The organism is Enterococcus sp. 9D6_DIV0238 (genome assembly GCF_002174455.2).
Classification (GTDB): domain Bacteria; phylum Bacillota; class Bacilli; order Lactobacillales; family Enterococcaceae; genus Enterococcus_L; species Enterococcus_L dunnyi.
In genome coordinates this window covers 1,166,543-1,397,228 of record NZ_CP147246.1, presented here as the reverse complement: position 1 = coordinate 1,397,228, position 230,686 = coordinate 1,166,543, and the positions used below count along the sequence as shown (strand labels likewise).

At 37.7% G+C, this 230,686-nt stretch carries 227 protein-coding genes, 2 tRNA genes, 3 pseudogenes, 2 riboswitches and 3 other annotated features (2 of these 237 cut by a window edge); of the genes and pseudogenes, 183 read left to right on the top strand and 49 right to left on the bottom strand.

Going from position 1 to position 230,686, the window contains the following annotated elements:
• From A5889_RS06635 to A5889_RS06620, 4 genes are all read left to right on the top strand, one after another.
• A protein-coding gene (locus A5889_RS06635; protein ID WP_176372825.1) for a cation diffusion facilitator family transporter crosses the window boundary here: on the top strand, positions 1-747 show its 3' portion. Its footprint begins 417 nt before the window's first position; the window shows 747 of its 1,164 coding nt (coding positions 418-1,164); its start codon lies off the left edge, out of view; the stop codon is at positions 745-747.
• Between the two features lie 144 nt (positions 748-891).
• Positions 892-1,230 (top strand): hypothetical protein, encoded by a 339-nt coding sequence (locus tag A5889_RS06630; RefSeq protein ID WP_087640874.1) that lies wholly within the window; start codon positions 892-894, stop codon positions 1,228-1,230.
• A gap of 132 nt (positions 1,231-1,362) precedes the next feature.
• The gene (locus A5889_RS06625) at positions 1,363-3,021 is read left to right on the top strand and encodes a MutS-related protein (protein WP_087640875.1); all 1,659 of its coding nucleotides are present in this window, start codon (positions 1,363-1,365) and stop codon (positions 3,019-3,021) included.
• A gap of 400 nt (positions 3,022-3,421) precedes the next feature.
• Positions 3,422-5,245 carry an APC family permease gene (locus tag A5889_RS06620; RefSeq protein ID WP_087640876.1) on the top strand — a complete coding sequence of 608 codons (1,824 nt, stop codon included), beginning with the start codon at positions 3,422-3,424 and terminating at the stop codon, positions 5,243-5,245.
• A 49-nt stretch (positions 5,246-5,294) separates the two neighbouring features.
• On the opposite strand, the gene A5889_RS06615 is transcribed toward A5889_RS06620, so the two are convergent.
• The 4 genes from A5889_RS06615 to A5889_RS06600 are packed head-to-tail and all read right to left on the bottom strand — an operon-like array spanning position 5,295 to position 8,709.
• Positions 5,295-5,963, bottom strand: a complete 669-nt coding sequence (locus A5889_RS06615) for an ABC transporter permease (RefSeq protein WP_069664689.1) — start codon at positions 5,961-5,963, stop codon at positions 5,295-5,297.
• Positions 5,963-6,895, bottom strand: a complete 933-nt coding sequence (locus A5889_RS06610) for an osmoprotectant ABC transporter substrate-binding protein (protein WP_087640877.1) — start codon at positions 6,893-6,895, stop codon at positions 5,963-5,965. The genes A5889_RS06615 and A5889_RS06610 overlap by 1 nt, the downstream gene beginning before the upstream one ends.
• Positions 6,892-7,530 (bottom strand): ABC transporter permease, encoded by a 639-nt coding sequence (locus A5889_RS06605; RefSeq protein ID WP_087640878.1) that lies wholly within the window; start codon positions 7,528-7,530, stop codon positions 6,892-6,894. The genes A5889_RS06610 and A5889_RS06605 overlap by 4 nt, the downstream gene beginning before the upstream one ends.
• A gap of 3 nt (positions 7,531-7,533) precedes the next feature.
• Complete coding sequence (locus A5889_RS06600; RefSeq protein ID WP_176372826.1) at positions 7,534-8,709, bottom strand: betaine/proline/choline family ABC transporter ATP-binding protein; 1,176 nt, start codon at positions 8,707-8,709, stop codon at positions 7,534-7,536.
• Positions 8,710-8,996: 287 nt separating this feature from the next.
• Between A5889_RS06600 and A5889_RS06595 the strand changes: the two genes are divergently transcribed.
• The 7 genes from A5889_RS06595 to queA all read left to right on the top strand — a co-directional run bounded on the left by A5889_RS06595 (position 8,997) and on the right by queA (position 16,802).
• Positions 8,997-10,982 (top strand): glycosyltransferase family 2 protein, encoded by a 1,986-nt coding sequence (locus tag A5889_RS06595; RefSeq protein WP_176372827.1) that lies wholly within the window; start codon positions 8,997-8,999, stop codon positions 10,980-10,982.
• 18 nt (positions 10,983-11,000) lie between these two features.
• Complete coding sequence (locus A5889_RS06590) at positions 11,001-11,690, top strand: hypothetical protein (RefSeq protein ID WP_087640881.1); 690 nt, start codon at positions 11,001-11,003, stop codon at positions 11,688-11,690.
• Positions 11,691-11,727: 37 nt separating this feature from the next.
• Entirely contained in the window at positions 11,728-12,285 is a 558-nt protein-coding gene (locus A5889_RS06585; RefSeq protein ID WP_087640882.1) for a hypothetical protein, read from the top strand.
• A gap of 210 nt (positions 12,286-12,495) precedes the next feature.
• Positions 12,496-12,813: a PadR family transcriptional regulator gene (locus A5889_RS06580; protein ID WP_087640883.1), complete on the top strand. Its 318-nt coding sequence runs from the start codon at positions 12,496-12,498 to the stop codon at positions 12,811-12,813.
• Positions 12,814-12,821: 8 nt separating this feature from the next.
• A complete protein-coding gene (locus A5889_RS06575; RefSeq protein WP_242585552.1) occupies positions 12,822-14,366 on the top strand; it encodes a DUF4097 family beta strand repeat-containing protein in 1,545 nt (514 codons plus the stop codon).
• Positions 14,367-14,481: 115 nt separating this feature from the next.
• Positions 14,482-14,994, top strand: a complete 513-nt coding sequence (locus A5889_RS06570) for a hypothetical protein (protein WP_087640885.1) — start codon at positions 14,482-14,484, stop codon at positions 14,992-14,994.
• A gap of 776 nt (positions 14,995-15,770) precedes the next feature.
• The gene (gene queA / locus A5889_RS06565; protein WP_087640886.1) at positions 15,771-16,802 is read left to right on the top strand and encodes a tRNA preQ1(34) S-adenosylmethionine ribosyltransferase-isomerase QueA; all 1,032 of its coding nucleotides are present in this window, start codon (positions 15,771-15,773) and stop codon (positions 16,800-16,802) included.
• A gap of 76 nt (positions 16,803-16,878) precedes the next feature.
• Here the strand turns inward: queA and spxA are convergent, their stop codons facing one another.
• A complete protein-coding gene (gene spxA / locus A5889_RS06560; RefSeq protein ID WP_087641539.1) occupies positions 16,879-17,277 on the bottom strand; it encodes a transcriptional regulator SpxA in 399 nt (132 codons plus the stop codon).
• 360 nt (positions 17,278-17,637) lie between these two features.
• Here spxA and lanM point away from each other — a divergent pair, with 360 nt between their 5' ends.
• Together lanM and A5889_RS06550 are read left to right on the top strand one after the other, a co-directional pair.
• Positions 17,638-20,529: a type 2 lanthipeptide synthetase LanM gene (gene lanM, locus A5889_RS06555; protein ID WP_087640887.1), complete on the top strand. Its 2,892-nt coding sequence runs from the start codon at positions 17,638-17,640 to the stop codon at positions 20,527-20,529.
• A gap of 80 nt (positions 20,530-20,609) precedes the next feature.
• A complete protein-coding gene (locus A5889_RS06550) occupies positions 20,610-20,777 on the top strand; it encodes a hypothetical protein (protein WP_176372828.1) in 168 nt (55 codons plus the stop codon).
• 58 nt (positions 20,778-20,835) lie between these two features.
• Here the strand turns inward: A5889_RS06550 and A5889_RS06545 are convergent, their stop codons facing one another.
• Both A5889_RS06545 and A5889_RS06540 read right to left on the bottom strand, forming a co-directional pair.
• Positions 20,836-21,168 carry a hypothetical protein gene (locus tag A5889_RS06545; RefSeq protein WP_087640888.1) on the bottom strand — a complete coding sequence of 111 codons (333 nt, stop codon included), beginning with the start codon at positions 21,166-21,168 and terminating at the stop codon, positions 20,836-20,838.
• 19 nt (positions 21,169-21,187) lie between these two features.
• A complete protein-coding gene (locus tag A5889_RS06540) occupies positions 21,188-21,442 on the bottom strand; it encodes a helix-turn-helix transcriptional regulator (RefSeq protein WP_086329112.1) in 255 nt (84 codons plus the stop codon).
• Between the two features lie 680 nt (positions 21,443-22,122).
• On the opposite strand from A5889_RS06540, the pseudogene A5889_RS06535 reads away from it, so the two are divergent.
• The 3 genes and pseudogenes from A5889_RS06535 to A5889_RS06525 all read left to right on the top strand — a co-directional run bounded on the left by A5889_RS06535 (position 22,123) and on the right by A5889_RS06525 (position 28,937).
• A pseudogene (locus A5889_RS06535) lies at positions 22,123-24,745 on the top strand (calcium-translocating P-type ATPase, PMCA-type).
• Positions 24,746-25,586: 841 nt separating this feature from the next.
• Positions 25,587-27,533 carry a KUP/HAK/KT family potassium transporter gene (locus tag A5889_RS06530; protein WP_225533715.1) on the top strand — a complete coding sequence of 649 codons (1,947 nt, stop codon included), beginning with the start codon at positions 25,587-25,589 and terminating at the stop codon, positions 27,531-27,533.
• Positions 27,534-27,647: 114 nt separating this feature from the next.
• On the top strand, positions 27,648-28,937 hold the full coding sequence (locus tag A5889_RS06525) for a hemolysin family protein (protein ID WP_087640890.1): 1,290 nt from the start codon (positions 27,648-27,650) through the stop codon (positions 28,935-28,937).
• 56 nt (positions 28,938-28,993) lie between these two features.
• On the opposite strand, the gene A5889_RS06520 is transcribed toward A5889_RS06525, so the two are convergent.
• Positions 28,994-29,578 (bottom strand): hypothetical protein, encoded by a 585-nt coding sequence (locus A5889_RS06520; RefSeq protein ID WP_087640891.1) that lies wholly within the window; start codon positions 29,576-29,578, stop codon positions 28,994-28,996.
• A gap of 195 nt (positions 29,579-29,773) precedes the next feature.
• Here A5889_RS06520 and A5889_RS06515 point away from each other — a divergent pair, with 195 nt between their 5' ends.
• The 10 genes from A5889_RS06515 to A5889_RS06470 all read left to right on the top strand — a co-directional run bounded on the left by A5889_RS06515 (position 29,774) and on the right by A5889_RS06470 (position 42,039).
• Positions 29,774-30,499 (top strand): epoxyqueuosine reductase QueH, encoded by a 726-nt coding sequence (locus A5889_RS06515; RefSeq protein WP_087640892.1) that lies wholly within the window; start codon positions 29,774-29,776, stop codon positions 30,497-30,499.
• A 168-nt stretch (positions 30,500-30,667) separates the two neighbouring features.
• Complete coding sequence (gene metE, locus A5889_RS06510) at positions 30,668-32,932, top strand: 5-methyltetrahydropteroyltriglutamate--homocysteine S-methyltransferase (RefSeq protein WP_087640893.1); 2,265 nt, start codon at positions 30,668-30,670, stop codon at positions 32,930-32,932.
• Complete coding sequence (metF, locus tag A5889_RS06505) at positions 32,933-33,796, top strand: methylenetetrahydrofolate reductase [NAD(P)H] (RefSeq protein WP_087640894.1); 864 nt, start codon at positions 32,933-32,935, stop codon at positions 33,794-33,796.
• A gap of 415 nt (positions 33,797-34,211) precedes the next feature.
• Entirely contained in the window at positions 34,212-35,117 is a 906-nt protein-coding gene (locus tag A5889_RS06500; protein WP_242585523.1) for a signal peptidase I, read from the top strand.
• A 68-nt stretch (positions 35,118-35,185) separates the two neighbouring features.
• Complete coding sequence (locus A5889_RS06495) at positions 35,186-36,433, top strand: hypothetical protein (protein WP_087640895.1); 1,248 nt, start codon at positions 35,186-35,188, stop codon at positions 36,431-36,433.
• A 36-nt stretch (positions 36,434-36,469) separates the two neighbouring features.
• Positions 36,470-37,207 carry a cell wall protein gene (locus A5889_RS06490; RefSeq protein WP_087640896.1) on the top strand — a complete coding sequence of 246 codons (738 nt, stop codon included), beginning with the start codon at positions 36,470-36,472 and terminating at the stop codon, positions 37,205-37,207.
• 13 nt (positions 37,208-37,220) lie between these two features.
• Entirely contained in the window at positions 37,221-38,063 is an 843-nt protein-coding gene (locus tag A5889_RS06485) for a BsaA family SipW-dependent biofilm matrix protein (RefSeq protein WP_087640897.1), read from the top strand.
• 11 nt (positions 38,064-38,074) lie between these two features.
• Positions 38,075-38,695: a hypothetical protein gene (locus tag A5889_RS06480; protein WP_087640898.1), complete on the top strand. Its 621-nt coding sequence runs from the start codon at positions 38,075-38,077 to the stop codon at positions 38,693-38,695.
• A 115-nt stretch (positions 38,696-38,810) separates the two neighbouring features.
• Entirely contained in the window at positions 38,811-41,030 is a 2,220-nt protein-coding gene (locus A5889_RS06475; protein WP_087640899.1) for a MucBP domain-containing protein, read from the top strand.
• A 307-nt stretch (positions 41,031-41,337) separates the two neighbouring features.
• Positions 41,338-42,039 carry a recombinase family protein gene (locus A5889_RS06470; RefSeq protein ID WP_087640900.1) on the top strand — a complete coding sequence of 234 codons (702 nt, stop codon included), beginning with the start codon at positions 41,338-41,340 and terminating at the stop codon, positions 42,037-42,039.
• Positions 42,040-42,097: 58 nt separating this feature from the next.
• Here the strand turns inward: A5889_RS06470 and A5889_RS06465 are convergent, their stop codons facing one another.
• From A5889_RS06465 to A5889_RS06455, 3 genes are all read right to left on the bottom strand, one after another.
• On the bottom strand, positions 42,098-43,249 hold the full coding sequence (locus A5889_RS06465; protein ID WP_087640901.1) for a pyridoxal phosphate-dependent aminotransferase: 1,152 nt from the start codon (positions 43,247-43,249) through the stop codon (positions 42,098-42,100).
• Positions 43,250-43,358: 109 nt separating this feature from the next.
• Positions 43,359-44,081: an amino acid ABC transporter ATP-binding protein gene (locus A5889_RS06460; protein WP_087640902.1), complete on the bottom strand. Its 723-nt coding sequence runs from the start codon at positions 44,079-44,081 to the stop codon at positions 43,359-43,361.
• Positions 44,074-45,537 carry an ABC transporter substrate-binding protein/permease gene (locus A5889_RS06455; RefSeq protein WP_087640903.1) on the bottom strand — a complete coding sequence of 488 codons (1,464 nt, stop codon included), beginning with the start codon at positions 45,535-45,537 and terminating at the stop codon, positions 44,074-44,076. The genes A5889_RS06460 and A5889_RS06455 overlap by 8 nt, the downstream gene beginning before the upstream one ends.
• A 220-nt stretch (positions 45,538-45,757) precedes the next feature.
• Between A5889_RS06455 and A5889_RS06450 the strand changes: the two genes are divergently transcribed.
• From A5889_RS06450 to A5889_RS06410, 9 genes are all read left to right on the top strand, one after another.
• Complete coding sequence (locus A5889_RS06450) at positions 45,758-46,846, top strand: iron-containing alcohol dehydrogenase family protein (protein ID WP_087640904.1); 1,089 nt, start codon at positions 45,758-45,760, stop codon at positions 46,844-46,846.
• Positions 46,847-47,035: 189 nt separating this feature from the next.
• The gene (gene tgt / locus A5889_RS06445) at positions 47,036-48,181 is read left to right on the top strand and encodes a tRNA guanosine(34) transglycosylase Tgt (protein WP_087640905.1); all 1,146 of its coding nucleotides are present in this window, start codon (positions 47,036-47,038) and stop codon (positions 48,179-48,181) included.
• A gap of 81 nt (positions 48,182-48,262) precedes the next feature.
• The gene (gene yajC, locus A5889_RS06440) at positions 48,263-48,634 is read left to right on the top strand and encodes a preprotein translocase subunit YajC (protein ID WP_087640906.1); all 372 of its coding nucleotides are present in this window, start codon (positions 48,263-48,265) and stop codon (positions 48,632-48,634) included.
• A 95-nt stretch (positions 48,635-48,729) separates the two neighbouring features.
• Complete coding sequence (locus A5889_RS06435) at positions 48,730-49,011, top strand: post-transcriptional regulator (RefSeq protein WP_087640907.1); 282 nt, start codon at positions 48,730-48,732, stop codon at positions 49,009-49,011.
• 186 nt (positions 49,012-49,197) lie between these two features.
• Complete coding sequence (gene adhE, locus A5889_RS06430; RefSeq protein WP_087640908.1) at positions 49,198-51,795, top strand: bifunctional acetaldehyde-CoA/alcohol dehydrogenase; 2,598 nt, start codon at positions 49,198-49,200, stop codon at positions 51,793-51,795.
• A gap of 87 nt (positions 51,796-51,882) precedes the next feature.
• Positions 51,883-52,311: a GNAT family N-acetyltransferase gene (locus A5889_RS06425; protein ID WP_087640909.1), complete on the top strand. Its 429-nt coding sequence runs from the start codon at positions 51,883-51,885 to the stop codon at positions 52,309-52,311.
• A gap of 360 nt (positions 52,312-52,671) precedes the next feature.
• The gene (locus tag A5889_RS06420) at positions 52,672-53,847 is read left to right on the top strand and encodes an RtcB family protein (RefSeq protein WP_087640910.1); all 1,176 of its coding nucleotides are present in this window, start codon (positions 52,672-52,674) and stop codon (positions 53,845-53,847) included.
• A 24-nt stretch (positions 53,848-53,871) separates the two neighbouring features.
• Positions 53,872-54,402, top strand: a complete 531-nt coding sequence (locus tag A5889_RS06415; protein WP_087640911.1) for a GNAT family N-acetyltransferase — start codon at positions 53,872-53,874, stop codon at positions 54,400-54,402.
• 68 nt (positions 54,403-54,470) lie between these two features.
• Complete coding sequence (locus A5889_RS06410) at positions 54,471-55,340, top strand: VOC family protein (RefSeq protein WP_087640912.1); 870 nt, start codon at positions 54,471-54,473, stop codon at positions 55,338-55,340.
• Between the two features lie 81 nt (positions 55,341-55,421).
• On the opposite strand, the gene A5889_RS06405 is transcribed toward A5889_RS06410, so the two are convergent.
• Positions 55,422-55,901 (bottom strand): RrF2 family transcriptional regulator, encoded by a 480-nt coding sequence (locus tag A5889_RS06405; RefSeq protein ID WP_176372829.1) that lies wholly within the window; start codon positions 55,899-55,901, stop codon positions 55,422-55,424.
• 100 nt (positions 55,902-56,001) lie between these two features.
• Between A5889_RS06405 and A5889_RS06400 the strand changes: the two genes are divergently transcribed.
• Positions 56,002-57,108: a YhgE/Pip domain-containing protein gene (locus tag A5889_RS06400; protein ID WP_176372830.1), complete on the top strand. Its 1,107-nt coding sequence runs from the start codon at positions 56,002-56,004 to the stop codon at positions 57,106-57,108.
• A 158-nt stretch (positions 57,109-57,266) separates the two neighbouring features.
• On the opposite strand, the gene fni is transcribed toward A5889_RS06400, so the two are convergent.
• From fni to A5889_RS06370, 6 genes are read right to left on the bottom strand one after another with little or no spacing between them, the layout of a single operon-like run.
• Positions 57,267-58,316: a type 2 isopentenyl-diphosphate Delta-isomerase gene (gene fni, locus A5889_RS06395; protein WP_087640914.1), complete on the bottom strand. Its 1,050-nt coding sequence runs from the start codon at positions 58,314-58,316 to the stop codon at positions 57,267-57,269.
• On the bottom strand, positions 58,300-59,397 hold the full coding sequence (locus tag A5889_RS06390; protein WP_087640915.1) for a phosphomevalonate kinase: 1,098 nt from the start codon (positions 59,395-59,397) through the stop codon (positions 58,300-58,302). Before A5889_RS06390 ends, fni begins: the two co-directional genes overlap by 17 nt.
• Complete coding sequence (gene mvaD / locus A5889_RS06385; RefSeq protein WP_087640916.1) at positions 59,394-60,392, bottom strand: diphosphomevalonate decarboxylase; 999 nt, start codon at positions 60,390-60,392, stop codon at positions 59,394-59,396. Before mvaD ends, A5889_RS06390 begins: the two co-directional genes overlap by 4 nt.
• A complete protein-coding gene (mvk, locus tag A5889_RS06380) occupies positions 60,392-61,336 on the bottom strand; it encodes a mevalonate kinase (protein ID WP_087640917.1) in 945 nt (314 codons plus the stop codon). Before mvk ends, mvaD begins: the two co-directional genes overlap by 1 nt.
• Positions 61,337-61,353: 17 nt before the next feature.
• Complete coding sequence (locus A5889_RS06375) at positions 61,354-62,712, bottom strand: tripartite tricarboxylate transporter permease (protein ID WP_087640918.1); 1,359 nt, start codon at positions 62,710-62,712, stop codon at positions 61,354-61,356.
• A complete protein-coding gene (locus A5889_RS06370; RefSeq protein ID WP_087640919.1) occupies positions 62,712-62,939 on the bottom strand; it encodes a hypothetical protein in 228 nt (75 codons plus the stop codon). Before A5889_RS06370 ends, A5889_RS06375 begins: the two co-directional genes overlap by 1 nt.
• A 760-nt stretch (positions 62,940-63,699) precedes the next feature.
• Here A5889_RS06370 and A5889_RS06365 point away from each other — a divergent pair.
• The gene (locus A5889_RS06365) at positions 63,700-64,632 is read left to right on the top strand and encodes an N-acetylmuramoyl-L-alanine amidase (protein ID WP_087640920.1); all 933 of its coding nucleotides are present in this window, start codon (positions 63,700-63,702) and stop codon (positions 64,630-64,632) included.
• 43 nt (positions 64,633-64,675) lie between these two features.
• Here the strand turns inward: A5889_RS06365 and A5889_RS06360 are convergent, their stop codons facing one another.
• Together A5889_RS06360 and A5889_RS06355 are read right to left on the bottom strand one after the other, a co-directional pair.
• Entirely contained in the window at positions 64,676-65,308 is a 633-nt protein-coding gene (locus tag A5889_RS06360) for a pentapeptide repeat-containing protein (protein WP_087640921.1), read from the bottom strand.
• Positions 65,309-65,343: 35 nt separating this feature from the next.
• Positions 65,344-66,408, bottom strand: a complete 1,065-nt coding sequence (locus tag A5889_RS06355) for an FUSC family protein (protein WP_087640922.1) — start codon at positions 66,406-66,408, stop codon at positions 65,344-65,346.
• Positions 66,409-66,706: 298 nt separating this feature from the next.
• Here A5889_RS06355 and A5889_RS06350 point away from each other — a divergent pair, with 298 nt between their 5' ends.
• Entirely contained in the window at positions 66,707-68,380 is a 1,674-nt protein-coding gene (locus A5889_RS06350; RefSeq protein ID WP_087640923.1) for a peptide ABC transporter substrate-binding protein, read from the top strand.
• Between the two features lie 306 nt (positions 68,381-68,686).
• On the opposite strand, the gene A5889_RS06345 is transcribed toward A5889_RS06350, so the two are convergent.
• On the bottom strand, positions 68,687-69,034 hold the full coding sequence (locus tag A5889_RS06345; RefSeq protein ID WP_087640924.1) for a DUF3899 domain-containing protein: 348 nt from the start codon (positions 69,032-69,034) through the stop codon (positions 68,687-68,689).
• An 82-nt stretch (positions 69,035-69,116) separates the two neighbouring features.
• On the opposite strand from A5889_RS06345, the gene opp1B reads away from it, so the two are divergent.
• The 11 genes from opp1B to A5889_RS06290 all read left to right on the top strand — a co-directional run bounded on the left by opp1B (position 69,117) and on the right by A5889_RS06290 (position 79,245).
• Positions 69,117-70,058 carry an oligopeptide ABC transporter permease Opp1B gene (gene opp1B / locus A5889_RS06340; protein ID WP_087640925.1) on the top strand — a complete coding sequence of 314 codons (942 nt, stop codon included), beginning with the start codon at positions 69,117-69,119 and terminating at the stop codon, positions 70,056-70,058.
• On the top strand, positions 70,058-71,110 hold the full coding sequence (gene opp3C / locus A5889_RS06335) for an oligopeptide ABC transporter permease (protein ID WP_087640926.1): 1,053 nt from the start codon (positions 70,058-70,060) through the stop codon (positions 71,108-71,110). The genes opp1B and opp3C overlap by 1 nt, the downstream gene beginning before the upstream one ends.
• Before the next feature lie 5 nt (positions 71,111-71,115).
• A complete protein-coding gene (opp1D, locus tag A5889_RS06330) occupies positions 71,116-72,177 on the top strand; it encodes an oligopeptide ABC transporter ATP-binding protein Opp1D (RefSeq protein ID WP_087640927.1) in 1,062 nt (353 codons plus the stop codon).
• Positions 72,177-73,136: an ABC transporter ATP-binding protein gene (locus A5889_RS06325; protein WP_087640928.1), complete on the top strand. Its 960-nt coding sequence runs from the start codon at positions 72,177-72,179 to the stop codon at positions 73,134-73,136. Before opp1D ends, A5889_RS06325 begins: the two co-directional genes overlap by 1 nt.
• A gap of 547 nt (positions 73,137-73,683) precedes the next feature.
• Complete coding sequence (locus A5889_RS06320; RefSeq protein ID WP_087640929.1) at positions 73,684-74,796, top strand: RNA-guided endonuclease TnpB family protein; 1,113 nt, start codon at positions 73,684-73,686, stop codon at positions 74,794-74,796.
• Between the two features lie 353 nt (positions 74,797-75,149).
• Positions 75,150-75,950 carry a Cof-type HAD-IIB family hydrolase gene (locus tag A5889_RS06315; protein WP_087640930.1) on the top strand — a complete coding sequence of 267 codons (801 nt, stop codon included), beginning with the start codon at positions 75,150-75,152 and terminating at the stop codon, positions 75,948-75,950.
• A 312-nt stretch (positions 75,951-76,262) separates the two neighbouring features.
• The gene (gene infC / locus A5889_RS06310) at positions 76,263-76,784 is read left to right on the top strand and encodes a translation initiation factor IF-3 (RefSeq protein WP_087640931.1); all 522 of its coding nucleotides are present in this window, start codon (positions 76,263-76,265) and stop codon (positions 76,782-76,784) included.
• Between the two features lie 97 nt (positions 76,785-76,881).
• On the top strand, positions 76,882-77,082 hold the full coding sequence (rpmI, locus tag A5889_RS06305) for a 50S ribosomal protein L35 (protein ID WP_069662903.1): 201 nt from the start codon (positions 76,882-76,884) through the stop codon (positions 77,080-77,082).
• Positions 77,083-77,214: 132 nt separating this feature from the next.
• Positions 77,215-77,574, top strand: coding sequence for a 50S ribosomal protein L20 (gene rplT, locus A5889_RS06300; protein WP_087640932.1), 360 nt, complete (start codon positions 77,215-77,217; stop codon positions 77,572-77,574).
• A 130-nt stretch (positions 77,575-77,704) separates the two neighbouring features.
• Positions 77,705-78,430, top strand: coding sequence for a hypothetical protein (locus A5889_RS06295; RefSeq protein WP_087640933.1), 726 nt, complete (start codon positions 77,705-77,707; stop codon positions 78,428-78,430).
• Between the two features lie 125 nt (positions 78,431-78,555).
• Positions 78,556-79,245, top strand: a complete 690-nt coding sequence (locus A5889_RS06290; RefSeq protein WP_227011245.1) for a CPBP family intramembrane glutamic endopeptidase — start codon at positions 78,556-78,558, stop codon at positions 79,243-79,245.
• 62 nt (positions 79,246-79,307) lie between these two features.
• On the opposite strand, the gene A5889_RS06285 is transcribed toward A5889_RS06290, so the two are convergent.
• A complete protein-coding gene (locus A5889_RS06285) occupies positions 79,308-80,036 on the bottom strand; it encodes a TraX family protein (RefSeq protein WP_087640934.1) in 729 nt (242 codons plus the stop codon).
• 231 nt (positions 80,037-80,267) lie between these two features.
• Between A5889_RS06285 and psiE the strand changes: the two genes are divergently transcribed.
• Positions 80,268-80,711 (top strand): phosphate-starvation-inducible protein PsiE, encoded by a 444-nt coding sequence (gene psiE, locus A5889_RS06280; RefSeq protein WP_087640935.1) that lies wholly within the window; start codon positions 80,268-80,270, stop codon positions 80,709-80,711.
• Between the two features lie 43 nt (positions 80,712-80,754).
• Here the strand turns inward: psiE and A5889_RS06275 are convergent, their stop codons facing one another.
• Positions 80,755-81,795, bottom strand: a complete 1,041-nt coding sequence (locus A5889_RS06275) for a YeiH family protein (RefSeq protein ID WP_087640936.1) — start codon at positions 81,793-81,795, stop codon at positions 80,755-80,757.
• 106 nt (positions 81,796-81,901) lie between these two features.
• On the opposite strand from A5889_RS06275, the gene A5889_RS06270 reads away from it, so the two are divergent.
• Complete coding sequence (locus tag A5889_RS06270; protein ID WP_087641542.1) at positions 81,902-82,738, top strand: LysR family transcriptional regulator; 837 nt, start codon at positions 81,902-81,904, stop codon at positions 82,736-82,738.
• A gap of 64 nt (positions 82,739-82,802) precedes the next feature.
• On the top strand, positions 82,803-83,219 hold the full coding sequence (locus A5889_RS06265) for a helix-turn-helix domain-containing protein (protein WP_087640937.1): 417 nt from the start codon (positions 82,803-82,805) through the stop codon (positions 83,217-83,219).
• An 882-nt stretch (positions 83,220-84,101) separates the two neighbouring features.
• Here A5889_RS06265 and A5889_RS06260 read toward each other — a convergent pair.
• Positions 84,102-85,022, bottom strand: a complete 921-nt coding sequence (locus A5889_RS06260) for a PTS sugar transporter subunit IIB (protein WP_087640938.1) — start codon at positions 85,020-85,022, stop codon at positions 84,102-84,104.
• Positions 85,023-85,257: 235 nt separating this feature from the next.
• On the opposite strand from A5889_RS06260, the gene A5889_RS06255 reads away from it, so the two are divergent.
• The 11 genes from A5889_RS06255 (at position 85,258) to A5889_RS06205 (ending at position 94,981) form a co-directional block, all read left to right on the top strand.
• Complete coding sequence (locus A5889_RS06255; protein WP_087640939.1) at positions 85,258-85,509, top strand: hypothetical protein; 252 nt, start codon at positions 85,258-85,260, stop codon at positions 85,507-85,509.
• Positions 85,510-85,585: 76 nt separating this feature from the next.
• Entirely contained in the window at positions 85,586-86,851 is a 1,266-nt protein-coding gene (locus A5889_RS06250) for an efflux RND transporter periplasmic adaptor subunit (RefSeq protein ID WP_087640940.1), read from the top strand.
• Positions 86,838-87,530, top strand: coding sequence for an ABC transporter ATP-binding protein (locus A5889_RS06245; RefSeq protein WP_087640941.1), 693 nt, complete (start codon positions 86,838-86,840; stop codon positions 87,528-87,530). Before A5889_RS06250 ends, A5889_RS06245 begins: the two co-directional genes overlap by 14 nt.
• On the top strand, positions 87,530-88,750 hold the full coding sequence (locus A5889_RS06240; RefSeq protein WP_087640942.1) for an ABC transporter permease: 1,221 nt from the start codon (positions 87,530-87,532) through the stop codon (positions 88,748-88,750). The genes A5889_RS06245 and A5889_RS06240 overlap by 1 nt, the downstream gene beginning before the upstream one ends.
• 12 nt (positions 88,751-88,762) lie before the next feature.
• Positions 88,763-89,419 (top strand): response regulator transcription factor, encoded by a 657-nt coding sequence (locus A5889_RS06235; RefSeq protein WP_087640943.1) that lies wholly within the window; start codon positions 88,763-88,765, stop codon positions 89,417-89,419.
• Positions 89,416-90,843: a sensor histidine kinase gene (locus A5889_RS06230; RefSeq protein ID WP_087640944.1), complete on the top strand. Its 1,428-nt coding sequence runs from the start codon at positions 89,416-89,418 to the stop codon at positions 90,841-90,843. Before A5889_RS06235 ends, A5889_RS06230 begins: the two co-directional genes overlap by 4 nt.
• A 145-nt stretch (positions 90,844-90,988) precedes the next feature.
• Positions 90,989-91,186: a hypothetical protein gene (locus tag A5889_RS06225; RefSeq protein WP_087640945.1), complete on the top strand. Its 198-nt coding sequence runs from the start codon at positions 90,989-90,991 to the stop codon at positions 91,184-91,186.
• 614 nt (positions 91,187-91,800) lie between these two features.
• Positions 91,801-92,649, top strand: coding sequence for a DUF1266 domain-containing protein (locus tag A5889_RS06220; protein WP_087640946.1), 849 nt, complete (start codon positions 91,801-91,803; stop codon positions 92,647-92,649).
• A gap of 96 nt (positions 92,650-92,745) precedes the next feature.
• The gene (locus tag A5889_RS06215; RefSeq protein ID WP_087640947.1) at positions 92,746-93,144 is read left to right on the top strand and encodes a RidA family protein; all 399 of its coding nucleotides are present in this window, start codon (positions 92,746-92,748) and stop codon (positions 93,142-93,144) included.
• Positions 93,145-93,192: 48 nt separating this feature from the next.
• Positions 93,193-94,026, top strand: coding sequence for a dihydrodipicolinate synthase family protein (locus A5889_RS06210; protein ID WP_087640948.1), 834 nt, complete (start codon positions 93,193-93,195; stop codon positions 94,024-94,026).
• A gap of 67 nt (positions 94,027-94,093) precedes the next feature.
• Positions 94,094-94,981 (top strand): CPBP family intramembrane glutamic endopeptidase, encoded by an 888-nt coding sequence (locus tag A5889_RS06205; RefSeq protein ID WP_140405333.1) that lies wholly within the window; start codon positions 94,094-94,096, stop codon positions 94,979-94,981.
• 354 nt (positions 94,982-95,335) lie between these two features.
• Here A5889_RS06205 and A5889_RS06200 read toward each other — a convergent pair whose 3' ends face one another.
• Positions 95,336-95,908 (bottom strand): DUF1307 domain-containing protein, encoded by a 573-nt coding sequence (locus A5889_RS06200; protein ID WP_087640950.1) that lies wholly within the window; start codon positions 95,906-95,908, stop codon positions 95,336-95,338.
• Between the two features lie 233 nt (positions 95,909-96,141).
• On the opposite strand from A5889_RS06200, the gene sapR reads away from it, so the two are divergent.
• The 9 genes from sapR (at position 96,142) to A5889_RS06155 (ending at position 106,293) form a co-directional block, all read left to right on the top strand.
• Positions 96,142-96,816, top strand: coding sequence for a two-component system response regulator SapR (gene sapR / locus A5889_RS06195; protein ID WP_087640951.1), 675 nt, complete (start codon positions 96,142-96,144; stop codon positions 96,814-96,816).
• Between the two features lie 13 nt (positions 96,817-96,829).
• Complete coding sequence (gene sapS / locus A5889_RS06190) at positions 96,830-97,855, top strand: two-component system sensor histidine kinase SapS (RefSeq protein ID WP_087640952.1); 1,026 nt, start codon at positions 96,830-96,832, stop codon at positions 97,853-97,855.
• Positions 97,856-98,009: 154 nt separating this feature from the next.
• Entirely contained in the window at positions 98,010-98,873 is an 864-nt protein-coding gene (locus A5889_RS06185) for a GRP family sugar transporter (protein WP_087640953.1), read from the top strand.
• An 86-nt stretch (positions 98,874-98,959) separates the two neighbouring features.
• Positions 98,960-100,348, top strand: coding sequence for an amino acid permease (locus A5889_RS06180; RefSeq protein ID WP_087640954.1), 1,389 nt, complete (start codon positions 98,960-98,962; stop codon positions 100,346-100,348).
• Between the two features lie 183 nt (positions 100,349-100,531).
• Positions 100,532-101,902 carry a class II fumarate hydratase gene (gene fumC / locus A5889_RS06175; RefSeq protein WP_087640955.1) on the top strand — a complete coding sequence of 457 codons (1,371 nt, stop codon included), beginning with the start codon at positions 100,532-100,534 and terminating at the stop codon, positions 101,900-101,902.
• A 36-nt stretch (positions 101,903-101,938) separates the two neighbouring features.
• Complete coding sequence (locus A5889_RS06170; RefSeq protein ID WP_087640956.1) at positions 101,939-103,117, top strand: NAD(P)-dependent malic enzyme; 1,179 nt, start codon at positions 101,939-101,941, stop codon at positions 103,115-103,117.
• 159 nt (positions 103,118-103,276) lie between these two features.
• The gene (metG, locus tag A5889_RS06165; RefSeq protein ID WP_087640957.1) at positions 103,277-105,286 is read left to right on the top strand and encodes a methionine--tRNA ligase; all 2,010 of its coding nucleotides are present in this window, start codon (positions 103,277-103,279) and stop codon (positions 105,284-105,286) included.
• Positions 105,287-105,406: 120 nt separating this feature from the next.
• Positions 105,407-105,766, top strand: coding sequence for an HIT family protein (locus A5889_RS06160; protein ID WP_087640958.1), 360 nt, complete (start codon positions 105,407-105,409; stop codon positions 105,764-105,766).
• Between the two features lie 17 nt (positions 105,767-105,783).
• A complete protein-coding gene (locus A5889_RS06155) occupies positions 105,784-106,293 on the top strand; it encodes a GNAT family N-acetyltransferase (RefSeq protein ID WP_087640959.1) in 510 nt (169 codons plus the stop codon).
• 55 nt (positions 106,294-106,348) lie between these two features.
• Here A5889_RS06155 and A5889_RS06150 read toward each other — a convergent pair whose 3' ends face one another.
• The 3 genes from A5889_RS06150 to helD form a co-directional block, all read right to left on the bottom strand.
• Entirely contained in the window at positions 106,349-106,942 is a 594-nt protein-coding gene (locus A5889_RS06150; RefSeq protein WP_087640960.1) for a hypothetical protein, read from the bottom strand.
• Between the two features lie 114 nt (positions 106,943-107,056).
• The gene (locus tag A5889_RS06145; RefSeq protein ID WP_087640961.1) at positions 107,057-107,533 is read right to left on the bottom strand and encodes a DUF1203 domain-containing protein; all 477 of its coding nucleotides are present in this window, start codon (positions 107,531-107,533) and stop codon (positions 107,057-107,059) included.
• Positions 107,534-107,731: 198 nt separating this feature from the next.
• Positions 107,732-109,900 (bottom strand): RNA polymerase recycling motor HelD, encoded by a 2,169-nt coding sequence (gene helD, locus A5889_RS06140; protein ID WP_087640962.1) that lies wholly within the window; start codon positions 109,898-109,900, stop codon positions 107,732-107,734.
• A 151-nt stretch (positions 109,901-110,051) separates the two neighbouring features.
• On the opposite strand from helD, the gene A5889_RS06135 reads away from it, so the two are divergent.
• From A5889_RS06135 to A5889_RS06075, 13 genes are all read left to right on the top strand, one after another.
• Entirely contained in the window at positions 110,052-110,819 is a 768-nt protein-coding gene (locus tag A5889_RS06135) for a TatD family hydrolase (RefSeq protein WP_087640963.1), read from the top strand.
• Positions 110,819-111,415: a ribonuclease M5 gene (gene rnmV / locus A5889_RS06130; protein WP_087640964.1), complete on the top strand. Its 597-nt coding sequence runs from the start codon at positions 110,819-110,821 to the stop codon at positions 111,413-111,415. Before A5889_RS06135 ends, rnmV begins: the two co-directional genes overlap by 1 nt.
• Positions 111,412-112,299: a 16S rRNA (adenine(1518)-N(6)/adenine(1519)-N(6))-dimethyltransferase RsmA gene (rsmA, locus tag A5889_RS06125; protein ID WP_087640965.1), complete on the top strand. Its 888-nt coding sequence runs from the start codon at positions 111,412-111,414 to the stop codon at positions 112,297-112,299. The genes rnmV and rsmA overlap by 4 nt, the downstream gene beginning before the upstream one ends.
• Before the next feature lie 191 nt (positions 112,300-112,490).
• On the top strand, positions 112,491-113,684 hold the full coding sequence (locus tag A5889_RS06120; RefSeq protein ID WP_087640966.1) for an MFS transporter: 1,194 nt from the start codon (positions 112,491-112,493) through the stop codon (positions 113,682-113,684).
• Between the two features lie 28 nt (positions 113,685-113,712).
• Entirely contained in the window at positions 113,713-114,705 is a 993-nt protein-coding gene (locus tag A5889_RS06115; protein WP_087640967.1) for a linear amide C-N hydrolase, read from the top strand.
• Positions 114,706-114,817: 112 nt separating this feature from the next.
• A riboswitch (glycine riboswitch) is annotated at positions 114,818-114,920 on the top strand.
• Positions 114,921-115,115: 195 nt separating this feature from the next.
• Entirely contained in the window at positions 115,116-116,201 is a 1,086-nt protein-coding gene (gene gcvT, locus A5889_RS06110) for a glycine cleavage system aminomethyltransferase GcvT (protein WP_087640968.1), read from the top strand.
• A gap of 23 nt (positions 116,202-116,224) precedes the next feature.
• Positions 116,225-116,608, top strand: coding sequence for a glycine cleavage system protein GcvH (gene gcvH / locus A5889_RS06105; protein WP_087640969.1), 384 nt, complete (start codon positions 116,225-116,227; stop codon positions 116,606-116,608).
• A gap of 3 nt (positions 116,609-116,611) precedes the next feature.
• Positions 116,612-117,928, top strand: coding sequence for an aminomethyl-transferring glycine dehydrogenase subunit GcvPA (gcvPA, locus tag A5889_RS06100; protein ID WP_087640970.1), 1,317 nt, complete (start codon positions 116,612-116,614; stop codon positions 117,926-117,928).
• Positions 117,925-119,364 (top strand): aminomethyl-transferring glycine dehydrogenase subunit GcvPB, encoded by a 1,440-nt coding sequence (gene gcvPB / locus A5889_RS06095; protein WP_087640971.1) that lies wholly within the window; start codon positions 117,925-117,927, stop codon positions 119,362-119,364. Before gcvPA ends, gcvPB begins: the two co-directional genes overlap by 4 nt.
• A gap of 17 nt (positions 119,365-119,381) precedes the next feature.
• Positions 119,382-120,764 (top strand): dihydrolipoyl dehydrogenase, encoded by a 1,383-nt coding sequence (gene lpdA / locus A5889_RS06090; protein WP_087640972.1) that lies wholly within the window; start codon positions 119,382-119,384, stop codon positions 120,762-120,764.
• 149 nt (positions 120,765-120,913) lie between these two features.
• Positions 120,914-122,098 carry a M20 metallopeptidase family protein gene (locus A5889_RS06085; protein ID WP_087640973.1) on the top strand — a complete coding sequence of 395 codons (1,185 nt, stop codon included), beginning with the start codon at positions 120,914-120,916 and terminating at the stop codon, positions 122,096-122,098.
• Between the two features lie 31 nt (positions 122,099-122,129).
• Positions 122,130-123,794 (top strand): formate--tetrahydrofolate ligase, encoded by a 1,665-nt coding sequence (locus A5889_RS06080; RefSeq protein WP_087640974.1) that lies wholly within the window; start codon positions 122,130-122,132, stop codon positions 123,792-123,794.
• Between the two features lie 166 nt (positions 123,795-123,960).
• Entirely contained in the window at positions 123,961-124,596 is a 636-nt protein-coding gene (locus A5889_RS06075; protein ID WP_087640975.1) for a hypothetical protein, read from the top strand.
• A gap of 75 nt (positions 124,597-124,671) precedes the next feature.
• Here the strand turns inward: A5889_RS06075 and A5889_RS06070 are convergent, their stop codons facing one another.
• Entirely contained in the window at positions 124,672-125,781 is a 1,110-nt protein-coding gene (locus tag A5889_RS06070; RefSeq protein WP_087640976.1) for an ABC transporter ATP-binding protein, read from the bottom strand.
• A 186-nt stretch (positions 125,782-125,967) separates the two neighbouring features.
• On the opposite strand from A5889_RS06070, the gene mgsA reads away from it, so the two are divergent.
• Positions 125,968-126,390: a methylglyoxal synthase gene (gene mgsA, locus A5889_RS06065; RefSeq protein WP_087640977.1), complete on the top strand. Its 423-nt coding sequence runs from the start codon at positions 125,968-125,970 to the stop codon at positions 126,388-126,390.
• Between the two features lie 63 nt (positions 126,391-126,453).
• Positions 126,454-126,581: riboswitch (THF riboswitch) on the top strand.
• 27 nt (positions 126,582-126,608) lie between these two features.
• On the top strand, positions 126,609-127,154 hold the full coding sequence (locus A5889_RS06060) for a folate family ECF transporter S component (protein WP_176372831.1): 546 nt from the start codon (positions 126,609-126,611) through the stop codon (positions 127,152-127,154).
• Between the two features lie 52 nt (positions 127,155-127,206).
• On the opposite strand, the gene A5889_RS06055 is transcribed toward A5889_RS06060, so the two are convergent.
• Both A5889_RS06055 and A5889_RS06050 read right to left on the bottom strand, forming a co-directional pair.
• Positions 127,207-128,970 (bottom strand): ABC transporter ATP-binding protein, encoded by a 1,764-nt coding sequence (locus A5889_RS06055; protein ID WP_087640979.1) that lies wholly within the window; start codon positions 128,968-128,970, stop codon positions 127,207-127,209.
• Positions 128,960-130,690: an ABC transporter ATP-binding protein gene (locus A5889_RS06050; RefSeq protein WP_087640980.1), complete on the bottom strand. Its 1,731-nt coding sequence runs from the start codon at positions 130,688-130,690 to the stop codon at positions 128,960-128,962. The genes A5889_RS06055 and A5889_RS06050 overlap by 11 nt, the downstream gene beginning before the upstream one ends.
• 286 nt (positions 130,691-130,976) lie before the next feature.
• On the opposite strand from A5889_RS06050, the gene A5889_RS06045 reads away from it, so the two are divergent.
• From A5889_RS06045 to A5889_RS06035, 3 genes are all read left to right on the top strand, one after another.
• A complete protein-coding gene (locus A5889_RS06045; protein ID WP_207114620.1) occupies positions 130,977-131,822 on the top strand; it encodes a putative ABC transporter permease in 846 nt (281 codons plus the stop codon).
• Between the two features lie 226 nt (positions 131,823-132,048).
• Positions 132,049-133,212, top strand: a complete 1,164-nt coding sequence (locus tag A5889_RS06040) for a 3D domain-containing protein (RefSeq protein ID WP_422389711.1) — start codon at positions 132,049-132,051, stop codon at positions 133,210-133,212.
• Positions 133,213-133,362: 150 nt separating this feature from the next.
• The gene (locus A5889_RS06035) at positions 133,363-133,932 is read left to right on the top strand and encodes a GNAT family N-acetyltransferase (RefSeq protein ID WP_087640983.1); all 570 of its coding nucleotides are present in this window, start codon (positions 133,363-133,365) and stop codon (positions 133,930-133,932) included.
• Positions 133,933-133,961: 29 nt separating this feature from the next.
• Here A5889_RS06035 and A5889_RS06030 read toward each other — a convergent pair whose 3' ends face one another.
• Together A5889_RS06030 and A5889_RS06025 are read right to left on the bottom strand one after the other, a co-directional pair.
• Positions 133,962-134,480, bottom strand: a complete 519-nt coding sequence (locus A5889_RS06030) for an LURP-one-related/scramblase family protein (protein WP_176372860.1) — start codon at positions 134,478-134,480, stop codon at positions 133,962-133,964.
• Between the two features lie 42 nt (positions 134,481-134,522).
• Positions 134,523-135,392 carry a Cof-type HAD-IIB family hydrolase gene (locus A5889_RS06025; RefSeq protein WP_087640985.1) on the bottom strand — a complete coding sequence of 290 codons (870 nt, stop codon included), beginning with the start codon at positions 135,390-135,392 and terminating at the stop codon, positions 134,523-134,525.
• Between the two features lie 195 nt (positions 135,393-135,587).
• Between A5889_RS06025 and A5889_RS06020 the strand changes: the two genes are divergently transcribed.
• The 5 genes from A5889_RS06020 (at position 135,588) to A5889_RS06000 (ending at position 140,030) form a co-directional block, all read left to right on the top strand.
• Positions 135,588-136,271, top strand: coding sequence for a uracil-DNA glycosylase (locus A5889_RS06020; protein WP_087640986.1), 684 nt, complete (start codon positions 135,588-135,590; stop codon positions 136,269-136,271).
• A gap of 153 nt (positions 136,272-136,424) precedes the next feature.
• Positions 136,425-137,405 carry a phosphate acetyltransferase gene (gene pta, locus A5889_RS06015; protein ID WP_087640987.1) on the top strand — a complete coding sequence of 327 codons (981 nt, stop codon included), beginning with the start codon at positions 136,425-136,427 and terminating at the stop codon, positions 137,403-137,405.
• A 129-nt stretch (positions 137,406-137,534) separates the two neighbouring features.
• The gene (gene tsaE / locus A5889_RS06010; protein ID WP_087640988.1) at positions 137,535-138,008 is read left to right on the top strand and encodes a tRNA (adenosine(37)-N6)-threonylcarbamoyltransferase complex ATPase subunit type 1 TsaE; all 474 of its coding nucleotides are present in this window, start codon (positions 137,535-137,537) and stop codon (positions 138,006-138,008) included.
• Positions 138,005-138,526: a GNAT family N-acetyltransferase gene (locus tag A5889_RS06005; protein ID WP_087640989.1), complete on the top strand. Its 522-nt coding sequence runs from the start codon at positions 138,005-138,007 to the stop codon at positions 138,524-138,526. Before tsaE ends, A5889_RS06005 begins: the two co-directional genes overlap by 4 nt.
• A gap of 184 nt (positions 138,527-138,710) precedes the next feature.
• On the top strand, positions 138,711-140,030 hold the full coding sequence (locus A5889_RS06000; protein ID WP_087640990.1) for a 6-phospho-beta-glucosidase: 1,320 nt from the start codon (positions 138,711-138,713) through the stop codon (positions 140,028-140,030).
• Positions 140,031-140,053: 23 nt separating this feature from the next.
• On the opposite strand, the gene A5889_RS05995 is transcribed toward A5889_RS06000, so the two are convergent.
• Genes A5889_RS05995 through A5889_RS05985 form a run of 3 tightly spaced genes read right to left on the bottom strand, consistent with a single transcriptional unit; the run spans position 140,054 to position 141,849 of the window.
• Entirely contained in the window at positions 140,054-140,806 is a 753-nt protein-coding gene (locus tag A5889_RS05995) for a MurR/RpiR family transcriptional regulator (protein WP_087640991.1), read from the bottom strand.
• 26 nt (positions 140,807-140,832) lie between these two features.
• Positions 140,833-141,354, bottom strand: coding sequence for a GNAT family N-acetyltransferase (locus A5889_RS05990; RefSeq protein WP_087640992.1), 522 nt, complete (start codon positions 141,352-141,354; stop codon positions 140,833-140,835).
• 18 nt (positions 141,355-141,372) lie between these two features.
• Entirely contained in the window at positions 141,373-141,849 is a 477-nt protein-coding gene (locus tag A5889_RS05985; protein ID WP_242585528.1) for a GNAT family N-acetyltransferase, read from the bottom strand.
• Between the two features lie 223 nt (positions 141,850-142,072).
• Between A5889_RS05985 and A5889_RS05980 the strand changes: the two genes are divergently transcribed.
• The 11 genes from A5889_RS05980 (at position 142,073) to A5889_RS05930 (ending at position 151,204) form a co-directional block, all read left to right on the top strand.
• On the top strand, positions 142,073-142,243 hold the full coding sequence (locus A5889_RS05980) for a hypothetical protein (RefSeq protein ID WP_176372832.1): 171 nt from the start codon (positions 142,073-142,075) through the stop codon (positions 142,241-142,243).
• A gap of 20 nt (positions 142,244-142,263) precedes the next feature.
• Positions 142,264-142,773, top strand: coding sequence for a phage major tail protein, TP901-1 family (locus A5889_RS05975; RefSeq protein WP_087640993.1), 510 nt, complete (start codon positions 142,264-142,266; stop codon positions 142,771-142,773).
• Between the two features lie 199 nt (positions 142,774-142,972).
• Complete coding sequence (locus tag A5889_RS05970; RefSeq protein WP_087640994.1) at positions 142,973-143,314, top strand: tail assembly chaperone; 342 nt, start codon at positions 142,973-142,975, stop codon at positions 143,312-143,314.
• Between the two features lie 53 nt (positions 143,315-143,367).
• Complete coding sequence (locus A5889_RS05965) at positions 143,368-143,667, top strand: hypothetical protein (protein WP_225533645.1); 300 nt, start codon at positions 143,368-143,370, stop codon at positions 143,665-143,667.
• Positions 143,668-143,691: 24 nt separating this feature from the next.
• On the top strand, positions 143,692-145,692 hold the full coding sequence (locus A5889_RS05960; RefSeq protein WP_087640995.1) for a phage tail protein: 2,001 nt from the start codon (positions 143,692-143,694) through the stop codon (positions 145,690-145,692).
• 13 nt (positions 145,693-145,705) lie between these two features.
• Positions 145,706-146,473, top strand: coding sequence for a distal tail protein Dit (locus tag A5889_RS05955; protein ID WP_087640996.1), 768 nt, complete (start codon positions 145,706-145,708; stop codon positions 146,471-146,473).
• A complete protein-coding gene (locus A5889_RS05950) occupies positions 146,467-149,256 on the top strand; it encodes a phage tail spike protein (protein WP_087640997.1) in 2,790 nt (929 codons plus the stop codon). Before A5889_RS05955 ends, A5889_RS05950 begins: the two co-directional genes overlap by 7 nt.
• Positions 149,257-149,281: 25 nt before the next feature.
• Complete coding sequence (locus A5889_RS05945) at positions 149,282-150,157, top strand: phage baseplate upper protein (protein WP_087640998.1); 876 nt, start codon at positions 149,282-149,284, stop codon at positions 150,155-150,157.
• Positions 150,157-150,387 (top strand): hypothetical protein, encoded by a 231-nt coding sequence (locus tag A5889_RS05940; RefSeq protein ID WP_087640999.1) that lies wholly within the window; start codon positions 150,157-150,159, stop codon positions 150,385-150,387. The genes A5889_RS05945 and A5889_RS05940 overlap by 1 nt, the downstream gene beginning before the upstream one ends.
• Positions 150,384-150,677 carry a collagen-like protein gene (locus A5889_RS05935; protein ID WP_087641000.1) on the top strand — a complete coding sequence of 98 codons (294 nt, stop codon included), beginning with the start codon at positions 150,384-150,386 and terminating at the stop codon, positions 150,675-150,677. The genes A5889_RS05940 and A5889_RS05935 overlap by 4 nt, the downstream gene beginning before the upstream one ends.
• Positions 150,677-151,204 carry a hypothetical protein gene (locus tag A5889_RS05930; protein WP_087641001.1) on the top strand — a complete coding sequence of 176 codons (528 nt, stop codon included), beginning with the start codon at positions 150,677-150,679 and terminating at the stop codon, positions 151,202-151,204. The genes A5889_RS05935 and A5889_RS05930 overlap by 1 nt, the downstream gene beginning before the upstream one ends.
• Positions 151,205-151,282: 78 nt before the next feature.
• Here the strand turns inward: A5889_RS05930 and A5889_RS05925 are convergent.
• Positions 151,283-151,356 (bottom strand) — tRNA-Arg (locus A5889_RS05925).
• Positions 151,357-151,525: 169 nt separating this feature from the next.
• Positions 151,526-151,601 (top strand) — a sequence feature (ribosomal protein L21 leader region).
• Positions 151,602-151,620: 19 nt separating this feature from the next.
• On the opposite strand from A5889_RS05925, the gene rplU reads away from it, so the two are divergent.
• Genes rplU through rpmA form a run of 3 tightly spaced genes read left to right on the top strand, consistent with a single transcriptional unit; the run spans position 151,621 to position 152,608 of the window.
• On the top strand, positions 151,621-151,929 hold the full coding sequence (gene rplU / locus A5889_RS05920; RefSeq protein WP_069661579.1) for a 50S ribosomal protein L21: 309 nt from the start codon (positions 151,621-151,623) through the stop codon (positions 151,927-151,929).
• Between the two features lie 34 nt (positions 151,930-151,963).
• Positions 151,964-152,308, top strand: coding sequence for a ribosomal-processing cysteine protease Prp (locus tag A5889_RS05915; RefSeq protein WP_087641002.1), 345 nt, complete (start codon positions 151,964-151,966; stop codon positions 152,306-152,308).
• 12 nt (positions 152,309-152,320) lie between these two features.
• Positions 152,321-152,608: a 50S ribosomal protein L27 gene (gene rpmA, locus A5889_RS05910; RefSeq protein WP_071876565.1), complete on the top strand. Its 288-nt coding sequence runs from the start codon at positions 152,321-152,323 to the stop codon at positions 152,606-152,608.
• 87 nt (positions 152,609-152,695) lie between these two features.
• On the opposite strand, the pseudogene A5889_RS05905 reads toward rpmA, so the two are convergent.
• Positions 152,696-152,911, bottom strand: a pseudogene (locus tag A5889_RS05905) (tyrosine-type recombinase/integrase); the annotation flags it as partial.
• Between A5889_RS05905 and A5889_RS05900 the strand changes: the two are divergent.
• The 7 genes from A5889_RS05900 (at position 152,848) to A5889_RS05870 (ending at position 158,785) form a co-directional block, all read left to right on the top strand.
• A complete protein-coding gene (locus A5889_RS05900) occupies positions 152,848-153,342 on the top strand; it encodes a lytic exoenzyme target recognition domain-containing protein (protein WP_087641004.1) in 495 nt (164 codons plus the stop codon). The pseudogene A5889_RS05905 and the gene A5889_RS05900 sit on opposite strands and share 64 nt — an antisense overlap.
• A gap of 315 nt (positions 153,343-153,657) precedes the next feature.
• On the top strand, positions 153,658-153,942 hold the full coding sequence (locus A5889_RS05895) for a hypothetical protein (protein ID WP_207114621.1): 285 nt from the start codon (positions 153,658-153,660) through the stop codon (positions 153,940-153,942).
• Positions 153,943-154,008: 66 nt separating this feature from the next.
• Positions 154,009-155,199: a C47 family peptidase gene (locus tag A5889_RS05890; protein WP_087641005.1), complete on the top strand. Its 1,191-nt coding sequence runs from the start codon at positions 154,009-154,011 to the stop codon at positions 155,197-155,199.
• A 396-nt stretch (positions 155,200-155,595) separates the two neighbouring features.
• The gene (locus A5889_RS05885; RefSeq protein ID WP_087641006.1) at positions 155,596-157,353 is read left to right on the top strand and encodes a hypothetical protein; all 1,758 of its coding nucleotides are present in this window, start codon (positions 155,596-155,598) and stop codon (positions 157,351-157,353) included.
• A gap of 123 nt (positions 157,354-157,476) precedes the next feature.
• Positions 157,477-157,947, top strand: coding sequence for a DUF2798 domain-containing protein (locus A5889_RS05880; protein WP_087641007.1), 471 nt, complete (start codon positions 157,477-157,479; stop codon positions 157,945-157,947).
• 121 nt (positions 157,948-158,068) lie between these two features.
• Positions 158,069-158,473, top strand: a complete 405-nt coding sequence (locus tag A5889_RS05875) for a pyridoxamine 5'-phosphate oxidase family protein (protein WP_087641008.1) — start codon at positions 158,069-158,071, stop codon at positions 158,471-158,473.
• Positions 158,474-158,635: 162 nt separating this feature from the next.
• A complete protein-coding gene (locus tag A5889_RS05870; RefSeq protein WP_087641009.1) occupies positions 158,636-158,785 on the top strand; it encodes a hypothetical protein in 150 nt (49 codons plus the stop codon).
• Positions 158,786-158,837: 52 nt separating this feature from the next.
• Here the strand turns inward: A5889_RS05870 and A5889_RS05865 are convergent, their stop codons facing one another.
• Positions 158,838-159,650 carry a metallophosphoesterase gene (locus A5889_RS05865; protein WP_087641010.1) on the bottom strand — a complete coding sequence of 271 codons (813 nt, stop codon included), beginning with the start codon at positions 159,648-159,650 and terminating at the stop codon, positions 158,838-158,840.
• A gap of 217 nt (positions 159,651-159,867) precedes the next feature.
• Between A5889_RS05865 and A5889_RS05860 the strand changes: the two genes are divergently transcribed.
• From A5889_RS05860 to recN, 12 genes are all read left to right on the top strand, one after another.
• Positions 159,868-160,320, top strand: coding sequence for an acyltransferase family protein (locus A5889_RS05860; protein WP_176372833.1), 453 nt, complete (start codon positions 159,868-159,870; stop codon positions 160,318-160,320).
• Between the two features lie 248 nt (positions 160,321-160,568).
• Complete coding sequence (locus A5889_RS05855) at positions 160,569-160,925, top strand: hypothetical protein (protein ID WP_140405334.1); 357 nt, start codon at positions 160,569-160,571, stop codon at positions 160,923-160,925.
• Positions 160,926-161,066: 141 nt separating this feature from the next.
• Positions 161,067-162,131, top strand: a complete 1,065-nt coding sequence (locus tag A5889_RS05850) for a M24 family metallopeptidase (RefSeq protein WP_087641545.1) — start codon at positions 161,067-161,069, stop codon at positions 162,129-162,131.
• A 153-nt stretch (positions 162,132-162,284) separates the two neighbouring features.
• Positions 162,285-162,710 carry an Asp23/Gls24 family envelope stress response protein gene (locus A5889_RS05845; protein WP_087641013.1) on the top strand — a complete coding sequence of 142 codons (426 nt, stop codon included), beginning with the start codon at positions 162,285-162,287 and terminating at the stop codon, positions 162,708-162,710.
• On the top strand, positions 162,703-163,149 hold the full coding sequence (gene nusB, locus A5889_RS05840; protein WP_087641014.1) for a transcription antitermination factor NusB: 447 nt from the start codon (positions 162,703-162,705) through the stop codon (positions 163,147-163,149). Before A5889_RS05845 ends, nusB begins: the two co-directional genes overlap by 8 nt.
• Before the next feature lie 174 nt (positions 163,150-163,323).
• On the top strand, positions 163,324-164,169 hold the full coding sequence (locus A5889_RS05835; protein ID WP_087641015.1) for a bifunctional methylenetetrahydrofolate dehydrogenase/methenyltetrahydrofolate cyclohydrolase: 846 nt from the start codon (positions 163,324-163,326) through the stop codon (positions 164,167-164,169).
• 9 nt (positions 164,170-164,178) lie between these two features.
• Positions 164,179-165,522, top strand: coding sequence for an exodeoxyribonuclease VII large subunit (gene xseA, locus A5889_RS05830; protein ID WP_087641016.1), 1,344 nt, complete (start codon positions 164,179-164,181; stop codon positions 165,520-165,522).
• A gap of 4 nt (positions 165,523-165,526) precedes the next feature.
• A complete protein-coding gene (locus A5889_RS05825; protein ID WP_087641017.1) occupies positions 165,527-165,766 on the top strand; it encodes an exodeoxyribonuclease VII small subunit in 240 nt (79 codons plus the stop codon).
• Positions 165,766-166,656: a polyprenyl synthetase family protein gene (locus tag A5889_RS05820; protein ID WP_087641018.1), complete on the top strand. Its 891-nt coding sequence runs from the start codon at positions 165,766-165,768 to the stop codon at positions 166,654-166,656. The genes A5889_RS05825 and A5889_RS05820 overlap by 1 nt, the downstream gene beginning before the upstream one ends.
• A gap of 13 nt (positions 166,657-166,669) precedes the next feature.
• Positions 166,670-167,485: a TlyA family RNA methyltransferase gene (locus A5889_RS05815; protein ID WP_087641019.1), complete on the top strand. Its 816-nt coding sequence runs from the start codon at positions 166,670-166,672 to the stop codon at positions 167,483-167,485.
• Positions 167,486-167,694: 209 nt separating this feature from the next.
• Positions 167,695-168,144, top strand: coding sequence for an arginine repressor (locus A5889_RS05810; RefSeq protein ID WP_087641020.1), 450 nt, complete (start codon positions 167,695-167,697; stop codon positions 168,142-168,144).
• A gap of 17 nt (positions 168,145-168,161) precedes the next feature.
• On the top strand, positions 168,162-169,853 hold the full coding sequence (gene recN, locus A5889_RS05805; RefSeq protein ID WP_087641021.1) for a DNA repair protein RecN: 1,692 nt from the start codon (positions 168,162-168,164) through the stop codon (positions 169,851-169,853).
• Between the two features lie 133 nt (positions 169,854-169,986).
• Here the strand turns inward: recN and A5889_RS05800 are convergent, their stop codons facing one another.
• Positions 169,987-170,100 carry a DUF4044 domain-containing protein gene (locus A5889_RS05800; protein ID WP_087641022.1) on the bottom strand — a complete coding sequence of 38 codons (114 nt, stop codon included), beginning with the start codon at positions 170,098-170,100 and terminating at the stop codon, positions 169,987-169,989.
• 71 nt (positions 170,101-170,171) lie between these two features.
• Positions 170,172-171,128: a magnesium transporter CorA family protein gene (locus tag A5889_RS05795; RefSeq protein WP_087641023.1), complete on the bottom strand. Its 957-nt coding sequence runs from the start codon at positions 171,126-171,128 to the stop codon at positions 170,172-170,174.
• Between the two features lie 184 nt (positions 171,129-171,312).
• Between A5889_RS05795 and A5889_RS05790 the strand changes: the two genes are divergently transcribed.
• The 17 genes from A5889_RS05790 (at position 171,313) to ileS (ending at position 189,897) form a co-directional block, all read left to right on the top strand.
• On the top strand, positions 171,313-171,684 hold the full coding sequence (locus A5889_RS05790; RefSeq protein ID WP_087641024.1) for a DUF3397 domain-containing protein: 372 nt from the start codon (positions 171,313-171,315) through the stop codon (positions 171,682-171,684).
• A 309-nt stretch (positions 171,685-171,993) separates the two neighbouring features.
• Positions 171,994-172,425 (top strand): division/cell wall cluster transcriptional repressor MraZ, encoded by a 432-nt coding sequence (mraZ, locus tag A5889_RS05785; RefSeq protein ID WP_010762855.1) that lies wholly within the window; start codon positions 171,994-171,996, stop codon positions 172,423-172,425.
• A 13-nt stretch (positions 172,426-172,438) separates the two neighbouring features.
• On the top strand, positions 172,439-173,398 hold the full coding sequence (rsmH, locus tag A5889_RS05780) for a 16S rRNA (cytosine(1402)-N(4))-methyltransferase RsmH (RefSeq protein ID WP_176372835.1): 960 nt from the start codon (positions 172,439-172,441) through the stop codon (positions 173,396-173,398).
• A gap of 16 nt (positions 173,399-173,414) precedes the next feature.
• Positions 173,415-173,816 (top strand): cell division protein FtsL, encoded by a 402-nt coding sequence (ftsL, locus tag A5889_RS05775; RefSeq protein WP_087641025.1) that lies wholly within the window; start codon positions 173,415-173,417, stop codon positions 173,814-173,816.
• Complete coding sequence (locus tag A5889_RS05770) at positions 173,816-175,690, top strand: peptidoglycan D,D-transpeptidase FtsI family protein (protein ID WP_087641026.1); 1,875 nt, start codon at positions 173,816-173,818, stop codon at positions 175,688-175,690. Before ftsL ends, A5889_RS05770 begins: the two co-directional genes overlap by 1 nt.
• Positions 175,691-175,744: 54 nt before the next feature.
• On the top strand, positions 175,745-176,710 hold the full coding sequence (mraY, locus tag A5889_RS05765) for a phospho-N-acetylmuramoyl-pentapeptide-transferase (RefSeq protein ID WP_087641027.1): 966 nt from the start codon (positions 175,745-175,747) through the stop codon (positions 176,708-176,710).
• 382 nt (positions 176,711-177,092) lie between these two features.
• Positions 177,093-178,463: a UDP-N-acetylmuramoyl-L-alanine--D-glutamate ligase gene (murD, locus tag A5889_RS05760; protein WP_087641028.1), complete on the top strand. Its 1,371-nt coding sequence runs from the start codon at positions 177,093-177,095 to the stop codon at positions 178,461-178,463.
• A 7-nt stretch (positions 178,464-178,470) separates the two neighbouring features.
• Positions 178,471-179,562, top strand: a complete 1,092-nt coding sequence (gene murG / locus A5889_RS05755) for an undecaprenyldiphospho-muramoylpentapeptide beta-N-acetylglucosaminyltransferase (protein ID WP_087641029.1) — start codon at positions 178,471-178,473, stop codon at positions 179,560-179,562.
• A 93-nt stretch (positions 179,563-179,655) separates the two neighbouring features.
• On the top strand, positions 179,656-180,612 hold the full coding sequence (locus A5889_RS05750) for a cell division protein FtsQ/DivIB (protein ID WP_087641030.1): 957 nt from the start codon (positions 179,656-179,658) through the stop codon (positions 180,610-180,612).
• Between the two features lie 160 nt (positions 180,613-180,772).
• The gene (gene ftsA / locus A5889_RS05745) at positions 180,773-182,095 is read left to right on the top strand and encodes a cell division protein FtsA (protein WP_087641031.1); all 1,323 of its coding nucleotides are present in this window, start codon (positions 180,773-180,775) and stop codon (positions 182,093-182,095) included.
• A 26-nt stretch (positions 182,096-182,121) separates the two neighbouring features.
• Positions 182,122-183,372 carry a cell division protein FtsZ gene (gene ftsZ / locus A5889_RS05740; protein WP_087641032.1) on the top strand — a complete coding sequence of 417 codons (1,251 nt, stop codon included), beginning with the start codon at positions 182,122-182,124 and terminating at the stop codon, positions 183,370-183,372.
• A gap of 15 nt (positions 183,373-183,387) precedes the next feature.
• On the top strand, positions 183,388-184,065 hold the full coding sequence (locus A5889_RS05735) for a YggS family pyridoxal phosphate-dependent enzyme (RefSeq protein WP_087641033.1): 678 nt from the start codon (positions 183,388-183,390) through the stop codon (positions 184,063-184,065).
• Between the two features lie 13 nt (positions 184,066-184,078).
• Positions 184,079-184,687, top strand: a complete 609-nt coding sequence (locus A5889_RS05730) for a cell division protein SepF (RefSeq protein WP_087641034.1) — start codon at positions 184,079-184,081, stop codon at positions 184,685-184,687.
• 10 nt (positions 184,688-184,697) lie between these two features.
• Positions 184,698-184,970, top strand: coding sequence for a YggT family protein (locus A5889_RS05725; RefSeq protein ID WP_176372861.1), 273 nt, complete (start codon positions 184,698-184,700; stop codon positions 184,968-184,970).
• A gap of 22 nt (positions 184,971-184,992) precedes the next feature.
• A complete protein-coding gene (locus A5889_RS05720) occupies positions 184,993-185,775 on the top strand; it encodes an RNA-binding protein (protein ID WP_087641036.1) in 783 nt (260 codons plus the stop codon).
• Between the two features lie 19 nt (positions 185,776-185,794).
• Positions 185,795-186,511 carry a DivIVA domain-containing protein gene (locus tag A5889_RS05715; protein ID WP_087641037.1) on the top strand — a complete coding sequence of 239 codons (717 nt, stop codon included), beginning with the start codon at positions 185,795-185,797 and terminating at the stop codon, positions 186,509-186,511.
• Positions 186,511-186,733 (top strand) — a binding site (T-box leader). (Overlaps the previous gene by 1 nt.)
• A gap of 374 nt (positions 186,734-187,107) precedes the next feature.
• Complete coding sequence (gene ileS, locus A5889_RS05710) at positions 187,108-189,897, top strand: isoleucine--tRNA ligase (RefSeq protein WP_087641038.1); 2,790 nt, start codon at positions 187,108-187,110, stop codon at positions 189,895-189,897.
• 105 nt (positions 189,898-190,002) lie between these two features.
• Here ileS and A5889_RS05705 read toward each other — a convergent pair whose 3' ends face one another.
• The 3 genes from A5889_RS05705 to A5889_RS05695 are packed head-to-tail and all read right to left on the bottom strand — an operon-like array spanning position 190,003 to position 194,407.
• Positions 190,003-192,207, bottom strand: coding sequence for a GH25 family lysozyme (locus A5889_RS05705; RefSeq protein WP_087641039.1), 2,205 nt, complete (start codon positions 192,205-192,207; stop codon positions 190,003-190,005).
• Between the two features lie 17 nt (positions 192,208-192,224).
• Positions 192,225-193,742, bottom strand: coding sequence for a glucose-6-phosphate dehydrogenase (gene zwf / locus A5889_RS05700; protein WP_087641040.1), 1,518 nt, complete (start codon positions 193,740-193,742; stop codon positions 192,225-192,227).
• Complete coding sequence (locus A5889_RS05695) at positions 193,739-194,407, bottom strand: metal-dependent transcriptional regulator (protein WP_087641041.1); 669 nt, start codon at positions 194,405-194,407, stop codon at positions 193,739-193,741. Before A5889_RS05695 ends, zwf begins: the two co-directional genes overlap by 4 nt.
• A gap of 339 nt (positions 194,408-194,746) precedes the next feature.
• Between A5889_RS05695 and A5889_RS05690 the strand changes: the two genes are divergently transcribed.
• Genes A5889_RS05690 through A5889_RS05680 form a run of 3 tightly spaced genes read left to right on the top strand, consistent with a single transcriptional unit; the run spans position 194,747 to position 196,341 of the window.
• Positions 194,747-195,595, top strand: coding sequence for an AraC family transcriptional regulator (locus tag A5889_RS05690; RefSeq protein ID WP_087641042.1), 849 nt, complete (start codon positions 194,747-194,749; stop codon positions 195,593-195,595).
• The gene (locus tag A5889_RS05685) at positions 195,592-195,966 is read left to right on the top strand and encodes a VOC family protein (RefSeq protein ID WP_087641043.1); all 375 of its coding nucleotides are present in this window, start codon (positions 195,592-195,594) and stop codon (positions 195,964-195,966) included. Before A5889_RS05690 ends, A5889_RS05685 begins: the two co-directional genes overlap by 4 nt.
• Before the next feature lie 12 nt (positions 195,967-195,978).
• Positions 195,979-196,341, top strand: coding sequence for an MmcQ/YjbR family DNA-binding protein (locus A5889_RS05680; protein WP_087641044.1), 363 nt, complete (start codon positions 195,979-195,981; stop codon positions 196,339-196,341).
• 47 nt (positions 196,342-196,388) lie between these two features.
• On the opposite strand, the gene A5889_RS05675 is transcribed toward A5889_RS05680, so the two are convergent.
• Positions 196,389-197,126, bottom strand: a complete 738-nt coding sequence (locus A5889_RS05675) for a TraX family protein (protein WP_087641045.1) — start codon at positions 197,124-197,126, stop codon at positions 196,389-196,391.
• Between the two features lie 375 nt (positions 197,127-197,501).
• Between A5889_RS05675 and A5889_RS05670 the strand changes: the two genes are divergently transcribed.
• Positions 197,502-197,969, top strand: a complete 468-nt coding sequence (locus A5889_RS05670; protein WP_087641046.1) for a hypothetical protein — start codon at positions 197,502-197,504, stop codon at positions 197,967-197,969.
• A gap of 91 nt (positions 197,970-198,060) precedes the next feature.
• Entirely contained in the window at positions 198,061-198,861 is an 801-nt protein-coding gene (locus A5889_RS05665) for a MerR family transcriptional regulator (RefSeq protein ID WP_087641047.1), read from the top strand.
• A 134-nt stretch (positions 198,862-198,995) separates the two neighbouring features.
• Here the strand turns inward: A5889_RS05665 and A5889_RS05660 are convergent, their stop codons facing one another.
• Positions 198,996-200,330: a helix-turn-helix domain-containing protein gene (locus tag A5889_RS05660; protein WP_087641048.1), complete on the bottom strand. Its 1,335-nt coding sequence runs from the start codon at positions 200,328-200,330 to the stop codon at positions 198,996-198,998.
• A gap of 150 nt (positions 200,331-200,480) precedes the next feature.
• Positions 200,481-200,736: a binding site (T-box leader), on the top strand.
• Positions 200,737-200,796: 60 nt separating this feature from the next.
• On the opposite strand from A5889_RS05660, the gene hisZ reads away from it, so the two are divergent.
• The 10 genes from hisZ to A5889_RS05610 all read left to right on the top strand — a co-directional run bounded on the left by hisZ (position 200,797) and on the right by A5889_RS05610 (position 208,122).
• A complete protein-coding gene (gene hisZ, locus A5889_RS05655; RefSeq protein WP_087641049.1) occupies positions 200,797-201,990 on the top strand; it encodes an ATP phosphoribosyltransferase regulatory subunit in 1,194 nt (397 codons plus the stop codon).
• Positions 201,983-202,621, top strand: coding sequence for an ATP phosphoribosyltransferase (gene hisG / locus A5889_RS05650; protein WP_087641547.1), 639 nt, complete (start codon positions 201,983-201,985; stop codon positions 202,619-202,621). The genes hisZ and hisG overlap by 8 nt, the downstream gene beginning before the upstream one ends.
• Positions 202,622-202,623: 2 nt before the next feature.
• Positions 202,624-203,904: a histidinol dehydrogenase gene (gene hisD, locus A5889_RS05645; protein ID WP_087641050.1), complete on the top strand. Its 1,281-nt coding sequence runs from the start codon at positions 202,624-202,626 to the stop codon at positions 203,902-203,904.
• Positions 203,905-203,922: 18 nt separating this feature from the next.
• Positions 203,923-204,507: an imidazoleglycerol-phosphate dehydratase HisB gene (hisB, locus tag A5889_RS05640; protein WP_087641051.1), complete on the top strand. Its 585-nt coding sequence runs from the start codon at positions 203,923-203,925 to the stop codon at positions 204,505-204,507.
• Complete coding sequence (hisH, locus tag A5889_RS05635; protein ID WP_087641052.1) at positions 204,508-205,134, top strand: imidazole glycerol phosphate synthase subunit HisH; 627 nt, start codon at positions 204,508-204,510, stop codon at positions 205,132-205,134.
• Positions 205,112-205,837, top strand: a complete 726-nt coding sequence (gene hisA, locus A5889_RS05630; RefSeq protein ID WP_087641053.1) for a 1-(5-phosphoribosyl)-5-[(5-phosphoribosylamino)methylideneamino]imidazole-4-carboxamide isomerase — start codon at positions 205,112-205,114, stop codon at positions 205,835-205,837. The genes hisH and hisA overlap by 23 nt, the downstream gene beginning before the upstream one ends.
• Entirely contained in the window at positions 205,827-206,582 is a 756-nt protein-coding gene (gene hisF, locus A5889_RS05625) for an imidazole glycerol phosphate synthase subunit HisF (protein WP_087641054.1), read from the top strand. The genes hisA and hisF overlap by 11 nt, the downstream gene beginning before the upstream one ends.
• Positions 206,579-206,884 (top strand): phosphoribosyl-AMP cyclohydrolase, encoded by a 306-nt coding sequence (gene hisI, locus A5889_RS05620; protein WP_087641055.1) that lies wholly within the window; start codon positions 206,579-206,581, stop codon positions 206,882-206,884. The genes hisF and hisI overlap by 4 nt, the downstream gene beginning before the upstream one ends.
• Before the next feature lie 13 nt (positions 206,885-206,897).
• On the top strand, positions 206,898-207,209 hold the full coding sequence (gene hisE / locus A5889_RS05615) for a phosphoribosyl-ATP diphosphatase (protein ID WP_087641056.1): 312 nt from the start codon (positions 206,898-206,900) through the stop codon (positions 207,207-207,209).
• A gap of 70 nt (positions 207,210-207,279) precedes the next feature.
• The gene (locus A5889_RS05610; protein ID WP_087641057.1) at positions 207,280-208,122 is read left to right on the top strand and encodes a class I SAM-dependent methyltransferase; all 843 of its coding nucleotides are present in this window, start codon (positions 207,280-207,282) and stop codon (positions 208,120-208,122) included.
• Between the two features lie 230 nt (positions 208,123-208,352).
• On the opposite strand, the gene A5889_RS05605 is transcribed toward A5889_RS05610, so the two are convergent.
• Positions 208,353-208,727 carry a DUF4828 domain-containing protein gene (locus tag A5889_RS05605; RefSeq protein ID WP_087641058.1) on the bottom strand — a complete coding sequence of 125 codons (375 nt, stop codon included), beginning with the start codon at positions 208,725-208,727 and terminating at the stop codon, positions 208,353-208,355.
• 173 nt (positions 208,728-208,900) lie between these two features.
• Here A5889_RS05605 and sfsA point away from each other — a divergent pair, with 173 nt between their 5' ends.
• From sfsA to A5889_RS05540, 13 genes and pseudogenes are all read left to right on the top strand, one after another.
• Entirely contained in the window at positions 208,901-209,638 is a 738-nt protein-coding gene (gene sfsA, locus A5889_RS05600) for a DNA/RNA nuclease SfsA (protein WP_176372862.1), read from the top strand.
• 8 nt (positions 209,639-209,646) lie between these two features.
• Complete coding sequence (locus A5889_RS05595; RefSeq protein ID WP_087641060.1) at positions 209,647-210,648, top strand: Gfo/Idh/MocA family protein; 1,002 nt, start codon at positions 209,647-209,649, stop codon at positions 210,646-210,648.
• 26 nt (positions 210,649-210,674) lie between these two features.
• Entirely contained in the window at positions 210,675-211,943 is a 1,269-nt protein-coding gene (locus tag A5889_RS05590) for a DEAD/DEAH box helicase (protein WP_087641061.1), read from the top strand.
• Between the two features lie 33 nt (positions 211,944-211,976).
• Positions 211,977-214,691, top strand: a complete 2,715-nt coding sequence (locus A5889_RS05585; protein ID WP_087641062.1) for a sigma-54-dependent transcriptional regulator — start codon at positions 211,977-211,979, stop codon at positions 214,689-214,691.
• A gap of 133 nt (positions 214,692-214,824) precedes the next feature.
• Positions 214,825-215,163, top strand: coding sequence for a PTS sugar transporter subunit IIB (locus A5889_RS05580; protein ID WP_140405341.1), 339 nt, complete (start codon positions 214,825-214,827; stop codon positions 215,161-215,163).
• Positions 215,164-215,204: 41 nt separating this feature from the next.
• Positions 215,205-215,522, top strand: coding sequence for a PTS lactose/cellobiose transporter subunit IIA (locus tag A5889_RS05575; protein ID WP_087641064.1), 318 nt, complete (start codon positions 215,205-215,207; stop codon positions 215,520-215,522).
• A gap of 90 nt (positions 215,523-215,612) precedes the next feature.
• Complete coding sequence (locus tag A5889_RS05570) at positions 215,613-216,887, top strand: PTS sugar transporter subunit IIC (protein WP_087641065.1); 1,275 nt, start codon at positions 215,613-215,615, stop codon at positions 216,885-216,887.
• 593 nt (positions 216,888-217,480) lie between these two features.
• Positions 217,481-218,107: a hypothetical protein gene (locus A5889_RS05565; protein ID WP_242585534.1), complete on the top strand. Its 627-nt coding sequence runs from the start codon at positions 217,481-217,483 to the stop codon at positions 218,105-218,107.
• Between the two features lie 149 nt (positions 218,108-218,256).
• Positions 218,257-218,463, top strand: a complete 207-nt coding sequence (locus A5889_RS05560) for a hypothetical protein (RefSeq protein ID WP_087641066.1) — start codon at positions 218,257-218,259, stop codon at positions 218,461-218,463.
• 21 nt (positions 218,464-218,484) lie between these two features.
• Positions 218,485-219,171 carry a lysozyme gene (locus A5889_RS05555; protein WP_087641067.1) on the top strand — a complete coding sequence of 229 codons (687 nt, stop codon included), beginning with the start codon at positions 218,485-218,487 and terminating at the stop codon, positions 219,169-219,171.
• A 342-nt stretch (positions 219,172-219,513) separates the two neighbouring features.
• Positions 219,514-219,684, top strand: a pseudogene (locus A5889_RS05550) (site-specific integrase); the annotation flags it as partial.
• 108 nt (positions 219,685-219,792) lie between these two features.
• Positions 219,793-220,092, top strand: coding sequence for a YciI family protein (locus tag A5889_RS05545; protein ID WP_087641548.1), 300 nt, complete (start codon positions 219,793-219,795; stop codon positions 220,090-220,092).
• Positions 220,093-220,107: 15 nt separating this feature from the next.
• Positions 220,108-220,590 (top strand): tetratricopeptide repeat protein, encoded by a 483-nt coding sequence (locus A5889_RS05540; protein WP_087641068.1) that lies wholly within the window; start codon positions 220,108-220,110, stop codon positions 220,588-220,590.
• 418 nt (positions 220,591-221,008) lie between these two features.
• Here the strand turns inward: A5889_RS05540 and A5889_RS05535 are convergent, their stop codons facing one another.
• Positions 221,009-221,653 carry a histidine phosphatase family protein gene (locus A5889_RS05535; protein WP_087641069.1) on the bottom strand — a complete coding sequence of 215 codons (645 nt, stop codon included), beginning with the start codon at positions 221,651-221,653 and terminating at the stop codon, positions 221,009-221,011.
• A 1,068-nt stretch (positions 221,654-222,721) separates the two neighbouring features.
• On the opposite strand from A5889_RS05535, the gene A5889_RS05530 reads away from it, so the two are divergent.
• The 10 genes from A5889_RS05530 to A5889_RS05485 all read left to right on the top strand — a co-directional run bounded on the left by A5889_RS05530 (position 222,722) and on the right by A5889_RS05485 (position 230,194).
• The gene (locus tag A5889_RS05530; RefSeq protein ID WP_069661642.1) at positions 222,722-223,042 is read left to right on the top strand and encodes a PTS sugar transporter subunit IIB; all 321 of its coding nucleotides are present in this window, start codon (positions 222,722-222,724) and stop codon (positions 223,040-223,042) included.
• A gap of 37 nt (positions 223,043-223,079) precedes the next feature.
• Positions 223,080-223,400 carry a PTS lactose/cellobiose transporter subunit IIA gene (locus A5889_RS05525; RefSeq protein WP_087641070.1) on the top strand — a complete coding sequence of 107 codons (321 nt, stop codon included), beginning with the start codon at positions 223,080-223,082 and terminating at the stop codon, positions 223,398-223,400.
• A gap of 127 nt (positions 223,401-223,527) precedes the next feature.
• Positions 223,528-224,979 (top strand): PTS sugar transporter subunit IIC, encoded by a 1,452-nt coding sequence (locus A5889_RS05520; RefSeq protein WP_087641071.1) that lies wholly within the window; start codon positions 223,528-223,530, stop codon positions 224,977-224,979.
• Between the two features lie 81 nt (positions 224,980-225,060).
• A complete protein-coding gene (locus A5889_RS05515) occupies positions 225,061-225,279 on the top strand; it encodes a hypothetical protein (RefSeq protein ID WP_087641072.1) in 219 nt (72 codons plus the stop codon).
• A gap of 21 nt (positions 225,280-225,300) precedes the next feature.
• A complete protein-coding gene (locus A5889_RS05510) occupies positions 225,301-225,498 on the top strand; it encodes a DUF3188 domain-containing protein (protein WP_087641073.1) in 198 nt (65 codons plus the stop codon).
• Positions 225,498-225,911, top strand: coding sequence for a DUF3284 domain-containing protein (locus tag A5889_RS05505; protein WP_087641074.1), 414 nt, complete (start codon positions 225,498-225,500; stop codon positions 225,909-225,911). Before A5889_RS05510 ends, A5889_RS05505 begins: the two co-directional genes overlap by 1 nt.
• A gap of 279 nt (positions 225,912-226,190) precedes the next feature.
• On the top strand, positions 226,191-227,594 hold the full coding sequence (locus A5889_RS05500) for a PTS sugar transporter subunit IIC (RefSeq protein WP_087641075.1): 1,404 nt from the start codon (positions 226,191-226,193) through the stop codon (positions 227,592-227,594).
• Positions 227,595-227,729: 135 nt separating this feature from the next.
• A complete protein-coding gene (locus tag A5889_RS05495; protein ID WP_087641076.1) occupies positions 227,730-228,917 on the top strand; it encodes a GNAT family N-acetyltransferase in 1,188 nt (395 codons plus the stop codon).
• Positions 228,918-229,023: 106 nt separating this feature from the next.
• Positions 229,024-229,097 (top strand) — tRNA-Arg (locus tag A5889_RS05490).
• A gap of 242 nt (positions 229,098-229,339) precedes the next feature.
• Positions 229,340-230,194 (top strand): Ig domain-containing protein, encoded by an 855-nt coding sequence (locus tag A5889_RS05485; RefSeq protein ID WP_176372836.1) that lies wholly within the window; start codon positions 229,340-229,342, stop codon positions 230,192-230,194.
• Between the two features lie 98 nt (positions 230,195-230,292).
• Here A5889_RS05485 and A5889_RS05480 read toward each other — a convergent pair whose 3' ends face one another.
• Positions 230,293-230,686, bottom strand: partial view of an aminopeptidase gene (locus A5889_RS05480; protein WP_087641078.1) — the end only. 845 nt of this gene lie beyond the right edge of the window; 394 of the gene's 1,239 nt are visible here — the last part of the coding sequence; its start codon lies beyond the right edge, outside the window; it ends in the stop codon at positions 230,293-230,295.

Sequence of the window (230,686 nt, the reverse complement as noted above, 5' to 3'; positions counted from 1 at the left end):
ATCCTTATTAAAGTGTGGCAGGGAGTTTTTTATCGGAGAGTCGCTAAAAAAATCGATTCGAATGCATTGGTTGCGACAGCGAAAGATAGTTTGAACGATGTTTTCACAACGATCGCTGTACTAGTATCTGCATCAGTAGAGGGAATCACAGGACTAAAAATCGATGGCTTCGTAGGTTTATTGATCGCTTGTTACATTATTTTCAGTGGTTTGCAATTGATTCGAGAGTTTATCAATGAGCTGATGGGATTAAGACCAAATCAAGAGGCGATCGACCAAATGAAAGAATATTTGTCTTCTGTAACAGATATCGTAGGGTACCATGATTTGTTGATCCATCAGTATGGGCCCAATAAGACATTTGCTTCTGTGCATATTGAAATCGATGATCGTTGGGATTTACCTCATGCTCATGAAAAAATCGATGAAATCGAACAAAAGTTCAAGAAGCAGTTAGGTGTTGAGCTGGTTTGCCATATTGATCCTGTGAATTTACATGATCAAAGACAACAGTTTGTTCATCTGGAAATAAAAAAAATCATCAAGTCCATCAATAGTGATTTGAGGGCTCATGATATTCGTTTGATCGATCATGCAGATAGACCGCGTATTTTATTTGACCTAGTTGTTCCCAGCGATTTTAAAGCAACAGATCAGGAATTGCAAATTAGAATCCAAGAGCAAGTATATCGTAATATTGGAGATTATCCTGTAGAAGTAACCTTTGACCATATATATTTACTTTAAATATCATTTTTATAAATATAAATCATATTAATATATCATTTTCTCAAAAAAATATGTATAATAGCCTTTTTTTACTAAAAAAATGAGAAAAGTAAGCCTCTCTAACGTGTTACCATAAGAACGGATTGTTAGGAGGAATTAAAAATGGAGATGAATTTGTTGATTGTCGTGTATTTTCTGATTGTTATGCTCACCGTTCTAGCGTTAGTTATTGTGAAAGACAAGCAAGTACTGCAGAATCTATTTGAGAAGCAAGAGATACAGCACGAAGAGATCACTGAGCTGAAACTGGAAAAGGTTCGCTTGAAGCATGTGATTCGCATGCAGGATGAAACGATCTCGCATATGCTGGCAGAAGACGCTGATACGCCTAAAAAAGTTGCTGCTTTTCGGTCAAAGGAAATACCAGTTGTTGAAACAGCTGACCAGGAATGGCATTTAGATGAGTACGAAAGTATGAATCAGGAATATTACCAAATATAGCTAAAAAAAATAATCTGTAATGAGTGCTTATGAAGGCTCCTTACAGGTTATTCTTTTTTATTCTGTATGTGATTCATCTTGTTTACAAGAAGGGAACACTTTATACTATGAGTGAAAGAAGGAGGCGTGGAAATGGAAATGCAGTTGATAGTGGTAGGGTTTATCGTGCTGGTCATTTTATTGATTGGATTGATCGAGCTGATCAATCGAATAAAACTAAAGAAATTGGTAAAAAATAAGTGGGGAACTTTTTTTACTAGCCGTTTTTTCGATAAGGAAGAAAGCTTAAAGAAAGCTTGGCAGCAATCGAAGAAATATCAGACATTTGATAGCGAGATTGATGATATTACTTGGTATGATTTGGATGGTTATACTATTTTTGAACAAATCAATGCAACATACTCTAGTATTGGTTCAGAAGCCTTGTATCAGCGTTTGAGAAATTTCGATTTTTCAAAAAATCGCCATGATCGTTTAGAAGTCTTGATTTCTTATTATAAAAAGAATCCTGCAATTAGAGAAAAGATACAGTATCTATTTGCTTGTCTTGGAAAAAAAGATAATAATCATGTTGAAAGTTATTTGAGTGAAACAAGAGAGCAAGAGTTGCCTTATACTAAAATTTATCTGTTTTTAGGATTATTACCACTCGTTGGATTGGTAATGCTCATTTTATTGCCTAGTACCTTGTCGATTGTCATTCTTTTGGGTTCAATTCTTTTCAATGTCATTTACTATCAAATAAAAAAGGAAACATTGGAGCGGGAATTAGCTTGTATGGGTTACTTGGTTCAAACGATTGCTTGTGCCAAGAAGATAGCAAAGATTGAAACCCCATTTCAAGAGGATATAAAAAGAACGCTCACGCCATTAGCCTCAATGACAAAGTTTGGAGTTGCTTTTCGAATGAAGTCAAATAGCGAAGCAGAGTTGCTGTTCGACTATTTATCGATGATTTTTATGCTACCGTTCATTTCTTATAACTTTGTCTTGGAGAAATTAGCAGATCATGAAGAACAGGCAAAAGAATTATGGCGTTTATTAGGAGAATTAGAGGTTGCAGCAGCTGTATTGAATTTTCGAATACTAATGCCTGATACCAGTCAACCTGTTTTTAGTGAAGACGTTTGTGTAAGTGGAACAGAGGTCTATCATCCTTTATTGAAAACACCTGTACCGAATCAAGTTGAATGGGCTAAAAATACGCTTGTGACAGGCTCTAATGCGTCAGGTAAGTCAACGTATGTCAAAAGTGTAGCAATCAGCTGTATCTTATCTTTAACGATTCATACAGCACTAGCAAAGACCTTTTGCTTGCCCTTTGGACATGTTTTAACCTCGATGGCAGTAGAAGATGATATTTTTGAAGGAGACAGCTACTTTGTAGCGGAGATCAAATCTGTCAAGCGTGTACTGGATCTGGTCGAAACAAATGTACCCTGTTTTTGTTTTATCGATGAAATACTTAAAGGAACGAATACCATTGAGCGTATCGCAGCATCATCAAGTATGGTGCACTGGTTGAAAGATTATCCTTCTCTAGCCTTCATTGCCACTCATGATATTGAGCTGACCGAAGTTTTGAGAGAATCCTGTGCCAATGTTCATTTTGAAGAACAAGTAACTGGGAAAAATGGAGTAACGTTTGATTATCTATTGAAAGAGGGACCTGCGCGTACTAGAAATGCGATTCGATTATTAGAAGTGCTGAATTACCCCGAAACTGTAATAGCTACTGCAAAAAAAGAAGCAAACTATTTTGATCAACATCACGCATGGAAAATACTTTAAAGTTGAAAAGAAGAGCACTTATTTTTTATGTCTGTTCGCGTTCAGAGAGCGAAACAAAACTGATTTTTGGTTTTGTTCCGTTCTTTTTTTATTTTTAATAGAAGGTGGCTAAAAATCAAATTTCTCGAACCTAATCAATTTTTATTTCGATCTTCTTATTTATTTTGCCACAGAAATGTGCATAAGCGGAATATTTTTTTGTCCAGTCAACTCTTGTTAAAATGGAAAAAAGAAAGATAAATGAAAACTACTTATTTCTATCATTAATTTTACTAAATAATAATTGACAATTAGGTTTTAAGAGCGTAGCATATGTGATTGTTTGTAGAAAAATATCTCTTTTCTGAAGGGATTCAGAAAAACTATTTGGTTTTTTATTGTAAGTAAAGGAGGAGACAATATGGATTACTTGAAGCGATTATTTATCGGAAAACCGCTAAAGTCTGCTGAGAATGATGAGCATAAATTAAGTCGGTTTGCAGCTTTAGCATTATTATCATCAGATGCATTATCTTCGATTGCTTATGGTACGGAACAAATCGTTGTCGTACTAGTTACTTTATCAGCTGCCGCTATTTGGTATTCGTTACCGATTGCTGCATTTGTTATTATTTTACTTATTTCATTGACACTATCTTATCGGCAAATCATTCATGCTTATCCCCATGGCGGTGGAGCCTATGTTGTCAGCAGTGAGAATTTAGGGAAAAATGCTGGCTTGATTGCTGGTGGTTCTTTATTAGTGGATTATATGCTGACCGTAGCAGTTTCTGTATCTGCAGGTGCAGAAGCGATCATTTCAGCCGTACCAGCATTGTATGGACATCAGGTGATCATTTCAATCGGGATCGTGTTATTGATCATGCTGATGAATTTACGAGGGTTACGAGAATCGGCCGGATTTTTGATGTTTCCAGTCTATAGTTTTATTGCGGTCATTACATTGCTGATCGTGACTGGTTTATTCAAAATCATGACTGGCGCAGTTCCGCTGCACGCAACAGCGATACCTGGGACAGTTGTACCAGGTATTACGATCGCATTGATTTTACGTGCGTTTTCTTCTGGGTCATCTTCATTGACAGGTGTGGAAGCTATTAGCAATGCGGTTCCTTTTTTTAAAAAGCCTAGAGCAAAAAATGCAGCGGGTACGCTGGCTTTGATGGCAATGATCTTGGGCTTCTTCTTCGTAGGGATCACGTTTATCAACTATTGGTACGGCATTGTTCCTAAAACGGAAATGACCGTACTGGCTCAAATCGGACAAGCTGTTTTTGGTCAAAATATTTTGTATTATATTTTACAGTTTGCAACGGCTTTGATTTTAGCTGTAGCTGCAAATACTGGTTTTTCGGCATTTCCAGTTTTAGCTTACAATTTAGCCAAAGATAAATTTATGCCGCATATGTATATGGATCGTGGCGACCGTTTAGGCTATTCTAATGGGATTTTGACTTTGGCAGCGGGTTCGGTTGTACTCCTGCTGATTTTTCAAGGATCGACAGAACGTTTGATTCCACTGTATTCAATCGGTGTGTTTATTCCGTTTGCCTTATCTCAAACTGGAATGGTACTTAAGTGGCGTAAGGAGACAAAGAAATGGTTGTCTAAGTCTGCTGCTAATATTGTTGGGGCCTTCATTTCTTATGCGATCATTGTGATTTTATTTGTCTATCGTTTGAACGACATCTGGCCATTTTTCATTATTATGCCAGTCTTGATTTTCATTTTTTACAGCATTCATACGCATTATAAAAATGTAGCAGAACAGCTGCGTCTGGAAGAAACAGTGGATGAGCAAAAATATTATGGAAATACGGTGATCATTCTAGTTGGAAATGCGACAAAGGCAAACGTTGGAGCAATCAATTATGCCCGTTCAATTGGAGATTATGTTGTAGCGATGCACGTGTCTATCGATGAAGACCCAGCCAAAGAAAAAGAAATCGAAGCTGAATTTAAGAAGTCCTTTCCAGATATTCGTTTTTCGATCGTCCATTCTTCCTACCGTTCGATCACGAATCCTATTTTGCGCTACGTTGATTTAGTTAGTAAGAATTCAGCTAAACGCAACTATACGACGACTGTCTTGATTCCGCAATTTGTGCCAAATAAACGCTGGCAAAATATTCTTCATAACCAAACCAGTCTGCGTTTACGGCTTCGTCTGGCTTTGCGGGACAATCTGATCGTTTCAACTTACAGTTACCGACTGAAAAAATAAAACAAAAAAGCAGCTCTTCTGATTTTGAGAAGAGCTGCTTTTTTATTGCTTATGAATGTTTACTTGCAGGATCAAGACGTCGCTCGATCATCCCTAGTACCCAGTCAGTAATGATCGCCATCAAAGCTGTTGGCAAGGCGCCGACAAGAATGATCGCTGTACCATCTGTTGCGTTGGTTCCGCGGATAATGATATCGCCTAGACCGCCTGCACCGACAAAGGCACCGATGGCAGTGATCCCGATCGCAACAACTAATGCATTACGGATTCCAGCCATGATCACAGAAACTGAAAGCGGCAATTCAACCATATAAAGCCGCTGCCATTTCGTCATGCCCATCCCTTTTCCAACATCTAAAATATTTCTGTCCACCTGGATCATACCAGTGTAGGTATTTTTGATGATCGGCAAAAGAGAATACAAAAATACGGTGACGATAACTGTGTTTACGCCCAACCCAAGTCCGAGCATCAAGATAGACAGCATCGCAAGGGAAGGAACCGTTTGGATCAAGTTAGCGATACTAACGACCCAGCCGGCCATTTTTCTTCTGCGGGCGATGAAGATACCAATGGGAATCCCCACGATTGCCGCAAATAAAACACCATAAATGGAAATCAGAAAATGTCTTACGAACTGGCTTAACACATAGCTGCCGTTTTGCTCAAAGTAATAGAGAAACTGCTGTAGTAAATTCATATCTTGTAAGTTTTGCATTAATTTCCACCTCCTTCAGATTCAAAGAAGTGATGTTCTTTCAAGAAATTCTCAGCAACTGTTTCAGGTTCCATCAAATCATTGTCTGCTTGGAAATTCAGTTTTTGCATGGTTTCTGTCGAAATTTTTCCGGACAACTTCCCTAAAATATCATTTAATTCTGGATGTTTCTTTAAGACTTCATCTGTTGCTACTGCAGAGGCATCATAAGGTGGGAAGAAATGCAGATCATCTTCTAAAATAACTAGATCATAGCTGCCGATCCGTCCATCTGTAGAGTAGCCTAAAACAACATCCATTTTATTAGCGGCTACTGCATCGTAGACTAGACCGATCTGCATAGGAAAGACTCGTTTAAAGTCAAAGCCATATGTTTCTGTAAAGCCTTTATAGCCATCACCTTTTCGGTCGATCCAAGAAGTATCTACACCAGCAGTCAATTGATCGCCGACTTTTTTGAGGTCACTGATTGTTTTCAAATTATATTTTTTAGCAGTTTCCTGTGTGACCATGAAAGCATAAGTGTTAGCGAAACCGTAGGATTTAAACCATTTTTGCTGGTATCTTTTCTCAAATTCTGCCTGTACTACATTGAAGGCTTTTTCTGGTTCTTTGATCGGTTCTAAATTTAACGTAGTCGTTAAATCGGTCCCAGTATACCGAGCAGCCGAAATTTGGGCATCTCCATTGATCATCGCTTGGTGATTGATCGTTGTTGTCGCTAGATTATTGATGATCGTTGTCTTTTCATCTGTATAATGTTCGATCATTCCTGCAACTAAACTAGCCAAAATTTGTGCCTCAGATGTGATCCCGCCAGTGATGGAGATCGTATTTTCATCAGAATTAGAAGCCAATCCTGGTAATGAGCAGCCAGAAAGTAACAACGCACTGCAACATACAATAAAGAACAATTTTAATTTGTGTTTCATTCGTCTGCCTCCCTTAATGCTTTAGGAGTGATTTTCTTCTCTAATAAGCCCAGTAATAAATCAGCAGCTAAAGCTAAAATCGTTACTGGAATCGTACCAGCAAAAATCAAATCAGGCTGATAGTTATTCAAGCCGCTGAAAATAAAGTCTCCTAGACCGCCTGCGCCAATATAAGAAGCAAGGGTTGCCCAAGCGATAACATAAACAGCAGCTAGGCGAATCCCAGCCATGATCGTAGGCATGGCGATCGGCAGTTCTACCATGAAAATCGACTGTGCATTTGTCATGCCCATTCCTTTAGCGGCATCCTTATAATCAGAGCTGACTTCTTTGATTCCAATATAGGTATTTCTCAAAATCGGCAACAATGAATAGATAAATAATGCGATGATCGCTGGAATTTTTCCGACACCGAAAATGGGGATCATCAGTGCCAATAGGGCTAAAGATGGGACCGTTTGTAAGGCACTAGTCAAACCAATAATAATAGCGGCCGTTCTTTTGGTGCGTGTTAGTAAAATCCCAATTGGAACCGCAAGCAAAATCCCTAAACCAAGGGCCATTCCAGAGATGAAAATATGCTCACCGATTTTTGTAACAAGCTCATTTCCTCGTTCTAAAAGAAACTGATTCATTTTTTACACCTCCGCTTGCGGCTGTGTGACATCTGTTGTTTCAGTTTCATCTGTATGTTCTTCTTCGCCCCAGATAACGTCGTATACGATATCTACGAGAGAAGCTCTTGTTAAGATACCAACGACTTTTTGCTGGTCATCAACAACAGGAACGTATTTCAATCCACGTTTTAAAATGCGCTGTAAAGTATCCCGCAATAAGGAAGATTTTTTTACAAAGAAAACTTTTGGATTCATGATATCACTCACACTTGTTGCTTTATTCCGACGGCGGTCTAAGGTTTCAACATCGATAAAGCCTTTCAGAACACCAGACCCGTCAACTACTAATAGCGTATCTACCCGTTTTTCTCTCATTAGCTTGATCGCTTCAGAAAGTGATTTTTCTGGTGTGATCGTAATGGCGTTGTTCAGCATTACTTCACCCACAGTTGTAATATCTGGTTTCGCTTGGATCAAGCGATCCTCACCGATCAGCTCTTCAACAAATTCATTGACAGGATGGCGTAAAATATTATCTGGTGTATCAAATTGAATCACTTTACCTTCGCTCATAATGGCGATTCGATTCGCTAATTTTAGCGCTTCATCCATATCATGTGTAACAAAAACAATGGTTTTCCCTAAACGTTCTTGTAGGTCTTTCACTAAATCCTGCAAAGAATCTCTTGTGATCGGATCTAAAGCACCAAAAGGCTCATCCATCAATATAATATCCTGATTCGCTGCTAAAGCTCTAACTACCCCGATTCGTTGTTGTTGACCACCGGATAATTCATTAGGATAACGATCAAGCATTTCTCTAGGCAACTCGACCAAATCGATCATTTTCTCAGCGATTTTGTTGCGTTCTTCCAAATCAACTTTCAGCAATTTGGGTACAAGTACAATATTTTCCCGGATCGTCATATGCGGCATCAAGCCGATATTTTGGATAACATACCCGATTTTTCTTCGTAACTCTACTGGATTGATCGTTTGAATGTCTTCACCGTTAATCAAGATTTTGCCTTTTGTTGGATCCGTCATTCGATTGATCATCCGCATCGATGTTGTTTTTCCGCTGCCGCTGGTACCGATAAAGCAAATAAATTCTCCTTTATCAAACGACAGATTGACGTCATCTACAGCGATTTTACCGCCTTTGTAGATTTTTGAAACATGTTGAAATTCGATCAACTTTCCCACCCCAAATTCTTTTTTCTTAGTCTTTTTTTCAATCGATCTTTGCTGTTTTGCATTGAGATAACAAATGTTCCTATATTACTAGTATGCTACAAAACATTGATTAGGACAAATCAGATGTTTTTTTGTAAAAACTGTTATGGATAAAAAAACAATTGAAAGAGGTCGATATAGTAAAAAAAGTTCTGACTATTATTCTATTGACAATAGTCGGAAACCTTAGTATATTGTTGTCTAGCGACTATTATTTTATGAATAATAGAATGAGTAAGGAGAACAGAATGGAAAAATTGGGGTTAGGTTATTTGGTATTTAGTTTGAGCTATTTATATTTATTTTATTTCATTTCCAAAAAAAATGAACAGTATCGGAAATTTGTATTAACAGGATTTGTCATCATTCAGATGATTTATTTATCTTGGCGCTTGATTTATACCATTCCAAGCGGCAGCATTTCAGAAATGATAGCTGGAAGTTTATTATATCTAGCAGAATTTATGGGATTTGTTCAGGCTTTTACGCTAGTCTTTTTATTTTGGACGCCATATAAGCGTAAAGAAAAGACACTTGATGCTTTAGAAAAATTGCCGACAGTAGATATTCTAGTAGCAACATATAATGAAAACATCGAAATTTTGGAAAGAACAGTTGTAGGCTGTTTGTCGATCGATTATCCTAAGGAACGATTGAATATTTATTTATGTGATGATGGTAATCGCTCGATCGTGAAAAAGTTAGCTGAAAAACATCATATTGGATTTATCGCCCGTCCTACACATGAGCATGCCAAAGCAGGAAATTTAAATTATGCTTTAACACAAACGAGCGGACAGATCATCGTGACACAAGATGCAGATATGGTGCCGAAAAGAGAATTTTTACAGCGAACATTAGGATATTTTTCAGACAAAAAAGTTGGCTTTATTCAAACGCCGCAAACATTTTTCAATTCAGATATCTTCCAGCACAATTTGTATTTAGATAGTGAGATCAATAATGAACAAGATTTCTTTATGCGTAGCTTAGAAGAAGGGAAAGATCGCTTCAATGCGGTCCTTTATGTGGGCAGTAATGCATTATTTCAGCGGGAGGCGTTAGAGTCGATTGGCGGTTTTACGACCGGTGTGATCACAGAAGATATGGCTACAGGGCTGTTGTTGCAAAATAATGGCTGGCAAGGAGTTTTTGTCAATGAAGCGTTGGCTTCAGGCCTTTCTCCTGAAACGTTGGGTGATTACGTAAAACAGCGTGACCGTTGGGGGCGCGGCAATGTTCAAGTAATCAAAAAATATACGTTGCAGAAACTCAAAAATTTATCGTTCATTCAAAAATGGTTCTATTTAGATGGTGTGATGTATTGGTATTCCGGTATGTATAAATTGATTTATTTGATGTCACCATTTTTATATTTAGTTTTTGATATTGCAAGCTTGAAAACTACATTACCACAATTGATCGTGTTTTGGCTGCCTGCTTTTTTATCTGGAAGTTTGATGTATAAAACAGTCGCAAGAAAAAAATACAATTCTTTCATAAGCAACATTTATGAATTAGTCACAGCACCCCAAGTATCCTGGGCTGTTTGGAAGGAAACTTTATTTAGTCCAAAGAAAAATAAGAAATTTCATGTAACGATCAAAGGAGTTCAAGGGTCTAAAGGATACTTTGATTGGCGCAATTGTAAGATGCAGATTTTATTACTGTGTATCAATCTGTTCACATTGTTCTACTATATTTTTCATTTAGATTCTCAACATCTACAATGGCAAAGTATTTTGTCGATCAATCTTTACTGGCTGATATACAACATTGTCAGCTTAGTAGTTGCAGTCAGTGTCGCGTATGAACGTCCGCGTCTACCAATGAGTATCCCAGTGGATTATCAAGGAGAAATGATCAAAGATGAACAGATCATTCCTGTCCAAATCAATTATTTAGGTGAACGAAGTGTCATTATCACTGTTGAACAAAATGATCCTTATTTGAGCCAATTATTAAATCAAGAAGAAGGGCTGCTTTCTTTTGAAAAAATAAAAGAAGTAAAAATGGTTCGTTCGCGTATCTTAAACTTGGACGGAAAAGTGGAGATCACATTCAAAATCCAAAAACTTTCCCGTAAAAATCATTATTTATGGTTAGGACTGATTTATTCAGATGCAGAGCATGTAGGAGACATTCAGTCGATTCGAGTGAAATTTTACACACTATTCAAATATATCTTTAAAAACAAAAAAGATGCACAAAAAAATCAACAGTTACTGTTATAAAAGGAGCTAATTAGGCGTATGAAAAAACAAAGAATAATTATTATGTTAATTTTGATAGTTGTTGTTTTCACAAGTTGTACTAAGAATGCTGATCCCAAAGACGTGACGACAACTTTCATTAACAATGTCATATATGGTAAGGACAAAGAAAAGGCGGAGAAGTACTTTTATGATTTAGATGCACCCACTCAAAGTGACTTAGTTCAGGATTTTTCCGAACTATTTGATTTATCAGAAACTCAAGCTGAAGAACTAGTAGAAATTTATCAACAAAAACTAGAGAATGAAACGAGCTTCTCTGTCAAGATGAAAGAAGAGTCAGACAAAAAATCTGAGGCTGAGGTGACTATAACAGGGCTTGATCAAAGTACATTCGATCAAGTTGTTGATAAGAAAACAGACGAAGAATTAGTTAGTTGGCTACAAAACAAAGGATATGATCAAATCAAGACATTAGATGACATCGATAAGCTTACCGATGAAAAGCAGCTGAATAAATTATTGAAAGAATTGAATGGACTAAAAGATGAAGACCTTAATCAAATCCAATTTGAAGCGCTAAAAAAGACATTCAAAGAATTAAAAGCAGCGCCGAAATCTAAGACGATTCATATAGAGCTGGAGCAAGATAAAAAGGAAAAGAAATATTGGAAGGTCAAAGATGAAGAAAAAAGCTTTAATGAATTACTTGATGCATTCCAAGGATAACTATACTAAAGAATATGTTGATTAAGGAGAAGTTAGAATGAAAAAATTTATATTATTTTGCATAGCTCTTTTAATGATCGGTGTAGGTACGACCCAAATCGGCAGTACGACAGCAGAGGCTGCTTTTTCAAAAGATGAAGCTGTTAGAGAACGATTTGCTTTAAAAAGAGAACGGTTAGCTGAAGTTGTTTCTAAAAAAATTGCGCGTGTCGAGAATTCGATCAAGACAAAATTGAAAGAGCAGGAAGCAAAAAAAGCGCAGAAACAAAAAGAAGAAGAGACGAAGAAAGCGGCAGCTAAAAAAGCAGAAGAAGAAAAGAAATCAGAAAGTGAGGCTCAAGAAGCTGCTCAAGTCGCTGAACAACAGACTGTCGCCGAACAGCCAGTCGAAGCTTATCAGCAAGAAGAAACGGCTCAAGTCCAAGAAGAAGCAGGGGCGGCAACGGATGCTGTTTCCGGAGCCTCAGCAAGCGGACAAGAACGTGGGCAAAAGAATAGAGAATGGGGCAATCAGTTGAGCGATCCTAATTTGACACCGGCAGAGCGTCAAGGTATCATTCAAGAGAAAAAGAATTACAACCGTGGTAACTATTAGTAAGCTGAACAATAGGTTGTCCCATGAATAAAATAGGTAACAGATACCGCTGTGTTAAAACGTATGTGGCGGTTTCAATGTACATTTTGTTTAGAAAGAATCGGTGCAAAAATTGGTCATGATTGTTTACTCGTAGTTTATGTATATTATAGGAAGTATTAGGAACGGTCAGTAATTTGTCAATCAAAACTGTGATAAGGGGATTGAGCGATGAGGGCTTCAAGCCAGTTTAAAAAAGGTGCTTTAGAGATGTGTGTGCTTCATTTTATCCAAAAGGAAGATCGCTACGGCTATGAGTTAACACAACGAGTAAATCAATTTATACCAATTACTGAAGGGGCACTTTATCCGGTGTTGCGTCGGTTAGTCAAAGAGTCCTACTGCATTATTTATGCCAAAGAATCACCCGATGGACCTTCTAGAAAGTATTATCAGATAACAGATAAGGGACAAGAATATTTGGCACTTTTGGAACATGATTGGGACGAGTTTGTTGATCAAGTAAACGAGTTGAGGAGGGCAGATTAGTGAGTACGATGGAGGAATATTTAGACCAGCTAAAAGCTGCTTTTGCTGAAGAAGATATAGAAGAATTCAATGAGTTGAAAGAAGATCTACTGGAGCAGTTGGCTGTGTGTTTGGAAGATGGACAAACAGAAGCCGAAGTTGTAGCCAGACTTGCTTCACCGCAGGAAATTGCGGCTGATTATTACGCAGATCTAAGTTTAGATGCTGCAATCAATGCGAAAACATCTGTTGTTCCTCGGGAAGAGATTCAAGATGTTTTTATTCAAACACAGAAAAAGAGAATGCAAAAGTTATTAAAGACGGTGATTAAAGTGTTAAAACCATTGATATTACTTTTGTTAGTGGCAGAATTTTCTTTTTTTCTCATCTATATAATCAAAGAACTGCTTGAAGAAAAAAATCTTGCTGGTATTCCGTTGGTTCTTTGTTTTTTAACAGCAGCATTGATCCTTCAAGTAGTAAAGAGCTGGTTCATTGAAAAGAAAAAGTTGATAAATATCTTCTCTACAGCAGCGTTAGTATTAGGTCTAGGGGTATTGTTGGTATTTTCTCTCACAGATCGTTTGATGTATACAGGTAGACAGTATTATAAGGAGATCGAACTTTCTTCTAGTAAGAATGCTTCATTTAGTTTTGATTCAGATGCAGATGTCGAAATCACAACTGTGGAGGTTTCTAGCACAGAAAAGCCAAGTTTGATGGTTAAGGGAAGATTTAAAGAAAGTGATATCCAAAAGATCGAAAAAGGTTCTTACAAAAACAAGGTCGATTTGACCCTTGATGAAGAGAATATCTTTGATACATTCACTAAAACAGGGCGTTCAGAAGTGATGTTTTTTATCCCAAAGGGAACGATTCTTGATGATTTTCACTTAGGTCTAAGTCAAGGAGATTTACGCTTACTGGACATTCAGACGAAAAATTTTGATTTGGATTTAACTTCAGGAGACGTCTATGCTAAGAATATTATTGCAGATGAAGGTCATGTGAAAAGCGATTTTGGAGATGTGATCATTGAAGAATCTGCAATGAATCTAGCGGTGAAAAGTGACTCTGGAAAGACTGTTATTACGGGAATGCTGGGTGATTTGACGATCGACGGCAACAGCGGACTGTCTATTTTGAAATTCTTACGCTCAGATAATATCGTATTGAACAACCATTCTGGTCGAATGATTTTGGAAGATACTGAGACAAAGAAACTAAAAGCAACGGCTACAGATGGACAGGTCATTGTTAAGAGAACAAAAGGTGATCTACTGATGAGCAATGAAAAAGGCAAAATCGTTTCAGAGGAGAATAAAGGAGAGCTGGAAATAGAAAATATTTCTGGACCGATCATTTCGATTCAAGATAGTAAAGTAAACGCCAAAGTATCCAGTCATTCCGGCTTTATTAAGTGGCTTCAAGATCCTGCTCAAGCAGTGAAAGTCACAGCGAGCACAGGAACAGGGGAAATAAAAAATGATTTTTCAAAAGTACCTTCTGGCAAATATAGTATTGATGTCCAATCAAAAACTGGTGATGTCAAGATTTTGAAAAAAGTAGAGTAACTCTAAGAAATATAACTATTTATATACACATAGGGAAAGTGGAGTTAGATTGAGTCTAGTCTGATTCCACTTTCTAATGTATAAAGCAAAATGACGAGTATCATAAGGAGAGCATATGTTTAATAAAGGAAAAATCAAAAAGTGGTTTAAGTATGGGGAACAGGCTATGGAAGCTAAAGATTATAAGCAAGCAGTCTATTTTTTTAAATTGGTTATTGAAGGAAGTATGAAACATGGCGGTGTTCGATTCAATGATTGTTTCAATGCGCTTGTTCATTTAGGCGATATCTATAATGAAGAGCAATGTTTTGAAGAAGCAGACCAGCTTTATCGCATGGCAGCAGGAATGGATTCTTCGGCCAAATATGTGTTGCTGAAGGATGAAATTTTCCATACTGAATTTGGCTATGAGACAAATCGTAAAAAATGGCTGAAAAGAAATATGATCGATTACACAGATATCATTCAGGCGAAGAAAAAGAATCATTGGGGATTTTTGATCGATGAGATAAAGACAGAAAAGCAAAGTGGAACAGCACTTAAAAAAATGAAAAAGCAGAGCAAAACAGATCCATCTGAGGAGTCCATTTGGTCTTATGGTGATTATCTTGATACATCCACTTTTTAAGTTGGTAAAAATTATAAAGGTCATGAAAAAAATGAAATAAATAGAAATTATTCTGACAGTTTGTTGACTATGAAATTGTTTTTCTTTAAAATGAGTAGTAGATAGAAACGAATAAAATAAAAAAGGCACTTCACAAATCAGTTGGCGCTGATTTATGAAGCCCTGAGAAGTCAGAAAAGGCTGACCAATCAAGTTGCCCGTGTTAATGTATAACATCAACACTCTCCATTTTACTCAATTTTGAGGAAAATATCTAGGACTTTCTTCATATAGAGCTAGGTGGCTGTGTGATGCTTATTTACTGAACATGCAATGGTGTTGGTGTAGTTTGCCAACACCTTTTTTCGTTTGTTTCTATCTGGAAAGTGTAAAATCTGTAGGATGGATGCTTTAGGATTGAAGCCGACAGTCCTAAAGTAATCAGCTGTTCTTGATTTTACACTTTCATGAACGGTCAAGAATATCCTGAATCGGATGATCAACGTTTAGGTGGTAATGTTCGATCCGATTCAACTGATCTTTGATCATTCAGTGATATGGACAGGGATAGCCATTTTTAGATGAATAAAAGAGAATTGTCGTAGAATCACTTTTAGCTCATCTTGGGTTATAGCTGTCCATATTTTCATTTGTTTACTGAGCAGAAGCTAGACTTGATCATCTGTACTGAAAAGCTAGTCGTACTGTTTTTGTTATGTGTGCTGCTTTCTTCATAGCCAGATAGAGTAAAAAATGTTAGAATAGCCAAGACAAATCAAGTAGAAAGAGTGACAAATATGCTTAGTACAGAAGATTTTGATTTTGATTTACCAGAAGAACTAATTGCTCAAACACCGCTGAAAGATCGGACAAGCTCACGACTTTTAGTTTTGAACCGTGAAACAAAAGAAATAGAAGATAAACATTTTCATGACATCATTGATGAATTGAACGCCGGTGATGCTTTAGTTATGAATGATACACGCGTGCTGCCTGCACGTTTATATGGAGAAAAACCTGATACAGGCGGACATTTAGAAGTACTTCTTTTAACGAATACAGAAGGAGATACTTGGGAAACATTGATCAAACCCGCCAAAAGAGCTAAAAAAGGCACTGAGATTCATTTTGGTGATGGACGTTTGAAAGCGACCGTTGTTGAAGAGCTGGAGCATGGCGGACGAATCGTTGATTTTACTTATGATGGGATTTTCCTAGAGATTTTGGAATCCTTAGGAGAGATGCCTCTACCGCCGTATATCAAAGAACGCTTAGAAGATCCAGAACGATATCAAACAGTGTATGCAAAAGAGAACGGCTCTGCCGCTGCACCTACGGCTGGTTTACACTTCACACAAGAATTACTTCAGAAGATACAGGCAAAGGGTGTGAAGCTAGTCTATTTGACCTTACATGTTGGTCTAGGAACATTTCGTCCAGTCAATGTAGAAAATATCGCTGAACATGAAATGCACAGCGAATTTTATCGGTTGACAGAAACGGCTGCAGAACAGTTGAATGAGGTTCGGCAACAGGGTGGAAAAATTATTGCAGTTGGAACGACCTCTATTCGTACGCTAGAAACGATCGGTACAAAATTTGATGGACAGATCAAAGCAGACAGTGGCTGGACAGATATTTTTATCACACCAGGTTATGAGTTTAAGATCGTTCAAGCTTTTTCAACGAACTTCCATTTACCGAAGTCCACATTAGTAATGCTGGTCAGTGCATTTGCTGGACGTGATTTGACATTAGCTGCTTATCATCATGCTATAAATGAACGCTATCGCTTCTTTAGTTTTGGAGATGCAATGTTCGTGAAATAATATAAAAAACTCATCGACTGCTTGTTCTTTTAAGGAAAGCAGTCGATGAGTTTTTTTGGATTCGAGGTAGTAATAGTTATAAGCCGCTTAGTAGTAATGTTTGAGATAATTCTCTTTTACGAACGGATCTCGGTAGGAAGCAACGAATTTCATCTTCATTGAATCCAATTTGCAGTCTTTTTTCATCGATCATGATTGGACGACGTAAAAGACCTGGATTATCTTTGACTAGCTCTAAAAGCTCGTGTAAAGGTAATTCATTGATATCTATCGCTAATTTTTGAAAGATTTTAGAACGAATCGAAATAATATCTTCAGTTCCTTCTTCTGTAAGAATTAATATATTTTTAAGTTCATCTAAGGTAATAGGTGTAGTGCCAAAGTTTTTTTCTTCAAATGGAATCTCATGGTCGATCAGCCATTTTCTCGCTTTTCTACATGATGTGCAACTATTTGTCGTATAGAGTTTTAACATAAATTTCATATCCTTTCGAAAATATTGGTACATACCTCTTAACAACTATAATATACTAAAAGTACAAAATTCACAAAATAAATGCTTGCGAAATGGCTGATTATTTCTATCAAAAGAGAGAAATAAATAAATATCTTGATTTTAGTGTTATTTTTTATAGGAATCAGTTGCTTTAACAAGTTATCTTGGACTTTTATTCTGTTATCTTTAAAACTGATGATAGGAGAGGGAAAAACGAGAAAGAATATTCCATTTGACTCGAAATAAAGTAACAAGCTCTTCGATAAAATAAAATTAGCATAGTATTTTAACTATTTTTTTATTATTATTAAGGTATGATACGATCAAGGAGAGAAAAAAATGATTGAAGAGATAACGTATAGTTATGCGACGACGATTTCAGAAAGGATTCAATGCTGGAAAGATTTGAAGATAGATGACGAAGAAGATAAACAGTTCTTAAAGAAATGGCAGGGACGAAAAAGCTTGTTAACACCAGCTGATTTTAATACAATGCTCAAGCAATATTCCTACGATGAGCATCTGTTTAGTAGAGCTTTTCTCCCCTTTACTGAAGAACGGGCGAAACAATTGCTACCAGAAATCGAAAAGAGTCAGTGGTTCCGAATGCATCAACAGTTATTTACAGATGAAATCCCGCTTAAGGAACTAAATTTAAGTGCTGCGTTACGTTTCCATTTAGCTTTTTACGAAAAACATATTCGTACCTTGACTGAGAAATATTCAGAAATCCATATAACAGAGGAAGTGATCAGTGATTTAGTTGACCAGTTGAGAAAAGAATTCTTTTTTATTTCTCAAAAAACGCTTGCATGGGATGTTCATCAAATGATAGAGGAATATCAACTAAAGGGAGAATCGAAAGAAGCGGAATTTGTCAGCTATATTAAAGAATTTCTTGGGGATAAAGAACGAACTTTTTTGTTTTTTGCAGAATACCCGACCTTGGCTCGACTTTTAGCTATCAGATTGACATTTGCCTGTGAGGTAATTGAAACTTTTCTTGCTTCTTTGAGCCATTCGGCAGAACAGCTAGTTGAACTTTTTCAGGTGGACTCCCCTTTTAAATTGACAGAGGTTTTAGTGGGGCAAGGGGATAGCCATGAACGAGGAAAAACAGTGATCCAGTTTCGATTAGGAGACGTTCCTTTAGTATTTAAGTTCAAAGAATTAAAGATCGGCGAACGGTTTAATGAGCTGTTGACCTATGTGGAAGAAATAGACAAAACAGCATCATTTTACAAGGTCCAGCGTTTAGTCCAGCCTGATTTTACAATCGAGGAAAAGGTCAGTTATAAAGAATGTACAAAGGAAAATGAGGTTGTTGAGTTTTATCAACAGTACGGCAGATTATTGGCATTGACTTACTGGCTAGGTGCAACGGATCTGCATATGGAAAACGTGATCGCACACGGAAATCAGCCAGTTTTAATCGATGTAGAAACGCTAATTCGTCCGGAGATACTTCATACAAAGAAAAACACTCGGCAATTAAGAATAGAAAAAAACTCAGTGCTTGTAACAGGCTTGATCCCACAAAGAAAGCAGTGGAAGCGGGAAGTAGAACTTGATGCATTATCAGGCACGAAGCAAAAATTACCTCAAAAAGTCAGTCGATTAAAAGAAGAGTATTCAAGTGAAATTGCGTTCCATTTAGAAGAAGCCTACATGCCAGCAGCTAAAAATATTCCAGCTCTAAATGGCATTGAAGTGGATTATCATAAGTACCGGAAAGTTATCCTGTCGGCGTTTAAAGAGATGAACACACTTTTGCTTAAGAATAAAGCCGTTTTCATAAAAAAAGTTAAGGAACTTTTTTCAGGGGTACAAATTCGTCTGATTTACAGAGATACTCAGGATTACGGAAATTTATTGAATTTTACGCTGCATACAGATTGTATGTCCAACTACATCGAACGAGAAAAGGTGATCGAAAATGTCTGGGCTAGTAAGGTCGTACCGAAAGCACTTATTTCTACTGAGGTCGAGTCATTGTTAGTGCACGATATTCCTTTTTTTACAGCGAATACTTCTTCGACGAGTATTTACGCGAATGGCCAAGAATTTCGACAGATGCTAAAATATTCTCCTTTACAAGAGACTGTGGCCCATATGGAACAAATCACCAAAACAACCAGCCAGTTTTCCTATCTTTTATTGAAAGAAAGTCTTGAGATGCTGGAATATGATTTACAGAAAATTGAGATTCCAGAGAAGAATTCAGCTGTTCAAGAGCCATTGCTAAAAAGAGCCGCAGATATTGGAGATAAAATAATTGAGCAACTTGCCATAGATACAAAAAGGCAAACGATAGACTGGTTATCTATTTTGCCCGCTGATGATCATGACGTAGTCGTTTCCTATCCAGGGAAAGATCTTTATGAGGGGGGCAGCGGAATCTATTTATTTTTTGTTTACCTTAATCACTATGTTCCTAAAAAAATGTATCAACGTGTGATCGATTTGCTGGAAAAAGAGATTTTTGATTCTGAGGATACTGAAGAAGTTTATGAGAGCGCCTTTTTCTCTGAAGGAATGCGTCTTACCATAGCTTTTTACGCCTATAGATTGCTTGGCGATGAAAAATATCGACAATATTTAGAGGACAATCTAGAAGTGTTGCTACTTAATTCAAATTCGCAAAATAATCAACAAAGTGAGTGGATCTATGGAAGAAGTAGCTTGCTTGCGGTAGTGGCAGCGATTTATCAAGCACTGAAGCTCCCGTTAGCTAAACAAGTGCTTGCAAAATATATGTACTCAATGACGTGTCAGGAAATGACAGATAACGGTTTTGCTCATGGATATGCTGGCGTTTTGTATGGTGTGTATCAGGCAAGTCGAGTATTACAAGATAAAAAAGCAGAAACTATTCTTTTATGGTATAAAGAAAAATTTACAGAAAAATTAGCGATAGAGGATATAAAAAATGATTCATGGTGTCGTGGTTCATTAGGGATAAGGCATGTTTGTGAGATGCTTCAGATCGATTTTCCTATAGAAAAAATGAAGAGACTACCATCCCAAAATGATTGCTTATGTCATGGAGCAGCTGGGAATGTCGAAGATTATACAGATAATAATTTGTTATTAAACAAAAAGAGCTTCAACTTGAAGACTGATACTGAAAGTTATCCAATCAGTCTCTTTGGCGGCTTAGCTGGAATTGGGTACCAATTATTGCGAATATTTAACGTATATGAAGTTCCGTCAGTCTTATTTATCCAATAAACAATCTGAAAAAAGAACTTTACTTATTTAGTGGAACATCTTATAATCAAATTATTAAGATAAGGGGGAGAAAAAATATCATGAGAAAATTATCTATTGAAAAAATGGAAACAGCAAAAGATACGAAAAAAGTGGATGCGGTTGTTGGCGCTTCATTTGAAAGAAGTAAACGGACTGACGATATGATGGAGCAAAAAGAAGAAAATGAGACTGCTATTGGTTGGTGGACTGTTCTGATATGCTTCTAAAAATAAGAAAAAGAACTAGATGATCCTAGTTCTTTTTTAGTTTGATTTTAGTTTGATTTTAGTTTGATTTTTTTAAAATCATAATGCCGAAAGCTTCTACTCCTGATATAATAAGCAACACTAAATTGATCATCCAATAATAAGATACTTGGTTGTAGGCTACAATGTCATAAAGTGTAGTGCCTAAAATAAATAGTAGGACTATCGTAACGATAAATGAAATAAAGCTCGCAGTTGAAATGATTTTCTTTCCTCGTTCATCTTTTCCCTCTTTGCTAAAGAAGAAATAGACTGAGTAAATAATAAAAATCAAAGAAAGTCCAATAATCAAAAAACTAGACCAATGATTTACAGGCAAGTTATCAAAAAAAGATTTAAGTGATTCGATCATAATTTATCCTTTCCTTCCGTTAATCGGTTTCTTCGCTTGTTTGCTCGTCGTCTGTTAATTTTTTGAAAGTGAAGATTTGTTCAATCGGCACTTCAAAAACATCTGCTATGTCATGAGCCAATAAAAGGGAAGGATTGTACCTATTTCTTTCTAGTTGAATGATAGTTTGTCTAGATACTCCTACTTTATCAGCAAGTTCCTGTTGGGTCATGCGTTTCATAGCTCTGTAGACGTGAATGGAACTCTCAAAGGATGAGTTCTTCTTTTTTGGCAATGCAAATCCCTCCAATAGTCTAATTTATGTATCAAATAAAAAGCGCATAGTCACTATACCATATCTTACTTTCACTTACAAATATCTTGCAAAGAAAAAAGCCAAGCTTCTCGACTAGCTTGGCCTTTGTTTCCGGAAGGAATCAGCGTATTGATTTATATTTTTTTTACTTCTAGTTATACATGCAAAGTAATTAGTTGAATTTCTTGTTCATAAACCAAATGTTGTCTTCATTACATTTTCTACATTTCTTAAAAATATTTTTTTAATCAAACTATCTTTCTATGCATTCTTTTCTTTAAATGGGACTGAATCTTCAGTGTTTTTATGCATATTCACTATTTGTAAAGATGTTTTTATGATTTTTTACTTTACACATATAGGTGTTGAAAGGTGAATCGTGCTCTGCTAACAATTTTGTGTTTACTCATTTCATGCTTCGAGAAATTCTTCAATACTACTGATATGTCCTCCTTCCTTCTATAATTATAGTAACATAAATAGTAAGCGTTTTCAACAAAAAAGCTTCTTTTTTTATAAATTATTTAGTCAAATAGTAGCGGAAGCTAGAAAGAAAAATGAAAAATTACCCATATTTATTGAAGTCTGAAAAAAAAACATGTTATAGTGAATATAACCACTATATTAATAGAAGGAAAAAATAAGAATGGGGGGATAGGATGGAAGCATATAAACAACCTATCGAAACAATTATTAAAGAAGTAAATACAAATAGAGAGCAAGGTTTAACGGAACAAGAAGTAAAAAAGCGATTAGCTGAACACGGCGCAAATAAGTTTCAGGAAACAAAGAAAGATTCCGTTTTAAAAAAGTTTTTCCACAGTTTATCAGATTTTACAACAATTATCTTGTTAGTTGCAGCAGCTATCTCGTTTTATACAGCGATTGCAACTGAGCATGGTGATTACTTTGAGGGAATCCTGATTATTGCGATTGTGATCATTAATGCAGTACTAGCGATCGTTCAAGAAGGAAATGCAGAAAAATCACTGGCAGCTCTTCAAAACATGAATAAACAAAGTAGTGCGGTTTTACGTGACGGCAAAGTGGAAACGATCGATGCAGAAGCTGTTGTCGTAGGAGATATACTTGTTTTAGAATCAGGAGCGATGATCACTGCAGATGCCCGTTTGATTCAAACAGCTCAACTAAGAGTGGAAGAATCAGCGCTGACTGGTGAAAGTGAGCCAATCGAGAAAGATTCAGAATACATAATAGAAAAAGATGCACCACTTGGAGATCAGTTGAACATGGTCTTCAAAGGATGCACGGTTGCAAATGGTCGAGGCAGAGCAGTGGTTACGGCCACAGGGATGCAGACTGAAATGGGTAAAATCGCGGGTCTATTGAATGACGATGTCACACAGCAAACACCATTGCAAAAGCGTTTAAATCAACTAGGAAAACGAATCAGCCTGATTGCACTAGGAGCTGCGGCGATTGTTTTTATTATTGGACAGTTACAGGGGAACCATTATTAGAAATGTTTATGACGGCTGTTTCATTGGCAGTCGCAGCTGTACCTGAAACGTTGATGGTCATCGTTACATTGACGCTGGCTTTTGGCGTGCAGAAAATGGCGAAAAAACATGCGATTATTCGCCGTTTACCAGCAGTTGAAACACTCGGGACCGCTAATGTCATTTGTTCGGATAAGACAGGGACGCTTACCCAAAATAAAATGCGTGTCAGACGTGTCTGGTCTCGTGGAGATGAAGTGACGGATACAGAAGACGCAATGACAGATGAAGCGATGGAAGTGTTAAAAATGGCTGCTCTTTGTACGGATGTGATCGTGGACAAAGAGGGTGACGATTTAGTCATTCAAGGAAATCCAACAGAGGCGGCAATTGTGCGTGCAGTCGAAGAAAACTACCATACAAAAGCTGAGTTAGAAGAAAAATACCCAAGAATTGGCGAAATTCCATTTGATTCAGAGCGCAAAATGATGACGACGGTTCATAAAATGGGGAAAAAATATATTTCTGTTACTAAAGGAGCCTTTGATGTCTTATTGACGCGTTTTCGTTTTGGTGATTTGGATCAGGCCGCTGTAGTTAATGATCGTTTCGGAAAAAGGGCTTTACGAGTGATTGCTGTTGGTTACGCGAACCTACTGAAATTACTTCTGAAGCCTTAGAGAAGAATTTAAGGCTATTAGGATTGATCGGGATGATCGATCCGCCAAGACCTGAAAGTAAAGGCGCAATTGCCAGAGCTAAAAAAGCGGGGATCAAAACAGTAATGATCACAGGAGATCACGTGGTGACTGCTGGTGCAATTGCAAAAGAATTAGGGATTTTACAAGACAAAAGTGAAGCGTTGACTGGTTCCGAGTTACAACAAATGTCTGACGAAGAACTGGATCAACGAGTAAAATCACTTTCTGTTTATGCAAGGGTAACACCAGAAGACAAGATTAGGATCGTAAAATCATGGCAGCGAACAGGTGCTGTAGTTGCAATGACAGGAGACGGTGTCAACGATGCTCCTGCTTTAAAGGCCAGCGATGTTGGTTGTGCGATGGGGATCACTGGAACGGATGTAGCCCAAGGCGCAGCAGATATGATTTTAACGGATGATAACTTTGCTACAATTGTTGATGCAGTAGCCCAAGGACGTGCTGTTTACAGAAATATCCGCAAAGCAGTAAATTTTCTGCTGAGCTGTAATATTTCAGAGATTTTTATTGTATTGATTGCTATGCTTTTAGGTTGGGGTGCACCGTTCACAGCGGTACAACTACTATTTGTCAACGTAGTTGCAGATGGCTTGCCAGGTTTTGCTTTAGGGAAAGAACCTGCTGAAGCTGGCATCATGGATGAAGCACCAATTCCTAGAAATGAAGGGATTTTTGCGCGTGGTTTATGGCAAAAAATCGGAATCAATGCCTTTGTTTTCACCGTGATCACACTCTTTGGTTTTTATTTAGGGGCAAATGTTGATTCCGTATCATATTTCTTTGATGCAAGCTATGAAGTAGGTCAAACTGTGGCTTTCTTGATCTTAGCTTACTCATCGATTTTACATGTATTCAATGTCAGAAGCACTCAATCGATATTTAGAGTAAAACTTGCAACGAACAAATCATTATTTGAAATGGCAGTATTAGCTGTGATTATCACCACAGTGATTGCATTGTTGCCATTTACACAAGATTTATTTGGCTTAGTACCGATTGGTATGAATCATTGGTTATTGGTTTTTGGTCTTTCTATCGTACCGATTTTCGTGAATGAAATGATTAAATTCCACTATTCTTCAGAAGAAGAGGAAGACTAAAAAAAGAGTATAAAAAGGCTTGGAATACTGACTTTAACAAAGGCAGTTTTTCAGGTCTTTTTTTAGTAGAAAAAATGAATAAAAAATATTTATATAAAAGACTTGCTAAAATAGTGTGAGAGTATTATAGTTGTTATCAAAATCAGTTATTTTTTTATTGATTTTGTTAATTAAATAAAAAATTACAACCACTATTTTTATTTGGCTGACCAAATAAAAATCTTAGGGGAGTAGCGACATAGTTTACTATGTTCTTAGATCAACAGCTAGTGTGAATAACACTGGTCTAGGAATGAAATTGCGAGACCTAAGTGTAAGGACCAAGTGTCGTTTCACTTAGGTCTCTTGTTTTGCTTTTTAAGGGAATAAACATCTGAAAAAAAGTGGTTGGAAAGATGTATCGTTGTGCTTTACAGGTATTACCTCGAAAAAAGATAAAAACTGCCAGTGATAAAAAACTTCACTTTCAGATTTTCCTATTTTTCGTTTGGGACAGATCGAGCCTGTACAGCTTTTGCATCACCTAGCTTCAAGAGCTAGTCTCTCGGAAAAAAGATGACTATTGCTCGTGGTAAAAAGCACCACGTTCAATATTCCCTATTTTTCGGTCGAGACTGAATGAGCTCTTTCGGCTTTTGCATCATCTAGCTTCAAGAGCTAGTCTCTCGGAAAAAAGATGACTATTGCTCGTGGTAAAAAGCACCACGTTCAATATTCCCTATTTTTCAGTCGAGACTGACCGAGCTCTTTCAGCTTTTAATTTTAGGAGGAGAATCTTGTGGGAGAGAAGTCTAAGTTTTCGCATCATCAGAAATTGACCGCTGCTGGTCTTTTAGTGGCTATGGGGGTCGTTTATGGCGATATCGGAACTAGTCCGCTTTATGTAATGAAAGCAATCGTTGGAGATAATGGCGGTCTTCAAAATGTGTCAGAGAACTTTATTATTGGAGCGGTGTCATTGATTTTTTGGACACTGACGATTTTAACAACGATCAAATATGTTGTGATTGCTTTGAATGCGGATAACCATGGTGAAGGAGGGATCTTTTCTTTATATACGCTTGTGCGTAAAAAAGGAAAGTATCTGATCATTCCGGCGATGATCGGAGGCGCTGCGCTTTTAGCAGATGGTGTCCTGACTCCAGCTGTGACTGTGACGACTGCAATAGAAGGATTACGTGGTATTCCGATATTTTTCGAGCGTTTCGGCAATGATCAAAATATTATTGTGATCATTACGTTAGTGATCATTCTTGTGCTGTTTTCAGTGCAGCGCTTTGGGACAGATGCTGTTGGTAAAGCATTCGGACCAATCATGTTTGCTTGGTTTACTTTTTTAGGTATCATGGGTCTGATCAATTTTGGACAAGATTGGACGGTCTTGCGGGCGTTGAATCCCTATTATGCGATCCATCTTTTAATGAGTCCTGAAAATAAGCTGGGGATTTTTGTTTTAGGGAATGTCTTTCTTGCAACAACTGGTGCAGAAGCATTGTACTCTGATTTAGGTCACGTAGGAAAATATAATATACGTGCAAGCTGGCCGTACATCAAAGTCTGTTTAGTACTGAATTATTTAGGTCAGGCTGCGTGGATTTTAAGTGCTAAAAATGATCCATCGATTTTAGCAATTGAAAACTTGAACCCATTTTTCCAAATGATGCCAAATAGCATGATGCTGTTTGGAGTTGTTTTTGCTACGATTGCAGCCGTAATTGCTTCGCAGGCTCTGATTTCAGGTTCGTTTACTTTAGTATCAGAAGCGATCAAATTAAAATTATTACCAAGATTAAAAATCATTTATCCTGGTGCGAATATCGGTCAAATGTATATTCCGGCTGTGAATACACTGTTATGGCTGATTTGTTCATTGATCGTAATCACATTTAGAACATCTACACATATGGAAGCCGCATATGGACTTTCGATCACAGTAACGATGTTGATGACAACTATTTTGCTTATGTTCTATCTACTTCAAAAAGGTGCACCACGCGGAATTGCTTATCTTATTACTTTATTCTTCGGCAGTATTGAATCGATTTTCTTTGTGTCGAGTATTGCAAAATTCTTCCATGGTGGTTACGTCGCTGTGGGGATCGCCCTTTTGATCCTTAGTGTGATGACGATTTGGGAATGGGGCAATATCATCAAAGAGAAAACATCAGATACAGTGCCTTTGAAGCAATATGTGGAGCAATTGCGGATGTTGAAAGAGGATACTTCTGTACCAAAATCTCAAACAAATGTGGTCTTCATGACTCCTGATTTGATTGGCGAAGAAATTGGCCGACCAATTATTTATTCGATTTTAGATAAACAGCCGAAACGGGCAAATGTTTATTGGTTTGTCAATGTTGAAGTAACGGATGAGCCTTTTACGAAAGAGTATTCTGTTGATATGATGGGGACTGATTTTATCGTTCAGGTTCAATTGTATCTTGGCTTCCATGTGGCTCAAGAAGTAAATATCTATATTCGCCAAATCGTTCATGATTTGATGAAAGACGGCCGTTTACCAAAACAGCCACAAAGATATTCCTTGACTCCTGGTCGTGAGGTTGGGGATTTCCAATTTATCATTATTCGGGAAGAGCTTTCAAAAGTTACTGAGTTAAAAAAATGGGATCGTCAAATCATGCAATTGAAGCTGGCGATCAAAAAATGGACGACCACTCCGGAAAACTGGTTTGGTCTGGAATATAGTGAAGTGAAATATGAGTCTGTACCATTGATCATTGGTGATACTCGTAAAACACGATTAAGAGAAAGAAAACCTGTGTTATAACGTCAAAAAGCTTTAGTCCGTTGATTGGGCTGAAGTTTTTTTGATTGCTCTTATTCGCACAATTTGGATTAGACAAGTATAATAAGCACAGAGAAGAAAAACGAGGTGTAGGAAATGCTTGCAATTAATTTTTTTATTTTATTTTTAATGATCGCTGTTACTGCTTTTTTTGTAGCAAGCGAATTTGCTTTAGTGAAGATTCGAATGTCTAGATTGGAACAATTAAAAAAAGATGGAGTTAAAAATGCTGAACTGGCGATCCACGTCACACATCATTTAGATGCTTATTTATCGGCAAGTCAGTTAGGGATCACTTTGACTGGATTGATCATTGGTTGGGTCGGTGAAGGCTCTGTAGCTGCTTTACTACATCCTTTGATCGGCAACTTACCGATCAGTGCAGCATTGAGCAGAACGATTTCTATTATTTTAGGTTTTGCATTGGTTACTTATGTCGATGTTGTAGTAGGTGAGTTATTACCTAAAAGTTATAGCATTGCGCAAACAGAAAAAGTTGTTTTAGCTATAGTTAAACCGCTGCATTATTTTTATAAAATCATGTATCCATTTATTTGGCTGTTAAATCATTCGGCAGCTGGATTAGGAAAACTATTAGGGATCAAACTAGTTTCAGAAGGTGAAGAAACCTTGACTCAAGAGGAATTACTTTTTGTGGCAGTCGATTCTTATAAAAAAGGTGAGCTCACAAAGGAAGAGTATCATTATATGGAGAATGTCTTTGAATTTGATGATACCCTCGCAAAAGAAATTCAAGTCGATCGGACATCGATGGAAGTTTTTGAGGCGGATGAAACGGTCACACAAGCGATACAGCATTCTTTAAAACGAGGACACACAAGATATCCTGTGATCGAAGAGTCAAAAGACCAGGTACTGGGCTATGTTACCTTGCCGACATTGATCAGAGAATCTTTTGTAGATGGAGAAAGAAAAGTCTGTGATCTAGTCGAAGAACCGATCGTAGCTCTAGCGACAACACCTATCAAAACCTTGTTGACAATGATGCGTAAAGAGGGAAAACACATTGCGATCTTAAAAGATGAATATGGCGGAACTACTGGAATGGTCACGATCGAAGATATTTTAGAAGAGCTTGTTGGAGATATTCGTGATGAAACGGATTTGGAAACGGCTCTGATCGCAAAAGAGTCAGAGAATACGTATATCATCTCAGGGAAAATCACGCTGGATGATTTTGAACGTTATTTCAAAGTTAAAATACCAGAATTTGAAGCGTCTGAAATGTCGACCTTAGCAGGATTTATTGTTGAACAAAAGAATACTCAAATTACAGTTGGAGATCGATTCGTATTTAATGAATTTACTTTTGAAGTCATGGATTATGAGCATGCACATATTGATTATTTTAAAGTAACAAAATAAAATAAGAGTGAGACAAACTGTTTTTTGACGTTTGTCTCACTCTTTTTGTTAAACTATTAAGCTCTATGATAAGTCAAATCAGAAGGACCGAAGAAAGATCCTGAAACAGACATTTGGGAGAAATTCTCTAAATCGATGTCATGAACAGTCAATGTGAAGTCATTATCAGGAACGTGATTTCCTTCTGCGTCATACACTTCATTTGTGATGAGTAGGCTTTGATTTTGCTCGTCCCAATTTAAAGCTGCTAATTTAATAGAAAAAGCACCTCCTACACCTGACATAGGTGCTATGCTTGCAGTTTCACCTGAAAATGAAGCGGACCATTGTATCCCGTTAGCATCATTTTCAGTTGAACGCCATTCACCCATTAGTGCATTGTAAATCGTTTGCGGATCTTTAGGAGTAGTTTCAGCAGTAGTGCTCGTTTCAGTGCTAGTCTCTTTTTCAATCGATGATGGAAGTACATCTATTGTGTTGGTAGTCTCGATTGTCGTTGTAGCATCTGTTTTGGCTTTAGTATCCGTTGTCACTACTTGAGTAGATGTTTTTGGTTGTTCAGATTTGCTCTCCTTTTTCCCACCGCACGCGCTTAACGTTATTAATAGTAGAGTTGCCATAAGTAATGTTGATTTTTTCATTGTGTAACCTCCTTTTGATATATCTATTGTAACTTTAAAGAAATGTTTTTGCAATACAATTGTAATAAAATAGACTGTTATATTTATTGTATCGAGTATAGGTAATTGCATTCATTTTTGCTAAGAGAGTAGATAAATAGGAATAGAAGAAGTAAAATAGAACGTATCGTACAACAAATCTTGGAGGTGATTTAGGTGATAAACGTAACAGAAATAACGGGAAAATTATCTCCAAATCAAAAGATCAATTATGATCGTGTCCTGCAAAAGCTGATTGCAGATTGGGAAAAACGGGCGATTCGCCCAACTATTTTACTTCATAGCTGTTGCGCACCTTGCAGTACGTATACACTTGAGTACTTAACGAAATACGCGGATGTGACGATTTATTTTGCAAATTCCAATATCCATCCTCGGGCAGAATACTTGCGGCGTGAAATCGTTCAAAAACAATTTGTGGAAATGTTCAATGAACGAACGAATAATGATGTTCACTTTTTATCTGCCCCTTATGAACCTAATGATTTCATGCAGATGGTCAAAGTAAATAACTTATCTGAAGAACCAGAAGGTGGTAAACGTTGTTCTGCTTGTTTTCACATGCGCTTGGATATCGTTGCTGAGAAGGCACAAGAATTAGGCTATGATTATTTTGGCAGTGCGCTGACTTTGTCACCAAAGAAAAATAGTCAATTGATCAATGAAATTGGGATCGATATTCAAAAATTTTATGCAACAAACTATCTACCAAGCGATTTTAAGAAAAATAATGGGTATAAGCGTTCAATCGAACTTTGCAAAGAATACGATGTCTATCGTCAATGTTATTGTGGTTGTCTATTTGCCGCAACTAAGCAAGGTGTTGATCTTAAAATGGTCAATAAAGAGGCAAGAAAATATTTAAAAGATCAAATGGAATAGCTAATAAGGCAGATGAGAGAATTACGCAGCTCAAAGAAGAGCAGCGTAATTTTTTTGTTTATTTTTTTAATATAGCTAAAAACTATATTAAATGATAGAAAATAAGTGTTATCCTATATTTCTTTCTCGTGGTAAAGTAGTTGAAATACCTTTTGAAGGAGGAAATGTATGAAAACATCGATTATTGGCTTTCCCAGAGTTGGGGAATTACGGGAATTAAAATTTGCGACAGAAAAGTATTTTAGAAAAGAGATCACAGCAGATGAACTGGAGACTACGGGAAAAGAGTTGCGGAAAAAGCACTGGCAGCTTTTAGTCGATCAGGGAATCGATTTCATCCCTAGTGGTGATTTTTCTTTTTTCGATACAACATTGGATACAGCAGTCTTGCTGAATTTAGTACCGAAAAAATATAAAGAGTTAGAGTTGTCACCGCTTGAAACATATTTTGCATTGGCAAGAGGATATCAAGGTGAAGCTGGTGATGTAACGGCATTAGCAATGAAGAAATGGTTCAATACCAATTATCATTACATGGTTCCGGAAATTGATGATGAAACGGAGCTTCAGCTAGTTGGCAGTACGCTAGTCGATACCTTTAAAGAGGCGAAAACCCTAGGAATCAAGACACGTCCAACGATATTGGGTCCTTTTACATTATTAAAATTAGCTACTTATCAGGGGCAAAAAGGTGCCGAAGATTTTTATCAAGCAGCTATTTCAGCATACAGTCAATTATTTACAGAGTTATCCAAAGAAGAGTGCGAATGGCTTCAGATCGATGAACCAGCATTAGTCTTAGATTTGACACAAGAAGAAAGCAAGCAGTTTAAAACATTGTATCAAGCATTGCTTGCTGAAAAAGGCGATCTAAATATTTTAGTTCAGACATATTTTGGAGACGTTCGAGATGTGTATCAGGAATTAGTTGATCTTCCTTTTGATGGGATCGGTCTAGATTTTGTTGAAGGAAGAAAAACACTAGAATTAGTGGAAAAATATGGTTTTCCAAAAGATAAATTACTTTTTGCAGGGATTATAAATGGGAAGAATATTTGGGCAAATGACTATCAAAAATCGTTAGCGCTGATCGAAAAGCTTCAATCAGCCGGTGAGATTGTTTTAAATACGTCTTGTTCGTTATTGCACGTTCCTTTTACACTAAAAAATGAAACTTCTTTGGGCGTTGATGTAACGAATCATTTTGCTTTTGCTGTTGAGAAATTGGCTGAAATCAATAATGTGAAGAAAATCAATGAAGACAAGTATCTTCATCAAGCATTATTAGAAAAAAATATCAGCCTATTTAAACAGGAACGCTATATTAAAAATGAACAATTGGCAGAGAAAATCGAACGGTTAACAGAGGATGATTTTGTTCGTCGGCCAGTCTTGGTAGAACGTGCGGCTATTCAAAAAGACAAATTGAATCTGCCGATTTTACCAACGACAACGATCGGTTCATTTCCGCAAACCAAAGAGGTAAAACAAAATCGTGCTAAATTCAAAAAAGGTGAAATCACAGAAGCAGAATATACTGCGTTCAACCAAGAAAAAATTGCTGAATGTGTCGCCTTTCAAGAAGAAATTGGCTTAGATGTTCTTGTTCATGGTGAGTTTGAGCGAAATGACATGGTAGAATATTTTGGCGAGAGTCTGGATGGTTATTTGTTTACTGAAAAGGCATGGGTACAATCATACGGCACTCGTTGTGTGAAGCCGCCGATCATCTGGGGGGATGTGTCACGTTCGAATCCAATGACAGTTTCCTATTCTAAATATGCTCAAAGCTTGACAGATAAGCCGATGAAAGGAATGTTGACAGGACCTGTAACGATTTTGAACTGGTCATTTCCGCGAGAAGATATTAGTTTGAAAGAGTCGACATTGCAGCTAGCTTTAGCTATTCAGGAAGAGGTTTTGGATCTAGAAGCTAATGGGATCGAGATCATTCAGATCGATGAAGCAGCTTTACGGGAAAAATTACCGTTGCGTCAATCTGACTGGCATTCTGAATATTTGGATTGGGCGATTCCGGCGTTTCGTTTAGTGCACAGTAAAGTCCAACCAACGACTCAAATTCATACACATATGTGTTATAGCGAGTTTGCGGATATTATTCGGGATATCGATAATATGGATGCAGATGTGATTTCGTTTGAAGCCTCTCGTTCAAATTTAACGATTTTAGATGCTTTGAAAGCTATTGATTTCCAAACGCAAGTGGGACCTGGTGTTTATGATATCCACTCACCACGAGTACCTTTAGTCGAAGAAATAGAAAAGACGATCCATAATATTTTAAAAAAGTTGCCTGTTGAAAAAGTTTGGGTCAACCCGGACTGTGGATTGAAAACCCGCGGCGTGACGGAAACACATGCAAGCTTGAGAAATTTAGTCCTCGCAGCTAAACAGGTACGTGGAGGGATTTAAATGAGAACAGATGCCTTGTTTAAAGAAAAAACTGTTTTTTCTTTTGAAATATTTCCGCCAAGAAGAACAGCTCCTGTAGAGACGATTTATCATACGTTAGAACGTTTAAAAGGACAACAGCCTGATTTTATCAGTGTTACATTAGGCGCTGGCGGCACGGGAAATAATTTAAGTACAGCAGATATTGCTCAAAAAATACAAGAAGAACAATTTTTGCCAAGTGTGGCTCACTTACCTGCTGTCAATTTTTCTAAAAATGAGGTCATCGCAATTTTGGATGAATTAAAACAGAAGAAGGTCGAGAATATTTTGGCATTGAGAGGGGATATTTTGCCTGACAAAGAACCTAAGAAAGACTTTGTTTATGCGAATGATCTCATCACATTTATTCATGAACAAGGACAATTCAATATCATCGGTGCCTGCTATCCTGAAACGCATAGTGATGCCGCGAGCTCGGTAGAAGATATTCAAAATTTGAAACGAAAAGTAGATGCGGGGACGAATCAACTGATCACACAATTATTCTTTGATAATCACTACTTTTATACTTTTAAAGAAAAATGTGAGATAGCAGGAATCGATATACCGATTCAAGCAGGGATCATGCCTGTCGTAAATAAGAAGCAAATTGAACGGATGGTAAAAATGTCGAATGTGACTCTGCCAACAAAATTTTTGAAGATGATGGAGCGCTATGAACACAACCCGGAAGCGATCAGAGATGCCGGCATTGCTTATGCAATTAATCAAATTGTAGATTTGGTTGCTCAGGGTGCAGATGGTATTCACTTGTACACGATGAATAATCCTTATGTAGCACAAAAAATCAGAGAAGCGACGCGTAGTCTATTTGAAGCATAAAAAAATACTGAAAAAAAATGAACTGTATGGAATAACTGAACAAAGTTATTCCATACAGTTTTTTTCTGTTCATAAAATTAATTTATTTATATATGTAATCGCCTCTTTTTTAAGCTTTAAAATAACGTTAAATTACATTTGTTTGTTTATTTAAAAATAACTAAAGCTCTATTTTTCATTTTTATGTATATATATAAAACAGATTCGGTTGTGTTTAAAAGCATTTTTAACAACTTTCCAAACATTAATAAAATAGATTTTTAAGGAAAATCAAAAATCCATTGATTTAAAAAATAACATGTAGTATCATTTTTTTAAGTGGTAAAAAATAATTACATTTAGGTAACCTTATTGATATCTAGTTAGAGTTTTTCTTATGTAGTAGTAGAAAAAGTAATGAGTGGGAGGGAAGAATATGTCAAAGAGAACGTCTGCCAAAAATTTAGATAATTTTAGTGAAAGAGTACCTACAAAGCAGCGTCCTAAGCGTCGTTCCCAGAATAGAAAAGACTATGATCAGGTACGTCCGAAGGTTGGAAAATATGATGAAGCTGATACGAAGCCGAGACGAAAATCAAAACCAAACACGGATAGAAAAAAAGGCACCTCCTTTGAAAGAGGGGATAAAGCTGCTAGGCGTCAGCGAATTCGTAAAGAAGAATCTTTTCAAAATCAGAGGATGAGAAGGCGTCATGACAGACAAGATCCCCAAGTTACTGAAAAAAAACCAGCAATCATGATTTTTTCTTTTTTTAGCAACTTATTTTTTTACGTAGTAACCATTGGAATTATTATGATGGCGGTGATGTTTTCCTTCAGTTCAAAATCTACAGCTTCGATTTTCGGCTATCGTTTCTATACAGTGTTGACGAATTCGATGGTTCCGCAAGAAAATGGCCCAAAGGGTGGTTTTTATGCTGGAGATATCGTGATCGTCAAAATGACAGATGGAACAAAAGTAAAGAAAGATGACATCGTGACGTTTGCTGTTGGCGATGGTTCCCGCTATTTGACACACAGAATGGTCGATCGTAAAGATGAGCTGAATGGTGAAAAAGGTGATTTTTTGATCACTAAGGGGGATGCTAACAAAAGTAATGATCCGCCGATAGCTGCAGATCGTGTATTAGGTAAAGTGATCGTAGCAGTTCCAAAAATCGGTAATCTTTTAGATTTTATTCGGGAAGAATTTTGGGCATGTCTGATCTGTGTTCTTTCTTTATACGGATTTTTCTTAGTATTGAAAGCCTATTTGTTTTCACCCAAAGAAGAATATATCAGAAGAAAAAAGACATCAAAACATCCAGCATATGGACAGTGATATTAGCACGTCGTCTTTTGATGGCGGCGTGAGAATATAAATTATTATCTTTAGGAGGATAAAGAAAAATGAAAAAGAACAAAAAGAAAAAGTTGGTAGCTGCTGCACTTTTGGCATTATTGGCAGCAGGAGCAGGTACTTTTGCGTGGATCAATTCTCAGGATCAACGAATCAACCGTGTGAAGACTGCAGCAATCAAAGACGGTAGTGTCAGCGTTGAAGAGTTGTGGAATCCAAAGCCGATCGTACCAGGAACTGATGCAACGAAAGAAGTAGCAGTGACAAATTCTGGGAATACGCCTGTTTTTGTGCGCGTGTCTTATGAAGAAGTATTAAATTATCTAACAGAAAAAGGTGCAGTGACAAATCGGACTGAAGGTTGGAAAAAGAGTGCTACACCAGCAATGTCAGATGATGTACCTGTAGAATTTGACGGTGAAAAGTATACAGTAGCTGGCAGCGGTTATACAGATGTGACAGGAAAAGTAAAAGACAGTCAAGGAGCGGCTTTACCAACTGGAGTTAAAGTCTATGCAAAAGGGTCTGTCACAAAAGACCCTGTGACTGGCGATGAAAATACTACGTTTAGCTACTCTGCATTTTTCGAGTATAGTTCTGGGAAATTTCAGGCAATGACGACAGACATTTCTGTGAAAAGCGGCAATACGGTCGGCTCATCAGCAGAAGACTGGGAATTTGTCATGAATAAAGCTGAGTATTCTGTTTATAAAGGTGGTTACAGTAATAACGTAGCCAACTGGGCGGCATCTACACTAGAAGGTGCATCAGCTGAAGCAACTGCTGCAAAAGCCTCTCTACTGGGGAGTGCAGGAAAGAAATACGATGTAGATTATGACTATAAAGCAACATCTTTGGGTCTTACGAGCATTCCAGCAGCGGCACCTGCAACAGCAGCTGAACAAATTCCGACAGCTTCATCAGATAAAAAAGGTGTTCAAGCAGATAAAGCAGCTCTGGGCATCAGCGGGATTCATATAGAATATGGGACGGATATGACTGTAACGACAGCTTTAGCAAATAATAAATGGGCATACAATAAAGAAGATGGCTATTTCTATTTCACAAGCCCGATCAATTCAGGTGCTACAACTCCGCACTTGTTGAAAAAATTAGTATTTACAAATGCAATAGGAACGGAATATACAAATGCAACATATGACTTGATCGTAAAAATGGAGGCTATTCAAGCGACAAAAGAAGCCTTGATAGATACGACTGGTTGGAGTTTACAAGGCGCAGATGGTTCAGAGACAAAAACGATCACTGAATATCTAGCAGGCCAAGCAGCAAGTTAATTTTTTTAGAAGGATAAATTAGGAAGGGGAAAAATCATGCTGCAATTACTGGTACAAAAACGTCTGCCGAGTCTAGTTTTATATAGCTTAGTAAGCATTATGATCACTTTTACTAGCGGAACGCTTTTAGCTGTTGCAAGTCAAACCCTTCCTCCAGGATTGATCATTGGCGATGAGACGGGGATATCTGCTTCTTCGGAAGGAGAATATTATGTCGATTTGCCAAATGTTCTGCCGGGAGAAAGTTATGAAAAAATAATTACGATTCGCGGTTTAGATATCAAAGAACCATTTGAATTGGGAATTTTAGTTACGCCAGACTCATCGAAAGGGCTTATCGATTTTAATCAGTTGATTACTTTGACTTTGACCTTGGATAATAAGGTTTTATATCAGGGACCTTTGTTAGGCAATGGAGAATTTGATTGGACAGTTCAGCCATTGATCATCGGAACGTGTGAGTATGGAACAGATCAAATTTTAACTGCTCGTTTTGATGTCGATAAAAATTTTACAGCAGCTGATTTTAAAGAAGAAAGCCAATTACTTTATCATTGGACATTTGTCGCCACAAAAAATCAACCCGAAACACTGACTTCCACAAGTAAGGAGCCAGTGTCTAAGGAAAAAGAACAGTCTAAGGGGATGTTTCCTCTGACAGGGGAAGAAATCAGAAATTTGATTTATAAGATTTTAACAGGATTACTATTGGTGTTGATCAGCATTTTGCTATGGAAGAAGCATAAAGAAGAACCAAGTAAAAAAGGATCGTGAAAGGGGGCTGCAAATGAAAAAAGGAAAACGTCTATTAAAAATTATTCACACACATAAATTGTTGTGGGGCTTATTTTCTATTGTTTTAAGCTTATTGCTTGTCGTAGGGACTACATACTCTTGGATTACATATAGTGATGACAGGATCAATCGAAATAAGCCTAATAGTAAACAATTTTCTGTTGTAATCGATGAATCATTTACCCCAAATTTGCAGTGGAGCCCAGGGACAGTAACAGAAAAAAGATTATTTATCAAAAATGACGGACAGCTTCCTGCGTTTGTCCGAGTCTCTCTTTATGAATTTCTTGCTCATTTTGAACTAGATATGGTTGATGGTACAGGAAATGGCGGATTAAAAATCAGTGCTGTATCGAGTGGGACAGATATGTCTGGAGATGATGCAAAGACATGGGAAAAAGGCCGTACGTATAAGCTTAAGACTGGTCAGTATTATACTGTATCCGAAGTTTACAAAGGGGATAAATCACAACCAAACACAGCATATATCTACAACGGAAACCGACCAGCCGATGGTCTAAAATATTTGATGATCAATTTCAATAATCCGGATATTTTTGATAAGGACAACCAGCCAAATAATGAGAGAAGACATTATTGGTACTATTCAGAAGGGTATTTTTATTATTCAGAGATGCTAAAACCAAAAGAAAAAACAAAAGAATTGATTCAGAATGTGAGCTTGGACAAGAATTTGCCGAATAAATATAAAGGCTCATTGTATCAGCTAGTCCCTATTATGGACAGCCATGACAGTACGAAATCTTTGTTGGAGGACTGGGAGATTCCTGCTGGTTCGTATGTGGAAGCTATGTACCATGATAAAGTACATTAGGAGGACTTAAGATGAAAGAGCAAAAACAAACGATTTATTTTGTCTGGTTATTACCGTTTTTTGTTCTGTGTTTAATAATGGGAGGAATCACGGTTTATGCTGCGATGACGATGCAGGAAGAAAAAGTGAATCGTTTTCAGATCGGAAATCTGCAAACAAAAATCGATGAAGTGTTTACTGAACCGACAACGATTTTACCAAATAAAGCACTGGAAAAGAAAGTCGATATCACCAATACAGGAACACTCGATCAATTTGTACGTGTTTTGCTGCAGCCGGAAATTAGTATAGAAAAAGAAGGCGTGAGAAGACTTTTACCATCAAAAATCGGGGATGAGGTATTGCTGGATGTGAATACTAGCCAGTGGCGATTGGGTGAAGATGGATACTATTATTATATGGATATTTTAAAACCTGGAGTGAGTCATGCGGCGAAGAATTTATTTACGCAAGTAACTTTGAAAAGGAGTATAGGAGCAGAATACCATGGAGCGAAGGTTAGTTTATTGGTAAAAGTGGAAGCAATCGATTGTAATAAATATTCCTATCGTGATGCTTGGTGGCAAGGAGCGGTACCTGTTCAGAAGGAATTGCTGGACATCGACAAACAGCTGGCTATTAAAGCTGAATAAAAATAGGCACATGGGATGTATATTCCATGATTGCCTTTATACTCAGCACTTATGAAATGAGTGTTTTTAATGGAGAAATCATTGATTTGATAAGTAGTGATCAAAAGGAGAGAATATGAAAAAAAGAGAGCAAAGTTTGAACCAGAAAATAAAAGTAAAATGGTTGTTTTTATTGTTGCTTGCTTTGGTTGTTGGAGGTTATTTGTTTGTGAGTCAAGGCAATTTAAGGGCTTTTACGATCATCAATAAAGGTGAATTTTCTTTAAAAGCTGAAAATCGTTGGGATGGAACTGAGAAAAAAAGTTATTCTTTTTTAGAGTGGGGCGCTGTTAATGGATTAAAACAGTCGGGTTATCAATTGTTTCAATCAGAAGATGGTGTAACTTGGAATGCTCGTTCTATGAATTACGGAAAAACGATCAAAGTTTTAAATATTTATCCAGATACAGTAGATGCACGAAATCTAAAAACCTGGATGGATAGTTTAGGGCTAAAAAATTCAAAAGGAGATAGATTGATACAGGTAAGTTATGTTGCTCAAATGGTTTTTGGGTTGGATCCTGATAGCCATCTAAAAAATGCTAAAGGGGAGTATTTATATGATGTTATTATGTTTGGTTCATGGGATTACAACAATCATGTAGATATTTCAGTCGCGGCAAAAAATGCAACACAAGCATACATCGATAGCGGTAGAGGTGTATTATTCGGACACGATACGATCACTCCGAATGATCGAGGGCATACTAATTTTAATAGTTTTGCCAGTCAATTAGGGTTCAAACTACAAGCATCATCTTTTCAACTTGGTAGTACATCTGTAAAAATCAATAACAATGGCTATTTGATGAAATATCCATTTGAACTACAAAATGATTTAACCTTAACGATACCTTTGACCCATACTTGGGGACAGGGGATATTACCTGGCTCCAGTACGATCAAATGGCTGGAATTTCAAGAACCATATAACTGGAATAAGCCTGGAGATGGTAGCGCTGATGCAACCTTTTATTTAGCTACAAACAACAATTTAGGAATGATTCAAACAGGACATAGTAATGGTCAATCAACGATGGATGAGCGCAAGATCATTGCGAATACCTTATATAATTTAGCTCAAGTATCTTTAGAAACAACAGCACAAGATTACACAGTAAAGGATGATCGGGCTCCTAAGCTAGCAACTGCTGCTCCGATGCCAAATACTAGTATAGAGAATTTTAGTATAGAAATCGATAGTACTGATGTAGGAAAAGAGTATCAGTGGTATGTAGAAGCAGATACAAGAGATGATGGCTTGAAAAAATCTGATGTAGTGAAAGAAACCATCACTAGTAATATTGCTGGTTATTTTTATATGATCGATAATTCTGCAGCATCCAATTTAAACACTACTGTAATAGGATACAAAGATGAATTTGGTCGAATTTCTTCTGATCGTTATGATATTTATGTAGCACCTCAAGGAACAACAGATAAAAATGCAGTAGACTATGATCCTTTAAAAGATGCAAATTTAGTTACATACAATACAAAAGGAATAATTAGCGGTATCAATGGTTTAGCTGATTATAATAAATATCTACATGTCGTTACTGTTGACCGTGCAAATAATGTTAGCGGAGTGAAGACGATCCCGCTCAAAGATCTAATACCATTAGCTAGAGTCACTGAAAGATACCTAGATACAGAAGGAAAAGAGCTTCAACCGGAAACGTATAAAGATATAGTCAAGGGAGACCATTATACTCAACGGATCAAAAATCTGAACGGTTATGCTGTAGATAGCTATCAGATCGACCGTGCAGAAGCTGTACCAAGTACAGATGAGACAACTGTTTCGATTGATAGCGTCACTCAAAATATGACAGTCACTTATTATTACAATAAATTGATTCAATTGAATCTTAGACAAGTTGTACTAGCAAGTCAGGAGGAAATTGTTGTACCAAAAAGAGGATATTTACAGCTAGATAACGGATACGTAGATAAAAAAAGTAATTTGTTTAATGTAGCCGTTGATTCAGGAGTAGCGCAGGAACAAGTGTCATACACAAGTGTGGTCATTGCAAAGCAGGCAACCCATCATCAAGTTTCTGTAAAGGTACTCCCTCCTGAATATTATTCATACAGTGGTTATACAGTCACTAAAGACAACAGTATTCATGATAGTGGGATACGGGTAAATGGTGAAATTCGTTTAGATATTACTGAAACTACTGGCTATTGGTTAACTATTTATATAGAACCTTCTATTGAGAAAGGGCGTTCGCCAGTTCCTTATAATTGGGATTATCAACGAAATAAATTAGGAGAGATCCAAATGAAGTAGGTAGATTTAGTGCAGTATGTTTTGGTGTAGTTTAAAAGAAGATATTGATATCCACACTAGCTAAGAATGCTGCTAGAGAAAAAGCTTGAACTATCACTTTTAATCTCAATTTTGGGAGGATAGGCATGTATATACTATTGATTGTATCGTCAATCATCATTTTTATTCACAGCTTACTGCTTGTGTATATTATCCAAAAAACTACAGCATTGACGGATAAGATTCAGCAGTTATCACACGAGTTTGTGTCAAAAAAGAAGGGACGATCTGCGTTACGAAAAAGAAGTGAGCAGAGAAAGTAAAGAAGATGAAATTAGGTTATGTTCATGGGCATAAAGTAGATCAACAATATGATATTTTGGAATCATATGAAGTAGACGAAATTTTTTCGGATATGGATCAAGGCTATGAGTGGATATGGAAAGCTGACAGCGAGCTGCAACGATTATTGGATTACTCAGAATCAGGAGATAGTTTGGTTATATGCTCTTTAGAGGTAATATCGAGAGACTATCAAGTACTACTTAAACTATTCAGCGAATTGAAGAAATTACAGGTAGAGCTAATTGTTTTGAGCTCACCAGAGCTGACATTACGTGAGTGGCAGCAAGTACTCAGTTGGGTTGCCGGAAATGATCACTTATTGTATCCAAGAGTAATTAGTGTCAAAATGAATCGAGAAAATGAAAAAAACAGGGAAAGTTATACTGTATTTAGCAGAAAGTCAGAAGCTAAAAAGCTCTATCGAGAAATTTTTTGGCTACTTGTCAATAAACGAAAAATAAGAGTAATTGCAAAAGAAAAGGGAATTCCTGTTGAAACTGTTTTTCGAATTCAGCAAGAGGTCAAGCGAATGAAGCTAGCGCTGATTTTCAGTACCTGTTTCCTTTTGGCGATCACCACGATCAAACTCACTGAAAATTTTTCGGATAATCTATTGATCCAGATCGTAGTCTGTATTATTACGACTATGATCATACTTTATAATGCTTTGTCAGATAGTGAATAGAAATAAAAAAGAGTCGTCCTTTTCAGTGTTTTTTTGGAAAGGGACAACTCTTTTTAAGTTAAAAGGACATCTTTTCTATTCGGTCAAAGGCCTCTTTTAAAACGCTGATATCCTGAGTAGCAGCCAAACGTACATAGTCATCGCCAGTAGTTTCACCAAATGCTTTCCCTGGTATCATCAGGACGTTGGTTTCTTTCAATACTTTTTCAACAAAAGGAACAGAAGTCAGATTTGTTTTAGAAATATTGATGAAGGCGTACATGCTGCCTTTCACTGGATGTAAAGATAGAAAAGGAATTTGAGCGATTCGTTGCTCTAGATACTCTAAACGTTCTTTAAACACAGAGACTACCTTAGGAACCAACTGCTCAGCATGAGTAAGAGCATAAATCCCAGCTTGTTGCGATGGGCTTGGAGCTGAGTACGTGATACTTTCATTTATTAGTTTAGCAGCTTCATTAATATAATCTGGTGCGATCATATAGCCGATTCGCCAACCTGTCATAGCAAAAGCTTTTGAAAAGCTGCTGAAGGTAATCGTATGTTCTGGTGCAAAAGAAGCCATGGGTACAAACTCATCATAAAAACAAAAAGCTTCATAGACTTCATCTGAAAGAATATAAAAATTATGTTCGATCGCAAGTTCTGCGATTGCTTTAAAGGTTTCAGGTGAAAAAACAGCACCCGTTGGATTATTAGGCGAATTGATAATGATTGCTTTTGTCTTGTCAGTGATCGCTGCTTTTAAGACCTTGATGTTGATTTGAAATCCATCTTCTTCATAAGTAGGAATGAACACTGGTTTTCCACCCGCGAAGATTACTTGATCTTTATAAGGTGAGAAATAAGGTTCGTGAATAATTACTTCATCATCAGGGTCTAACAGAACTTGTAAAGTCAAATACATCCCATGTAAAGCACCAACTGTAGCACGAATTTGTGAAGTCTCAAAGGATAACCCGTACTGTTTTTGATAGAAAGCTGAAACAGCTTCGAGAAATTCTTGACTACCGCCTGAAGCAGTATATTTTGTATGGCCCTTTTTCGCATCGTTGAATGCTGCGTTGATGATCGTTTCATCGGTGATCAAATCGGGATCTCCAATTGATAGATCCAGTAAATCTGGTACTTGTTTTGCTAAAGTAGCAATATCCATTAGAATATTTTCTGCTGGCGTTTGGTGACGTTGAGCAATGTTTGAAATGTCCATGTTTTTCCTCCTGTTACGTTATACTTACTTTATTTATTTTATTCCTAATTTGCTAATTGTTAAAGAGGGCAAAGCAAATGAATGATCATTTACTCAGCCCTCTGCGCTATTATAGTACTTTTCTTAAAAAGTCTTGTGTTCTTGGATTTTTTGGTTGTCCGAATATTTCTTCCGGAGTTCCTTCTTCTTGAACGATCCCAGCATCCATAAAAATCACACGATCTGCTACTTCCCGGGCAAAGCCCATTTCGTGTGTCACAACGACCATAGTCATTCCTTCGACGGCTAAGGCTTTCATTACAGATAAAACTTCGCCAACCATTTCTGGATCAAGTGCAGATGTAGGCTCATCGAACAACATTACATCCGGGTTCATCGCTAAAGCTCGGGCGATCGCTACACGCTGCTGTTGGCCACCAGATAGACTTGATGGATAACTGCTGCTTTTATCTTTTAAGCCGACCTGCTCTAATAGGGCTAAGGCTTTTTCTTTTGCCGCTGTAGGCGATTCTTTTTTGACTTTGATCGGACTGATCGTTAGATTGTCCAATACAGTTTTATGCGGGAAAAGATTGAAGTTTTGAAAAACCATGCCCATTTTTTGACGCAAAGCATCAATATCAGTATCTTTATCCAGTAAGTTTTTTCCTTCAAATTCGATCACACCGTCTGTTGGTTGTTCCAGTAAATTCAAACAGCGAAGAAATGTACTTTTTCCGCTACCAGATGGGCCGATGATCACGACCACTTCTCCAGCTTTGACATCTAAGTCGATGCCCTTTAAGACTTCATTTTTTCCAAAGGTTTTGTGTAAATTTTTAATATTAATCACTAGTACTCATTCTCCTTTCAGCAACACCTAATAGGCGGGAAATAGTAAAGGTCAACACAAAGTAAATCAATGATACAACAAGATATGGCAAGAATGGTTTGAAGCTGGCTCCTTGTACATTTCCGGCTTGGAAGATCAATTCAGAAACACCGATAACTGAAACAACGGAAGATTCTTTGATAACTGTTACAAATTCATTTCCAAGTGCTGGTAAGATATTTTTGATTGCTTGAGGTAATATGATATAACGCATGGCCTGTGGCTGATTCATACCAAGAGAACGAGCGGCTTCTAACTGCCCTTTGTTTACGGCATTGATTCCTGCACGAACGATTTCAGCGACATAGGCACCACTATTTAGGGCTAAGGCAATACAACCAGCTGCGATTTTCGATAAGTCCAGCCCTAATACACCAGTACCAAAGTAAACGATAAAAATTTGTACTAATAAAGGAGTACCACGGACATATTCGATATATGCAATTGCAATACCGCGCAGAATTTTTGATTTAGACAATTTCATTAGTGCAAGCAAGCCACCCAAGATCGCACCGAATAACACACCCATAAAGGCTAGGAAAATCGTGTAGCCAGCGCCGCTAATGTAAAATTTACCATATTTTCCAAGGAAACTCTCATCATCTGTAAACATCAATTTTCCGGCTTCTTTTTTATAGCCTTCCAATAAGTTATTGTCATTGATCGTTTGGATCGAAGCGTTGACTTTTTGTTCTAAAACTGGTGCATTTTTTGGAATAGCGACAGCTGCGTCTTTTTCTCCTTGTTCGAATGTGACATCTGCAAAAGTTAAATTAGTATCTCGATCCACATAGGCTTCTGCTACAGGGCCTTCTAACACAGCGGCCTCTACTTTTTTATTCTTTAAGTTCATGATGATATCAGGAACCTTTTGTAAAGAAGTCGGCACAGAACCAATTAATTCGGTTTTTGCTAGTTCTTCTTGCGTCGTTTGTTTTTGAACGCCGACTTTCACACCGTCAAAATCATTTGTCGATTGAAATCTATCCTTATCATCTTTTCTGACAACCACTTTTTGCTGGACAGTCATGTAAGGATGAGAGAAGTTAACTTCTTTTAGACGTTCGGGTGTTGGCGCCATACCTGAAATGATCAAATCGATTTTTCCAGTTTTCAAGGCACCTAATAAAGCATCAAAACCTAATTCTTCGATTTTTAATTTTACCCCTAGATCATCAGCGATTTTTTGAGCGATGGAAATATCGAACCCTACGATCTGGTCTTTGCCATCAACGTCTGCATGGAATTCATACGGTGCATAGTCAGCAGATAGCCCGACAATCAGTTCGCCTCGTTTCATAATGCTGTCGTAGACAGGATCTTCCTCTTGAGCAAAACTAGTAGTTGCAGGAAGAAAGGTTAAGAGTACCAGTAATACTGGCATAATGAGTGCTAAAACTTTTTTTGGTAGTTTCATTTTTTTGTCTCCTTTATAGTAGATTAGTGGAAGTAAGCAATACTTCGATTGATTTCTGATAAATATACTGAAAAAATCAAATAAATGTATAAAAATTTATTGTTTTCGGATGTGATTTATCATATCATAGATTAAGGGAAAGGAAAAGTGGATTTAACCAAAGAATTTATAAAAATTCACTTTTGCATAAAAAATCAAGAAAAATGGAAGGTCGGAAAGAATGAATCAATCGTTGATAGTAAGAGGAGCACCGCAAGAATATGAATGTCGGATCGGTGCGTGGGATGACTTAGAGGCGCATTTAAATAGAAGAAATATTAAACGTGTGATGGTGTTGCATGGCAAGGATTCATGGGAAGCTGCCAAAGTGTATTTCCCAGAACTAATGAATATAGATGCATTTTTTGTATATTATGGTGGGGAATGTACAGATGAAAAAACAAATGACTTAAAAAAACAGTTTGAGCAACATGATTTAGAAGGAATTATTGCTGTCGGGGGCGGGAAAATTGCAGATTTGGGTAAAGCAGTAGCGAACCAATGTGAAGTTCCTGTGTTGATTTTACCAACGCTGGCTGCGACCTGCGCAGCGTATACCCCCTTGAGTGTTATCTATGATAAAGAAGGTTCAATGGTTCGCTATGATGTATTTGCTAAAAGTAATGCGCTGGTTTTGATCGAACCAAAAGTCATTCTGAATTCGCCTGTCGAATTGATGATCGCAGGAATTGGTGATACAGTGGCTAAATGGTATGAAGCAGATGCGATGATCTCGCAGCTATCTGTCCAATCGATAGAGATACAGGTGGCAGCTTTTGCCGCTCAAAAATGTCGGGAAGTGTTGTTGACGGATAGTCAGGCTGCTCTTGAGGCGATGCAAAAGCAAGAAATCAATCAAGCCTTTTTAAACGTTGTGGAAACCAATATTTTATTAGGTGGAATGGTTGGCGGCTTTGGTGATGATTATGGTCGAACGGCAGGTGCACATTCGATTCATGATGCGTTGACGATTTTACCAGAAAGCCACCAACAATTACACGGGAACAAGGTTGCTTATGGCGTGTTTGTTCAGCTAGTGATCGAGGATAAATGGACTGAAATCGAAACATTGATTCCATTTTACCGTGAGTTACAATTGCCGATTTCATTAAAAGAGATGAATATGGTTTTAACGGAGGAAGAATACCAACGTGTAGCTGAACGTGCTGCTGAGCCGCATGAAACGATTCATTATATGAAGGAAACAATTACTCCAGAGGTAGTGAAAGATGCTATGATCAAGTTGGAAGCAGCGATGAGTACTAAATAGAAATGTATGCTATTTTTGTCTCCGTCGTTCATTCAAAAAGAGCTTTCGTCATCACAGGTTAAGAGATGACGAAAGCTCTTTTTGATTATCTAAGGATATGCTAAAGAAAGCCTGTAAAACCTTGCAAAGCCATTAAAAAAAAAGTATGATGAAGAAAGTGTGAATCCACAAAAGAAAGTAGGGAAATGAATGACGGAACCAGCCATTCGTTATCGTTTAATAAAAAAAGAAAAACATACAGGTGCTCGTTTAGGCGAATTGATTACGCCGCATGGAACGTTTCCAACACCGATGTTTATGCCAGTAGGAACGTTAGCGACAGTAAAAACAATGTCACCAGAAGATTTAAAAGAAATGAGTGCAGGTGTGATCTTAAGCAACACCTATCATTTATGGCTTCGTCCAGGTGATGACTTGATCGCAGAAGCTGGCGGCTTACATAAATTTATGAATTGGGATCAACCGATTTTGACCGATTCAGGTGGTTTTCAAGTATTCTCGTTGAGTGATATGCGTAAAATCACTGAAGAAGGGGTTCATTTTAGACACCATTTAAATGGTTCAAAATTGTTCCTTTCACCAGAAAAAGCAATCAACATTCAAAACAACTTAGGCTCAGATATCATGATGAGCTTTGATGAATGTCCACCGTTTGATGAAAGCTATGATTATGTGAAAAAATCGATCGAACGGACATCACGCTGGGCAGAACGCGGCTTGAAAGCTCATGCACATCCAGACCGTCAAGGTTTATTTGGGATCATTCAAGGGGCCGGTTTTGAAGATTTACGTCGTCAAAGTGCGAAGGACCTGATCAGTATGGACTTTCCAGGATATTCGATCGGCGGACTATCTGTTGGTGAACCGAAAGCAGAGATGAATCGAGTGCTTGATTTCACAACTCCTTTGATCCCTGATAATAAGCCAAGATATTTGATGGGTGTAGGAACAGCAGACTCATTGATCGATGGCGTGATTCGCGGGATCGATATGTTTGACTGTGTTTTACCGACTCGGATTGCTAGAAATGGTACATGTATGACCTCGAAAGGCCGTTTAGTCGTTAAAAATGCGCAGTATGCCAGAGATTTCCGCCCGTTGGATGAAAAATGCGATTGCTATACATGTAAAAATTATACGCGTGCATATATTCGTCATTTGATCAAAGCAGATGAAACCTTCGGTATTCGTTTGACGTCGTATCACAATCTATACTTCTTATTGAATGTGATGAAACAAGTGCGTCAAGCGATTATGGATGATAATTTACTAGAATTTCGTGAAGCCTTTTTTGAGGAATATGGATTCAACAAAGAGAATGCGAAAAGTTTCTAATAATTTGATCAAAAGACTGGTGTTGTAAAGGAAGTTTTGTTACAGTAAACTAGTGATTATATGATAGAGAGGTGAATAAGAATGGGCGGAGGACTTTCGTTTATTTTACCATTAATTCTTTTAGGAGGAATGATGTTTTTCATGACACGTTCCCAGAAGAAACAACAGAATGAGCGTCAAACACTTTTAGATGCAATGAAAGTGGGCGATGAAGTGGTTACGATCGGTGGCTTACACGGTGTGATTTCTGAATTTGACAGTGAAAAAAGAACAGTATTGATCGATTGCGAAGGAATCGTACTAGAATTTGATCGCGCGGCGATCAAAACTGTAAAACCGGGTACGACTGTAGTCAACGATAGTGATGTTACAGTAGTCGAAGCAAAAGAAGAAACAGTTGTTGAAGAACCAACAACAATAGAAACTTCTGACAACGATGACACGAAAGAATAATTCCAGCTTGCTGGAATTTTTTCTTTCTAAGTAGAATGACCATCGTGTTGTTCGGTATATTACATAGTTGATTCTTTAGAAAGAAGGGATGCGTCATCGAAAAGTTATCTTGGCGCCAGCGTTTTTTGGTGAAAAAAGAATTGAAAACAACGTGTCAGTCTTTTCGAGAGCTTGGCTATTCTTCCGTTGACGAAAAAGAATTGATGCACTATCTTGTTTCTTATCGTTGGAAAAAGAGTGCACCAGCATCGATTCAAGCGTGCCGAGAAGATATTTTACATATTAAGCCAAATGAATTTTTTGATTATCAACAGCTGATTGCACAAACAAGCAAAATGACGATCAATGATTGGCAGGATTTAAAAGACTTATTCTAGAAATAGAATAGGTTTTTTATTTTTTTAAAAGAGAACGCTTACTTGCAATCGAGTGGATAAAAACTTGCGCAAATGTGAAAAAAATCACAAAAAACTATTTACAAGAAAAAAATATTGTTGTATGATGTGTATGTGAAATGATTAACAAACAAAAATACATGATTCAATTTTCAGGAGGATTTTAAAATGGCTAAAACAACCAAGAAAGAAGAGACTCAAACAACTGATGTAGCAGTGATGATCGATGAGCTAGCGAAAAAAGCAAATGTTGCTTTAAAAGAAATGGAAGATTTTGATCAAGCAAAAGTTGACCATATTGTGCATCAAATGGCAATGGCTGCTTTAGATCAACACATGCCTTTAGCAAAAATGGCTGTTGAAGAAACTGGCCGCGGAATTTATGAAGACAAAGCAATCAAAAACATGTATGCCTCTGAATATATCTGGAACAGCATCAAGCATGATAAAACAGTTGGTGTGATCAATAAAGATGACCAAACTGGTTTGATTGAAATTGCTGAGCCTGTCGGTGTGGTTTGCGGGGTAACACCAACAACAAATCCAACATCAACAACAATTTTTAAAGCCTTGATCGCACTTAAGACACGTAATCCTATCGTTTTTGCATTCCATCCAAGCGCTCAAAAATGTTCTGCTGAAGCAGCACGCATCGTTCGTGATGCGGCAATCAAAGCAGGTGCTCCTGAAAACTGTGTACAATGGATCGAACAACCATCACTAGAAGCAACTTCTGGTTTGATGAACCATCCAGGAATCGCCATCGTTTTAGCCACTGGTGGTGCAGGTATGGTGAAATCAGCTTACTCAACTGGTAAACCAGCATTAGGAGTAGGTCCTGGTAATGTTCCTTCTTATATTGAAAAATCAGCTAAAATCAAACGTGCAGTAAACGATTTGATCGTTTCAAAATCATTCGATAATGGGATGATTTGTGCTTCTGAGCAAGCTGTGATCGTAGATAAAGAAATTTATGCAGCTGTTAAAGCTGAATTTGAAGCACATCAAGTGTACTTCGTAAAACCAAATGAATTACAAAAACTTGAAGATGCAGTAATGAACGAAGGTAAATATGCAGTTAATCCTGCAATCGTTGGTTACTCTGCTGAGCACATCGCTGATCTAGCAGGGATCAAAGTACCAAAAGGAACAAAAATCTTAGTTGCAGAAATCGAAGGAGCAGGTGCTGAATACCCACTTTCTCGTGAAAAATTATCACCAGTTCTTGCAATGATGAAAGCGAAAAATACAGACCATGCCTTTGACCTATGTGAAGCAATGCTTGAATTAGGCGGCCTAGGACATACTGCTGTGATCCATACAGAAGACGAAGACTTACAAGTGAAATTCGGTTTACGCATGAAGGCTTGCCGTATCTTGGTAAACTCTCCATCTGCCGAAGGCGGAATCGGAAATATCTACAACGAAATGATTCCATCATTGACATTAGGTTGCGGTTCATATGGTAAAAACTCTGTCTCTAAAAACGTATCTGCTGTCAACTTGATCAACGTCAAAACTGTAGCGAAACGGAGAAATAATATGCAATGGTTTAAATTACCACCAAAAATTTTCTTTGAAAAAAATTCATTACAATACCTACAAAAAATGGAAAATGTTGAACGTGTTATGATCGTTTGTGACCCAGGTATGGTTCAATTCGGTTATGCTGATACAGTTCGTAAAGAATTACAAAAACGTAAAAATGATGTTCAAATCGAAGTTTTCTCAGCTGTAGAACCAAACCCATCAACAAATACAGTTTACGCTGGAACAAAAGTGATGGTTGATTTTGAGCCTGATACGATTATTGCTTTGGGTGGCGGATCTGCAATGGATGCAGCTAAAGGAATGTGGATGTTCTATGAGCACCCAGATACAGAATTCTTTGGAGCAAAACAAAAATTCTTGGATATCCGTAAACGTACGTACAAAATCGACAAACCAGTTAAAACACAGTTTGTATGTATTCCAACAACATCAGGTACAGGTTCAGAAGTAACACCATTTGCGGTTATCACAGATAGCGAAACACATGTGAAATACCCATTAGCTGATTATGCATTGACACCAGATGTAGCGATCGTTGATCCTCAATTTGTTATGTCAGTTCCAGCTTCTGTTACAGCGGATACTGGTATGGATGTATTGACACATGCGATCGAATCTTATGTTTCTGTTATGGCTTCTGATTATACTCGCGGATTAAGCTTACAAGCGATCAAATTAGTTTTCGATCACTTAGAAAATTCTGTGAAACGCCCAGATGCGGAATCTCGTGAAAAAATGCATAACGCTTCTACAATGGCTGGTATGGCATTTGCCAATGCATTCTTGGGAATTTGTCACTCTGTAGCACATAAAATTGGTGGAGAATATGGTATTCCTCACGGACGTACAAATGCGATTTTGTTACCGCATATCATCCGTTACAATGCCAAAGATCCTTCAAAACATGCAATGTTCCCTAAATATGACTACTTCCGCGCAGACACAGACTACGCTGATATCGCGAAGTTCTTAGGTCTTAAAGGTAAAAATACTGCTGAATTAGTTGATGCATTAGCTAAAGCAGTGTACGATTTAGGTGTAGCAGTTGGAATCGACATGAACCTTAAAGCACAAGGTGTAACACAAGAAATCCTTGATTCTACTGTCGACCACATGGCTGAATTAGCATACGAAGATCAATGTACGACTGCTAATCCAAAAGAACCATTGATCAGTGAATTAAAACAAATCATCATTGATGCATATAATGGATAATTAAAAAATGGAAGGATGACTTGAAAAAGTTATCCTTCTTTTTTTTATTCAGTTATACTAATAACAAAAAGTCAGGAGGATAAAATGATGACGATCAGAGTAGCAAAAAGAACGGATATACAGGCGATCAATCGATTGAATACACAGACATTACAGCATGAATATCCTTTAAAAGAAGCAGAAGAGCGATTGACATATATACTTTCATCACCAACCAATCAATTGTTTGTAAAAGAAAGTCATGATCAGGTGGTTGGCTATATTCAATTAAGTGAGTATATCTGCACATATGGACCGGTTTTGATGAATGTTTTAGGGTTAGCCGTCGATGAAGCATTTCAACATCAAGGAATCGGTAAGGAATTATTGAAGCATAGTGAACAGTGGGCAAAAGAGCAAGGAGCACAAGGGCTGCGTTTGAATTCAGGGATAGAACGAACGGAAGCACATCGATTTTACCGACATGTTGGATACAAGGAAATTAAAAAGCAAATCAATTTCAGAAAGTTATTTTGACAAAAAATCAGATTGACAAGTCAAAGGTTAAAATGATACGATTTAAATAATCAAGTGAAGAAAGGAGAGAACATCATGAAAGCATTTGTAAAAACAGCAATCAATCATCGAATGATCAAAAACGACAAGTATCAGTCAAAAAAAGCTGGACACGCCTTTTGTGGTGTTCTCTTTTAAGTAGATAAAATTTCTGTATAGAAGTTTATAGACGGAGCTGTAGATCGTAGATGATCGTACAGCTTCGTCTTTTTTATTTTTTTGGAGGTGAGTCCAATGAGTGGAAAAGGAAAGAGTAATCAAGCAGGCTAAGGAATGCGGTCGCATTTTGCATTCCAATAAATAAAAGAACGAGGAATCAGAATGTTAACAATTAAAGGGAAATATAATGAAGCACAGGTCTACACAGAAATGTTGGACGATGCTACGATTGGACAGATCATATCTTTATGTAATCAAGAGTTTGTCAAAGAAAGTCAGATCAGAATCATGCCGGATACACATAGTGGTTCAGGCTGTGTGATCGGCACAACAATGACGATCCAAGATAAAGTAGTACCAAATTTAGTAGGAGTTGATATCGGCTGTGGACTCTATGTTGTAAAACTAAAGAAATCGATCAAAACCAATTTTGACAAATTAGATCGAATCATCCGTACAAGAATTCCAAGCGGGTCGAATTCTCATGATAAAAGCTATTATGAATTTGAATTAGGTGACATCCATGCGCCGATCCATAAAGGTTGGGCGTTAAGAAGCTTGGGAACATTAGGTGGCGGAAACCATTTCATCGAAGTCAATGAAGGAAAAGATGGCTTATACTTAGTCATCCATAGCGGCAGTCGCGTGCTAGGAAAAGAAATCGCTGAATATCATCAGGAAGTTGGCTATCAAAAATTATCACAACAGCGAAAAGAATTGAAAATTAGCGCATCACAGGCAACCAAGCTGGGTGAACTTGAAAAAGCTGACGAATTGATCGCTATGCGTGAAGCAATAAAAATTCCATATGAATTATCTTACGTCACAGGAAATGATTTAACGAACTACTTGAATGATATGAAAATTGCTCAAGCATACGCTGCACTGAATCGTAAGCTTATGGCTGAAACAATTCTCAAAGGAATGAAGTGGAAAAAAGCAATCATTGAATCGTTTGACTGTCCTCATAATTATATTGATTTAGACACAAAAATGTTAAGAAAAGGGGCAGCTTCAGCAACATTAGGAGAGAAAATGATCGTACCTCTAAATATGAAAGACGGTAGTATTTTAGCTATTGGTAAGGGGAATCCAGAATGGAATCAATCAGGGCCGCATGGTGCCGGCAGACTGCTGAGCCGCTCACAAGCAAAAGCTAAAATCAGCTTAGAAAGTTATCAGCATGCAATGAAAAATGTATGGACGACCTCTGTATCGAAGAAAACTATCGATGAAGCACCAAAAGCATACAAGCCAATGAAACAATTACTTGCAGATGTTACAAGTACGATGGACGTTCAAGAAGTGATCCGACCGTTATATAATTTTAAAGGATAGATATGAAAACGTAGGTGCGTACTCATGGATGGAAGAATAATCATGGTGAAAAAAATTGGTAGAGAAGCACAAGGTGAAAATAAACAGTTGATTGCAATGGACGATGTCAAAGGTAGAGAACCAGATAAAGGAAAATTGGCCGACCATTTATTAAACGCATTTAAAGGAACGATCGATGATCAAGGTGAAGACTTAAAACAATGGCAAAATGAGGTAAATCAATTTTTTCAAGGAAAATACGGGACGATTTTAAAAGAACATTCTTATTACCATTTGTCTTTGGGAAAAATTACGGGTAGTGTCATTGTTTCATTATTTAGGAAGATTCCTTTGATCATTTATCTAGCAGTCGATCCTGCTAGTAGAGGATCGGGGCTATCGTATGAATTAATGGAGCAAGTGTTGTCATCGTTCACAGATACGACGTATAAACATATTTTTCTTGTGGTAACATCAGGCAACACATCTGCCAAAAGGGTGTATGACCGTCTTGGTTTTGAATACGCAGGAACGGATTGGGATATGATTTTACAAAAGCAATCCTTTTCCAATTAATGAATGAGGCATATATAATCAAGCTAAAGGAATAAAAGCACTGATGATTCATGAAAGGAAGATTGGCTATGTCAAAATTTTCACCGTGTTTATGGTTCGATGGAAAAGTGGAGGAAGCAGCAGATTTTTATGTGGATGCGTTTGAGCAAGGAGCGATCAAGCAAACAGATTACTATGTAGATAGCGAACATCAGCCGAAAGGGTCTATTTTAACGATATCGCTGACCCTTGCTGGACAAGAATTTATTTTGTTGAACGGCGGTCCTGAATTTAAATTTACGCCAGCGATTTCTTTTTATGTAGAATGTGAGACAGAGGAACAAATCGATCAGTTGTGGAAAAAGTTAAGTCAAGAAGGTAACGTATTGATGGAATATGGGGAATATCCTTTCAGTTCTAAGTTCGGCTGGGTTGCTGACAGATACGGCGTGTCATGGCAGTTGGTTTTAGCTGGACGACCTCAATCGATTGCACCAGCTTTTCTATTTACGAAAGAGCAGTCAGGAAAAGCGGAAGAGGCAATGAATCAATGGATCAGTATCTTTGGAGATGGAAATGTTGAATATGTTCAGAAAAATCCTGATGGTACGATTTCGCAAGCGTTATTTACGATGCATGGACAGCCGTTTCGAGTAATGGATGGTGGAGCAGTCGATCACGATTTTACATTTACTATGGCGACATCTTTTTACGTTTATTGTAAGGACCAAGAAGAAATCGATCGTTTATGGGATGCAGTAACGGCTAAGGGAAAAGAGTGGCCCTGTGGCTGGATGGAAGATGAATATGGTGTCTGTTGGCAGACTGTAACGAGTGATATGGAAAAATTATTTGATAATTCTGATCCGGATCGTGCATACCGGGTTATGCAGGAATTGTATAAAATGAAAAAAATCGATATAGCTGCGTTACGAGCAGCTTATGAAAAAAAAGAATAGTATTAGCACTCAGGTGTGTCAAAAAAGTGAAACTGCTTCTTTTACTGATGAATGATTTTCAGTAAAAGGAGCAGTTTTAGGTTAGTTTGCTGAGATTATTTGTTTCCAATCGATTTCCAGTGTTTTCCCAGTGTGATCTTTAGGAGCGATTTCGTCAACAAAGTGTTTGTCTAATGTTTGTTTGTATTCAGCTTCTGCAGCTAACAAAATTTGTTTTACGACTAGTTCTTTTTCTTTCACTAATGCTTCAGACAGAAACATATTATGGATCGGATTTAAATCAAGTTTATCCAAAAATGTCGTATTTTCATCAACAGCTTCAAATACCTCTAAGAAACTAATTTCACGAATGTCTTTTTTTATCGTGTACCCGCCATTTTTAGAAGCACTTGAATTGATCAAGCCTGCATCTTTTAGCTTTTTAGCAATCTTTAATAGATAAGTTGGAGAGACTTCCATTCGTTTACTGATCTCTTGAGATTTTAAGGCACTCCCTTCAGGTAGTTCTGCCAGCATGACTAAAATAGCGAGGGATTGAATAAATGAATTGTTAAGTTTCACAAAAAAACTCCTTTCAGGTGATTGACAAATAGGCAAATAAAAGATATCTTTAGATTCTGAATATCCGTGGATGTTCAGAATCTTCAGAAAAGGTGATTATATGAAAAAAAAATTGACGATTGCAGGAATAGCATTAACTTTGATTTTATTGATTCCTATGCTCTATTCTACTATATTTATCAAATCTATGATGGATCCTTATGGAAATATCGATAAACTTCCTGTTGCTTTAGTAGATAACCAAGAAAATAATGACATTTATACAGCTCTTAAAGAGAGTGAACTCTTTGATTTTACAATAACAGACCATAAAGAGGCTGTTGAAAAGTTAAAAAAAGGAGAGGTATATGCAACGATTGAATTTGAGAAAGAGTTTATGAATAAGATATCAGAATTTCCAGCGAAACAAACTTCTGCTGAAGTCATTCTGACGACAGGAGAAGGACTTAATTATTCTTCTGCGAAGATCATCTCAAGTGCGATCGATAAATTTGTGTTACAAGCAAATAATAAAACATCTAGTTCAATGATTCAAAAATTGAATCAAGAAAAAATACCTGTTCCAGCTCAAATCAGTGAGATCATTCAACTAAACCATAAGGAATATTATCCAGTCAAAAATAATGGAGAAGCCATGGCACCGTATATTTTATCTTTGACGCTTTTTGTTGGAAGTATCTTTTTGAATCAATTCGTTATGCGAATCTTCAAGAAAAAATCAACGAGCTATTTTGGTTACTGGCGTAAGCAATATTTCTATCCATTACTGATCGTATTTGGACAAAGCTTACTCTTAGCGTTTGCTATCTTCAATATTTTAAACCTTCATACGAATTATTGGAAGGAATTTATGTTATTCATTTTCCTTGCATCAGGAACGTTTTACAGTGTTATCGTGTCATTTAATAAGCTGTTTCCAGGGATCGGGAGTTTACTAGTATTGGTTATTACGATGCTCCAAACTTCCTCATCTGGCGGAAGCTATTCGATTTATTTAGCTTCACCTGTATTTCAAACGATCCATCGCTATATTCCTATGACATATAGTGTCGATGGCTTTAGAAAGTTACTTAGTTTGAATAACACGAATATCGGAACAGAAACATTAGCCTTGATCTTGTTCTTTGGATTGAGTCAAATGATCATCTATTTTTCATATTGGTATCATGAAAAAAGACTAGCTAAAGCAGGAGAAAGCAATAGTTGATCGTATCTGTTTAAAGTCTTTAAAAAGTTTCCCATGAAATAGGTCTTAGGCAAAAACGGTCAACTTAAGAAACTAGTGATCGAAAAAAATAGCAGATCGAAATTCCTTTGAGGATGTTCGATCTGCTATTTTATTTTTTTAAAAGCTTAAAGTTAAATCTAATCACGACTTCTCTTGGCAAATGTTTGGTAAGGAATACCACGACTTTCACACCAATGACTGATTTCGTTAGAAAAAATGAGATCTGTTGTGGCGAGTTCGGCTGTCGTTGCTTTTCCAAGCAGAGTATAAAGCATACGAAGTTCGCTTTCCCACTGTTTGACTAACTCGATGGTTTTATCTAAACCATGTGTCATCAAGTGGTTCAAGATCGTTCCAGCGACACCAACACTTTTGGCGCCTAAGCTGAGTGCCTTGATGATATCTAACGATTGGCGGATACCGCCAGAAGCTAGAACCGTTATCTCTTGCTGGAATGATTGGGATTCTAGTAAAGAAAGCACTGTAGATTGTCCCCAATCCTCTAGAAAGCCTAATTCTCTCTTTTTTCGACGAGCGTTTTCGATCTGAGTAAAGCTCGTTCCGCCTTGACCACTGATATCGACTGCCTGCACGCCGCGTTTTAGTAATTGTTCGATCGTTTCACTGCTCATTCCAAAACCAACTTCTTTTACAATCACCGGTAGTGATAAATGAGCAACGATTTCTTCAATATTATCTAACCAACCGTGAAAATCACGGTCTCCTTCCGGCATAACTAGCTCTTGCGGAAGATTGACATGGATTTGTAACCCATCTGCATGAAAAAGCTCGACTGCTTTTTTTGCTTCTTCTAAAGATAATCCTGCCCCGATGTTCGCAAATATGATCCCAGTTGGATTTTCTTTGCGCATGATTTTATACGTATCAGCTAGATCAGGTTCTTTTAGAGCAGCATTGACAGAGCCTGTAGCAGTCATCAATCCTGTTTCCTTTGCAATGATCCCGATTTGTTGATTGATTTCTTTTGCACGATCACTTCCACCCGTCATTGCATTGATGTAAAATGGCTGTTTAAAAGAAAAATCAAGAAATGAGGTCGAGATGTCGATGTCATCCAAAGCAATTTCTGAAAAAGAATGGTGGACGAAACGCAGCTGGTCAAAATCATTGCTTTTTTCTTTATGAAAAGCCTTAGCTAAGGACATATGTTCATCTTTTCGATTCATCTTTTCCCTTCTTTCTGTAAAAATAGACATGTAGCGGTAAAGGAGTGATCCCTTCTTTTTCCCAAGAACTCATCAGTGGCAGAATCCCTGTTTTTTGTTTGAAAACGACGATTCCGCAGTCACCGCCGCCAGCACCAGAAGATTTAGCTGCACCGCCATAAGCGTCAGAGAGATCACATAATTTTTTTAGCGCAGGGGTTTCGATCGTCACTCCCGTGATCGATGTCAACTTTTGTAGTAGGGCACGGTTTTCTCGGATTTGTGTTTGGATCAGTGAAATATCCTCCGATTCAAATCCCGTGATCATCGTTTCTACACAATCCTTACTTTTTACTAAGAAGTCCTTGTATGCTGCTTCTTGCATGTCTTTTGATTGATGAACCTGATCCACTAAATCAGAAGTAGAAGCGGGTGAGCCTGTCCAGCCAATCAATAAGCGTAGCTTTTTAGGAACAGTCAAAGGCTGAATCCTTAGTTTTGGCCAAGTTGTTTCAAGAAGCTCTGTTAATGTTTTGTGTTGAAGAGCTTCATTGACCCATTGGTGATCAAAAGTAGAAAAAGCGATCCAGCCGCCATAACAGCTTGCAGCGATATCACCGCAGGAGCCATTTCCCTGAACGGCTAAATGAGCAAGAGCAGAAAGCTTGAAGATATCTTCTTCTGACAAAGACAAATCATAAAAAAGTCCTAACGCCTTCACTGTCGCAACCGTGACTGCGCCGCTGGAGCCTAAGCCATATTTCCGTCCGTTAGAATTATCCAGTTCACTTGTGACTTTTAAATGATAAAAGGAAAGCTTCTTTTGTTGTTCTTGTGCATATTTTTCTGTTAAACGAATAGCGGCCAGGACATAATGAAAGGGATTTTCCCGAATATCTAAAACAAGCTCTTCATTTCTCCTTGTCCAACGTACAGGTAAAGAGCTGTATTGCGCTGACTGAATACTGCCGTTTTTTTCTGCTTTTTGTACTGTAACAGTCACGAATTGATCGACGGCAACAATGATCGACGGATGTCCAGGTTCAACAACCGCGTATTCGCCAGCGATAAATAACTTGCCGGGAGCAGACACTTCTATCATGAGTTTTCAGATCCTTCCATAGACAGCAGTGTGATTCCAGGACCAGCGTACGCTGAGATCAATTGTTCACTAGAAAAGTATTCTGCTAAAAAATGTTTTAATGCTGTGAGATGTTTCTTTTCAACTAAAATTTTGACGTTTGGACCTGCATCCATTGTAAAATAGCAAGGCAAGCCGTTTTTCCGAATGTCCCTAACTAACTGCATGACTTTAAGACTTTCAGGAGACCAGTAAGTAAACGGAGGAACAGCTCCTAAGGTCGTACCATGCATTCGTAGACCGTTTGCTTCGGTGACTTCCCCCAGTTTTATAAAATCCTTTTCTGCAATAGCCTGCTTAGCAGTCCTTAAATCCGCATCGATCGAATCTAACCAACCAGAATAAAAGCTGGAGGTCTCTACGGTACGTCTCATGCCATCACGGCTGGAAATATCCTTAACGCCATCATCCACTAAGACAAAAAGCATCGCAAGTTCATCTTCCCAGCCATTTGCATCGATCGATCTTGCAAAGGATGTTTGATCAGATGAGCCTTTTTGCCATTCTGAAAATCCGCCAAAAATACTGCGGCAGGCCGATCCTGAGCCGCGCCGAGCTAGACGTGATAGGTCTGTATCAGTAAGATTCAAATTCAGGGCTTGGGCACATGCGCCTGCTAAAGCAGCTAAACCACTTGCAGAAGAAGCCAATCCAGCAGCGGTGGGGACAAAATTTTGACTGTCGACTTTAGCAAATAACTCTACCTGATATGTCTGACGAATCAAATCTAAAAAAGCTGTGACTTTTTTTGTCTGTTTTGATTCTTGTATCATTCCATCCAGAAAGAATTGATCTTCCGTTAGGTTTTCGTTGAACGCCACACTGGTTTCTGTATAAAAGGCATCTAAGGTCAGCGATAAACTATTATTCATTGGTAAAATCAATTGCTCATCTTTTTTGCCCCAATACTTGATCAGGGCAATATTAGTATAGGCACGTGCTTTTCCCGTATACATTATTTTTTCACCTCTAATGATTGAATCCATGCTGCGCTTGCCCCAGCACTTTTCAGGGCAGTTGCAATTTTTTTAGCTTGTTCCTTCGATCCACTTAAAGCAATCAAACAGCCGCCGCGGCCGCCGCCAGTTAATTTTGCACCAAGTGCGTCATTTTTTAAAGCTGTATCGACTAGATGATCTAGCTGTTTGTTGCTTACGGTCAATGCTTTTAAGTGTTCATGCGCCTGATTCATGCTGGTTCCTAAAAGCAGGACATCGTTCATTAAAATCGCTTGTTTCGCTTGAACAGTCAAACGTCCTAGTTCAGTAATGTGTTTTGCTGTTGCTTGTTTATCTTCTTCAAAAAGATGAGCAACATCGCTGACAGCTTCTCTAGTTTGTCCTTTGATACCAGTATCTGCAACGATCAAATAGGCATCGGAAACATTCATCGGAAATAACTCAAGCGGCTGTCCTTTGACGAAAAAGATCGGTTCACTTCCGCTAGTAGCTGCTGCATCGATACCACTAGGATTGCCATGTGCGATTTTTTCTGCTTCATCGACTAGTTTTAGCAGAGTTTCCTTTGAACAGGGGGTTTTAAAATAATCGAATAACCCTCTAACGATCGCTACAGCTACTGCAGCGCTTGAGCCCATTCCTCGTTCAGCAGGAATGGTACTGTTGATGGTTACTTTTAAGGTCGTATCCTCTTGATCTAATTCGGCTAATGTTTGGTAGATGACTTTCTGAACGCTTTTTAAGCGAGCAGGCACTTCTGCTAGATTGCCGTAAAAGTATTGACAATCCAATATCATCGCCTTTTCAGCCTCTATTGTAGTCATAATAGCTGTTTCCTCAAAAGGAAAAGCAATTGCAGGCTCACCGTATACAACAGCGTGTTCACCCATCAAAATGATTTTGCCTGTCGCTTGACCGTGACCTAAATTCTTTCTATTCATTCCAATCAACTATCCTTCTATTTAAAAATTAAATGTGTGGTGATCCAAGGTGCTGCATACAAGATCATGAATTGAACACCATAATTGACGCCCATCTTATTAAGAGTACCACAAACGATCCCTACCAGTAAAACACCGAAAATATTGATCAAACCAGCATCCATGTAAGCCAGCAATAAAATAAAACCGATAAATAGGCCAAGAATTGCTTCATGAGGAATTTTTTTCAAAACGAATGCGGTCATTTGACGAGCATATCTCATTGCAATAAAGTACGTGATGATCGAAGCTAAAACACCGGCAAATACAATTGCAAAAACAAACTCACCTTTGCTTAGTAAATGATGAATATTATGCTCTAAAGTAAAAACGGGCGGCGCATTGAATAGAGCATTGGCAGGTCCCACAGCGACTGGAGACAATGGTATCCCTAAAGCAATCAATGGAATGATCACCCCTGATAGATAGGTTGCATGAGACAATGCACTCATAGAAGTGATAGCCATGCTGGCTTTTTTTACGGGGTCTTTTTCCTTATTTGCTACAGCTTCACCAAATAAAATCGTTAATCCGACAGGACTTAAGAAGAATAGAAAATTTGAAAGTAAAGAAACCACAGCACTTGTTCCTGCTTCTTTTTTTGTGATCGTTTGAAGCGGATGGGCTAGTGTTTGCCGCTCATCGACTTTATTCAAACGAATCTCATTTTTGTCATGTCTCGGTAATGCTTCTCGGCTTTGTTTGTTTAATAATCCTAATAAAGAAACGAGTAATGGTCCGATCGTGATCCCTAAGAAGAAAGAAACAGTGACGTTTTTCTCTTGGGGTACGGCACCAATTCCCCAATAAAGATAACGCAAGCCTTGAAATAAAAGTCCTAAAGGGATAATGCTGATCAAAGCCAATAATTTATTTTTTCCTATCAATGATAGAAAGATCGCACCAAATACAAATAATAAGGGCGCATATTCTTTCACCGAATCTGAAAAAGGCGCCAAAATATTTGCTAAAAGCAGGCTGACTGGAATAGCGATAGCTGTTCCGATGATCGAACCTGTAGCCATCTTTTTAATACTAGTTGCCGCCATCCCGCGTTCTTTCAAATATAAGGCATGCTCGATCATTGGTGTCGACATCACACCGCCAGGCAATCCGACAAGAGCTGTAGGGATCGCATTCATCAAATTCAATGTGATGATCGCAGAAATGAAAAAGGTCAGTACGACTATCGGCTCTACGCCTGCTAAAACAACAGCCAAAGTAACTGGCATCAAAACAGAAGTTTCGTCCGTTCCCGGAACGAACCCAATAAATGTATATAAAACAATTGCTCCTAAAACGGCTAGAAGCATCTGAAAAATTAATCCTGCATCCATTAATTTTCTTCCTCCTCAATAACGGTTCGCTTCGGTTTGATCAAAACAGTACTGATAACAAACCCTAAAACAGCTCCCCCTAAACCAAAAAATAATTGCTTCGTTGTATCTCCTGCAGGTGCTAAAAAGAAACTCCCCATTGTTGTCACACTGCAAATTACAATTGCCAAAATCAAATCTTTCAAATCAACCAGGTCGCCCCAGAGTTCAATAAGATTCTTTTTCATGATATCTCCTCCTTGATATAAAAGCGGAACAAATCGCTTAATCCTGTAAAAAAATTAGGAAATTGACTTTGAGACACTTTTTGTCTCACTGGCAATTTATCTATTTTCCTAAGGATTGATTTGTGCAGCTAGATAACAATAAAAGTGGAATGAGCCGTTCAGTCTCGACTGAAAAATAGGAAAATACAACTGAGGTGCTTTTTGCCTCATTTATATTTTATCTTTTTTCCGAGAGACTGGCTCATGCAGCTGGATAACGATAAAAGTGGAACAGACTCGTCAAGCTCTGACAGAAAAATAGGAAATACTGTTTGTGGTGCTTTTTGCCTCACACATTATTTATCTTTTTTCCGAAGAGCTAGCCTGTGCAGCTAAATAAAATAAATGATCAACACTTTCTAGCGAAAGTCTTGTACTGTTCAGCATCAACTCAAATCTTTTCGTTGTGATTCTCAGCAAATGACCAACACTTTATTCGGCCCCTAGTATGTTCATCATCAGCTCAAACATTTTCGATATGATTTCCAGCAAAAATTTGTCCGACCAATATGTATCCTTGCTTTTCCATACTTTTAAGTAATTGAGAATTATTCTCAACCTATATTAGTTTACCAAAAAAGCCTATGAAGTAAAATTTTTGAACCCATCTTAAACAAAAAATTAGAAACGACACCATCCCATTTCAATTTAAGGATAGTTTAAGCTTTTAGTTTTACTCTTTTTATTAAGGAACCCATACATATAAGACAGGAGAGTAAAAATGAAGAAACGAATGATCTGTGTCATATCAATAGTCATCGTATTACTAGGAATAGGCTATTTAAAAAGGATAAAAGAACTGAAAAGCTATCCGTCAGCAGTAGAAGACACATCAGTGGAGACTCTGGCGATGTCACTTGAAGAAGGGGAGGAAGGTTTGGAAGAAATAGTGAAAGTGGGCTCAAAAGAAGCAATTTTATACAGCAAAGCTTCAACAAAAAGTACTGAACTTGCTGAGATCAATCGTGGAGAATTGTTAAAACTAGTAGCAACAGAAAATCAATGGTATCAAGTAATTACAAATGATGGTGATGAAGGTTATGTTTCTAAAAATGCTAGTCAGATAATCACCCGAACAAAACAAGAGATCCCTAGTTCATTAGAAGGAGCGACAATCGTTTTAAACCCGGGACATGGCGGCGATGATACGGGGGCGATCAGTAACAATGATTTGATCTACGAAAAAGAAGTGACGTTAGAAACGGTAGAGGTGATCAAAACGGCACTGGAAGAAAAAGGCAGTACAGTGATTTTGACTCGAGAGGATGACGTAGCAGGGGATTTGGCTGATATTTGTACTGTCAGTCAACAAAACGAGGCGGATATCTTTATCAGTTTGCATTATGATTCTTCAGAAAACATGAATGAAGCAACTGGGACGACCACGTATTATTATTATGAAGCATATGCTGATTTGGCCGAAGCCGTTAATCAGTCATTATCTGAAACTCTGCCACTACAAAATCGTGGAATCGATTATGGGAATTATCAAGTCTTACGGGAAAATACTCAACCAGCCTTATTACTAGAATTAGGCTATATGAATTCAGATCATGACTTAGAGATATTCAATACGGATGACTATCAAATGCAAGTGGCAAAGGCATTGATCGAAGGTCTGACTGAATATTTTCAAATGGTGCAAAATGCCTGAAAAAATAAGTAGGCTTCTCAAGATTGAGAAGCCTACTTATTTTTTATTCTATGCTCAATCCTAATCCAGCAGCAATGATCACTGCCTGCTCTGTTGTGACCTTTAATCCCTTGATCAACTCTTGAGAAAATGCGATTTTTTCAAACGTACTTTTTCTTAAATCGAGTTCCTTCAGTTTTGTATGAAACCAATTACTGCCAGTCAATGAACATTCCTCAAATAAAAGATTGTTCCAAACAACTTCGACAAATTCCGTATCGTTCAAGCTAGTCTGATTGAAGTGAACGACTTTTTGATTTGTTGCACTAAATGAGGCGTAGTCCGCTAAGCAATCTTCAAATGTACAATCGCGGAGATAACTCTCTGCGAAGTTAGTTCCAGTCAATTTACAGCGGCGGAAATGAACTTGATGGAAACTTGCCCCGAGCCATTCCGTATTCGAAAAATCACAATGCTCAAAAATAACATTACTACATTCAAAGCGTTCTAGATGATTTCGATTCATTGTCAATTTATCAAAATGACACTCTCTAAAAACTAAATTTCGAAGATCCTGATAACTAAGGTCTTGTTCTTTTAGTTGCAAACCTTCGATAATGATTTCATCATCTAAAGAAATAAACTCTGTTTGCGTTAACTGTGGTAAGATCGGAGCTGTTGGTTTTTTTATTTTCATGAGATTAACCTCCGGAAATAGGATTCAGAATCGACTTATTCTGTTTCTTTATCTAAATTTTCATCTAACTGATAAGCGCGGTTATAAAATCGTAAGCAGGTCGTCAAGACGTAAGCGCCTAAAAGCCCAAGTAAACTGCCTAAAACAATTCCGATCAAGCGATAATTCAAAAGGCTGACCAAATATTGATGCCGAGCCAAGTTAGCTAAAAGTAACGACATCGGTGTTGTAAAAAAGTTTGCGATCGCATAGTTTCGTTTAATAAAAAATTCGACAGTCAAAAAGAAAAAGCAGATCAATAAAATCGATTGTAATGTCGTAAATGCAATACTCAACAATAAAGCTGCGATCAACAGACCGACCATCGTGCCGAAAATCCGCTGAACATTTCGATGCATGATTGCGCGTAGATTATCTCCCTGTAAAACAGCTGCACAGGAAACGATCATCCAGTATGCATTGGTCAGCTGTAAGGACTGACTGATATAAGTAGCTAAAAATAAAATTGCAGCATAATGCAAGGCATCTAAAAGCGCAGCAGGATCAGTGTACAACCGTTCTTGTAAAGAAATCTTCTTCTCTACAGGCTCCGCTTCAACAGGACCTTCAACAAAATAAAGGATAACTGCGATTATCAAAGAAGTCATCACGCCCAAGAACACGTAACTCATCATGATCGGTATCCTATCAAGCGGAATTTTTGTTCCGCTGCCCATTGCAGTAACCATGACAATAAAAAAAGCCCCTGGCTTGGCAATAGCATACAACCTAAAAATGATCCTAGCTAAAAAAGCAATCGATGCAATCGTGATTGGAATGACCCAGGGAATATGTGTACTGAGCATTCCTAGTAGATTTCCTAAAAGTAAAAAACTACCTACAGAACTTAAACGAATCATTAAATCCTTGAGAGGCAATGTTTGATAATAAAGAAAAGTAAAGATACCTAGAGAACCAAAACTGCCGATCAATAAATTATTTGAGAAATAACCAATAAATAATGGGATCGCCATACAAATTCCAGCCCCAACTAGGCGGAAGGGCGCTTTTTGTGGTTTGTGAATTACTAATAACTCCTTAAAAAAAGATGAACTCTCCATCTAATTCCTCCTATACTTTTAAGATAATCATTTTTCAGATCTTTAAAGTCCTGAAAAAAATATATCCTCTCTATTAATCTAACACACTATTTAAGTAGAAGACAATTGCTTTTTCATTTTATTTCTAAGATTATTCTTCTAATGTAAATATAATTTGATGATGCGAATATGAGGAGAAGATAAGATTTTTCTTGATTTTTTAATTTAAAAATTGTAAACTATACCTCAGATACAATAAATAATTATTAAATTCTGATTTTTCAGAAAATACTTTAGGGTTTCTAGGGAGGAAATAAGAATGAAGTTAAAGAAGTCATTTGCTTTTGGATTCATCACTTTATTTAGTTTATCACTTGCTGCGTGCGGCAATGGTGGAAAAACAGACGACTCAGGCAGTGCTGCATCAACTGGTGGAAAACCAAGTGGAGAGCAAGTATTCCGAGTGAACGTTTTACAAGAAATGCCAAGTGCTGACTTATCACTAGCAACAGATACGATCAGTTTTACAGCATTAAATAATGTGTATGAAGGAATTTATCGTTTGGATTTAGATAATAATCCACAACCAGCTGGTGCGGCTGAAAAAGCTGAAGTCAGTGAAGATGGGGTTACTTACAAAATCAAGTTGAACGAAGATGCGAAATGGTCTGACGGTCAACCTGTAAAAGCAGAAGACTATGTTTATGGATGGCAACGTACAGTTGATCCAGCAACGGCTTCAGAATATGCTTACTTGTTCGAGTCTGTTAAAAACGGAGCAGATATCGCAGCAGGTAAAAAAGACAAAGGTGAGCTAGGAATCAAAGCAGTAGGTGACTACGAATTAGAAGTTACTTTAGAAAAAGCAACACCATACTTTGATTATCTATTAGCATTCCCTTCATTCTTCCCGCAAAGAAAAGATATTGTGGAAAAATATGGTAAAGAATACGCTGCAAATAGCGACAATGCTGTTTATAACGGACCATTTGTTTTAGCTGACTTTGACGGACCAGGTACTGATACTGAATGGTCTTACAAGAAAAACAAAGATTACTGGGATGCTGACACTGTGAAGCTAGACGAAGTGAAAACAAATGTTGTAAAAGAAGCACCAACTTCTTATAACTTATTCCAAGACGGTCAAGCAGACGATGTTATCTTGACTGGTGAGCTTGCACAACAAGCAGCTAACGATCCAGCATTAGTTATTCAAAAAGAAGCATCAACACAATATATGGAATTGAATCAAATCGATGAAAATTCACCATATAGAAACGAAAACTTAAGAAAAGCAATTTCTTATTCAATCGACCGTAAATCATTAGTAGAAAATATCTTAGGTGATGGCTCAGTTGAACCTAAAGGACTTGTTCCAGCAGATATGTCTAAAGATCCTGATGGAAAAGAAGACTTTACAGCGGCTGCAGGCGATAAGATCGAATACGATAAAGCAAAAGCAAAAGAATATTGGGAAAAAGCGAAGAAAGAATTGAAGATCGATTCATTGGAAATGGACATCTTATCTTCTGATGCTGACTCATCTAAGAAAACAGTTGAATATGTACAAGGTGCGATCGAAGAAGCACTTGATGGCGTGAAAGTCACTGTTAGTCCGGTGCCATTCTCTGTACGTTTGGATCGTTCAAACAAAGGAGACTTTAAAGCTGTTATCGGTGGATGGGGAGCTGACTATGTAGATCCAAGTAGTTTCTTAGATCTATTCCAAACAGGCGTACCATATAACCGTGGACGTTATAGCAACCCTGAATATGATAAATTAGTGAAATCTGCTGCAACAACCAATGCAAATGATCCTGAAAAACGTTGGGATGACATGGTCAACGCAGAGAAAACAATCATGGGCGACATGGGTGTCATTCCGCTTTACCAAAAAGCAGAAGCACATCTACGTGCTGAAAAAGTCAAAGATGTTGGCTTCCACCCAGCTGGTGCGCAATATGATTTCAAATGGACATACATTTCAGAATAAGTCTGAAAACATTTGAGCTGAGTTTGTCAAAAAATGGAGGCAGGACTGAATGCCTGCCTCCAATTGTAATAAGAAGAGATTCACGAAAATTGACAAGAAACATTGAGGCTGAAAGTAACAGATGTGATTGCTCGTGCGAATACTCTTTGCGCGAGCATGACTGTTCCTTTAGCAGCTGTTCTTGTAATTTTCGTGAATCTCGGCTTGTTTTTAATGAAATCGAGTTCCTGTTACGATAGAAGCTTGATTTAAAAGCAAGGAGCAAGAATCAATGGAAATTATTTTCCTCACTCTTGCTATCTTTGTCTATAAAAAGTAAAATAATAAAGAAACAATAGAGACGATCAGTAAGATACCGCCTGTTTCAAGCCAGTAAAGCTGATGTGCTTTACCGATTTCTGAAAGTGGGATAAATTCTTTCGGTTCATTTTTCTTTTTAAAACGAAAATGCATTTTCATAAAACGTTGGAAATTATCAAAAAATTCTGAGGACATGACCCAAAGGGCCAATCCGATAATTAAAAAGAATAAAGAAACGATGAAAAAGGTATCTGATATGGAACGGATAGTCAATGACTGTTTTATTAATAGGTAAGTAAAAATACCGATGCTTGAGACCGCTGAAGTTATGAGAGGCCATTTTAGTTTATTCATGTGCTCATCCTTATCTAAATTTTCTATCCTTACTTTATCGAAAAAAGCTGATGAAGTCAAAATAATCTCGGAGGTGTCATTCTTGAACAGTTTTGGAAAATATTTTCTTAAACGGGTCTTTTTTATGATCATCACATTGTGGTTGATCGCGACTATTACATTTTTCTTGATGCAATTATTACCAGGTACTCCTTATACCAACCAAGAAAAACTTAGTCCAGAAACAATTGCTATGTTGAATAAACAATCTGGCTTAGATAAACCAGTCATCGTTCAATATGGAATTTATTTAAAAAATCTGCTAGTCGGTGATTTTGGGATCTCATTCCAATTCAAAAACCAACCAGTAGCAAAACTTTTAGCAGGCCGTATCGGACCATCCGTCCAATTAGGTGGACAAGCGATTATTTTCGGTACATTAGTAGGGATTCTTTTAGGGATCATTGCTGCGATGCGCCAAAATACTTGGGTGGATACACTGGCAACGTTAATGGCTATTTTAGGACGTTCGATTCCTAACTTCGTCTTTGCCGTATTGTTACAGTATGTATTTGCAATGAAATTAAAAGTGTTGCCAATTGCAATGTGGAATGGTTTTGCTTACACGATTCTTCCAACTATTGCACTAGCTATGAGTCCAATGGCAGATTCCGCCAGGTTTATTCGAACGGAAATGGTCGAGGTATTACATAGTGATTATGTAGAATTAGCACGTGCTAAAGGCTTGAGCCGTTGGCAAGTTGCTGTTAGACATGGACTTAGAAATAGTTTGATTCCATTGATCACATTATTAGGACCTTTAGCTGTCGGTTTGATGACAGGGTCTCTAGTTGTTGAAAATATCTTCGCGATCCCTGGTATCGGGGAACAGTTTGTAAAATCGATCATGACCAATGATTATCCAACGATCATGGCTGTAACGATTTTATATTCTGCTTTACTAGTATTTGTTATTTTAGTCGTAGACTTACTTTATGGATTGATCGATCCAAGAATTCGTGTTTCAGGAGGTGACCGTGGCTAATGCAAACAGTTGATTTAAACAATGTACCAGATAAAATCAAAAATATTCCTGCTGGTGAATTCCAGCCTTTAGATACTTCAACAACAAAAGAGCGGGAACGAATCGCAACACCGTCACTAAGCTTTTTGCAAGATTCTTGGCGTCGTTTGAAAAAGAATAAAGCTGCTGTTGTTTCCTTGATCTTTTTAGGGATCATTATCTTTATCTCAATTATTACGATTTGGGTTTCACCACATGATCCAACTCAACAAAACGTTGCATATATCAATTTACCGCCACGCATTCCATTTTTAGATAGCATCAACGGCTTCAATGGGACAGCTACAGTAGCTGGACAAGTGGTTGATAAGTATGCACAAGCTAATGTTCCAGATAATGTGAACTTCTATTTAGGAACAGATGGATTAGGACGTGATGTGTTAAGCCGTTTGTTCATGGGAACACGTATCTCGTTATTGATCGCTTTTATTGCTGCTTTACTTGATATCACGATCGGTGTTACGTATGGTTTGATTTCAGGATTATTAGGCGGACGTGTCGATACAGTGATGCAGCGTATTCTTGAAGTTCTTTCAGGAATCCCTAACTTAGTTGTAATGATCTTGATGCTGACAGTGTTTGATCCAGGTATCTTATCGATCGTTTTGGCGATGGTTATCACTAACTGGATTTCAATGGCCAGAATCGTTCGGGCACAGACCTTGAAGCTGAAAGACCAAGAATTTGTACTAGCCGCTCAAACATTAGGTGAATCTCGTTTGAAGATTGCCGTAAAACATATTTTGCCGAATATTTCTAGCGTGATCATCGTCCAAATGATGTTCAGTATCCCGTCGGCAATTTTCTTCGAAGCGTTTCTAAGTTTCATCGGTTTAGGATTAAGACCGCCGACCGCTTCTCTTGGAACCTTGTTGAATGAAGGATATAAAACGTTCCGTTTCCTTCCATATTTAATGTGGATTCCTGCCGTAACACTATCGATAGTAATGATTTGTTTCAACTTACTAGCTGATGGTCTACGTGATGCCTTCGATCCTAAGATGAAAGAGTAGAGTGAATGACTATGGAAAAAGTATTAGAAGTAAAAGACCTACAGATTTCTTTTGATACGTTTGCTGGAAAAGTAAATGCTATTCGCGGTGTCAGCTTTGAATTGTTCAAAGGTGAAACACTTGCGATCGTAGGAGAATCTGGTAGTGGTAAATCAGTAACGACTAGAAGTATCATGCGTTTGTTGAGTAGTAATGCAAACATTGATAATGGAGAAATCCTGTTCAAAGGCGAAGATATCGTTAAGAAAACAGAAAAACAAATGCAAACGATTCGCGGGAAAGAAATCGCAATGATTTTCCAAGATCCGATGACGTCATTGGATCCGACGATGCCGATTGGCAAACAAGTAGCTGAATCGTTGATCAAGCATAATAAAGTATCGAAAAAAGAAGGATTAGAGCAAGCACTGGAACTATTGAAATTAGTAGGGATTCCAAATGCCGAAAAACGTTTGAAAAACTATCCTCACCAATTTTCAGGCGGACAACGTCAACGGATCGTTATTGCGATCGCTTTGATTTGTTACCCAGAAGTTCTGATTGCCGATGAACCAACAACTGCATTGGATGTAACGATCCAAGCACAAATTTTAGAATTATTAAAAGACTTACAACAAAAAATCAGCACATCGATCATTTTTATCACCCATGATCTAGGGGTCGTTGCCAATGTTGCTGATCGTGTAGCCGTAATGTATGGCGGACGTTTAGTAGAAGTTGGGACATCAGAAGAAATTTTCTATAATCCTCAACATCCTTATACGTGGGGCTTACTTGGCTCAATGCCGACGATGGAAGGAACAGAAGATAAGCTATATGCGATTCCAGGTTCACCTCCTGACTTATTGGATCCGCCAAAAGGAGATGCTTTTTATCCGCGTAATGAGTTCGCAATGAAAATCGATGCAGAAGAAGCGCCGCCTTATTTTGAAGTTTCACCAACTCATAAAGCTGCGACATGGTTATTGGCGCCACAAGCACCAAAAATCACACCTCCAGCAGAAATCGTTAGACGTTGGGCAATTTATGCTGAACGTCATAAGACAGCAACAGGAGGCGTTAAGTAATGAGTGAAAAAAGAAAAGTACTTTTAGATGTTAAAGGCTTGAAACAATACTTTAACGTGGGCCGTCCTGATGAAGTCAGAGCGGTTGACGATATTAGTTTTCATATCTATGAAGGCGAAACATTTGGTTTAGTTGGAGAATCCGGTAGTGGAAAATCAACGACTGGCCGTAGCGTGATTCGCTTATATAACCCAACAGATGGTGAAATCATTTTTGATGGGGAAGATATCAGTAAAATTCATTCAAAATCAGCAATGCAGGAATTCCGTCGCGAAGTTCAAATGATCTTTCAGGATCCTTATGCTTCACTGAATCCAAGAATGAAAGTCAATGACATCATTGCTGAAGGAATCGATATCAATCATTTAGCCAGTACACCTGCTGAGCGTGAAGAGAAGGTCAATGAGCTTTTAAAAGTCGTAGGACTTGATCCAAGTCACGGTACGCGTTATCCGCATGAGTTTTCAGGTGGTCAGCGTCAACGGATCGGAATTGCCCGTGCATTAGCTGTGAATCCTCGTTTCATCATTTGTGATGAGCCGATTTCGGCATTGGATGTATCGATTCAGGCACAGGTCGTTAACTTGCTGCAGGATCTGCAAAAAGATGCTGGATTGACGTATCTGTTTATCGCTCATGATCTATCAATGGTAAAACATATCAGTGATAGAATCGGTGTGATGCACAGTGGTAGATTATTGGAAATGGGCTCAAGTGATGATGTATATAATTTTGGCGTTCATCCGTATACAGAAAGTTTATTATCAGCGATCCCATTACCAGATCCAGATTATGAACGCACACGTAAACGTATCGTTTATAAACCACAGCCAGAAGACAATAAAGAACGTAAATTGAGAGAAATCACTCCTGAACATTACGTATATTGCTCGGAAGACGAAGTGGATGTCTATCGTAAAAAAATTGAAGAGAAAAAAGCCAGAGCGAATCTAGGATAAGCATTTGGTAAAGAAAAGACTAGCTAAGAAAAAATACTTTTTTCTTAGCTAGGATTTTTAACAAGTAATGAGTTGTTTTGAAAAAGATGAAATAAGGATGAGGCAAAAAAGTAGCAGTCATATTTTCTATTTTTCAGTCAGAGCTAATCGGCTTGATCAGCTTTTATTTAATCCAGCTTTTTGAGGTAACTTTTTCGGTAAGTAGATAAATGACTACAAAGATAAAGAGCATCTTTTTAGTCATTTCCTAACTTACTCAAAAGCTGAACGCCTCAATCAGCTTTTTATCTAATCTAGCTTCTTGAGCCAGCATCTCGCAAAAAAGATAAAACCTGATTATGGCAAAAAACGCCATTCTCATGTTTTCCTATTTTTGATCGATGCTAATAGGTTCAGTCAGCTTTTTATTTAATCTAGCTTCTTGAGCCAGCTCTTCAGAAAAAAGATAAAATGAGAATGAGGCAAAGAGCGCCTCAGTCGTATTTTCCTATTTTTCGGTCAGAGCTAACCGGCTCAATCAGCTTTTTATTGGTAGGGTGGTATGTTCATGAGGGTTTTAAAGGCTTATAAGTATCGGCTTTATCCTACCTCCGCTCAAGAGGAGTTTATAAAAAAAACTTTTTCTTGTGTTCGTCTTGTGTATAATCTTTTGCTTCAGGATCGGATCGCTCTTTATAAAGCATTGAAAGAAAATCCCGATCTTACTGTCAAACTACCGACACCTGCTCAATATAAAAAAGAGCATCCTTGTTTAAAAGAAGTAGATAGTTTGGCCTTAGCGAATGCACAAGTTTATCTGGATCGAGCATTTAAAAAATTTCATAGAGAAAAAGGCGTGGGTTTCCCCAAGTTGAAACAAAAGAAAGATTCTGTTTCATCTTATACGACCAACAATCAAAATGGAACGATCAAAATCATCGATGATAAATGTATAAAGGTTCCTAAATTAAAAACGCCAATGAAAGTGAAAATGCATCGTCCGATAAAAGGAAAAATAAAGTCAGCAACGATTTCTTTAACACCTAGTCATAAGTATTTCATTTCGATCCTTTGTGAAGAGGAAGTTCCGGAAGTAGAGAAAACCTACTCTGCTATAGGGATCACATTAGGTACCTCTGAATTTGCGGTGCTATCAAACGGTAGACGTATCGATAATGATAAGTACACCAGAGAATTCGAGCAGCGGCTTGCACGTGAAGAAAGAAAACTAGTCAGGCGTAAAGAAATTGCTAAAGTAAAAGGTATAGAACTATCCCAGCAAAAAAACTATCAGAAACAAAAATTGAAGGTAGCTAAAATGCGGGAAAAATTAATGAATCAGCGAACAGATTTTTTAAATAAAATTACAACAGAAATCGTTCGTAAATATGATGTCATATGCATTGAAGATATTCATCAAACAGAAGTTTATAGAAATAGAAAACTTCATCGAGGAATTTCAGATGTATCTTGGGCATTGTTTGTTTCAAAATTAGAATATAAAGCTTCTTGGTATAATAAAAGATTGATCAAGGTTTCTGCTTGCAATGAATGTTCTGAACATTCAGAAAATAAAAAACAAAGTAAGATCTTTCTTGAAGATATCGACAAACAAAAAGGAGCTTCTGATCCAGAAACAGCAGCGAGTATCCATGTTTTGAACAAAGGATTAAGCTATTAAAAACATTTATCAAAAACTGTAGGGACTACAGGGTTAGCCTAGGGAATATAAGGTAGATACAGCGATGATTCGATCATTTATCTTTTTCTAGGAAATTTCTATTCAATAGAAATAGTTCACTAATTATTAGTTGATGAAAAATAAAAAGTAGAACTTTGTTAGACCTATTCTTTTAATTTTTGAATAAGTCTGGCGAAGTTTTTTTAATTTGCAGGTAAAAGTGTAGTACAATCATAGTGGAAGGAAATAGTTAGACGGACACAGCATAAATAAATAGAAAGCGCTTGTATTTTCGGGTTCGATGCTACTTGATTTGAGAGGATATCAGGCGATCCAAGAAAGGAAGATAATAAATGACAATTAAAATGATTGCAGTAGATATGGATGGGACATTTTTGAACAGCAAGAAAGAATATGATAGAGAAAAATTTGATTATCTCTATCAAAAAATGAAACAGCAGAATGTCCGTTTTGTAGTCGCAAGTGGAAATCAATATTATCAGCTAAAATCTTTTTTTCCAACGATAGCAGATGAGTTATCCTTTGTTTCAGAAAATGGTGCTTATGTCATTAGCGAAGGAAACGAAATTTTCTGCGGAGAGCTTCAACCGGATAGTGTAAAAGATGTTCTTACTATTTTATCTGAGGTAGAGGGCGCACATACGATTCTTTGTGGGAAAAATAGTGCATATGTCAGTGAGCAGGAGCCGGATGAATTTGTCGCATATGGCAGTAAATATTATCATCGCTTAAAAAGGGTACCGAATTTATTCGATATAAAAGAGGATAGGCTGTTTAAATTTGCCTTGAGTTTCCCATCTGAGAAAGTTAAGGGAGTGTTAAAACAGCTGAATGAAGTATTAGGAGACAAAGTAACGCCTGTTTCCAGTGGGCATGAGGATGTTGATTTGATTATTCCAGGAATCCATAAGGCGCATGGCTTGATGCAGCTGCAGCAATTATGGGATATCAAAAATCATGAAATTGCCGCTTTCGGTGATAGTGGAAATGATTTGGAAATGCTAAAACATGTAGGACACGGTTTTGCAATGAGTAATGCTCAGCCTGAAATCAAGGTTGCAGCCAATGAAATTATTCTATCGAATGATGAAAGTGGTGTTTTAGTTAAGATTGAAGAACTATTAAGTAAGTAGTTGTCTTTAAGGCAGTGTATAAACAGAGAAACATTTGTATACTGCCTTAAAATTTTTTTATAGACGTTTGACAAATACTGTAGGATAGTTTATACTATTAAAGTTGAGAAATGAAAGCAGAAGCACCCGCTTCTCGCCTTAGTTGACATTGTCACTGGGCTTGATAAGAGGATTCCTTATATCAGAAGATATGAGTCCGAAAATCGCGGGATCTGTTTACAGAGCCTGTTTTTTATTGTCATTTTTATGACAGGGACGTCAAGGAATAACAACGTTTCAGCGCTGATTTTCTCTTAAAAAACTTGGAGGTGAATGACCATAGCAAAGGATATGATGGTGAACGACGGCATTCGTGCACGCGAGTTACGTTTGATCGGACAAGACGGTGAACAATTAGGTGTTAAAACAAAAGTGGAAGCATTAAAAATCGCTGAAACAGCCAATTTGGATTTAGTTCTAGTAGCACCTACTGCGAAACCTCCTGTTGCGCGAATTATGGATTATGGAAAATTCCGTTTCGAAACGCAAAAGAAAGAGCGTGAAGCTCGTAAGAAACAAAAAGTGATCAACGTAAAAGAAGTTCGTTTAAGTCCGACAATCGATGTCAATGACTTTAATACAAAACTTCGTAATGCACGCAAGTTCTTGGAAAAAGGAGACAAAGTGAAAGCTTCGATCCGTTTCAAAGGCCGTGCCATTACCCATAAAGAGATTGGTCAGAAAGTTCTTGATCGCTTAGCGGAAGAAACTGCAGATATCGCTACAGTTGAACAAAAAGCGAAAATGGACGGACGCAGCATGTTCTTAACGCTGGCACCGAAAAACGACAAGTAAGCTGAAAAGCTGATAACTAGTTAACAAAAGATTTTGAGGATACTCGTTCAATAGTTGAACGGTAGACGAAAATGAAAATGTAGGAGGAAAATTAGTCATGCCAAAACAAAAAACTCACCGCGGATCAGCAAAACGTTTCAAACGTACTGGTAAAGGCGGTTTGAAGAGATTCCGTGCGTTTACAAGTCACCGTTTCCACGGTAAAACAAAGAAACAACGCCGTCAATTGCGTAAAGCAGGAATGGTATCAGCTGGCGATTTCAAACGTATTCGCCAACAATTAGCAAGAATGAAATAAAAAGCTGAAAGAGCTCGATTAGCATTGACTGAAAAAGCTTGCTGAATGTAGGAAAGCTGAAGAATTTCTTGTAGCAACTTAGCAATGAAAACACTCATAGAGATAATAGATATTTATTAGGAGGAATTAACCATGGCACGTGTTAAAGGTGGCGTAGTAAGCCGTAAACGTCGTAAAAAGATCCTTAAGTTAGCGAAAGGCTATTACGGATCAAAACATACTTTATTTAGAACAGCAAAAGAACAAGTGATGAAATCTTATAGTTATGCATACAGAGATCGTCGTCAGAAAAAACGTGATTTCCGTAAATTATGGATTGCGCGTATCAACGCAGCAGCTCGTATGAATGGCTTGAGCTATTCTAAATTAATGCACGGTTTGAAATTGGCAGAGATTGATATCAACCGCAAAATGTTAGCTGACTTGGCTGTTAACGATGCATCAGCATTTACAGCATTAGCTGACCAAGCAAAAGACGCTTTAGCTAAATAAAACTATTTTGAAGTTCCTATTTCTTAATTGAAAGGGAACTTTTTTATTATTTTTTACAAAATGATGTATCTTGATGGTATAATAATATCGAATTATTTAAAAAAATAATAAATAGAAAGCTGGTTTAAAAGTGAAAAAGAAACTATTTGTGTTAGCGCTTGTTTTTTTGGGAGGAGTCTGTTCATTTGGGGTGAATACAGAAGCGGCTTCTATCAATGATCTACGTTTTGGTTCTCACGTACAGGATTATGGAGATACTGGTTTTGGTAAGGACAAACGATTTAGGACGATAGCAGAAATGGGTCCTTCTGGTACAGGTAGTGGTTCCGTGCGACAATCGAAACGAATGGAAGCGATGTTCATAAAAGGAAGCACAGATATTTCGATCAATACACATGTAGAAAATATCGGTTGGTTATCTGAAAAACTAACAGCTAAGGAAAAAAGTGCCGGTGTCTCTAAACGAAATATCAAAGGGCGAAACACAACGATTTATTATCAAGCAGGTCGAGGGGGAACTGCTGGAGGTGCGTTGAGAGTAGAAGCGGTAGAATTCACTTTAACAGGTAGCTTAGCCCAGCAATACGATATGTATTATTGTGTTCATGCACAAGATTATGGCTGGTTAGGCTGGTCTAAAGCAAAATCAAAAACTGAAGATAGTAAATCGACTGCTCATAAAGCTGGAACAGCGGGTTTGTCTAAGCGTTTAGAAGCTTATAAAGTAGTACTGGTTCCAAAAGGATCACCTGCACCTAGAAATGTTAGCGGTCAAAAAAATTACCAATATGTAGCCAAAGATTCTTTAGGAAGAGTGTATGCATATAAAGATGGAAAACGAGTTTCTGCAAAATAATTGGTCTATTTATCTAAAATCCATTTTGAAGGATAAGATTGTTTTCGTTATCGATTTTACTATGCTCTCATTATTTGATATGATAAAAAGGTATAGTTTTTATTATTAAAAAGGAGAGTGGAAATATGGATGTTATGAAAAAGGTTTTTATGTACACTAAAAAATTCTTTATCGTAATTGGGTTGTTTTTATTAAGTCAAATCAGTATGACTGTTTTTGGCATTGTTAAAGGGTTTTCTCAAGCTTCTGGTGAAGCAAATTTATCGTTAGCGGTATCGATCATCTTGATTTTATTGGAAATTGGAAACATTTGGCTGCTGGTATTTTTAGCAAAGAAATTAGGCTTTTTTACAATCAAGTTTGATTTTCTCACGGGAAAAAATATAGGCATCATCATTGGTGGTTATGTTTTGGCTCGAATCGTTGCTATTGTCGGTACACTATTGTTAAATGCTCAAGGAACGAATTCTACTGCCAACGATGCGGCGATCCAAACAATGTTTACGGGAGAAAATCCATTGTTGATCATCCTATTGATCGGTATCTCTGCGCCGATCATGGAAGAGATTGTTTTCAGAGGAGGGATCATTGGCTTCTGGCTGAAAGACTATCCAATTATTGGGATTGCGCTAAGCTCAGTTATTTTCGGGTTGATGCATGGTCCAACAGATTTGATAAGTTTCTTGATCTATGGATTGATCGGGTTGATTTTATCAGTTGTTTATTATAAGACAAAACGCTTGGAACTTAGTATAGCGATACACTTTTTAAATAATATTTTAGGCGCTATAATGATTGCATTTGGTTTGATTTGATCAAAGCTGATACAAAAAATAATCTGGAACCTGATTTCAAAAATTAGGTTCCAGATTATTTTTTACAGCATCATTCTTAGTAAGACCAAGATGATCATATGAAGAGGATAAAATAGGTAGAATCCCCATTTGACCCAAGTTGGAGAATATCCGCGTTGGCCATTATAATTCATCAACAATGGAATAACGCCAAGGATCCCTAAGGTTGAGGCTAGCTCATATAACGGAACAGAGTTTGGAGCCATCGTTCGCGCGACCAATAACAATAAAAATAAGAAAAGGGTTGCATAAACGGGTGGGATGATTTTCTTCAAACGGTCATTCTTTACGCGATAAAAGCCAAAAATGATCAATACACCAATCAAATTCCAGTCGGACATAACGGTGGCAAACGAAAATGCAATGACCAGTAGCACATGCAGGTAAAGGTTTTTAGTTTTATCATAGACCATAATTAGTAGAAGACCCATCAAAAGTGTGAAGAAAATATTATTAACAAGTTCAGAAGGATCAAAAGGATGGCCTGGATAAAATAAGAGATGGAATGGATAAATAGATAGGAGCCAAAATACAGCCAATCGTAAAGCGTATTTTTTAAGGTTCCTGCTGTAATGGAATCCTTCCACTAACAAATAAGCCATGATCGGAAAAGTAAGTTTTCCAATCAATTCAGTAAAAAAGAAAAGTCCAGTTGAATACTGATACAACTGAAAGCCGCTACCGATATGGTTGAGCAGCATAGCAATGATTGCAATCATTTTTAGATGGAACGATGTAAGTTTTTTTTCCATAATAGTTACCTCCTAGTTCTATAAATAACCATATCATAGATATAGCCAAAACAACGGGGGCTTAAGTTGCATTTTCTTCTAGGTCTGAGTAACTATGATCAGGAAATGTGTCTATTTTTTCAGATTTAGATTTTTACATCGTGTAAAAAAAATGATATATTAGTTTTATAATGAAATGTAGTGAAAAATTTTTACGAATGAATCTACTGCATCAATTAAAAGGGGGAAAATATGAAAGAAGATCAAAGGTTTGGAATAATGAAAAAATACGTTAACGTGGTTCTGGATATTGTTTTAGGAATGTTGGCCATTCTTATTTTGATATTTATGATCCGTCAGCTGATCGATATTGGTACATTTATCAATAAACCGATGACACCAAAAAATCTATCGGTCGTCATGCAGGAAGTCGTGGCATTTTTCATGTTATTTGAATTTATCATGATGGTAATTCGTTATATTCAAGAAGGACATCATATCCCGATTCGTTATTTGATTTTGATTTGTATCACAGCAATTTTGCGCCAGTTGATGGTGATCCACGGAGATGCAGTTCAAACATTACTATTGTCTATTTCGATTTTAGCATTAGTGATCGTTTTGTTTGTTCTTAATCTGAGTGGAAATAAATCGTATTCTGGATTCAAATCAAATAAAATAGACGAAAAAGACTAAAAAAAGGTTGCTCATAACTGATTTGAGCAGCCTTTTTCTTTGATTATGCGATGAATAACCGAATCAGTCCAATCGCTAAAAGAACTTGAATGACACCAACGGAAAGTCCGTAGATCAAGAAACGTTTGCCTTCTTTAAAGAATTTTTGAAAATCTAGACGTAATCCAATCGCGGCTAAAGCAGTGATTTCAAACCAGCCGCTAAAAAAATGAGCTGTTTGGCTTAGTTGTGCAGGGAGTTGGATCAAGCTATTAATAATACAAAATAAGACGAATCCAACGACATACCAAGGCAGACCAGCCTTTTTTTTAGCAACAGCTGTTGTTTCGGCAGCTGTTGCAATTGGCGCTTTCCGTTCTTTAAACTTTCCGAAAAGATAAACAACAACCACTAACAACATGATTCGCATGATCTTAAACAACATAGCAAATTCAACCACTTCTCCGTTGATCATACTTGCACTAGCCACTACTTGTCCAACCGATTGTAGAATTCCTCCGATCAGAGCGCTTTTTGCTAATAGATCAGTACCATATAGAATAGAAGCGATCAAAGGTAAGAGTAGCATCAAGATAGTACCTAGCAAGTTGACTAATGTGATGATTTGTCCTTTTTCTTCTTCTTTTGCATGGATCGAAGGAGCAATCGATGCAATCGCAGAAGATCCGCAGACTGCATTACCCCCAGCCATCAATAAAGACATGTTATCCGAGAACAATAATTTTTTTCCAAGAATATAAGTAGCAAGGATCGTTAGTCCCATTTGTAACACTACAAAGATCCCGCCTTTTATCCCGATATGAGCAATTGTCTGAAAAGTCACTGTTGCACCTAACAGGACAACTGAAAATTCTAATAATTTTCCTTCTGCTATTTTTGTTCCTTTATCCAATATAGGATGTTTTAAACACGTATTCCCTAACACTATGCCTAGTAAAATCGCGATCGTCGCTGCACCTAAAGTTGGCAGCCAAATCGCGATTCCTTTACTGATCACAGCAACAATAAAAGCGGTGATCAGTCCAGGCAGGATCGTGAGTGCTTGAGTTAAATAAGAGTTAGTAGTTTTCACTAAGGTATTCATCTTCTTTCTTCATTTATCTATGTATTCAGTATAACGAAATAAGTTGCATTTGAGAAATAAATAGTTAAAATAATATCTATAAGAGAAATGAATGGAAGGGGATTCTATGTTTAAATTACTGAAGACATTCCGCACAGTCTACGAAACAAAAAATTTTTCAAAAGCAGCAGAGACCTTATTTATTTCTCAACCAGCTGTTTCTAATCAAGTAAAGCAGCTAGAAGAAGAGTTGGATATCGTGTTGTTTATACGAAGTGGACGGCAAGAAATGACTGCGACAAAACAGGCAGACATTTTATATCATCATCTACTGAATCTAACGGATGATTGGGAAGACATCTTACAAGCATTAAAAACACAATCAATTCCGAAAGCAACTTGTAAGATCATTGCTTCAAATACGTTTGCAGTGCACTACTTACCAGAATTGATGAAAGAACTTGTGCAGTATTTTCCAGAGGTCTCATTTGTTTTAGAGATGGATAATTCAGAAGTAGTGTTGGAGAAAATAGAAAAGCATCAAGCACACTTTGGTTTTATTGAGAAGCCCTTGATCACAGAAACGGCTGTTCGTCAGGAAATTTTGAATGATGAATTAGTTCACGCTGGTGATTTATCAAGTGAGCTATGGTTGGTTCGAGAAGAAAGCTCTGGCGTCTATCATTATACAGAACGCTATTTTTTAGAAAATAATTTGAGTCCGAAAAAAATGATCATTAAAAATAATGAAATCATTATCCGTTGTTTGGATAAGGGAATAGGACAATCGATTGTATCTAAAAAAGCTTTGACGAAAAAAATAAACTGGCATTCTTTAGACCAAGGCTACCAAAGAAAATTTTATTTGATTAAACGAGATCGCATCGAATCTACGCAGTTACAAGAAATCGCTCATTTCATCAATACTCATTTTCAAAAAGCTGAACAGCCATTTTTAAATTGATCTATTTTTTCTAATCAAATGGCATGATACAATAAAGAGACTGGAAGTAGAAAGGATCAGATAAATGATTGATTTGAATCAGGTATTAACATTTACAGAGGCTGCTGAAAAATGGGGACTTGCTGGAGGAAATACGATTCGTCAAGCTGTATTGCGAAAAAAATTTGAAGCACATGAAATCAAAAAGAGTGGAACGGTCTGGCTGACAACCTATGAAGCAATGTATCGTGTCTTTGGAGAGTCTAAAAAAAAGGAGGCAGTCTTTCTGCAGCAAAACACTATCTTTCAAGCGATCACACAAAAAAAGCAAGGCAATCCGACTGCACTAGCGAATATACAAAAAGAAATGACAGCAGCATTTTCTGCAGGCCGAAAAGTGTTTATTCAAGAAAAGTTATTAGGAAAATGGCGAACGGTCTATATTTTCTCAACTGAAGAAGAAGTTCAAAATTGGTTGGTATTGATCCAAAAAGCGAATTGACTATCTAAAGAAATAAAACAATGCTTTTTATAAAAGAATGATATGTCACCAAGAGATGCATAGTTCAAGAATAGAATAAAATAGATTGGAAATAAGCGGATCAGGCTTATTTCCAACCCTAATAGTCATCAATGAAGAAAGTACAAATAATGAGTGTCGTATATAAAAGGAAGTATTGAAAAAGGTTACGAAGTTAATTTTGTTGTACTTTCTTATTGAATACTTGGGAGTAGTAATTGACTATTAGTTTTAGAGGAACGACACTTACTTAATGACATCATCCAGGAGAATGGGAAAAAGCTGGTTGGGATCAGCTTTTATGCGTCAATGATTGGTTGACAAGTATATGTGATGATTAAAAAAGTAAGTACGCGTCCCCTAAGATAGAAACGAATGCATAAAAAAACGATGCTGGACACAGATCCAACATCGTTGTAAGGACAATAAACAAGCATAAACATTTCCAAGTCAGAAAAAACTAGTATAAAACTCTAGAAATTTTTGTCAAAATTGAGTAAAATGGAAGATGTCAATGTATAACTATTGGCTTAAGCAACTTGATTGGTCAGGTGTTCACTGACTTTTCAGGGCTTCATGATTTAGTTGGTAGCTAAATTATGAAGTGCTTTTTTTTATTCTATTCGTTTCTATCTACTTTCCATTTTATAGGAAAACCCTTTTAGGGTCAATAAAGGGTTGGAAAAAAATCAGACATTCGTTGGACTTTTTCTATTTTTATTGTCATTTATCCTAATCTATTGAGATAAAAAAACTACCTTTATGGCTGTTTAAATCGCTATAAACATGAGGATGTGTGAGACTTATCTTAAAAGTATTCCGCTAATGTTGGGACATGATTGTTATTTTCACTCTGATAATGTATCAGCGCCAAGAAAACCAACCGAAGTGTTTTCTTTGTTTAGGTACAGTCTGTTCTGATAAAAGGGTGTCAAACTCCTTTGTGAATTCTGTGTAGAGACTTGCATCTATGATATCTGGAAGTAGCCGCTCTAATTCTAGCTCTCCTTCAGCTCTTGAGTATGTGACAGGATCAAAGGAGAGTAAAGGAATTTGATAATCCTCTAACCAGTGACGTTTCTTATCGAAATTGCTGTACAAAAAAGGTTTTTCTAACACTAGATCGATTCGTCGTGCAAATTTAGGAAATTCTTCCTCTGTAATCAAGCTAGAACTGCCATAAAGCAGACGAAGATCGTATTGTTCTTCACTAGGGTCTGTATATAAGCGCTCTAAAGAGTAGCTTTCCTCAAGTAAAACTAACCCGAGTTTTCTAAGCGCATTTGTAAAGGCCTGAAAAAATACTTCTTTTCGATCCCCACCTAAAATAAAGATGTCAATATTTTTGTCATCTGCTTTATTATTTTCTTTCTTTTTGGACTGATATCCACGTTCATTATCAATTGTGATCAATTCCTCTAATAAACCATCAAGCGCACGTTCTCCGTCCATTAAACCAAATATTCGAGCATCGATGTCTTTAACGACAATTGGATAATCCGCTAATAATTCTTTTTTTGCTTTTGTCCTAAAACGGACCTGCGGTGCGATAAGAACAACATCAAATAAACGAGTAAAATCATAGACGATTTGAGGGCGAATCGCATCGATCCCACCATAAGCAAAAATAATATCTGATTCTGCTGATAATTCTTTTTCATGACGCATCACACTTTCAAAATCATCAAAACTTGTTTTTAAAGTAGAATTTTCAGAAGCTTTGACGATTCGTTGGCAAAACATACTGGATGTTCCACCACCTGCGCAACCAATAAAAACAAACATAAAACCCCTTCTTCCGTCACTAATTCGTTACAGAAACCTTAACATAGTTTTGTCTTCTATTCAAGAACACTGCAATTAGGCTTGATCTAAAGCTCAAAATTCTGATTATTTTTTGTAACATAAAAAAATAGATAAAAAACAGATTAGCTTTAGAAGAACTACAGATGACTTGTCTATAATAAGTTTTATCAAATAGATATAAATTAAACGAATGAATCGAAAGGAAAGATTTGATATGAAAAAAATAACGAAAATTATTTTAGCAATGGTGATGGCACTATCTTTAAGCGCAATGACAGGCTGTAACAAAAAAGAGACGAAAGAAGAAGGGTATAAAACAAAACAGGATTTCAAAGATAATGTTCAGAGTAAGAAAAAAATCACTGTTGACGGTGAGGAGATGGATGAATTTACCATGAAAGATGGTATGAAAGTACAAGGGGCAGGACTCGAAGAAGCCGTCGGTGGAGACGATGATTCAGAGTAAGTTTAGATAAAAAATGAGGAGGTTTCAAGGGAAATAAGCTTCTCTTGAAACCATTTTTAATAAGGAGATAATAATTATGAGAGCCGTAGGAAAAAGAAATAGAAAAAAAATTCTATTGATAGGTTTTGCGATTGTGATCGTCGCACTAATTACTTTTATAGTGATAAATGCATTCAGCTCTTCTGAAGAGCAAAATATAAATGCATCTAATCCAGAAAACAAAGTGGAAGAAAGAAGCGTCAAATCTTTAGTTGAAGAAAGTAAAGCGGGCGATTTGACCTTAGCTGGTAAAGTGACAGCGAATAACACTAATAAAATAAAAATCGACCCTGATAAAGGAACCGTCAAAGAAGTTTTAGTCAAAGAAGGAGATCGTGTAGAAAAAGGTCAAGCACTATTTACCTATCAAACAGATCAGCAAATGAAAACAAAAGAAGCTGAACTGGATGCAGAAGCTAAAGCCAGAGCCGTTGAAGTAGCAAGAAGCAGTGCTGGAATCAAATGGGAAACTTACAATAAAAAGGTAGCACAATTGAACCAGGCAAAGGCAGATTATGATAAAGAGAATACGGAAGAGTTAAAAGGTGAAATCAAGACATTAGAAGGTGAAGTCGACCAAGCGTATACAGAAGGGTTGACGGGAGATAATGAAGTAAAGAACGCAGAAAGCGAACTGGAAAAAGCCCAGTTGATGCAAACGAATGAACAGGAGAGACTAGGTGCAGATACGATCGTTGCAGATAATGCTGGTACGATCAAATCATTGAATATGGATTTGATCAACCAATCGAAAGAAAAGCAGCGTGAAGAAAGTTTTATGGAAATCATTGACGATTCGAATCTATTTGTCAACGGTGATATCAATGAATTTGATAGAGAAAAAGTGTCACTAAATCAACCAGTAGAATTGATCGACAGAAAAAATAAAGATAAGAAGTGGCAGGGGAAAATCGTTCAAGTTGCTAATTTAAGCTCAGATGAAGCAGGAAAAGACAAGAAACAAGACGAAGATCCCAACTTATCTAAATTTCCTTACAAAGTCCTAATCGACAAGACGGATCAAATGCCGATCATTGGTTCTCATGTCTATGTAAAAGTGTTGCCCAAAGAATTTGAAAGCGGCAAAATTATTTTAAATAAACAATATATCCTTTCACAAGATAATAAACAATATGTATGGAAAATAGACAACAATAAAATCAAGCGCCATGAAATCAAAGGAACACCAGTCGGTGAAAATTTAATGTCAGTCAACGAAGGGCTTGCGCAAACGGATAAGATCGCACTACCAAAAACAGGCATGAAAGATGGAATGGAGGTAGGTGAAGATGTTAAGCCTTAAACAAATCAAAAAATCCTACTGGCAAGGGCAAACAGAAATTCCAGTATTAAAAGGAATCGACTTAGAGGTGGATGAAGGAGAATTTGTTGCTATTATGGGGCCATCTGGTTCTGGCAAATCAACGTTGATGAACATCATTGGTTGTTTAGATAAAGCAACAAGCGGCGAGTATGAAATCGAAAATGTAGGGGTGAGCACTTTATCTGATAATGAGCTAGCCGATTTAAGAAATCAGAAAATCGGCTTTGTTTTTCAAAATTTTAATTTAATGCCTAAATTGACCGCCTGTCAAAATGTAGAGCTTCCATTGACATACAGTAAAGTCAGCAAACAGGAACGGCGTGAACGTGCATTGAAAATGCTTGATTTGGTTGGTCTAAAGGAGAGAAGCGAGTTCAAACCAATGGAACTATCCGGTGGACAGAAACAACGTGTAGCGATAGCAAGAGCATTAGTGACAGATCCAAGTTTTATCTTAGGGGACGAACCTACCGGGGCATTAGATACAAAAACGAGTGTTCAGATTATGGAGCTATTTAAAAAGTTTCACTTGGAAGGAAAAACGATCGTCTTGATTACTCATGAGCCAGAAATCGCCGAGCTATGTGAAAGAACGGTCGTTTTGCGTGATGGCAATATCACAAGTGATACCTCACAACAAAAAGAGGTGATGGTGTAATGGAGGAAATCGGCGTTGCTATCCAATCCATATTGGCACATAAAATGCGTTCGATTTTGACAATGCTTGGTGTGATTATTGGTATCGCAGCAATTATTTCGATTTTTAGTATCATTGAAGGTAATACAGCAAATATGAAAAAAGAAATGATAGGCGGCAGCAATAATACGATGGAAGTTGAATATGATAAAAAAAGCTCATTCGATCCATCACTTCGCTCTGGAAAAGAAGAACAAAAACCAAGTTATATACCGGAAATCGGTGAAGAACAATTAAAAAAAGTGAAGCAGGTTCCAGACGTGATCGATGCGGGATTAGCGTATCAAACGGAAGCGAATGTTTACCGTCAGGCAAGCAAGGCTCAAAGCAAAGTATCAGCTGTAACACCAAATATCGATAAATTGAAAAGGTTGAAAATCTTAAAAGGAGAGGGCTTTGATTCAAAGGATTTTAAAGAAAATAAGCAAATCATTTATTTGGATCAAACCTTGTATGAGGAACTATTTAAAGGTCAAGATGGGATCGGGCAATATGTAGAGGTCAAAGGAGTGCCATTTGAAGTCAAAGGTGTTTTTAAAGCTGAAGAAGAGGATGATAGTCCATATAGCTTTGTTGAAAAAGAAGCATATATCCCATTAGAACAGGCTTATAAGATTTTTTCAGAGATCGATATCGCACCGAAAGTGATCATTCAATCAACAGATACGGATAAACTACAAATTGCAGCGAAAAAAGTTGCAAAAGTTTTAAATAAAGAAATACCTAAATCCGATTATGTTTATGGTGTGAGGAATATGGAAGAGCTACAAAAAAGCCTTGAACAGTTCAATCAATCCAACTTTATTCTTTTAGCAGGGATTGCCAGTATTTCTCTTTTGGTTGGCGGGATTGGAGTAATGAATATCATGCTGGTGTCAGTGACTGAGAGAACAAGAGAAATCGGTGTAAAAAAAGCTTTAGGAGCAAGAAGGAAAGTTATTTTAAAGCAATTCCTTGTAGAAGCAGTGGTCATTACTTTACTAGGAGGGATTTTAGGTGTATTGATCGGTTTATTAGGCGGCTTTATAATAACTCGTGTGTTGGAATATCCGTATATCGTTTCAATTATTTCAGTTGTTGCTAGTCTGGCTTTTTGCTGTATAATTGGAATTGTCTTTGGGTTATTGCCGGCGATGAAAGCATCGAAGCTGGATCCAATCGAAGCATTACGCTTTGAATAAGGAGTTGTAAACATGGTAAAAATTCTAGTCGTTGAAGATGATGAAATGATCAATCAGGTTGTAACAGAATTTTTGATGGAAAAAAACTATGAGGTTGTCTCTGTAAAAGATGGGGAAGAGGCGTTAGAGGAATTTGAATTGCAGCATTTTGATTTACTTTTGTTGGATATCATGTTGCCCTCCATTAGTGGAATTGAGATTCTAAAAAAAGTTAGGGAGACATCTAATGTACCAGTTATTATGCTAACAGCGATCGATGATGAATATACTCAGTTAGTCAGCTTTAATCATTTGATCAATGATTATATCGTGAAGCCTTTTTCGCCAGTCATTTTGATGAAACGTGTGGAAAATGTTTTGAGAGTGAACAGACCAAGTAATCAGATCGAGATCGATGGCTATTTGATCGATCTTGACGATTGTGTTGTGACATATGAAGAGAAAGAAATTTCTTTGACAAAAAAAGAATATGAAATTTTAGCTGTTTTAGCAAAAAGAGCAGGTAATTTAGTAACTCGTGAACAATTAGTTTATCAAGTTTGGGGTTATGATGATTATTTAGATAGTCGGATACTCGACAATCATATGAAGAATTTGCGAAAGAAATTACCTTTATTGTCCATTCAAACGATCAAAGGGATGGGCTATAAAATCGAGGTCTTAAAATGAAAATCATGTGGAAAAATTTCTTGTTTTCGATCTCTGTCATCTTTACAGTAACGACAGTTTCATTAGCTATTTTATATTTTGTGATGCCCATTTATTATGAATATACAAAGCTTAATGGAATCAAGCACGAGTTTGGTGAGATCACGAATGAATTGGATAAGAAGTCTTTAGAAGAAATGCGGGGAAAAATAGATAAACAATTATTTAAAGGGCAAGAAGCGATCACACTAATTTTGTCGGATCAAAATGGAAAGATCATCCATCCTTATTTTGGCGAGGAAAATGATTCGTTTAGTATTAAATTAGGTGATCAGGGAGAAACGAAGATAGTAGATTCTTCAGACACGATGGATGTGGAATTATCAGGGTCGAACAGAGTAAAAGAGATGACAAGTTCAATCAAAGATAACCAGGGCACGCACTACCTATTGACGGGGTTGTATTCACTCCAGCCGATTTCAGATGCTAGTGCGGTATTATTGCAGATTTATCCATTTCTTTTAGTGATCGATTTTTTGATCGGCGGTATTGCAGCTTATTTCTATAGCCGTTTTTCAACCAAACGAATCAAGCAGATATCTATGGCGACAAATCAAATGTTAAGCTTGGATCATACGATAAAATGTGAGATCAAAGGAAAAGATGAATTGGCTTTACTTGCTCAAGACATTAATCAATTGGACCAGACGTTGCTTACCACAATTGACGCATTAAAAGCTGAGGTTGCTAAAGTAGAAGGGATCGAACGTTCTAAAGCTGAATTTATGCGCGTGACTTCACATGAATTAAAAACACCGGTCGCCTCATTGATGGGCATCATTGACGGTATGATTTATAATGTTGGAAAATTTAAGGATCGCGAGTATTATCTAGCAGTATGTAAAGAGATTTTACAGCAGCAAGCAGACATGATCCAAAATGTTTTGACTGTTTCAAAGTTGGACATGTTTTCTTTGGAGGAAACGAATCAGGAAGTTTTTTCCCTAAAAGAGGTCATTGAGGATAAGCTTAAAACTTATCGATTGCTTGCAGAAGTCAATCAGGTAGAATTAATTGTACATTTAGAAGAATGCTTCGTCAAAGGAAATAAAGATGAACTTGGCAAAGTAATCAATAATCTTTTAAGTAATGCTTTTCGTTATACTAAGACGAATGGTCAAATCGATTTGTTTTTGGATCAGCATACATTAGTTATCGAGAATCAAGCAGTAAAAGTTTTGTCGAAAGAAGAGTTGAGTCAAATCTTCGAGCCATTCTATCGTCCTGATTTCAGCCGGAATCGGGAAACAGGAGGATCAGGCTTAGGGTTATTCATTGTGAAACAAATACTAGATAAACAAGAGTGGAACTTCTCATTCAAAGAATTAGAAGGGACGCGAATGTGCTTTTCGATTTATTTTGATACAGAAAGAGTCATCATCTAATAAAAATATTTTTAGGTTTGTTATGAAAGTCCAATGACGATTCAAATGTAGCTTTCATAGATGTAAGGTTATGGAATCTTTTGTAAGTAGTTTACTCACCTTCCGTATGCTAGTATAAATGTACTGAGAGAAAGAAGGGGCAGCAATGAGTCGTGCAAGAGAAGTTATATCTTATCTAGTTATCATCTATCTGTCGATCAGTGTTGGGAATCGGGCATTAGCCTTTTTTCAGAAGTTTCCAACTAATATTTGGATCGATCGAATCATTTGTATCATCATTACAGCAATAATCGCTGGTTTGTTAGGCTGTCTTTTATTGCCAAAAAACAAAGTTAAACAATAGCATCAAATTTTGAGAGCAAAACAAAACTGATTTTTAGTTTTGTTTTGCTCTTTTTTTGTGATCAGTTTATCCAAATATCAGGCGGTAATATTTTTATACTAATGAAAACAAGGTATAGTGATGAGAAAAATTAAAGAAATTATGTTGTAGAAAGTGATCATCTATTTATTGCTGTTGAATCATACATTTGTCTTTTTTTTAGCGATAGGAAGATTTGAAATAATCGATTCGCAAAATAAGAAAGGACGATGATTAAATCAATTCTAATGTTTTTCGTTTTTAAAGGCATCAATTCTTAATTCGTAGTGTTATATTTCATTTCCTATATTTTTGTTTTAGTTATCAAAATAAATAATGATGATTGATAAAAAACGAAAAAATATGATGAAATATTTTTGGTAAAAAAAGAGTAAATAAAGCTTTAAAATGATATTTTATAGGCTTTTATACAACCAACTGTTTATACAAAAAAATGAAAAAATACTCTTCCAATTAATGATGTGGTTCTGTATAGTTAATAAAAAGAGAAAGGAGAAAGAAGATTTTTTAGTTATTAAATAGATGAAATTGATTGCGATAATGAAGTAAAATGAAAAAAGATAGGAGTTAATAGAATGAGTAGGGTATTAAGTAGATTGTTGAGTAGATTGTTTTCACGTACTGATGGAGAAAGTCTAGCAGGCTATGTTGGAGTGATCCTTTTATTGTTGGTTGGAATTGTCTTCATTTACTGGCTATATTATAAATTTGTTACGGATAAGAAAATAGCTTCTTTTGTGAAAGCTTATGAGGCTCCAGCTGATAAGCAAAAATATTTAGCTGCAGCATCGATTTATAGTCATGATCCATATCCGACAATGATATGTTTAAAAAGCTTTGATTTGGAAAAACCATTTCTTAAATTGATTCGAAGACAAGTATTTAAAAGAGACTGGTCGATCACTAATCATCAAACAACGATAGATACACTTGACTGGTTGTTTGATTCTGGACATCGAAAGGAAATAGATTTAAGCAGTATTTTGCGTCAATTAGATTCGAGATATGTGGTCGATAGTCATCTTACTCAGTTGATTACTGCTGCAAATGGTATCCAGGTATATAATGATAATGGTGAGCTACGAACAATAGATGAAAATGCTATTTATAATTGCAAAGGAATCTTTGCTTGGGACGCCCTTCGCGGTGCTAATGTGGCGCGAGTTTGCTATAATTTGGGCTATTTGTCAGAAGAAGAAACTTGGCACTATTTAGAAAAGTTCTCTCATCAGCTTAAAGAAAATTACGATAATTGGGAAGAGGTTGCTTTTTCTTTTTTATTAGGACGGTATTTGTGGTCTGGAGATTCAACGCAAGAAACGTATGTTAGGATAATTACGAACCAATTTACGCATTATCCAATGCCGCAAAAATCTAAAAAAGAAATCAATATGTGGCAAAAATTTCCTGTAAGTTCACTGTAAATTAGAAGAAATGCAAACGGTGTAGCAACTTTATATTGCTATGTTAGACTTAAAGAAAGTTTGTACTCAAAAATAATTGGAGGGAGCAATATTTATATGAAAAGAAAAAGCTATACAGGAAACAACGTATCTGTTTCAGGACCGTATTCGCATGCAATCGATGCTGGTAATTATCTGTTTTTCTCAGGTCAAGTTGCTAAAAATAGTACTAATTATATCGAAGAAACAGGGAGTATTGAAGAACAAACAAAACAGTGTTTTGTCAATTTACAAGAAGTGATGAAAACGGCCAATGTTAGTTTAGACGATGTTGTAAAAGTCAATGTCTATCTAACACAAATGAAAAATTTTGAGGCGATGAATGAAGTTTATAAAATGATGTTTAAAGAACCTTTTCCGGCAAGAACATGTGTAGCTGTTCTGGAATTACCATTAGGTGCGGATATTGAAATAGAGGTCATTGTTTATAAAATTTCTAATGAACGTAATGACTAATAAGAATTGAACGAATCAGCCAGTTCTAGGTGAAAAGGAGAGATACAGATGTCAGATGAACTGAAAAATAGCTATCATGTAGCGGTGCCTACTGCTTTTTATGAGGATGAAGCGCTGAATGTACGAGCAACGTTGGATCATATCCTTTATCTGCAAACGATTGGTGTGCGGTCATTTTTAGTATGCGGCTCCACAGGAGAACAACATAGCCTAACTCTTGCAGAAAAAATCTCGTTATTAAATGAGATTGAAAATGAGGATAGGATAGAGATCGATGTTGAAATTATTTTTGGCTTATCTAGTATACGCCAAAAAGAAGCAGTGGCTTTAGCTAAAGCTGTTGATAGCAAAGAAAAAATTTCGAGTATCCTTGTTGGATTTTCTCCGTATATTTTACCAACACAGTCAGAAGCGGTAAAGTATGTAGAAGCGATCTCGTTTGCTTGTGAAAAACCAATGATTCTGTACAATAACCCTAAGCGAACTGGCTTCAATTTGGAAACAGCTTCTTTTTTAAACATAGTGGAAACATGTCGTGTTATAGGCTTGAAGGAAGCAGGAGATGAAAATCGCATCCTTGAGTTAAAATCAGTATTGCCGGAAGACTTTTATTTCTATGCAGGCGGCGAAAATAAACTAAAAGAAAAAGTCGCCTTAGGTTTTAATAGACTTTCTTCTATCTCAGGTAATTTATATCCATTAGAAGTTAAACAATGGTTTGAGTCGCTGTGTAGCGGAAATGATGAAGCCTTCTATTTAGAAAGTGAAATAAATAAAATATTCGAACATAGCCCATTAACTTATTTGAAAGCTCAACTATCAAAAAAAGAACACATACAGATGGGGATGCCAAGAAGTCCACTAGGAAATCAAAGTTTTTAAAGAAGTACGAATATGCTTCTAGAATTGTCTAATTAAGTGCAATATTCGATTTGTGGATTATAACCTATTGAAGGATTCAATCTTATATCCCACATTTTTTAAATCTGATTATGATAAAATGCCAGTGGGTGAACGAAAAAATAATAAAAAAATTACTGAATTAGGAGATTTGATGATGAATTGGAAAAATTTTTTTAGGACTATTGTTGTAATGTGGGGAACTTTCTTACTATATAAAATAGTTACATTAAGTCTCTTGTATACTCTACCAAATTTACAAAGTAAACCCTATTATGAATTAGTTTATTTCTTGATCGTAACTGCAATTTCTATCTTCATTGTTAGATTGACTAAAAATTCATTTGGTGTCGAAATAAATTTCTCTCCAGTAATCACAAAACCTAAGAAGAATATCTTGATTTTCGTGGTTCCTTTCATTCTTTTTGGAATTGATTTTATTGGTGGAATTGCTGATGTTTTTAGACAACCGGTCTATCTTATCATCGTTTCTTTTGCTAGTGCATTAGGGGCTGGTTTATTTGAAGAAATAAGGGATAGGGGATTTGGTACTATTGGGTTTAATAGCTCGTTCCCTAATTCAAAATGGAAACCTTTAATAATTGCCTTGTGTACTTCTTTTCTATTTTGTACGACACACTATTTAAACTTATTGATGCCAATAGCTCCTTCTTTGGAGGCTGTAAATCAACAAGTGGTTTATACATTCTTCATGGGCTTGGTTTTTTCTGTTCTATCAATGAGAACAGGTACAATATTTTATGCTACTCTATTCCATTCTATGAACAACCTGTCCCCTTGGACACCTACATCAGATTTAGCCTCTGTTAGTTCGTGGTCTAATGTGCTTATTATATATGGTCTAGTTCCTCTTCTTTACACGTTATGGTGCTTGCGACCAAGTAAAGAAATTCAAATGACTAATTCGCAGATATAGGAGTTTATATTGGGAAAATTTCAGCAGCCATTTAGTAATCTCACTTTTGTTAAAATAATAGCTTGTTATAAAATGTCTCATAAGACATTTATAGCCTACGTATTTCCTAGGATGATTATTCAACTTACGAATCACAGTTTCAACATATTTTTTTGACATTGGCTTTATCTGTTCGTTTTGGTAAATCGTTCATGACGATCACCTACACTTTTTAGTATTGCACTTATGTTATAGATTCTAGTTGTTCTAAAAATCAAAGGTTCCCCATACGTTTAAAGTATGAGGAACCTTTATCTTTGATAAAAAAGTTGAACACTATAGAAGTTGATCGATATTGCCGATTTAAGGGGTCAATTATTGCTCTTCAATTTTTTTATACCCCATCTCAAGCAACAGTTTTTCCACTTCATCTATCGTAGAAAGATCAGCAAGCGCAGATAAAAAGCCTATTTTTTCCCGATCAACCTTAGTGAAATCTATTTTATAGGATTCGATGGCTCGTTCTTCTTGATACTCTACGGAATAGTTGACCCCCTCAACATTTTCCAGCTCTTTTTGTTTCTGAGAAATCAAGGATTCAGCTTCTGTTTTATCTTTGATACCAAACCCAGCGTAAGGAATAGCTTCGGTCGTTTCTTCGGCAATTATTTTTCCATTTTTATAGGTTACTTTTTTTTCCATTTTATCTTCTTCACTGCCCAGCTCGGCTGTATAAGTGACGGTTCCTGTTTTTCCTTCACTTTTTGTTGAGCTGGGTGACGATTTCTCCTTTGATGAACTGCTCGTAGAGTTGATTTTTAATGATGCTTCCGAATTTTTTGTCTTGTCTTTCGTTGATTCTTCATTTGCTGTGCAGGCTGCTAATGTGACCGTTGCAGTCACTACTGTCAAAAATAGCACACGAGAATAGTGTAATTTCTTTTTCATATAAAAGACTCCTTTCCACTGTATCTGTAAGTCAGGTTATCATAAAAAGCTAGGCTAATAATGTGATGTAGAAAAACGGTACGAAAAAAATAGACAAAAATTACATTAAGGTATTTTATAAAAGAAAAACGAATTTGTTAATTTTATCTTTTTTATCTCGGCTAAAAGTCCTATATAAATGACGGACATTTTCTGATAAGGTACAATAGAAGAAACAAGTGGAGGGAAAATGGATGGCAAAGATCATGATTGTGGAAGATGAGACGACGATTCGCGACTTGATTCGTGAAGAGCTGCAAAAATGGCAGTTTGATACATTCGGAGTGACTAATTTTAATACTGTTTTAGAGGACTTTCAGCAGGAAGATCCGCAGTTGGTTTTACTGGATATCAATTTACCTGTATTTGATGGTTATTATTGGTGTCAAAAGATTCGTGAAATTTCTAAAGTACCTATTATTTTTATTTCGAGTCGTAATACGAATATGGATATGATCATGGCGATGAATATGGGGGCTGATGATTTTGTGACAAAACCATTTCAATTAGATGTTTTGGTTGCTAAGATCAACGCTTTACTACGGAGATCGTATAATTATTCTGAGGTCGGCAGCGAGATCATGTCTCATAACGGCATCACCTTGAATGTGGATAATGGCAGTATGGAGATCAATGGTGAAATCATTGATCTAAGTAAAAATGAGTATCGTTTGCTTTATATTTTGATGAAGAAGCATGGAAAAATATTGACTAGAGAAAAGCTACTACGCGCGTTATGGGAAGATGAACGTTTTGTTGATGACAACACTTTAACAGTCAATATCAATCGCTTACGGAAGAAAATCGAACAGGCTGGATTGGAAGGCTACATCGAAACCAAAGTTGGCCAAGGATACATTGTACCGTAGATAGGAGAAACGCATGACGATTCGTAATTATTTAAAGGATCACTGGCTTTTACTCGTTGGCTGGCTGACATTTATTGCACTGACCTGTTTTATTCTTTGGTTATCTCCAGATACTGCGGTGAATTTTTCGATCATTGGTTATTTAGTCTTATTAGAAGGTTTATTTTTACTGCTCTTTTTAACGATCGACTATTCATTAAAAAAACGTTGGTGGCGCTCACTGGACACAACAGAGCATCCGCCTTCTTTACAGCATTATCTAAGTGAGGCATCAAGGGCAGAAGAAAAGCTCGTTCAAGAATACATCAATGGGTTATTGGTCGAGCATCAACAAGTGATGCAGCAGGCGATCAATAACCAGCAGGATCAAAAAGATTATATCGATTCATGGGTACATGAAATCAAAGTACCATTGGCTGCAGTGAACTTGATTTTACAGTCTCTGGAAGATGATATTCCAGAGAAGAAATATTACTTGGTCGAAAATGAGCTGACAAAGATCGATGAATATGTGGAGCAGGTACTTTATTATGCCCGTTTGGATAGTTTTTCCAGAGATTATCTTATTCAAGAATATTCGTTGAAGGAGATCGTTCAATCTGTCATTCGGACACAGGGAAGCTATTTTATTCAAAAGAATCTACATTTTTCAATTGAAGGAACAGATCAACTCGTGTTGACGGATGCAAAATGGGTGGCGTTTATCTTCAAGCAGTTGGTGAGCAATGCAATCAAATATACGCCAGCTGGAGGAGACATCACTGTTACTTTTTCACGTACAAAAGAAGGCGCTTGGTTACAGTTGAAAGATACGGGTGTTGGGATTCCTAAAGAAGACCAGGGACGGATTTTTGACAAAGGCTTTACGGGTGAAAATGGTCGAACGAGTGAGCAGCATTCCACAGGTTTAGGCTTATATTTGGCAAAGAGTTTAGCGGATAAATTAGGTCATCAACTATCGGTGGAATCTGTAGAAGGTGAAGGAACAACGATGAAATTGCTCTTTCCATTTTTGAGTTATTTTAAAGAGAGACGATAAAAATAAAGCCAGCGGATGAATTCGTTCGGCTTTCTTTTTTGTGATTTTGGGAAAATGAGAGAAATTCTTTTGAACTTTTTTCTCTATTCTGGTTGTATCGGAAACGTTTTTATTGTTAGACTGAGATATCTACTTTATTGAATAGGAGTTTATTATGAATATTTTGATTGCGTTGATTCCAATGTTTGCCTGGGGCAGCATTGGTTTAGTCAGTGGAAAGATCGGCGGCAGTGCGAATCAGCAAACACTTGGAATGACGATCGGTGCATTGATCTTTTCACTAGGTATCTATTTTGTTGTTCAGCCGGCTATTACAGCCCAAATGATCCTCATTGGTATTTTGTCTGGTCTGTTTTGGAGCGTTGGACAAAATCAGCAATTTCATGGAATGAAATATTTAGGTGTATCTGTTGGATTGCCTGTTTCTACTGGAATGCAGCTGATCGTCAATACGATTGCCGGAGCAGTATTTTTTCATGAGTGGCAGGGCAGCAGGGATTATCTTTTAGGTTTTCTTGCGTTAGGATTATTAGTGTTAGGTGCGTATTTGACTGCTCGTCAGGACGATGAAAGCACGGTCAAGACCACAAATTCTATGCTTGATTTTAACAAAGGTTTTCGTGCATTGATTGCTTCAACAGTAGGGTATGGTGCCTATACGATCATTATCAATGCGTTTGGACTCGATCCGATGGGCATCATTTTGCCGCAAAGTATTGGTATGTTGATTGGTGCTAGTTTCTTTGCATTCAAGAAAATCAAGGTGGATCGCTATGTTTGGTTTAATATGAGCTGCGGACTTTTATGGGGGCTAGGGAATATTTGCATGCTTTTGACGATGCGTCAAATCGGGTTGGCCATCAGTTTTTCTCTTTCTCAAATGGGCATTATCATTTCAACATTAGGCGGTATTTTCATTCTTGGTGAAAGCAAAACTAAGAAGGAAATGAGATATGTGATTTTTGGTTGCTTATTGGTGATCGTCGGTGGTATTCTTTTAGGGTATATGAAAGCGTAAATGAATGATTTACGCTTATTTTTATGAAATAAATGCAATTAATTATCAAAGTGAAGCGGTTGCTTGAATTTATTGGAGGAAATGAAATGTCGATATTTAGGAAAAAAGCACTGAAGGATTTATCTACCGAACCTAGTGGAATGAAAAAAGACTTAAAAACGATGGATCTGATCATGTTAGGAATCGGTGCGATCGTTGGAACGGGAATTTTTGTGGTGACAGGGGTAGCAGCGCAAAGAGATGCTGGTCCGGCGTTATCTTTATCTTTTTTAGTAGCGGCAGGTGCAATTATTTTAGCAGGGTTATGTTATGCTGAATTTGCTTCCCGTATCCCGGTGATTGGCGGGCCGTATGCGTATATGTATGTGGTGTTCGGCGAATTTATTGCCTGGATGACAGGCTGGCTTGTGATCTGTGAATTTTTCTTGGCCGTTTCGTCTGTTGCTTCCGGCTGGTCAGGCTATGTTCATGGATTTTTGAACAGTTTAGGGATTCATCTGCCTAAGGCTTTGAGTGGTGCATACAACCCAGCGAACGGCACTTATGTCGATCTGGTTGCGATGCTTGTTCTTTTAGCAGTGATGTTCTGGGTGTCTTTAGAAGCTAAAACCGCTTTACGCTTAAATAATGTCATGGTTTTTGTGAAATTTGGTATTATTGCTTTATTTTTAGTTGTTGGAATTTTTTATGTAAAACCAGATAATTGGCAGCCGTTCATGCCATTTGGTTTTTCAGGTGTGATCAGCGGCGCCGCAGTCGTTTTCTTTGCTTTCTTAGGCTTTGACGCGGTGAGTATGACTGCAGAAGAGGTCAAAAATCCGCAAAAGGATATCCCTAGAGGAATCATCGGCTCGATTTTGATCACAGCAGTTTTATATGTGATCGTCACATTGATCTTAACTGGGATCGTGCCATTTGATGCACTTGGTGTGAAAGATCCAGTGGCATTTGCGATGCGTTTTGTTCAGCAGGATGGTGTTGCAGGTGTGATCTCGGTCGGTGCGATTTTAACACTTTTGACTGTGACGATTTCGATGATGTACAGTTTGGCTCGAATCATTTATGCGATCAGTAAAGATGGTCTTTTACCGAAATTTATGAGCAAGATCGATGAAAAGAATCGTACGCCGAAAAATGCGACATATGTTGCTGGTGTTTGTACGATGCTATTTGCTGGATTAGTGCCGATGGAATTGTTGGCTGAGCTGACGAATATCGTGACATTGATGTATTTGATCGTGATGGCTATAGGGATCATTCGTTTAAGAAAAACAGACGGTGCTCCTAAACCGGGGGAATTTAAAATTCCTTTTGTACCGTTTTTACCTATTTTATTGGTGATCGTCAGTATTGGTCTGATGCTGCAGCTGCAGGCGGCTACTTGGAAAGCATTTGCTATTGCGTTAGTGCTAGGCATAGCGATTTACTTTACGTATGGCTATACGCATAGTAATGAACATACAACAGAAAAATAGATAAAGAAATAGGGTAAAGCAAATGATAGTAGTTGGCTTTACTCTATTTTTGTTTCGAAAGGTGGACAAAGGGCGAACGATAGAAACATTTAGGCATGAAAAGTTACAAATTTCATTGTAAAAAAAGGCTGAACTAAAGTATAGTTGTAGTAACTGAATAGATAAAGGAGAGGATCAGGTATCATGAGCTATCGGATCGAAAATGATTCTATGGGAGAAATTCGAGTGCCGGAGACGGCACTTTGGGGAGCGCAAACGCAACGCAGCCGTCAAAATTTTAGTATCGGGGTTGAAAAAATGCCGCTGTCCCTGATTCAAGCGTTAGCTATAGTTAAAAAGCACGCCGCGAAAGCCAACGAAGCCACCGGTAAGCTTGATACAGCAATCGGTCAGGCCATCCAGCAGGCAGCAGATCATATCGTCGATGGAATAGTTGATGAACACTTTCCATTGTCGCTTTGGCAGACAGGAAGCGGAACGCAGACAAACATGAATGTGAACGAAGTGATCGCTCATCTGTGTGAGAAAGAAGGCATCCAAGTTCATCCCAATGATCATGTGAATATGTCTCAAAGTTCAAACGACGTATTTCCGACAGCTATTCACATTGCTGCAGTTTTATTGATTGAACGAACACTGTTTCCTGTGTTGAATCGATCGATCGATACGCTAAATAAACTTGAGCATGCCAATGAAGAGGTCATTAAGATCGGTCGCACTCATTTACAGGATGCAACGCCAGTCACATTTGCACAGGAGATCAGCGGGTGGCGTTCTGGTTTTGAGCATACTAAACAAATGATCGAGCTAAGTTTGTCTGAGTTGAAACAATTAGCGATCGGCGGAACAGCAGTTGGTACTGGGTTGAACGCTTCAAAAGAATATGTCGATTTTTTTATTGCAAGCCTAAATGAAGAGACACAGAGTCAGTTTTCGGCTGACTCAAATAAATTTCATGCGCTTGCAAACAAGGACGCTGTAGTATTTACCTCTGGTGCATTAAAGGCATTAGCGGCAAATGCCATGAAGATGGCGAATGATATCCGCTGGATGGCTAGCGGTCCGAGAAGTGGACTGGGAGAAATCACGATTCCTGCAAATGAGCCTGGAAGTTCGATCATGCCGGGAAAAGTCAATCCAACACAAGCCGAAGCGTTGACTATGATCGCCATTCAGGTAATGGGGAATGATACAACGATCGGTATCGGTGCATCACAGGGAAATTTTGAATTGAATGTATACATGCCGGTATTAGCATATAATTTGATTCAAAGTATTGAGTTGCTAACAGATGGTTTACGTTCGTTCAATGAGCATTGTTTAAGCGGGATTCAGGCAAATCAGGAAAAAATGAATCAGTATGTCGAACAGTCACTGATGTTGGTCACTGCTTTGAACCCACATATTGGTTATGATAATGGTGCTAAAATTGCTAAAAAGGCTTTTGCAGAAAATATGACATTAAAGCAAGCAGCTTTATCAACAGGTTTATTGACAGAAACGGAATATGATCAATGGGTGAGACCAGAACAAATGTTAGGAAACAACGTTTAATTTTTACTTGTATGAATTTGAAAGGAGAAAAAATAAATGACAACGATTTATGAAAAAGCATTGAAAGCACATGAAGAATGGCGTGGAAAAATCGATATTCATTCGAAGGCGAAAGTAAAAACGAAGGAAGACCTATCTCTAGCCTATACGCCAGGCGTAGCAGAGCCTTGCAGACAAATTCATGAAACGCCTGACAAAATCTACGACTACACTTGGAAAGGAAATACCGTTGCAGTAGTGACAGATGGAACAGCTGTGCTGGGGTTAGGGGATATTGGTCCAAAAGCTGCGTTGCCTGTTATGGAAGGTAAAGCATTATTGTTCAAAGAGTTTGCAGATATCGATGCGATCCCGATTTGTTTGGACACGAAAGATCCTAAAGAAATCATTCAAATCATTAAAGCGATGGCGCCAACGTTTGGCGGGATCAATCTGGAAGATATTTCTGCTCCACGCTGTGTTGAGATTGAACGAGCTTTAATTGAAGAATTAGATATTCCAGTTTTTCATGATGACCAGCATGGCACGGCGATCGTAACGATTGCGGCTCTAATCAATGCACTAAAAATCGTTCATAAAAAAGTAGACGAAATCAAAGTCGTTATTTCCGGGACAGGTGCTGCCGGTAGTGCGATCATCAAGATGCTTCACCATTTTGGCGTGAAGAACATGATTGCTTTCAATATTGATGGGGTCTTAAGCAAAAACTCAGAACGATCGCTGGACTTCTTGGAAAAAGAGATCGCTGAAATTACAAATACCGAAAATTTTCAAGGAACGATGGCTGAGGCAATGGTAGGAGCAGATGTATTCATCGGTGTCTCTGCACCAAAACTGGTATCGAAAGAAATGGTCGCATCAATGAACAAAGGAGCGATCGTGTTTCCAATGGCAAACCCGGAATCAGAGATCGATTACCAGGATGCGATCGAAGCAGGTGCTGCGGTAGTAGGTACGGGGCGTTCTGATCATCCAAACCAAATCAATAATGTTCTAGCTTTTCCAGGATTGTTCAAAGGTGCTTTCGTAGCAGAGGCAACTAAGATAACTGAGAATATGAAATTGGCAGCAGCTCAAGCGATTGCAGAAATTATTCCTGAATCTGAGCTGACGAGTGATTATATCATTCCATCACCATTTAATCCGGATCTAGTCGATATCATCATAAAAAAAGTTGCTGAAGCGGCTGTAAAAGACGGTGTGATCCGTTCATAAAATAATTCTTGTAAAAAGCATCAGGTCATTTTCGTCCAAAGAAAATAATCTGATGCTTTTTATATGGAGAAAACACAAGGATTTCTAGTTCAATAAAGCCAAGTATGGTATACTGTTTAGGAGTAAATTCAAGAGAATGCTAAAGGAGGATGTTTCTGTATGTCAGAAAAAGAAACATTTTATATCACCACCCCGATCTATTATCCAAGCGGACAATTACATATCGGTAATTCATATACAACAATTGCCTGTGATGCGATGGCCCGTTACAAACGCTTGATGGGCTTTGACGTATTTTACTTAACAGGTGTGGATGAGCATGGACAAAAAATTGAAAATAAAGCATCAGAGTTAGGTGTTACCCCGAAAGAATATGTCGATAAAATGGCAGCAGATGTTCAAAAGTTATGGAAAACCCTTGATATCAGCTACGATAAATTTATTAGAACCACTGATGATTACCATAAAAAAGCCGTACAGCAAATTTTTGATCGTTTATTAGAACAAGGCGATATTTATCTTGGTGAATACGAAGGCTGGTATTCGGTTTCTGATGAAGAGTATTTTACTGAAACCCAGTTAGCAGAAGTATATCGTGATGAAGAAGGCAAAGTCATTGGTGGTAAAGCGCCAAGTGGTCACGAAGTTGAACTAGTCAAAGAAGAATCTTATTTCTTCCGTATGAGTAAATATGCTGATCGTTTACTTGAGTACTATAATGAGCATCCGGAATTTATTCAGCCGGAATCCCGTAAAAATGAAATGATCAATAACTTTATCAAACCAGGTCTGGAAGACTTGGCTGTCTCACGTACGACGTTTTCATGGGGAATACCGCTAACGAAAGATCCTAAGCACGTTGTTTATGTTTGGATCGATGCATTATCAAACTACATTACAGCATTGGGCTATGGTTCAGAAGATGATAGCTTATTCCAAAAATATTGGCCGGCAGATGTTCATATGGTCGGAAAAGAAATCGTTCGTTTCCATACGATTTACTGGCCGATCATGTTGATGGCACTTGATCTACCGTTACCGAAGAAAATTTTTGGTCATGGCTGGTTATTGATGAAAGACGGTAAAATGTCTAAATCAAAAGGCAATGTGGTGTATCCTGAAATGCTTGTGGAGCGCTATGGCTTGGATGCGTTACGTTATTATTTATTACGTGCCATTCCATTTGGCAGTGATGGTGTCTTTACGCCGGAAGACTTTGTTTCTCGTTTGAATTATGATTTAGCCAATGACTTAGGTAATTTGTTAAATCGAACGATTGCGATGATCAATAAATACTGTGAAGGCCAAGTACCGACTTATGCATCTAAAGTGACACCATTTGACAGTGAATTATCCACAACTGCGGCTAATGTGATTGGAAAATACCATGAAGCGATGGAAAAAATGGAGTTCAACACAGCGATTTCCGAAGTGTGGACATTGATTTCCAGAGCGAACAAATATATCGATGAAACACAACCTTGGGTTTTAGCCAAAGATGAAGAAAAGAAAAATGAACTGGACAGTGTCATGGTGCATTTAGCAGAAAGCTTACGCATCGCTGCGATTCTTTTACAGCCTGTGATGACAGAAACACCAGCGAAAATCTTCGAACAGTTAGGCTTAGATCCTGAGACGATGAATATGGAAAACATCCACTTTGGAGAGTTTCCGACTGGGATCAAGGTTGTGGCTAAAGGAACACCGATCTTCCCACGTTTGGAGATCGAAACAGAAGTGATCTACATTCAAAAGAAAATGTCTCAAAATGCCCAGACAACGACAGAAGAAATCAAATGGGATCCAGAAGAAACAGAACTGGTTTCTACCAAAGAAAAGCAAATCAAATATGAAGATTTTGATAAAGTCGAACTAAAAGTAGCAGAAGTGATCGACTGTAAAAAAGTCAAGGGTGCAGATAAGCTTTTACAATTCCGCTTAGATGCCGGCGATGAACAAGATCGTCAAATCCTTTCTGGTGTGGCAGAATTTTATCCAGACCCAAGTGCTTTGATCGGTAAAAAGGTTGTGATCGTTGCAAACTTGAAACCAAGAAAAATGCGGGGACAAATCAGTCAAGGAATGATTCTTTCAGCAGAATCGCCAGATGGTAAGCTGCAAATCATCGATGCACCAAAAGATATGCCGAATGGGGCAGGAATTGCATAAACATAGTCATGTAACGAAAATGAATGATTCTCAGAACTCTTATCCAGTCAAATGACTGGATAAGGAAACGCTGAGGTCGTTTTTTTGAATAGTAAAAACAATTAGAACGGTGGGACAGACATGTGTGTATTCTGTAACAAAATAAATTTTATTTTGGAAAATGAACTGGCAGGCGCTTTTTATGATACATCACCGGTAAACAAAGGTCATATGCTGATCATACCTAAAAAACATAAAGTAGATTATTTTGATTTATCCATAGAAGAAAAAATAGCAATAGACAAGCTTCTCCAAGAAGGCAAACAGTTGCTTGACGAAAAATATCAGCCGGACGCTTATAACATCGGAGCCAATTGCGGTGTTGATGCGGGTCAAAGTATATTACATTGCCACATTCATTTGATCCCTCGCTATCATGGAGATATGCTTGAGCCAAAGGGCGGAGTACGAGGAGTGATTCCTTCAAAACACGCCTATTAGTTAGGAGTAGTTGGTATATGAAATTAAGAGAATTATGTATAGAAGATCAGTTGAAATATCAAGCTTTTGTTCAGGAATGGTCAGATGTAGGGGAAATAAAAATCACGCCAATGTCAGCTAATCTGAATGGTCTAACATTTGAACGTTGGTTAGAGAAATTAACGAAAGATAGACAGAAGAAAAATAATTCTTTTGTGCCTGCAGATACGTTATTTTTAGAGGTAGATGATAAGCTCGTTGGAGCGGTTCAATTAAGATATGAATTGACAGAAGGGCTTCAGAAAATAGGTGGGAATATAGGCTATGGCATAGCACCATCTGAAAGAGGAAAAGGATATGCTTCTGTGATCTTGCAGAAAGCTTTACTACGTTTTGGGGATAAAGGATTTTCTTCTGTTCTTTTGACTTGCGATAAAACAAATCTTGCTTCACAAAAGACGATACAAAAAAACGGTGGTTGTTTACTAGCGGAGTATTCCGTTGAAAATAAAAAGATTCAAAAATATCAAATCAACATAAATTCTTAAAAATGAATAGACATGAATAAAAACGATTGCTCAAGTTTTTATTCATGTCTATTTTTTATCGACGTATTGTTTTCTTTGCTGTCTTGATCCGTTTAAACCTTGTAGGTAAAAGCATTACTAATAATGCATAGGGAACACTCACGATCGACCATGCGAGAGTGCGGCTCAGACTATTATTTTTGTAAAGCCAGTGTAGCAGAAAATGTAACCCTAAAACACTGATAATAACGAAAAGCATGACAGCATAGTCCGGTTCGTTTTTAAGGATGGTACGACCGATACTACCGATCAATGGAACAAGATAGAAATATGCACTAGTCAACGATATGCGCCAACTTTTTACAACTGTTCCTAAGTTCAACAGAAAAAACAACACGGATAAAGCAATTCCCAATGGCGGGAAAAAAGCGACCAGTACAGAATAAATAGTCCCCCATAAAATCATCAAAGGTCCTTTAACAATTGCTGCGATCGCCATAAAAAGAGCAATCAAAAAGATTTGCTGTGTCATCGTGCCATATGCTAATAAACCAAACAGAATCAAAAGCAGCCAGTGCCAAACGGTATTCCCTTGTGTTTTTTTTTGGACCGTTACATTTTTTTGAATCGTTGATTTTAAAAAATCAGAACGCTCAAAGAAATTATTCAATTGATTCCCTCCTATCAAAATTGAAAATCAGGTTGATTTACAGTTTACTGCGGAGAGAATAGAGATACATCGGACTAAAGTCTTGTTTTCAACTTACTAGTAAATATGTTTTGATTAAACCCGATCGATTCGAGCGCTGTAACAACCTCTGGCGGCATAGTGAACATGGATAAATGAAATGTTCATGTTTGTTAAAATATGGCATATGTCTTTTGCTGTCAAAGTTTTTGGCTGATAGAGGTAAGCCTCGATCATCATACCTGACGAATCATAACAACGAAGAGACGTGAATCGATTGTAAATGATAGCAGGGATCTCATTGATCTCAAGGGCAGCCTCATCCGTTCCTGCAATAACAAAAATAGGTCCAGCTGCATCATAAGGCGATTGTTTTTTTAGATGCTGATAGTTCAACAAATAAATGGTTTCACCGACAGCACCTTCTCTTAACGTAATTCTACAAGGAAATGCTGGAGAACGATCAACGATTTGTTTTTTGATATGTTGTTCTTCTAATTCTTCTGCTGTCAAAAAATCTAATGCCAGAAAATCTTTTCTTTTCAATCCTGATATTAAAAAATTATTTTCCATACTTATTGCCGTCCTTTCTAGTGAATAGTAGCAGTATATATGAAAAAAATACTTTCTTCTTTCGAAAAATGAACAATAAATTTGTTTAGACTGCTACACCACAGAAAGAGATGGTCTTATTATGAAATTGGATATAGGCTATTCTAGATTTTAGCATTGATTCTAATGATTCTTGTGTTATTTTAGTAAGCTGACTGTTTAATCTGTCAGTAACTCTGCCAATTCTGCAATGTAAGGAAGGAATACTTGTTTCATCCCACGAGAAATAGCTGTGTACAAAATCTTCTTCTCTCTATCCGTAGTTCCGTAGTGTTGTGTGGATGGATCATGGATGATCACATGATCGAATTCCAGCCCTTTAGCCATATCGATAGAGAGAATTTGCACTTGTTTTTCTTCTGGGTCCAGCAAAAGTTCGGTTGTTAATTGCTGTGCTTCAGCAGCTGTTTTTGTGATGATCGCTATTGTTTCATCTGTCGTTAAGGTGCTTAACAGTTTAGTTAGTGCTTCTAGATAGTCTTCATGATCCGTACATTGGATAAAGACAGGTTTTTCCCCATCTTTTCTGATGGGAATAATATTCAGTGACTCATGGTTTGTGACTAACCGTTGAAAAAGTCGCGTGATTTCCTTGCTGGAACGATAGCTATTCAACAGCTGATGTGTTGATACTGATCGAGAGCCGCTTAATAAACGCTCCAAATCTGAAAAACTGATCGAGGTATTGAAAATCGCTTGGTTCTCATCTCCTGCGAAAGTAAAGCTGGCTTGAGGAAATAGCTTTAATAATAAAAGCAGCTGTGCTTCTGTATAATCTTGTACCTCATCAACAAGAATAAAAGCCATCTGACGGTTTGTGATGTCTTCGATGAACATATCTTTGATCAAGAGTAAAATCACGATTTCATCAGTAGTATAAGCTGTAGTTCCCCGAACATAATCAGTTGTTGTATAGCTTTTATAAAGTGCTTCAAAAAGCTGCCATTGATCGAACCAGGAAAAGTTAGCAATGGCTTTTTGAACAGTGCGGTACTTTTGCTGCAGTCGTTTCAAAGCAAATTCACTCAATTGATGCTCTTCTTGATCAGAAAAGGTGGTATGGAAATAACGTAGTTGTTCTTCTTCAGTCAAGTCCTGCATTTGATCGATCATTTGTTTCGATTTTGATTGCTTGATCAAGTAACGGTTCCATTGGCTAGCTAGTTTCTCCTTTGTCGCAGAAATACGATCTCTGATCGTTAAAGTGCCAGGGGTTTGCTGATACAAATCAAAAATCGTTTTAGCGGAAAACAAAGATTTGCTTTTAAACATGATCGGTTTGAATAATGAAGGCTGTATAGCATTTGTATCATGATAGTCCTGAATAAAGGTAACAAATTCCTTTTTTTGAATGATTTGCTGTTGTTTTGATACTTCTCTAGCTGTAATACGCGTGAAATAGTCTATCTCATTTTCGATCATTTGTTCCTCTTGAAACGTAAATTTGAGAAATTGCAGCAAGGTCAAATTCATTGGATTACGTTCACCTAGATTAGGCAATACTTGTGAAATGTAGTCAATAAAAGTTGAATTTGGCGATAAGAGTAAAATATCATCTGCAGTGATCTCAGAACGATGATTATAAAGCAAATAAGCGATTCGCTGCATAATGGCAGAAGTTTTCCCGCTACCGGCGATACCGTTGACTACCAATAGAGGAGAGCGTTCATCCCGAATGATCTCATTTTGCTCTTGCTGGATCGTTGTTGTGATATCTTTCATATATTGAGAAGAATCTGCTTCTAAAGAATGCAGCAGCACATCATCTTGAATCGCAAGTGTTGTATCAAAAAAGTTGATCAGCTGATCTTTATCGATGATAAATTGCCTTTTCAGATTTAAATGAACTGGGATTTCTGATCCATTAGCAGTATAGCTGCTTTTTCCTAAAATGTTCTTATAAAAAAGTGAAGCAATCGGCGAACGCCAATCATAAATACGAGTTTCGCCTTCTAAATTAGTGAAATCATTCATCCCGATGTAAAAGGTGTCCTGATCATCACTAGCATCTAAAAAAGTAACATCGATTTTCCCAAAATAAGGCACTTTGAGTAAACGTTCGACTTTTTCTAGTTGCTTAGCGGTCGTTTCATTCTTGATATTGAGTTGGTCGATTTCTCTGTTCTTCATTTCCAACATGGAGAAGGTATCAAGGTTATCAAGATAGCTGTCGAAATTTACCTTCGTATCACCACCAAATTGTTCTAAGATACTTTTCCCGTCAGCGTTGACTTCCTGGATGGCTTTTTGATACGTTTTTTCTGCTTGCAGTAATTCAGTATAGATCGACTGAAGCTGCTGGTTTTCTTGTGTTTTTTCGTTGGACATAACGACTCCCCCTGACATCAAATGGTGTAACCGAATATTATAATCTATTTAGAGAAACAAATCAATAATAAAAATTAGAAAAGAATAAATACTGTCCGTTCAGCTTTTGTAAAAAGTATGATAAAGTATAGAAGACAGAGGAGGAATTTATTTGATATTTGATTCACATACCCATTTAAATGCAGAACAATTTAATGAAGATATTCCTGAAACGATTGCCCGTGCCAAAGAACTTGGAGTTACTGAGATGGCAGTTGTTGGTTTTGATACAGCAACGATCAAGAAATCGCTAGAACTAAGTCAAACATATCCAGAGATTCAAAGTATCATCGGCTGGCATCCGACTGAAGCGGGGAGCTATACGCCGGAAATCGAAAGACAACTACAAGAACGATTGACCACACCTAAAGTAGTGGCACTTGGAGAAATCGGCTTGGATTATTATTGGATGGAAGATCCTAAAGAGGTTCAGGATCGTGTATTTAGACGTCAAATTGCGATAGCTAAAGAAATGAATTTGCCGATCAGTATTCATACAAGAGATGCAATGGAAGATACTTATAAAATTTTGAAAGAAGAAGATATCCGCGATATCGGCGGAATCATGCATAGTTTTAGCGGCGATCCCGAATGGATGAAGAAATTTTTAGATATGGGCATGCATATCTCACTAAGCGGCGTGGTGACGTTCAAAAAAGCCTTAGAGGTTCAAGAAGTAGCAAAAGAGGTTCCACTTGAGCGTTTATTAGTCGAAACCGATGCCCCTTATCTAGCACCTGTACCTTATAGAGGCAAGAGAAATGAACCAGGTTATACGCGTTTTGTCGTCGAAAAAATAGCTGAACTGCGTGAGTTGTCTTTTGATAAAATTGCTAAAAATACGACCGATAATGCCCATCGCTTGTTTAGGTTAGTCTAATGACAGAAAAACTCAGGATCGAAGAAATCATAGTGGTCGAAGGAAAAGACGACACAAGGCGGATTCAGGAGGTCGTTGATGCAGATACGATCGAAACGATCGGTTCAGCAATCAATGAAGAGATTTTGGAGCAAATCGAGCATGCACAAGAAACCAGAGGTGTGATCATTTTTACAGATCCAGATTATTCAGGAGAAAAAATACGTAAAACGATCATGGACGTTGTACCAGATGCCAAACATGCTTTTTTATCCAGACGCTTGGCGGCACCTAAAAAACGCGGGTCAAGTTTAGGCGTGGAACATGCTAGTGATGAAGCAATAGTAGAAGCTTTAGAAAAAATCGTGACACCTGTTCATGAAGAAGATGATTATCAGGAGATCCCTCGACAAATGTTGATAGAATATGGTTTAATAGCGGGAGCTCATGCAAAAGAACGTAGAGAAAAATTAGGGGATGCTCTACGAATCGGTTATACGAATAGCAAACAGCTAACGAAACGTCTCAAAATGTTTCGAATCACAGAAAAAGAGCTTACTGATGCCATGAATGCTATCATAAAAGCAGCAAGTGAAAAATCGGAGGAATCAATGTGACAGAATATAAAGAAATCGCCACTCCTTCAAGAACGAAAGAAATCTTGAAGCAGCATGGCTTTTCATTTAAAAAAAGTTTAGGCCAAAATTTTTTAACAGAACCGAATATCTTACGTAAAATCGTTGAAACTGCTGGCATCGATAGACAGACAAATGTAATAGAAGTTGGCCCTGGAATTGGCGCTTTGACAGAACAACTGGCAAAAAACGCCGCTCAGGTTTTAACTTTTGAAATCGATGATCGCCTGATTCCTGTATTAGAAGATACACTTAGTCCTTATAGCAATGTAACTGTTGTTCACAAAGATGTGCTCAAAGCAGATTTGATCACAACGACAAAAGACGTGTTTAAAGAAGAGCTGCCGATCAAAGTCGTAGCGAATCTGCCCTATTACATTACAACACCTATCATGATGCATTTTTTAGAATCTGATTTAGAGGTTAGCGAGATGATCGTCATGATGCAAAAAGAGGTAGCTGATCGAATTTCAGCTAAGCCCAGTACGAAGGCGTATGGCTCTCTATCGATTGCTGTGCAGTATTTTATGGAAGCAAGTATTGCGTTTATTGTACCTAAAACAGTCTTTATCCCACAGCCGAATGTTGATTCAGCGATCATCAAATTAACGAAACGTGACAAACCAGCTGTAGATGTCACGAATGAAAAAGAATTCTTTAAATTGACCAAAGCGTCATTCCAACTACGTCGTAAAACATTATGGAACAATTTGACGCATTCGTACGGCAAAGATGAAACGACAAAAGAATTGCTGACAAAAAGTTTGACTGAAGCAGAAATCGATCCGTCACGTCGCGGTGAAACCCTTTCTTTAGAGGAATTTGCTCGCTTAAGTAATCAGTTAGAAAAAAATCGGTCACTCTAGACGATAACTAAAGAGAATCAAAAATAAAGCAATTCCGTTTTATTTTTGGCTCTCTTTTTTGAACAATAAAGGGCGTTATAAAAACCATTTAATTGTGACTTTGTGCAAAATAATTCGCTTTGAGTTATTGACATTTCACAAATAACGAGCATAATATAAGAAAGCGCTTTCTTTGAGTGAGGGGGAATTTTGTGGATAAAAAGGAACCGAGAAATGTTGTTTGGATGCTTACAGCTATTTTTTTAGGCTATAGTTGTATCTATGTGGATAAGATGACGATTGGTATGTCGCTGGTAACGATTGCAACGGATTTAGGCTTTGATCCGCAGCAAAAAGGGTTGATCTTAAGTGCTTTCTTTCTAGGATACACGATTTTTCAAATTCCATTTGGGTATCTATCGAATAAAATCGGTACTAGAAAAATGATGATCACCTCTGTATTTTTAGTAGGTATTTTTCTTTGTTTATTCGGCTTTGGGTTTTCATTATTATATCTAATTATGGTTCGATTTATGACTGGAGCGGTCGCTCATTCTGGGTATCCATCTTCCGTAAGTACATTTATTTCACAAGAACTACCTTTAGAAAAACGTGGGCCAGCGCAATCGACAATGATTGCTTCATCAGGTTTTGCTTCGATCATTGGGCCGTTGCTGATCGCACCGCTATTGGTAATGGTCGGCTGGCATAAAACCTATTACTTATTAGGTGTAGCAGTGATGCTGATTGCGGTCATGATGTATTTTGTGATTCCAAAAGAATTTGGCGGAGTCAAAGAGCAGCTGCAGAATAAACAATCGATTTCTTTTAAAGAAGTATTGAAGGACCGAAATGTATGGGTCATGATTTTTGCGGCTTTTTTCATCAATGCAGCTGTCTATGGATTAAACGGCTGGATGGCGACTTATTTAGTAGAAGCGCATGGACTTGCTTTGACTCAAACAGCTTACGTGTCAGCAGTTATTGGATTGTTCACAATGGTTGCGGCGATGGCGGGCGGTGTAATGGTCAATAAGTACTTTATGGGAAAAGAAAAATATGTGATTTTAGTTGCTACAATAAGCGGTGGAGTCTTTTCTATTTTTGTTTCGCTTGTTAGCAGCTTTATAGCAAGTATGCTGTTTTTGGCTTTGGCAGTAGCAGCAGCCAGCTTGGCATTTGCGACATTGATGAGTATTCCTCTAAAGATTTTCCCGTCGGAAGAAGTATCTGCAAAATATGCAACGATCAATGCAGTAGGCGTCTCAGGAGGATTCGTTGCGCCGACGATCATTGGTGCTCTGATTCAATTGTCTCAAGGCAATTTCTTTAGTTCATTTATTTTTATTGCAGTATCGTTTGTTGTATCAGGAATCATCACACTGATGGTTCAACGAAAAGTGTAAGTTTGAAAAAATAAAAGGATGTGAAGGTATGTGTACAGGAATTTCGGTAGAATCAAAAGAAGGAAATCATTATTGGGGACGTACGCAGGAATTCAATCTTTTGCTGGATTATGAAGGAGCGATTATTCCCAAAGATTATGAAATAAAAGTATCACTTGATCGTTTTATGACCCGTTATGCTGCAATGGGTGTAGCACTTGCTGAAAATCCATTGTTGATAGATGGGGTGAACGAAAAAGGATTGATGGGCGGTTCCTTTTATTTTGGCAATTATAATCGTTATATTGAAGAAGAAAAGATTCGCTCAGCTGGCAAGCTTCCTCTAGCCGGTGCGGAATTTGTGACATATGCGTTGACGAATTATGCCTCTGTTCAGGAAATCAAAGAGCGGGTGAATCAAGATACGGCAATCGCGATCGTGGACAATCAGTTGGGTATTCCTCAACATTATGTATTCCAAGATGGAACGGGTGCATCTGTTGTTGTTGAACCTTCCGTCGAAGGTGGTTATGAAGTGTATGATAATCCAGTTGGGGTATTTACAAATAGCCCTAAATTTGACTGGCATTTAATCAATCTTCAAAATTATGTTGGACTTAGTGACCAGATGGCAAGTGATATTCAAATGGGAGATTTGCACATTTTTTCTAACGGTAAAGGTTCTGGTATGCGCGGCTTGCCAGGAGATTATACCCCGCAATCACGTTTTATCCGAGCAGCGTATTTAAAGCATTTTACAGCACCAGTAAGCGATGATCTGGTGATCGAACAAATCTTTCATCTTTTGAACAGCTTTGATATTCCAAAAGGAGTGGTGAAAGTGACTTCGGAGAAAGACGTTCAGTATACACAGTATACAAGCGCTTATGATTGCGAGAAAAAAGTTATGTATATTCATTTGTATGAAAATCGTATGATTCAAACATTATCTTTAGACGAATATTTAGAGAAGGCAACGATTCCGCAATATTTTACTTTGAATATGAAACATGCGTATCAGACAATGGCAAAAAAGTTTTAAGCTAAAAGGAGAATGATTGGGATAAAAAATGGATCTATGGTAAATTTTAAGTATAGGCGTTCGTTTATTTATCTCAACGTTAAAAACATAGAAGTTAAAATAGATTTGATGGAAGAAAATTACGGGAGAGACTGACTGACAGCACCGAAGGAATAAATAATAATTGGCGCACCCTTTATTATGAAGATCTCAGGTAAACGGACCGTAATTGGACATCACTCTGGAAAGCATAGGCACCGAAGGAGCAACTCTTCGATGAGAAGACGAATCTCTCAGGTTTTGTACAGAGGAACAGGCACTTTTTTAAGGTGCCTGTTCCTCTGTTTTTATATACTCATTTCAGTATGGAGGTGTCAATAAAATCAGTGTGAAAAACAGATGGAAAAAATAAAACGTAAAGGAGTATGAAGATGGATCTAAAAACACCCTTATATGATGCGCATGTAAAAGCTGGCGGAAAAATGGTTTCTTTCGCAGGCTACATGTTACCTGTACAATATGCAAAAACAGGCGTGATCAAAGAGCACTTGGCGGTTCGTAACCAAGTTGGTCTATTTGATGTTTCCCATATGGGAGAAGTCGTGTATGAAGGAAAAGATGCTTTAGCGAATTTGCAATATGTTTTAACCAATGATTTTACTAATTTAGAAATAGGTCGGGTCCGCTATACCTTGATGTGTAACGAAAATGGCGGAGTCATCGATGACCTTTTGGTATATAAATGCAGTGAGGATAAATATCTACTTGTAGTCAATGCAGCGAACAGAGAAAAAGATGTTGCTTGGATGAAGCAGCATTTGTTTGGTGAAGTTGACTTTTCAGATCAGTCGGATTCATTCGTTCAAATCGCTTTACAGGGTCCTAATTCAAAAGAAATCATTGAAAAGCTGACTGCTGAAAAAGATATTCCAAAAAAATATTATAGTTTTGTTGAGCATGCTAATGTGGGCGGAATCACTTGCCTCTTATCCAGAACGGGCTACACAGGAGAATTCGGCTATGAATTATATTGCTCTGCTGAAGATGGAGTTAAACTATGGGATTTATTATTGGAAACAGGCGAAAAATTTGGACTTGTTCCTTGCGGTCTAGGTGCACGTGATACCTTGCGTTTAGAAGCAGGGATGCCGCTTTATGGTCACGAAATGAATGATGAAATCACTCCATTTGAAACAGATCTAAGCTTTGCGGTGAAGATGAAAAAAGAAGCGTTCATCGGAAAAAAAGCTTTAGAGGAAAAAGGTGAACCAAGCATCACTCGCATCGGTTTAATATTGACTGAACGGGGAATCGTGCGTGAAGGAGCACCTGTGTATTTCAATGGACTGGAAATCGGCACAACTACATCAGGAACGATGTGTCCTTATGTGAATAAAGCCTGTGCCATGGCGCTTGTGGATAAAGGTCTTGTAGAAATCGGTTCATCGATCGAAGTTGAAGTTAGAGGTAAGAAAATTGCAGCTGAAGTTGTAGAGATTCCATTTGTAAAAAAATAATTTGACTAGAGGAGACGGTTAGAATGGCAAAAGTAGAAGAATTGAAATTTTCAAAATCACATGAATGGGTCCTTTTTGAAGGAGACAAAGTAAAAATCGGTTTATCTGATTATGCGCAGGATCAATTAGGAGACATCGTCTTTATCGATCTTCCAGATGAAGGAGACGAAGTCACTAAAGAAGAATCCTTTGCTGATATCGAGTCAGTTAAAGCTGTTTCAGAAGCATATTCTCCATTGACAGGTACTGTGTCTGCTGTGAACGAAGAACTTTTAGACAGCCCTGAATTGATCAATTCAGCGCCATTAGATTCTTGGCTGATCGAAGTCGAAGAAATCAAGGAAGTCGAAGATTTATTAACAGCTGAGGAGTATAAGAAATTCTGCGAGGAATCTGAGGAGGCTTAATTCATGGGAAATTATCTTGGATCAACAGAGCAACAGCAAAAAGACATGCTGGAAAAAATCGGGCTCAACTCAATGAACGAACTGTACCAATCGATCCCAAAGGAAATGCTGGTAGAAAAACTTGATATTCCTGCTGGGAAATCAGAATTTGAAGTACGCAGTATCATAGAGAATATGGGACGGAAAAATAAAGTATTCTCTAAAGTCTTTCGTGGAGCAGGCGCTTATAACCATTATATCCCTGCTATCGTCAAACAAATCGCAGCTAAAGAAGAGTTTGTCACATCTTATACACCCTATCAGCCGGAAATCAGTCAGGGGTTGCTGCAATCCATTTTTGAATACCAAACAATGATTTGTGAAATCACAGGGATGGATGCAACAAATGCTTCAGTTTATGACGGTGCAACAGCGACGGCAGAAGGGATCAATATGTGCTTAGAGAAAAAAAGGCTGAAGGTCTTGATCTCCGAGACGACTAATCTGATGACCGTCCAAACAGCGATCACTTATTTTAGCTCTAGAGATATCGAGTTTGTGATGATCCCTGAGAAGGATGGATTAACAGATTTGGCCGCTTTAAAAGAAGCCTTAGATGAAACAACAGCCTGCTTTATCGTTCAACAGCCGAATTATTACGGTGGTATCGAAGCAGTGGAAGAAATCGAAGGGTTAGTTCATGAAGCAAAAGCAAAATTCATCATGAGTGTAAATCCTGTTGCCAGTACAGTTTTAAAATCAGCTGGAGAAGTCAATGCAGATATTGCCGTAGGCGACTCACAGCCATTTGGCTTGCCGCTAGCTTTTGGCGGACCTTATATCGGTTTTATTGCGACGAAAGAAAAAATGATCAGAAAACTTCCTGGTCGAATCGCGGGTGAAACAGTAGATGAAGCTGGAGATCGCGCCTTTGTTTTGACTTTACAAGCGAGAGAACAGCATATCCGCAGAGAAAAAGCAGCTTCTAATATTTGTTCCAACCAAGCCTTGTGTGCATTGACGAATGCAGCCTATATGAGCACGATGGGTGCCAAGGGCATTCAGGAAGTTGCTACACAATGTTACAGTAAAGCACATTATTTAGCAGATCAATTAAGTAAAATAGCAGGTGTTCAGCTGGCAAATGATGCGCCATTTTTCCATGAGTTTGTCACTACATTACCTGTTTCAGAAGACCTCGTTCTTGCTAAATTAGAAGAACACGATATTTTAGGTGGCTATCCTACTGAAAAAGGGTTGCTATGGTGTGTGACAGAAATGAATACAAAAGAGCAGATGGATGAAGTAGCAGCACTAGTGAAGGAGGCATGCCAGTCATGAAATTGATTTTTGAACGAAGTGTTGAAGGCTATTATAACGAAATGATTTCCTCTTGTGATGTGCCTGTTGTTGAATTGCCAGAAACGATGAAAAGAGAAAAAGAATTACATTTACCATCTTTGCCGCAGCCTGAAATCAGCCGTCACTATACTGAGCTGGCGAATGCGACTTTTGGGATCAATGATGGATTTTATCCGCTAGGTTCTTGTACGATGAAATACAATCCAAAAATCAACGATGAAATGGCGGCATTCCCAGCTTTCGCCAATATCCACCCGCTACAGCCGGAACGAACAGTCCAAGGTTCTTTAGAAGTTTTTACTATGACTGAAAAGCTTCTGAAAGAAATCACTGGGATGGATGCGATCACTTTCCAACCAGCTGCAGGAGCCCACGGAGAATTTACCAGCTTGTTGATGATCAAAGCTTACCATGAAAAAAATGGACAGCCCCAACGAAATAAAATCATCGTTCCTGACTCTGCTCATGGTACAAATCCTGCTAGTGTGGCAATGACTGGTATGATCACAGTCAATATTCCGTCGGATGAATATGGATGTGTGGATATAGAGGCATTGAAAGATGCGGTCGGTGAAGATACGGCCGGATTGATGCTGACGAATCCGAATACTGCTGGTATTTTTGATAAAAATATTTTAGAAATCACGAAAATCGTTCATGATGCTGGCGGCTTAAATTACTATGACGGCGCAAATTTAAATGCGATCATGGGCGTTGCCAGACCAGGCGATATGGGCTTTGATATCATTCATTTAAATTTGCATAAAACATTCTCAACACCGCATGGCGGTGGCGGACCAGGCTCTGGTGCGGTAGGCTGTAAAGATATTTTGAAATCACTTTTACCCAATTTTTATCCAGTTCAACAAGGAGAACAAATCGTCTTTACTGAACCGACAGATTCTATTGGACAAGTCAAAGGCTTTTATGGTCAATTTTCTGTCTTTTTACGTGCGTTGACTTACATTTTATTTTTAGGCTCTGAAGGGATCTCCTCAGCATCTAAAGGAGCAGTTTTAAATGCAAATTACATGCTTCATGAATTGAAAGATATATTTGAAGTACCATATGGCGATACGTGTATGCATGAGTTTGTGATCAGCTTAGATCGATTGAAAAAAGAAACGGGTGTTACAGCTTTAGATGTTGCTAAAGGAATATTGGATCATAAAATGTATCCGCCGACCATGTATTTCCCATTGACGGTACCTGAAGCATTGATGGTAGAGCCTCCTGAAACAGAATCAAAAGAACGGATCGATGACGCCATCTCTGTTTACCGCAAATTATATGAAGCGGCGCATGAAAATCCAGAGGACTTCCATAATTATCCGCTCCATGCTCAAATTCATCGTGTAGATGAAGTGAGAGCGGCGCGGCATCCAATCGTTCGTTATGATTTTTCTAAAGAATAAGGAAGGGAGTGAAAAGGGTGAGGTATGATTTAATTGTTGTTGGAGCAGGACCTGGAGGCTATGTAGCAGCAATCAAGGCTGCTCAGTTGGACATGAAAGTAGCACTTGTTGAAGAGCAAAGAGTTGGCGGGACATGCTTGAATCGAGGCTGTATCCCGACGAAATCTTTGCTGCATTCTGCTGAGACAGTTAGAACGATCAAGCAGTCAGAGGAAATCGGCATTCACATCGACAATATCACTCTTGACATGGATAGTATCTATCAAAAAAAAGATCAAGTAGTCGATCAATTGGTTCAAGGAGTCGAAGCACTAGTCAAGGCAAACAAAGTGGACTTGATCATGGGACGCGGCGAAATCATTGCAAAAGATAAAGTCAGAGTTTCAGGAGAAACTTATGAAACAGATAAGATCTTGATTGCAACTGGCTCAAAACCAGCGATTCCGCCTATACCTGGAAGTGATTTACCTGGTGTTTTGACGAGTAATGAACTTTTGGCTCAGTCAAATCAATATAAGCAGTTGGTCATTATCGGTGGAGGTGTGATCGGTGTCGAGTTTGCTTCGATTTTTAATGATCTAGGCTGTGATGTTACGATCATTGAGGCTGCTGACACGCTTTTACCAAATTTTGATAGTGAGATTTCCAAGAAATTAGCATTGATCCTGAAAAAGCAAGGAATCAAGATCTTTACTAAATCCAGTGTTGCATCGCTCACTAAAGATGAGCTGTTGACCTGTACATTCACTTCAAAAGGCAAAGAAATGAGTGCAGAAGGGGACGCCGTACTGATCGCAACAGGTCGTAAAGCTGCATTTGATGGACTGTTTGCCGAAGGTTTTGCTGTTGAGCTTGATAAACAGGCGATTTGGGTCAATGAAACCTTTGAAACATCTGTTAAAGGCATTTATGCGATCGGTGATGTTGCCAGCCGTGGTATGCAATTAGCACATCTAGCTTCTGCTCAAGGAGTGAATGCTGTGATGGCAATGAATCAAAAGGCAGGTGTCTATGATTTGGACTTAGTTCCATCTTGTGTGTATACGACGCCAGAGATCGCTTCAGTCGGAATAACAGAGGCACAGGCAAAAGAACAGGGAATTTCGATCAAACTCGGTAAATATCCGATGGCCGGCAACGGAAAAACGATCATTGCAGGTTCTTCTTTAGGTTTTATCAAAGTCATCGCAGAAGCCCAAAGTGATAAAATCATCGGTGCTCATCTAATGTGTGAGCGTGCGACAGATATGATCAGTGAGTTTGCGACAGCTATCGCAAATGGCTTGACCATCGATCAAGTGACGACGATCATTCATCCTCATCCAACGTACAATGAAGGCGTTGGTGAAGCCTATGAGCTTTTAACAGGACACAGTATCCACACCATGCCTAAAAAATAGACTGGAAAAATGACGCATCGGTTTGGTATGATAGGTTTAACGTTTTATCTGTTGTTTTTGGTTGTTTACGATAAGATCAATGCGTCGCTCGATTGATCTATGTATATCAGTTAAAGTCACATCGGATCAAAAGAAAAGGAGAAAAATAAATGCTAACAGAAAAACAAACATTATTTGCTGATGGATTACAAGAAGAACTGGTCGAAATCAGAAGACATTTGCATCAAAACCCAGAGATTGGGCTGGAATTACCTAAAACCGTTGCGTTCGTGAAAGAAAAACTGACAGAGTATGGATATGACCCCCAATCGTGCGGGGAATCAGGAATTACGGTTGTTGCCGGGAAAAAGCCGGGAAAAACATTTTTATTACGTGGAGATATGGATGCTTTGCCGATTAAGGAACTGACTGATTTGTCTTTTAAATCTGAAAATGACTATATGCATGCTTGTGGGCATGATATGCACACAACGATGCTCTTGGGTGCCGCAAAAATCCTAAAAGAGTTTGAAGATGATCTTGAAGGGCAAGTAAAACTATTGTTCCAGCCTGGAGAAGAGATTCTTTCAGGATCAAAAGTTTGTATCGAAAATGGTGTGTTAGAAAATCCTAAAGTGGATGCAGGAATGATGATGCATGTCTTTCCTTTCAGCACGCTAAAAGTTGGACAAATCATGCCGACGCCAGGGGGAACCTTCATGGCAAGTGCTGACTGGTTTGAGATCAATATTAAAGGACGGGGCGGTCATGGTTCTCAACCGGAAACATCGATCGATCCAATCAATGTAGCTGTGCATATCTATACTGCTTTACAGGAGCTTTCTGCAAGAGAGATCGGCTCAGAAGAACGATTTGTATTGACGATCGGTGAATTCACAGGAGGAACACCAGGAGCTTCGAATATCATTCCTGAAACGACTGTGATGAAGGGCACATTAAGAACATTGAAAGAAGATGTACGTGTGCAGGTCAAAGAACGAATGATAGCGATCGCAGAAAATATTGCCAAAGCATTTCGTGCAGAAGCAGAGGTCGTCTTTACGAATGGATGTACCACCAATGTCAATGATCCTGAACTTTCAGCCTTTACCAAAGACTCACTGACAGAAACGTTTGGCGCAGAACGAATCGTAGATATTCCTATCTCAACACCATTGATGGGAAGCGAGGATTTTGGCGAAATCAGTCAATTGATTCCAACAGCAACGGTTCTTTTAGTCGCATCAGAAGAAAATATCAATTTGCATAATCCTGCCATCGTTTTTGATGAGTCGATTTTAAAAGAAGGAGCAAAAGTTTATTTTGATACAGCAGTGAGCTGGTTGAAAAAATAAACGAAATCAAATCAAAAAATGGAGGGTCAAAATGGTCAAAACAGATATCGAAATCGCACAAGAAGCAACGATGCGACCAGTGACAGAAATCGCTGAAAAGATTGGATTAAATGAAAATCAGTTTGAATTATATGGAAAATACAAAGCAAAGATCGATGTTGATCAGATCTCCCAAAATAAAGAAGGAAAAGTCATTTTAGTTACAGCAATCACACCAACACCAGCAGGCGAAGGAAAAACAACGACTGTCGTTGGCTTAGGAGATGCGTTGAATCGAATTGGTAAAGAGACGATCATTGCATTGAGAGAACCTTCTTTAGGTCCTGTTTTCGGGATCAAAGGTGGTGCTGCAGGTGGCGGCTATGCTCAGGTGATCCCGATGGAAGACATCAATCTACATTTTACAGGTGATTTCCATGCGATCGGTGCGGCAAATAACTTACTGGCGGCAATCATCGATAATCATATTTTCCAAGGCAATGAGCTGGGCATAGACAACCGCAGAATCACTTGGAAAAGAGCAGTAGATATGAATGATCGTCAATTGAGACATATTGTTGACGGACTGGGTGCACGTGTGAATGGGGTTCCTAGAGAAGATGGTTTTGAGATCACGGTTGCTTCAGAAATCATGGCGGTACTATGTTTATCGAATGATATTGAAGATCTAAAAACAAATCTTGCAAATATTATCATTGGTTATACGTATGATAATCAACCAGTCACCGTAAGAGAATTGAATGCACAAGGAGCAATGACCGCTTTACTGAAAGATGCCATCAAACCGAATCTGGTTCAGACGTTAGAAAACAATCCAGCGTTGATCCATGGCGGTCCGTTTGCTAATATTGCTCATGGCTGTAATAGCGTGATCGCAACAAATACGGCTAGAAAATTGGCAGATTATGTTGTGACAGAAGGAGGATTCGGTGCAGATCTAGGTGCGGAAAAGTTCATTGACATCAAGTGCCGTAAATCAGGAATTCGTCCTTCAGCAGTCGTTGTAGTCGCAACAGTTCGCGCATTGAAAATGCATGGTGGTGTGCCAAAAGATCAACTGGGAACAGAAGACATCGATGCGTTGGAAAAAGGTTTGCCGAATTTACTTAAGCATATCGAAAATACAACCACTGTTTTTGGCTTACCAACAGTAGTTGCGATCAATAAGTTTCCGACGGATACAGATGCTGAATTAGCTTTAGTTGAAGCAGAATGTAAAAAACGAGAGGTAAACGTAGTTCTTTCTGATGTTTGGGCTAATGGTGGTGCAGGCGGTGAAGAGCTAGCTCGCGAAGTTGTTCGTTTAGCAGACCAAGAAAATCATTTTTCTTTTACCTATCCAGATGAGTATTCGATCAAAGAGAAAATCAGTGCGATCGTAGAGAAAGTTTACGGCGGTAAAGGCGTACAATATGAACCACTTGCGGAACGTGAAATTGCTAAATTAGAAAAACTAGGATTTGGATATTTACCGATTTGTATGGCCAAAACCCAATATTCGCTGTCTGATGATCAAACGAAATTAGGACGGCCGACAGACTTTACTGTTACTATCAGTAACATCAAAATATCCGCAGGAGCTGGATTTATCGTTGCCTATACGGGAACTATCATGACTATGCCCGGGTTGCCGAAAAAACCAGCTTATGAGAAAATCGATGTTGATTCTGATGGGAAAATTGTAGGGCTTTTCTAAAATAAGAAAAAATAATCAAGTGCATAAACTTAAAAAAACATTCATGATCGATCTAATGAAATCATGAATGTTTTTTTGTTCAGCATATGTGTCTTGACACCTCAGGCTTTTTCACGTAAAATAAACTCATTCTATGTGTCAAGACACCTTTAAGGAGCTTAGAACAATGAAAAAAAAATCAGTTAGACAGTTAACGATCGCAGCATTATTAGTGGCAATGGGTATCATTATCCCTATGGTTATGCCAAGAATCACGATTGGTCCCGCTTCATTTACCTTAGCAAGTCATGTACCGCTTTTCTTAGCAATGTTTTTTTCACCGGGTGTAGCAATCGCAGTTAGTTTGGGGACGGGCTTTGGATTTTTCCTTTCTGCGACGCCGATTATTGCTTTACGGGCACTTTCACATTTGTTATTTGCAACAGTAGGTGCATTATATCTACAGAAGCATCCAACGATCGTTTTATCAAAACATAAGGTTGTTTTCTTTAATGGACGTTTTCAATTATTCAACTTAGTGATCGGCTTAATACATTCTGCAGCGGAATTAGCTGTAGTAAGTGTTTTTTATACGATGGGCAATATGCCGGAAACCTATTATACACAAGGGTACATGTATTCTATCTTTTTATTGATGGGTTTGGGCGGGTTGATCCATAGCTTGATCGATTACAACATTGCTTATTTTGTAGCGAATGCTTTAAGCAAACAATTTGATCTTCCAATTTTTAGTCAGGCTAGAAAAATGGAGAAAGAAAAACAACAAATTCTTCCCCAAGAAGTAGAAGTACAAGTGCGTTGAGGAGACAAAAATAAGAGGATGAGGTAAAACTATTTTCTAGTTTTACCTCATCCTCTTATTTTAACGATCACAAAATCAAGGTAACTTAATGACTTGTTCTGATTCAGGATCGAAGAAATGTGCTTTACTGATATTGAATGCTAAATCAACCATTTCTTCTGGTTTGTGGAAATCACGCGCATCAACTTTAGAAATAAATTCTGTATCGCCCAGTCTAGTATAAAGCATTGTTTCAGCACCTAGAAGTTCAGAAACTACGACTTCGGAACGAACGACTGCATCAGTCATTGCGTCTAAAGCAACTTGTTCACTGTGGATATCTTCAGGTCGAATGCCGAAAATGACTTCTTTTCCTTCATAGCCTTTTTCAACGAGTAATTTGTTTTTTCCTTCTGGAATCTTTAATTCAAGTCCATGGCCATCTCGGATCACGCCATTGTTCAATGTAACTTTAAAGAAATTCATTGCAGGTGAACCGATGAAGCCAGCAACAAACATGTTGCTAGGTGTATTATAAACTTCTTTTGGCGTTCCGATTTGTTGAATAAAACCATCTTTCATGATAACGATTCGGTCTGCCATCGTCATTGCCTCTGTTTGGTCATGTGTAACATAAATCGTCGTTGTTTCCAGACGGCGGTGTAGTTTAGCGATTTCAGCACGCATGGCAACACGCAGTTTTGCATCCAAGTTGGATAAAGGTTCATCCATCAAGAAGACTTTTGCATCACGTACAATGGCACGACCTAATGCCACACGTTGACGTTGTCCACCAGATAAGGCAGCGGGTTTGCGTTTTAAGTATTCTGTCAGACCTAATATTTCGGCAGCATTTTCTACCCGTGTTTTGATTTCTGCTTTGTCGTATTTACGAAGCTTCAATCCGAAAGCCATATTGTCAAAAACAGTCATATGAGGGTATAGTGCATAGTTTTGGAAAACCATCGCGATGTCACGGTCTTTTGGTGCAACATCATTCACGACTCTATCTCCGATCGAAAGCTCGCCCTCTGTGATATCTTCTAAACCGGCGATCATACGCAAGGTTGTTGATTTTCCACAGCCGGATGGGCCAACAAAAACGATAAATTCACGGTCTGCTATCTCTAAGTTAAAATCTGTTACAGAATAATTCTCTGCATTATCATATTTTTTATAGACATTTTTTAACGCCATTTCCACCATTGTCGTCACTCTTTTCTCTTTTAGTATAAATGTAGTATAAATGAAAGCGCTGTACATACTCAACGGAAGGTTGCACAAGAAAAAAAGCTTTTTTTCGTCATTATGACAAAACGTGTGATCATTCCTCTAACTTTTTATTAAAAGACTTTGTTATAATAGTAAAAAGAAGAGAATCGGGGGATAAAAATGAAAATAGCATTGATTGCTCATGACCGTAAAAAAGATTTGATGGTCAAATTGACCTTGGCGTATCAGCCTATATTGAAAGAACATGAATTATTTGCTACAGGAACTACGGGTTTGAAAATCTCAGAAGCAACAGGGCTGCCTGTTCATCGATTCAAGTCTGGTCCTCTAGGCGGTGATCAGCAAATCGGTGCAATGATTTCAGAGGACAAGCTCGATATGGTTATTTTTCTTAGAGATCCTTTGGCTGCTCAGCCGCACGAACCAGATGTGACAGCGTTGATCAGATTAAGTGATGTGTATGAGATTCCTTTAGCAACAAATATCGGTACGGCAGAGATTTTATTAAGAGGACTTCAAGCCGGTTTTGCTGACTTTAGAAATGTTGTTCATGAAACAGATAATAAACCGCTTTCTTTTTAGTCAAAATTGATTGCAGTAATGTAAGGAATATGCTATATTTCAAGTAGGCTTCGGCCTAATAAAAACAGAGTAGGAAATAAAGCGTCAAGTGCTGAAAGGATGGGATGTTGCCTTTCGGACGAAGTATGAGGTAAAAGAAGCACGAGCTGGCTTTTCTAATCATACGCGGTTTTGTTTTCGCATTCGCTGCATATTTTGTGTAGCAGCTCTTAGAGGAGATGCTAGTATTGAAGAAAAAAAGAATTGATGCACGAACCATTACGTTGATGAGTTTATTGATCGCGTTGATGGTGGTTTTCACACGGTTTATTTCGTTTGAGACCCAATTTTTACGGATCAGTCTGACATTTATTCCAGAATCATTGATGGGAATTTTGTTTGGACCATTTTGGACAGGGATCGGCAGTGCAGTTGCTGACACAGTTGGCATGATGTTGTTTCCAAAGGGACCTTATTTCCCTGGATTTACACTGAATGCGTTTATTTCAGGAGCAATTTACGGTTTCTTCTATTATAAAAAGGAGCTGACTTGGAAACGTGTCTTTACAGCAACATTGCTTGTAACAGTACTCATTCATCTATTTTTAACACCATTGTGGCTAGGACTGATGTATGGGGTGAATCTATCAAATATTGCCTGGTGGATTCCTAGAATTTTGAAGAACATTATTTTCTTCCCGATTCAAGTAGTTGCTACTTACTATTTAGGCAATAAAGTACCATATAAACAACTTTTGAATAAATCATTAGCAAATTTTAAATAAAAAAACCCTTGATCTTTTCTACATCCCAGAAAAGATCAAGGGTTTTTATTCATTACAATTGATTCTTAAATTGAGCTTCGTATAATGCATGATAATAACCATCTTCTTTTTCGATCAGTTCGTCGTGACTACCGATCTCAACGACTGCTCCTTGATCCATGACTAAAATTTTATCTGCATTTTTGATTGTTGATAATCTATGAGCGATAACAAAGCTCGTACGACCAGTCATCATTTGCAAAAATGCGTCCTGGATCTTTTTCTCTGTCAAAGTATCGACTGAACTAGTGGCTTCATCAAGAATCAACATAGGCGGGTTGCTGATCATCGTTCTTGCAATTGTCATCAATTGTCTTTGACCTTCTGAAATCTTGATGCCGCTTGCACCGATCAGTGTATCCAATCCTTGTGGCAAACGTGTGACAAAATCAAAGATGTACGCTTTTTTCATGGCTTCCTCGATTTCTTCATCAGTTGCGTCTGCATTGCCGTAAGTCAGATTATCACGGATCGTACTGTCAAATAGCCATGTATCCTGCAAAACCATACCGAAACTTTTCCGCAAACTATCTCTCGTTATTTGTGTGATTGGATGTCCATCAATTAAAATCGATCCACTATTTACATCATAAAACCGCATCAATAGATTTACTAAGGTGGACTTTCCTGCTCCGGTTTTACCTACGATAGCAATCGTTTCACCTGGGTTAGCGACCAAATTAAAATTTTTGATCAGTGGTTTAGATGGAGTATAGGAGAAATCAACATGATCAAAAACAACTTTTCCTACTGCACTAGTCAAAATAATAGCATGTTCGCCATCGGGCTTTTCTTCGGGCTGGCTAATAATATCAAACGTTCGATCCAGTCCAGCTAGAGCCGTTTGAATTTGAGTGGTAATTCCAGATAATTCAATAAAAGGTTTTGAAAATTGACTAGAATAGATCGTAAAACTTGAAATCACACCGACGGTTACAGTATGGTTGCCATTCAAAAGTAATAATCCACCAACAAGACCGATCGATAAGTAAGTCAAATGATCGACAAAACGTGAAAGTGGGTTTGTTAACGAAGAAGAAAACTGTGCTTTTTGTCCTCGAACATATAAATGTTGATTGAGCTGTTCAAAGCGTTGCTGAGAAACATTTTCTTGTTGAAAGGCTTTGACGATTTTTTGATTTCCAACCATTTCAGAAACAAATCCGGATATTTCTCCGACTATTTTTTGTTGCTCAGCAAAGTTTTTTTGTGAAGAGGTTGCGACTAGCCAATTAACAAGAAAAATGATCGGTGTTGATACAAGGACAACGATCGTGAGTAGGAGACTAAGCTTCAACATGAAAAAGAAGGCAATGATCACAACAGAAATTCCTGAGAATAGCTGGTTAAAAACAGCTGAGCAAGCAACAGAAATATTATCCATGTCATTCGTAAAACGGCTGACGATATTGCCATGTGAATTTTGATCATAGTAGTTGAGCGGCAGGCGATTCAGATGAGCGAAGGCATCTTTTCTAAGTTCAGCTACAGAAAGATAAGCGACGCGATTACCTAAACGCTGGATCAACCATTGACTGATGACTGTCACGATCAAGATGCCACCAAGCAAGCTAAGTAAATAAAACAATTTGTGAAAATCCACATTGCCTAAACCTATCATAGTGTCGATCGATTTTCCCATATAATAAGTCATCAATACAGTCGTTAGTCCGCTTAAAATACCTAAAATCGTAGCAGCTGTTATTTCTTTTGGATAGTTTAGTAAATAAGGGAGAAAACGATTAAAAGAACGAGTTGAATTTTTTTTAGTCATCATGGCCGTTTTCCTCCTCTTGTGAAGCGACAATTTCTTGATATTCTTTAGAAGAATTCAAGAGCTCTTCGTGTGTCCCTAATCCGACTTGCTTACCGCTATTTAAGACTAGGATTTGATCTGCTTGTTGAATAGAGCTGATTCTTTGAGAAATCAGGATCAGAGTCGTTTCTTGCAGGTCTTTCTTTAACGCAGTTCTTAAATCTAGGTCAGTTTGGTAATCTAAGGCACTCAATGAGTCATCTAGAATCAAAATATCTGGTTTACGAATCAAAGCCCGAGCAATCGTCAGCCGTTGTTTTTGTCCACCAGAAAAATTCTTTCCGCCTTCATAGACTAGTGTGTCTAAACCCTCGCTTAAATTTTCAACAAAATCTTTACATTGAGCCGTAGCAAGAGCTTGCCAACATTCTTCATCGGTTGCCTTTTCCTTGCCCCACTGGAGATTTTCACGGATCGTTCCAGTAAATAAGACTGCTGTTTGAGGTGTAAGAGCAATTTTTTTGCGTAGTTTTTCTATAGACCAGTCGCGCACATTTAGATCATCGACATAGACATTTCCTTCGCTTGTATCATAGAATCGCGGAATCAGTTGAGTAAGTGTACTTTTCCCGCCGCCTGTTGGTCCAGTGATCCCTAAAATTGAATTTTTTGGGATCGTCAGATTAATATTCTGTAAAGCTAAGCCGGCATCAGGGTGATAACGGAATGAAACCTGATCGAAGACGATTCCTTGTGAAGAAAGGCCGTCAGTTTCATTGGATACTTTTTCTTGAATGCTGGGAGTGATCGCTAATACTTCATTGACTCTTGAAGCAGAAGCAGAAGCTCGTGTAAAGATAATGACTAAGTTTGAGACAACGATCAATGCCAGCAGCATCTGATTCATATAGTTGATCAAAGCCAATACTTCTCCTTGCTGCAGTCCGCCAACCTCGACCTTTATTCCGCCAAGATAAAGCAATACTAATATGCCAAGATTCATGACAAGAGTGGTCGCAGGTGTCAATAAGGCGGAAATATTTGAAACACGTACATAGATGGAAGCAAGATCATCTGTTACTTTATTGACCTGTTTTTCTTCTGTCTGCTTTCTAGAAAAAGCTCGAATTACACGAACACCGCTTAAGTTTTGGCTGATTTGCCGATTTAATAAATCAAGTTTTTCTTGAACTTTCTTATATAATGGAACAGTTGTTTTGATAATAAAATAAAGAATAATGCAAAAAAGTGGGAGCATCAATAAAAAGATCAACCCCATTTGAACATTGATATAAAAAGCCATGATGACAGAACCGATACTTAAAAAAGGAGCTCGAATAACTAAACGTATCAACATTGCTAATGCTAGCTGCAGTTGATTGATATCGTTAGTCATGCGTGTAATCAAGGTATCAGTACCGAAACTATTCAGTTCGGCGTGAGAGAGCTGATTGATTTTTTTCATGAGTGCATTTCTCAACTCTGTGCCAAAGCCTTGCGAGGCGATCGAAGAATAATATTGACAAATCATGACACAGATCAAACCAATGATAGACATCAAAAGCATCCAGCCGGCCATTTGCAAGACATAACCCTGATCATTATTTCGAATCCCCTGATCGACCAAGCGAGCCATAAACAAAGGCAAGACCAGTTCAAAACAAGCTTCTAAAAATTTAAAAAAAGGCCCAAGGATCACCTGTTTTCGATATTTTTTAGCAAATCTAAGTAAACCTAACATAGAACTCCTCCTTAAGTTATAAGTAACAACGTTCAGCTTCGCTACACCTTGTACTGTTTAACATCAGTTCATTCCATTCCATTCACTGTGTTTCACAGCAAAAGTAGTATTTCTTATACTGATCAGTATATCTCATAATTTTACTGTATTTCTTATCATGTTTCTAAACAAACATTTTCTCTTCTATTCTATATCAATCTGGAAAGCAAATAAAGTTGCTCGCCTTAATCGGTACTTATTTGTTACAATAATTGTGAAAGTACTAACTATTAGAAGGAGAACATCTATGGATGAATTTATTAAAGTCGTTTTACTATTTTTTATTTACGCATTTATTGGTTGGTTATGGGAAACAGTTTATTGCTCATTAAAAGCAGGAAAATTTGTTTATCGAGGATTTTTGATCGGTCCGTATTGCCCTATTTATGGTTTTGGTATTTTAGGTGTGCTGTATTTTTTAGATCCATTCAAACAAAATATCGTGCTTTTATACATCTTATCAACCATTCTGGTAACCATTTTAGAGTATCTAACGAGTTATGGATTGGAAAAGCTTTTCCATGCGTCTTGGTGGGACTATAAGGATGTCCCAATGAACCTAAATGGTCGTGTAGCCTTGCCTGTATCGCTGTTTTGGGGGATCGGCTGTGTTTTGATCGTGCGAGTGGTTCACCCGAAAGTGCTACTATTTGAAGGCTTTTTGGCTAAACACTTTGGTTTGGTACTGCCGATCATTTTATTGATAATGATCACTAGTGATTTGATCTATACACTTATCAACATGCAAGCTTTCAAAAAAGTTACTACTCAACTCAGTACAGCAGTGGATGAAAGAAAAGAAGAATTGGCAGCTAAATTAAATGAAAAAAGAACAGAGTTTTCTTCAAATCTTTCTGAGCTGAAAGAATCTATTTCAGAAGAATTGACTGAACGAAAAAAAGCGAAGTCAAATGAACGCATTTCTTTGATCGAAGAGTTGAAAAATACACCGTCAATCAACGAGCTAGTTTCACATATTGGCTTCAATCAAAAGCGTTGGATTAAAAATTACCCTAATTTAACATTGAAAAATATTAAAAATCCATTTGAAGTAAAAGAAATTATCAATAAGAATAGAAAAAATAAGAAATAATGCTAGTTTAAATATAACAGTAGAGAGTTGTGTTTCAATTAATGCTAAAAGCTAGATAGAAGTGGGTTTCAGTCTATATTTTATAGATAGATTAGTACGGATTTACAGTAGTTATATTACAGTGAAAACGACATTTTCGTTAAAATGTAACAAATTGTAACAGTATTGAAATAATAAAGGCGTGATTGATTAGTATAATGAATAGAGTTGGATTTAGTTAGGAAAGGTGTTGGATTCAGTGAAAGTAAAAAAATTGATGCCGTTTTTAGCTGCTATCTTAGTTATGAATGTGGGATTTCCAGTCGGCGCTTTGGCAGAATCATTAGATGATCTGAACGAAAAAGAAGCACAGACTGAACAAGTGGGAGAATCCCTTAGCAAAGATATCAATACAGCTTTAAATGATGTTAATAAAAAATACGCTGAAATTGAAAAACTTAAAGTAGATATTTCAAAAGCTGAAGAAACAATCAAAAATTCTGAAGCAGAAATCACAATAACAGAGCAAAGCATTGAACGCCGGAAAGAAGTCGTTGGAAATCGTATGAAAGATATCCAATTGAGCGGGGAACATCGGACGTGGCAAGTATTGCTAGATGCCGAAAATATCTCAGATTTCTTCAATAAGGCATTTGCAATGACTACTTTACAAAATGCTGAACAAGATAAGATAGAGAGTTTGTCTAAAGACAAAGAAAAATTGAAAGATCTTCAAGAAACTGTAAAGAGCAAGCAAGAAGAGTTACAAACCAACGAAGCGAAATTACAGGAAGAAGCTTCTTCAATGGATGCGCAAGTCGCTTCTTTAAAAGAGCAATTAGCGGATAATGAATCAGCTTTACAGTTGATCGCCAGTCAAAAGCAAACAGAAGAAAAACGTATTTCTGATGAGAAAAAAGCAGCAGCAGCCCAAAAGCAAGCAGCAGCTCAAGAAGCACAGAGAAAAGCTAATGAAGCAGCGTCGTCAAGTACGAGCAGCGAATCTTCAAGCTCCTCTGATTCAAGTAGCAGTTCAAGCTCTAGTAGTGAGGAACAGCCAGTCGTAACACCGCCATCTGAGCCATCGGAAGAACATCCAAACCCTGGAGGCGGCGATACAGGAGGAGGCAATGTACTTTATGTACAGTCAACTGCTTACTCTTGGAGAGAAGCTGGATCTGGTTATATCACAGCTACTGGGATCGACTTACGTTCAAATAGTAATGTAATTGCTGTTGATCCAAGTGTGATTCCATTGGGATCATTTGTTGAGGTGGAAGGTTATGGCTTTGCAGTTGCCGGAGATACTGGTGGTGCAATCAACGGTCATATCATTGATGTCCATTTCCCAACAGTCGATCAATGTATCAACTGGGGACGTAGAAACAATGTAAAGGTTACGATTCAATAAGAACGTAAAGACACTTTTCGAAGTGTCTTTTTTTGTTAAGATGAAACTAAATAAACAAGTAATTATTTAAAAGAAATTAGAAAGCAATAGAATGTAATGCATTAATTTTTCATAAATGGTACACTGCTTTATAGAAAGAGAGGAATAACAATGATTCGTTTTGCAACAAAAGAAGACGGAAAAGCTATTGCTCCGTTGATCTTAGTTATTTTGAAAGACATGGAATTGCCATTATTGGACATTGTTCCTGAGGAAACCATTTTATCTGTTTTAGCTGAAGCTTCAGCTGATCCGACGTATCGGTATGGGTATCAACGAGGCTTAGTATATGAGCATGAGGGACAAGTCGCGGGAATCGCCTTTGGTTATCCGAATGAAGATGAACCTGTGATCGATGAACCTTTGAAGAAGGTTTTGCGTAAACATAATTTAGATGAAGAAATTAGGATTTTTGTTGATCCTGAAACATTACCGAATGAATGGTACCTTGATTCAATTTCAGTAAATGAAAAATATCGTGGATTAGGTATCGGCTCGAAATTATTAGATGCATTGCCGCAGATCGCTAAACGAGATGGAAAAGAAATCATTGGCTTGAGTGTAGATAAAGCAAATCCTAATGCGAAAAAATTATATAGCCGTAAAGGATTTAAAGATGTGGCAGAAATGATGATCAGCGGACATGTATATGATCATATGCAAAAAAAAATCAGCGAGTAAAAATCGCTGATTTTTTTAGTTGTGTCAAACTACTGACAGGTACCCAGACCCATAATTGGTTTACGCCCATTATTCTTTTTTTTATTATATAGCCAGTAATCGAGAACAGCAGCAATACAAATACAAAGAGGGGCATCGTCATCATCAACTACATTCAAGTTGAAGTAATCTCCAGTAAAAAGAGTTGCTTTACTCATTTCCATGATTTTATGATTCATTTGATAGATGGAGTAATGATGATTTTTTATATCACCTGAGACAGTCCAATGTAAGTGCTGGATGTAGTAGAAGTCAGCGTTTAAGTTTAGGATTTTTCGTAAAACACCGACTTTTTTAAAGCCTTTATACAGTTCAAAGCGTGAACCGAACATAAAAGAGGTTTGTTTGATACTTGCGACAAGCTCCCCGCTCATTGCATATAATGAAAGGGCATCGCCTCGAGTTCCCCAGCGTCCGACAAGTAGGTAAAGAGATTTACCATCTTCATCTTTGACAAGTGTTCTCGTGATATTGCTTAGTTGTTGTTCTTGTATAAAAAACTCAGACACCATCTCTCACCTCTTTTCATTGTTGTCTGACTGAGAGAAACGTTATAAGTCTTCTCTGATTGCTCTTAAAATAGCTTCGCCAACGCCATTTTCCAAGTTGGTCGATGTGACATATTTGGCGTGATCTTTCACTTCGAGTTCTGCATTTCCCATGGCAAAACTAACACCGGCCCATTGAAGCATACTGACATCATTAAAATTATCACCGATCGTCATAACTTCCTTTTCAGAGATACCGCGGTCTTTTGCTACATGAGCAACAGCAATGCCCTTTTGTGCGTTTTTATGATTGACCTCGATATTGTTTTGGGCAGAAGAGGTAACAACCAGATCAGGTAACTGTCTAATTTGAGTGCTTGTTGGTCCTAAAACGGTCGGTCCTTCCATACTGAAACCGATGATTTTTAAAATCTCTATATCCTCTTGCGCCAGCAGAGAACGAATATCTTCGATATAATTGACATCTAGTAAGGATAGATGAGCTGCTGCCATCGCAATAGCCACTTTATAGGTCAAATGAGGCATGGTCGTTGCAATATGGGCGGCAAAATTTTCGATTCTTTTTTCTTGATGTGCTGAAAAAATACCTTTATTGGTGGAAACTTCAAAATATACATTATTTGCATCTAGGATATCCATGATTTCAGCTGTCGTTCCCTTTTCGATTCCTGCTGTAAAAAGTGAGTTTCCAGCTTTATCAAAGACTTTTGCACCATTCAAAGTGATCATCGCACATTCGATCCCAGCTTCGTCCAATGCTGGTTTGGCTTCTGTATAGGCTCGGCCTGTAGCAACCATAAATTCGATCCCAAGACGTTCTGCCTCACGTATCGCTGAAGCATTGTCCTTTGAAATGCCCATTTTTGAATCTAGTAATGTTCCGTCCATGTCTGAAGCAATCAATTTAATCATAAATTTTTCTACACCTCGTTTATTTAACTTACCTATAGTTTACCATGTTTTTATGATTTCAGTGCAGAAAAAATTTTCTTGTCACATCCCATAAAATCCGCTATGCTAATCATGTAAAAGAAAGTTGGCAGAATAGACGTTTTACTTAATGAATAATTACAGCAAAAAAATAATTATATTAAAGGAGAAGTATTAATGAAAGAAATCATTCATAATAGCTGGCAAGATGTTTTAAAGGATGAATTCAGCAAAGACTATTATCTAAAGCTGCGTGAATTTTTGAAGCAAGAATACAGTCACCAAACCATTTATCCTGATATGTACCATATTTATTCAGCCCTTGAGCTGACGCCGTATGAAGAGGTCAAAGTTGTGATATTAGGTCAGGACCCGTATCATGGACCAAACCAAGCACATGGACTAAGTTTTTCAGTACAGCCTGGAGTAAGAACACCGCCATCATTGATGAATATTTACAAAGAACTTCAAGATGATCTGGGCTATCCGCCAGTCTCACATGGTTTTTTGGAAAGCTGGGCAAAACAAGGAGTTCTACTATTAAACACTGTATTGACTGTTCGAAATGGACAAGCTTATTCTCATCGTGGACAAGGGTGGGAAAACTTGACGGATGCAATCATCCAGAAGCTGAATGAGCGGGAAAAATCAATTGTCTTTATTTTATGGGGCAAGCCGGCACAGGAAAAAATCAAGATGATCGACACCAATAAACATATTATTATCAAATCGCCTCATCCAAGTCCCTTAGCAGCTCATCGTGGCTTCTTTGGTTCAAAGCCATTTTCAAAAACAAATCAAGCATTAGAACAGTTAGGAGAAACGCCAATCAACTGGCAGTTGCCTGATACAGTGTCATAAAACAGAGCTCATCTGTTATAGTGCAGATGGCTTAGTTTGTGAAAAGGATATCAGAATCAGTGTTTTTTCCACTAATACAGCAAGAAATAACTGTTATTTTCTTTAAGAATGGTGTATGATAAGTTTGTATAAATAATCATTGGAGGGTATATCGTGGAATTATTCGATAGCTTAAAATTTAAAGTCATTCGCCGCAATATCAAAATTGTTTTCCCAGAGGCAACAGATCCTCGTATTTTGGGAGCTGCCGCACGTTTGAAAGCAGAAGAATTAATGGAACCGATCTTGATCGGAAAGCAAGAAGACATTGTTGAAGCAGCACATGCTCGTGGAATCAAAACATCAAACTTCACTATTATCGATCCTGATAATTATGAAGGATGGGAAGAAATGGTTGCATCGTTTGTTGAACGTCGTAACGGTAAAGTAACAGAAGAAGATGCACGTAAGATTCTTAAAGACGTGAATTATTTCGGCACAATGCTGACTTACATGGGTCTTGCAGATGGTATGGTCAGCGGAGCGGTCCACTCAACAGGTGATACTGTTCGCCCTGCATTACAAATCATCAAAACAAAACCAGGTATCAGCCGTACAAGTGGTGCAATGATCATGGTTCGCGGACGCGATCAAGAGAAATATATCTTTGCAGATTGTGCGATCAATGTAAATCCAACAGCTCAAGAACTTGCTGAGATCGCTGTTGATAGTGCAAAAACCGCTGAATTATTCGATATCGATCCAAAAGTTGCAATGATGAGCTTCTCTACAAAAGGTTCTGCAAAAGCACCTGAGGTTGATAAAGTTGTTGAAGCGACTAAAATCGCCAAAAGTTTAGCACCAGAATTGGAAATCGATGGAGAATTACAATTTGATGCTTCTTATGTTGCTTCTGTAGCACAACTTAAAGCACCAAATTCACCAGTTGCTGGTCAAGCTACAGTCTTTGTTTTCCCAGAATTACAATCAGGAAACATCGGCTACAAAATTGCACAGCGCTTAGGTAACTTTGAAGCGATCGGACCAATCTTACAAGGATTGAACAAACCTGTTTCAGATTTATCTCGTGGTGCAAATGAAGAAGATATCTACAAGTTATCGATCATCACTGCAGCACAATCATTGATGAATTAATTATATGACTAGAGAGCTAAACAAAACGAGGGATGTTTTTGTTTAGGTCTCTAGTTTTTTTTAGGATAATTCGGTATACTACACTACATAGAAAGATAGAACAACGAGTTAGAAAAGCAGGTGAAAAAAGTGGAGATTTTAATCAATGATCCTAAAGAAACAGAAGAGATCGCTAAGCTTGTTGGTTTGAGTGCAAGAGCAGGGGATACGATCATTCTTTCTGGAGATCTCGGTGCGGGGAAAACAACGATGACCAAAGGGATCGCTTTAGGGCTAGGGATAGAGCAGATGATCAAAAGTCCTACCTATACGATCATTCGTGAATATCGTGAAGGACGATTGCCGTTATATCATATGGATGTTTACCGTATTGAGGATGGCGCGGATGATTTAGGGTTGGAGGAGTATTTTGAAGGAGACGGTTTATCTGTTGTTGAATGGGGAAAACTCTTAGGTGAATTTATGCCTGACGATTATCTGGATATCACAATTGAAAAAGATTCAGAAAATCTGGAGAAAAGAAAACTTGTGATTCAAGCGTTCGGACGACGGTCAGAACTATTTTTAGTACGAATCCAGCAAAAAATGGAGGAAAAAGAATGACAGAGGTTGAATTTACGATTCGAGAAGCAATTCCAACTGATGCTGCAGAGATTTTACGAGCTCTCAAAATTATTGGCAGCCAAACGCCTTTTTTAGTAATGGATGAAAAAGGACTGGAGATGACGATAGAAGAAATGAGTGAAAATCTAGGGAATCTCTATGATTCTCAGAATAATGTTTTGATGGTCGCATTAGCTGATAACAAAGTGATCGGAACAGCTTCAGTGAAAGCATCAGCAAAAAAACGTATGGAACACATCGGAGAAATCGGTATCAGTATCTTAAAAGATTACTGGGGCTTTGGTTTAGGCAGTTTGATGATGGAAGAGTTGATCGATTGGGCAAAAGAAAGTGATGTGATCCGAAGGCTGGAATTAACCGTACAGCACCGGAATCAACGCGCTGTTCATGTTTATGAAAAAATTGGTTTTGTTACCGAAGCCATCATGCCGCGGGGCGCTAAAACAGATGAGGGCGAATTTTTGGATGTTCATTTGATGAGTATGATGATCGATTAAGAAAGAAGAAAAAGTATTGGACAGGAGTGATCCAGCTATTCGATGCTTTTTTTGTTACGCAGCGTAACTACAATGTCACAAGTTACCTATTTGCATTCCTGTAACGACTTCCTGTATTTCTATATACGGTCTTTCATGGAAACGCTATACTGAAAGCAGATAAATTACTAAGGAGCTGAAGGTCATGTCAAAAGGAATCAAAATTGTAACGATCGGTGGAGGTTCAAGTTACACACCAGAATTAGTTGAAGGATTTATTAAACGTTACGACGAATTACCGATCCGTGAATTGTGGCTTGTAGATATCGAAGCAGGAAAAGAAAAATTAGAAATCGTTGGAGAAATGGCTAAACGAATGGTCAAAGCAGCCGGTGTCGACTGCGAAGTTCATTTAACGTTAGATCGCCGTGAAGCATTGAAAGATGCTGATTTTGTTACAACACAATTACGCGTAGGACTATTGGATGCACGTATTTTAGATGAACGAATTCCTTTAAGTCATGGCATGATCGGTCAAGAAACGAATGGTGCAGGCGGGATTTTTAAAGCGTTGAGAACCGTCCCTGTGATTTTAGATATCGTTGAAGATATGAAAGAATTATGCCCGAATGCTTGGTTGATCAACTTTACAAATCCAGCGGGAATGGTCACAGAAGCTGTTTTACGTTATGGTAATTGGGACAAAGTCGTTGGTTTATGTAATATTCCAGTCAATGCCGTTTTTGAAGAAGCAGCATTGTTAGGGGAGGAAAACCGTGATTTATTCTTCCAATTTGCTGGAATCAATCATTTACATTGGCATACGATCACAGATAAAAATGGAAAAGACCGCACAGATGAGCTGATCAAAATCATGTATGGTCAAGACGATGCAAAATCGATCGTAGCAAATATCAAGGACAATAATTTGATCTGGGAACAAGTAGAGAATCTACATATGGTTCCTTGCCCGTATCACAACTATTACTACTATACAGATAAAATGTTGGCAGAAGAATTAGAAGACTTCAAAAACAATGGGACACGTGCAGAAAAAGTGAAAGAAATCGAGCATGAATTGTTTGAATTATACAAAGATCCAAACTTAGACTACAAACCAAAACAACTTGCAGAGCGCGGTGGCGCCCGCTATAGTGATGCAGCTTGTGAAATCATCAATTCGATCCACAATGATAAACGTACAACAATGACTGTCAGCACAAGAAATAACGGAACGATCACGGATTTACCAGCTGAAAGCGCAGTTGAAGTAACATGTACGATCACAGGAAAAGGTCCTGTTCCATATAACTTTGGCAGCTTTGAACCAAGACAACGAGGATTGCTGCAAGTCATGAAATCTATGGAAGAATTAACGATCGAAGCGGCAGTAACGGGAGATTATGGAACGTTATTACAAGCATTCACGATGAATCCCTTGATCACAAGCGGAGACGTTGCCAAAGAAGTGATGGATGAATTATTAGAAGCACATAAAGCCTATTTACCAAATTTCTTTAAATAAAAAAATAAACAAGCAGCAGCCTCTTAGGTGCTCGCTTGTTTATTTTTTTGCACTTCTTTAGCCAAGTATTCTACAGTATAAAGTGCAGGGACTTGGGAGGTGATATCACTGTCACCGATTCTTTCTGTCGAAATATAGTATGGGATATTGACATCAGATAAAGAGGCAATCGTTGATTTTTCACTATTTGTGATCGAAATGATCGCACAATCATTAGAAAGAAAATGATTTAAGTAATTGATGATTGCTTCATTTTCACCACTGACAGAAAGAGCAATAACACAGACGTTTTTTGCAATGCTTTTGTTGAAAAAATTTACTGGGTGATTGATAGGGTCTTCAATATGAAAAGCCATACTAAAAATAGAAGAAAAGTACAATGCACCATATTCAGCAATGATTTTTGAAGAGCCCGTTCCAATAAATAGAACCAGATCTTTTTCAGCAAGTAATTTTACAGCAGCCTGCATTCGTTCTTGATAAAACGTTTCAGTTGATCGCTGTATAAAATTAGTGAAGGAGGTTTCATCAACGGCATGTGTCGTTATGGGTTCAGCTAAGGTTTTTCGATAAAGATTCAATTTGATTTTAAATTCGGAAAATCCATCACAACCAAATTTTCGACAAAAACGAAGAATACTGGCTGTACTGCTGTGAGTCTCTTTCGCTAGTTCTCGAATCCTCATATAGACGACCTCATCGATATGAGCAGCAACATATTTGTAAATTTCTAAATCGATTGGGCTTAAATCAGGCGTGTGATCTAAAAAGAGCACAGAATTCACCACTTTCTTTTTACAGTTTACTTCACTAAATCAATGCTATAAACATAATGTTTCACTGGCAGACCAGAATAATCTTTATAAAACTCCTGAACAATGGTCATACCATTGTTTTCAGCCACCTTTTGAGAAGCACTATTTGTATCTCGAATGATCGAACAAATTTTTTGTGCCTGCAGGATATTTTTTGCATAGTTTAAACATAAGGCACTAGCTTCACTGGCATATCCATTGTGCCAATATCGTTTGTTTAACAAATAACCAATTTCTAGTAAGTTTTTTCCTTCCACTTCTGAATAAACAATGCCGCATTGACCAACAAAGTTCTCTTCATTTTTATCAACGATCGCCCATAAACCAAATTGATTTTTTTGATAACTGGCTAAGTTCCAATTGAGCCAATCGCTCACTTTTTCATCAGTAAATGGGGCTTCATACGCATACATCGTTTCTTCATCTTGTAAAATGGCACATAAATCTTCAAGGTCATCTTCTGAAAGTTCTCTTAAATACAACCGCTCATTTTCTATTATTTTTTTCATCGTTGATTCAGCCTCCTTTTAAAGCAATCCCAAGGTCATTACATATTGCGGACCTGCTATCCCTTCGACAATCTTATCCATAGGTAAAAAACCAGATTTTTTATAAAGAGCTTGCGCTGCACTATTTTCTTTATTTACAGCAAGAACGATCTCATCAGCTGCTGGAAAGAGTTCTTGAGTAAATTTTGGTAATTGCTGCAAGACTTTTTTTGCATAGCCTTGCCCTTGATAGCGGGAGTCTGTAGAAAAAGTTCGTAGTAAAATCGCATGCTCATTTTCAGTATATAAAGAGACATCCTTCTTTTCGTCTAATACAAAAAAATTAGTTAAGCGTCCATTTTCGATTCCTACGATCGGATGAATGAAAGGATTTGTCAAAGCGATCTTTAAGGGCATTTCAGGTGTGCCTGTAAAACGAAGTTGTTCCTCAGTTAATTGGTATTGGTGGATCAATGCTGAAAATTCTTCATTATACTCGCTCAATAACATGTTCATTCTTCCCTTCCTCTTTTATTGTTAATTTCTTTTCTATTTTAACATACTCAACCCACTTTTTAACGTAAATGATCAGGGAAGGATTCAACTGTTGAAAGAAAAGTGACAGAGAACTGGGACTGTTTTAAAAGAAAATCGGAAGTTTAGACTGGTGATTTCTTTATATACTAGGTTCATCAAGTAACACAAGTCGCCCGAGACGTTAAATGAGAGGAGATGCAGGATGAAACTAGATGTTTCTTTGATGCAGCAGGATAAGGCGATAAAAAAACAATTGAAAGTTATCAAGAAGCTGCAAAAAAGGGTAAACGCAGAACAGCGTAAAAAGAATCAGCTTGCATCTCAATTAAAGCGATCGCAACACCGTATAAAAGAGCTGGAAAACCAGCAATAGTTGAAGGAGGAAATGAATAAATGACAGCATTAAGTGGAGTAGATGTAGTATGGCGTTTTCGTTTAGCCGAAGACGAAGGAAATGAACAAGCGTGGGGCTTAGCTTACAGCACAGAAAATGGGTATTCAAAATCAAAAGAAAGTGAATCAACTGTAACGAAAGACGGCAGCGTAGTCACGCCAGGAGCGACCGAAACAACGGTTTCAGCAACAACACTTTATAAAATCGGTTCAACACAAATCGACAAATTAGAAAGCGCAATGGATGAAAACAAACGTGTCCAAATTTGGCGCATCAATACAAAAGAAATCGGTACAGGTGCAAATGAAGGTAAATACAAAGCTAAATATTTTGAAGGCTTTTTCACCTCATTTGAAGAAACAGATTCCGCTGAAAACAAAGTGGAATATTCATTAGAATGGGCCATCGAAGGCGCTGGTAAAAACGGATTCGCTTCATTAGTCGTTGATACGACTGAAGGCGGCGATTATGAATTTAAAGATACAGTCAAAGTAGAAGCGGCTGAGTAACGATAGATAAGAGGATGAGACAAAAGTCGTTTAGGTTTGAACAATTGGAGTAAAAAAGGACAATACGCTTTTTGTATTGCTCGTTTTTTGCGAAATTGCTGAAAAACCTGACTTTTGGCTACCGTTTATTAAGAAGTAGAGTCCAGAACAAAACTGTTTTCTCGTTTTGTCCCGGACTCTTAAAAACAGGAGGACAATCATGGAGCTTACAATTAACGATAAATTAGTAAATTTTAAATTTGGATATGGTTTTTTAAAGGAAGTCAACCAACGTTATTCTGTTGAACGCGGCGGAATGAAATTGAAATTAGGTGTAGGGGCGATCATCTCGAATTTATTATTATCAGATGTCGACACACTTTTTGAAACGTTATTGATCGCTAATTTAACAGAAAAACCAAGAGTCCAGATCAAGGATTTAGAAGCATATGTGGAAGAACATGGTACGCAAACTTTATTTGAAGCGGTCATTGAAGAACTAAAAAAGTCCGAATATACAGCGATGATGGTGAACAAAATGCTGGAGGAAACCGAACTGTAAACTCGGAAGAAAATGATTTTGATGCAAGCTACGCTCAAGTGCAGCTCAACTGTTTGCGTTATTTGAATATCGAAGACCTCAATGAGATCGATCGATTGACGATTCCTGAATACGAGTTGCGGATCAAGGCCTATCAATTAAAAAGCTTAGATCAGCAATACAATATTCATTTACAAGCCTGGGCAACGGTCATGGCTGGGCAAACCAAAAAAGGAAGACCTGTCTATCGAACCTTTGAGAAATTCTTCAATTATCAAAAAGCAGAGGAACGAATCCTCGGAAAAGACCCTAGCTTGCCGAAAAATCAAGAAAAAGAAAAACTCCAGAATTGGATCGCAAACTTTAATTCGTAAAATTTATTAGAAAGGAGGAACTAAATGGAAAAAAAGGTTGATGTAATAGCAGTATTGTCCGCTATAGACAAAGGATTAAATGGTTCGTTAGATGACGTGTTTAGTAAATTAGAACGTGTAAATCAAAGTGTAGATAAATTGTTTTCATCACCAATGGATTCTTCTAACATAACTGCAAATTTTAACGAAGTAAAAGAATCGTTTTCTTCTTTAAATACCATGTTAGAAAGTTTTGGTATGTCAAATGTTCAGGGGATTGTAACAAACTTTGGCGCAATGGCCCAAAATCAAATAGGTAAGGCTGCAGGAGCTTTTGACTTATTTGCATCAAAATCTGAAAGTGCTACAAATAAAGTGGGTAGTGTCTTTTCAAAAGTAGGGTCTTCATTTAAAAGTATTCCAGGAAGCATTTTGCCTGCATTTGATAGTGTAGAGACGAAAGTTAGTGGATTTACGAATGACGTAGCTAGAACCGTAAGTAATTTGGCGCCCAAAACTGTTTTATCAATGTTGAGCATGGAATCAGGAGTAGCCTCTGCAATGGATAAAATTGGTTTAAAAGCAATTGATGCAGAAATTTTCTTTGAATCTATCTCTGAAGGAATGAAAAATGCCACTCAAAATGTACCATTATTAACGAAATCTTTAGGTGGAATTGGATCGGTTTTTCAAAAATCAGCTGGTGTAGGTACTACAGCATTAAGTACTATGGTTCAAGGGCTATCGTCCGTTTTTGGTGTTGCCCTTAAATTGCTTGGTCCAGCTGCAATACTTGGGGTTGCACTTGCAGGCTTTGGATTAATTAATAATCAGTTTGGGGAACAGATTCAAGGTATGCTGACTATGGTAATTGAAAAAGGTCCAGAGCTTATTACCAATTTTGTTAAAGGTATTACTGACAAGCTACCTGATTTGATTACTTCAGGAGCGCAATTAGTAGCAAGTTTAGCAGAAGCGATTTCAGTCAATTTACCAGTGATTATGCAAAGTGCTATCAATTTGATTGATGCCTTGGTTCAAGGTGTAATTGACAGCTTACCTACTTTAATTCCAGCAGCTTTGATGCTGATAGAATCATTAGCAACAAGCTTATTATCTGCAGCACCCCAACTATTATTAACGGGATTAGATTTATTGATGGCTTTAGTGGATGGTATTTTAGCGAATAAAGACCAAATCATAACAACTGTGACTAATATTATTCAGTCATTCACAGAAAATGTGACTAGTAAATTACCTGAAATTATCCAAAAAGGGGTCGAAATATTAACAAAACTTGCTGAAGGAATAGCATCTGTATTACCTAAATTGATACCAGTAGCATTAGAAGCGATTACAACACTTGTTGGTACACTTTTAGAACAATTACCGACACTGATTGACGCAGCAATTAAAATCGTAGGCGCTTTATGTAAAGGATTATGGGATAGTTTGCCGGATATTTTACTAGCAGCTGGAAAACTATTAATGACCTTTATCGGCGGAATCATTGATATTTTACCAGATGTATCAACGGCGGGATGGAAAGTGGCAAATGAAATTATCAAAGCAGTTACAGGAATAGACTTATTTGAAATAGGAAGTAATATTATTAAGGGTTTAGCTAACGGAATTGCCAAAGGAGCAAAATGGGTTTGGGAAAAGTTAGAAGCTTTTGGAAATGGAGTCAAAAACTTTTTGGCAGAAAAATTCAACATCCACTCACCTTCCCGCTGGATGCGTGATGAAATCGGAGCTATGCTCCCAGCTGGTCTTGCTATCGGAATCGAACGAAATGCTCATGTGATCGATCAGCCGATGGATGACTTAGCCTCTAAAGTGATATTACCAAGTTTAGACAGCTTAGATCAACAAGTCGACACGGTTCAACAATTATCTATTCATTCCAGCAGCACGCAAACACAGCAAAAAGAAAAGCAACCTGCAACATTCAATATCAACTTTGGCAACCAGCAGTTTAAAGCTTTTGTCTCAGATATTTCTGAAGCAATGGGACAAGATGCTGCAATCAATTTAGCATTTTAGAAGGAGGAAAGAGATGTATTATTTTGAAGACACACTAGAAAAAGGTCATAAAGATGAGTTGATCCTTCCTTCTTCTGCAATGATGTATGACGGTGTTTATATCGAAAAAATGATCGAAGGATATCGAACCTTAGCTGTTACCGGCCGAGAAATGCTATCACTGGACATCGAAACACAGAACACACAAGTTGGAAGTATCAAATTAAATCAAAAATTACCTGCTAGAACGATCAAAGTCACCTATCAATTGATGGGCAAAAATGCTCAGGATGTGCAAAAAAAATACCATCGTTTGATGCAGCTGCTTTATCGGGAAAAGGATGTCGAGCTTCGCTTTAAAGATGAGCTTGATTACCACTATTACGGTCAATATGTCACAACAGATGAGGTGCGTGGCGATACGAATAATATCATCGCAAGCTTTGAACTACTTTGTAATGATCCCAAAAAGTATTCGCTTTTGCTATCAACTGACAGCCAAATCACAACTTATTTACCATATCCAGTGACACCTGAAAAAATCACTGTGAAGATTGCTAAATTTGGCACACTGTTGATTCAAAATGAAGACAAGACAATAAAAATTACCAGCTATAACTTAAGTGCTGATGATCAGGTCGTATTTGATTTCTTAAAAGGCAAGGTATTTGTGAACGGAATCGACCAAACCTTTTTATTGGACTTAGAAAGTGATTTTGAAAATTTCAGTATTAAGGAAGGGCAAACAATCACATGTAGTAATGGTCAAATGACGATCGCTTATCGGGAGGTGCAATTATGACAAGTGTCTATTTTTTTGATGAACAGCAACACCTTCTTCGGATCGTAAATGAAAAGGAATTAGTAGAGATTGTTCAGGAAAAAGAGATCACAAACAATAAAGAAGAATTGCTCCATGATACCTTGAATGTTTCCACAATTTATGATGAGGAATTAAAAGGGGCCTCATATATGGCTGTAAAGGAAAGTAAAGACTTTTACAGCTTGTACCGCATTGTTGTCGATAGTGAAGCTGAAAATATTCTTTCATTTGTAGGTATCGCTTTTGCACCGGATGAGTTGGATTCATATGTCATAAAAAATATTTCGGTAAAAAATGTTTCTATTAAATCAACGCTTCAAAAGTTATTACAAGAGACAGAATGGCAGATCGGTCACGTAGATAGTGGACTCCCTTCAGTAACTGCAGACTTTAGTTATTTATCGATTCGTGATGCCTTGAAAGAGCTACAGACTAAAGGCTGTGAGATCCTGTTTAAATATAAGGTCGACGGTATTGGGATCACTGAAAAATGGGTAGAAGTCTATCGTGAAATCGGTATACAGAGCAATCAGCGTTTTACGTATGGTGATAAAGCACTAAGTATTGTTAAAGAGCAAGATCGCAATGAAGTCTATACAAGCTTGATCGGTCGTGGACGCGGAGAAGATGTCGGTGATGGTAAAGGCAAGCGTGCTGAATTTACAACGATCGAATGGAAGAAGTCAAACGGCGATCCATTAGATAAGCCGAAGGGACAAAACTGGTTAGAATTTCCTGAGATGACGAAGCAATACGGCATTCCTTTAAAAAATGGCGGAATGCGAAAACGAGAAAAGGTCATCACTTTTGATGAAGTTGAAGAGCCAAAAGAATTACTAAAACAAACCTATGAGGCACTTGTGAACTATTCTCGCCCGCTCACACAGTTTAAAACAGAAGTCTTAGGCGGCGATGCGATCGGGAACACAGTGACGATCCATCATCATGAACGCAACTACCATTATCAAACACGGATTTTTAAAGTCAAAATCGATCGTTTGACAGGAAAAGTGGAAGCTGGATTAGGAGATAATATCACAAAAAGTATGTCAAAAGCCGCATCAGATTTAAAAGGAAATGTTGCTTCCTTAGAAGAAAAAAAGATGACATTTTATGATTCAGAAGAAATCTCTAAATGGCAAGATGATATTATTCGCGGAGCAAAAGGCGGATCGATCAAATTGATGAACGGGATCGAGACAGGAAAGTCTGATAGTCGAGAACCGTATCAGATGGTATTTATGAATGGTGACTCATTAGAAAAAAGTAGCAATTTTTTAGTGATGAATTCAGATGGAATCGGGTTTATAAAAGATAAATTTACCAATCAACCAAAAACAGCTTGGACAATCGATGGGAAGTTTAATGCTGATTTCATTCAGGCAGGCACATTAGAAGGTGTCAACGTCCAAACAAAAAGTGATAATGCTTTTCAGATAAAACTTCAATCAAATGGAACTATAGCTTTTAGAAACCAAAAGAAAAATGAAGAAGAAGCTTGGATTGGGGCAACAGTGGATAGTAAAACCAAGGAACCTGTTGGTGTTGCGATATGTCAGATTCCTGGATATCAATTTGCTATTGGTTCGGCGATTTCTAAAGAAGAACGAGCACCAGGCCCTGTATTTGAAATACCGAAAGAATCAACTGCCGATAAGAAAATTTGGCGATTGTATGGGCAAGGAGCAATTAATGGTGACTTACACATAAAAGGAAAACTCTTCTTGAATGGGAAAGAAATCACTGGAAACGGTAATGGTAGCGGCGGCAATGGTGGAACTGGTGGAGGATATCCTCCAGAAATAACAACTCAAATAGATAAATTTGCTTGGGATTTATGGAGTTACCTAGTCTCTAATGGGTACAGCCAAGCTGCAGCAGCTGGAATTTTAGGAAATGTTCAACAAGAAACGGGCGGAACGATGGATCCTGATACAGATCAAATAGATGGGCCAGCTTATGGTTTAGTACAGTGGGATGGTTCAAGTTATCCACTGATTGGAAGTCCGACTTGGGATGGTCGTGAGTATGTTAAACGTCTTGTTGGAGCTGCTGGGATTACCAATGACTATAAATCAACATTAGCTCAAGTCAAACTGATTGATTGGTGTATGTATAATGGTCAATGGCTTGGTGTCGTCCATCCAACTGGGGTTGATGGGTTTAAAGGACTTACGGACCCGGCGACGGCAGCCTATGCTTTTGAAATGAATTTTGAACGTCCTAAAAATGCTCACCCAGAAAGACAAGGTTATGCACAAGAATGGTACAACAAATTTAAAGATTTAAAGCCGTCAACAGGAGCGGGCAAAGCAGGATTGGATCATCTAGAATCATTAGTGGGCCAATATTGGGGGAATGGACAGTGCTATGCTGTACCGGCTGAATATTCAGGCTTTTTAGGTGGTTGTGGATTAGGCGCAGAAACTCAATATGGTTTAAGTCACGTGATTGGAAACACAGCTGCGGCAGCTGATATCGGTAGTTCGTACGATTGGGCAGCAGTGGGTTGGAGAGTCATTTTTCAACCTGAATACAAAGACCTAGTTACAGGCGCAATCATCAATTGGAGGCGTGGCGGAAATATCGGAGGCTTTAATGTTGATTATACCTATGGACATACCGGCGTTATCAGAGGATTAACTGCTGGAGGTTTTCAAACCTACGAACAAAATATTGGCAAAGGTCAAATTATAGAAAGATACGAACGTACATGGGTCGGATCGAGTGAGATCAGCTCAATCGTCATCCCACCCAAATAATCGATTTTTAGAAAGGAGTGAGTGAATGTCTATCGTTTATCCAATTTTTTTATCCATCACACAATCGAATGACAACATTCCAACGATGGTCATTCGTCAATTTGACGAAGGCACTCAAGTGTTGGATGTTACGATCACAGAACACGGCAAACCAAAAGACATTTCAAATTTAACTCCCTTTTTCTGTGTGAAACAAGGACATCATGCCGGCTTAGGACTATCTGAACAGAAAGTGACTAAGATCATTGATGCAAAAAAAGGGAAAATTCAATATACATTAACCAATTATGATATGCAGTCAGTGGGAGAAAATACAGCCTACTTCAGCTTTAGAGAACTCCAAAAGGATCTAAGCTGGCGTCAGCAATTTTCAACAAGAGATTTTGCTTATCAAGTAAAAGAAAGTATTTACGAAGATGGAATCAAAGACAGTAATTATATTTGGACCTTTGAAGAAATCTTACGCTATTTTACAGAATGGGTGAAAACCTGTCAGGAAATTTATGATGACTGGTATCTCGTTGCACAAGCAGAATTACAGCGGATCATCAATGAATTTCAAGGATGGATCACGTCAAATCAGGAGCGTTTCGATCAGTGGACTGCTGTTAAAAGAGCAGCCTTCGATGAGTGGTTTGCTTCTATTAAAACCATTCTAGATGAGAACGCAGCGGGGAATCTGCTGAATTTGATCGAAGAGCTAAAACAATCTCATTTCACGTTGAAAAGCGGAGAAACAGGTATTTTACGAACGATTCGTGATGATAAATTCAGCTTGAACCATGGTATGACAAAAGTAGGGACAGTGCCGCATAAAAAAGAAGCTTCAGCATTGGTCATTGCTGAAATCGACAGTCAAAAACAAGATACATTCTTTTTACGAAAGGTGGGCTCCGTTTAATGGCAAATGAAGTAGAAATCAAAAAAGTTATGGAAACAGATCCAGCAGGTGTGAAACGCCAAGTGTTTCCGGAAACGCATGTAAGTGCGATTCTAGGATTTGAGAGTATCGAAAATGTAGGAACAGGTGTGACCTCTATCAATGGTAAAACAGGAGATATCACACTGACAGCAAAGGATTTAGGCGTTGAAGGAACAGGAATCACAATAGATAAGGTGGGATCAGTATGACAGATATCGTTGAATTAAAAAGCGATGGCGTCGTTGTCTATCCAAAAACGCATGTAAGTGCAGTTGAAGGGATCACAACGATCAAAGGGGAAAAAGGAGAAACGGGTCCAGCAGGCCCGCAAGGACTAACAGGAGCACAAGGAGCAACTGGCCCTCAAGGACCTGCTGGAACAAATGCAACAACGACTGCTGCTGCAACTCAAACAGTAAACGGGTTGATGAGTGCGGCAGATAAGAAAAAATTAGATACATTACCAACAATAACATTTAATAAGGTGGGATCAGTATAATGGCAGATATCGTACAATTAGAAGAAAAAGGGAATTTACTTTATCCGAAGACACATACAAGCGCGATTGATGGACTAGATGAAACATTGGTGAAAAAAACGGGTGATGAAGATATTGCTGGGGTGAAGAATTTTACGAGTGTTCCACAAATCAACAATGTTCCTATTGCAGTTGATAAGGGTACGGTTTACAAGGAAATTACTTTAGATTCAACAGTTAATGCCAATATTAAAAGTGGGTATATACGACTTTGGCGTATAGGAAACATGGTTATAGTCGGATCATATTTGACTATTACAGGTCCTGTACGATGGGTGAACGTTGCGAAGATACCTGAAGGATTTGAACCACATAGTACAGGTAGTTTTGGTATATCTTATGGATCTACAGGTGGTGAGCAGATTCCTGCTACCTTATATATGGCTGGCAGTAACTTTAGGGTGTTAACTACTAGTACCATTCCATCAGCAGAATATCCATTTCAAGGATCTGGAATTTATTATACGGAAAAAGAATTTCCTAGTTAAGTCATTGAAATATAAGTTTTAAAAAGCACAGAATGAACAATTTATTGTTCATTCTGTGCTTTTTATAATTCGGTACTATACGCCAAGAGAGATTCGAACTCCCGACCGCTCGCTTAGAAGGCGAGTGCTCTATCCAGCTGAGCTATTGGCGCATGAATAACACGACAAAATTTATTATAATGAACATGTAAAACAAAGTCAATCATTAATTAGAAATAACGCTAAAGTTTTTTTAGAAGCAGAGAAAGTAACGGAAAACTCAAGTTTTCATTGACTCTCTTACCTTATTTTGATATAGTATTACTGTTGTAATTGTGGTCTCCACAGCTACAACCGCACAGAACAAGTCTTAAGCATGAGATCCTCATCACTTGGGATGGCGAGTCTAAGTTTAGAAGAAGGAGGTGCTGTATAGCATGTACGCAATTATCAAAACTGGTGGTAAACAAGTAAAAGTTGAGGTAGGTCAAGCAATTTACGTTGAAAAATTAGACGTAGAAGCTGGCGAAAAAGTTGTTTTTGACGAAGTTATCTTAGTAGGTGGCGAATCTACGAAAGTAGGAGCTCCAACTGTTGCAGGTGCAACTGTCGAAGGAACTGTTGAAAAACACGGCAAACAAAAGAAAGTCGTTACTTTCAAATACAAACCTAAAAAACACACTCACCGTAAACAAGGTCACCGTCAACCGTATACAAAAGTCGTGATCGAAGCAATCAACGCATAATTCTTTTAAGTTGCATAGGAAAGAAGGCCTATCAATGATTAAAAGTTCTTTTAAACGAAATGATGCAGGTCAGATCATTTCTTTTGAAGTAACCGGGCATGCTGAATCAGGACCCTATGGCAGTGACATCGTTTGTGCAGCAGTTTCTGCATTAACGATCAGTACAGTCAATGGGATCGATGCTCTAGCAGGTTTTGAACCGATCGTTGAAACCAATGAAGCTGAAGGTGGCTACCTTTATGTTGAAATGATTTCAAAAGCGAATCAGGAACAAACCAATATTGCCCAAATTCTCTTGGAAAATCTTTTATTAGGTTTACAAGCAATCGAACAAGAAAACCTTGAATTTATTCAAGTCAAAACTATAAATGAAAAATAGGAGGTGCAGACGATGTTACTAAATATGAATTTACAATTATTCGCCCATAAAAAAGGTGGAGGTTCTACTTCCAACGGACGTGATTCAGAATCTAAACGCTTAGGCGCTAAGAGTGCTGATGGCCAAACTGTTACTGGTGGATCAATTTTATACCGTCAACGCGGAACTAAAATTTATCCAGGAGCTAACGTAGGTATTGGTGGCGATGACACTTTATTTGCTAAAGTTGATGGTGTAGTACGTTTCGAACGTAAAGGCCGTGACAAAAAACAAGTGTCTGTTTATCCAGTGGCAAATTAATAATAAGCTGAATCCTTTGTGCTGCAAGGGATTTGGCTATTTTTTTTGTTTTAAAATAATTATTGACCATACATTTGACCATACTTTCTAAAAATCGACATATCGTATCAATTTATCAGTTGTTTTTTCTTTTTGATCATCGGATAGATGAGTATAGATATCTAAATTTGTTTTAATGTTTGAGTGTCCTAGACGTTCAGCAACTGCTTTATCCGTCGCTTGGGCATTGTAAAGCATAGATGCATGTGTATGATGAAAGCCATGTAATCCGATATCAGGTAGTTTGGCTTTGCTTTGATAAATTTTATTATTTACATGTCAATCGACCTAGTTATTTTGAAGTATGGCGATTAAAAAAAGACGTAGAGAGCAATAGACCTACATCGCCAACACCAAACAAACGCCGACACGCCTACAAGGTAGATGATATCCAATTTATCAATGGCTTATGGCAAATCCGCTGTAACTCATTAGCGCCTGCAGGTTTTGACTGGACAGACAACGACATCAATGCGACAGACGTTGATATGATTGATTCAGCTACTGGAGCAATGCTAGCTGATCAAGAAACGATTAGACCTGGTATGTACTTTGCATTTAACGAAAGTAGAGTAGCAGATACAGGGGAAGTCGTAAAAGATCATGGCTATGACTATCACAAGTTCAACTTTGCGTCGCCTACGGGGGCGGTATGGTTGGTTCGTGGCAGTAAACAACAATTAGTATATGGCTAATTAAACAGGAAATCTAATTTCTTGTGTGTGATTTCTAATAGTAGTATATTTAACTTATACTAGCAACAACCCTATTTATTTTTTCATTTTACCTTAGGGTAAAACTCCTTTAGCTCCTATCTCTTACGAGACGGGAGCTTTTTTTGTTTGCTCTTATTTATATCTCTTACATTATGTGTTAAAATGTATTGTACATCATGTTATTTCAGAAAGTGAGGAGAATTAGTGAAGAGATTATCTGTAATTTTAGTAGTTCTAATATGTTTGATTAGTCTTAGTAGTTGTAAAACAGAAAGAAAAGAGGAGGCCTCAGATATGTTTTTAAAGACTTGGAAAGGCAAAGGGGAAGACTCGATATATGAATTAAATCTTGTTAGATCGGGGAATGAACATATCGTCGCAGAATTGTTTGAAAATAGTGTTCAGAAGTATAAATATACTTGTGTTGTAGATACAGTTACAAAAGATACCATGATTCTCAAATATGAAAAAATGGTTTTAACATTTAAGTTATCAGATAATGAAATGATATATACAAAAAGTATTGATGGAACTGAAGGTATTGAGGGGACTGGTAAACCGATCCAGTTTGACAAATAAATCGCTTTTAGATATTATTAATTTAATATTAGAAATAATATTAATACTATTAGTAAGGAGTTTTATATGAAAAAAATAGTTTTGTCAATGTTGCTTTTATTTGGAGCAGTTTCATTTCAAGATGTAACTGCAAACGCCACTGAAGGTGCAGATGTTATTATCCAAACTGAATCTGTATCAGGAGAAGTGGATCAATTTGCGAAAAACGATTTTGGACTCGCACTGACATCAATATTGTTTTTAGAAGGCAATAATATAAGTGCATCCGATTATTCATTAGGGTCAGCTTTTTCAATGTTCGATGGAGAAAAAACAGAAACAGGAACTGTGTACTATCCAGTTTATCTAGATGGAAAACTAGAGTTTCTTTATTCAGTGCGTAAAAACGAACTTGGGGAATATGTTTCATCAGTTTCTCGTTTTCTAGTAAATGAGGTTAATGCTGCAATTGATTCTGCTAATGGCGAGCCTATTTCTTTTTTTGTAAAAGAGGATGATATCTTTTATAAAATAAACGACACAATTGAAAAAATATTTGAAGCACCTATAGATGAATTCTCAAATAAAAAAAGTGAAACCACCGAACTTACAATAGAAGATGCAAATGAGACATTACAGTCAGCAGAGAGTAATGTTGAAGAAAAGGATATATCTGAACAAACGGATTTTGTTAAGCAAGATAATATTTCAAAAAATTCTAAGTTATCACGTTCAAGTGTTAGTACAGCAAAAAATTATGCGATGATAAATTGGAAAATTAATGAAACTCAAGGAGATGTTCCGTGGTGTGCTGCTTTTGTTACTGCTGCTATTTTGAGTAATAAGGTAGATGCTCGTGCAACAAGAGCGGTTGATATTGTGAATTATTCATATCCTAAACTAACAGCAAAACAGAGGGAACAAAATGGTGTTTCTCCACAACAGATACTTGCTTATGCAAACTACAGAAAAACATATCCAAAAATAGTAGAAAGTACAGTATCACACAGTGTGATAGAAAGCAATTTACGCAAAGGAAATGCTTTGTATCTTGGTGGAATTGGTTATGGAAGTCAGACCAGTAAATCTAGACATGCATTTGCTTTATATGGCTGGGTGGATAATGAGAACCCAAGTGGTGGGAAGCCCTATAGAGTGTATTATGTATGGAACCCTTGGTGGAACTATCCTATGACAGTTCAGGGGAATACTCTTCCAATAACAATTCCTGTTCCAGGTGGAGGGTATACTTGGTATAGAACAATTTATAATTTTTAATATGAATGATTTAAAAGGACTTCGATGTTTGAAGTCCTTTTTGCGAAAATAACAACTATACTAATTTGATGGTGTGGATAAAGAAATGACCATACTTTATCAAAAATAGTGGAAAATGATAGAACTTATCATATCGTAGAAAATGCGACGACTAGCTGTTTGTTCAATGATGGAAAACAATGGAAAACATTAATTTTAAAGTGTCTGTTTATCCAGTGGCTCAATAATTTTTGAATGTAAAAACTCTGTCTCTCGCTTAATGAGAGACAGAGTTTTTTTAATTTTTATCCAATGATATAGGGTAAAACAATCTTACTTCATTCTTCACTAGGAGAAGAAAAAGCTTTATGGTATGATAGATTTGTTTGGTACAAATGTTTAAGCGGAGGCTAAAAAATGTTTAAATTCTCATCAATAAATAACTCGAGAAAGCAGATTTTTCAAGCAATTATTATGATTGGGCTATTATCTTTTTTAATGCTTTCTCCCCAATTATATAAGCATGCATTGATTGTCTCTAATGATTTTCTATTCCATATGAATCGTTTTTATGATCTAAGTCAGCAATTAAAGACAGGTCATTTTAATTACTTTCAATCTTTATATGGGTTTGCTCAGTCTGGTAGAATCGTTAATGCAATGTACGGTATGGATTTTGCTTTTATACAAGCAATTATATTGGCTATTTTTGGTACTTGGTTCAAGTTTCAATTAGTTTCATCGTTCTTATGTTTTTTTGTCAGTGGAATATCGATGTATAGTCTGACGCGCTACGCAAAAGTTGACCATTCTTATTCTCTAGTAGCAGCTATTTTTTATATGTCGACCTCAACAATTGCTTACTATGCACTAGTAACAAATTTTTCTGGTTGGGGAGCGGCTTTTTTACCGCTGGCTTTTCTTCCAGTAGTTTATATGTTCCAAAATAAAGAACGACCGATCAAACCTTTATTATTGGGAATACCAATAGCACTGTTGCTTTCTGTTCACTTATTTTCAACTGTGTTGGCTGTATTGGCTTTGATTCCTTTTTATATTTATACTTTTTTTACTTGTAGAAATAAACTGGTTATGATCAAAGATACATTGTTAGCTATTTTTGTTGCTGTCCTACTTTCTGCTAACACGTTTGGTGCTATATATGATTTATCAGGTGATGACTTGATTAGCCCTTATGCGGTTAAGGATATGATGGCAAATAGCACTTCTTTTTCAATTGGAGTGCCCGGATGGGCAACTCTTGGATTGATTTTTTCTTTCTTGTTCATTTTTCAGGCAGTTTCAACAGGTGTCTTTTGGAAGCAACTTTCTCATTTTGAACGATTACTTAATTCAGTGGGAATTTTCTTTTTATTCCTTTCTTCAAAATTCGTTCCTTGGAATAGTATCGCAGCTCGATTTACGTTTATTCAATCGATGCAATTCCCCCAAAGATTTGTTTGTGTGGCGTGCATTTTACTGTTATTAGGTTGGGCAATTAGGATGCAGAAAATGAGTGAGAATCCATCTATAAACAATCAATCAGTTCAGAGAATTGCTATGATTTTCTTTGCTACACTAGCACTTATTAGCTGTAATAATATTAATTTACAAATTTCTTCAAGTTCAGATGCATGGAGTTCAGATCAACCTATCAAAGATAAAGCGGCAACAATTATTGAAAGCGATCCGGAAAAAATTCGACAAGCTTTTGGTGGAAATAATCCTTTAGGAACTGCTTTTAAAGCTGTTGATAAATCGACGGCTGATTATTTGCCAAGATATACTGATGAACAATTTAAGACATACGGAACCTATGCAGAAGAAATTCTTCAAAATGAAGTGAATGTAACAAAAAAAATAACATCCGACAACCGAATAGAATTAACGTGGGAAAATAAGTTGCCAAATGATACGACGTTACTTCCAGTAACCATCTATAACAGAACTTCCGTAGAGTTAAATGGTAAAAAATTATCAAAAGAAAGATATGAAGTTTCTAATATTGGCAGTCTGATCATAAAAGCTCCTAAAGGAGAAAATACAGTTGTTGTAGGATATGACCCTAGTATTATCTTCAAAATATCTATAGTTATTAAGGTTTTATCTTTGTTAGTTTTGTTGACCTATGGAGTAAAAGCTTTTATGAAATACTCTTTTAAAAATAAGAAGTAAAATAAAACTCTGGTAGTCTGAATTGTTTTTAGAGACTACTAGAGTATTTTTTTGAAAAAAAACTTACGAGAAAATTTTTTTTATGGTAGCATAATCTCTGTTATGAAAAAAAGGAGTGTATGTATGCCGAAAACAAAAAAAGAAAGTTTATTTTTTACAACGATTGTCTGTTTTTCCATGGTCTTTTCAATGAGTCTTTATAATCTAGTGTTGCATGAGCAATTGTCATGGAGTCATCTTCTAGGTGGTCTAGTACCTGGTTTTCTAGTGGCTTTTTTAGTTGATGTGTTCGTTGTAGCAAATGCTGCAAAGAAAATCGCTTTTTCATTGCCGATCAATAGAGAAAAGCAGCTTCATATGGTTGTTGCTGTTTCTAGCTGTATGGTGCTTGGAATGGTCTTTTTCATGTCCATTTACGGTGTCGTGGTTCAAACTGGTATTACAGAAGAATTTTTTAGTAACTATATTGGAGCTTTCAGTCAGAATTTAGTGATGGCTTTACCTTTGCAACTATTGATCGTTGGACCTATATGCCGCTTGATTTTGAAGAAAAGTCGACAAGCTAATTGGTTACGACAAGAATCAGTCAAGTAATCAGCACGAAAAAAACAGTCGTTCAATCTCTCAACTGCATTTCAAAAGGGTTTAGCTTTTCAAAAATAGCAGATAGTTGCTATAATTGAGTGAATAGCGATAAAAAAGGAGGCCTTTAGAAATGGAGATACATGAGCGAATTGTGAGATTACTAAATTCCAGTAAGGTATTTTTACTTGCAACCATCGATAAAAGGGAATTTCCAACAGTGATTACCGTATCCGCACCCTTATGGAGAGAGGGACTGTTGAAATTACAATTTTATTTGGATGGGGAAGGGGAAACGGTCAAAAATATTCGTTCTAACCCCAATGGGTCTGTTTGTTGCTATGAAGAAATTGCTCATGAAAGTTTGCTGCTAAAAGGGAAATTTTCTGTTGAAGAAGTGGGTTCTAAAGGTGAGATCACATCTAGGTTGTCTGACTATCAAAAAGAGTTAAATCATCAAGCACCTGTCTTGGTGACATTTGAAACTTGGACAGCAAGAATCCATATGGATAAAAAAACAAAAGATATCATTGTTTAACAAATCAATGAAAAGGAATAAGCCTGGGCATTTTTTGCTTAAGGCTTTTTTCTTTTTTCTTAATAACTCTTCATAAAATATTCGAACCAATTTATGCTTTCGTTAAGGTTTCTCAGCTATAGTTATCCTATGATCAAAAAGCAACACAGAGGAGGGAAGGCAATGTACGCTGTAAAAGTATTACATGGATATATCAGTAAAGACGGACAACGTACAAGAGATAAAAATCAAGCACGAGTCTTTGGTGATAAACGCTTCGCAGAAAAATTTGCTGATAAAATTGGTGGACGAGTCAAAGAATTTTCTAGATAAATAAACAGGAAAAAGATAGGACGAAATTCTTAGAATTTCGTCCTATCTTTTTTTAAATATACAGATCAAATACAGCGATTTCCGGTGGCACTCTAAACCGAGCAGGAATTTTTGTTGTCCCTAATCCTGTATTGACATAAAGTGTCGTGTCATTTGTTAAATTGTAGAAGCCACTAAAATATTTTTCTGCCATGATATTTTTGATGGTTATAAATGGAAGGTTGATTTGACCACCATGACTGTGACCGGATAAGATCAGCTGTATATCTTGGTCCACTAGTTGATCAGCTACATCCGGCTCATGACTAAGTAAAATCGTGTAGTCACTTTGACGTTCGCTCAAAGCTTCTTCGATCGACGAGTTACCTAATAAAGAATCATCTAAACCACTGATAAAAACACTTTTTCCATCTGCAAGAGCAATATTCATCCCTGAATTTTCCAGTAATTGAAAACCAGCTCCAGCTAATATCTCTGGATAAACACGAGCAGCGCCGCCACCATAATCATGATTGCCCCAAACAGCGAATTTTCCTAAAGGTGCAGTTAATCGACTTAAGGCAGCTGTGACATCCTCTATAGGTCCGTACTTTGCATAGTTATCAAATAGATCACCAGTAAATAAGATAATATCCGGTTTTTCCTGATTCACCTTTGTAACAATTTTTTCAAGCTGGGCTACTGGATAGTTTTCTTGAATATGGATGTCTGAAAGTTGAACAACTTTCAGTGATTTTTGTCCTTGATTATCGCCAAGAGTATAGTTGTGAGTGACGATTCGTTTTGGTTCTATAAAAAAAGCATAGAAGACCATGCTGATGATCGAAAAAAAGAATAATATGAAAAAAATTGCTTGCTTCTTCATCCGTAACCTCACTTTCTAACGCAATTCTATCAAAAATAGCTTAAAAAAGAGTAAAGCTAGCTGCTAGATTAAAAAATTTAGAATAAATTAGAATTTTAATTTTTTTATAACTGAAAAATCATAATAGGTAAAAAAATATGATATAATAAGATTTATTTAGTGTTTTTTTCTTTTAGTTTTATTTATGAGATCGACTCGAGCTAGGAGTTGTTGTTGGTTGAGACAAAAAAATGTTTCGTTTGAATGTATGAGAATCATTGCTTTTCTAATGGTTGTTTTTAATCACGTATTTCATTATTTATTCTACGGATTAGATCTTTCGTATGAGTGGAATGTGACAGCTGTATTAATGGTGATCGTTAAACCGGTGGTACCACTTTTTATGATGATGTCAGGTGCTTTATTGTTAAGAAGAGAGTATTCTTCAAAAGAACTTCGTAATAAGATTATCAGTGTTGTGGTGACGTTGCTGTTGTTTTCTCTAGTGTATTTTTATTTTGATCCTGAATTGAAAGGAACAGATCAAACCTTCATTCTTTTATTTTTAAATGGACGGGTCAGTAATGCACTCTGGTACATGTATGTATATTTGGGCTTCTTACTATTTCTACCATTTATAAAAAAATGGTGGATTCCTTTAATGAAAAAGATTATAGAAGCTTTTTTCTAGTACTGTTTCTTTTGTCCATGGTTTTTCCTTATCTACTGAGATTTTTAGGAGCAGATATTTCAGAAACAGATTTTTTTAAATTTGTGTTTAGTCCATATCTATTGTACTTTGTTTTTGGTCATTATTTTATCAATGTCAAAAAAGGAACCCTTGATCTGCTTAAAAATCGCAGTTATCTTCTTCCACTGATATATGTGGGATCAGTTGTTCTTTCCGCTCTGATGATCATTACGTCAAGATATAACATGATGGACTTTGAATTGTGGAACAATAAAGCAGACTCTTTTCAATATGGTGTGATGTCAGTAGTCTTATTTATTATGTTGGCTCGAATGAGGGTACCCTCTAAATTAATTGAAAAAGGCAGTCTATTTTTAGGCTCAAAAATCTATTTTGCTTATTTGATTTCAGATTTTGTTATTCATAATCTGTATGTTCCATTATTACAAAAATTCAATTCATTGAGTAATGTTTTAGTGCGGTTTACTGTTATTTCAATTTGTATAGCAGTTGTCTGTCTAGTATTTTCTCTAATAGCAAATGCACTAGTAGATGGATGCAAACAATTGATTAAAAGTATTAAAGATAAAGAGCAAATCGCTTAGTAAAAAATAAAATAAACGGGAACGATTTCGTAAATAAAACTAAAAGAAAAAAGTTCTTCATGATTTAATCCGAATAGGTAACAAATAACAGGAAAATTTGCTACAATTAAAGAGAACGTTATGAAGAAAGAAGGAAATGCAATGATGATCAGAGTAAATAAATTAAGAGCATTGATGAAGGAAAACAATCTAGACGCATTTTTAATCACCAGTTCGTATAATCTACGGTATTTAACAAACTTTACAGGAACTACAGGATTAGCAGTGATCACATTAGACAAAGCGTTTTTTGTCACGGATTTTCGTTATACAGAGCAAGCGGCAGCACAAGCACAAGGCTATGAAATCGTTCAAAATGCAGGACCGATCTTTGATGAGGTTGTTGCGATTGCCGAAAAAGAACAACTGAAAAATATCGCTTTTGAAGAGTTATTTGTCAGCTTCGCTGAATATAGTGTGCTGGAAGAAATCATACCGTGTGAATTAGTTCCAGTAGCTGGTTTGATCGAAGAATTACGTGAAGTGAAGGATGAAGAAGAGATTGCGATCATTGAGAAAGCATGTAGCATTGCTGATCTTGGCTTTAAACATATTTTGACAGTCATCAAACCAGGGATGACAGAAATTGAGATCGCCAATCAATTGGATTTTTATATGCGTTCATTGGGTGCGACGGGTGTTTCATTTGAAACGATCGTTGCCAGTGGTGTGCGTTCGGCTATGCCACATGGTGTTGCCAGTGAAAAAATCATTGAAAAAGGTGATTTGATCACGTTAGATTTTGGCTGCTATTACCAAGGCTATGTTTCTGATATGACACGGACTTTTGCAATTGGCGAACCTGATAGCAAGCTTAAAGAGATTTATCAAATCGTTTTAGAAGCACAATTGAAAGTTCTAGAAGAAGCAAAACCGGGCTTGACTGGTATTCAGCTAGATGCGATCGCTCGTGACCATATCGCTTCTTATGGTTATGGAGAAGCTTTTGGTCATAGTACAGGACACGGAATTGGTTTAGAGATCCACGAAGGACCCAATGTTTCCTTTAGAGCAGAGAAACAATTCGTGGCAGGTAATGTGATCACAGATGAGCCTGGGATTTATTTACCAGGACTTGGCGGTGTCAGAATCGAAGATGATCTACTGATCACGAAAGATGGCAATCGTGTATTGACACATTCACCGAAAGAATTGATTATTTTATAATTTGTAGAACACGTTTTCCTGCCACTTTTTTTGGTAGCGAAAACGATCATTTAATGATAAACTAGGTGTGAATGTAAACTTAGATAGGTATATGGACGAAAGCTTGAAAACGTAGAGAAAGTTTCTCGAACATGACTATTGAGGAGGATAAAAATGACTGACGAAAAAAATCTAGTGATTAATACAAAAGATGCTTTAGGTGAAATCGTGATCGCACCAGAAGTGATCGAAGTCATTATTGGTATTGCAGCTTCTAAAGTTGATGGCGTATATGGCATGCGCGGAACATTTGCTAATAATGTAACAGAATTCCTTGGTCGTGCTGCTCACGGCAAAGGTGTTTATTTAAGAGCCGAAGAAGAAGGCTTGAAAGTCGATATTTATTGCTACTTGAATTACGGGATCTCTGTACCGAAAGTTGCCTTAGATATGCAGGATCGTGTGAAACAGCAAGTATTGTTTATGACTGATATTGATTTAGTTGAAGTAAATATCCATGTGGTGGCAGTCGTTCCTGAAAAGCTTCCTGAGCCGGATTTTGATGAATTATTCCCAGAGGAAGAGGGAGAAAATGAGTAAGCCGAGCTTTACTCGTCATGAGATTCGTGAAAAAGCACTGCAAGCTTTATTTCCTTTGGATTTTAATATCGATTTGACGAAACAAGATGCGATTTATTATGCTTTAGAATTAGATAACCGTGATATCATCAGCGAAGATGGGGAAGAATTTGTTCCGACCTATCTAGATCTATTAGTTGGTGGTGTCTGCGACCGTAAATCAGAATTAGATGAGGTCATCAAGAAACATTTAGGCACGAATTGGACGATCAATAGGATCGCCAAAATGGATTTGATCATTTTGCGCATGGCTATTTTTGAGATGATCTATGCCGGAGATGTACCTAATACAGTGGCGTTGAATGAAGCAATTGAGTTGACCAAGAAATTCAGTGATGATCGCTCAAGAAAATTTGTCAATGGTGTACTGTCAAATGTAATGAAGGATCTTGAAGAGTAAGGGACATTTGTTTTTTTGATGAATAAAATTTAAAGTGATTAAGGATGGCTAGAAGAGTTGTTCTTAGTCACTTTTTTTGTACATGTTTTCGTTTGAGAACAGTATTATACAGTGTAAAGAGTCTCCAATCTGTGCTAAAATGAAACAATACAAACAAAAAAGAGGAGTGATCTCATGGGAGAGTTAATCAACGGTCGTGAATTAGCGGACAAGATGCAGGCGCAAATCAAAGAAGAAGTGACAGAACTTGAAAAAAAAGGGATTAAACCAGGCTTAGTCGTGTTGTTGGTCGGTGAAAATCCAGCGAGTCAAACGTATGTGAAAAACAAAGATTTAGCAGCAGCGAAAATCGGGATTCGTTCAAAGATCGAACGTTTGCCAGAAACGATTTTAGAAGCTGAGTTACTTGATGTGATCGAACGCTACAATCAAGATCCCGAATTTCATGGTATTTTGGTTCAATTACCGCTACCGAAACATATCGATGAAGAAAAAGTCTTACTTGCTGTTGATCCGAACAAAGATGTTGATGGCTTTCATCCTATGAACATGGGACACTTATTTATCGGTGAGCCGACAATGATTCCATGTACGCCATACGGCATCATGAAAATGTTTGAAGCCTATAACATCGATCTTGAAGGCAAGCGAGCTGTGGTGATCGGACGGAGTAATATCGTTGGTAAACCGATGGCCCAATTGATGATGATGAAAAATGCGACAGTGACGATCGCTCATTCTAGAACAGTAGATTTACCAGCTGTTGCTAGGGAAGCGGATATTCTTGTCGTTGCGATCGGCCGCGGTCATTTCGTGACAAAAGAGTTCGTGAAGCCTGGGGCAGTCGTCATTGATGTGGGCATGAACCGCGATGAAAACGGGAAGCTGATCGGTGATGTGAAATTTGATGAAGTCTCAGAGATCGCCAGCTATATCACGCCTGTACCAAAAGGTGTTGGCCCGATGACGATCACGATGCTGATGTATCAAACAGTCGAGGCCGCTAAAAAACAAAAGTAAGGTGAGAAGATGGAACAGCAATATTTAACAGTCACAGCTTTAACCAAATATTTAAAACGTAAATTTGATGCTGATCCATACTTAGAACGTGTATATTTAACAGGAGAAATTTCTAACTTTCGTTTACGGCCAAATGCCCATCAATACTTTAGCTTAAAAGATGATGGTGCAAAAATTTCTGCAATTATGTTTAAATCAGCTTTTCAGAAACTGAAGTTTCAGCCTAAAGAAGGAATGAAAGTCCTAGTTGTTGGCCGCGTATCTTTATATGAAAATGGTGGCTCTTATCAAATTTATGTTGAACATATGGAGCCGGATGGCGTTGGTGCGCTGTATCAGGCACTAGCTGAATTACGTGAAAAACTAGGAAAAGAAGGCTTGTTTGAAGGGCCTAAAAAAATGCTGCCTCGCTATCCTAAGCGAATTGCTGTGATCACTAGTCCTAGCGGAGCAGTCATTCGAGACATTATTACAACGGTGAAAAGAAGATATCCGATTGCTCAGTTGGTTCTGTTTCCAACCTTAGTTCAAGGGGATCAAGCAGCAGACGATATTGTTCGTAACATTCAAAAAGTGGAAGAATCGGGCACTTTTGATACAATGATCATTGGCCGCGGTGGTGGTTCGATTGAGGATCTATGGCCTTTTAATGAAGAACGTGTGGCTAGAGCAATTTATGAGGCAAAAACACCGATCATTTCTTCCGTCGGACATGAAACAGATGTAACGATCGCTGATATGGTTGCGGATGTTCGTGCTGCTACACCGACTGCAGCAGCAGAATTAGCGGTTCCTGTTTTAAATGAAGAATTGTTGAAAATCAAAGACCGCCAAACACGTTTGGAACAAAGCTTCTTATATCAATTGAAACAAAAAACAGACCGATATCAGCGCTTGAAAAATTCATACGTATTTAAACAACCTGACCGGTTATATGAAGGACAAACAATCAAGCTGGATCGAGTTACGCAGCGATTGATCCAATCAATGGAAGCTGTGTATCATCAAAAACAACGGACAGCACAAGAAATCATTGGCCAATTCAGACAGCAAAGCCCTCAAAGCCAGATCAGAGAAGGTCAGCAGCGGTTAAAATTTTTAGACGAATCTCTGCATAATCGTATGGAACAATACATGAAAGACAAACAAAAGCAGTTCAGCTCTGCAATTCAACAGCTAGACTTGCTTAGTCCATTAAAAATCATGGGACGCGGCTATAGTTATACAACAAAAGAACAGCAAGTGGTCAAATCAGTCACTGAACTAAAACCAAAAGAAAAAATCCAGATCCATTATGTCGATGGTATCGTAGAGACCATGATAGAAAAAGTTTTACCAGCGGAAGAGGAGTAGTAGTATGGCAAAAGAAAAAGCAATCGAAAAAACATTTGAAGAATCATTGACTGAACTAGAAGAGATCGTTCAGCGTTTAGAACGCGGTGATGTTCCTTTAGAAGAAGCTTTAGCGGCTTTTCAAGAAGGGATGGCATTGAGCAAACAGTGTCAGGATACCTTGCAAAAGGCTGAAAAGACCTTAACAAAAGTGATGACAGAAAATAATGAAGAAGTTCCATTCGAAGAAAGCGGGGAAGCTTGATGGAAGATTTCACCAGTTTCCGCAAGCAAAGTTTACCGCTTATCGAAAAGGAAATGGAAGATTTTATCAATCAGTACACAGCAAACGAACAATTGAAAGAAGCGATGCTATATTCGATTCGTGCTGGAGGGAAACGGTTTCGTCCACTTTTAGTTTTAGCTGTACTTCATTCATTCGATCGTCACCCACAAACACACGATTATCAAATTGCTGCGGCCTTGGAAATGATCCATACGTATTCGTTGATTCATGATGATTTGCCTGCAATGGATGATGATGATCTACGTCGTGGAAAGCCGACGAATCATAAAGTATTTGGCGAAGCTCATGCTATTTTGGCTGGGGATGGCTTATTGACAGCCGCATTTCAACTGGCGGCACTTAGTCGAATTCAATCAGATCAAAAGGTACTTTTGATCCAGCTCTTGAGTAAGGCTGCCGGAACACAAGGAATGGTTGCTGGTCAGGCTGGGGATCTTCAAGGAGAAAAACGTTCTTTGACTTTGGCTGAACTAGCGAATGTTCACGAAAAGAAAACAGGAGCGTTGATCGAATTTGCTCTTTTAGCCGGCGGGATCCTAGCTGAACAGCCGGAAGAAGTCGTTGACTTATTAGGCATTTTTGCAAAGCATTTAGGGTTAGCGTTTCAGATCAAAGATGATCTACTTGATGCGACAAGCTCAGAAGCTGAGTTAGGCAAGCAAGTTGGACGTGATGAAGCCTTAAATAAAAGCACTTATCCAAGTCTACTTGGTCTAGATGGCGCAAAAGCTGCACTAGCAGAACAGCTAACATTAGGAACGAAAACTTTAGGATCTGTCAAAGAAATCAGTAGTGAATTTCAACCAGCATTCTTACAAGAATTTTTAAATCAACTGCATTTATCATAGAAAGAAGGCACTTATGAAAAAAGAGCGCGTAGATAGTTTAGCGTTTAATCAAGGATTATTTGAAACAAGAGAAAAAGCCAAACGTGCGGTGATGGCTGGTTTAGTTTATAACGATAAAAATGAACGACTGGATAAACCTGGCGAAAAAATTTCAGCGGAAACTCCGCTTCAAGTCAAAGGCCAAACGTTACCTTATGTGTCACGTGGCGGACTAAAATTAGAAAAAGCATTGAACGTTTTCGGTATAGATGTAAAGGAGCAGACTATGTTGGATATCGGTGCATCGACAGGCGGCTTTACCGATGTTGCTTTACAAAATGGTGCTCGCTTAAGTTATGCTTTAGATGTAGGATATAATCAGCTTGCTTGGAAGATTCGACAGGATGAAAGAGTTGTTGTAATGGAACGGACAAATTTTCGTTACAGTACACCAGAAGATTTTCATGAAGGGGTACCAGATATCGCGACGATCGATGTTTCATTTATTTCTCTTAAACTGATTTTACCGCCGCTACATGCGATCCTAAAGTCTGGCGGTCAAGTAGTTGCATTGATCAAACCGCAGTTTGAGGCAGGGAAAGAGCTTGTTGGTAAAAAAGGAATCGTACGGGAACCAGAGACGCACAAACTTGTTCTCAATGATATTCTGACCTTCGCTCAAAAACATGGGTATACGATCAGCGGATTAGATTATTCACCAATTACAGGCGGTGAGGGTAATATTGAATTTTTAGCCTATTTGACTTCTGTTGAAGGAGAAGGTATCGTTGATAGCTCAGTCGATATAGATGAAACAGTTGCTGCAGCTCATCATGAATTAAAAAAATAATGGGAAATATCGTTTTATGATCGATTACGGTTTAACTTAAATAGTTAAGCCGTAATTTTTATTATACGAGCTAGTTTATTTTTCCGAATAGTATGAAGAGTGTATAAAACAGTTGTCTTTCGTAATAGGAAGGTAGCTTTTAGACTTTCAAAATGCCTGAAAATACGCTATGATAAAATGGAAATGGATTTATAAAGGAGCCAATTATTATGAGGAAAAAAGATCGGCATCGTCTGATTACTCGTTTATTAGCAGATAAAAATATTCAAAAGCAAGAAGACTTTGTAGCCTATCTACAAGAAAAAGGAGTCGAAGTCACTCAGGCAACGATTTCTCGTGATATTAAAGAAATGAAGCTGATCAAAGTACCTTCCACAGAAGGTGGATATCGTTACAGTGTTCCTGTTCAAACGCAAGAAGATACTGCTGTAAAATTAGAAAAACTATTGAAAGATGCGTTTATTTCTGTCGATCAGATGGATAAGCAGGTTATTTTGCGTACTATACCAGGGAATGCTGCGGCAGTGTCAAATTTGATTGAAAAACAGTATAAGGAGATCGTTTTTGCTGCAATCAATGATGATGATAGCATTTTGATCATTGCGCGGACTGAAAAAAATGCCGAGTATTTAAAAGCTGAATTTTTCCAATACATTTAAACGTGAGGTGAACGAACATGCTGCAGGAGCTTTCTGTACAGAATTTTGCGATCATTTCTTCTTTACAACTGGAATTTCAAATGGGGATGACCGTTTTGACAGGTGAAACAGGTGCCGGTAAATCGATTATTATCGATGCAATGGGCTTATTGACTGGTGGTCGCGGATCAAGTGACTACATTCGGCAAGGGGCATCGAAATGTGTGCTGGAAGGTCTCTTTACAATGCCGAAAAATCAAGAGCTTATCAATCTACTAGAAGAATTAGGCATTGAAACAGATGAAGATTCGCTGGTGATCCAACGTGATATTTCGACTTCTGGAAAAAATGTCTGTCGTGTCAATGGACGTATCGTCAATATAGCTAATTTACGCAAAGTGGGTGAGTTTTTAGTAGATATCCATGGGCAAAATGAGCATCAGGAATTGATGCAAAGTGAGAAGCATTTAGGGATGCTGGATGATTTCGGTGATAAAGAATTATTGAAAATAAAAGAGCAGTATGAGGAAATTTATTCTGAGTATCGTATGATCGAAAAGAAAGTACGAAGCCGTCAGAAAAATGAAAAAGAATTTGCTCAACGCATGGATATGCTGCAGTTTCAAAGTGATGAGATCGAAGCCGCTCAATTTGTAGCGGGCGAAGAAGAGCAACTGATGGAAGAACGGAACAAGCTTGGGAATTTTCAAAAAATTGCAGATGCTTTAGCAGCTAGTCATGAAGCAATCAATGGCGAAGGAGACAGCAGTCTAGATAAAATTGGGTATGCGATGAATGAACTTTCTTCTATTGAGAACCTTGATTCTGAATACAAAGCACTCTCAGAAACAGTTCAAAATAGTTATTATCTATTGCAGGAAGCTAGTGGTGATCTGGCACGACATATCGATAGCTTAGAATTAGATGAAAATCGGTTGAATGAAGTAGAGACTCGCCTTGAATTGATTCGTCAAATGAAAAGGAAATATGGAGAATCGATTGAATCGATCCTTGACTATTACCATGAGATCACTCGCGAGCTGGCAGATGCAGATTTTCTTGAAGGACGGACAGGTGAATTAGAAAGTCTGTTAGTTGAAAAAAAGGCTCAAGTGATCGAAAATGGCTTGAAGCTTCGTGAGATAAGAAAAAAAGTTGCGAAGAAACTAGAAAAAAATATCTTAAAAGAATTAAAAGAATTATATATGGAGCGGACAGAATTTGATATTCGTTTTTCCGAGGTCCCAGATGAGCAGTTTACAGAAGAAGGACTGGATCAAGTTGAATTTTATATTACGACAAATCCGGGTGAACCGCTAAAACCATTGGTCAGAGTTGCTTCTGGAGGTGAGCTATCTCGTGTGATGCTTGCTTTAAAAACGATTTTTTCAAAATCGCAAGGAATCACAAGCATTGTTTTTGATGAAGTCGATACGGGAGTTAGTGGACGTGTAGCTCAAGCGATCGCAGATAAAATCCATCAAATCTCTGAAGATTCTCAAGTTTTGTGTATCACGCATTTACCTCAGGTTGCCGCAGTTGCTGATTATCAGTATTTTATTGAAAAAGAAATCATTGGTGAACGAACAGAGACAAAGGTTCGGCGTTTAGAGCCAAAAGAGCGTGTGAACGAAATAGCGCGCATGCTTTCAGGTAGTGAAATCACGAAGCTTACTATGGAACATGCGAAAGAACTACTGAACATGGCTGAAAGAGAACGGAACAATTAGAACTGAAAAAGTAAAAACGCTTTGCTTGTCTTTTTTTCATAGACAAGCAAAGCGTTTTTTTATCAAAATCAAAAAAGGGAGGCAAGCACGAATGGTTCTAGTCACTTGTCTCCGTAATTGTTTATATTGTCGATTATCCTAAGCTCATGATAGCCGTCAAAATAGTTGATCCGGCAATGGCAATCAGCATCAACCAAACAACGATTTTAGTGACTTTAGAAAAGGTACTGGTTTTTTTATTGTTCACTGATTATACACATCCTTATACTTTGCTTTCTATAGTGTACAACCTTTTTATAAAATCAGCAACAAGAAATTTTACAAAAGGTTCCGTTTCTTTAGCCTGTAAATGACAAAAATACAAGTAGCGGTAGTCGCAACTGCAATCCAGAAAAAAGCATCCTCCCGATTGGCGAAGGGCAATTTAACGTTCATCCCAAATACACCGCCAATGATCGTCGGAATCGTTAAGACGATCGTAAGAGAAGTGAGTATTTTCATCACATTATTCAGGTTGTTTGAAACGATAGCTGAAAATGTATCGCTGATTTTATCAACAAGTTTCAACTGGATTTTCGTCGTTGTAGCTGCTTGTTTTGTTTCTACAAGAATATCATGAAGATGAGGCAGATGTGCTCTGGGATCACTGAAAATTCTAGCTGTATAGAGTTTATTCAGTACTTCCAAATTAGAATCGATCGCAGATTCAAAATAAACTAGGCTTTTTTGTATATCCATGATTTGATAAAGCTGGCTATTCTCAGTAGAAACCTTCAATTCTCCTTCTAATTTGTTTGTCTCTTGGATCAAATCTTTTAAACAACGATTATAATAGGTTGAAATATGCCAGGATAAATACAAAATCAGTGATTCTTGAATCGGCAATGTACTATCAGGTAGAGCTGTAGATAGTGCTTTTTGAAGAAAATCAGCTGATTTATTGATAACAGAGATCACTTTTCCGCTCGTTGTCAAAATCACAGCAAAAGGAAATGTGTCCAGCTGTGTATAGCCGCTGGGACTGATCGTTGCATGTGGATATTGGAGCAGCATAAGCGCAGGTTCTTCCAATTTGTTTTGATGAAGACCTTCAAAACGAGAATTTTCATCATCATCCAGCACTCCTGTGATATAATCTTTAGGAAGCTCGTAGGTCGTTGTTAAATAATTGACTTCCTCTTCGGTCGGTTGTTCAACGGCTAACCAAATGGTGTCTTCTATGTCCGTATGTGATGGGGTAAAATGTCCATTTTTCAAAGTTAAATAGTTGATCAAAAGCTCACCTCATTCTTTCAAGAGTTCGTTAGCTCCATTATAATCGAGTTCGCCTATTTTTGGGGAATAAAACCCTTGTAATTTAGTATTATTTAGGCATGAATTTTTAAACGAAATGAAACATCAATGTAAAGAAGATGAAGTATAGTTAACTAAGTGTGTTACGAAAGGAATTGTGTAGGAAATGGTGTCGTTTTCAGTCATTATGCTTTTTTGGTATGTATTTCCAGTAATTGTTTTATTTGCGTGTAATTTTATTATCTCAACGTTCTCATTGACGGAGCGTTATAAAGTAAAAGCACCAGATATTTCAATTCCATTTTTATTCATAGGATTAAATGAGCTGTCAAAAGATAGTTATGGGCAATCCATCGTTCCGTATATGATCATTTCAGTTCTACTTTTGGGGATTTGTGTCGCTGTTTTCCAAGCGTACTATTATGGAGAGATTTTATACGGCAGATATTTCAAAATGTTTTGGCGTTTAGTCTTTCTTTTAAGCTTGATTTTGTATGCATTATTGATTCTGTTGAATATCGTTCATTATCTTGCCTAAATCTTTTTGATGAAAATGAATAGTATGACTTTGCGTGGGGGAAATGAACATTTCCCTCCACTTCCCACCACTAACATTTTTTGTAATAATTTTATGAGAATGAAGAGTGGCTGAAATGTATGGTTTGATCTTTCAAATACTGTTTTATAGGCGATGAGAGCGTTTTTTGAAAAACTTCCCTTCATTTTGTAATATTACAAAACTTTTAAATAACAATTAAAAGGAAGAAGATTCTACGTTTTTGGTGGTAGAAAGTGGTAGGATGTGGTAGACTGTTTCTATCAAGTGGAAAAGTGGGGAATATTGGCTATGTTTATGGGTGAATTTCAACATAATATAGATGCCAAAGGCCGACTCATCGTACCTGCTAAATTTCGCGACCAACTCGGCGAGAAATTTGTAGTCACAAGAGGGATGGATGGCTGTTTATTTGGTTATCCAATGTCCGAATGGGAACAACTAGAGGAAAAGTTGAAAGAAATGCCTTTAGCTAAGAAGGATGCCCGTACATTTGTCCGCTTTTTTTATTCGGCTGCAACAGAATGTGAGATCGATAAGCAAGGTAGGATCAATATCCCTGCTGCGCTCAGAACACATGGTAGTTTAGAAAAAGCTTGTGTCATCATTGGTGTTTCAAATCGAATCGAGATTTGGGATGAAGCCCGCTGGCAAGAGTTTTCTACAGAAGCTGAAGAGAATTTTGATGAAATTGCAGAAACAATGATTGATTTTGGTTTTTAGGAAGAGGAGCATTATGACGAAGGACTTTCAGCATTATACTGTTTTATTAAAAGAGACGGTAGACGGGTTACAAGTGAAAGAAGACGGCATCTATGTCGATTGTACATTAGGTGGCGCAGGTCATAGCGAATACTTACTTTCGAAATTGAGTGAACAAGGTCACTTGTACGCATTCGATCAAGACCAAAATGCGTTGGATTTTGCAGCACAACGATTAAAACAATATGTTGATAAAGGTATGGTGACTTTTATCAAGTCGAATTTTCGACATCTTAAAGAAAAATTGGCTGAACAAGGAATCGATCAGGTTGATGGTATTTTATACGACTTAGGTGTTTCTTCACCTCAGTTGGATGAAGCCGAACGAGGATTCAGCTATCACCAAGATGCACCTCTCGATATGAGGATGGATCAAGAAGCGGAATTATCTGCATATAATGTAGTTAATGAATATAGTTATAATGAATTAGTGAAAATTTTCTTCCGTTACGGTGAAGAAAAATTTTCAAAACAAGTAGCCAGAGAAATTGAGCGTGTTCGTGCAAAAGAACCGATCAAGACAACTGGTGAGTTGGTAGAAATCATCAAGACAGCCATTCCGGCACCAGCCAGAAGAAAAGGCGGTCATCCTGCAAAACGGATTTTTCAAGCGATCCGAATCGCTGTGAATGATGAATTAAGTGTTGTAGAAGAGTCATTGGAGCAAGCAATTGCTTTATTAAATAAAAATGGTCGGATCAGTGTGATCACGTTTCACTCTTTAGAAGACCGAATCGTTAAAACAATGTTTAAAGAATACAGCACGATACAAGATCTACCTCCGGGAATCCCAGTCGTGCCGGAAGAGTTTCAACCAGAACTAAAAGTAATCACAAGAAAGCCAATTTTACCAGGTGAGACTGAATTGGCGGAAAATAATCGCTCAAGAAGTGCAAAACTAAGAATTGCCGAAAAGGCAAAATCAATCAATTAGAGGAAGGGGTACCGAGATGGCTGAGTTAAAAAGACTGGATGATTTTCAATACGATGTTCCAGTAATGGATGAGCCAATCGTAGAGGTTGAACATGAACCAAAAATTCAAAAAAATCCAAACCTACCCCAATCTCCGAAAAGGAAGCTGAGAAATATCTCACTCTTAGAAAAGACCATCGGCTTTTTGTTGTTAGTAGCGATTATTGGTATAGCGGTTCTCACCATTCAAGTACGTACATCTATTACACAAATGACGAATGAAATCACTGAAACGCAAGCGACGATCCAAGAAAAAGAAGAGTCTGCTTTGAAATTAGAACAACAAAAAAATGAATTATCAAAAGCAGATCGAATCAAGGATGTTGCAAAGAGCAAAGGACTTTCAGATAACCTTGATAACATAAGGAACGTGAAATAATGAGTATGAAAAATAAAATAAAGAATTTTGTCAAAAAGAAGAACTTAAATCCAATGAACAATCGTAAAAAAGTAGGCATTATTTTATTTGCTACGAGTATTGGATTGTTCTTTTTATTTGCCTTTAGATTGACGTATATCGTCGCTGTAGGAAAAGTAGCGGGTGTTTCGCTACCTGAGAAAACAGCTGCTCTTTACCAAGGCAGTCGTGTAGTGAAAGCGAAAAGAGGAGCTATTTTAGATCGTAATGGCGAAGTGATCGCAGAAGATGCAACATCCTATTCTGTTTACGCGATTTTGTCTGAAACTTATTTAGGTGAAGAAAACAAGAAACTTTATGCACAAAAGAAAGATTTTGATGCGTTAGCTGAGATTTTAGATAGAAACACAGAGCTTAGCAAAGAGGAAGCATTAAAATATTTGAATGCGGGAGTTAACGAAGACGGTACGGTAAAATTCCAAGTCGAATTCGGTTCTAAAGGAAAAAATATCACGTTAGAGACACGGCAAAAAATTGAAGATGAATTAAAAGAGAAAAAATTGGCTGGTCTTTATTTTGAAGGACATCCAGCCCGGATTTATCCTAATGGCGTATTTGCCTCTCATTTTATTGGATACACAGATGCAGCAGATGCAGACGACGATGCTAAAGGTCTAGTTGGGAAAATGGGCTTGGAAGAATCTTACAATGATATTTTAAGCGGAACAGACGGGAAAATCGATTATAAAAAAGATGTCTATGGTAATCCGCTCCCTGGAACGATCGCTAGTGAGAAAAAGGCAGTTGACGGAAAAGATATCTACACAACATTAGATATGCGGATCCAAAGTCAATTGGAAACACTCATGGATCCTGTTTTAGAAGAATATAAACCAGAAGAAATGACTGCGATGCTGATGAAAGCTAAAACTGGTGAGATCATCGCTATGTCACAACGGCCGTCATTCAATCCTGAAACTAAAGAAGGGTTAGGCAAAGATGCTATTTGGCGTAATCTTTTAGTTGAGGATAAATTTGAACCTGGTTCTACGATGAAACTATTTACTGCAGCAGCAGCGATTCAAGATGGAAAATTTAATCCAAATGCAACGTTTGCTTATCCGGCTGGTGGCTATAAGCTGGATGACCGTACGGTAAACGATCATGATTTTGGTGCGATCGGTACGTTGACTTTCCGTCAGGCCATCTCTTGGTCAAGTAATGTTGGGATGCTGACGTTAGAACAAAGTATGGGCGGCGAAAAGTGGAAATCCTACTTAGAAAAATTTGGGTTTGGTAAATCAACAAATTCAGGTTTAGCGGGTGAATCTGCTGGAAGCCTTCCAGGAGATAACTGGGTCGATCAGGCGATGTCTTCATTTGGACAAGCAATCGATGTGACCAATTTTCAAATGATGCAGGCCTTTACTGCTATTGCTAACGATGGCTCGATGCTGAAGCCTCAATATATCAGTAAAATCGTAGATAAAAATACAGGTGATGAGAAGGTCACTCAGCCGCAACAAGTTGGACAGCAAGTTGTTACACCTCAAGCGGCAAGTGATATTCGGACATATATGATAGATACAGTGGAAGATCCAACGTATGGAATTGCCTATGATGTGTATACTGTACCGGGCTATCATGTTGCTGCTAAAACAGGAACGGCTCAAATCACTGGTGATAATGGCTATATGGCTGGTTTGACAGATTACACCTATTCTGTTGTCGAAATGGTTCCTGCAGACAATCCGGAATACATTTTATATCTAACGATGAAAAAACCTCAAACATACACAAGAGAAGCACTTGCAAAAATTGCTAATCCATTGATGAAAGTTGTGATGGATTCTGCAGATAGTCAGTCAACGGGAACAGTTGAAACTGCAAAATAATTAGTTAAAAATGCTGGGTAACATAAAAAGAGTGGAATAATTAGGAGAGATATCATGGAGTGGACGCAAATTTTTATCCCGATCGCCTTTAGCTTTGCTATTACAGTAGCAGTGATGCCGGTGTTTATCGGATATTTTCAAATGAAAAAACAAGGTCAGACAACACGAGAAGATGGACCGACTTGGCATAATGTGAAAACAGGCACGCCGACTATGGGCGGTTTGGTTTTCTTAGTTGCTAGCTTTATCACATCGCTATTAGTGGGATTGTGGAAACAAGAGTTCACTCCTTCTTTACTTATTATTTTGTTTATTTTAGTTCTTTATGGACTATTAGGTTTTCTTGATGATTTCATCAAAGTGTTCAAAAAAAGAAATATGGGCTTGAACTCACGTCAAAAATTAGTTGGACAAATTATCGGTGGAGTTGTTTTTTATGCAGTTTATCGTTCAGAAGGCTTGCCGGATTCATTAGATCTTTTTGGAATCACTACATTGCCGTTAGGCATTTTTTATGGCTTATTTGTGATTTTTTGGCTGGTTGGTTTTTCGAATGCAGTGAATCTAACTGACGGGATCGATGGGTTAGTTGCTGGATTAGGAACGATTTCATTTGGAACTTACGCTATCATTGCTTGGAAACAACAACAGTTTGATGTAGTGATCATTTGTTTAAGTGTGATCGGTGGTTTGCTTGGTTTCTTCCCTTATAATAAGAAGCCAGCCAAAATATTTATGGGTGATGTTGGCTCACTTGCTCTTGGCGGTTTACTTGCTGCAATTTCAATTATTTTACGACAAGAATGGACATTGTTATTGATTGGGTTAGTTTATGTCTGTGAGACGGCAAGCGTGATTTTACAAGTAACTTCATTTAAATTATTTGGCAAAAGAATTTTTAAGATGTCACCGATCCACCATCACTTTGAAATGTGCGGTTGGTCGGAATGGAAAATCGATATTGTCTTTTGGCTTACAGCGTTAGTTTGTTCAGGAGTTACTCTGTGGATCATTTTCTAACGATTATTCATTGATGTATCTAGAAGCAACTTTTAAGAAAATAGACGATCTTTGACTGGAACGAAGAGTGTTCCGATCAAAGATTGCTAATTTTCTACAGAGTTACCCGCTTTTTTCGGCTTTTAAATGTCTAGCTTCAAGAAGCAGTCTTTAGGAAAGTAGACAAATTATGATAGGAAACAAAGAACGTTTCATATCAAATTTCCTAACTTTCTACAAGACTACCCGCTTCTTTTAGCTTTTAAATGTCTAGCTTCAAGAAGTAACGCTTAGGAAAATAGAAAATCCTCGATTGGAACGAAGAGCGTTCCAATCTCAGATTTCTAATTTTCTACAGAGTTGTCTGCTTCTTTCAGCTTTTCTAAGATAAGGAGAATAGATTATGAAAAAAATTACTGATTATGAAAACAAAAAAGTCCTTGTTCTTGGGCTGGCAAAAAGCGGTGTTAGTGCAGCGAAATTGCTTCATGAGCTAGGTGCATTTGTAACAGTGAATGATTTTAAACAATTTGATCAAAACCCGGAAGCCCAAGATTTATTAACCTTGGGTATTCGTGTTGTTACGGGTGGACATCCAATTGAGTTATTAGATGAAGATTTTTCTTTGATCGTCAAAAATCCAGGGATTCCTTACACGAACCCATTGGTAGAAAAAGCGCTGGAAATGAAGTTGCCGATCATTACAGAAGTTGAACTGGCTTATCAAATTGCTGAATGTCCAATCATTGGTATTACCGGAACGAACGGTAAAACGACAACGACAACGATGATCGGATTACTCTTAAATGCTGAACGAACCAATGGTACAGCTAGATTAGCTGGAAATATCGGGTATCCTGCAAGTGAAGTAGCTGAGGAAGCAAAAGAAGTAGATGATATCGTCATGGAATTATCAAGCTTTCAATTGATGGGTATTCAAACATTTCGTCCGCACATTGCGGTCATAACGAACATTTATGAAGCGCACATCGATTATCACGGATCAAGAGAAGAATATGTCAAAGCGAAATGGGCACTACAGGAAAATATGCAAGAAACAGATTTTCTTGTGTTAAATTGGAATCAGGGAGAATTACAAGAATTGAGTAAAACAACAAAAGCAACGATCATTCCATTTTCAACAAAAGAAAAAGTTGCTGGTGCCTATCTTTCAGAAGAGAAAATTTACTACAAAGATGAATATATCATGGATGCTGCAGAATTAGGCGTTCCCGGTAGTCATAATATTGAGAATGCCCTTGCTGCAGTTACAGTTGCAAAATTAAAAAATGTTTCGACAGCTGCGATTAAGCAGACCCTGATGGTATTTACTGGAGTTCCGCATCGCACGCAATATGTCGGAGAAATAGCCAGTCGCAAGTTCTACAATGATTCAAAAGCTACCAATATTTTAGCGACAGAAATGGCTTTAAGTGGATTCGATCACTCTACACTTATTTTGTTAGCAGGCGGATTGGATCGAGGAAATGAGTTTGATGAGCTGATTCCTTCATTAAAAGGTGTCAAAGCGATTTATTTATTCGGAGAAACAAAAGGAAAATTGGAACAAGTTGCTCTTGCAGCTGGTGTGAAAGAGATTCACTTGACTGAAAATGTCCAGACAGCCGTACAAGATGCCTATGATTTTTCCGAAAAAAATGATACTATTCTATTATCGCCTGCATGTGCTAGCTGGGATCAATATCCTAACTTTGAAATACGCGGAGAAGCGTTTATTCAAGCGATGCAGCAGCTAAAAGACAAAGAAAAGTGAGAGAATTATGAAGATATTGATAACCGGAGGCGGAACAGGCGGACATATTTATCCAGCATTGGCTTTTGTTGATCACGTTAGAGCATTAGAACCTAATACAGAGTTTATGTATGTAGGAACAGAAAATGGATTAGAAAGTCAAATCGTTCCGAACTATGATATTCCATTTAAAACAATTGAGATACAAGGATTCCGACGCTCATTGAGTCCGCAAAATTTTAAAACGATTTATCTTTTCCTCAATAGTATTGGAAAAGCTAAAAAAATCATTAAAGAGTTTAAGCCGGATGTCGTAATCGGAACTGGGGGGTATGTTTCAGGCTCTGTCGTTTATGCAGCGAAACAATTGAAAATCCCTACGATTATTCATGAGCAAAACAGCATACCAGGGATAACAAATAAATTTTTAAGTAGATATGCGACAAAAGTGGCTATCTGTTTCCCAGATGTGGCTGAATATTTTCCTAAAGAAAAAATTGTTTTAACCGGAAATCCTCGTGCGCAAGAAGTTGTGATGACTGAAAAAACAGATGTTCTAAAAGAGTTTGGACTACATCCTGATAAAAGAACAGTGGTCATTTTTGGCGGCAGTCGCGGTGCTTTGAAAATCAATCAAGCATTCATTGAGGCGTTTCCTTTATTCGAAGAAAAGGAATATCAGGTTTTATATGCTTCCGGAGAGCGATACTACAAAGAATTAAAAGAAACATTAAAGCTTTCAGAAAAGAAATTGACGAACATAAGCATTCAGCCGTATATTAATAAAATGACTCAAGTGCTGGCAGCGGTCGATCTAATGGTCGGTAGAGCTGGAGCAACGTCTATAGCTGAATTTACGGCTCTAGGTTTACCTGCGATCTTGGTACCAAGTCCATATGTAACAAATGATCACCAAACAAAAAATGCACAAAGTTTGGTTAAATCAGGAGCAGTTGAAATGATCACTGATCAAGAGCTGACTGGTGAAAAATTAGTTGCAGAGATCGATGCCATTTTGTTGAATGATGAACGCCATCAAGCAATGGCTCAGGCTTCTAAAAAAGAAGGTATCCCGGATGCTAGTGATCGTTTATACGCAGTGGTGAAAGAAATTACTTGATGGGGGGTGTAAAAGATTAGTAAGAAGAAAGAAGATCCAGGGGGAACAAAAGACTCATCGGAAGAAACAGTCGAGTCGATTGATGAACAATCGTTGACCCCATGGCAAAAAGAAAACTTGGAATATTTAAAAACACAAGGAGATCAACCAAGCTGGAATCCTTCTGTAGTTTCTGATGATACGGAAGAGAGCGAGGATGAAAAAGAAGCAGAATCAATAGAGGAGATACCATCAGAAGATTCTGAACCTGAGGAAAAACAGCAAAAAACTTACGAATCTTTTGCAGACCGCTTACCAAATATAAAAAAAGTACGTAATACGAGATTGTATCGTCGATTGACATTGATCGTGTCTGTTTTTCTGATTGCAATTCTGATTGTACTTTATTTTGTTTCACCGTTGAGTAAATTGGGCAATATCGGTGTCACTGGAAATAAGTCTGTAGATAGTCAAAGCGTGATCACACAGTCCAAGCTTGAAAAAGGCACAAGTCTTTGGGAACAGTTTGGTGATAGAAAAATTTACGAAGAAAAAATCAAACGCCAACTGCCGCGCGTGAAAAAAGCAACGATTTCATTGAATGGTATCAACTCTTTTAACATCAAAATTGAAGAATATAAAGTAGTTGCGTTGGAGTCAGTTGGTGGGATATATCATCCTATTTTGGAAAATGGAAAGATTTTACCAGAAGAAATGAAGGCGCCAGCTAGCGGAATGCCGGTTTTTCAGAATTTTAAAGATCAGGAAATCATCCGAAATTTAATAAATTCTTATAATAAGCTGCCGGAAGAGACTAAGCAAAATATCTCTGAAATTCGTTACGCACCTTCTAATGCAAATAAGGAATTGATCAATCTTCATATGAAAGATGCGAATGAAGTGATCGTAAATATTTCTCAATTAGAGCAGAAAATGGCGTATTACGGGAAGGTAGCCAGCCAAATGGAGGACCCTGGGATTATCGATATGGAGGTCGGGATTTTCTCATATCCTTTTAATAATGGGGAGACCGAAGACAGTACGGAAGAAACATCTGAGGTGCTGGAATAAAATTAAGAAAATAAAAAGAAAAAATAGTAGAATCTGCTTTCTAAAAAGCCCTTGTTTATGGTAAAATTGAAAGAAGTGAGTATTCATAAAAAATATATATGTCAGCAGGACTTTTTAATCCTGTTGCATATTGGAATTAATAGGAGGAGGAACCCCATTCATGGCAAAGACAGGAATGTATGTAGGCCTTGATATTGGTACAACATCAGTAAAAGTTGTAGTGGCTGAATTTATTGAAGGTCAAATGAATATTATTGGCGTAGGTAATGCAAAATCTGATGGATTAAATCGAGGCATCATTGTCGATATTGATAAAACAGTAAATGCAATTCAAAGAGCAGTAAGACAAGCAGAAGAAAAAGCGGGAATTCAAATTAAAAGTGTGAATGTGGGGTTACCAGCAAACTTACTTGAAGTGGAAAATTGCCAAGGAATGATCGCTGTAAGTAGTGAGTCAAAAGAAATCACTGATGAAGATGTACGGAATGTAGCATCGGCAGCTCTGGTTCGTTCAACTCCTCCTGAACGTCAAATCGTTGCAATCTTGCCTCAAGAATTCACAGTAGATGGATTTGAAGGGATCAAAGATCCTAGAGGAATGATCGGCGTTCGTTTAGAAATGTTCGGCGTGGTCTTTACTGGACCAAAAACAATTATCCACAATACAAGAAAATGTGTCGAAAAAGCTGGCTTAACAGTAAATGAACTAGTAATCATGCCATTAGCATTGACTGAAACAGTTCTCTCAGATGGAGAAAAAGATTTCGGTACGATCGTTATCGATATGGGCGGAGGTCAAACAACGACTTCTGTAATGCATGATAAACAACTGAAATTCACACATGTCAATCAAGAAGGCGGCGAATTCGTCACAAAAGATGTTTCGATCGTGTTGAACACATCATTCAACAATGCAGAAGCATTGAAGATCAACTATGGTGATGCTTATCCTGAAAGAACGTCTGTCAGTGAAGAATTTCCTGTTGATGTGATCGGTAAGTCAGAACCTATCAAGGTTGATGAACGTTACCTTTCAGAAGTCATCGAAGCTCGGGTAGAACAAATCTTCAAGAAATCAAAAGAAGTATTAGATGAGATCGATGCACTTGAATTACCAGGCGGTGTCATTTTGACTGGCGGCGGCGCAAGTCTTCCAGGCGTGGTTGATCTAGCACAAGAAATTTTCGATGCCAGTGTGAAATTGTATGTCCCTAATCATATGGGCTTACGTAACCCAGTGTTTACAAATGTGATCAGTATTGTAGAATATTCAGCTCAGCTTAGCGATATTTACCATATTGCTAAAGGCGCGATCCCTGGTGAAAAAGTAAAATCCTCACCATCAGTTGCCGTTCAGCAAGAGGTTCAATATGATACATACGCTGATAGTGTACAGGAAGATTACGATGATTCAGAAATCCATGAATCTGGTGAAAAAGTTACTGGTAAAATCAAAGACTTCTTCTCAAACATTTTTGACTAACAACTAAAACAGGAGGAAACGATACTATGGAATTTTCTTTAGATAATAACATTAACAATGGCGCTGTCATCAAAGTTATCGGTGTGGGCGGCGGCGGCGGCAATGCTGTTAACCGCATGATTGAAGAAAACGTCAAAGGCGTAGAATTCATCGCTGCTAATACAGATGTACAAGCTCTTAAAAACTCAAAAGCCGAGACAGTGATTCAACTTGGACCTAAATATACACGCGGTTTAGGTGCAGGTTCTCAACCGGAAGTTGGCCAAAAAGCTGCAGAAGAAAGTGAACAAGTGATCTCAGACGCTCTACAAGGAGCAGACATGATTTTTATCACTGCTGGTATGGGTGGCGGAACAGGAACAGGCGCTGCTCCTGTTGTTGCTAAGATCGCCAAAGAATTAGGAGCTTTAACAGTCGGTGTTGTCACACGACCATTTAGCTTTGAAGGACCAAAACGTGGACGTTTTGCAGCAGAAGGGATCGCTCTTCTAAAGGAAAACGTCGATACCTTATTGATCATCTCAAACAACCGTCTATTAGAAGTTGTTGATAAAAAGACACCGATGCTTGAAGCATTTCGTGAAGCAGATAACGTATTACGCCAAGGTGTTCAAGGGATCTCTGATTTGATCACAGCCCCAGGCTATGTCAACTTGGACTTTGCTGACGTGAAAACAGTGATGGAAAATCAAGGAACAGCCTTGATGGGAATCGGTGTTGCCAACGGTGAAGACCGTGTCATTGAAGCAACTAAAAAAGCTATCTCATCACCGTTATTAGAAACATCTATTGATGGTGCTGAGCAAGTGCTATTAAATATTACAGGTGGCCTTGATATGACTTTATTCGAAGCACAAGATGCTTCTGACATCGTTACAAGCGCAGCGACTGGGGATGTCAATATCATTCTTGGTACATCGATCAATGAAGATCTAGGTGATGAAATCCGTGTAACAGTTATTGCAACTGGAATCGATCCTTCAAAAAAAGATCGTAAATCACCACGTCAAAATAGACCAACACAAATCCAAACCGTTCAACAAGCACCTGTGCTTGATATGGAACAGTCAAAACCATCACAACCTCAACCGCAAGAAGAGACAAGTGCATTTGGTGACTGGGATATCCGTCGTGAACAAAACGTAAGACCTAAAGTTGATGATTCAGCTTTTGATAATGCTGAAAAGAAAGACTTTGAAACATTTCATCGCGATGAACCAACTCAAAATAACGACGATGAATTAAACACACCACCATTTTTCCGCAGAAAAAGATAGGAGCGATTTTTGATCATGCTGGCTGAAAACTTAGAAAAAATAAATCAAAAAATTCAGCTGGCATGCCAAAAGTCATCACGAGCAGTCGATGATGTAACCATGATCGCTGTGACTAAATCAGTGGAAAGTGATCGTGCCAAGGAACTTGCTGAACTTGGTATTGAGAATATGGCTGAGAACCGAGTAGATAAATTACTCGAAAAAAAAATGGCACTTAGTGATTTTTCAACAATTAAGTGGCATTTGATTGGTAATTTACAGCGTAGGAAGGTAAAATTAATAATCAACGAGATAGATTATTTTCATGCGTTAGACAGCTTAAAATTAGCAGAAGAAATACAAAAACGAGCGGAGAAGCCAATTGCTTGTTTTGTTGAAGTGAATATTACTGGTGAAGAAAGTAAACACGGTTTTCGATCAGATGAAGTACTTGATTTTATTCATCAACTAGCTTCATTTGATAAGATAAAGGTTATAGGGCTAATGACTATGGCGCCGTTGGATGCTTCTGAACAAGAGCTTCATGATGTTTTTTCTAAGTTAAAAAGAGTGCAGTCAACAATAAATAATCAGCATCTGTCACATGCACCATGTACAGAGCTCAGTATGGGAATGAGTAACGACTTCCCAATTGCTATCGAAGAAGGTGCAACTTTTGTACGAATCGGAACAGCAATATTTAGAGGTGCGTAAAGGAGGGGAATCTATGTCAATTTTTAGTAAAAATGCGTTATCGAGCTTTTTTGGATTATCTGGTGAAGATGATTATGATAATTATGATGAATACGAAGAGCAAAAGGTTGTCAATGAAAGACCTAGACAGACGGTTCGACAAACATCAGCACAGGTACAAAGACCAGCTGGACCAACTGAGCCTTTAACTGAGAAGCCATCTGCTCGTTATCGTTCAACAGAGACACATCAAGATAAAAAGGAAAGCCGTCAGGAAACAGCATTTAATGAGAAAAAGGTTGTCTCCATGCGTAGTTCAAATAATTCAAATACTAAACGTTCGCAAGAGGCACATAGCTCAAGCAGAGCCGGCAAAATTACAATTATTGAGCCGCGTGTTTATTCTGAAGCAATGAATATTGCTAAACATATTATTGCTAGTGACGCTGTGTTGATCAATTTTCATTTAGTAGAAGAGCATCAGGCTAGACGGATCGTTGATTTTTTAACTGGAACTGTCTATGCATTGGATGGAGACATTCAACGTGTCGGTGATGAAATTTTTCTATGTACACCATCAAACATTGAAATCGATAGTGCAACAGCACAGTCTTTAGCTAAGAAACAAATGTTTGATTTTTAGTTAGGAGGTCATTAGTATCGTTCTATTTATATACTTACTATATAAAGCTGTTCAAATTTATTCAGGACTTTTAATCATTTATGCATTATTATCTTGGTTTCCAGGCGCATATGAATCTACATTTGGTCGCCTGATCGCAAGGATCTGTGAGCCGTATTTAAGTTTATTCGATCGTTTAAATTTAAGAATCGGTATGATCGGTTTTAATGTAATGATAGCAATTATTGTACTGAATTTAGCTGCAGGCGGATTAGGCAAGATTTTACAATCATTGTTGTATTAATATAAGAAAGGATGATCTATCTATGAACGCAAATGTATACCAACATTTCCGCAAAGATGAGCATCCTTTTATTGATTCTGTGGGTGATTGGTTAGAACAAGTCGAAAGCCAGTATGCTCCTTATCTAACGGATTTTTTGGATCCTAGACAAGCGTACATTCTAGAAACACTGATTAGACAAGATAGTGAACTTGAATTTCAGTTTTATGGAGGCTATGAACAAGCAGAACGAACAAGATGTTTGATCTATCCTGATTATTATCAGCCGAAACAAGAAGATTTTGAAATCGAATTAGTTGAAATCGTTTATCCAGTAAAATTTTCAACGCTTTCTCATGGTAAAGTATTGGGTACACTTGTAAACACCGGGATCAAGCGTGAATATTTTGGGGATATCATTTCTGATGGAGAGCGTTGGCAAGTCTTTCTTGCTAAGGAAATCGCCAATTTTGTGTCTGTTCAGGTAGAAAAAATCGGAAAAATATCTGTCCGTTTAGAGCCGCGTAAATACACTGAATTGATTCTTCCAAAAGATGATTGGACTCATGAACGAACAACTATCAGCTCATTACGTCTGGATAATTTGATCTCCAGCGTATATAATATATCTAGACAGAGATCGAAACAGTTGATCGAGTCTGGTAAAGTAAAAGTGAATTGGACGGAAAATACTAGACCGGATTTTTTAGTAGACTTATTGGATATCGTCTCTATTAGAGGGTTTGGTCGGATTCAAATTCAAGAACTAGAAGGTAAGACGAAAAAGGACAAGTTTCGTTTGTTATTGGGAGTTTTACGAAAATAATCCAAAGAGGTGAAGGAATATGGCATTAACTCCATTAGATATTCAAAACAAAAACTTCTCTACAAAAATGAGAGGATACAATCAAGACGACGTCGATGATTTTTTAGATCAAGTAACGAAAGACTATGAGGATGCGCTTCAAAAGAACCGTGAACTTGAAAAATCTTTGAAACATGCAGAAGAAAAATTGCAATACTTCAATGAATTGAAAGATGCATTGAATCAATCGATTATTGTAGCGCAAGATACTGCAGATAAAGTGAAAACTAGTGCAAACAAAGAATCAGAAGTTATTGTTACTTCTGCCGAAAACACAGCGAATGAAATGATTTCATCTGCAGAAAAACGTTCGACAAATCTAGTCGCTTCAGCAGAAGAAAAAGCCAAAGAAATTTTAACAGATGCAACTGACCGTGCGCGTCAATTAGCTGCTGAGACAGATGACTTGAAGAAAAAAACACGTGTATTCCATCAACGTTTAAGCTTGATGCTTGAAACACAGTTAGAACAAGTGAAGAGTGAAGAATGGAATGAATTATTGAAACCATTCTCAAGCTATGTTAGTGACTCTCACACAGTGATCAAGGAAGTACTTGCTGAAGAGCTAGATAAAGAGGATGAGGCTTCAGCATCAGGAACTGTTACAGAACCTGTAGTAGATGAACAGCCTACATTGGAGCAAGCAGCGATCGATCCAAAAGCAATGCTTGACCTTTTAAACAAAGAACCTAAATAATTTTAGTAAAGAAATAGAACAGAAAAGTCAACAGCCATTCTTTTAGCGAGTCAATGATAGTGAAAGATTGACAGACCCTGGTGTTGAAAAGATCCTCTATTTTACTCAAGTTTGAATATAGTAAAACTTGACGAGTGATTTCGTTACCGATCACAGAGGAGATAATCATGACTATTGATTATTTTGAATTTGGGTGGTAACACGAGTACTTTCGTCCCTAGGGATGAAGGTACTTTTTTGTTGTGAATCACTACGATTGGCTATGCCAGAGTAGATGATGAACAATACTTGGCGAGCAGAGTGAGCGAAGTGTCCTTAACACCGAATCACTACGATTGGCTATGCCAGAGCAGATGTTGAAAAGTACTTGGCGAGCAGAGTGAGCGAAGTGTCCTTAACACCGAATCACTATGATTAGCTATGTCAGAATAGTTGATGAACAATCGTACTGAATCACCAAACTGCCCAGGTGAAAAGTCAAAAATCCAAAAAGGTTGTTCAAGCACAAATACAACTGACAAAAAGAGCTGAAAGCGTAAACTTGCATCTCTTTAATCTATATAACAAACTGCAACAAAAGAAAGTGAGGAATAAAAATGAAAATGAAAGAAACATTGCAATTGGGAAAAACAGCTTTTCCAATGCGAGGAAATTTACCAAATCGGGAAGTCGAATGGCAAAAAGATTGGGAAGAACAAAAAATTTATGAAAAGCGTCAAAAATTAAATGAAGGCAAACCGACATTTATTCTTCATGATGGACCTCCATATGCGAATGGGAATATCCATTTAGGTCATTCTTTAAATAAAATCAGTAAAGATATCATCGTACGTTCGAAATCAATGTCAGGCTTCCGTTCACCATATGTTCCAGGCTGGGATACTCATGGGTTACCGATCGAGCAGGTATTGACAAATAAAGGCATCAAAAGAAAAGAAATGTCATTGGCCGAATATCGTGAAAAATGTGAAGAGTATGCTCGTTCGCAAGTCGATACACAGCGTAATGATTTCAAACGTTTAGGTGTGGCTGGTGATTGGGATCATCCTTATATCACTTTAGATCCATCTTATGAAGCTGCTGAAATTCGTGTTTTTGGTAAAATGGCCGAAAAAGGGTATATTTATAAAGGGCTAAAACCGATTTACTGGTCACCTTCAAGTGAATCATCATTAGCAGAAGCAGAAATCGAATATAAAGACGTCAAATCACCATCGATCTATGTTGCGTTTAAAGTCGTTGATGGCAAAGGATTGCTGGATACAGATACATCATTTGTTATTTGGACAACGACTCCATGGACCCTTCCAGCGAATCTTGGAATCTCCGTGAATCCAGCATATAAATACGTGGTAGTAAAAGCTTACGGGAAAAAATATGTAGTAGCAAAAGATCTTTTAGAGACAGTCAAAGAAGCAATTGGTTGGGAAGATGTCGAAATCCTTGATACTATTTCAGGACAAGACATGGAATATATGACTGCTCAACATCCTTTCTATGACCGTACATCGTTAGTTATGTTAGGGGATCACGTTACCTTAGATGCAGGTACAGGTTTAGTTCATACTGCACCTGGTCACGGTGAAGACGATTATATCGTCAGCAAAAAATACAACTTAGATATTCTTTCACCAGTAGATAATCGCGGGGTGTTTACTGATGAAGCGCCTGGATTTGAAGGGATTTTCTACGATAAAGCAAATCCAATGATCACAGCACTATTAGATGAAAAAGATGCGTTATTAAAGTTAGATTTCTTTACACACAGTTATCCACATGACTGGCGTACGAAAAAACCAGTTATCTATCGTGCAACGCCGCAGTGGTTTGCGTCGATCGATAAGTTCCGTGAAAACATTTTAGATGAAGTTGAAAAAGTCGACTGGATCTTACCATGGGGCAAAACTCGTTTATACAATATGATCCGTGACCGTGGGGACTGGGTGATTTCTCGTCAACGTGCATGGGGTGTTCCGTTACCGATTTTTTATGCAGAAAATGGCGAAGCGATCATTACACCAGAAACGATCGATCATGTGGCAAACTTATTTGCAGAGCATGGATCAAATATTTGGTTCAAGCGTGAAGCAAAAGAACTATTGCCGGAAGGCTTTACGCATCCAGGTTCACCAAATGGTTCGTTTACTAAAGAAAATGATATCATGGATGTTTGGTTTGATTCTGGTTCTTCTCATGAAGCTGTTTTACGTCAACGTCCAGAATTGTCATTCCCAGCAGATATGTATTTAGAAGGTTCTGACCAATACCGTGGCTGGTTTAACTCAAGTATCACGACAAGTGTTGCTATCAACGGTGTGGCACCATATAAAGCTGTTTTATCACAAGGCTTCACTCTAGATGGTGAAGGACGTAAAATGAGTAAATCATTAGGGAATACGATCTTACCAGATAAAGTTATCAAGCAAATGGGTGCAGATATTCTACGTCTTTGGGTAAGTAGTGTGGATTACGAAGCAGATGTTCGTGTATCGATGGATATCTTGAATCAAGTATCAGAGGTTTATCGTAAGATCCGTAACACGATGCGCTTTTTATTGGCAAATACGAGTGATTTCCAACCTAATGAACATACTGTTCCTTATGAAGAATTACGTTCTGTGGATAAATATATGGTTGTTCGTTTAAACCAAGTAATTGAAGAAATTCGTGAAAAAGGATATGAGAAGTATAACTTCATGCAAATCTATCGTTCTGTGATGAATTTCTTAACAGTGGATCTATCTGCCTTCTATTTAGATTTTGCGAAGGATGTCGTTTATATCGAAGCAGAAAATGATTACCAACGTCGCTGTATGCAGACGGTATTTTATCAAACTGCTGTGGCATTGACTAAGTTGTTAACACCGATCATTCCGCATACGTCAGAAGAAATTTGGAGCTTCTTGAAAGAAGAAGAGGACTATGTTCAGTTGGCTGAGTTCCCTGGTTATGAAACATTTGCAAATCAGCAAGAGCTCTTGGATCTATGGGCAGCGTTTATGGACTTTAGAGATAACGTTTTAAAAGCGTTAGAAGAAGCACGGAATTCTAAATTGATCGGTAAGTCATTAGAGGCTAAGGTAACCGTTTATCCTAATGAACAAATCCGCGAGTTATTAACAGCTGTAGATGCTGATATTGCTCAATTATTGATCGTATCTGATTTTGAGGTAGTCGATAAGGTTGCAACGGTGCCGGATGGTGTCGAGAAATTTGAAGATATGTCGATCCTTGTGGAAAAAGCAGAAGGTGAAACTTGTGATCGTTGTCGTGCCGTTCGTACGGATGTAGGAGTAGATGAAAAATTACCTCATTTATGCGGCCGTTGTGCAACCATTGTGGAAGAAAACTATCCTGAAGCAGTAGCAGAAGGATTTGAAGAGTAAGAAAAGAATTAAATCACCAGTGGAAAATAGCTAGCTATTTTCCACTGGTGATTCTTAAAAAAAGGAACTAAAACGACGACATTTCGTTTTAGTTCCCTTTTTAGTTTATTTAGTAACGATCGTTGCATTTGTATTTAAATAGCCAATCCATTTTCCGCTGGTATTATCATAAAGAGAATAATAAGAAGCACCAGAGAAGTGATGGTAGATTCCTTTGGCATGATAAGTTTTACCGTATATCTCGGTAGTGTTTCCTTTTTTAGCAGAAAACGTATCAATTTCAGACCAAATCGTATAGTCTTTCTTATTGATTTTTACTTGTTCATCATTCTTGATCCAAATGCCCTGTGAACCAGGTGCAACAGTTGCTGCACTTGAATTTAGATAGCCGATCCACTTTCCGTTATTATCATAAAGAGAGTAGTAGGTAACGTTAGCGATATGATTGTATTTTCCTTTAGCATGGAAAGTTTGCTGGTAGATATCAGTTGTGTTTCCCTTTTTACTAGAGAAATTATTGATATCCCCCCAAAGAGTCGTATTTTTCTTTGTGATCGTTACATAGTCATTATTGCTTAGCCAAGTCCCTTGAGGTCCAGGAGCGACAGTAGGTCCATTGGCATTGATATAACCGACCCATTTGTTGTTATTATCATATAAGGAGTAGTAAACGGCACCTGCAATATGATTGTATTTTCCAGTGACTTTGTACGTTTTTTGATAAAGATCTGTTGTGTTCCCTTTTTTACTGGAGAAGGTGTTGATGTCGCCCCAGATTGTTTGGCCCTTTTTAGTAAACGTTACATATTTATTTTCACTTAACCAAGTCCCTTGAGGTCCTGATGCAGAACTTGCAAAATCTGAGTTGATATAACCGATCCATTTTCCATTATTATCATACAGAGAGTAGTAAACGGCCCCATTAACATGGTTGTACTTCCCAGAAACTTTAAAGGTTTTCTGATAGTGATCGCTTGTACTACCTTTTTTACTAGAGAAAGTGTTGATATCGCCCCAAATCGTTTGTGACTTTTTCGTAAGTGTTACGTATTTGTTTTCGCTTAACCACAGACCTTGAGCACCATTTGCTTTTGTCGTTGCTTCAGCATTGACATAGCCTTTCCAGTTTCCATTGTTATCATAAAGAGAGTAGTAGGTGCTACCGTTCATATGCTGGTATTTTCCAGTAACCTTATAGGTTTTATTGAAAACATTCGTTGTGTTTGTCAAAGCTGAATTAAAGTTGAAGTTTGACCAAATAGAGTAATTCTTTTTAGTGATCGTCACGTATTGATTAGCACTCAACCATTTTCCTTGAGCACCATTCTCTAGATACCCAGTATAATCCATTGAAATATCAAAAGGATGGGCAATACCAGGAATATAATATTGAGAAGACCACTGCCATGAAGAAAATTCATTATTCCAGTTCATTCCAGCAGTAGGCGTATAAGGATATTGCGCAACCCACATATTTTTTGCACCAAAGGTACTTACAGAGAAATGTCCGCTCGTTGCATAAGTTCGGTTCATGTAATACATGATATTTGAAAAACCATTGGCTTTTAAAACATTTACAAAACTAGTTGTATTTGGCGTTAGAGATCCGTTTAGCATTTTTCCTTCCTCGATGTCGATGACCATGACAGTCGACTTAGGTAATTTAAAGGTATTCGCTAACGAAGCAAAGTAATTTGCTTCACTAGAAGCAATCGCGCTGGATGTATAATGGGCGTAATGATAGGCCGAAACTTTCAGACCAGCCGCTGTTGCGTTGTTGATCTGCTCTTGCGCATAGGGATTGACATAGCTAGTACTTTCAGTCAGCTTAACTACAACCCCTTTGATTCCGTAGTTTTTCATCTTTTGAAAGTTAGCTACTGAGATCGAACCGTTATGAGAAGAAATATCGATAAAGTGTGAACTTGGTCGATTGGCCTCTCCTGCATTGACGACATCCATCGAAAGAGCTGGAGTGATACTGCGACTTTGGATCGTCGGATTTAAATCTGATCGATTCGATGGTAAAAAATAGTCATCAAAGTAAAGAGAGCTATTTACTGCTTGTGTTTCAGTACTTTCTTCGGTTGCTTCAGACGTAGTAGTACTTGACTGTGTTTCCTCTTCAGTTGTCTTCATTGTGCTTTCACTCGTTGAATTTTGAGCTGGTGAAAGGACGCTGCTTGTTGTTGTTTCAATATCTGAGCTGCTGACAGTTGTGCTTTCTTCAGCATAGGAAAGAGTATTCAATCCGAGCGTCAGAAGGGCAGCAGTACAAAAAAGCGGGATTTTGATCGTTAGTTTATTCATTTATTCCTCCATAAATATTAAAGTTTGCCACGTTCGCGGTACCAGTTGTCCGGTTGCCATTCCCAAGAAAAATTGTCACGAGCAAGTAAGTCAAAGGCGGCATCAGGCCCCATTGAACCTGCTGCATAATTAGGGAAATCAACCGATGTTTTATCCCAAGCCTGACGTATGATATCAACGATCCGCCAAGATTGAGCTACTTCATCCCAATGAGAGAAGTTTGTGCCGTCACCATTTAAACTATCCAATAATAGTTTTTCGTAAGCTTCAGGACTATTTCCTGTTGTTTCTGCGCTATGACGATAGTCTAGCTTGACAGGAGTCGTAGAGAACCCTTGACCGATTTCTTTGCCGTTCAAGGTTAGGGAGAACCCTTCTGTCGGTTGAATATAAATCGTTAAAACATTTGGCGGTAAATCTGTTTTCTCTCCGCAATGATCGACGTCATCTTTAAAGACATTGATCGGAACTTGTTTAAAGACGATATTGATGCGTGTTCCTTTTTCAGTTAGACGTTTTCCTGTGCGGATATAAAATGGAACGCCTGACCAACGGAAGTTGTCGATCAAAAACTTACCTGCAACAAATGTTTCTGTTTGAGAATTTTCGTCGACGTTTGGTTCCTCACGGTAGCTAACAAAGTGTTGATCTTCCAATTTGCCAGCACCATATTGACCGCGAACAAAGTTTTCCAAGGCTTCTTTTTCAGAATACAGACGAATCGCTTGCAGCGCTTTAACTTTTTCTGATCTGATTTCAGCTTCTGAAAAGGCAACAGGCGGTTCCATCGCTAACAAAGCAACGACTTGTAAAATATGGTTTTGCACCATGTCTTTCAGTGCGCCGCTATGATCGTAATATCCGCCGCGATCTTCAACACCAAGCCCTTCAGCAAAAGTGATCTGAACATTATCGATGTAGCGATTATTCCATTGAGATTCAAAAATATTATTGGCAAAACGAATCGCAGAAATGTTTTGGATCATTTCTTTTCCTAAATAGTGATCGATTCTAAAAATATCTTTCTCAGGGAAAACAGCACGGATTTCTTCGTTTAGCTGATAAGCAGACTCATAATCAGAGCCAAAAGGTTTTTCAATGATCAAACGATCAAAGCCTGTTTCCGTTAAAATCTCTTGGGATTTCAGGTGCTGAACGATCGTACCGAAGAATTGAGGAGCCATTGCTAAGTAGTAAATATGGTTTCCGCCTAGCTCGTATTTCTCATTTAGCTTGTCTGACAATTTTTTTAATGTGTCATAATGCTCTGAGTCGTTCACATTGTGAGATTGGTAGTAAAAGTGGCTTGAAAAGGCTTCTGCTTCTTCTGCAGTCGGATTTAGATCTTTGATTGTTTCACGTACGATCTCACGATAGTGATCATCTGTCCATTCTCTTCTTGCCGTACCGATAACAGCAAAGTGCTCAGCTAGATTTCCTTTACGGTATAGTCTGAATAACGAAGGATATAGTTTTCGTTTCGCTAAATCTCCAGTACCGCCAAAAATTGTGAATAATGCTATTTTTTCATTCATTTCAATTCCCCGCTTTCATTTATTGGATCAACAAAAATCGTACTTGCAGCTTTGTAGCTGACCGCCAATTGTTTTTGCTTATTACTGATGCTGATAGGTCCTTCATATGCAGCGATCTCATCTATCTGATATTCCTCGTGGATATTCAGGTCAATGGAGACTAGGTAGTCTAATAGGTCTTTTTCATCCAATACACGAGCGATTCGAATCGTCGTCCCAACAGGATAGTCGATCAAGGTTTGACGCTTTTCTTCATGGACCGGCTGATCATCTTCCGGAATCACTCCGCCATGGGGACAAAATTTTGGCTGGTTTAAATACTCTGATAAGCGATTAGCCAAAGTTTGAGAAGTAACGTGCTCCAGTACTTCCGCATCATCGTGAACTTCATTCCAGGAATAATTTAAGTGTTCAACTAAAAACACTTCCCACAATCGATGCTTGCGAATCAGTGTACTAGCTTTTTTCAGTCCTGATTCTGTGAGCTGAACACCTTGATAAGGTGAATGTTCGACCAGCTGTTCTTTTACTAATTTTGAAATCATCTCGCTGACAGATGCTGCGGAAACATCCAGACCTGAAACAATTTGTTTGTTGTTGATCTTCGTTTCATCGCCGCCTAATTCAAAAATTAGTTTTAGGTAGTCTTCACGATTCGGGGTCATATATTTCATCCTTTCAAAAAAGCCATCACGATAAGTTTATCAGAAAAAACTTTTTTTGACCATTTAATAATATGTTAATCTTTAAAAAAACGACTGTTTCGTTTATAAAATAGAGATGAGTAAAAAAAACATAGAGATGGTAACGTTTTCTATGTTTTTTACTACATGATCTTTTCTTACTCAAAAATGAAAGAAGTCCATGCAGTAGAGAAATATTAAAATTTGATTAAGATAAATGCAATGGAGAAATTTAAGCCTCATCAGATTGATGTTATAATGATAGAAACAAACGATAGTGAGAAGGAATCACGAGTGTTTTGCTCAAAGGAGGACAGTTGTATGACAGAATATGTTCCTAAAGTTTGGCAGGAGTTGACAAACCATTATCAAGAGATCCAACCTGATCTGCGTTTGCGTACATATATTCAATCCTATTGGTTCAGCTACACTCGAGCAAATCAGGAGCCGGCTCGCATTATTCCGGATTTATGTTCAGACTTGATCATTCAACTGAGTCCGGCATTAGAGATTTTATCCATTGAGCTTTGCGGTCCGAGTACTGCTTTTTTTTATTCCTATGCTGAAAAAGAACTCCTTCATTTAGGGATTCGTTTTCATTTAGGCGGGATGTATCCGTTTATAAATCATTCATTCAAAGAAATGAAAAATCAGCTTAGACCATTGGCAGAAGTGGAAAAAGCTTTAGCTAAGGAACTGGCAGTTCAGCTTTCAGGAAAGACAACTGTTGCTGAGCTGATCTTGGAGTTGAATCAGCATTTCCTAAAGCTGCTAAATCGTGTGGATAGACAGATTTCTGCACCGATACCACTCTTCATCCATGATTATTCTGCTTATAGATCCTATGACATGCTTCTTGCTAATACACTGATTTCAGAACGGAGCTTACAACGTTTGTTCAAAGAAGAAATTGGGTTGACTCCGTATGAAGTATTTGATGTATTGCGTTTTCAGAAGGTTTATCAAGAGATCTTAATGAATCCTCAGATAAAACAGCTGGACTTGGTAGAAAAATATGCTTTTTTCGATCAGTCTCATTATAGTAAGAAAATGAAAAAAATGACCGGTTTAACACCACAGAAGATCAACAAGCATGTCGGAATAATACAAGACAAAAGTATGACACTTGATTATACTAAAGAAAAAACAAGAGAAGGTGAAGTCAAATGAAACTTGATATGGTAGGAATCATCGTAGAATCGATGGAGGATGCGATTCTATTTTACGAACGACTAGGTTTCCAAGCGGTGGGAGATAAACAGGCGGACTATGTTGAATTAGATCATTCAGGAATCAGAATTTCATTGAATACAAAAAAGATGATCACAGGAATTTACGGTTATCCGCCAAAAGATGCAGGAGATAAAATCGAGTTGGCATTTCTATGTGAGTCTACTAAAGAGGTAGATCAAGTCTGTGATAAGATGAAAGGATTTGGCTACGAAATATTTAAAGAACCCTGGCACGCTTTTTGGGGACAATATTATGCGATCATCAAAGATGTGGACGGCAACCTGTTGAGTCTTTTTTGTAATGAGTAGGAGGAAGTTAGGATGGATGAAAGAATCGATTATTTAAAAGAGGCTGCTAAGAAATGGCCAGGAGCTTCCGTTTATTATCGTGAAGATTGGGATTGTGACTATTTTGAAATCGAGAAGAAAGGATTTTGCATGCTTGGTCAAAATAATCAGGGTGAGCTAGTTATGACAGTTAAAGGCTTACCTGAAGAAAATGAGCTTTTGCGGGAACAATATTCAGATGTCGTTCCAGGTTATTATGCGAATAAAACTCATTGGAATTCGTTTAAGTTGGAAAATTCCTCCTTTACAGAGGAGCAGCTGGTATCCTTTTTAAAACAATCTTATGCGTTAGTTTTAAGCAAATTACCAAAAAAAGTTCAGGAAAAATATAAGTAAAAAGCAACACTGCTTTCGACCGATCAGTCGTCAGTAGTGTTGCTTTTTTAACGGTGAACTGTTGTAGCAATCAAGGCAATCAGCCATAAATGGGCTGGATAAAAAACATAAAAAAGATATTTAAAGAATGGACTATTGCTGCCTTTTTGTCCATTATACAAATGAATGAACGGAATTACAGTGATAAATAGAAATTCCGGATTTGTTTCTAAAGTCATTTTGATTGTTTCTAGCGAGTAGTCAGGTAAACCAACGATCACCATGAGCAATAGACAGACAGAAAAAATCAAATACCCCAAATCTCTTTTCTTTGAACGAGTTCTGAAAAAATAACTGATCAGCATAAACGGAATAATAACAAATCCGCCTTCAACCATTCCAGTTATAGAAATAGCGAGTAAGATGAATGCCAGTATACTTGCAGAGATTCTAAAAAACGGTTCTTTGATGCGGATGGCAAAATCGATTGCCCATAAAAGGCTGACACCGACCGCTAAGGTCAGAAAAATATTGTTATGGAGCTGCCAAATCGATTGTTTCAAAACCGTCATGTTCAGTAGCGTGTTACCTGCGAACATGATAAAGGACCAGCTGTATAAGCGGAGCAGATAGTTTTTTCGATTACGAGTGTAATGGAAGCCTTCAACAGCCATAAATCCGAAAAATACACCGACACAGCGCGTCAATATATTGAAGGGGACAACAAACTGTGGAGGTAGTAACGGAGCTAGATGATCCAGTACCATCAAGCCCATCATAAATAGTTTTAATTGGTTTGCGTTCATTTTTATTCTCCTAAATCAATTATTCATTACATTTACCAGTATAAAAAAAATAATCCATTTTAGCGTGGGATTTAACGAACAATCATCTTACAAAAATGTGCGTAAATGAATAGGCCGATGCAAGCTGAACAACTAGACCAAGCGTTCCTTTTCATTAAAGGGTATGATAAGCTTAACTGATAAAATGCCTGAGAATACATAGGCAAGTTGAGTGAAAATTAAGGTAAGGTCTATATGTTCTAATGGTAAATTATATTCGCTTTGATGCAAGGAGCGAAGCTTAAAAAAATCCCAATACTCTAACATGGCTGTTTTAAAGATTGTAAAGCTTGTCTACTTTTTATATAAAATACAGGTAGGAAAGAAGGAAGTAAAATGAGACCAGAAATTCAATGCACATACCAAACAGTTGAACCAGCTACATCAAATGAAAAGAACCAAACGAATGTTAAGATCATTCAATTATTTGTTGAGAATGGTCAACTAACGATTGGTGATAAAATCTATCCAATCGTTTATGGTGATCTTTATTTCGTTGCTGCAAAACAAAATTATTCAATTACGGACACAGAAGAAGAACTTGTTCAAAGTAAAATAGAAGTCCCAGCCGAGTTCTTAAAAGAAATGGCCAAAATGCTTGATTTTGAAAAGGAATATCAGCAAATCTTTGAAGCGCAAGGTGGCTTTCATGTGGCATCACCCAGATATAAAGCGATCGATCAGCGCTTCAAAGAAGCTGCTGGTGTGTTTAACAAAGACAAGAGCTTTGCTGAAGCATTGTTTTTTTCACGTGTGCTTGAATTATTGAATTATGCTGTAGTGACGATCAAAAAGACAACGTAAAAAAGTTCACGATTTACAGTTGACCTTCCCCTTACTGGAAGCTATATGCTAAGAATGTCTCGAGGCAAAAATAAAAAATCAGGAGGTAACCATGCTATCGATTGGTGATTTTTCAAAGGTTTCCCAAGTGTCAAAAAAAGCATTGCGTTATTACGATGAAATCAATCTATTAAAACCCAGCTATACAGACGCAACCAGTGGCTATCGTTATTATGATGTCGATCAGCTGGAGACGATTCTGCTGATCAAACGGCTAAAAGAATATACGTTTTCTTTAGAAGAAATCAAACAAGTATTGAGTAGCGGACAAGATCAAGTGTTGCTGCAGCAAACGATCAATCAAAAGAAACTAGAAATCACCCGTAAGATGCAGGATTACTCCTTGTTGCTTGATCGTTTAGATAATGATCTGCACACACTAGAAAAGGGGAAAAAAATAATGACTTATTTACAGAAAATCGAAGTGAAATTAACTGAGGTACCAGAGAGAAATATTCGTTCGATCAGAAAGACTATGAATGTGAATGAATATGGTCAATGCTTAGCTGAGTTATTTGAGAAAATAACGATAGAAAAACTAACACCCACAGCTCCGCCAATGACGATCTATCATAGCCCGGACTTTGATCCGGAAAATGCTGATATGGAACTGGCAGTTCCGGTTGCTGAACAGACAAAAGAGACTCAAATCCTTTCTTCTTCTTTATGCGCATTTTCTACGTATGTCGGTCCGTATGCTGAATTAGATTCAGTTTACAGTAAGTTAGTAAAATGGATTGAAGAAAAAGGCTATAAAATGGCTGGAGCACCTTTTGAGATTTATCAAACAGATCCGAATACGACAGAGGCAGATAAAAATGTTGTGGATGTTTATTTTCCGGTGATGCTTTAACAAAAATAATGAATAAGCAAAGAAGATAAGAAAAAGTGGTTATTTCGAAAAGGCGCCTTTTTTCTGACTATCTATTCGGCTTTGAAGACCGAAACAAAACTGATGCTTCGTTTTGTCTCGGTCTCCTTGTTTGTTTAGTGACTGATTTCTTTAAAAATTGATTGTATCAACTTTTGCTGATGGATGATAAATGTCAACATGTTCCGATTAGCTGCTGCCAAGCGTTTAAACGTCTCATCTTTGTTTTCTTGATCTTCAAAATAGGCGACACAAATCAGTTGAATAGCGCAAACAACATGGAAACCCGTTGATTTTTCAGCTTGTGATAAAGGTGATTCTAAATCGTACCCCTGCAAAATAGCGGCTAAAATTGACGGCCATTCATCATACTGACTTGGAGTCATTTGACTTAGAATACTTGTGGCGCAATAACAGGGATCAAATAAACGAATATTTTTCTCAGATAAATCAAAGTCGATGAATCCGTTGACAGATTCTTCTAAGAATAGAATATTGCTGAAATTAGGATCGCGATGGATGATTTGAATCGGCAACTTTCCTTGGAACTGTTCAAACTCAACAAGATAGTTGTCAAAAAAATCATTTGGAATAGCTAGATTCCATTGCTGTGCTTGCTTTTTTACGTGAGGAACAGCCCAAGTTTTGAGTAACGAAAATAAATCAGAGGAGTCGCATAAAATTTGAGTATCCAACGCTAAAAATGCTTGGTGAAGTCGGGCGATTGCTTGTCCATAAGCGAGTGCATATCGTTTTGATCGCGATGAAAGGATATCTGTGAGGGATAGAGCGGTACCATCAATCCCTTTTTTTAATAAGATCAAAGAATCGTTTTCAATAAACAACTGCCCGTTTCTTGTAGGAATCGGCAAAGAAGAAGCAAAGTTTTGTTTTTGCAAAGCCTCTGCGAGGGCAATATTTTTAAGCTCACCACTTCGATCTGTGGTTTGATGCAAAAAGTATTCTTCCCCAATTGCCCAGACATTCTTGGGATGATTGAAGCTTTGAACAGGAGAAACATTGTTTATTTTTAAAGTTGGATCGATAGGCCAATTTTTTAGTAGTTCTTTTATTTCTCGTGTGCTTAAACGCATAAAGGTCACCTCCAGGAGTTCAGTATTTTTTGTTTCATTTTTATGTATTGCTAAATATTTTCTAGGAGAGCAGCCGTATTCTTTTATAAACGCTTTGTAAAATCCAGCGTAAGTATCAAATCCATACAACGCAGAAGCAGATGAAAATGTTTGTCCTTGTTGGGCAGCTTGAAGAACTTTTTTTAAGCGTCGATCTAATTGATAAGCTGAAAAAGATTTCCCTATATTCAAAGAGAATAGTCGATAAAAATAGTAAACAGAGTAACCGCTCTTTTTTGCTAGTTCTTCTGCTGTCAGATCGACAGTCAGATGTTCCTCGATCTCGTTCAGTAAGTGATTCAACATATCTGGTGTCATAAAAAAACTCCTTTATTACGAATAAGTTTAGTATACCTGATATGTTTGCTAAAAAGATTTCCTGTAGTGCGAAGTTGTATTTTCCCAAAATAACTATTGACTAAATTCAAAATTCGTGATAAATTGTTTAGAAATATATGAGAATCAAATGAAAAAACGGTGATCAGAATAGTAAATGAATCGATTCGTTTCAGAGAGTTTCCGGATGCTGCAAGGAAATAGCGATTCCTCATTGAACACGCCTGTCAGTTGTTTTTCTGAAAAATCATTCGGATATTTATTGTGAATCAGTAGGAAAAATCGGAGAGCCCGTTATCGCTTTTTAGTTATTGAACTAACAGAGGTTTTTGTCGTGAGATAAAGACGAATCTGAGGTGGGACCACGTGAAAATTTCTCGTCCTCTTGGCTTATTTGCCAAGGGGACGATTTTTTTATTTAACAAACAGCTTTTGAGGAGGGAAAAAAATGAAATGGAACCGCAGTTTACCATCAGGAACGAGAGATAAATTATTTCGAGAAGCTAATGGTGCTTATCAATTAGAAAAAAAAGTCAATGATGTTGTGACACATAGAGGTTATCAACGGGTAGATACACCGATCATCGAGTTTGAGGAAGTTTTTTTGAATAAAGACAGCAATCTGCAGGACTGCTACCGCTTTTTTGATAAAAATGGACGATTGTTAGTTTTACGTCCTGACATGACTAAGCCGATCGGTCGGGTAATTGCTACAGCTGGGATCCAGCCGCCATTGAAATTATCGTACAGCGGAAAAATTTTTAGAGCGAATGATGAAATGTTAGGAGAACAAAATGAGCTGACACAAGCGGGCATCGAATTGATCGGTTATTCTTCGTTGAAAGCAGAAGTGGAGTGTTTGGCTTGTGCAGTAGACATTTTAAATACATTGGCTATTCCCAACTTTCACATCGAGTTAGGGCATGCCCAAATTTTTCGTTTGATCGTTTCGTCATTAAATTTAAACGCAAAAGAAAAAAGTGACTTACAAAGCTGTTTTGAAAATAAAAATTTGACTGATCTATCACGATTCACGGCAAAACATCCAAGTAAACTAGATGCGTTTATCCGTGCTATCCCGGAATTGTTTGGGGAAGCAACAGAAGTTATAGAAAAAGCAAGAACGATACTGCCAAAGGAATCAGAGATCATGCAGGTGATCGGGGAATTGGAAGAATTGACAACAGTGATGAACAGACAATATCCAGACTTGTCATTGACGCTTGATTTAGGTCATGTGGCATTGATGGATTATTATACAGGTGTTTTATTCAGTGGCTATGCAGACCTTGCAGCAGATATCTTTTTACGGGGCGGTCGTTATGATCATTTAGCTGAACAATTTGGCTCGAAGATGATTCCGGCTGTTGGTTTGGGTATCAATTTAGATATTTTAGTAGCCATCCAGTATCAATGCGGAGAACTGGCTGCTTTGAATCGACCAACAACATTAGTTCATAGTTCACTAGCTTCCTTGCCGCAAGCAGAGGCTTTAGTCAAAGAAAATACGGGGTATCAATTATCTCTATTTGACTCGTTGGAAGAAGCACTGAACTACGGGAAAAAATGGCACTATAAGCAAATCATTGAAATCAATGAACAGGGAATCCAGACGAAAAAGGCGGTGAATGAATATGACTAAACTAACGATTGCCCTGACCAAAGGACGATTAGAGAAGCAAACGCTGGCACTTTTTGAAAAAGCGGGGATCGATATTTCATTTATGATGGACAAACAACGGAAATTGATTTTCGACAGTCCTGATCGACGCTTTACTTTTTTATTAGTGAAGGCAGCGGACGTGACGACCTATGTTCGTCATGGTGTGGCAGATATTGGGATCGTCGGGAAAGACGTTTTGCTGGAAAATCCCTTTGGTTATTATGAAATGCTGGATCTTGGGATCGGAAAGTGCAAATTTTCAGTCGCTTCGATACCAGACTATCAGCCGAATGATTATAAAAGAAAACGGATCGCTACAAAATATCCCACTGTTGCTTCTGAACATTTTCGAGCGAAGGGCGAAGACGTAGAAATCATCAAGATCGAAGGCTCTGTCGAAATCGCGCCTGTTTTAGGATTATCAGATGCAATCGTTGATATCGTTGAAACAGGAACAACCCTAAAGGAAAATGGATTGGAAATTTTTGAAGATATTTGTCCTGTTTCTGCACGTGTGATCGTCAATAAGGCGAAGTTAAAACGAAAACGTCAAGCAATTTTTCAATTATTTGCAGAGCTGGAAACGGTTATTGAAAGAGAGGAGCGATGAGGATGAAAAGATTAAAAGGAGAAGCATCTGAAATTTTAACAGCACTGCAACGTGAACATACGCAAGTGCAAAATGATACACTGGATGTAGAAGTACAAGTTGAAACAATCATTAAAGAAGTTGCACAATATGGGGATCAGGCACTTAGACGTTATTCCAGCCAATTCGACCACGTCGAACTAACGGAGCTGGAGGTTAGTAAGGATACGATCGAACAAGGCTATATTCGTGTAGAAAAAGAAGTGATCGACAGCTTAAAAAAGGCTAAAGAAAATATCATCAGTTACCATGAAAAGCAAAAGCAGTCTAATTTTATGGACAGTGAAAAGTCAGGTGTGATACGCGGACAATTAGTTTTACCTCTAGAACGGGTAGGGGTGTATGTGCCTGGCGGGACAGCAGCATATCCTTCTTCTGTATTGATGAATGTCTTGCCGGCAAAGATCGCAGGAGTAAAGGAAATCATCATGGTCACACCTCCGACCAGTTCAGGGATTCCTGATGTGATTTTGGCAGCAGCAAAAATTGCAGGGGTTGACCGAGTGTTTCAAGTGGGCGGCGCACAAGCCGTAGCTGCACTAGCTTATGGCACGGAGAGTATTTCGAAAGTGGATAAAATCGTTGGACCTGGAAATATTTACGTAGCCACTGCTAAAAAGCAAGTGTTTGGCTTAGTCGGTATCGATATGATCGCGGGGCCTTCAGAAATCGGAATTTTAGCAGATGAAACAGCAAATCCAGTGTATATAGCAGCAGATCTACTTTCTCAAGCAGAACACGATGTCTTAGCGAGAGCGATCTTGGTGACGACTTCTGAACGATTGGCAGATCAGGTAGAAAAAGAAGTGTATAAACAATTACAAACATTACCACGTAGAAAAATTGCCGAGCAATCTATTGAAAATAAGGGTCAAATTATTATCGTTCCTACAATCGAAGCAATGTTTACTGTCATGAATGAGATCGCTCCAGAGCATTTGGAAGTTCAGCTTCCTGATCCGATGAGCTACTTACATGAAATAAAAAATGCCGGCTCCATCTTTTTAGGTGCCTATGCCTGTGAACCCGTGGGTGACTATTTTTCTGGTACAAATCATGTGTTGCCAACAAGCGGTACGGCAAAATTTTATTCACCGTTAGGGGTTTATGACTTCGTAAAATACAGTCAGGTGACATACTATACAAAAGAGGCATTAGCAGATGCGAAAGATGCGGTGGCTATTTTAGCTAGAAAAGAAGGACTGGAAGCCCATGCTCGCGCCGTTGATTATCGTTTTGAATAAAGGTAAGGAGGAAAGAATATGAGAACAGCAGCATTAAACAGAAGCACTGCAGAAACGAAGATCGAATTAAGGTTGAATTTGGATCAGCAAGAACCTGTAAATATTCAAACGGGTGTTGGCTTTTTCGATCATATGCTGACATTGTTTGCTCGTCACAGTAGGATCTCTTTAGAAGTTAACGTGAATGGCGATTTGGAGGTAGACAGCCATCATACGGTAGAAGATGTAGGAATTGTTTTGGGTCAGTGTATAAAGGATGCGTTAGGAGATAAAAGAGGAATAAACCGTTATGGAACAAGCTTTGTACCGATGGACGAAACATTGGGAATGGCTTCACTGGATTTGAGCGGCCGTTCATTTTTAGTATTTGATGCAGACTTTGATAATCCTAAATTAGGCACATTCGATACAGAATTGACTGAAGAATTTTTCCAAGCGCTGGCTTTCAATACACAAATGAATCTACATTTAAAAATTTTACATGGAAAAAATACACACCATAAGATCGAAGCATTGTTCAAAGCAACGGGTCGCGCATTACGAGAAGCGATAACAGAAAATCCGGAGATCAAGGGAGTCAACTCCACGAAAGGAATTTTGTAGATGATCATTATCATTGATTACGATACAGGAAATACACGAAATGTTCAAAAAGCCTTAAATCACGTAGGACTTGAAAATAAAATTTCTGCAGATCCACAAGAAATTTTAGCTGCAGAAGGACTGATTTTACCTGGTGTGGGTGCTTTTTCTTTAGCGATGAAAGAATTAACACAACGCGGATTAGTAGAAGTGATCAAAGAAGCAGCTCAGCGAGGAACACCAATATTAGGCGTATGCTTAGGGATGCAGCTATTATTGGAGGGCAGTATGGAAAATGGGTTTACAGAAGGCTTAGGATTGATCGAAGGAATCTGTGAGCGATTGCCGGAAGATCCTACAATGCCGGTTCCGCATATGGGATGGAATGAATTGGTCGTGACAAATGACACACCACTCACAAAAGAAGTACATGGAAAATATGTTTATTTTGTTCACTCTTATTATGCTGATTGTGAACCGGATGTCATCGATGCATTTGTACAATACTCGATCAAAGTACCTGCGATGATTTCAAAAGGAAATATTTTTGGCACACAGTTTCATCCAGAAAAAAGTAGCGATGAAGGATTGACCATTTTACAAGGGTTTAAGGAGGTTATTATTGATGCACGTATTACCAGCGATTGATATTCGTGAAGGAAAAGCAGTTCGGTTAGTCCAGGGAGATTTTTCAAAGAAAACGATCGTAAATGAAGACCCATTAGCTCAAGTCAATGAATTTCACAAGGCTGGTATCCAGATGATCCACGTCGTGGATTTGGACGGGGCATTATTGGGACAGGCAGCAAATGCTTCATTGATTCAGCAAATGAAAGAAAGCACAGGGATCAAAATTGAAGTTGGTGGAGGTATTCGGACATTACAGCAAATCGATGAATATGCAGCGCTAGGGATCGATCGAATGATCATCGGATCTGCTGCATTGACTGATCCAGGCTTAGTCAAATCAGCGGTTGAAAAGTATGGCGATAAAATTGCAGTAGGGATCGATGCGAAAGAAGGACGAGTTGCAGTCAGCGGCTGGCTGGATGTCAGTGAAACAGACTATTTACAATTAGCGAAAGAAATGGCTGCAATCGGTGTCCAGACGATCATTTACACCGACATCGCAAAAGATGGCACCTTGACAGGACCAACGATCGAACACTACCAAGAACTAAAAAAAGTAGTGCCGCAGATGAAGCTTATTGCTTCCGGCGGTGTTAGTTGTAAAAAAGATTTGACTGATTTAGCAGAGTTGGACCTTTATGGGGCGATCGTAGGGAAGGCTTTCTATAATGGGGCGATCACATTAGCAGACATGCTGGAGGTGGAAAATAGTGCTGACTAAACGAATCATACCTTGCTTGGATGTGACTGAAGGGCGTGTCGTAAAAGGGATCAATTTTGTAGATCTTAAGGATGTGGGCGATCCTGTTGATATTGCGAGAGCATACAACGAACAAGGGGCAGATGAACTTGTTTTTTTGGATATTACAGCGACCAGTGATGAACGAAAAACAATGGTCGAGGTTGTTGAAAGAACAGCAGCGGAAGTGTTTATTCCTTTGACAGTAGGCGGAGGTATTCGTTCTGTTTCAGACATGAAACAGTTGCTACAAGCAGGTGCAGATAAAATATCTCTTAATTCGGCAGCTATCAGTCGACCTGCTTTGATTCAAGAAGGTGCTGAAAAATTCGGTTCCCAATGCATCGTAGTGGCGATCGATGCGAAAAAAACAGGTGATTCCTGGCATGTTTTTGTAAAGGGCGGTCGTGAAGATACTGGGTTGGATGCAGTAGAATGGGCTAAAGAGGCAGTTGCTTTAGGTGCTGGAGAAATTTTATTGACAAGTATGGATGCCGATGGTACTAAAAAAGGATATGATCTTGCTTTAAATCAAGTGATTTGTGCAGCGGTCAATGTTCCTGTCATCGCTTCTGGCGGTTGTGGAGATGCTGAAGATATTGTAGAAGTCTTTAAAGAGACGACGGTTTCAGCAGCGTTAGCTGCAAGTATTTTTCATTATGGAGAGGTCAAAATACCAATCTTGAAAGAAACACTAAGAGACAATGGAGTGGAGGTGCGCCGATGAAGCCAGATTTTTCTAAAGGATTAGTACCAGCGATCATTGTAGAAGAAAGCAGCAAAGATGTGTTGATGCTGGCATATATGAATGAAGAGAGCTATCAAAAAACGCTGGAGACAAAAAAGACTTGGTTTTATTCTCGTTCGCGGCAAAAGCTCTGGAACAAAGGCGAAACAAGCGGAAATCAGCAAAAGGTCAAAGAAATTGTACTGGATTGCGATCAAGATACATTACTGATCACTGTAGAACAGACGGGACCTACTTGTCATACAGGTGCTCATAGCTGTTTTTATAATGTAATTATTTGAAAGGAGCATAATGATGATCGAACAATTATATGAAGAAATTCTATTACGGAAAAAAGAACCAAAAACCGGCTCATATACAAATTATTTATTTGATCAAGGTCTAGATAAGATTCTTAAAAAAGTCGGAGAAGAAGCAACTGAGGTAGTCATTGCAGCAAAAAATGATCAAGCAGAATTAGTTGCAGAAACCTCAGACTTGATTTATCACATGTTAGTCTTACTGGCAGAAAAGGAAATTCCTTTAAAAGCCATTGAACAAGAATTAAAAAGCCGAGAGGGTCAGTTAAGCAAGACCGAAGAGAGAAAACCGATCGACAGGCTTTAAGAATAATTATTCAGATAGCAGAATTTTTTGAGTGTATGCTATAAAAAAAGATGAAAAGAGTGCAGTACTAATGCCAGTAAAGCAAATAATTCATTATTTTAATGAACCTAAACAATATGAAAAAAGTGAACGGGAATTTTGGCTAGATCCCTATATTTCTAAGCAGCTATTGAAAGCGCACTTAGATCAGACGAATGATGGTGCAAGTAGAAAGCTTTCAGTGATCGACCGATCAGTTGATTGGCTAAATGAAGTTGTTCCGACTGTTGATTTTAAAAAAGTGATCGATTTAGGTTGCGGTCCAGGGCTCTATGCAGAACGCCTAGCAAAAAAAGGATACGAAGTCACTGCTATTGATTTTTCCAAAAATTCAATTGATTATGCAAGGTCAGTTGCTAACGAGCAGGATTTAGCTATAGATTATCGCTGTGAAAGTTATCTTTCATGGAAAGAACAGGATCAATATGATTTGGCTCTGCTCATTTATTGTGATTACGGCGCCTTATCTTCTGAGGATCGAAAATTATTGCTCAAGAATATCCACGCGTCTTTGAAAAAGGGCGGAAAGTTGGTTTTAGATGTTTTTTCATTACAGAAACTAACTGATTTTCAGTCTGAAAATAGCTGGAAACTTTATGAGAGTGATAGTTTTTGGTCAACTGGAAAACACGCGGTGATATCAAGAAACAAACGATATGATCATGGCATTACTTTAGAACAGACGATCCTGTTGAAAGAAGATGACACGGTCGAAAATTTTAATATTTGGCATCAATATTTTGATTTACACAAAATAATAAGTGAATTAGAAGGCGCTTCTTTTGAAATTACTGCTTATTATGCTGATGTTTGTGGAAATGAATATACGGAACAAAGTGAAACAATTTGCGTGATCGTGGAGAAAAAGGGATAGGACAATCAGCCAATTACCTCTTTTGAAGCAGTGATAACAAGTAGGGAAGTAATAGAGGCTGAAATAGAAATGACTTACCGAAAGTTCTTTTTTCTATTTTAGTCTTTTATTTTTCAGCGAACAATAAAAAGCCCTATAAAAGTTGTACGTTAAAATGACAACTTTTATAGGGCTTTTTCTGTCAAAGTAGCTTTAAGCAAAAGACTATGTTAAGCCTATTTGATATACTCCTAAGACACCGCTTCTAAAACATATGTCGCATCATCCGCTTCATCATACAAAGATACAGGTTCATCATTGATACATTGGACGATCAAATGATACCCATATTCATCTTGCACAACTAAGCGCTTACTTGTTAATTCGATCAAGCTATGATCGAGATGTTTTCCATCGATGCTGATTTGTAAGTCCTCTTCGATACTTAACGTATGCTGTGTTGCTTTTTGTTTATTGACGAACCACCATTTACCGATATAACTTTTATATAAATTAGGAATACTAGTACCTGTTTGTTGTTTTTCTTGTTGCTTTTTCAAAAACAACGAGCCGGCGATTCCAGTAATAAGTGATGCGCCTAAAAATAATGACCAGTGTTTTTTCATACTATCAATCCCCTCTAGTTCAATCATAGCATGAAACACAAGAACCGACTATTGGAAAATCTTTTCCTATAAAAAAACTTAATGAACGCATGGCACATAAAATTGAATGAAAAGTTTGACAATGATTTTTCAGTCGAAATATGGTATTGTTTTGATGAGAGGGTGTTACAATGATCACATATCCAAACGTGCATTTAGCACATTTTATAGATAGACCAAATCGTTTCATTGCCACCTGCAGGATTCAGGCAACTGGTGAAATCGTGACTGTTCATGTGAAAAACACTGGTCGATGTAAGGAATTGTTCTATCCAGAGGTGGAAGTTGCCTTATCTTATCAACCGTCGCCAAAAAGAAAAACAGCGTACGATCTGATCGCAGTAAAAAAACAGGATGCTTGGTTCAATATCGATAGTCAGATTCCTAATGCTTTAGCAAGTCAAGCAATTTTAGACGGTACGATTGTTTTGCCTGGACTTAAAGGAAAGATCACGTCTATCAAGAGAGAAAAACGTTTCGCTCATTCACAGTTTGATATACTAGTAGAGACAGATACAGGCAATCAAGCGTTTGTTGAGGTCAAAGGAATGACGCTAGAAAATCAAAAAATCGGTGCATTTCCTGATGCACCGACGCTCCGTGGCCTAAAGCATGTGACAGAGCTGATCGAAGCACTTAAAGAAGGGTATCAAAGTTATGTTTTGTTTGTTGTTCAGTTTCAAAACATTCAGGAAGCAACGATCCATACAATGATGCAGCCGGCATTAGCGAAAATGATTTTATTAGGGCAAACACAAGGGTTAAGCGTCATTGCTTACAATTGTCTTGTTACACCTGATACAATAGCAGTAGCACATCAAGTCCCATTTGATGTAATGAAGAAGTTTGAAGATCCAAATTCAGAAAGGTGAGGGTAAAGATGATTCACTTAGGTATTATTGGAACAAACTGGATAAGCCATCAATTTGTCAAAGCAGCATTAGAAACAAATCGTTATGATTTAACAGCGGTTTATTCACGCAAATTAGAAACGGCACAAAAATTTGGTGCAGAATATGGCGATGTAGAGTATGCAACTGATTTAAAAACGTTCTTTGGCATTGCACACATGGATACTGTATATATTGCTTCACCTAATTCCCTACATTTTGAACAAGCGAAACAAGGGATTTTAGCAGGGAAAAATGTCATCGTTGAAAAACCAGCTTTTTCTACACCAGAAGAAATGGCTGAAATCATTGAATTAGCGAATCAACAAAAGGTATTTTTCTTTGAAGCTGCTCGAAATGTTCATGAAAAAAGCTTTAAGAAAATCGCAGACTTATTACCACTTAAAAACCAAATCATGGGTGCAAACTTTACCTACATGAAATATTCTTCCCGCTACGACCAAGTGTTAGCTGGACAAGAACCAAATATTTTTTCTCCACATTTTTCTGGCGGAGCAATCGCTGATTTAGGTGTTTACCTAGTGTATGCAGCAGTCGGTTGGTTCGGTATGCCAAGTGAAAGTCATTATTTTGCCCGTAAGCTGCCGACAGGCGTCGATGGTATGGGCACGGCAATATTACGCTATGACCTATTTGATGTAACACTGCAAACGGGTAAAAATGCAGATGCCTTTTTAGATTCTGAAATTTATTTTGAAGGCGGCACGTTGATTTTAGATAGTGTGAATGCAATCAGTAAAGCAGAATTTCATGACCGCAACCACCAAGAACGTGACATCATTTCGATTACGACAGAAGAAAATCCAATGATCGAAGAAGCACACGATTTTGCGGATGTTCTCGAAAATCCTAATGATCCAGTTCAGGGTGCCCGTTACGAAGAATGGGTGGAGTTATCACGCAATGTCAATAAAGTATTAACAACCTTAAGAAAAAGTGCCGGCATTGTTTTTGATGCGGATAAAGATTAAATCGTTTTAAATAAGAAAGGATTACTATGACATTTATCAAGAATACACCAGAAGCTTGGCAAGAACATTGGCAAGCTTCTGGTTTTAGCGAGCCATCGATCATCCAAGCAAAAAGCTTTCAACCGCTAAAAGAAAAGCAAAACGTTTTAGGGATTTCACCCACAGGCTCAGGAAAGACCTTAGCCTATGTACTGCCTCTTCTTCTAAATGTAGAAAAAGCACAAGGGAGTCAGTTACTGATTCTAGCACCATCACAAGAGCTGGCTATGCAGATCAGTCAGGTTGTTCGTGACTGGGCATCACTACTTGAGCTAAAAACACAATTGTTGATCGGCGGTGCTAACGTTAGCCGCCAAGTAGAAAAGTTAAAAAAGAAACCAGAAATTTTAGTAGGGACACCAGGACGTGTGCTGGAGTTGATCAAAGCTAAAAAAATCAAAAGCCACCTACTGAAAACGATCGTGATGGATGAAGTCGATCAATTGTTCCATGAAAAAGAAATGAATTTGACGAAACAGATTTTGACTAGCGCTCCGACCGACTTTCAGCTTGTCTTTTATTCTGCGACAGCGGATCGAGTAACTGAAGAAGCACAGAAACTAGCAGAGCAGCTGACGATCATCGATGTGACGGATGAAGATCATTCTGCTGGAACGGTCAATCATTATTACGTGAACCTATCTCCGCGAAAGAAAAGCGCATATTTAAGAAGCTTGTCTTATACATCAGATTTTCGCGGCATGGTTTTCTTTAATCAAGTAGCTGATCTAGGTGCTGTAGAAGAAAAATTAGTTTACGAAGGACTTTCAGTCGTTAGTTTAGCTTCAGATCAAAATAAAGCATTGCGCAAATTAGCGATCGACCAGTTTAGCAATAAAAAAGCGGTCATGCTTTTAACGACGGATATTGCTGCTAGAGGATTAGATTTTGAAGCAGTGCCCTATGTGATCAATACAGAGGTTCCATTATCTGAGGAAAGCTATATTCACAGAGCTGGCCGAGTAGGCAGAATGGGTGCTTCTGGAACTGTGATCACATTTGTCAATGACGCGACGAAAAGAGACTACCAACGTATATTGAAGAAGATAGGCTTGACCACTCAAGAAATTTTTCTTTATGAAGGTACGCTGCATTTGACAAGAAAAGAAAAAAGTTTAACTGAAGAACGAGCTGCTTCAAGTGAAAAAATAAAAAAGGTCCCAACTGAACAACGAAAAGAGAAAGTAAAAAAGAGACCTAAAAATTCTAAGAATAAAGGGGCTAGACGAAAAACGTCCCAAGGCCAAAAAGAGTAACGATGTAAAGGTCCTGATTTAAGGAGGATATCCATGAAATCTAGAAAAGATGAGATTCTTTCAGTATTAGAGTCGAAAAAACAAGGGATGACAGCAGCAGATGTTGCTGAAGAATTGATGATCGACCGTAGTAATGCCAGTCGTTATTTAAGTGAGTTATACAAAGAACGCAAGATCATCAAAAGTGACGGGCGTCCGGTTGTCTATTCCATTGCCGCAGAAGAAGAAAAAGTTCATGTTGATAGTTCCAGTGAAGTGACCTTTGACAATTTAGTTGGAGCCAACGACTCATTGAAAGTCAGTATCCAGCAAGCCAAAGCCGCTATTTTATATCCGCCTCGCGGGTTGCACACCATTATTTTTGGAGAAACAGGAACAGGGAAATCCCTATTTGCTGAATGTATGTATCATTTTGCAGTCGATTCTAAAACCTTAGCACCGGATGCACCATTTGTGTCCTTTAACTGTGCAGATTATGCACAGAATCCTCAATTGCTTTTCGGACATATTTTTGGGGTGAAAAAAGGTGCGTATACAGGCGCCAATGAAGATAGTCCCGGCTTGATGTCTGAAGCGGATGGCGGTATTTTGTTTCTTGATGAAATTCATCGTTTGCCGCCTGAAGGTCAGGAAATGCTATTTACTTTTATCGATAAAGGAATTTACCGTCCTTTAGGTGAAAGCGGGCAGACTTATGAAGCGTCGGTACAAATTATTGGTGCGACAACAGAATCTTCCGAAAGCTTCTTAACAACGTTCAATCGGCGAATTCCAATGGCAATCACATTGCCTTCATTGGATGCCCGTTCACTTGATGAGCGGTATGAAATCATTTCCTTGTTTATCAAGCAGGAGGCTAACCGTTTAAATCAACGCATCGATATCAAACGTGATGCGATCCTTGCATTCATGTTGTATGATGCAGAGGGCAATATCGGTCAGGTAAAACGTGATTTGAAATTAGTTTGTGCCAAATCCTTTCTCCATTATCGAACACATAATGAAGAAAGTTTAGTAATCAGAAAAAGTGACTTGCCGCTGCAAGTGCAAAAAGGCCTATTGAAAATCAAAGAAGTTTCTGATCGATTGGATCGATTTGTAGACAGTAAAAGTAATTATCTTTCATTTGAGCCTGGTACAAACGAAGTTGTATGGTCTCAAGATCCGGCACGTGATATGCAGGTTTATAATGAAATCGAAGAAAAAGTTGCAAAGCTGTCAGCCAATGAACTAGAAAACGTCGACTTAGAGCAATTGATATCCAGTGATATGGATGCCTATTTCCAAACCTATGTGGATGAATTGACCCAAAATCCTGTGCACAAAGAATTATTGCCGGAGCATATTTGGAAATTGACAGACCGCTTGTATGATATTGCTGAAAAAAGATTAGAGCGTACATATAACGAAAAAGCACGTTTTGCCTTTGCGCTGCATTTACAAAGCACGATCGAGCGTGTGCGGGAAGGACATGTGATTGTACATCCCAATTTAAATAATGTACGCAAAAACATGAAAAAGGAATTCCAAGTCGCAATGGATCTTTCTGCAATTATTGAAGAAGAGAACAATATTGAGATTCCCTTTGACGAGATCGGTTTTATCAGTATGTTTTTATCGATCAATTTAGGCAACAAAGAAAAAGTCCATGTCAATAATGTGGGTGTAGTCGTATTGATGCATGGAGATTCAACAGCTTCCAGTATGCTGAAAACAGCGCAGGAACTTTTGGGTACGGAAACGGGCGTAGCGATGAACATGCCGTTGACGATGGAAGTTCAAACGATGTATGAACAGCTCAAAAGCTTCGTTTTATCTCATCGAGAAGAATTAGCGAATGGTATGCTGCTTTTGACAGACATGGGGTCACTGAATTCATTTGGAAATCTGATTTTCGAAGAAACTGGGATTCGTACAAAAGCCATTACGATGACGAGTACGATGATCGTTTTAGAAGCGATCCGAATGGCAAGTGTAGGTAGAAGCTTGGAAGATATTTATCAAAATATCCAAATGTCCTTTGAAAGTATCATTAGAGAACAATTCCGAACAAGCCCGCAAAATCAAAAGGAAATCAAAAAAGCGGTGGTTGTCACGTGCTTCACTGGGGAGGGCGTTGCAGCAAAATTATATCAACGGATCTTACCTGTAATTGATGAAAATAAAGTTGAGATCATTCAAATGCAGTTTTTGGAACGAGAAGCCTTTAAAAAACATATTGACGGTTTGATGGAAGAATATGAGATCAAAGCAATTGCTGGAACGGTGGATGTTGAATATCAAAATATCCCCTTTTTCTCAGCCTTCGATATTTTCGACGATGAGAAGCTGAACGTGCTAAAACGTATTGCCGGTGATGAGGTTCCAACAGAAAAAATCGTGAAATCATTGAGTGGAACAATTACAGCCGTCGACTCACTACAAAAGCTGATCGTCATGCTGCAAAAAACGGTCCATCAAATCCAAACGGATATGCATATTATTGTAGAACCAGGCGTTGACGCGGGAATCGTGATCCACTTAGCATTTCTAGTGGATGCTAGTTTAAAAGGTGAACCGACCAAAGAATTTGATGGCTTAGCATCATTCTTGAAGAAGAACCGTTTGGAAGCAGACGTTACCAGAACAAATTTAATGGTGATCGAAAAGGCCTATCGGGTTTCTTTCACGGAATCGGATGTCGCTCATGTCACAAGAATGTTTTTAGAAAATAAAATAAAAACAACAACAGAATACACACACAATTAAGCAGTGTGTATGATGAAAAATAACAGTGTGTACACAAAAATAAGCAGTCAAATCCCTTTGTAGTAATGGGTTTTGATTGCTTATTTATTTTGGCACGCTTCTTGCTTATATAAAAGTATCACCAAACAAAAAAATGAAGGAGTGTCAGAAAATGGCCAAAAAAACAATCATGTTAGTATGTTCAGCAGGAATGAGCACGAGCTTACTAGTAACAAAAATGCAAAAAGCAGCAGAAGAACGTGGAATGGAAGCAGATATCTTCGCTGTATCAGCATCAGATGCAGACAATAACTTAGAAGCAAAAGATGTAAACGTCTTATTATTAGGTCCACAAGTTCGTTTCATGAAATCACAATTTGAACAAAAATTAGAACCAAAAGGAATTCCATTAGATGTGATCAATATGTCAGACTACGGTATGATGAACGGTGAAAAAGTATTGGATCAAGCAATTTCTTTAATGGATAAATAAACAGTCAATCAAAAAATAAAAAGTGGATAGGAGTTTTACAAATGGAACAACAAAATTTAGAAGCAGTAATGGGTTTGATCATGTTCGGTGGAAATGCTAAAAGCGATGCAATGGAAGCGATCGCAGCAGCCAAAGCTGGGGACTTCGAATTAGCAGATCAAAAAGTGAAGGATGCAGAAGAATCTCTAGTACAAGCACATCACGCGCAAACAGGCATGCTAACACAAGAAGCACAAGGAAACCACATGGAAGTTACACTATTAACAGTTCACAGCCAAGATCACTTGATGACATCGATCGCCTTCACTGACTTGGCAAAAGAAATCATCGACTTATATCGTCGTATGGATAACAAATAAGAAAAACAACGTTTTTGAAAGGGACGTTGTCAACACGATTTGAGAAGCATTCAGCTTTTTAGATAAATATTGTTTAGGGGGAAACACAAAATGAACAAATTTGTTCAATGGATGGAAAAATACTTTATGCCCAAAGCATCTGTGATTGCGGCACAACGTCATCTAGTGGCTATTCGTGACGCATTTGTCGTAACGATGCCGTTAATGATTTTAGGAGCACTTGCAGTGCTGATCAATAACCTACCGATTCCAGGCTTTTCAGACTTAATGGATAAGCTATTTCCAATGCTTGTTAATGATGCACCGATCTGGAAGAGCTTCGGTGGAAATATCTGGAATGGTACCTTTGCTATTTTCTCAGTTTTGATTGCCTTTTTAGTTGCTTATAATTTAGTAAAATCTTATGGTAAAGATGGCATCGCAGCCGGAACTGTATCTGTTGCTTCGTTCTTCGCAGTTGGCGGACTTAGCGGTATGGATGCAACAGGATTATTTATTGCTTTAGTTATTGCACTTATTTCAGGAGAAATCTTCCAAAGATTAGTTGGAAATGAAAAATTAGTGATCAAAATGCCGGATGGTGTACCACCAGCAGTAGCTAAATCATTTGCTGCATTACTGCCAGCGATGATCACGATCAGTTTATTCAGCTTGATCACATCTATTTTCTTCGGATTCGGCGTTGAAAATATCGTTGTATCATTCTACGAAGCAGTTCAAAAACCATTTATGGGCTTAGCAAATAGCTATCCTTCAGCATTATTGTTGGCATTTATTACACCATTCTTATGGTTCTTCGGTTTACACGGTGCAAATATGGTCGATCCACTGATGCAAACGATCAATGTACCAGCGATCGATGCAAACATCAAAGCGCTCGAAGCGGGCGAAAAAATTCCATATATCGTTAACAAACCTTTCTTCGATTCATTTGTAAACTTAGGAGGAACAGGCGCAACATTAGGTCTGTTGATCGCAATCTTTATCGTAGGGCGCAAAAACAAACCGTACAAAGTCATCACAAACTTAAGTTTAGCGCCAGGACTTTTCAATATCAATGAGCCAGTGATGTTCGGACTTCCGATCGTATTAAATCCGATCATGTTTATTCCATTTATCATCACACCAATGGTTCTTGTGACAACAGCTTATGTTGCTACAGCTAGCGGGCTAGTGCCAGGTGCGACATTTATGCCGCCTTGGGTAACACCACCGATCATCGGCGGGTTCTTGGCAACGAAGAGTATTGCCGGCGGTGTTTTAGCCGCAGTCAACTTATTGATCTCAGTCTTGATCTACATCCCATTTGTTAAAGTGGCAACGGATCAATTCTTGAAACAAGAACAAGAAGAAGCGGCGAAGTAATAAGTAAAAAACGCTCGATCATTGAGAAATGATCGAGCGTTTTTTGTATGATGTAAAAGCTATTCGATAGGATGTATGTTGATTTCATTAAAAAAATGAACTTTGAAAATGAAAATCGATGTGTGGTTAGATTATTGAATGCTGCTGTATCGTTATATACAGTGGCTCTGTAGGCACATTGGGTGTATATTTTATTTATGTTGAATAATGGACTAGTAAATATAGGATAAAACTATTATTTGAAAAAAACATGACTAAAATGTTATGAGTATAAGGAGAAATCAGTTTTTTAAGCAGATGTGGAAGGATCGTTTTCTTTAAGTGAGGACTAAGTGTAAAAATGTCTATGCCAAAAACATTGGTTTTTGACATTGAATAAGAGTTGTCTAAAAGTTATTTCTTTTTCATTTAGTCCATGTGTAATGATTTCATACTTTTTTCTTCATATAAGACGCGTACTTTTTTCCTTTACAAAAATTTTATAGCACAACTTGGGAGAGTATTAACAGAGAATGGATAGTCTTAACATAAAAAAATTTACTATACTAACGCTGTAAGATCTTACAAAAACAAATGTTAGGAGGTAGTAAAATATGGCGAAAACACTTGGAGAGGTACGAAGTTTTCTCGATAGTCTTATTGGGAAAGTAACTGTTGATAAGTCCAATTCTGCATTAAATGGTCAATGTGTAAGTTTGATTAAAAACGTACTTGAATTTGTTGGAGCACCGAATCCCTATGCGGCGCGAGGTAATGCTAAAGACATTCCTAGCACGTATACTACTCAAGGAATTGCAAAAGTGGGTTCTGGTACGCTAAACATAGCAGTCAATAGAAATGGTGGCGGAGGCTATGGACATGTTTGGGTAAAAATTAGTTCTGATAGTTGGCAAGCGAACTGGGCAGGTTTTCCTGTTAAAAAAAATGTGGGGGAAGATCCTATCACAGACATTTTGAATTTAGACCAATGGATTTCAAATGGCAATATTTCAACATCAGGAGAACTTTTCGATATGCCATGCTTTTTTGAAGTAGAAGGAGATCCAACTCTTTATTATTTTGATGGCAAAGGAATTACAGGGATTGCTCACCCAGATGAAAAAGGAATTCTCAATACAATTTATAAAGCAAATTACGGGAAAGATATGCCTACAGTGCGAAGAGCTGTAGGTTGGTTCTCAAGATTGCGTAGCGTTTCTACACGTCCAATTGTAAAATGAGAGGTTAGTTTGGTTGAGTAATTAAATAGAAGAAATGTGGGAGTTTTTCGAAAGGTTTTGACAGTAATTTACAAGTAGAATAGGTTTATAGAAATGACAGCGCTGATATTTCTATTATAGAATTGATTAAAAATAGGAGGAAAATGATTATGAAATGTTTTTTTGAAGTAGAAGGAGATCCAACTCTTTATTATTTTGACGGTAAAGGAATTACAGGAATTGCTCATCCAGATGAAAAAGGAATTTTGAATACAATCTATAAGGCGAATTATGGAAAAGATATGCCAACAGTACGTCGAGCTGTAGGTTGGTTCTCAAGATTGCGTAGCGTGTCAACGCGCCCTCTTGTAAAATAATCGTATTCGGGAGGTGAAATGATGGCAAATGAGAATATGAAGATTTCTCAAGATGGTAGAAATTTAATCAAGAAATGGGAAGGTCTCCGGTTAACAGCCTATCAAGATTCTGTAGGAGTCTGGACTATTGGATATGGTCATACTAAAGGGGTTTATGCTGGAATGACGATTACTGAAAATCAGGCGAATACTTTCTTGGATGAGGATATCAAGTCACATGCGGCTGGAATCTTTAATTATGTGACAGTACAATTAACCCAAAGACAATTTGATGCACTAGTAAGCTTTCACTTTAATCTGGGACCTGCGATTCTTGTGGGGTCACAATTGCTAGTTTATCTGAACAGTAGACAGTGGCAAGCGGCAGCAAATGAAATGAAAAAATATGTTTATGCAGGTGGACAAATCTTACAAGGGTTGGTCAATCGTAGGAACGATGAAGTTGCTTTATTTTTGAAAGAAGGCGGAGTTGTTGAACCAAGCAAAGATGTGCTTTTCGATACGCCATGCTTTTTTGAAGTAGAAGGAGATCCAACCGTTTACTATTTTGATGGTAAAGGAATTACAGGTATTGCTCACCCAGACGAAAAGGGAATCCTTAATACGATCTATAAGGCAAATTATGGAAAAGATATGCCCACAGTACGTCGAGCAGTGGGGTGGTTTTCAAGATTACGAAGTGTGTCGACTAGACCTTTAGTAAAATAAGTAATTAATCATTAATATAAAGATCTTATCATTCATAAATATGGTAAGGTCTTTATATTGATGTACAATTTTGCTATCAAAACTCAAAAGGATCGTTCAAAATTGGTCAAATTATTATGGCAATCAAAAATTACGATCATAAGAAAGAAGTAATTTTTAAAAATTTGACCCACAATAAATCTGACGAAACTGATTGTGTCAGATTTACAAAAATCAACAAAACTAGACAGCTCTAAGGCTCAACTTACGTTCGAGAGAAGCCTTTCATTTATAACTTCTTTATATCTGACTTAAGTAATGCTATAGTGATGTTAAGTCAGATTTAGAAAAAGAGGGATTTTTTTGAAAATTGTTGAACCATTCCGAGACAAAAAACAGATCGATGCCATGAAAACTATTTTATCCTCCGGAAAAATGGGCCAACGAAACGTGCTGCTATTTTCGATTGGAATAAATACTGCTTATCGAATTTCAGATCTGCGCCGATTAAAATTATCGGACGTTTTAACAATAAAAGGATAAAAAAGAATGATGAAACAATCTGCTTTGAGAGACAGGGCTGTTAAAAGTTTAATTTGTATCAAAAAGGGTTACTAAAGGAGAGAAAAGAAAATGACTAAAATGTATGTTATGAATCTAAGTTATCAAAAACCAATAACTGAGGTAGAAAAGTATTTAGAAGCTCATAATGAGTATTTGAAAAAATTTTATTCTGCTGGAAATTTTATTTGTTCAGGTAGAAAAAATCCTAGAACGGGCGGAATGATAATTGGTACGTTTAAAAGTATTGAGGAAGCTAATAAGGCAATTGAAGAAGATCCATTTTATCAAAACAAGATTGCAAAATATGATATTACAGAATTCATACCTACAAAAATGAACACTAATTATTTAACCCTAAAAAATTGTCAAAAACGATAGTAAGGATGACAACTAATGAAAAATAATATAAATGATGCTCTACAGCTAAGGGAAGAAGGTAAACTAGAAAAATCTAACCAGTTGTTGTTGGAACTATTAAAAAATGAAAATGATGATCCTTATTTAAACTATCAGGTTGCTTGGAGTTTTGATATCTTAGAAAGAGAGTCTGAGGCAGTATATTATTACGAAAAATCGATCAAGGACGGTTTAGATGGTGTCGATTTAGAAGGGGCATTTCTTGGTCTAGGCAGTACATATAGAACGTTGGGCAAGTATGATCTAGCTGCAAAAACATTAAAGAGCGGGATAGAAAAGTTTCCAAATAATAATGCGCTCAAAGTTTTTTATTCAATGGTGTTATACAACTTGAATCAGTTTTCAGAAGGTATGGAAATTTTGTTACGCTTAATTGCCACAACCTCTGAAGATAAAGAGATTAGAGTTTATCAAAAAGCAATAATGTATTATTCAGATAAATTGGATAAAATTTGGTGAGAAGAGTTCTATTGAGATATGTATAGAGAAGTTAGTGCTTTAACAAAAAGGATTAGTATTGAAATGACTGGATTTCTTAAAGAAATAAATGGTAACTTATGTAGAAAGATCACTAAGAATCTTAAAAAGAATCGGTAGCAACATGAATGAGATCCAAAAACTATCATTAGGAAGAAAACAAATAGAAGAGAATGATAAATATTATGAAATTATTGGTTATTGCAGTGCAATGGCGCAGCTGCTTTCGTCATAACCTTTGAATTAAAGGATAAAGATTTTAGAAAGTATTTGTATATGGAAGACTTTTCTGTAATTGCGAACGATTTTGAAAATTGGACTGAAGCAGCGCAGAATATGTGGGCATCTAAAAAAGCATCAGTAACAAGTGCCTGCCTGAGGAACTTGTTACTGATGCTTATCATGCAAGGAGAGAAAAACTTTTGCCATCCCATTTAATAGAAATAATATCGACATTTCTGATTTTAGGTTTTTTTCGCAACATTTCTTTTGAAAACAAATATAATAATGTTTTAATAGTAAAAGCATGAGTAACGATCAGGATGCTCGGATTATTCAAGTGCATAAAATTATCACCTGTATCTTTGAGAAAACTTTCCAATCTATCCGTAATCATATGAAACGGTTCAACCATACCTGTTGTATCGGATTTATAAATAATCTCATGAACTTCTGGCAGACGAAAATTAAGTTCTGCAAAATCATTTTGTATCTGTAATTCATTCATCATACTGGAAATAAACTTATCATTATGTTCTGCTTCCCAGCAGCCCAAACACCACTCACGGAGCCTTTTATCAGTAATAACTTGCAGTTCATTTTGCCCCTGCGCAGTTAATATGGTTTTTCCAGTCTCTAAAGCTCTGGATGCGTCACTGGAAAATGCTGCCGAAAATTGGACATTTTTCAGTTGCTGTCCTAATTGTGAGGCTGTTTGGATCCCTTTTTCAGTCAATGGGGAATCTACCCAGCCCTGTGCTTTATGTAAATGGTTCAGTAATGTTTCACCATGTCGAGTAATATAGAAAGTAACTGTTGAATTCATGTTTTATCCTCCAAAATAATCCTATGTAATCGCTTCACCTTATCGGCAATAATCGAACCAAGAAATTACTAACATTGTATCAGAACTATCTGCCCAAAACAACGCTAAGTAAAAGTGTAACGGCGGGATGCAGATAGTCAGAAAGAGAATATAGACCTTTTGTTTTTCGATTTGGCAATGAGACTGGATAGGAAAATTTCTTTTGCTAGAACCAATTGCAGCACAGTTCATGAAGAGAAATTTTGTAGCATACATATTCTAAAAATCGAAGACCTAATAATAGAATAATTATCAAATGATCCTGAAGAAAAAGTACTTTTAATTACAAATCCTAACACTGTAAGTATGACAGTAAATTAAAAAAATTGATCATCACTTTAAAAATTATGATATAAAAACAATACCGGATAGTTTTGACTTAATAATGAAAAATGCGAAGGCTTTGTGTAGAGATTCAATATTGAATTATCTCATAATAAGCAAACAAAAAAATTACATAATCCAGTATCTATGTCGATTATTCAAGAGGACAATGTGTTTAAGTAGATAAAAATAAACAATGTTTATAGAGAAGCAAAAAGAAAATAGCTGAAGATCATTTCAGATCTTCTCTAAAATGATTAGAAGGGGGAATTTGTATGGAAAGTTTAGTTGAAGCAATTGTAATTTTTTATGATTCTCTCGTTTTAGCATTTCTTAGCAAAAAGAAAAAGTAAATTTATAAAAAGAAGGGTTAGGAAAGATATTTTGTAGTCCCTATATAATAGAGATAGATGATATCAGCTGGGTTCCTGCAAAAAATGAACAAATAAAAAGATTTGACTTAATAGATAAAGAGTATAAATAATTGCTAAAAATGATGAATATAGAAACCGCTTTAAACACCATTGAATCAACAAAGAAAACGCACACATTTTATACAGTGTAATCAAGAAATATTAGTGTGTACACAAAACGTATAGACCAAAACCTTGCTAATACTGGTTTTGGTCTATACAATTTTTGGCACGCTTTTTGCTTTATATAAAAGTGTAAGTACAACAAACAACTTAGAAGGAGTGTCAGAAAATGGCTAAAAAAACAATCATGTTAGTATGTTCAGCAGGAATGAGCACAAGCTTATTAGTAACAAAAATGCAAAAAGCAGCAGAAGATCGCGGAATGGAAGCAGATATCTTCGCTGTATCAGCATCAGATGCAGACAATAACTTAGAAGCAAAGGATGTAAACGTATTACTTTTAGGCCCGCAAGTACGCTTCATGAAATCGCAATTTGAACAAAAATTAGAGCCAAAAGGAATTCCATTAGATGTGATCAATATGTCAGACTACGGTATGATGAACGGTGAAAAAGTATTGGATCAAGCAATCGCTTTGATGGATAAATAAGCAAGAAAAAATAATTGATGAACGGAGTTAACAAAAAGTGGAAGATCAACAAAATTTAGAAGCAGTAATGGGCTTGATCATGTATGGCGGTAATGCTAAGAGCGATGCAATGGAAGCGATTGCCGCAGCGAAAGCTGGAAATTTTGAGTTGGCAGATCAAAAAATTGCGGATGCAGAGGAATCATTGGTGCAAGCCCATCATTCTCAAACAGGAATGCTGACGCAGGAAGCGCAAGGAAATCATATTCAAGTCACATTATTAACGGTTCATAGTCAAGATCACTTGATGACATCGATTGCATTTACAGATTTAGCGAAAGAGATCATCGATTTGTATCGTCGTATGGACAACGAATAAACTGTTTTATTTTCTTTTTTGAACGGGAGAAAGTAGACAATGAAGTTTTTTGAACGGGACTTCAGTCAAACGGGTTTGAAGAGTAGCTTACTCTTTAAATAAATATTATTTATAGGAGGAACAAAAAATGGATGGATTAACAGCCTGGATGGAGAAGTACATTCTGCCGGTAGCTGGTAAAATCGGTGCACAAAAACACTTAGTTGCGTTACGTGATGCTTTTATCGGTACAATGCCAGCAACAATGGCCGGCTCGATCGCCGTAATGATCAACGCGATCATTCGTGACCTGCCGCAGCAATTCTTCTCAGACTATGCAGCGAATCTTGCTGCAGATAAAGGATTCTTCGCAGTTATTAACGTCATTATTGGGATCAATGGATTTGTTTGGAATGGGACTTTGGCGATTGCCGGTTTGATTTTTGCCTTTTCTTGGGGCTATAATTTAGCTAGAGCATACAAAGTAAATGACTTAGCTGGAGGTATCGTTGGTTTAGCTACATTGATTCAAGGGATTGCCTTTGCTTATTCTAATACATTAGAAACAGCGGTTCCTAAAGAATTGATGAACACGATCAATGCTGGAACAGCCGATACAGGTTGGTCAGCAACAGCAGAAGGCTTAACAGCAGGCGGCTGGGGTTGGTTGAAACTTGATCACTTAAATGGAAATGCATACTTCACAGTAATGATCATGGGTGCAATCTCTGTTATCATTTTCTGTAAACTAATGTTGGCGAATATCACGATCAAAATGCCTGATTCAGTACCGCCGGCAGTATCAAAAGCGTTTGCTGCGATTTTACCAGCAACGATCGCATTATATGTTATCGCAATTATTAACTTTGTCGTAGGTAAATTAACAGATGGACAATTGATCATCGATCTAGTTCAAAAATATATTGCAGAACCGTTCTTGGGCTTATCTCAAGGGATCGGTGCAGTATTGATCGTTACGATCTTTGTACAAATTTTCTGGTTCTTCGGTATCCATGGGCCAAACGTATTGGCACCAGTATTAGAAGGTATCTGGGGACAAGCACAATTGATCAATATCGATATTTTCCAAAAAGGCTACAAAGGCTTAACTGGTACACCAGCTGTCTTGAAAGCCATTGATGATGGAAAAGCATATATGTGGGTACGTGGTTCATTTGACGCATTTGCATGGTTTGGAGGTTCAGGTGGTACGATCGTTCTGATCATTGCGATCCTGTTATTCTCTAAACGTGCGGACTACTTAACTGTAGGTAAATTGTCATTAGGACCTGGTATCTTCAATATCAACGAACCGATCATGTTTGGTTTACCGATCGTATTGAATGCGATCATGTTTGTACCATTCTTGGTTGCACCAGTAGTAGCAACTACAATCGGTTGGTTAGCAACATACTTTGGTTTAGTAGCACCAGTATCACAACAAGTAACATGGGTTGTACCGCCGCTATTGCTTTCATTCTTAGCAACAGGAGCAGACTGGCGTGCACCAGTAGTTACCCTTGTGTGTATGGTCGTAACATTCTTGATCTGGACACCATTCGTTATTGCAGCGAATAAGATGGAACCAACAGATCTGTAAGAAGAAAAATTAAATAGCATGTTGCTTTCACTTAATAAAAGTGAAAGCAGCTGCTTCATTGTTTAAAAGGGAGAGGTTAAAATGATTACAATCGCAAGTGCAATGCAGCAAGAAGAAATCAAAGCATTATTAGAAAGCTATGATGGTGGAGACTTCACGTATAAGTTTAGTCAAAAACAAGGGATCAAATTAGTATTTGAAGTAACTGGAGACAAAGAAGAAGCAGCTAAGAAAGCGAAAGAATTGATCAAAGCGCAACCTTGGGGCAGTGTCTTATACTTCCAAGCAGCAGCAGTTTAAAAAAGATTGGATGGATGTAAAATGGTAAGAAATGGCTTATTTGTATGCAGTATTGGATCATTGATCATCTTATATGCGCTAAATCCTGCATCAATGAAGTATGATTTGTTAAGTATGACGACAGGAATTTTCTTAGTCGCAGTCGGAGGATATTTTTTCTTTAAAGGAAAAAAGAAAGAAGAGCAAAATAAGAAAGAGAACAACGAGGTGAAACGATAATGGAAATCGTAAAGACATTAAATATTCCAGCATCTGTTTTTTATGGCCAAGTCATGGATTCTGTTTTGTTTGACGTACGCAAACATACTGGTAAAAGCCTAACAAGAAAACAACTAAACAATTTTGAATATGTCAAACAATTCTCAAAGAATAGCCGGGCACGTATCAAAGTCGAAAAAGTAGTTGAAAATACAGCTTACCATTTTAGAACGTCTACAACCAAAAATGACTTTTTAGTTCAATATGATATCAAGCCGCTGGATGACAAATCTTGTGAGATTCATTATGTTGAGAAAATGGAATCCTATGGGTTTTTACAAAAAATCAATGATGCAGCAGTTGGAACGATCATGATGTTCTTTAAAAAGCGTCAGTTCAATAAAATGTTAAAAATGATGGAACAATCATATTGAGTAAGAGTGTCATAGAGACGCTCTTTTTTTTTGCTCATTTTTTACACACAAAATACACTGTGCGTTTATATTTACACAGTGTGTAAAGAAAGCGCTTTATCGTGAACCGCGGAAACAACGACTTTTTGGTCTAGATCACTTTGGCATACTACTTGCTTGTTATAAGAATGTAAAGTTATAATGATGCAATCTTTTTTTAGCTGTATGTGTCACTGTTTGGGGAGTTGTTTTAAAAAGTGTAAACTTTTTAAATAAATAATGTTTAGGAGGAAGAAAAGAATGAATGGATTAACAGCTTGGATGGAAAGGTACATCTTGCCGGTAGCTGCGAAGATTGGCTCGCAGAAGCATTTAGTTGCGCTAAGAGATGCCTTTATTGGGATGATGCCTGTAACGATGGCAGGGGCAATTGCAGTGTTGCTAAATGCGTTTATGCGGGATTTTCCTAATACGTATTTGGGCGAAGGAAATGGAATTACAACATTCTTTACGCCGGTGATTGCAGTCAACGGATTAGTTTGGACAGGCACGTTAGCGATTATGGCAGTTGTTTTTGCGGCTTCATTGGGATGTAATGTTGCAAGAGCATACGATGTCGATGTGTTATCAGGAATGTTAGTTTCGCTAGCAGCATTTTTCATCGGATTACCGCAAAGTGCGACAACGACCGTTACTTTAGCTGAGAAATTACCAAAAAATATCACTCAGCTTTTTACGGATGCTGGAGCGACAGTCAATACGGTTGACGGTGTATCAGCTATTGAAGCTGGTGCTTGGGGTTATTTCCCTTTTGGTAAATATATGGGTGGAACAGGCTTATTTACAGCAATGATTTTTGGGTTTATTTCTGTTATTATTTTTGCGAAGTTAATGAAGAAAAATATTATTATCAAAATGCCTGATTCAGTGCCGCCGGCAGTATCAAAAGCATTTGCAGCAATCATTCCAGGCGTCTTTGCTTTGTATGTATCAGCGATGATCTATCATATCTTTGAGAAAATCACTGGAAAATTGTTGATCGACTGGATCTCTGAATCGATTCAGACGCCATTGATCGGACTTTCTCAAGGATATGGAGCAGTTTTCTTGATCGTATTGCTTGTCCATGTACTATGGTTCTTTGGTTTACATGGAACAAATATCATGTCTCCTGTTTTACAATCGATTTATGGGGTAGCGATGGTCGACAATACTAATGCGTATCAGCAAGGACAAGAAATTCCTTATAAATGGGTTGCTGGTTCATTTGAAGCGTTTGTTTGGCCGGGTGGAGCTGGTGTTACGCTGGTCTTGATCATTTCGATTTTACTTCTATCTAAACGTGCAGACTACAAAACGGTCGGAAAACTTGGTGTGGGCCCAGGCTTGTTCAACATCAATGAGCCGGTGATGTTTGGGATGCCGGTCGTGTTGAATCCGATCATGCTGATTCCATTTATCTTAGCTCCATTAGCAACGGCTACGATCGCTTACTTTGCTACGATGGCCGGCTTAGTCAATCCTGTTGTTGTGAATGTGATCTGGGTGATGCCAACGATCATCAGCGGTTTCCTGGCAACTGCAGGAGACTGGCGCGCAATTGTTCTAACAGTGGTCAATTTAGCTGTCGCATTTGTCATTTGGGCGCCGTTTGTTCTTGCAGCAAATAAAATGGATCCAAATTTAGGCGAACCAGAGGAATAACAAGAATTAAACTAGTGGATGTGAGGCAAAACGGGTGATCCGTTTTGTTTCACATCTATTTTCTTTTTTTCTGGTGCCTAGTTTTAACTTAGAGTACAATGAAAATGAAGTTTACTTTAATTGGGGTGAAATGATATGAAAAAAGCGATCCGTCAGATGGGGATCAAAGAATTGAATGAAATGTTTGATTTGGCTGCATATGCATTTAATTCAGAAAAAACAGAAAAACGTAAGGAACATTTTAAACAAATTGTAGAACATTCGCAAAACTATGGCTGCTTTTCAGAAAATGTCTTGATGAGTCAGGTGATTTCTACACCATTCACTGTGGATTTTCATGGAACAGTTCATAAAATGGCTGGTATCGGCTGTGTTTCGTCTTATCCTGAATATCGTGGCCAAGGCAGTATTTCAGCGATCATGTCAAAACTATTGGAGGATTTGGCAGAGCAGGAGGCTTCTTTGGCTTACCTAGCACCATTTTCTTATCCTTTTTATCGTAAATATGGTTTTGAACAGCTATTTGAGCAAATTAGCTATACTATCAAGGCGGCAGATTGGCCGCATGTAAAAGTCGGTTCAGGAAAGATGAAGCGTGTAAATTTTGAAGAAATCAAGCCGATTTGTCAAACAATTTATGCTGGTTTAGAGAAAAATCAGCGGGGTGGAATGATTCGGGAAAATTGGTGGCTGGATTATAGCTTGGGTTCCGATGAAAAGAATTCATTTGCCATTTACGAAGACGAGGAGGGGAATGTAACGGGCTATTTAATTTATCGATCCAGTGCAGCGCGTTTCACTATCAAGGAATGGGGCTATTTGTCTAACCAAGCATTTCAGGCGCTTGTGGGCTTTATCGGTTCGCACAATGGCTCTTCACAAGAATTCTATTTTGAAACAGGACATACGGGCCATGATTTAAGTCATTTGATGCCGGCTCCTCTCGTTGATATGAAGCTGACACCTTTTATGATGGGGAGAATCGTCTCGATCGAAGCTTTCTTGCATCGATATCCTTTTGCGCCTGGAAAAAAAGAGACGTATTATTTTGAAGTAGTGGATTTTTACGCTCCTTGGAATGAAGGAACGTGGAGGCTGAGCATCAATGAAGCTGGACAGGGGACAGTAGAGAAATGCTCTGAAAAAATAGACTCTTCAAGGGTGATCAATGGAACGATCCAAGCGTGGACGCAATTGTTTATGGGGTATTGCACAAGTAGTGAATTGCTCTTTTATGAAAGAATACATGGAGAAAGTAAGCTGCTAGAGGAATTGGGTGACCGGCTGGTAAAAGGAAAACCTGTTTTAGAAGAGTATTTTTAAAAAATCTATACTCAAAAAGATAGAGCATTATTCCTGTTGACATCAATTGAAAAGACTTTTAAAATAAAAACAGATGTTTTCATTGAAAGATGAAAACATCTCCTGAGTTCCCGTAGCTCAGCTGGATAGAGCAATTGCCTCCTAAGCAATAGGTCGCACGTTCAAATCGTGTCGGGGACGTTCAATGATCATGGATAATGGTTAAAATCAATAGCTTGGCGAAGGCTGCTAGTATGACAGATGAAGAAATAAGTGTGTAAAAGATGGATTTGCATGTTGAATACATGCTTATTTTTTTAGGTTAGTTATCATTATGCATAAAAATAATGCAGAAAATTGATGTATTTCTTTCGAATGACTATTGTAATCTAATGAGTAACTATTATATAATTATGATGTTACAAAGAAAGGAATGTGAGAAAATGAAAAAGGTTCGTTTATTGTTGTTAGGTTTAGTTGGAGCTGCTATTTTTGGTACAACTGCTGCCCATGCCGAAGAAGAAGTCACTATTACACCCTATGGTAATTTTGAAAGTGAGAGCGTTTTATCGGACTCTGTAGAGCCAGATGCGGCACCAGCTATTTCACGTGCTGCTGCAGCGCCGGAAGTAACTTATCGCACTCATGTGCAAGATATTGGCTGGCAAGGTTGGAAGAAGAATGCACAGGTTTCTGGAACGTCAGGACAGAAAAAACGTTTAGAAGCCATTCAATTGAAAGTCAATTCTGGTTATACAGGTGATATCCAATATCGTACTCATGTACAAGATATTGGCTGGCAAGCTTGGAAAAAGAATGGTCAAACCTCAGGGACATCTGGTCAAAAGAAACGTTTAGAAGCGATTCAAATCAAATTGACAGGTCAATTAGCGCAAGTATATGATGTATTTTACCGTGTCCATGCACAAGAATTTGGCTGGATGGGCTGGGAAAAAGGTGGACTTCCCGCTGGAACATCAAGATATTCTTATCGCTTAGAAGCGATCGAAGTCAAACTAGTACCTAAGAAAAATTATGTAACGATCAATACATCAGCGAAAACGTCTTATAGAGAAAATAAAAAATATGCTGGTGAGTTGGATCCCAAAAAATTAGGTGTGCCAAATTCATATTTGAAAAATGGATTAAAACTATTTAAAGATACTAAATCAGTTGAAGCATTTGCATTATCAGTATTGAATGATAAAAATCGTAAAGCTGTTTCTTGTGATATTTATCAAATTAGACAAGGCCTGAAAACAATTGGTTACACAGTAGACTTTTACTTCCCGTATTAATATAAAGAAAACCTGTAAAGCGTACATTCGCTTCACAGGTTTTTTTAGTATCTATTTGTTCGTAGAATTCATTTCTTTATTAAGAGTTAAATGAATTCTTATGCCCAATCTCCATTACGGAAAATAGGAACTCTTGTACCATCTGTGCGAATACCATCAATGTTCATTTGATCCGAACCAATCATAAAATCAACGTGGGTTTGACTGCGATTTAGTCCTACCGTTTCTAATTCCTCTTCAGTCATTTCAGTACCCCCTTTAACGCTAAAAGCATAGGCAGAACCAAAAGCTAAATGGTTTGAAGCATTTTCGTCAAACAAAGTATTATAAAAAGTAATACCAGATTGAGAAATAGGAGACGGATCAGGAACTAAAGCGACTTCGCCTAACTGACGAGCACCTTCATCTGTGTCGAGCAATGTTTCTAAAACCTCTTGGCCTTGTTCAGCAGAAAAATCAGTGACCTTACCAGCTTTGAACGTAAATGTCATT

What these genes read in the sequence shown, in the direction of transcription:
- A5889_RS06630 (WP_087640874.1), top strand. Translation starts at nt 892, where the DNA reads ATGGAGATGAATTTGTTGATTGTCGTGTATTTTCTGATTGTTATGCTC.
- A5889_RS06625 (WP_087640875.1), top strand. Translation starts at nt 1,363, where the DNA reads ATGGAAATGCAGTTGATAGTGGTAGGGTTTATCGTGCTGGTCATTTTA.
- A5889_RS06620 (WP_087640876.1), top strand. Translation starts at nt 3,422, where the DNA reads ATGGATTACTTGAAGCGATTATTTATCGGAAAACCGCTAAAGTCTGCT.
- A5889_RS06615 (WP_069664689.1), bottom strand. Translation starts at nt 5,963, where the DNA reads ATGCAAAACTTACAAGATATGAATTTACTACAGCAGTTTCTCTATTAC.
- A5889_RS06610 (WP_087640877.1), bottom strand. Translation starts at nt 6,895, where the DNA reads ATGAAACACAAATTAAAATTGTTCTTTATTGTATGTTGCAGTGCGTTG.
- A5889_RS06605 (WP_087640878.1), bottom strand. Translation starts at nt 7,530, where the DNA reads ATGAATCAGTTTCTTTTAGAACGAGGAAATGAGCTTGTTACAAAAATC.
- A5889_RS06595 (WP_176372827.1), top strand. Translation starts at nt 8,997, where the DNA reads ATGGAAAAATTGGGGTTAGGTTATTTGGTATTTAGTTTGAGCTATTTA.
- A5889_RS06590 (WP_087640881.1), top strand. Translation starts at nt 11,001, where the DNA reads ATGAAAAAACAAAGAATAATTATTATGTTAATTTTGATAGTTGTTGTT.
- A5889_RS06585 (WP_087640882.1), top strand. Translation starts at nt 11,728, where the DNA reads ATGAAAAAATTTATATTATTTTGCATAGCTCTTTTAATGATCGGTGTA.
- A5889_RS06580 (WP_087640883.1), top strand. Translation starts at nt 12,496, where the DNA reads ATGAGGGCTTCAAGCCAGTTTAAAAAAGGTGCTTTAGAGATGTGTGTG.
- A5889_RS06575 (WP_242585552.1), top strand. Translation starts at nt 12,822, where the DNA reads ATGGAGGAATATTTAGACCAGCTAAAAGCTGCTTTTGCTGAAGAAGAT.
- A5889_RS06570 (WP_087640885.1), top strand. Translation starts at nt 14,482, where the DNA reads ATGTTTAATAAAGGAAAAATCAAAAAGTGGTTTAAGTATGGGGAACAG.
- queA (WP_087640886.1), top strand. Translation starts at nt 15,771, where the DNA reads ATGCTTAGTACAGAAGATTTTGATTTTGATTTACCAGAAGAACTAATT.
- spxA (WP_087641539.1), bottom strand. Translation starts at nt 17,277, where the DNA reads ATGTTAAAACTCTATACGACAAATAGTTGCACATCATGTAGAAAAGCG.
- lanM (WP_087640887.1), top strand. Translation starts at nt 17,638, where the DNA reads ATGATTGAAGAGATAACGTATAGTTATGCGACGACGATTTCAGAAAGG.
- A5889_RS06550 (WP_176372828.1), top strand. Translation starts at nt 20,610, where the DNA reads ATGAGAAAATTATCTATTGAAAAAATGGAAACAGCAAAAGATACGAAA.
- A5889_RS06545 (WP_087640888.1), bottom strand. Translation starts at nt 21,168, where the DNA reads ATGATCGAATCACTTAAATCTTTTTTTGATAACTTGCCTGTAAATCAT.
- A5889_RS06530 (WP_225533715.1), top strand. Translation starts at nt 25,587, where the DNA reads ATGGGGGTCGTTTATGGCGATATCGGAACTAGTCCGCTTTATGTAATG.
- A5889_RS06525 (WP_087640890.1), top strand. Translation starts at nt 27,648, where the DNA reads ATGCTTGCAATTAATTTTTTTATTTTATTTTTAATGATCGCTGTTACT.
- A5889_RS06520 (WP_087640891.1), bottom strand. Translation starts at nt 29,578, where the DNA reads ATGAAAAAATCAACATTACTTATGGCAACTCTACTATTAATAACGTTA.
- metE (WP_087640893.1), top strand. Translation starts at nt 30,668, where the DNA reads ATGAAAACATCGATTATTGGCTTTCCCAGAGTTGGGGAATTACGGGAA.
- metF (WP_087640894.1), top strand. Translation starts at nt 32,933, where the DNA reads ATGAGAACAGATGCCTTGTTTAAAGAAAAAACTGTTTTTTCTTTTGAA.
- A5889_RS06500 (WP_242585523.1), top strand. Translation starts at nt 34,212, where the DNA reads ATGTCAAAGAGAACGTCTGCCAAAAATTTAGATAATTTTAGTGAAAGA.
- A5889_RS06495 (WP_087640895.1), top strand. Translation starts at nt 35,186, where the DNA reads ATGAAAAAGAACAAAAAGAAAAAGTTGGTAGCTGCTGCACTTTTGGCA.
- A5889_RS06490 (WP_087640896.1), top strand. Translation starts at nt 36,470, where the DNA reads ATGCTGCAATTACTGGTACAAAAACGTCTGCCGAGTCTAGTTTTATAT.
- A5889_RS06485 (WP_087640897.1), top strand. Translation starts at nt 37,221, where the DNA reads ATGAAAAAAGGAAAACGTCTATTAAAAATTATTCACACACATAAATTG.
- A5889_RS06480 (WP_087640898.1), top strand. Translation starts at nt 38,075, where the DNA reads ATGAAAGAGCAAAAACAAACGATTTATTTTGTCTGGTTATTACCGTTT.
- A5889_RS06475 (WP_087640899.1), top strand. Translation starts at nt 38,811, where the DNA reads ATGAAAAAAAGAGAGCAAAGTTTGAACCAGAAAATAAAAGTAAAATGG.
- A5889_RS06470 (WP_087640900.1), top strand. Translation starts at nt 41,338, where the DNA reads ATGAAATTAGGTTATGTTCATGGGCATAAAGTAGATCAACAATATGAT.
- A5889_RS06465 (WP_087640901.1), bottom strand. Translation starts at nt 43,249, where the DNA reads ATGGACATTTCAAACATTGCTCAACGTCACCAAACGCCAGCAGAAAAT.
- A5889_RS06455 (WP_087640903.1), bottom strand. Translation starts at nt 45,537, where the DNA reads ATGAAACTACCAAAAAAAGTTTTAGCACTCATTATGCCAGTATTACTG.
- A5889_RS06450 (WP_087640904.1), top strand. Translation starts at nt 45,758, where the DNA reads ATGAATCAATCGTTGATAGTAAGAGGAGCACCGCAAGAATATGAATGT.
- tgt (WP_087640905.1), top strand. Translation starts at nt 47,036, where the DNA reads ATGACGGAACCAGCCATTCGTTATCGTTTAATAAAAAAAGAAAAACAT.
- yajC (WP_087640906.1), top strand. Translation starts at nt 48,263, where the DNA reads ATGGGCGGAGGACTTTCGTTTATTTTACCATTAATTCTTTTAGGAGGA.
- adhE (WP_087640908.1), top strand. Translation starts at nt 49,198, where the DNA reads ATGGCTAAAACAACCAAGAAAGAAGAGACTCAAACAACTGATGTAGCA.
- A5889_RS06425 (WP_087640909.1), top strand. Translation starts at nt 51,883, where the DNA reads ATGACGATCAGAGTAGCAAAAAGAACGGATATACAGGCGATCAATCGA.
- A5889_RS06420 (WP_087640910.1), top strand. Translation starts at nt 52,672, where the DNA reads ATGTTAACAATTAAAGGGAAATATAATGAAGCACAGGTCTACACAGAA.
- A5889_RS06415 (WP_087640911.1), top strand. Translation starts at nt 53,872, where the DNA reads ATGGATGGAAGAATAATCATGGTGAAAAAAATTGGTAGAGAAGCACAA.
- A5889_RS06410 (WP_087640912.1), top strand. Translation starts at nt 54,471, where the DNA reads ATGTCAAAATTTTCACCGTGTTTATGGTTCGATGGAAAAGTGGAGGAA.
- A5889_RS06400 (WP_176372830.1), top strand. Translation starts at nt 56,002, where the DNA reads ATGAAAAAAAAATTGACGATTGCAGGAATAGCATTAACTTTGATTTTA.
- fni (WP_087640914.1), bottom strand. Translation starts at nt 58,316, where the DNA reads ATGAATCGAAAAGATGAACATATGTCCTTAGCTAAGGCTTTTCATAAA.
- A5889_RS06390 (WP_087640915.1), bottom strand. Translation starts at nt 59,397, where the DNA reads ATGATAGAAGTGTCTGCTCCCGGCAAGTTATTTATCGCTGGCGAATAC.
- mvaD (WP_087640916.1), bottom strand. Translation starts at nt 60,392, where the DNA reads ATGTATACGGGAAAAGCACGTGCCTATACTAATATTGCCCTGATCAAG.
- mvk (WP_087640917.1), bottom strand. Translation starts at nt 61,336, where the DNA reads ATGAATAGAAAGAATTTAGGTCACGGTCAAGCGACAGGCAAAATCATT.
- A5889_RS06375 (WP_087640918.1), bottom strand. Translation starts at nt 62,712, where the DNA reads ATGGATGCAGGATTAATTTTTCAGATGCTTCTAGCCGTTTTAGGAGCA.
- A5889_RS06370 (WP_087640919.1), bottom strand. Translation starts at nt 62,939, where the DNA reads ATGAAAAAGAATCTTATTGAACTCTGGGGCGACCTGGTTGATTTGAAA.
- A5889_RS06365 (WP_087640920.1), top strand. Translation starts at nt 63,700, where the DNA reads ATGAAGAAACGAATGATCTGTGTCATATCAATAGTCATCGTATTACTA.
- A5889_RS06360 (WP_087640921.1), bottom strand. Translation starts at nt 65,308, where the DNA reads ATGAAAATAAAAAAACCAACAGCTCCGATCTTACCACAGTTAACGCAA.
- A5889_RS06355 (WP_087640922.1), bottom strand. Translation starts at nt 66,408, where the DNA reads ATGGAGAGTTCATCTTTTTTTAAGGAGTTATTAGTAATTCACAAACCA.
- A5889_RS06350 (WP_087640923.1), top strand. Translation starts at nt 66,707, where the DNA reads ATGAAGTTAAAGAAGTCATTTGCTTTTGGATTCATCACTTTATTTAGT.
- A5889_RS06345 (WP_087640924.1), bottom strand. Translation starts at nt 69,034, where the DNA reads ATGAATAAACTAAAATGGCCTCTCATAACTTCAGCGGTCTCAAGCATC.
- opp3C (WP_087640926.1), top strand. Translation starts at nt 70,058, where the DNA reads ATGCAAACAGTTGATTTAAACAATGTACCAGATAAAATCAAAAATATT.
- opp1D (WP_087640927.1), top strand. Translation starts at nt 71,116, where the DNA reads ATGACTATGGAAAAAGTATTAGAAGTAAAAGACCTACAGATTTCTTTT.
- A5889_RS06325 (WP_087640928.1), top strand. Translation starts at nt 72,177, where the DNA reads ATGAGTGAAAAAAGAAAAGTACTTTTAGATGTTAAAGGCTTGAAACAA.
- A5889_RS06320 (WP_087640929.1), top strand. Translation starts at nt 73,684, where the DNA reads ATGAGGGTTTTAAAGGCTTATAAGTATCGGCTTTATCCTACCTCCGCT.
- A5889_RS06315 (WP_087640930.1), top strand. Translation starts at nt 75,150, where the DNA reads ATGACAATTAAAATGATTGCAGTAGATATGGATGGGACATTTTTGAAC.
- infC (WP_087640931.1), top strand. Translation starts at nt 76,263, where the DNA reads ATGACCATAGCAAAGGATATGATGGTGAACGACGGCATTCGTGCACGC.
- rpmI (WP_069662903.1), top strand. Translation starts at nt 76,882, where the DNA reads ATGCCAAAACAAAAAACTCACCGCGGATCAGCAAAACGTTTCAAACGT.
- rplT (WP_087640932.1), top strand. Translation starts at nt 77,215, where the DNA reads ATGGCACGTGTTAAAGGTGGCGTAGTAAGCCGTAAACGTCGTAAAAAG.
- A5889_RS06290 (WP_227011245.1), top strand. Translation starts at nt 78,556, where the DNA reads ATGGATGTTATGAAAAAGGTTTTTATGTACACTAAAAAATTCTTTATC.
- A5889_RS06285 (WP_087640934.1), bottom strand. Translation starts at nt 80,036, where the DNA reads ATGGAAAAAAAACTTACATCGTTCCATCTAAAAATGATTGCAATCATT.
- psiE (WP_087640935.1), top strand. Translation starts at nt 80,268, where the DNA reads ATGAAAGAAGATCAAAGGTTTGGAATAATGAAAAAATACGTTAACGTG.
- A5889_RS06275 (WP_087640936.1), bottom strand. Translation starts at nt 81,795, where the DNA reads ATGAATACCTTAGTGAAAACTACTAACTCTTATTTAACTCAAGCACTC.
- A5889_RS06270 (WP_087641542.1), top strand. Translation starts at nt 81,902, where the DNA reads ATGTTTAAATTACTGAAGACATTCCGCACAGTCTACGAAACAAAAAAT.
- A5889_RS06265 (WP_087640937.1), top strand. Translation starts at nt 82,803, where the DNA reads ATGATTGATTTGAATCAGGTATTAACATTTACAGAGGCTGCTGAAAAA.
- A5889_RS06260 (WP_087640938.1), bottom strand. Translation starts at nt 85,022, where the DNA reads ATGTTTGTTTTTATTGGTTGCGCAGGTGGTGGAACATCCAGTATGTTT.
- A5889_RS06255 (WP_087640939.1), top strand. Translation starts at nt 85,258, where the DNA reads ATGAAAAAAATAACGAAAATTATTTTAGCAATGGTGATGGCACTATCT.
- A5889_RS06250 (WP_087640940.1), top strand. Translation starts at nt 85,586, where the DNA reads ATGAGAGCCGTAGGAAAAAGAAATAGAAAAAAAATTCTATTGATAGGT.
- A5889_RS06245 (WP_087640941.1), top strand. Translation starts at nt 86,838, where the DNA reads ATGTTAAGCCTTAAACAAATCAAAAAATCCTACTGGCAAGGGCAAACA.
- A5889_RS06240 (WP_087640942.1), top strand. Translation starts at nt 87,530, where the DNA reads ATGGAGGAAATCGGCGTTGCTATCCAATCCATATTGGCACATAAAATG.
- A5889_RS06235 (WP_087640943.1), top strand. Translation starts at nt 88,763, where the DNA reads ATGGTAAAAATTCTAGTCGTTGAAGATGATGAAATGATCAATCAGGTT.
- A5889_RS06230 (WP_087640944.1), top strand. Translation starts at nt 89,416, where the DNA reads ATGAAAATCATGTGGAAAAATTTCTTGTTTTCGATCTCTGTCATCTTT.
- A5889_RS06225 (WP_087640945.1), top strand. Translation starts at nt 90,989, where the DNA reads ATGAGTCGTGCAAGAGAAGTTATATCTTATCTAGTTATCATCTATCTG.
- A5889_RS06220 (WP_087640946.1), top strand. Translation starts at nt 91,801, where the DNA reads ATGAGTAGGGTATTAAGTAGATTGTTGAGTAGATTGTTTTCACGTACT.
- A5889_RS06215 (WP_087640947.1), top strand. Translation starts at nt 92,746, where the DNA reads ATGAAAAGAAAAAGCTATACAGGAAACAACGTATCTGTTTCAGGACCG.
- A5889_RS06210 (WP_087640948.1), top strand. Translation starts at nt 93,193, where the DNA reads ATGTCAGATGAACTGAAAAATAGCTATCATGTAGCGGTGCCTACTGCT.
- A5889_RS06200 (WP_087640950.1), bottom strand. Translation starts at nt 95,908, where the DNA reads ATGAAAAAGAAATTACACTATTCTCGTGTGCTATTTTTGACAGTAGTG.
- sapR (WP_087640951.1), top strand. Translation starts at nt 96,142, where the DNA reads ATGGCAAAGATCATGATTGTGGAAGATGAGACGACGATTCGCGACTTG.
- sapS (WP_087640952.1), top strand. Translation starts at nt 96,830, where the DNA reads ATGACGATTCGTAATTATTTAAAGGATCACTGGCTTTTACTCGTTGGC.
- A5889_RS06185 (WP_087640953.1), top strand. Translation starts at nt 98,010, where the DNA reads ATGAATATTTTGATTGCGTTGATTCCAATGTTTGCCTGGGGCAGCATT.
- A5889_RS06180 (WP_087640954.1), top strand. Translation starts at nt 98,960, where the DNA reads ATGTCGATATTTAGGAAAAAAGCACTGAAGGATTTATCTACCGAACCT.
- fumC (WP_087640955.1), top strand. Translation starts at nt 100,532, where the DNA reads ATGAGCTATCGGATCGAAAATGATTCTATGGGAGAAATTCGAGTGCCG.
- A5889_RS06170 (WP_087640956.1), top strand. Translation starts at nt 101,939, where the DNA reads ATGACAACGATTTATGAAAAAGCATTGAAAGCACATGAAGAATGGCGT.
- metG (WP_087640957.1), top strand. Translation starts at nt 103,277, where the DNA reads ATGTCAGAAAAAGAAACATTTTATATCACCACCCCGATCTATTATCCA.
- A5889_RS06160 (WP_087640958.1), top strand. Translation starts at nt 105,407, where the DNA reads ATGTGTGTATTCTGTAACAAAATAAATTTTATTTTGGAAAATGAACTG.
- A5889_RS06155 (WP_087640959.1), top strand. Translation starts at nt 105,784, where the DNA reads ATGAAATTAAGAGAATTATGTATAGAAGATCAGTTGAAATATCAAGCT.
- A5889_RS06145 (WP_087640961.1), bottom strand. Translation starts at nt 107,533, where the DNA reads ATGGAAAATAATTTTTTAATATCAGGATTGAAAAGAAAAGATTTTCTG.
- helD (WP_087640962.1), bottom strand. Translation starts at nt 109,900, where the DNA reads ATGTCCAACGAAAAAACACAAGAAAACCAGCAGCTTCAGTCGATCTAT.
- rnmV (WP_087640964.1), top strand. Translation starts at nt 110,819, where the DNA reads ATGACAGAAAAACTCAGGATCGAAGAAATCATAGTGGTCGAAGGAAAA.
- A5889_RS06115 (WP_087640967.1), top strand. Translation starts at nt 113,713, where the DNA reads ATGTGTACAGGAATTTCGGTAGAATCAAAAGAAGGAAATCATTATTGG.
- gcvT (WP_087640968.1), top strand. Translation starts at nt 115,116, where the DNA reads ATGGATCTAAAAACACCCTTATATGATGCGCATGTAAAAGCTGGCGGA.
- gcvH (WP_087640969.1), top strand. Translation starts at nt 116,225, where the DNA reads ATGGCAAAAGTAGAAGAATTGAAATTTTCAAAATCACATGAATGGGTC.
- gcvPA (WP_087640970.1), top strand. Translation starts at nt 116,612, where the DNA reads ATGGGAAATTATCTTGGATCAACAGAGCAACAGCAAAAAGACATGCTG.
- gcvPB (WP_087640971.1), top strand. Translation starts at nt 117,925, where the DNA reads ATGAAATTGATTTTTGAACGAAGTGTTGAAGGCTATTATAACGAAATG.
- A5889_RS06085 (WP_087640973.1), top strand. Translation starts at nt 120,914, where the DNA reads ATGCTAACAGAAAAACAAACATTATTTGCTGATGGATTACAAGAAGAA.
- A5889_RS06080 (WP_087640974.1), top strand. Translation starts at nt 122,130, where the DNA reads ATGGTCAAAACAGATATCGAAATCGCACAAGAAGCAACGATGCGACCA.
- A5889_RS06075 (WP_087640975.1), top strand. Translation starts at nt 123,961, where the DNA reads ATGAAAAAAAAATCAGTTAGACAGTTAACGATCGCAGCATTATTAGTG.
- A5889_RS06070 (WP_087640976.1), bottom strand. Translation starts at nt 125,781, where the DNA reads ATGGTGGAAATGGCGTTAAAAAATGTCTATAAAAAATATGATAATGCA.
- mgsA (WP_087640977.1), top strand. Translation starts at nt 125,968, where the DNA reads ATGAAAATAGCATTGATTGCTCATGACCGTAAAAAAGATTTGATGGTC.
- A5889_RS06060 (WP_176372831.1), top strand. Translation starts at nt 126,609, where the DNA reads ATGCTAGTATTGAAGAAAAAAAGAATTGATGCACGAACCATTACGTTG.
- A5889_RS06055 (WP_087640979.1), bottom strand. Translation starts at nt 128,970, where the DNA reads ATGATGACTAAAAAAAATTCAACTCGTTCTTTTAATCGTTTTCTCCCT.
- A5889_RS06050 (WP_087640980.1), bottom strand. Translation starts at nt 130,690, where the DNA reads ATGTTAGGTTTACTTAGATTTGCTAAAAAATATCGAAAACAGGTGATC.
- A5889_RS06045 (WP_207114620.1), top strand. Translation starts at nt 130,977, where the DNA reads ATGGATGAATTTATTAAAGTCGTTTTACTATTTTTTATTTACGCATTT.
- A5889_RS06035 (WP_087640983.1), top strand. Translation starts at nt 133,363, where the DNA reads ATGATTCGTTTTGCAACAAAAGAAGACGGAAAAGCTATTGCTCCGTTG.
- A5889_RS06025 (WP_087640985.1), bottom strand. Translation starts at nt 135,392, where the DNA reads ATGATTAAATTGATTGCTTCAGACATGGACGGAACATTACTAGATTCA.
- A5889_RS06020 (WP_087640986.1), top strand. Translation starts at nt 135,588, where the DNA reads ATGAAAGAAATCATTCATAATAGCTGGCAAGATGTTTTAAAGGATGAA.
- A5889_RS06005 (WP_087640989.1), top strand. Translation starts at nt 138,005, where the DNA reads ATGACAGAGGTTGAATTTACGATTCGAGAAGCAATTCCAACTGATGCT.
- A5889_RS06000 (WP_087640990.1), top strand. Translation starts at nt 138,711, where the DNA reads ATGTCAAAAGGAATCAAAATTGTAACGATCGGTGGAGGTTCAAGTTAC.
- A5889_RS05990 (WP_087640992.1), bottom strand. Translation starts at nt 141,354, where the DNA reads ATGAAAAAAATAATAGAAAATGAGCGGTTGTATTTAAGAGAACTTTCA.
- A5889_RS05985 (WP_242585528.1), bottom strand. Translation starts at nt 141,849, where the DNA reads ATGAACATGTTATTGAGCGAGTATAATGAAGAATTTTCAGCATTGATC.
- A5889_RS05980 (WP_176372832.1), top strand. Translation starts at nt 142,073, where the DNA reads ATGAAACTAGATGTTTCTTTGATGCAGCAGGATAAGGCGATAAAAAAA.
- A5889_RS05975 (WP_087640993.1), top strand. Translation starts at nt 142,264, where the DNA reads ATGACAGCATTAAGTGGAGTAGATGTAGTATGGCGTTTTCGTTTAGCC.
- A5889_RS05970 (WP_087640994.1), top strand. Translation starts at nt 142,973, where the DNA reads ATGGAGCTTACAATTAACGATAAATTAGTAAATTTTAAATTTGGATAT.
- A5889_RS05960 (WP_087640995.1), top strand. Translation starts at nt 143,692, where the DNA reads ATGGAAAAAAAGGTTGATGTAATAGCAGTATTGTCCGCTATAGACAAA.
- A5889_RS05955 (WP_087640996.1), top strand. Translation starts at nt 145,706, where the DNA reads ATGTATTATTTTGAAGACACACTAGAAAAAGGTCATAAAGATGAGTTG.
- A5889_RS05945 (WP_087640998.1), top strand. Translation starts at nt 149,282, where the DNA reads ATGTCTATCGTTTATCCAATTTTTTTATCCATCACACAATCGAATGAC.
- A5889_RS05940 (WP_087640999.1), top strand. Translation starts at nt 150,157, where the DNA reads ATGGCAAATGAAGTAGAAATCAAAAAAGTTATGGAAACAGATCCAGCA.
- A5889_RS05935 (WP_087641000.1), top strand. Translation starts at nt 150,384, where the DNA reads ATGACAGATATCGTTGAATTAAAAAGCGATGGCGTCGTTGTCTATCCA.
- A5889_RS05930 (WP_087641001.1), top strand. Translation starts at nt 150,677, where the DNA reads ATGGCAGATATCGTACAATTAGAAGAAAAAGGGAATTTACTTTATCCG.
- rplU (WP_069661579.1), top strand. Translation starts at nt 151,621, where the DNA reads ATGTACGCAATTATCAAAACTGGTGGTAAACAAGTAAAAGTTGAGGTA.
- A5889_RS05915 (WP_087641002.1), top strand. Translation starts at nt 151,964, where the DNA reads ATGATTAAAAGTTCTTTTAAACGAAATGATGCAGGTCAGATCATTTCT.
- rpmA (WP_071876565.1), top strand. Translation starts at nt 152,321, where the DNA reads ATGTTACTAAATATGAATTTACAATTATTCGCCCATAAAAAAGGTGGA.
- A5889_RS05900 (WP_087641004.1), top strand. Translation starts at nt 152,848, where the DNA reads ATGCATGTGTATGATGAAAGCCATGTAATCCGATATCAGGTAGTTTGG.
- A5889_RS05895 (WP_207114621.1), top strand. Translation starts at nt 153,658, where the DNA reads ATGTTTTTAAAGACTTGGAAAGGCAAAGGGGAAGACTCGATATATGAA.
- A5889_RS05890 (WP_087641005.1), top strand. Translation starts at nt 154,009, where the DNA reads ATGAAAAAAATAGTTTTGTCAATGTTGCTTTTATTTGGAGCAGTTTCA.
- A5889_RS05885 (WP_087641006.1), top strand. Translation starts at nt 155,596, where the DNA reads ATGTTTAAATTCTCATCAATAAATAACTCGAGAAAGCAGATTTTTCAA.
- A5889_RS05880 (WP_087641007.1), top strand. Translation starts at nt 157,477, where the DNA reads ATGCCGAAAACAAAAAAAGAAAGTTTATTTTTTACAACGATTGTCTGT.
- A5889_RS05875 (WP_087641008.1), top strand. Translation starts at nt 158,069, where the DNA reads ATGGAGATACATGAGCGAATTGTGAGATTACTAAATTCCAGTAAGGTA.
- A5889_RS05870 (WP_087641009.1), top strand. Translation starts at nt 158,636, where the DNA reads ATGTACGCTGTAAAAGTATTACATGGATATATCAGTAAAGACGGACAA.
- A5889_RS05865 (WP_087641010.1), bottom strand. Translation starts at nt 159,650, where the DNA reads ATGAAGAAGCAAGCAATTTTTTTCATATTATTCTTTTTTTCGATCATC.
- A5889_RS05855 (WP_140405334.1), top strand. Translation starts at nt 160,569, where the DNA reads ATGGACTTTGAATTGTGGAACAATAAAGCAGACTCTTTTCAATATGGT.
- A5889_RS05850 (WP_087641545.1), top strand. Translation starts at nt 161,067, where the DNA reads ATGATGATCAGAGTAAATAAATTAAGAGCATTGATGAAGGAAAACAAT.
- A5889_RS05845 (WP_087641013.1), top strand. Translation starts at nt 162,285, where the DNA reads ATGACTGACGAAAAAAATCTAGTGATTAATACAAAAGATGCTTTAGGT.
- nusB (WP_087641014.1), top strand. Translation starts at nt 162,703, where the DNA reads ATGAGTAAGCCGAGCTTTACTCGTCATGAGATTCGTGAAAAAGCACTG.
- A5889_RS05835 (WP_087641015.1), top strand. Translation starts at nt 163,324, where the DNA reads ATGGGAGAGTTAATCAACGGTCGTGAATTAGCGGACAAGATGCAGGCG.
- xseA (WP_087641016.1), top strand. Translation starts at nt 164,179, where the DNA reads ATGGAACAGCAATATTTAACAGTCACAGCTTTAACCAAATATTTAAAA.
- A5889_RS05825 (WP_087641017.1), top strand. Translation starts at nt 165,527, where the DNA reads ATGGCAAAAGAAAAAGCAATCGAAAAAACATTTGAAGAATCATTGACT.
- A5889_RS05820 (WP_087641018.1), top strand. Translation starts at nt 165,766, where the DNA reads ATGGAAGATTTCACCAGTTTCCGCAAGCAAAGTTTACCGCTTATCGAA.
- A5889_RS05815 (WP_087641019.1), top strand. Translation starts at nt 166,670, where the DNA reads ATGAAAAAAGAGCGCGTAGATAGTTTAGCGTTTAATCAAGGATTATTT.
- A5889_RS05810 (WP_087641020.1), top strand. Translation starts at nt 167,695, where the DNA reads ATGAGGAAAAAAGATCGGCATCGTCTGATTACTCGTTTATTAGCAGAT.
- recN (WP_087641021.1), top strand. Translation starts at nt 168,162, where the DNA reads ATGCTGCAGGAGCTTTCTGTACAGAATTTTGCGATCATTTCTTCTTTA.
- A5889_RS05790 (WP_087641024.1), top strand. Translation starts at nt 171,313, where the DNA reads ATGGTGTCGTTTTCAGTCATTATGCTTTTTTGGTATGTATTTCCAGTA.
- mraZ (WP_010762855.1), top strand. Translation starts at nt 171,994, where the DNA reads ATGTTTATGGGTGAATTTCAACATAATATAGATGCCAAAGGCCGACTC.
- rsmH (WP_176372835.1), top strand. Translation starts at nt 172,439, where the DNA reads ATGACGAAGGACTTTCAGCATTATACTGTTTTATTAAAAGAGACGGTA.
- ftsL (WP_087641025.1), top strand. Translation starts at nt 173,415, where the DNA reads ATGGCTGAGTTAAAAAGACTGGATGATTTTCAATACGATGTTCCAGTA.
- A5889_RS05770 (WP_087641026.1), top strand. Translation starts at nt 173,816, where the DNA reads ATGAGTATGAAAAATAAAATAAAGAATTTTGTCAAAAAGAAGAACTTA.
- mraY (WP_087641027.1), top strand. Translation starts at nt 175,745, where the DNA reads ATGGAGTGGACGCAAATTTTTATCCCGATCGCCTTTAGCTTTGCTATT.
- murD (WP_087641028.1), top strand. Translation starts at nt 177,093, where the DNA reads ATGAAAAAAATTACTGATTATGAAAACAAAAAAGTCCTTGTTCTTGGG.
- murG (WP_087641029.1), top strand. Translation starts at nt 178,471, where the DNA reads ATGAAGATATTGATAACCGGAGGCGGAACAGGCGGACATATTTATCCA.
- ftsA (WP_087641031.1), top strand. Translation starts at nt 180,773, where the DNA reads ATGGCAAAGACAGGAATGTATGTAGGCCTTGATATTGGTACAACATCA.
- ftsZ (WP_087641032.1), top strand. Translation starts at nt 182,122, where the DNA reads ATGGAATTTTCTTTAGATAATAACATTAACAATGGCGCTGTCATCAAA.
- A5889_RS05735 (WP_087641033.1), top strand. Translation starts at nt 183,388, where the DNA reads ATGCTGGCTGAAAACTTAGAAAAAATAAATCAAAAAATTCAGCTGGCA.
- A5889_RS05730 (WP_087641034.1), top strand. Translation starts at nt 184,079, where the DNA reads ATGTCAATTTTTAGTAAAAATGCGTTATCGAGCTTTTTTGGATTATCT.
- A5889_RS05720 (WP_087641036.1), top strand. Translation starts at nt 184,993, where the DNA reads ATGAACGCAAATGTATACCAACATTTCCGCAAAGATGAGCATCCTTTT.
- A5889_RS05715 (WP_087641037.1), top strand. Translation starts at nt 185,795, where the DNA reads ATGGCATTAACTCCATTAGATATTCAAAACAAAAACTTCTCTACAAAA.
- ileS (WP_087641038.1), top strand. Translation starts at nt 187,108, where the DNA reads ATGAAAATGAAAGAAACATTGCAATTGGGAAAAACAGCTTTTCCAATG.
- A5889_RS05705 (WP_087641039.1), bottom strand. Translation starts at nt 192,207, where the DNA reads ATGAATAAACTAACGATCAAAATCCCGCTTTTTTGTACTGCTGCCCTT.
- zwf (WP_087641040.1), bottom strand. Translation starts at nt 193,742, where the DNA reads ATGAATGAAAAAATAGCATTATTCACAATTTTTGGCGGTACTGGAGAT.
- A5889_RS05695 (WP_087641041.1), bottom strand. Translation starts at nt 194,407, where the DNA reads ATGACCCCGAATCGTGAAGACTACCTAAAACTAATTTTTGAATTAGGC.
- A5889_RS05690 (WP_087641042.1), top strand. Translation starts at nt 194,747, where the DNA reads ATGACAGAATATGTTCCTAAAGTTTGGCAGGAGTTGACAAACCATTAT.
- A5889_RS05685 (WP_087641043.1), top strand. Translation starts at nt 195,592, where the DNA reads ATGAAACTTGATATGGTAGGAATCATCGTAGAATCGATGGAGGATGCG.
- A5889_RS05680 (WP_087641044.1), top strand. Translation starts at nt 195,979, where the DNA reads ATGGATGAAAGAATCGATTATTTAAAAGAGGCTGCTAAGAAATGGCCA.
- A5889_RS05675 (WP_087641045.1), bottom strand. Translation starts at nt 197,126, where the DNA reads ATGAACGCAAACCAATTAAAACTATTTATGATGGGCTTGATGGTACTG.
- A5889_RS05670 (WP_087641046.1), top strand. Translation starts at nt 197,502, where the DNA reads ATGAGACCAGAAATTCAATGCACATACCAAACAGTTGAACCAGCTACA.
- A5889_RS05665 (WP_087641047.1), top strand. Translation starts at nt 198,061, where the DNA reads ATGCTATCGATTGGTGATTTTTCAAAGGTTTCCCAAGTGTCAAAAAAA.
- A5889_RS05660 (WP_087641048.1), bottom strand. Translation starts at nt 200,330, where the DNA reads ATGACACCAGATATGTTGAATCACTTACTGAACGAGATCGAGGAACAT.
- hisZ (WP_087641049.1), top strand. Translation starts at nt 200,797, where the DNA reads ATGAAATGGAACCGCAGTTTACCATCAGGAACGAGAGATAAATTATTT.
- hisG (WP_087641547.1), top strand. Translation starts at nt 201,983, where the DNA reads ATGACTAAACTAACGATTGCCCTGACCAAAGGACGATTAGAGAAGCAA.
- hisD (WP_087641050.1), top strand. Translation starts at nt 202,624, where the DNA reads ATGAAAAGATTAAAAGGAGAAGCATCTGAAATTTTAACAGCACTGCAA.
- hisB (WP_087641051.1), top strand. Translation starts at nt 203,923, where the DNA reads ATGAGAACAGCAGCATTAAACAGAAGCACTGCAGAAACGAAGATCGAA.
- hisH (WP_087641052.1), top strand. Translation starts at nt 204,508, where the DNA reads ATGATCATTATCATTGATTACGATACAGGAAATACACGAAATGTTCAA.
- hisA (WP_087641053.1), top strand. Translation starts at nt 205,112, where the DNA reads ATGCACGTATTACCAGCGATTGATATTCGTGAAGGAAAAGCAGTTCGG.
- hisI (WP_087641055.1), top strand. Translation starts at nt 206,579, where the DNA reads ATGAAGCCAGATTTTTCTAAAGGATTAGTACCAGCGATCATTGTAGAA.
- hisE (WP_087641056.1), top strand. Translation starts at nt 206,898, where the DNA reads ATGATCGAACAATTATATGAAGAAATTCTATTACGGAAAAAAGAACCA.
- A5889_RS05610 (WP_087641057.1), top strand. Translation starts at nt 207,280, where the DNA reads ATGCCAGTAAAGCAAATAATTCATTATTTTAATGAACCTAAACAATAT.
- A5889_RS05605 (WP_087641058.1), bottom strand. Translation starts at nt 208,727, where the DNA reads ATGAAAAAACACTGGTCATTATTTTTAGGCGCATCACTTATTACTGGA.
- A5889_RS05595 (WP_087641060.1), top strand. Translation starts at nt 209,647, where the DNA reads ATGATTCACTTAGGTATTATTGGAACAAACTGGATAAGCCATCAATTT.
- A5889_RS05590 (WP_087641061.1), top strand. Translation starts at nt 210,675, where the DNA reads ATGACATTTATCAAGAATACACCAGAAGCTTGGCAAGAACATTGGCAA.
- A5889_RS05585 (WP_087641062.1), top strand. Translation starts at nt 211,977, where the DNA reads ATGAAATCTAGAAAAGATGAGATTCTTTCAGTATTAGAGTCGAAAAAA.
- A5889_RS05580 (WP_140405341.1), top strand. Translation starts at nt 214,825, where the DNA reads ATGAAGGAGTGTCAGAAAATGGCCAAAAAAACAATCATGTTAGTATGT.
- A5889_RS05575 (WP_087641064.1), top strand. Translation starts at nt 215,205, where the DNA reads ATGGAACAACAAAATTTAGAAGCAGTAATGGGTTTGATCATGTTCGGT.
- A5889_RS05570 (WP_087641065.1), top strand. Translation starts at nt 215,613, where the DNA reads ATGAACAAATTTGTTCAATGGATGGAAAAATACTTTATGCCCAAAGCA.
- A5889_RS05565 (WP_242585534.1), top strand. Translation starts at nt 217,481, where the DNA reads ATGGCGAAAACACTTGGAGAGGTACGAAGTTTTCTCGATAGTCTTATT.
- A5889_RS05560 (WP_087641066.1), top strand. Translation starts at nt 218,257, where the DNA reads ATGAAATGTTTTTTTGAAGTAGAAGGAGATCCAACTCTTTATTATTTT.
- A5889_RS05555 (WP_087641067.1), top strand. Translation starts at nt 218,485, where the DNA reads ATGGCAAATGAGAATATGAAGATTTCTCAAGATGGTAGAAATTTAATC.
- A5889_RS05545 (WP_087641548.1), top strand. Translation starts at nt 219,793, where the DNA reads ATGTATGTTATGAATCTAAGTTATCAAAAACCAATAACTGAGGTAGAA.
- A5889_RS05540 (WP_087641068.1), top strand. Translation starts at nt 220,108, where the DNA reads ATGAAAAATAATATAAATGATGCTCTACAGCTAAGGGAAGAAGGTAAA.
- A5889_RS05535 (WP_087641069.1), bottom strand. Translation starts at nt 221,653, where the DNA reads ATGAATTCAACAGTTACTTTCTATATTACTCGACATGGTGAAACATTA.
- A5889_RS05530 (WP_069661642.1), top strand. Translation starts at nt 222,722, where the DNA reads ATGGCTAAAAAAACAATCATGTTAGTATGTTCAGCAGGAATGAGCACA.
- A5889_RS05520 (WP_087641071.1), top strand. Translation starts at nt 223,528, where the DNA reads ATGGATGGATTAACAGCCTGGATGGAGAAGTACATTCTGCCGGTAGCT.
- A5889_RS05515 (WP_087641072.1), top strand. Translation starts at nt 225,061, where the DNA reads ATGATTACAATCGCAAGTGCAATGCAGCAAGAAGAAATCAAAGCATTA.
- A5889_RS05510 (WP_087641073.1), top strand. Translation starts at nt 225,301, where the DNA reads ATGGTAAGAAATGGCTTATTTGTATGCAGTATTGGATCATTGATCATC.
- A5889_RS05505 (WP_087641074.1), top strand. Translation starts at nt 225,498, where the DNA reads ATGGAAATCGTAAAGACATTAAATATTCCAGCATCTGTTTTTTATGGC.
- A5889_RS05500 (WP_087641075.1), top strand. Translation starts at nt 226,191, where the DNA reads ATGAATGGATTAACAGCTTGGATGGAAAGGTACATCTTGCCGGTAGCT.
- A5889_RS05495 (WP_087641076.1), top strand. Translation starts at nt 227,730, where the DNA reads ATGAAAAAAGCGATCCGTCAGATGGGGATCAAAGAATTGAATGAAATG.
- A5889_RS05485 (WP_176372836.1), top strand. Translation starts at nt 229,340, where the DNA reads ATGAAAAAGGTTCGTTTATTGTTGTTAGGTTTAGTTGGAGCTGCTATT.